The sequence below is a fragment of the Pseudomonas chlororaphis subsp. aurantiaca genome, assembly GCF_013466605.1.
Taxonomy (GTDB): Bacteria; Pseudomonadota; Gammaproteobacteria; order Pseudomonadales; family Pseudomonadaceae; genus Aquipseudomonas; species Aquipseudomonas chlororaphis_I.
Genome location: NZ_CP059162.1, coordinates 2,896,847 through 3,127,532 on the forward strand (window position 1 = coordinate 2,896,847; position 230,686 = coordinate 3,127,532).

General features: G+C 62.0%; 180 protein-coding genes, 1 tRNA gene, 8 pseudogenes and 2 riboswitches (2 of these 191 cut by a window edge). Of the genes and pseudogenes, 91 read left to right on the top strand and 98 right to left on the bottom strand.

What is annotated here, in order from left to right; translation table 11 throughout:
• A protein-coding gene (locus tag H0I86_RS13390) for a Tc toxin subunit A-related protein (RefSeq protein ID WP_180925383.1) crosses the window boundary here: on the bottom strand, positions 1 to 865 show its beginning. It extends 5,738 nt beyond the left edge of the window; 865 of the gene's 6,603 nt are visible here — the first part of the coding sequence; it begins with the start codon at positions 863 to 865; its stop codon lies off the left edge, out of view.
• A gap of 776 nt (positions 866 to 1,641) precedes the next feature.
• On the opposite strand from H0I86_RS13390, the gene H0I86_RS13395 reads away from it, so the two are divergent.
• The 4 genes from H0I86_RS13395 to H0I86_RS13410 all read left to right on the top strand — a co-directional run bounded on the left by H0I86_RS13395 (position 1,642) and on the right by H0I86_RS13410 (position 10,067).
• Positions 1,642 to 3,972, top strand: coding sequence for an Ig-like domain-containing protein (locus tag H0I86_RS13395; RefSeq protein ID WP_180925384.1), 2,331 nt, complete (start codon positions 1,642 to 1,644; stop codon positions 3,970 to 3,972).
• Positions 3,973 to 4,232: 260 nt separating this feature from the next.
• Positions 4,233 to 4,415 carry a hypothetical protein gene (locus H0I86_RS13400; RefSeq protein WP_180925385.1) on the top strand — a complete coding sequence of 61 codons (183 nt, stop codon included), beginning with the start codon at positions 4,233 to 4,235 and terminating at the stop codon, positions 4,413 to 4,415.
• 166 nt (positions 4,416 to 4,581) lie between these two features.
• The gene (locus tag H0I86_RS13405) at positions 4,582 to 9,006 is read left to right on the top strand and encodes a hypothetical protein (RefSeq protein ID WP_180925386.1); all 4,425 of its coding nucleotides are present in this window, start codon (positions 4,582 to 4,584) and stop codon (positions 9,004 to 9,006) included.
• Positions 9,007 to 9,110: 104 nt separating this feature from the next.
• Positions 9,111 to 10,067, top strand: a complete 957-nt coding sequence (locus H0I86_RS13410) for an RHS repeat-associated core domain-containing protein (RefSeq protein ID WP_180925387.1) — start codon at positions 9,111 to 9,113, stop codon at positions 10,065 to 10,067.
• Between the two features lie 407 nt (positions 10,068 to 10,474).
• Here H0I86_RS13410 and tnpB read toward each other — a convergent pair whose 3' ends face one another.
• The 4 genes from tnpB to H0I86_RS13430 all read right to left on the bottom strand — a co-directional run bounded on the left by tnpB (position 10,475) and on the right by H0I86_RS13430 (position 15,805).
• Positions 10,475 to 10,684 carry an IS66 family insertion sequence element accessory protein TnpB gene (gene tnpB / locus H0I86_RS13415; protein ID WP_180925388.1) on the bottom strand — a complete coding sequence of 70 codons (210 nt, stop codon included), beginning with the start codon at positions 10,682 to 10,684 and terminating at the stop codon, positions 10,475 to 10,477.
• Between the two features lie 407 nt (positions 10,685 to 11,091).
• Positions 11,092 to 12,126, bottom strand: coding sequence for an IS481 family transposase (locus tag H0I86_RS13420; RefSeq protein ID WP_180925389.1), 1,035 nt, complete (start codon positions 12,124 to 12,126; stop codon positions 11,092 to 11,094).
• Positions 12,127 to 12,224: 98 nt separating this feature from the next.
• Positions 12,225 to 15,041: an RHS repeat-associated core domain-containing protein gene (locus H0I86_RS13425; protein ID WP_219637317.1), complete on the bottom strand. Its 2,817-nt coding sequence runs from the start codon at positions 15,039 to 15,041 to the stop codon at positions 12,225 to 12,227.
• Between the two features lie 122 nt (positions 15,042 to 15,163).
• Complete coding sequence (locus tag H0I86_RS13430) at positions 15,164 to 15,805, bottom strand: hypothetical protein (protein ID WP_180925391.1); 642 nt, start codon at positions 15,803 to 15,805, stop codon at positions 15,164 to 15,166.
• A gap of 295 nt (positions 15,806 to 16,100) precedes the next feature.
• On the opposite strand from H0I86_RS13430, the pseudogene H0I86_RS32140 reads away from it, so the two are divergent.
• Positions 16,101 to 16,294 (top strand): annotated as a pseudogene (locus H0I86_RS32140) (IS481 family transposase); the annotation flags it as partial.
• Here the strand turns inward: H0I86_RS32140 and H0I86_RS13435 are convergent.
• A pseudogene (locus H0I86_RS13435) lies at positions 16,293 to 16,562 on the bottom strand (PAAR domain-containing protein); the annotation flags it as partial. The pseudogenes H0I86_RS32140 and H0I86_RS13435 sit on opposite strands and share 2 nt — an antisense overlap.
• Before the next feature lie 377 nt (positions 16,563 to 16,939).
• Between H0I86_RS13435 and sohB the strand changes: the two are divergent.
• Positions 16,940 to 17,962 (top strand): protease SohB, encoded by a 1,023-nt coding sequence (gene sohB, locus H0I86_RS13440; protein ID WP_103331314.1) that lies wholly within the window; start codon positions 16,940 to 16,942, stop codon positions 17,960 to 17,962.
• 133 nt (positions 17,963 to 18,095) lie between these two features.
• On the opposite strand, the gene H0I86_RS13445 is transcribed toward sohB, so the two are convergent.
• Entirely contained in the window at positions 18,096 to 18,590 is a 495-nt protein-coding gene (locus tag H0I86_RS13445; protein ID WP_009049671.1) for a DUF934 domain-containing protein, read from the bottom strand.
• Positions 18,574 to 20,232, bottom strand: coding sequence for a nitrite/sulfite reductase (locus H0I86_RS13450; RefSeq protein ID WP_180925392.1), 1,659 nt, complete (start codon positions 20,230 to 20,232; stop codon positions 18,574 to 18,576). Before H0I86_RS13450 ends, H0I86_RS13445 begins: the two co-directional genes overlap by 17 nt.
• Positions 20,233 to 20,730: 498 nt before the next feature.
• Between H0I86_RS13450 and H0I86_RS13455 the strand changes: the two genes are divergently transcribed.
• Positions 20,731 to 21,828, top strand: a complete 1,098-nt coding sequence (locus H0I86_RS13455; protein WP_180925393.1) for an ABC transporter substrate-binding protein — start codon at positions 20,731 to 20,733, stop codon at positions 21,826 to 21,828.
• A gap of 7 nt (positions 21,829 to 21,835) precedes the next feature.
• Here the strand turns inward: H0I86_RS13455 and H0I86_RS13460 are convergent, their stop codons facing one another.
• Both H0I86_RS13460 and metH read right to left on the bottom strand, forming a co-directional pair.
• A complete protein-coding gene (locus H0I86_RS13460; RefSeq protein ID WP_007921856.1) occupies positions 21,836 to 22,054 on the bottom strand; it encodes a DUF2970 domain-containing protein in 219 nt (72 codons plus the stop codon).
• Positions 22,055 to 22,160: 106 nt separating this feature from the next.
• A complete protein-coding gene (gene metH / locus H0I86_RS13465) occupies positions 22,161 to 25,871 on the bottom strand; it encodes a methionine synthase (RefSeq protein WP_180925394.1) in 3,711 nt (1,236 codons plus the stop codon).
• 156 nt (positions 25,872 to 26,027) lie between these two features.
• On the opposite strand from metH, the gene H0I86_RS13470 reads away from it, so the two are divergent.
• Positions 26,028 to 28,319: a fatty acid cis/trans isomerase gene (locus H0I86_RS13470; RefSeq protein ID WP_180925395.1), complete on the top strand. Its 2,292-nt coding sequence runs from the start codon at positions 26,028 to 26,030 to the stop codon at positions 28,317 to 28,319.
• 204 nt (positions 28,320 to 28,523) lie between these two features.
• Complete coding sequence (gene nfuA / locus H0I86_RS13475) at positions 28,524 to 29,108, top strand: Fe-S biogenesis protein NfuA (RefSeq protein WP_162095637.1); 585 nt, start codon at positions 28,524 to 28,526, stop codon at positions 29,106 to 29,108.
• A gap of 93 nt (positions 29,109 to 29,201) precedes the next feature.
• Here the strand turns inward: nfuA and cobM are convergent, their stop codons facing one another.
• From cobM to H0I86_RS13495, 4 genes are all read right to left on the bottom strand, one after another.
• A complete protein-coding gene (gene cobM / locus H0I86_RS13480) occupies positions 29,202 to 29,948 on the bottom strand; it encodes a precorrin-4 C(11)-methyltransferase (protein WP_180925396.1) in 747 nt (248 codons plus the stop codon).
• Between the two features lie 81 nt (positions 29,949 to 30,029).
• Complete coding sequence (locus tag H0I86_RS13485) at positions 30,030 to 30,443, bottom strand: cobalamin biosynthesis protein (protein WP_180925397.1); 414 nt, start codon at positions 30,441 to 30,443, stop codon at positions 30,030 to 30,032.
• Complete coding sequence (locus H0I86_RS13490) at positions 30,440 to 31,147, bottom strand: CbtA family protein (protein WP_180925398.1); 708 nt, start codon at positions 31,145 to 31,147, stop codon at positions 30,440 to 30,442. Before H0I86_RS13490 ends, H0I86_RS13485 begins: the two co-directional genes overlap by 4 nt.
• An 11-nt stretch (positions 31,148 to 31,158) precedes the next feature.
• The gene (locus H0I86_RS13495; protein WP_180925399.1) at positions 31,159 to 31,347 is read right to left on the bottom strand and encodes a CbtB domain-containing protein; all 189 of its coding nucleotides are present in this window, start codon (positions 31,345 to 31,347) and stop codon (positions 31,159 to 31,161) included.
• A gap of 98 nt (positions 31,348 to 31,445) precedes the next feature.
• A riboswitch (cobalamin riboswitch) is annotated at positions 31,446 to 31,668 on the bottom strand.
• Between the two features lie 105 nt (positions 31,669 to 31,773).
• Positions 31,774 to 31,972, top strand: a riboswitch (cobalamin riboswitch).
• A 96-nt stretch (positions 31,973 to 32,068) separates the two neighbouring features.
• On the opposite strand from H0I86_RS13495, the gene cobW reads away from it, so the two are divergent.
• The 4 genes from cobW to H0I86_RS13515 all read left to right on the top strand — a co-directional run bounded on the left by cobW (position 32,069) and on the right by H0I86_RS13515 (position 38,739).
• Positions 32,069 to 33,127, top strand: coding sequence for a cobalamin biosynthesis protein CobW (gene cobW, locus H0I86_RS13500; protein WP_180925400.1), 1,059 nt, complete (start codon positions 32,069 to 32,071; stop codon positions 33,125 to 33,127).
• A gap of 3 nt (positions 33,128 to 33,130) precedes the next feature.
• A complete protein-coding gene (gene cobN, locus H0I86_RS13505; protein ID WP_180925401.1) occupies positions 33,131 to 36,904 on the top strand; it encodes a cobaltochelatase subunit CobN in 3,774 nt (1,257 codons plus the stop codon).
• A gap of 177 nt (positions 36,905 to 37,081) precedes the next feature.
• Positions 37,082 to 38,083: a magnesium chelatase ATPase subunit I gene (locus H0I86_RS13510; protein ID WP_180925402.1), complete on the top strand. Its 1,002-nt coding sequence runs from the start codon at positions 37,082 to 37,084 to the stop codon at positions 38,081 to 38,083.
• A gap of 53 nt (positions 38,084 to 38,136) precedes the next feature.
• Entirely contained in the window at positions 38,137 to 38,739 is a 603-nt protein-coding gene (locus tag H0I86_RS13515) for a vWA domain-containing protein (RefSeq protein WP_180925403.1), read from the top strand.
• 57 nt (positions 38,740 to 38,796) lie between these two features.
• Here H0I86_RS13515 and H0I86_RS13520 read toward each other — a convergent pair whose 3' ends face one another.
• The 4 genes from H0I86_RS13520 to H0I86_RS13535 all read right to left on the bottom strand — a co-directional run bounded on the left by H0I86_RS13520 (position 38,797) and on the right by H0I86_RS13535 (position 41,540).
• Entirely contained in the window at positions 38,797 to 39,120 is a 324-nt protein-coding gene (locus H0I86_RS13520) for a hypothetical protein (protein WP_023964641.1), read from the bottom strand.
• A gap of 196 nt (positions 39,121 to 39,316) precedes the next feature.
• Positions 39,317 to 39,460 (bottom strand): hypothetical protein, encoded by a 144-nt coding sequence (locus H0I86_RS13525; protein WP_180925404.1) that lies wholly within the window; start codon positions 39,458 to 39,460, stop codon positions 39,317 to 39,319.
• 47 nt (positions 39,461 to 39,507) lie between these two features.
• A complete protein-coding gene (locus H0I86_RS13530) occupies positions 39,508 to 41,046 on the bottom strand; it encodes an MFS transporter (protein WP_180925405.1) in 1,539 nt (512 codons plus the stop codon).
• Entirely contained in the window at positions 41,043 to 41,540 is a 498-nt protein-coding gene (locus H0I86_RS13535) for a GlcG/HbpS family heme-binding protein (protein WP_180925406.1), read from the bottom strand. The genes H0I86_RS13530 and H0I86_RS13535 overlap by 4 nt, the downstream gene beginning before the upstream one ends.
• A 103-nt stretch (positions 41,541 to 41,643) precedes the next feature.
• Here H0I86_RS13535 and H0I86_RS13540 point away from each other — a divergent pair, with 103 nt between their 5' ends.
• The 3 genes from H0I86_RS13540 (at position 41,644) to H0I86_RS13545 (ending at position 43,269) form a co-directional block, all read left to right on the top strand.
• On the top strand, positions 41,644 to 42,519 hold the full coding sequence (locus tag H0I86_RS13540; protein WP_180925407.1) for a LysR family transcriptional regulator: 876 nt from the start codon (positions 41,644 to 41,646) through the stop codon (positions 42,517 to 42,519).
• Positions 42,520 to 42,599: 80 nt separating this feature from the next.
• Complete coding sequence (locus H0I86_RS32145; protein ID WP_258019432.1) at positions 42,600 to 42,767, top strand: hypothetical protein; 168 nt, start codon at positions 42,600 to 42,602, stop codon at positions 42,765 to 42,767.
• Positions 42,768 to 42,783: 16 nt separating this feature from the next.
• Positions 42,784 to 43,269, top strand: coding sequence for an immunity 52 family protein (locus tag H0I86_RS13545; protein WP_258019433.1), 486 nt, complete (start codon positions 42,784 to 42,786; stop codon positions 43,267 to 43,269).
• 101 nt (positions 43,270 to 43,370) lie between these two features.
• On the opposite strand, the gene dhaL is transcribed toward H0I86_RS13545, so the two are convergent.
• The 7 genes from dhaL to H0I86_RS13580 form a co-directional block, all read right to left on the bottom strand.
• Positions 43,371 to 44,015 carry a dihydroxyacetone kinase subunit DhaL gene (gene dhaL / locus H0I86_RS13550; protein ID WP_180925408.1) on the bottom strand — a complete coding sequence of 215 codons (645 nt, stop codon included), beginning with the start codon at positions 44,013 to 44,015 and terminating at the stop codon, positions 43,371 to 43,373.
• 3 nt (positions 44,016 to 44,018) lie between these two features.
• A complete protein-coding gene (locus H0I86_RS13555; RefSeq protein ID WP_180925409.1) occupies positions 44,019 to 45,020 on the bottom strand; it encodes a dihydroxyacetone kinase subunit DhaK in 1,002 nt (333 codons plus the stop codon).
• 131 nt (positions 45,021 to 45,151) lie between these two features.
• Positions 45,152 to 46,258 carry an MDR/zinc-dependent alcohol dehydrogenase-like family protein gene (locus H0I86_RS13560; RefSeq protein WP_180925410.1) on the bottom strand — a complete coding sequence of 369 codons (1,107 nt, stop codon included), beginning with the start codon at positions 46,256 to 46,258 and terminating at the stop codon, positions 45,152 to 45,154.
• Positions 46,259 to 46,297: 39 nt separating this feature from the next.
• Positions 46,298 to 47,056 carry an SDR family oxidoreductase gene (locus tag H0I86_RS13565; RefSeq protein ID WP_180925411.1) on the bottom strand — a complete coding sequence of 253 codons (759 nt, stop codon included), beginning with the start codon at positions 47,054 to 47,056 and terminating at the stop codon, positions 46,298 to 46,300.
• Between the two features lie 113 nt (positions 47,057 to 47,169).
• Positions 47,170 to 48,192 (bottom strand): substrate-binding domain-containing protein, encoded by a 1,023-nt coding sequence (locus tag H0I86_RS13570; RefSeq protein WP_180925412.1) that lies wholly within the window; start codon positions 48,190 to 48,192, stop codon positions 47,170 to 47,172.
• Between the two features lie 49 nt (positions 48,193 to 48,241).
• Complete coding sequence (locus tag H0I86_RS13575) at positions 48,242 to 49,243, bottom strand: ABC transporter permease (RefSeq protein ID WP_180925413.1); 1,002 nt, start codon at positions 49,241 to 49,243, stop codon at positions 48,242 to 48,244.
• Positions 49,240 to 50,727, bottom strand: a complete 1,488-nt coding sequence (locus tag H0I86_RS13580) for a sugar ABC transporter ATP-binding protein (RefSeq protein WP_180925414.1) — start codon at positions 50,725 to 50,727, stop codon at positions 49,240 to 49,242. Before H0I86_RS13580 ends, H0I86_RS13575 begins: the two co-directional genes overlap by 4 nt.
• Positions 50,728 to 51,011: 284 nt before the next feature.
• Here H0I86_RS13580 and rpiB point away from each other — a divergent pair, with 284 nt between their 5' ends.
• The 4 genes from rpiB (at position 51,012) to H0I86_RS13600 (ending at position 55,571) form a co-directional block, all read left to right on the top strand.
• A complete protein-coding gene (gene rpiB / locus H0I86_RS13585) occupies positions 51,012 to 51,473 on the top strand; it encodes a ribose 5-phosphate isomerase B (RefSeq protein WP_180925415.1) in 462 nt (153 codons plus the stop codon).
• A 109-nt stretch (positions 51,474 to 51,582) separates the two neighbouring features.
• Positions 51,583 to 52,563, top strand: coding sequence for a sugar-binding transcriptional regulator (locus H0I86_RS13590; RefSeq protein ID WP_016705332.1), 981 nt, complete (start codon positions 51,583 to 51,585; stop codon positions 52,561 to 52,563).
• A 431-nt stretch (positions 52,564 to 52,994) separates the two neighbouring features.
• Entirely contained in the window at positions 52,995 to 54,554 is a 1,560-nt protein-coding gene (locus H0I86_RS13595) for a TerC family protein (protein WP_180925416.1), read from the top strand.
• Positions 54,555 to 54,656: 102 nt separating this feature from the next.
• On the top strand, positions 54,657 to 55,571 hold the full coding sequence (locus H0I86_RS13600) for a hypothetical protein (protein ID WP_180925417.1): 915 nt from the start codon (positions 54,657 to 54,659) through the stop codon (positions 55,569 to 55,571).
• Between the two features lie 287 nt (positions 55,572 to 55,858).
• Here H0I86_RS13600 and H0I86_RS13605 read toward each other — a convergent pair whose 3' ends face one another.
• Entirely contained in the window at positions 55,859 to 56,320 is a 462-nt protein-coding gene (locus tag H0I86_RS13605) for a YccF domain-containing protein (RefSeq protein ID WP_009049642.1), read from the bottom strand.
• A gap of 72 nt (positions 56,321 to 56,392) precedes the next feature.
• Complete coding sequence (locus tag H0I86_RS13610) at positions 56,393 to 58,159, bottom strand: hypothetical protein (RefSeq protein WP_258019434.1); 1,767 nt, start codon at positions 58,157 to 58,159, stop codon at positions 56,393 to 56,395.
• 308 nt (positions 58,160 to 58,467) lie between these two features.
• Here H0I86_RS13610 and H0I86_RS13615 point away from each other — a divergent pair, with 308 nt between their 5' ends.
• Entirely contained in the window at positions 58,468 to 59,256 is a 789-nt protein-coding gene (locus tag H0I86_RS13615; RefSeq protein WP_180925418.1) for a hypothetical protein, read from the top strand.
• Between the two features lie 26 nt (positions 59,257 to 59,282).
• Here the strand turns inward: H0I86_RS13615 and H0I86_RS13620 are convergent, their stop codons facing one another.
• Entirely contained in the window at positions 59,283 to 60,281 is a 999-nt protein-coding gene (locus H0I86_RS13620; RefSeq protein ID WP_124348674.1) for a bile acid:sodium symporter family protein, read from the bottom strand.
• 84 nt (positions 60,282 to 60,365) lie between these two features.
• Between H0I86_RS13620 and H0I86_RS13625 the strand changes: the two genes are divergently transcribed.
• The 3 genes from H0I86_RS13625 (at position 60,366) to H0I86_RS13635 (ending at position 61,770) form a co-directional block, all read left to right on the top strand.
• Positions 60,366 to 61,154 (top strand): AraC family transcriptional regulator, encoded by a 789-nt coding sequence (locus H0I86_RS13625; protein WP_124299848.1) that lies wholly within the window; start codon positions 60,366 to 60,368, stop codon positions 61,152 to 61,154.
• A gap of 96 nt (positions 61,155 to 61,250) precedes the next feature.
• A complete protein-coding gene (locus H0I86_RS13630) occupies positions 61,251 to 61,499 on the top strand; it encodes a type II toxin-antitoxin system Phd/YefM family antitoxin (protein WP_009044432.1) in 249 nt (82 codons plus the stop codon).
• Complete coding sequence (locus tag H0I86_RS13635; protein WP_180925419.1) at positions 61,489 to 61,770, top strand: type II toxin-antitoxin system RelE family toxin; 282 nt, start codon at positions 61,489 to 61,491, stop codon at positions 61,768 to 61,770. Before H0I86_RS13630 ends, H0I86_RS13635 begins: the two co-directional genes overlap by 11 nt.
• A 183-nt stretch (positions 61,771 to 61,953) precedes the next feature.
• Here H0I86_RS13635 and H0I86_RS13640 read toward each other — a convergent pair whose 3' ends face one another.
• The 3 genes from H0I86_RS13640 to H0I86_RS13650 form a co-directional block, all read right to left on the bottom strand.
• Positions 61,954 to 63,603, bottom strand: coding sequence for an FMN-binding glutamate synthase family protein (locus tag H0I86_RS13640; protein WP_180925420.1), 1,650 nt, complete (start codon positions 63,601 to 63,603; stop codon positions 61,954 to 61,956).
• Positions 63,604 to 63,659: 56 nt separating this feature from the next.
• Positions 63,660 to 64,142, bottom strand: a complete 483-nt coding sequence (locus tag H0I86_RS13645; RefSeq protein ID WP_009049637.1) for an acyl-CoA thioesterase — start codon at positions 64,140 to 64,142, stop codon at positions 63,660 to 63,662.
• A gap of 316 nt (positions 64,143 to 64,458) precedes the next feature.
• Complete coding sequence (locus H0I86_RS13650) at positions 64,459 to 65,250, bottom strand: class I SAM-dependent methyltransferase (RefSeq protein ID WP_063431768.1); 792 nt, start codon at positions 65,248 to 65,250, stop codon at positions 64,459 to 64,461.
• Between the two features lie 90 nt (positions 65,251 to 65,340).
• Here H0I86_RS13650 and H0I86_RS13655 point away from each other — a divergent pair.
• Positions 65,341 to 65,469, top strand: a pseudogene (locus tag H0I86_RS13655) (ATP-binding protein); the annotation flags it as partial.
• Positions 65,470 to 66,190: 721 nt separating this feature from the next.
• Here H0I86_RS13655 and H0I86_RS13660 read toward each other — a convergent pair.
• Together H0I86_RS13660 and H0I86_RS13665 are read right to left on the bottom strand one after the other, a co-directional pair.
• On the bottom strand, positions 66,191 to 66,463 hold the full coding sequence (locus H0I86_RS13660) for a hypothetical protein (protein WP_009049634.1): 273 nt from the start codon (positions 66,461 to 66,463) through the stop codon (positions 66,191 to 66,193).
• A gap of 360 nt (positions 66,464 to 66,823) precedes the next feature.
• Complete coding sequence (locus H0I86_RS13665; RefSeq protein ID WP_258019435.1) at positions 66,824 to 69,085, bottom strand: P-loop ATPase, Sll1717 family; 2,262 nt, start codon at positions 69,083 to 69,085, stop codon at positions 66,824 to 66,826.
• Positions 69,086 to 69,479: 394 nt separating this feature from the next.
• Between H0I86_RS13665 and H0I86_RS13670 the strand changes: the two genes are divergently transcribed.
• The 4 genes from H0I86_RS13670 (at position 69,480) to H0I86_RS13685 (ending at position 73,093) form a co-directional block, all read left to right on the top strand.
• The gene (locus H0I86_RS13670; protein ID WP_028682636.1) at positions 69,480 to 69,869 is read left to right on the top strand and encodes a RidA family protein; all 390 of its coding nucleotides are present in this window, start codon (positions 69,480 to 69,482) and stop codon (positions 69,867 to 69,869) included.
• A gap of 211 nt (positions 69,870 to 70,080) precedes the next feature.
• Positions 70,081 to 70,845, top strand: coding sequence for an IclR family transcriptional regulator (locus H0I86_RS13675; protein ID WP_081360545.1), 765 nt, complete (start codon positions 70,081 to 70,083; stop codon positions 70,843 to 70,845).
• 37 nt (positions 70,846 to 70,882) lie between these two features.
• Complete coding sequence (locus tag H0I86_RS13680) at positions 70,883 to 72,100, top strand: amino acid deaminase (RefSeq protein WP_180925421.1); 1,218 nt, start codon at positions 70,883 to 70,885, stop codon at positions 72,098 to 72,100.
• Between the two features lie 75 nt (positions 72,101 to 72,175).
• A complete protein-coding gene (locus H0I86_RS13685) occupies positions 72,176 to 73,093 on the top strand; it encodes a sugar kinase (protein WP_180925422.1) in 918 nt (305 codons plus the stop codon).
• A 151-nt stretch (positions 73,094 to 73,244) separates the two neighbouring features.
• Here the strand turns inward: H0I86_RS13685 and H0I86_RS13690 are convergent, their stop codons facing one another.
• From H0I86_RS13690 to H0I86_RS13745, 12 genes are all read right to left on the bottom strand, one after another.
• Complete coding sequence (locus H0I86_RS13690; protein ID WP_007932676.1) at positions 73,245 to 73,520, bottom strand: peptidylprolyl isomerase; 276 nt, start codon at positions 73,518 to 73,520, stop codon at positions 73,245 to 73,247.
• A 52-nt stretch (positions 73,521 to 73,572) separates the two neighbouring features.
• Positions 73,573 to 76,110: a PAS domain-containing hybrid sensor histidine kinase/response regulator family protein gene (locus H0I86_RS13695; protein ID WP_180925423.1), complete on the bottom strand. Its 2,538-nt coding sequence runs from the start codon at positions 76,108 to 76,110 to the stop codon at positions 73,573 to 73,575.
• Positions 76,111 to 76,288: 178 nt separating this feature from the next.
• Positions 76,289 to 78,244 (bottom strand): acetoacetate--CoA ligase, encoded by a 1,956-nt coding sequence (locus H0I86_RS13700; RefSeq protein WP_180925424.1) that lies wholly within the window; start codon positions 78,242 to 78,244, stop codon positions 76,289 to 76,291.
• A gap of 172 nt (positions 78,245 to 78,416) precedes the next feature.
• Positions 78,417 to 79,202, bottom strand: a complete 786-nt coding sequence (locus H0I86_RS13705) for a 3-hydroxybutyrate dehydrogenase (RefSeq protein WP_180925425.1) — start codon at positions 79,200 to 79,202, stop codon at positions 78,417 to 78,419.
• A 7-nt stretch (positions 79,203 to 79,209) separates the two neighbouring features.
• Positions 79,210 to 80,601 carry a GntP family permease gene (locus tag H0I86_RS13710; protein ID WP_180925426.1) on the bottom strand — a complete coding sequence of 464 codons (1,392 nt, stop codon included), beginning with the start codon at positions 80,599 to 80,601 and terminating at the stop codon, positions 79,210 to 79,212.
• A gap of 287 nt (positions 80,602 to 80,888) precedes the next feature.
• Positions 80,889 to 82,307 (bottom strand): sigma-54 interaction domain-containing protein, encoded by a 1,419-nt coding sequence (locus H0I86_RS13715; protein ID WP_180925427.1) that lies wholly within the window; start codon positions 82,305 to 82,307, stop codon positions 80,889 to 80,891.
• A 192-nt stretch (positions 82,308 to 82,499) separates the two neighbouring features.
• Positions 82,500 to 84,074, bottom strand: coding sequence for an ABC transporter ATP-binding protein (locus H0I86_RS13720; RefSeq protein WP_180925428.1), 1,575 nt, complete (start codon positions 84,072 to 84,074; stop codon positions 82,500 to 82,502).
• Between the two features lie 29 nt (positions 84,075 to 84,103).
• Positions 84,104 to 85,126, bottom strand: a complete 1,023-nt coding sequence (locus H0I86_RS13725) for an ABC transporter permease (RefSeq protein ID WP_180925429.1) — start codon at positions 85,124 to 85,126, stop codon at positions 84,104 to 84,106.
• A complete protein-coding gene (locus H0I86_RS13730; RefSeq protein ID WP_180925430.1) occupies positions 85,126 to 86,187 on the bottom strand; it encodes a microcin C ABC transporter permease YejB in 1,062 nt (353 codons plus the stop codon). The genes H0I86_RS13725 and H0I86_RS13730 overlap by 1 nt, the downstream gene beginning before the upstream one ends.
• Entirely contained in the window at positions 86,187 to 88,055 is a 1,869-nt protein-coding gene (locus tag H0I86_RS13735; protein WP_180925431.1) for an extracellular solute-binding protein, read from the bottom strand. Before H0I86_RS13735 ends, H0I86_RS13730 begins: the two co-directional genes overlap by 1 nt.
• Before the next feature lie 135 nt (positions 88,056 to 88,190).
• Entirely contained in the window at positions 88,191 to 88,472 is a 282-nt protein-coding gene (locus tag H0I86_RS13740; RefSeq protein WP_007924449.1) for a peptidylprolyl isomerase, read from the bottom strand.
• A gap of 273 nt (positions 88,473 to 88,745) precedes the next feature.
• On the bottom strand, positions 88,746 to 89,837 hold the full coding sequence (locus H0I86_RS13745) for a 3-deoxy-7-phosphoheptulonate synthase (RefSeq protein WP_180925432.1): 1,092 nt from the start codon (positions 89,835 to 89,837) through the stop codon (positions 88,746 to 88,748).
• Between the two features lie 642 nt (positions 89,838 to 90,479).
• Here H0I86_RS13745 and H0I86_RS13750 point away from each other — a divergent pair.
• Entirely contained in the window at positions 90,480 to 91,238 is a 759-nt protein-coding gene (locus H0I86_RS13750; RefSeq protein ID WP_180925433.1) for a carbon-nitrogen hydrolase family protein, read from the top strand.
• Positions 91,235 to 91,681: a GNAT family N-acetyltransferase gene (locus H0I86_RS13755; RefSeq protein ID WP_180925434.1), complete on the top strand. Its 447-nt coding sequence runs from the start codon at positions 91,235 to 91,237 to the stop codon at positions 91,679 to 91,681. Before H0I86_RS13750 ends, H0I86_RS13755 begins: the two co-directional genes overlap by 4 nt.
• Positions 91,682 to 91,736: 55 nt before the next feature.
• Here H0I86_RS13755 and H0I86_RS13760 read toward each other — a convergent pair whose 3' ends face one another.
• Positions 91,737 to 91,967, bottom strand: coding sequence for a DNA-binding protein (locus tag H0I86_RS13760; protein WP_025810110.1), 231 nt, complete (start codon positions 91,965 to 91,967; stop codon positions 91,737 to 91,739).
• An 81-nt stretch (positions 91,968 to 92,048) separates the two neighbouring features.
• On the opposite strand from H0I86_RS13760, the gene H0I86_RS13765 reads away from it, so the two are divergent.
• The 4 genes from H0I86_RS13765 to H0I86_RS13780 all read left to right on the top strand — a co-directional run bounded on the left by H0I86_RS13765 (position 92,049) and on the right by H0I86_RS13780 (position 96,290).
• Positions 92,049 to 92,414: a helix-turn-helix domain-containing protein gene (locus H0I86_RS13765; RefSeq protein WP_007924437.1), complete on the top strand. Its 366-nt coding sequence runs from the start codon at positions 92,049 to 92,051 to the stop codon at positions 92,412 to 92,414.
• A 145-nt stretch (positions 92,415 to 92,559) separates the two neighbouring features.
• Positions 92,560 to 93,201 (top strand): response regulator transcription factor GacA, encoded by a 642-nt coding sequence (gene gacA / locus H0I86_RS13770; RefSeq protein ID WP_009049615.1) that lies wholly within the window; start codon positions 92,560 to 92,562, stop codon positions 93,199 to 93,201.
• A 2-nt stretch (positions 93,202 to 93,203) separates the two neighbouring features.
• Positions 93,204 to 95,027 carry an excinuclease ABC subunit UvrC gene (uvrC, locus tag H0I86_RS13775; RefSeq protein ID WP_180925435.1) on the top strand — a complete coding sequence of 608 codons (1,824 nt, stop codon included), beginning with the start codon at positions 93,204 to 93,206 and terminating at the stop codon, positions 95,025 to 95,027.
• A gap of 100 nt (positions 95,028 to 95,127) precedes the next feature.
• Positions 95,128 to 96,290, top strand: a protein-coding gene (locus H0I86_RS13780) for an IS3 family transposase (protein WP_180921255.1) whose coding sequence is annotated in 2 segments (ribosomal slippage) — positions 95,128 to 95,383 and positions 95,383 to 96,290 — 1,164 coding nt in all. Because the reading frame shifts where the segments join, the coding sequence is not laid out codon by codon here.
• Here the strand turns inward: H0I86_RS13780 and H0I86_RS13785 are convergent.
• The 4 genes and pseudogenes from H0I86_RS13785 to H0I86_RS13800 form a co-directional block, all read right to left on the bottom strand.
• Positions 96,283 to 96,735, bottom strand: coding sequence for a hypothetical protein (locus H0I86_RS13785; protein WP_180925436.1), 453 nt, complete (start codon positions 96,733 to 96,735; stop codon positions 96,283 to 96,285). The genes H0I86_RS13780 and H0I86_RS13785 overlap by 8 nt on opposite strands.
• Positions 96,665 to 97,006: pseudogene (locus tag H0I86_RS13790) on the bottom strand (polymorphic toxin type 44 domain-containing protein); the annotation flags it as partial. The gene H0I86_RS13785 and the pseudogene H0I86_RS13790, both read right to left, overlap by 71 nt.
• Positions 97,007 to 97,561: 555 nt before the next feature.
• Positions 97,562 to 97,786 (bottom strand): DUF7683 domain-containing protein, encoded by a 225-nt coding sequence (locus H0I86_RS13795; RefSeq protein WP_180925437.1) that lies wholly within the window; start codon positions 97,784 to 97,786, stop codon positions 97,562 to 97,564.
• On the bottom strand, positions 97,783 to 98,868 hold the full coding sequence (locus tag H0I86_RS13800; RefSeq protein ID WP_180925438.1) for a colicin E3/pyocin S6 family cytotoxin: 1,086 nt from the start codon (positions 98,866 to 98,868) through the stop codon (positions 97,783 to 97,785). Before H0I86_RS13800 ends, H0I86_RS13795 begins: the two co-directional genes overlap by 4 nt.
• A gap of 391 nt (positions 98,869 to 99,259) precedes the next feature.
• On the opposite strand from H0I86_RS13800, the gene pgsA reads away from it, so the two are divergent.
• The 3 genes from pgsA to H0I86_RS13815 all read left to right on the top strand — a co-directional run bounded on the left by pgsA (position 99,260) and on the right by H0I86_RS13815 (position 100,440).
• Positions 99,260 to 99,820, top strand: coding sequence for a CDP-diacylglycerol--glycerol-3-phosphate 3-phosphatidyltransferase (gene pgsA, locus H0I86_RS13805; protein ID WP_009049612.1), 561 nt, complete (start codon positions 99,260 to 99,262; stop codon positions 99,818 to 99,820).
• Positions 99,821 to 99,883: 63 nt separating this feature from the next.
• Positions 99,884 to 99,959, top strand: a tRNA-Gly gene (locus tag H0I86_RS13810).
• 235 nt (positions 99,960 to 100,194) lie between these two features.
• On the top strand, positions 100,195 to 100,440 hold the full coding sequence (locus tag H0I86_RS13815; protein WP_506551578.1) for an Arm DNA-binding domain-containing protein: 246 nt from the start codon (positions 100,195 to 100,197) through the stop codon (positions 100,438 to 100,440).
• Here the strand turns inward: H0I86_RS13815 and H0I86_RS13820 are convergent.
• Entirely contained in the window at positions 100,435 to 101,817 is a 1,383-nt protein-coding gene (locus H0I86_RS13820) for a sensor histidine kinase (RefSeq protein ID WP_180925439.1), read from the bottom strand. The genes H0I86_RS13815 and H0I86_RS13820 overlap by 6 nt on opposite strands.
• A gap of 600 nt (positions 101,818 to 102,417) precedes the next feature.
• Positions 102,418 to 102,718: pseudogene (locus tag H0I86_RS13825) on the bottom strand (transposase); the annotation flags it as partial.
• A gap of 412 nt (positions 102,719 to 103,130) precedes the next feature.
• On the opposite strand from H0I86_RS13825, the gene fabD reads away from it, so the two are divergent.
• The 9 genes from fabD (at position 103,131) to H0I86_RS13870 (ending at position 116,859) form a co-directional block, all read left to right on the top strand.
• Positions 103,131 to 105,011 (top strand): ACP S-malonyltransferase, encoded by a 1,881-nt coding sequence (gene fabD / locus H0I86_RS13830; protein ID WP_180925440.1) that lies wholly within the window; start codon positions 103,131 to 103,133, stop codon positions 105,009 to 105,011.
• Between the two features lie 3 nt (positions 105,012 to 105,014).
• Positions 105,015 to 106,289, top strand: coding sequence for an AMP-binding protein (locus H0I86_RS13835; protein WP_180925441.1), 1,275 nt, complete (start codon positions 105,015 to 105,017; stop codon positions 106,287 to 106,289).
• A 39-nt stretch (positions 106,290 to 106,328) separates the two neighbouring features.
• On the top strand, positions 106,329 to 111,119 hold the full coding sequence (locus tag H0I86_RS13840) for a beta-ketoacyl synthase N-terminal-like domain-containing protein (RefSeq protein ID WP_180925442.1): 4,791 nt from the start codon (positions 106,329 to 106,331) through the stop codon (positions 111,117 to 111,119).
• Between the two features lie 53 nt (positions 111,120 to 111,172).
• The gene (locus H0I86_RS13845; RefSeq protein ID WP_180925443.1) at positions 111,173 to 112,594 is read left to right on the top strand and encodes a cytochrome P450; all 1,422 of its coding nucleotides are present in this window, start codon (positions 111,173 to 111,175) and stop codon (positions 112,592 to 112,594) included.
• Between the two features lie 72 nt (positions 112,595 to 112,666).
• On the top strand, positions 112,667 to 113,407 hold the full coding sequence (locus tag H0I86_RS13850) for a metallophosphoesterase (RefSeq protein ID WP_219637318.1): 741 nt from the start codon (positions 112,667 to 112,669) through the stop codon (positions 113,405 to 113,407).
• Positions 113,408 to 113,436: 29 nt separating this feature from the next.
• Positions 113,437 to 114,195: a 4'-phosphopantetheinyl transferase family protein gene (locus H0I86_RS13855; RefSeq protein WP_258019462.1), complete on the top strand. Its 759-nt coding sequence runs from the start codon at positions 113,437 to 113,439 to the stop codon at positions 114,193 to 114,195.
• A gap of 599 nt (positions 114,196 to 114,794) precedes the next feature.
• The gene (locus tag H0I86_RS13860) at positions 114,795 to 115,268 is read left to right on the top strand and encodes a MarR family winged helix-turn-helix transcriptional regulator (protein ID WP_180925446.1); all 474 of its coding nucleotides are present in this window, start codon (positions 114,795 to 114,797) and stop codon (positions 115,266 to 115,268) included.
• Positions 115,265 to 115,837 carry a cysteine hydrolase family protein gene (locus H0I86_RS13865; RefSeq protein WP_180925447.1) on the top strand — a complete coding sequence of 191 codons (573 nt, stop codon included), beginning with the start codon at positions 115,265 to 115,267 and terminating at the stop codon, positions 115,835 to 115,837. The genes H0I86_RS13860 and H0I86_RS13865 overlap by 4 nt, the downstream gene beginning before the upstream one ends.
• Positions 115,837 to 116,859: an FUSC family protein gene (locus H0I86_RS13870; RefSeq protein WP_180925448.1), complete on the top strand. Its 1,023-nt coding sequence runs from the start codon at positions 115,837 to 115,839 to the stop codon at positions 116,857 to 116,859. Before H0I86_RS13865 ends, H0I86_RS13870 begins: the two co-directional genes overlap by 1 nt.
• A gap of 83 nt (positions 116,860 to 116,942) precedes the next feature.
• Here H0I86_RS13870 and H0I86_RS13875 read toward each other — a convergent pair whose 3' ends face one another.
• Positions 116,943 to 117,227 (bottom strand): EAL domain-containing protein, encoded by a 285-nt coding sequence (locus H0I86_RS13875; protein ID WP_180925449.1) that lies wholly within the window; start codon positions 117,225 to 117,227, stop codon positions 116,943 to 116,945.
• A 421-nt stretch (positions 117,228 to 117,648) separates the two neighbouring features.
• Here H0I86_RS13875 and H0I86_RS13880 point away from each other — a divergent pair, with 421 nt between their 5' ends.
• Both H0I86_RS13880 and H0I86_RS13885 read left to right on the top strand, forming a co-directional pair.
• A complete protein-coding gene (locus H0I86_RS13880) occupies positions 117,649 to 118,638 on the top strand; it encodes a LysR family transcriptional regulator (RefSeq protein ID WP_180925450.1) in 990 nt (329 codons plus the stop codon).
• Positions 118,639 to 118,817: 179 nt separating this feature from the next.
• Complete coding sequence (locus H0I86_RS13885; RefSeq protein WP_180925451.1) at positions 118,818 to 119,543, top strand: alpha/beta fold hydrolase; 726 nt, start codon at positions 118,818 to 118,820, stop codon at positions 119,541 to 119,543.
• Between the two features lie 322 nt (positions 119,544 to 119,865).
• Here H0I86_RS13885 and H0I86_RS13890 read toward each other — a convergent pair whose 3' ends face one another.
• The gene (locus H0I86_RS13890; RefSeq protein ID WP_219637319.1) at positions 119,866 to 120,426 is read right to left on the bottom strand and encodes a RidA family protein; all 561 of its coding nucleotides are present in this window, start codon (positions 120,424 to 120,426) and stop codon (positions 119,866 to 119,868) included.
• A 382-nt stretch (positions 120,427 to 120,808) separates the two neighbouring features.
• Here H0I86_RS13890 and H0I86_RS13895 point away from each other — a divergent pair.
• A protein-coding gene (locus tag H0I86_RS13895; protein WP_373369362.1) for an IS3 family transposase occupies positions 120,809 to 122,028 on the top strand; the annotation gives its coding sequence in 2 pieces (ribosomal slippage) (positions 120,809 to 121,154 and positions 121,154 to 122,028; 1,221 coding nt in all).
• Between the two features lie 306 nt (positions 122,029 to 122,334).
• On the opposite strand, the pseudogene H0I86_RS13900 reads toward H0I86_RS13895, so the two are convergent.
• Positions 122,335 to 123,322: pseudogene (locus H0I86_RS13900) on the bottom strand (arsenic resistance protein).
• A gap of 366 nt (positions 123,323 to 123,688) precedes the next feature.
• Between H0I86_RS13900 and H0I86_RS13905 the strand changes: the two are divergent.
• Positions 123,689 to 123,770 (top strand): annotated as a pseudogene (locus H0I86_RS13905) (OprD family outer membrane porin); the annotation flags it as partial.
• Between the two features lie 415 nt (positions 123,771 to 124,185).
• Positions 124,186 to 125,061: a LysR substrate-binding domain-containing protein gene (locus tag H0I86_RS13910; protein WP_180925452.1), complete on the top strand. Its 876-nt coding sequence runs from the start codon at positions 124,186 to 124,188 to the stop codon at positions 125,059 to 125,061.
• 192 nt (positions 125,062 to 125,253) lie between these two features.
• Here H0I86_RS13910 and H0I86_RS13915 read toward each other — a convergent pair whose 3' ends face one another.
• The 5 genes from H0I86_RS13915 to H0I86_RS13935 are packed head-to-tail and all read right to left on the bottom strand — an operon-like array spanning position 125,254 to position 128,595.
• A complete protein-coding gene (locus H0I86_RS13915; protein WP_124321180.1) occupies positions 125,254 to 125,844 on the bottom strand; it encodes an HvfX family Cu-binding RiPP maturation protein in 591 nt (196 codons plus the stop codon).
• Positions 125,845 to 125,856: 12 nt separating this feature from the next.
• A complete protein-coding gene (locus H0I86_RS13920; protein WP_180925453.1) occupies positions 125,857 to 126,516 on the bottom strand; it encodes a putative DNA-binding domain-containing protein in 660 nt (219 codons plus the stop codon).
• A complete protein-coding gene (locus tag H0I86_RS13925; RefSeq protein WP_180925454.1) occupies positions 126,513 to 127,346 on the bottom strand; it encodes an MbnB/TglH/ChrH family RiPP precursor modification enzyme in 834 nt (277 codons plus the stop codon). Before H0I86_RS13925 ends, H0I86_RS13920 begins: the two co-directional genes overlap by 4 nt.
• Positions 127,343 to 127,645, bottom strand: coding sequence for a hypothetical protein (locus H0I86_RS13930; protein ID WP_206429736.1), 303 nt, complete (start codon positions 127,643 to 127,645; stop codon positions 127,343 to 127,345). The genes H0I86_RS13925 and H0I86_RS13930 overlap by 4 nt, the downstream gene beginning before the upstream one ends.
• Positions 127,646 to 127,659: 14 nt before the next feature.
• Complete coding sequence (locus tag H0I86_RS13935; RefSeq protein ID WP_180925455.1) at positions 127,660 to 128,595, bottom strand: MBL fold metallo-hydrolase; 936 nt, start codon at positions 128,593 to 128,595, stop codon at positions 127,660 to 127,662.
• Positions 128,596 to 128,970: 375 nt separating this feature from the next.
• On the opposite strand from H0I86_RS13935, the gene H0I86_RS13940 reads away from it, so the two are divergent.
• Together H0I86_RS13940 and H0I86_RS13945 are read left to right on the top strand one after the other, a co-directional pair.
• Entirely contained in the window at positions 128,971 to 129,225 is a 255-nt protein-coding gene (locus H0I86_RS13940; protein WP_180925456.1) for a DUF2790 domain-containing protein, read from the top strand.
• Positions 129,226 to 129,347: 122 nt separating this feature from the next.
• Positions 129,348 to 129,572 (top strand): hypothetical protein, encoded by a 225-nt coding sequence (locus tag H0I86_RS13945; protein WP_180925457.1) that lies wholly within the window; start codon positions 129,348 to 129,350, stop codon positions 129,570 to 129,572.
• A 253-nt stretch (positions 129,573 to 129,825) separates the two neighbouring features.
• Here H0I86_RS13945 and H0I86_RS13950 read toward each other — a convergent pair whose 3' ends face one another.
• Complete coding sequence (locus tag H0I86_RS13950; protein WP_180925458.1) at positions 129,826 to 130,182, bottom strand: type II toxin-antitoxin system RelE/ParE family toxin; 357 nt, start codon at positions 130,180 to 130,182, stop codon at positions 129,826 to 129,828.
• Positions 130,183 to 130,184: 2 nt separating this feature from the next.
• Entirely contained in the window at positions 130,185 to 130,475 is a 291-nt protein-coding gene (locus H0I86_RS13955) for a type II toxin-antitoxin system ParD family antitoxin (protein WP_180925459.1), read from the bottom strand.
• Between the two features lie 251 nt (positions 130,476 to 130,726).
• On the opposite strand from H0I86_RS13955, the gene H0I86_RS13960 reads away from it, so the two are divergent.
• Entirely contained in the window at positions 130,727 to 133,606 is a 2,880-nt protein-coding gene (locus tag H0I86_RS13960) for an ATP-binding protein (RefSeq protein ID WP_180925460.1), read from the top strand.
• 92 nt (positions 133,607 to 133,698) lie between these two features.
• Here the strand turns inward: H0I86_RS13960 and H0I86_RS13965 are convergent, their stop codons facing one another.
• From H0I86_RS13965 to H0I86_RS13980, 4 genes are all read right to left on the bottom strand, one after another.
• Positions 133,699 to 134,811, bottom strand: coding sequence for an alkene reductase (locus H0I86_RS13965; protein WP_180925461.1), 1,113 nt, complete (start codon positions 134,809 to 134,811; stop codon positions 133,699 to 133,701).
• A 318-nt stretch (positions 134,812 to 135,129) separates the two neighbouring features.
• Positions 135,130 to 137,367, bottom strand: a complete 2,238-nt coding sequence (locus tag H0I86_RS13970) for a xanthine dehydrogenase family protein molybdopterin-binding subunit (protein WP_180925462.1) — start codon at positions 137,365 to 137,367, stop codon at positions 135,130 to 135,132.
• A complete protein-coding gene (locus tag H0I86_RS13975; protein WP_180925463.1) occupies positions 137,364 to 137,837 on the bottom strand; it encodes a (2Fe-2S)-binding protein in 474 nt (157 codons plus the stop codon). Before H0I86_RS13975 ends, H0I86_RS13970 begins: the two co-directional genes overlap by 4 nt.
• Positions 137,834 to 139,099 carry a c-type cytochrome gene (locus H0I86_RS13980; protein WP_180925464.1) on the bottom strand — a complete coding sequence of 422 codons (1,266 nt, stop codon included), beginning with the start codon at positions 139,097 to 139,099 and terminating at the stop codon, positions 137,834 to 137,836. Before H0I86_RS13980 ends, H0I86_RS13975 begins: the two co-directional genes overlap by 4 nt.
• A 302-nt stretch (positions 139,100 to 139,401) precedes the next feature.
• Between H0I86_RS13980 and H0I86_RS13985 the strand changes: the two genes are divergently transcribed.
• The 3 genes from H0I86_RS13985 to H0I86_RS13995 all read left to right on the top strand — a co-directional run bounded on the left by H0I86_RS13985 (position 139,402) and on the right by H0I86_RS13995 (position 142,393).
• Positions 139,402 to 140,616: an MFS transporter gene (locus tag H0I86_RS13985; protein WP_180925465.1), complete on the top strand. Its 1,215-nt coding sequence runs from the start codon at positions 139,402 to 139,404 to the stop codon at positions 140,614 to 140,616.
• 116 nt (positions 140,617 to 140,732) lie between these two features.
• Positions 140,733 to 141,632, top strand: coding sequence for a LysR family transcriptional regulator (locus tag H0I86_RS13990; RefSeq protein ID WP_180925466.1), 900 nt, complete (start codon positions 140,733 to 140,735; stop codon positions 141,630 to 141,632).
• Between the two features lie 107 nt (positions 141,633 to 141,739).
• A complete protein-coding gene (locus tag H0I86_RS13995) occupies positions 141,740 to 142,393 on the top strand; it encodes a DsbA family protein (protein ID WP_180925467.1) in 654 nt (217 codons plus the stop codon).
• A 70-nt stretch (positions 142,394 to 142,463) separates the two neighbouring features.
• Here H0I86_RS13995 and H0I86_RS14000 read toward each other — a convergent pair whose 3' ends face one another.
• Positions 142,464 to 143,822 carry an OprD family porin gene (locus H0I86_RS14000; RefSeq protein ID WP_180925468.1) on the bottom strand — a complete coding sequence of 453 codons (1,359 nt, stop codon included), beginning with the start codon at positions 143,820 to 143,822 and terminating at the stop codon, positions 142,464 to 142,466.
• A 406-nt stretch (positions 143,823 to 144,228) separates the two neighbouring features.
• Here H0I86_RS14000 and H0I86_RS14005 point away from each other — a divergent pair, with 406 nt between their 5' ends.
• Both H0I86_RS14005 and H0I86_RS14010 read left to right on the top strand, forming a co-directional pair.
• A complete protein-coding gene (locus tag H0I86_RS14005) occupies positions 144,229 to 144,873 on the top strand; it encodes a hydrolase (protein WP_180925186.1) in 645 nt (214 codons plus the stop codon).
• Between the two features lie 110 nt (positions 144,874 to 144,983).
• Entirely contained in the window at positions 144,984 to 146,591 is a 1,608-nt protein-coding gene (locus tag H0I86_RS14010) for an MFS transporter (RefSeq protein ID WP_180925469.1), read from the top strand.
• Positions 146,592 to 146,614: 23 nt separating this feature from the next.
• Here the strand turns inward: H0I86_RS14010 and H0I86_RS14015 are convergent, their stop codons facing one another.
• The 3 genes from H0I86_RS14015 to H0I86_RS14025 form a co-directional block, all read right to left on the bottom strand.
• The gene (locus H0I86_RS14015) at positions 146,615 to 148,069 is read right to left on the bottom strand and encodes a TrkH family potassium uptake protein (protein WP_180925470.1); all 1,455 of its coding nucleotides are present in this window, start codon (positions 148,067 to 148,069) and stop codon (positions 146,615 to 146,617) included.
• A gap of 374 nt (positions 148,070 to 148,443) precedes the next feature.
• Complete coding sequence (locus H0I86_RS14020; RefSeq protein WP_180925471.1) at positions 148,444 to 149,646, bottom strand: YbfB/YjiJ family MFS transporter; 1,203 nt, start codon at positions 149,644 to 149,646, stop codon at positions 148,444 to 148,446.
• Positions 149,647 to 149,835: 189 nt separating this feature from the next.
• Positions 149,836 to 150,558 carry a pirin family protein gene (locus tag H0I86_RS14025; protein ID WP_180925472.1) on the bottom strand — a complete coding sequence of 241 codons (723 nt, stop codon included), beginning with the start codon at positions 150,556 to 150,558 and terminating at the stop codon, positions 149,836 to 149,838.
• Between the two features lie 222 nt (positions 150,559 to 150,780).
• On the opposite strand from H0I86_RS14025, the gene H0I86_RS14030 reads away from it, so the two are divergent.
• Together H0I86_RS14030 and H0I86_RS14035 are read left to right on the top strand one after the other, a co-directional pair.
• Complete coding sequence (locus H0I86_RS14030; protein ID WP_180925473.1) at positions 150,781 to 151,731, top strand: GlxA family transcriptional regulator; 951 nt, start codon at positions 150,781 to 150,783, stop codon at positions 151,729 to 151,731.
• A 153-nt stretch (positions 151,732 to 151,884) separates the two neighbouring features.
• Complete coding sequence (locus tag H0I86_RS14035) at positions 151,885 to 153,381, top strand: ATP-binding protein (protein ID WP_180925474.1); 1,497 nt, start codon at positions 151,885 to 151,887, stop codon at positions 153,379 to 153,381.
• Here H0I86_RS14035 and H0I86_RS14040 read toward each other — a convergent pair.
• Complete coding sequence (locus tag H0I86_RS14040; protein WP_180925475.1) at positions 153,328 to 156,144, bottom strand: ATP-binding protein; 2,817 nt, start codon at positions 156,142 to 156,144, stop codon at positions 153,328 to 153,330. The genes H0I86_RS14035 and H0I86_RS14040 overlap by 54 nt on opposite strands.
• A gap of 387 nt (positions 156,145 to 156,531) precedes the next feature.
• On the opposite strand from H0I86_RS14040, the gene H0I86_RS14045 reads away from it, so the two are divergent.
• Both H0I86_RS14045 and H0I86_RS14050 read left to right on the top strand, forming a co-directional pair.
• Positions 156,532 to 157,107 carry a flavodoxin family protein gene (locus H0I86_RS14045; protein WP_038578094.1) on the top strand — a complete coding sequence of 192 codons (576 nt, stop codon included), beginning with the start codon at positions 156,532 to 156,534 and terminating at the stop codon, positions 157,105 to 157,107.
• A gap of 31 nt (positions 157,108 to 157,138) precedes the next feature.
• Positions 157,139 to 157,963 carry an alpha/beta fold hydrolase gene (locus H0I86_RS14050; RefSeq protein ID WP_009049588.1) on the top strand — a complete coding sequence of 275 codons (825 nt, stop codon included), beginning with the start codon at positions 157,139 to 157,141 and terminating at the stop codon, positions 157,961 to 157,963.
• 93 nt (positions 157,964 to 158,056) lie between these two features.
• On the opposite strand, the gene H0I86_RS14055 is transcribed toward H0I86_RS14050, so the two are convergent.
• Positions 158,057 to 158,482 (bottom strand): helix-turn-helix domain-containing protein, encoded by a 426-nt coding sequence (locus H0I86_RS14055; RefSeq protein ID WP_180925476.1) that lies wholly within the window; start codon positions 158,480 to 158,482, stop codon positions 158,057 to 158,059.
• A 277-nt stretch (positions 158,483 to 158,759) separates the two neighbouring features.
• On the opposite strand from H0I86_RS14055, the gene H0I86_RS14060 reads away from it, so the two are divergent.
• The 6 genes from H0I86_RS14060 to ycaC all read left to right on the top strand — a co-directional run bounded on the left by H0I86_RS14060 (position 158,760) and on the right by ycaC (position 164,526).
• Positions 158,760 to 159,749, top strand: coding sequence for an MBL fold metallo-hydrolase (locus H0I86_RS14060; RefSeq protein ID WP_180925477.1), 990 nt, complete (start codon positions 158,760 to 158,762; stop codon positions 159,747 to 159,749).
• Between the two features lie 35 nt (positions 159,750 to 159,784).
• A complete protein-coding gene (locus H0I86_RS14065) occupies positions 159,785 to 160,708 on the top strand; it encodes a LysR family transcriptional regulator (RefSeq protein ID WP_016703072.1) in 924 nt (307 codons plus the stop codon).
• Between the two features lie 127 nt (positions 160,709 to 160,835).
• A complete protein-coding gene (locus H0I86_RS14070) occupies positions 160,836 to 161,252 on the top strand; it encodes a DoxX family protein (protein WP_180925478.1) in 417 nt (138 codons plus the stop codon).
• Positions 161,245 to 161,874 (top strand): antibiotic biosynthesis monooxygenase, encoded by a 630-nt coding sequence (locus tag H0I86_RS14075; protein ID WP_180925479.1) that lies wholly within the window; start codon positions 161,245 to 161,247, stop codon positions 161,872 to 161,874. The genes H0I86_RS14070 and H0I86_RS14075 overlap by 8 nt, the downstream gene beginning before the upstream one ends.
• 118 nt (positions 161,875 to 161,992) lie before the next feature.
• Positions 161,993 to 163,831 carry an amidohydrolase gene (locus H0I86_RS14080; RefSeq protein WP_009049582.1) on the top strand — a complete coding sequence of 613 codons (1,839 nt, stop codon included), beginning with the start codon at positions 161,993 to 161,995 and terminating at the stop codon, positions 163,829 to 163,831.
• Positions 163,832 to 163,899: 68 nt separating this feature from the next.
• Positions 163,900 to 164,526: an isochorismate family cysteine hydrolase YcaC gene (gene ycaC, locus H0I86_RS14085; RefSeq protein WP_180925480.1), complete on the top strand. Its 627-nt coding sequence runs from the start codon at positions 163,900 to 163,902 to the stop codon at positions 164,524 to 164,526.
• A gap of 194 nt (positions 164,527 to 164,720) precedes the next feature.
• Here ycaC and H0I86_RS14090 read toward each other — a convergent pair whose 3' ends face one another.
• On the bottom strand, positions 164,721 to 165,752 hold the full coding sequence (locus H0I86_RS14090) for an alpha/beta hydrolase (RefSeq protein WP_180925481.1): 1,032 nt from the start codon (positions 165,750 to 165,752) through the stop codon (positions 164,721 to 164,723).
• A 160-nt stretch (positions 165,753 to 165,912) separates the two neighbouring features.
• Between H0I86_RS14090 and H0I86_RS14095 the strand changes: the two genes are divergently transcribed.
• A complete protein-coding gene (locus H0I86_RS14095) occupies positions 165,913 to 166,818 on the top strand; it encodes a LysR family transcriptional regulator (RefSeq protein WP_180925482.1) in 906 nt (301 codons plus the stop codon).
• A 63-nt stretch (positions 166,819 to 166,881) separates the two neighbouring features.
• Here H0I86_RS14095 and H0I86_RS14100 read toward each other — a convergent pair whose 3' ends face one another.
• The 21 genes from H0I86_RS14100 to tssA form a co-directional block, all read right to left on the bottom strand.
• On the bottom strand, positions 166,882 to 168,123 hold the full coding sequence (locus H0I86_RS14100; RefSeq protein WP_373369410.1) for a TIGR02270 family protein: 1,242 nt from the start codon (positions 168,121 to 168,123) through the stop codon (positions 166,882 to 166,884).
• 53 nt (positions 168,124 to 168,176) lie between these two features.
• Entirely contained in the window at positions 168,177 to 168,974 is a 798-nt protein-coding gene (locus tag H0I86_RS14105) for a hypothetical protein (protein ID WP_180925484.1), read from the bottom strand.
• Positions 168,975 to 169,016: 42 nt separating this feature from the next.
• On the bottom strand, positions 169,017 to 170,057 hold the full coding sequence (locus H0I86_RS14110) for a DUF4150 domain-containing protein (RefSeq protein WP_180925485.1): 1,041 nt from the start codon (positions 170,055 to 170,057) through the stop codon (positions 169,017 to 169,019).
• Positions 170,047 to 171,102, bottom strand: a complete 1,056-nt coding sequence (locus H0I86_RS14115; protein WP_258019436.1) for a beta-ketoacyl synthase N-terminal-like domain-containing protein — start codon at positions 171,100 to 171,102, stop codon at positions 170,047 to 170,049. Before H0I86_RS14115 ends, H0I86_RS14110 begins: the two co-directional genes overlap by 11 nt.
• Before the next feature lie 41 nt (positions 171,103 to 171,143).
• Positions 171,144 to 172,289, bottom strand: coding sequence for a DUF2169 family type VI secretion system accessory protein (locus H0I86_RS14120; protein ID WP_180925487.1), 1,146 nt, complete (start codon positions 172,287 to 172,289; stop codon positions 171,144 to 171,146).
• Between the two features lie 329 nt (positions 172,290 to 172,618).
• On the bottom strand, positions 172,619 to 173,512 hold the full coding sequence (locus tag H0I86_RS14125) for a beta propeller repeat protein (protein ID WP_180925488.1): 894 nt from the start codon (positions 173,510 to 173,512) through the stop codon (positions 172,619 to 172,621).
• Between the two features lie 20 nt (positions 173,513 to 173,532).
• Positions 173,533 to 174,612, bottom strand: a complete 1,080-nt coding sequence (locus tag H0I86_RS14130; protein WP_180925489.1) for a PAAR-like domain-containing protein — start codon at positions 174,610 to 174,612, stop codon at positions 173,533 to 173,535.
• Entirely contained in the window at positions 174,612 to 175,652 is a 1,041-nt protein-coding gene (locus tag H0I86_RS14135; RefSeq protein ID WP_180925843.1) for a hypothetical protein, read from the bottom strand. The genes H0I86_RS14130 and H0I86_RS14135 overlap by 1 nt, the downstream gene beginning before the upstream one ends.
• Positions 175,649 to 176,761, bottom strand: a complete 1,113-nt coding sequence (locus H0I86_RS14140; protein WP_180925490.1) for a DUF2169 family type VI secretion system accessory protein — start codon at positions 176,759 to 176,761, stop codon at positions 175,649 to 175,651. Before H0I86_RS14140 ends, H0I86_RS14135 begins: the two co-directional genes overlap by 4 nt.
• 15 nt (positions 176,762 to 176,776) lie before the next feature.
• On the bottom strand, positions 176,777 to 177,223 hold the full coding sequence (locus H0I86_RS14145) for a DUF6484 domain-containing protein (protein WP_180925491.1): 447 nt from the start codon (positions 177,221 to 177,223) through the stop codon (positions 176,777 to 176,779).
• An 18-nt stretch (positions 177,224 to 177,241) separates the two neighbouring features.
• On the bottom strand, positions 177,242 to 179,467 hold the full coding sequence (locus H0I86_RS14150; RefSeq protein WP_180925492.1) for a type VI secretion system Vgr family protein: 2,226 nt from the start codon (positions 179,465 to 179,467) through the stop codon (positions 177,242 to 177,244).
• A gap of 30 nt (positions 179,468 to 179,497) precedes the next feature.
• Positions 179,498 to 182,221 (bottom strand): type VI secretion system ATPase TssH, encoded by a 2,724-nt coding sequence (gene tssH, locus H0I86_RS14155; RefSeq protein ID WP_180925493.1) that lies wholly within the window; start codon positions 182,219 to 182,221, stop codon positions 179,498 to 179,500.
• On the bottom strand, positions 182,214 to 183,248 hold the full coding sequence (tssG, locus tag H0I86_RS14160; RefSeq protein WP_180925494.1) for a type VI secretion system baseplate subunit TssG: 1,035 nt from the start codon (positions 183,246 to 183,248) through the stop codon (positions 182,214 to 182,216). Before tssG ends, tssH begins: the two co-directional genes overlap by 8 nt.
• Positions 183,230 to 185,089 carry a type VI secretion system baseplate subunit TssF gene (gene tssF, locus H0I86_RS14165; RefSeq protein ID WP_180925495.1) on the bottom strand — a complete coding sequence of 620 codons (1,860 nt, stop codon included), beginning with the start codon at positions 185,087 to 185,089 and terminating at the stop codon, positions 183,230 to 183,232. Before tssF ends, tssG begins: the two co-directional genes overlap by 19 nt.
• Positions 185,086 to 185,601 (bottom strand): type VI secretion system baseplate subunit TssE, encoded by a 516-nt coding sequence (gene tssE, locus H0I86_RS14170; protein ID WP_180925496.1) that lies wholly within the window; start codon positions 185,599 to 185,601, stop codon positions 185,086 to 185,088. Before tssE ends, tssF begins: the two co-directional genes overlap by 4 nt.
• Before the next feature lie 150 nt (positions 185,602 to 185,751).
• Positions 185,752 to 186,192, bottom strand: coding sequence for a hypothetical protein (locus tag H0I86_RS14175; RefSeq protein ID WP_180925497.1), 441 nt, complete (start codon positions 186,190 to 186,192; stop codon positions 185,752 to 185,754).
• Positions 186,189 to 186,620: a type VI secretion system amidase effector protein Tae4 gene (locus tag H0I86_RS14180; protein WP_028682143.1), complete on the bottom strand. Its 432-nt coding sequence runs from the start codon at positions 186,618 to 186,620 to the stop codon at positions 186,189 to 186,191. The genes H0I86_RS14175 and H0I86_RS14180 overlap by 4 nt, the downstream gene beginning before the upstream one ends.
• Before the next feature lie 76 nt (positions 186,621 to 186,696).
• Entirely contained in the window at positions 186,697 to 187,185 is a 489-nt protein-coding gene (locus tag H0I86_RS14185; protein WP_009044340.1) for an Hcp family type VI secretion system effector, read from the bottom strand.
• A 97-nt stretch (positions 187,186 to 187,282) separates the two neighbouring features.
• On the bottom strand, positions 187,283 to 188,779 hold the full coding sequence (tssC, locus tag H0I86_RS14190; RefSeq protein WP_016703058.1) for a type VI secretion system contractile sheath large subunit: 1,497 nt from the start codon (positions 188,777 to 188,779) through the stop codon (positions 187,283 to 187,285).
• A 15-nt stretch (positions 188,780 to 188,794) separates the two neighbouring features.
• Positions 188,795 to 189,310: a type VI secretion system contractile sheath small subunit gene (tssB, locus tag H0I86_RS14195; RefSeq protein ID WP_009049566.1), complete on the bottom strand. Its 516-nt coding sequence runs from the start codon at positions 189,308 to 189,310 to the stop codon at positions 188,795 to 188,797.
• 55 nt (positions 189,311 to 189,365) lie between these two features.
• Positions 189,366 to 190,394, bottom strand: a complete 1,029-nt coding sequence (tssA, locus tag H0I86_RS14200) for a type VI secretion system protein TssA (RefSeq protein WP_180925498.1) — start codon at positions 190,392 to 190,394, stop codon at positions 189,366 to 189,368.
• 380 nt (positions 190,395 to 190,774) lie between these two features.
• Here tssA and tagH point away from each other — a divergent pair, with 380 nt between their 5' ends.
• From tagH to tagQ, 12 genes are all read left to right on the top strand, one after another.
• Positions 190,775 to 192,175: a type VI secretion system-associated FHA domain protein TagH gene (gene tagH, locus H0I86_RS14205; RefSeq protein WP_180925499.1), complete on the top strand. Its 1,401-nt coding sequence runs from the start codon at positions 190,775 to 190,777 to the stop codon at positions 192,173 to 192,175.
• Between the two features lie 110 nt (positions 192,176 to 192,285).
• Positions 192,286 to 192,753 (top strand): type VI secretion system lipoprotein TssJ, encoded by a 468-nt coding sequence (tssJ, locus tag H0I86_RS14210; protein ID WP_180925500.1) that lies wholly within the window; start codon positions 192,286 to 192,288, stop codon positions 192,751 to 192,753.
• A 21-nt stretch (positions 192,754 to 192,774) separates the two neighbouring features.
• Positions 192,775 to 194,109, top strand: a complete 1,335-nt coding sequence (tssK, locus tag H0I86_RS14215; RefSeq protein WP_110176727.1) for a type VI secretion system baseplate subunit TssK — start codon at positions 192,775 to 192,777, stop codon at positions 194,107 to 194,109.
• 6 nt (positions 194,110 to 194,115) lie between these two features.
• Positions 194,116 to 195,483, top strand: coding sequence for a DotU family type VI secretion system protein (locus H0I86_RS14220; RefSeq protein WP_180925501.1), 1,368 nt, complete (start codon positions 194,116 to 194,118; stop codon positions 195,481 to 195,483).
• Positions 195,480 to 198,992 carry a type VI secretion system membrane subunit TssM gene (tssM, locus tag H0I86_RS14225; protein WP_180925502.1) on the top strand — a complete coding sequence of 1,171 codons (3,513 nt, stop codon included), beginning with the start codon at positions 195,480 to 195,482 and terminating at the stop codon, positions 198,990 to 198,992. Before H0I86_RS14220 ends, tssM begins: the two co-directional genes overlap by 4 nt.
• Positions 198,989 to 199,681: a type VI secretion system-associated protein TagF gene (gene tagF, locus H0I86_RS14230; protein ID WP_124335083.1), complete on the top strand. Its 693-nt coding sequence runs from the start codon at positions 198,989 to 198,991 to the stop codon at positions 199,679 to 199,681. Before tssM ends, tagF begins: the two co-directional genes overlap by 4 nt.
• Positions 199,682 to 199,715: 34 nt before the next feature.
• On the top strand, positions 199,716 to 200,441 hold the full coding sequence (locus H0I86_RS14235) for a PP2C family protein-serine/threonine phosphatase (RefSeq protein WP_016703051.1): 726 nt from the start codon (positions 199,716 to 199,718) through the stop codon (positions 200,439 to 200,441).
• 34 nt (positions 200,442 to 200,475) lie between these two features.
• Positions 200,476 to 203,556: a serine/threonine-protein kinase gene (locus H0I86_RS14240; RefSeq protein WP_180925844.1), complete on the top strand. Its 3,081-nt coding sequence runs from the start codon at positions 200,476 to 200,478 to the stop codon at positions 203,554 to 203,556.
• On the top strand, positions 203,556 to 204,272 hold the full coding sequence (locus H0I86_RS14245; protein WP_162095579.1) for an ABC transporter ATP-binding protein: 717 nt from the start codon (positions 203,556 to 203,558) through the stop codon (positions 204,270 to 204,272). The genes H0I86_RS14240 and H0I86_RS14245 overlap by 1 nt, the downstream gene beginning before the upstream one ends.
• Entirely contained in the window at positions 204,272 to 205,459 is a 1,188-nt protein-coding gene (locus tag H0I86_RS14250) for an ABC transporter permease (protein ID WP_180925503.1), read from the top strand. The genes H0I86_RS14245 and H0I86_RS14250 overlap by 1 nt, the downstream gene beginning before the upstream one ends.
• Positions 205,460 to 205,514: 55 nt before the next feature.
• Positions 205,515 to 207,179: a formylglycine-generating enzyme family protein gene (locus H0I86_RS14255; protein WP_258019438.1), complete on the top strand. Its 1,665-nt coding sequence runs from the start codon at positions 205,515 to 205,517 to the stop codon at positions 207,177 to 207,179.
• A gap of 144 nt (positions 207,180 to 207,323) precedes the next feature.
• A complete protein-coding gene (tagQ, locus tag H0I86_RS14260; protein WP_180925505.1) occupies positions 207,324 to 208,262 on the top strand; it encodes a type VI secretion system-associated lipoprotein TagQ in 939 nt (312 codons plus the stop codon).
• Between the two features lie 384 nt (positions 208,263 to 208,646).
• Here the strand turns inward: tagQ and H0I86_RS14265 are convergent, their stop codons facing one another.
• On the bottom strand, positions 208,647 to 209,546 hold the full coding sequence (locus H0I86_RS14265; protein ID WP_180925506.1) for a GntR family transcriptional regulator: 900 nt from the start codon (positions 209,544 to 209,546) through the stop codon (positions 208,647 to 208,649).
• A 151-nt stretch (positions 209,547 to 209,697) separates the two neighbouring features.
• Between H0I86_RS14265 and H0I86_RS14270 the strand changes: the two genes are divergently transcribed.
• Positions 209,698 to 210,432: an aspartate/glutamate racemase family protein gene (locus H0I86_RS14270; RefSeq protein WP_180925507.1), complete on the top strand. Its 735-nt coding sequence runs from the start codon at positions 209,698 to 209,700 to the stop codon at positions 210,430 to 210,432.
• Entirely contained in the window at positions 210,392 to 211,141 is a 750-nt protein-coding gene (locus tag H0I86_RS14275) for a hydroxypyruvate isomerase family protein (protein WP_180925508.1), read from the top strand. Before H0I86_RS14270 ends, H0I86_RS14275 begins: the two co-directional genes overlap by 41 nt.
• A 118-nt stretch (positions 211,142 to 211,259) precedes the next feature.
• Here the strand turns inward: H0I86_RS14275 and H0I86_RS14280 are convergent, their stop codons facing one another.
• Positions 211,260 to 211,724, bottom strand: coding sequence for a tautomerase family protein (locus H0I86_RS14280; protein WP_180925509.1), 465 nt, complete (start codon positions 211,722 to 211,724; stop codon positions 211,260 to 211,262).
• Positions 211,725 to 211,818: 94 nt separating this feature from the next.
• On the opposite strand from H0I86_RS14280, the gene H0I86_RS14285 reads away from it, so the two are divergent.
• From H0I86_RS14285 to H0I86_RS14310, 6 genes and pseudogenes are all read left to right on the top strand, one after another.
• Positions 211,819 to 212,778 (top strand): GlxA family transcriptional regulator, encoded by a 960-nt coding sequence (locus H0I86_RS14285; RefSeq protein WP_180925510.1) that lies wholly within the window; start codon positions 211,819 to 211,821, stop codon positions 212,776 to 212,778.
• A 129-nt stretch (positions 212,779 to 212,907) separates the two neighbouring features.
• A pseudogene (locus H0I86_RS14290) lies at positions 212,908 to 213,087 on the top strand (EamA family transporter); the annotation flags it as partial.
• Positions 213,088 to 213,577: 490 nt separating this feature from the next.
• Positions 213,578 to 215,353 (top strand): type I secretion system permease/ATPase, encoded by a 1,776-nt coding sequence (locus H0I86_RS14295; RefSeq protein WP_180925511.1) that lies wholly within the window; start codon positions 213,578 to 213,580, stop codon positions 215,351 to 215,353.
• Positions 215,346 to 216,659, top strand: coding sequence for an HlyD family type I secretion periplasmic adaptor subunit (locus H0I86_RS14300; protein ID WP_180925512.1), 1,314 nt, complete (start codon positions 215,346 to 215,348; stop codon positions 216,657 to 216,659). The genes H0I86_RS14295 and H0I86_RS14300 overlap by 8 nt, the downstream gene beginning before the upstream one ends.
• 39 nt (positions 216,660 to 216,698) lie before the next feature.
• Positions 216,699 to 218,060, top strand: coding sequence for a TolC family outer membrane protein (locus tag H0I86_RS14305; RefSeq protein WP_258019439.1), 1,362 nt, complete (start codon positions 216,699 to 216,701; stop codon positions 218,058 to 218,060).
• Between the two features lie 573 nt (positions 218,061 to 218,633).
• Positions 218,634 to 219,350, top strand: coding sequence for a response regulator transcription factor (locus H0I86_RS14310; protein WP_180925514.1), 717 nt, complete (start codon positions 218,634 to 218,636; stop codon positions 219,348 to 219,350).
• Positions 219,351 to 219,599: 249 nt separating this feature from the next.
• Here H0I86_RS14310 and H0I86_RS14315 read toward each other — a convergent pair whose 3' ends face one another.
• Positions 219,600 to 227,444, bottom strand: coding sequence for a beta strand repeat-containing protein (locus tag H0I86_RS14315; protein WP_373369411.1), 7,845 nt, complete (start codon positions 227,442 to 227,444; stop codon positions 219,600 to 219,602).
• 312 nt (positions 227,445 to 227,756) lie between these two features.
• Positions 227,757 to 230,686 carry the 3' portion of a T1SS-143 repeat domain-containing protein gene (locus H0I86_RS14320; protein ID WP_180925515.1) on the bottom strand. Its footprint extends 1,660 nt past the window's final position, so the window shows 2,930 of its 4,590 coding nt (coding positions 1,661-4,590); its start codon lies off the right edge, out of view; it ends in the stop codon at positions 227,757 to 227,759.

A 230,686-nucleotide genomic window follows, 5' to 3' on the forward strand; every position in this document is an offset into this window, starting at 1 on the left:
GCTCCGAAACCAGTAGCTTGTAGGCGTTAGGTGTGAGTTCCAGTTGTTCGCGTGAATATGGGGAGGGGGTCGTATCATCCAATTCCGGGGCTGGAGCTTGATAACGTGTCGGTTGAAACAGTGTCCATTGGGTATCTTCAAGCCTGGTCCAAATAGCTTGAAGTGATATTTTCAAAGCAGAAAACACGCTTCTGATTTGTGCCAGATTATCGTCGTATGGCAGTGTCATGGGATAAAACATATCCTCCAATAGGGCGTTGTTCTTCAACTTGAAACTATCAATCCTACTTTTCATTACCCCGTTAGCGATCATTAGGGTCGGAACTTTTTGATCCATATTCAACTGGTTAAGAATAAGATTTCTAATGTCCGGTCGGCGATTATCAATCTGTAGAGGGCTGGTTGGGGTGTGCAAACCTTGGGCAATTTTATACAACTCGACCAAATAGCGGCCTGGAGAAAATAGCGATTGAATTGATGTGACTTCCGTATAGCCATCAATGGATTGCTTTGGGAATAACTCGCTGAAGTCAGGAGCCCCATTAAGTGCACTAAGAAGGGCGTTAGAGAGTGCTTCAGGATTTGGACTAACTCCCATCTTAGACAGGTTTTGCATGGTGGGCTCATTACGAGACTGCAGAGCGCGGTAGAGGCGCATTAATGTCTGAGCACGGGATTTGGCAAGGTCGTAAATTTCTTTGACTTGGTTTTCATCGAAAGACGAAAGGCTTTCAACAAACTGCCCTCTAGTTTTTGCAATAATATCAAATATTGACTGTTGGCCTTGCTCTTGTAGAATGGAGATAATAGATGAATTGATCGTGACAGGAGTTGCCATTCCATAAATTTCAAATTTATCGTTCATGATGTTTATTCCCTGCTCGATAGTTATGGCAATCAAAGAGGCCTGATATTGCTCACGCATTTGATCTTATTGATTTCAAAAGCAGCTTCAGGTCAAAGTGCGTGAAAAAGCAGCAGCATATTCTTTTCTTGGTGGTCAGCGGCCGCGAACACCTGACAGTAGCCAGTTCTCGTTTAAGGCACACCTCGCTTGAGCTGACGCACAAGTACGCGCCTTCACCTAATGCTTGGCTCCTTGAGTACGTTTTTTTTTGGGGGGGGGGGAGGGGCGCTTCTTTCGACCCCCGAGCGGTCTTGTAGAGCGCATCGTTCCTTGCCGATTTGCGCTCGTCGAACCAGCATCACCCCTGAGCCAGCACGGCATTGCCCATAGACGATTAGTCAGGCGAGCGTCTCTACACTTCGGGTGGTGTGGATCGGTCAGCTCGGCCCACCACTTCCATTGCACCAGATCCATCTAGCCGCTCCTTATTCAGTGAAGGTATTTGCTCTCTCAACATTATCTACCGATGCAGAGAGCATTCCGCATATGAAGGTAGTTACATATTTTGGTCATGCATATCTGTGGCATAGCATTCAGACGAACGGCTAAAGGTATGTATTTACATGGTTTTTTAAGAATTTGATCTGAAAATGACTTGAAACCTGATCAGTAATCGCATTTTGATCTAGGTGATATTGAGCACAATGCTAGCGTGTTCCTCACCGCCCGGATCGCTAACTCCATTCAGAATTGATGCGCGAATCAGGTGTTTTTTATTTGCAAGGAGATGGGACATGACAGGCTACTCACTGGACGAGCTCCTGGTCTGGATGGATGGGAAATCGAAAACCTTGGGTTGGGACGCACTGGTTTCTTACGATCAAGCCAAGATCAATATGCTGATGGAACAGCAGTATGTATCCAAAGTAGGGGCGGAGCAGATTATCCCCCCGATCACTCAGCGCATATCAGGGACAGGTGTCACCAGCGTTATAACCGGGATGGTCCTGGGCAATCCGCTGTTGTCTTTTGAATCTGCCGACCTGCAGAACTCAAGAGCCAACCTAACGATGCCTTTTCTGGCGGGCACCTATACGACTGAGATTAGGGCCACTGGAGTGCCGGGGCATATCGACAAGATGAGCACTGCCGTGCCCGGTTGTAACTATGTATTGACCATGGGTATTGATCTGCAGGGCAGTACCGGAGTGATCAATGATCAAGGGGAAGTTTTCCTCGACCTGGGGGACGGCGTCGATTTCAAGGTCAACTTTGCGGACACCCCTGAAGAGCAGGAAAGAATCGGCACCGAGTTCAAGAAGCTCTACCTAGATGCGCCCGACGAAAAGAGGACGTACGTTCTGGGCATGCTTGATGCCGTTGGCGATTACGCCTTGACGCCTGAGAAGTTCCACATTCGGACTCAGCCGGCACCTGGTGCAAATCTACGGGGAAGTGCCTCGTATGGCGAGGGGGCGGTTGTATTGTTCGTGAAAACAAAAGCAAGTGCCGGAGAGCCAGAGGGGACTTTTCCTTCGTTAGGCTCGGATTTTCGTTATTTGATTCCGAATAATACGGACTCAGCAGGTTATCCGCTATTCTCAGGAACGGTTCTTATTTCAAGTAAAGTGTTATTTAAAAATATCCTTGCGCCATATTATCAAGAGGTGCTCCGTAAAAGTGGCTCTGATATTGAGTTTTCTGTAATTAACGGTGATACCTCGGATAGAGTCTGCTCGCTACTGGCACTGGCTGGTGAAAGCAATGTAGGGGTGATTGAGGTAAAAGACAGTTCTTATACAAATCATAATGACTTTTATTATTGGTCTGGCAAGGACAAGGAAAAGCTCGATCTGCTTGTGCCTACCGCGGAAATAACTATTTCGACGGCTGGGAATTTATTGAGAACAGTGTGGAGTAAGAAATTCAGCACTCCTATTGTTTATTGTCATTATTCCCCTTCCAGCCCGGGGGGGATACGTGAATATTATGAGTATAAAAATATAACGGGGGCAGTGGACTTCAGCTCCTCAGCCACTTCTGGTGCCAAGGTTGAGGCTAGTACCAATATAGTTTCATTTGCGTCAACCAATAATAGCGCAGATTCAACACTTACGGCTAGCTCGGAGCAGCGAGAGGCTTTAGAGAAAAATTTTGCGAATGTTTTTTCATCCCGCATACGCACGGAAATGACTAGGTTTAATGATCTTTTTGTGCCACAAATTGATTTGTTTACTCTGGCTAATTTGCTTTTTCCTGAAAAAAATACCTTACAGCTGACCAGCGCCAATCTTCCCGGCGACTTGGCCTGCTTTGGTCAGTTGGCCTCTGAGCGGAGCAGTTTTAGAATAACCCCGCTGCAACCGGTGGTAGTAGCGGGGCAGACTCAGCAGTTTCGTGTCGACCCCCCTGATTATACGAGCGAGCCAGTGACCTGGAGTGTCCGGGCGGTTGCCGACGGATTACCTGGATCGATTGACGCCAATGGGCTCTACCGTGCGCCCCCCGCCGTAGCGGGAGTTTCGGCGCATCAGGATATGATCACGGCGACCATGGGGACGGGGACCGGTTTGAAACAAGCCAGCGCCGTGGCGGTAGTCGTCAATCATGCCATTACCGTGAACCCGGCGTTCAAGTTTTATGATCCAGTGATAGGGGGAGTAGAACTGAGCGCCGCGACGCAAGGCGCCAGCGTCGAGTGGCGAATCGTCAGTGGTGGCGGCACATTGACCACATCTACAGGCTTGAGCACCACATTTACAGCGCCTCCTGCAACGAGCGCTCCCACTCAGGTGAGCGTCATTGAAGCGCGGGATGCTGAGCAAGGCGATATCGGTCGCTCGACGGTCCTGACGCTGAAATCCGGCACGATGTTGGGCCTTGAAATAATCCCGGTCTCGATTGAGGCATGCGGTCCATCGGCGCAGATTCAGTTGAATGTCCTAAACGATGAAGCTAATTCATCAGATTACCAGTGGGAAGTGTTGTCGGGTGGTGGAATTGTAAAAGACGGACTCTATACCGCTCCGGAGCTTGTAGAGGATAGCTGCGCAATCGTCTGGGTGACTCTCGCTTATGGCTCGATGCGACTATACGGCTATGCAGTCATCCCGCTGAAACGATGAATGGATCTTTGCACTCTTAAGTCCAAAGTGGTACAGGGCTGGGATGGCCAGATGTGCAATGACGGTAAGTCGCTCAGGCAGAAACGTAAGCGTTGCGCATATGTAACTAATTACATGGAAAACTGTTTTGGAGCTGAATGAATGCTGCTCGAAATATAAATTATAAGCTTAAAATATATTCATTATTAAGCAAGTAGCTTTGCTAGTGCGAATGTTCGCAGTTGGTGAATGGTTGACTTGTTATTCAGGAGAACTACTTCATGAACAATGATGTCAATACCCTTGTGGAGTCAGAGTCGCTCGCCGCAACACCACAAAATGTATTCTTTGAGGCTTATAATCTGCGCGGTTTAATGTCGTCGGTTAACCACCGTACAGGTTCATTTCAAGCATCCGTCATATTGGCTCAATTTTTCCATCATCTCCGATACCCAGTCATCTAGGGGTTCTCAATCATAGCTGCAATATGTACGGCAGCTACTGCATGTTTTGGGCTTGACGTTCGAGTCAATGGATTCAGCCTGAAAACCTTGATAAACCTATCGATGCTGCCTACGATGTTTGGATAAAGATTTAAAGACTCCCTATACGCAGAAGAGGATCAGAATTATGAGTTACAATTATCTCGACTATTTCTCTGAGGCTTACAATAGCAGTGCATTACAGTCAGGTGTTTCTCCGCAAACCGGGATTTTCCAGGCGACGTTAACTATCGCCAGTATCAGCAGAGGAATACAAGAGCCGGTTGATTTTACTCTTAATCTTGCGATCGGGATCCAGTCGGCGCCCAAATCAAGAGCTGAATCCGCTGCACGCCAGGTCAGCGCCGCACATCAGACCAAGTCCGAAATTGATGAGGCACTACTGAATGCAAGTCTTAATATCCCCTATATTGATCTCAATAGACTGAAAATATTTTTTTCCAGTGGAAAGGCTGAGGAGCTGACACGTTCTGGTGATACCTACACCATGCCTTATCATCGTCTGGATGATGTAAAAATTGAAAGGATTCTGATTGATTTTACTTCAACTTACTATTATCGGGTGGCCTACAAAGGCGGGGTGGTCGAATACTACAATCATTATGGATATCTTCTGGTACGGGCCTCCGCTGCCGGCCATGTACTTCGGTTCACATACGACTCTGATTATCGGTGTACGCACATCGGGAGTGATGGGGCTGGTGAAATACTTGTTGCATACGGCGAAAATAATACACTGACCATTACAAAAAAAAATCCTGGCATGTCTGATCTTGTGACGAAGGTCTATACCACCAGGAAATACCGGGGTACCAAAGACGAGCAGGACCAAAAGCTCTACCCGGAGGACTGTGTTGAAAGCGTCAGCCTGTCAAATGACGATGATCACCGCTATCGCTTCGAATATAAAGCCCCGGTGAATAACCTCCCGGAAGTCCTTTACTCCGTCACCACGCCCTATGGCATGAGGCAGCAGGCAATCTATACGGCGGTGAAATACGGGAAGACTGAGGACCAAAAAGACAACTATATTGCGGTAGTCAGCCGTCTCGAAACCCTGAACAATATTCCCGCTGGGGAACAGTCCGAGCCATTAGCCCGGATGGGTTATACCGAATATGACTATATTTCCGGGAACCCGACCGATTCCGAATTCCATAATTTCACTGGCTATGAAGATTCGGACACGTACAGGCCGGTCTCAGGTATAGATAACTGTATACGTAAAAAAGCTGACTATACGTACACCGTCATCGAAAAGAAAGTTGACCCGACCAAGACTAAAACAACAGAGGTAGTTAGCCGGACCTATAACAGATTTCATTTGATTGAAAAAGAAGTATTCTCATTTGATAGTAAAGACTACTATGAAATAACCCGGTCCTACAAATACCCCATCACGGCGGGGGTTGGTGTTGAAGATCAGCCCAAGAACTTTATGTTCTGGACCACTTGCACAACAACATCTCAGTTGATAAAGGATGGAAAAAAAGATCCGAAAGCCGTGAGGGCTGAAGTCGAGTCCAGAAAATTCGACAACTACGGCAATTTAGAGAGCAGCACCCCCACGACCGGAATCACAATGATCCACACCTATTATGAGGCCGTCCCCACCGAAAAAGGCTGCCCTCCGGCCCCCGATGGCATGCCCCTCTATATCAAAAGCACGTCTATCACCCCTAATCAACTGGCAACAGACAAGCCGGCCTCTAAAGTGGAAGAATTCACCTATCTTTCGCTCACCGGGAATATGTATTCCGTCACCATCAACCCTGCCCCGGATGGATCAGGTAATGTTTTTACCGTTACCCCCTCTATGGTGTTGCTGGAAACGACGACGAAAAATGGGATGTTGATGAGCAAAAAATCATATGAAGGTGCGAAGGGAGCCACGCCGGACTCACTACTGACCGGGGTTCTGATAGAGGAAACTTCCTCTTCTGGTGGGAGAACAGATCGGACTGAAGTCACCTGGAAATTCGAGGATAACAATACCAAATTACGTCAGGAGACGACATTCCATACCAATTTGACGACGAAACCTGAAACCAGGGAGTCCAGAGCAGGCGGCGGAAAAATAACGTGGCTGGGGACAGGTCAGACGGATACTGAGATCGCCCCAAATGCGTCAAAGACAAAGTTCGAATACAACACTAAAGGACAACTGAAAAAAAGAACCGCATTTTACGGCACTGAGTATGCGCAGGAGGAGACATTCAATTTCACACTCTGGGAAAAACTGAAGTTTGGCTCATATTATGGCAATACGCTTAAATACAGTAAACAAAAGGCGTCTTCGAGGGAGTATGCACTGAATCGCGACCTGCAGGTGGAAGCCGTCACAGAACCAGATATTCCCGCTCCCAATAGCCTGTTCAGGAATCGTTACACGGCAGATGGCTCACTTTACACCCACTCTGTTTTTGATCTGTCAGATAAGTCCACCATCAGCAAAGTAGCCACCCACACCATTAATCCGATGTCAGTCAGCACGTTAAATGCAGACGGCTCATCCCCCTGGGAAGCTTTCGATCCGGTTAACAGGGCAGAGACAAAAAGCATGGCTCTGGCTGATGTTATATATTTTAGTGAACTCAGTGTGTACGGCTCGGTTTTCAGGACGGGATACACCCAGACGGTAAAATCGGACAGCGGAAAAGAAGAGGTAAAAAAAGTCATTCTACGTCAGAACATTTATGATGGTTTTGGCCGGCTGGTCCGCACTTCGGGTGTGCAGATGAAACCCAATCCCTCGGGGCCAGATATTGTTCAGGAGATACACCCGACAACATTTGAGTACGACCAGTTTGATCGCCTCAAGACGGAAAAGTCATACGAGAGCTATAGTGATGGCGAGGATAAGTGGACGGATAAGCTTCAGCAAACAACAACTTACACCTACAGCTCGCATATCCCCTGCATGTACTTACCGGTAGAAGTCAAATGCGTGGCCGAAGAGTCGGTCGATCCGACGACAACGAAAAACATCATGTTCGCCACCCGGACTTATGATGGATTTGCCCGCCTGACTCGTCAGGAGACACCCGGCGATACGTCCACGACAACGGTGACAGAGTCATATAGTTATGCTAGGACGATAGATAATGAGCCCAGTCGTGTTCAAAAAAACCGGGGCTCCGTTGAGCACAGCTACAATGCAACAACAGAATTACTGGAGTCAACGACCCTGGTCAATGATACCAGTCCCGCTCAGACTGCGGCGACAAAATCAACATTTGAGTATGATAAAACCACCCGGCTATTAAAGAAGGAGGCAATAGGGTTAACCAGCGATGATAAGTTACTCAGCCAGTACGCTTATATTTATAATGCCAACGAGCAGGTCACGCTCATGGAGTGCTCAATTCCTGAAATTAATGAGGTGTCTAAGGGGGCTTATGTCTCTTCATACATGTACACGACACTTCAGGGTGATATGAGGCTTGCGGATTTTGGTGTTCAGGCGACTGCAAAAGCAATACCACGCAGCCTGTGGAAAGAAGAGTATGTCTACAATAAAATTGGACAATTAGTGCAGGTTTGTATTACGACGAACGATGGTGACTTACAAATAGACATATCACTTGATTACCTTGGGCAAAGTCAGGGTTATGATGCTGGGGATGTCGATGTAATATACATAAGTATGTTCGATACGAAGCAACGCTTCACCTGGCTTAACTCGTCATTAAGTTTTTTGAGTAACGAGAAGGGTATGGAGAAAGAGCGAGTATATGTCTTTAGCGTGGGTGCAAAGTCTGAATCATTTAAAGTGGAGCAGGACTTTAACAGTGATTTAAAAATATCCGCGCGAAACATTAGTCGCCGGCGGGGAAGTGGAGACAAAGGTCTATACAAAGCTGTATATGGATATGGTACCAGTGCAGGAGCACCACTGAAGTCATCCATCCATACGGCTAATGGTCAGGAAATACAGAACCTTAAATACGAATTTAATGGTATGTCCCGATTTTATAGAGTGGATAGTACCGCTGAGAAGATATACGAGAAATATTCATACAATAATGACAGGGTCACCGGTTTCCGGGACAAGTATGGCGCGCTGCAGGCATTTACCTATGACCGTAACGGCAATGTGCTCACGGATAACCAGCAGTCCACACTGCGTTACAATGCATTAAACAGCATTGGGTCGTTCGATAAAAACACGGATCACGGTATAGAACGGACAGAGTATTTCTATACGCCTGATGGCAAGCTCCTGAAGGTATTAGATAAATCCACTAATCAGTCAATTTACTATCTTTATGAAGGGGATGCTGTGATCGGGGAGCTGGAGGCCATTAATGGTGTGGTGACTGCCAGGGCTTTCTATCTGCGGGTCGCAGGCATCATGCTGGGACGTTACATCACGGTTCTGGCAGCATCGGGGGAAGAAGCAAAGCACTTTTTGGATATGTATATCACCGATGCGGTCGGAAGTGTCCTTGGTGTTCAACGGTATACGCAAGATAGTATGGAACCTCCAGCAGTGCAGTATTACACCTATACTGACTATGGGGAACGACGTGATGGGGGATTTACCCAGTGAGCTCAACATGCAGGGTTGAAATGACATAGAGTACGCTGACTAACTGTGCCTGATATCACTACACGTTAGTCAGCCCATATAGTTCATAGGAGGCTGAATCAATCATGGCAAAACGTCAAAAAAACGCGGCTCCCACCCCGGCACCGTTACAGGATACGCCCGTAACGCGCAGTATGCTGGATACTTTTACCCCAATCGGCTTTATGGGTTACCGACTTGATCAAGCGAGCGGATGCTACATTCTCGGCAATGGTTATCGACTCTACAATCCAGTGATGCGTGCATTTTATTCTCCAGATAGTGAGAGTCCTTTTGGTAAAGGAGGGATCAGTCGTTACCATTATTGTTACCTGGACCCGATAAATTTATATGACCCGACGGGACGTTTCAGCTGGTGGGCATTTGGAGGGATCTTACTTGGAGTTCTGGGGATTGTTGTGGGTATTTTAGCAGCCATCCCTACGGGAGGAGCCAGCCTGACTGCTACCGCTGCCGGTTTTGCGGTAGTCGCTGCAGCAACTGGGGCTGCAGCGATTGGAACGGGAGTTGCTGCGTTTGTTTACGAGGCCAAGGGCGACCAGGACAAAGCTGATTTGCTTGGAAAGATTTCGCTTGGATTAGGCGGTATTTCCTTTGGTGTGGCTTCTATTGGAGCTGCAGCAGCCCCAACTACCGCAGCGCTCTCTCTCTCGGGTGGTGCCAAGTTACTGGCTGGTATCGGTGGTGTTACACAAGTGCTTGGGGGCTCGACGGTACTCACTGGCGTAGCCACTGGAAATGAGACGCTTGTAAAAGTCGGCGCGATAGCCGTTGGGGTTGGTGCCGCCCTTAGCACAGTGGGGATAGCACCTGCCGCTATATCGAAGGCCGCACCTCGAACTGCCCGTGTTCTGACCGGTCCGAGACCAGCCATCCTACGGCCGACAAGTGCTGTGAGAGGGGGCGCTGTGAGAAATCAGTTTCATGCTGGAGCGACTGGTACCAAGTACCAGCCGCCTGGATTAGGTGATACTATGAGTGGAGTACTGTCGAAAATACCCCATCCTCGAGTGGGGGTGTGACTGGGGGGCCATTAATCTGACTGGCATCCCGCCTGGTGCCGAACACGACATGAACATCGCAGCAAACATCTGCGTGAGTGCGGCTGCCATGCAACCGCACTCTTCTTCATTTATTCTGTTTCACATGTTTTAATACTGTTAGGTAAGCTGAATGGTCGCGGTAGGAATGGCAGTCACGAGTTTGGATACAACATATGGCGGCTTTACGGAGCAGGCCGCGTTTAGCTATGCCCCCACTGAAGGCTATGACGCTGAGCCAAGCTGAGGGCGATTTTGTTAAAGGCATTGTGGGTGAAGACATGTATTCGGTGCATTTTTCTGGTGCAGACTATCAAACTAGGCATGGTGCTCCACGCCGCAGCAAGTTAGCCCACAAGGATGGACGCGGTACAAATGACCTGCGTCAATCAATGCCTCCCAATAGCATCGACGACTGCGTAGCCGTCCGCGGCCTTGTTCCAGGCGCGTGCAAAACAGGTATATCCCGTCGCGTCCTGCCGTAGCAATTTGCCCGGATTGCCGAGCAGTCCGAGAAAAGCAAACGTCTGCCCCAAGAACTGATCGGCTTCCAGTTTAGTCTGCAGTAGTGCGGCTAAGCCGTCGAAGCGACGATGCATGTCGGTGACGCCGGCGGCGTCTAGGATACACGTAGCGTGGCTTTACCCTCGCCAATAACCAGTTCAGAATGAATCCTGAATGGAGGTCGGACGGCTTGCGAGGCATCCGTTGACGCTTCGATTACTTGGACAAGAAAAACGTTGCATGTTGCTTAACCAGTTCAGAAGGCACTCTTCTGATGCTGACACAGTCAGCGAAACACCAGATTAACATTGACTTCATGCACGCGAACGACAGACGATAAGGAGGTGGCCGGCGGAAGCGCGGCCTCGACGATCTAACGTTAGAAGTATAACGGAAGTTGGGGCAGGGGCCAGTTCGAGGGCAGTGGTATCCAAGGAGTGTGTAGAAATTCAGACTTGATCTGACAGTTACCGGATCTGTGGCCGTGACTGTCAGGTCAAATTCAGTTGATCATTTTGGCCTGCCAGATTCTCTTTCCATCCTCAAATGTCTCGGCCGGTGTCCGGCCACAGCACATCTTTCCTTGATGGGTTCGTTCATCATTGTAGTGGGCCATCCACTGGTCAAGATCGGCCTGCAATTGCTCCATGCTTTGGTAGATCTTTTTCCGGAACGCGACCTGGTAAAACTCCTGCAATATCGTCTTATGGAACCGCTCACAGATACTGTTGGTTTGCGGTGATGCCGCTTTCGTCCGAGTATGCTTGCTGTCGTTCATGGCCAGGTAAAGCTGGTAGTCATGCTGTTCAAGCTTGCCGCAGTACTCCGTTCCACGATCCGTCAAAATGCGCAGCACAGGTATGTTTTGCCCGGCGAAGTACGGCAGCACTTTGTCGTTTAGCAGGTCTGCCGCTGTGATTGGCGCCTTCGTTGTATAGAGCTTGGTGAGCGCAACTTTGCTGTAGGTATCCACAAAGGTCTGCTGATAAATACGGCCTACACCTTTCATTGTGCTGACGTAGAACGTGTCCTGGGAACCGAGATAGCCAGGGTGGGCCGTTTCGATTTCGCCGCAGGCGATATCGTCATCGCACTTTTTCTCCAGAGCAACGACCTGGGTCTCGGTAAGAACCACGCCGGTAGCAGCAACATGCTTTTCCAGTGCCGCCAGGCGTTGTTTGAAGTTCACCAGCTCATTACGCAGCCAAATGGATCGCACGCCTGAAGGACTGACGAATGTGCCACGCTTGCGCAGTTCATTACTGACACGGATTTGACCGTGCGCAGGCTGCTCAATGGCGTAATCCAGCACGCGTTGCTCAGCAGTCTCATCGACTCGGTTTTTCAGGTTTGGCTTTTTACGGTCTTTCTGTAGCAAGGCTTCGACCCCTCCAGCAGCCTTGGCCTCCTGATAGCGGTAGAAGGTGTCTCGCGACACGCCCATGATTTTACAAGCCTGTGAGACGTTGCCGAGTTCCTCGGCTAGGCTCAACAAGCCTAACTTGTGCTTAACAATCGGTTGATTTACAACGTTCATGCGGGGCTACTCCTCTTGGGTTGGTGATTGCTCGCACAACCATCAAACCCGGTAGCCCCGTTCTTTTTCAAGACGGGTGTCAGATCAAGTCGAAACTTTTACACCTTAGCCCATTTTGTGTTAATGGAAATCGTAAAGTCACCAAACGGGTTTCCCCAGCCTGTGCCACGAACAGTTGCTTCAGGCTCTCCGTATGCTCTTTTACCTTCAGGTCTTAAAAGAATTCCAAAATCGATATTCACTTCTCCTTCGACGTTCTTTAAGCGCTCCGATGAAGCACCACCATATTCATCTCTAATATAGAATTCATGAAACGTCATCTTAACATCAATAGTAGCTTTATTATTATCGGCTTGAATGATGTATGTAGGGTGGTCAGCGCCACCCGTCATAGGCAAAACTTCTTTCACCATATGGGATGCTGGTACAAATGCTTGGGCAGATAAACCTTGATGTGCATAGGACTCAACCAAGCTACGCACCTCGGCGTTTGGTATTAGGCTTTTTATCGCTTCCCTATCTTTATCAGGATCAGACGAGCCACGCGCCTGGAATTTTTCTCCGTTTATCCAGTAATCACCTCTAGGGAGATCTATGTAAAAATTTTTATCACTATTTGTCCCTACGACTTGTTCCGAGAAAGGTATCGTATATACCCTTATGGGGGGGGCAGTCTCGTGTTTGCGTGAAACAAGAGCTTTCAGTGCTGAAGTGATACTCGATGCAGCACGACTCACCCCTGACGTGATACTTGATACAGCACGACTCACCCCTGACGCAACGCTTGAGCCTAGACGTCTCGCCCCGCGAGCGACACCTGAGGCGATGTTTGATGCAGTGCCCCCCACACCCACCTGAGAAAACCTGTGCTTAAAGTTGTGCCAAGAGTTGTTCGTGTAGCAGTATTCGTTATTTCTTTGCTCTGAGCCGAATTGAGTGTAAGGGACCCTCGCGAGTCCAGCAGGGTCCTTCCGGGTAATGGGATTATTCCCCACCATGCAAAACAGATTCAGTCCATCCACGGTTCCCGCCGGATCCGGGTTCAACCAGCGCCCCAGCCACGGTGCGTAATAGCGGAAACCGTAGTAATAGAGTCCGGTGCCATCACGCTCCTTACCCGAATACCGCACATACTTGTACCGGGTCTCGGTCTCATTGCGCGCCGACCACACCGCCGTACCGCCGAAGGGGAAGTATTCTTCCCAGGTCAGGATATCGGCCCGCTGGTCCAGCTCGATCAGAGAGGAGCCGATTTGATCGTCCAGGCTGTAGCGACACTGGTCGTTTTCGATCGCAGCCGGTTTGCCCTGTTCCCAATGCAACACCCGCAGCGATTGACGGCCGGCCGCACCGGCATTGATCACCTGCAGCGCTTCGCTCACGCTCGGTTCGCCCACGTGTGGTTGCACGCGGGTCTGGCGCAGTTCCAGGCCGGGCAGGTAATACACTCGGGCCGTGTGGGTGGTGCCACTGGTTCGGGTGGTGGCGAGTTTACAACTGCGCTGGCCCTGGCCGTCGTACCAGTATTGTTCGGCGTCATCGTCGAGGCCACTGCGCACCACCTGGGTGCTGCGTTGCAACTGATTACGACTGTTCCAGGCCAGGGGTTGGCCGGCGTTTAGCTCACGTAGGTTGCCGCAGGCGTCGAAAAAGCTATCGACATCGCCGGGGGTTACCCCGAGGGTTTGCTGAACCGCGCGGTTGGAAGTGGGGGCCACTACCATCTGCTGGGTATAGGGATGCAGTCCGACATGTCGGATCGTGGTCAGGTTGCTGCCGCGGTCATAAGTATAAGTGCGGCTGTAATGGGTCAGCTCGCCGGTTTCCTGCCACAACGGCACGATGGCCGGGGGCAGGGCCTGGGCCTGCTGGGTGGCATTGGCGTTCTCGCGGCCGGAGGCCTGACGCAGCTGGTACAGTGCGTCGTAGCTGTACTGACTGGCTGCCTCGACCCGCTGGTTATGGCTGTAGCGGGTCGGTTCGGCGCCATCGCTGATGGATAGCAGGTTACCCACCGGGTCGTACTGATAGGTCAGGGCTTGCAGGAGCCGCGGGCGTCCCGTCAGTTCGGGACGGCTGGTGGTCAGGGCCGCCAGGCGTTGGGTCTGCGGTTCATACCCGTAATCGGTGACCACCCCATTACCGGCTTCCTCGTGGAGCACCTGACCGGCGGCGCTGTAGTCGATGGTACGCAGCACAGCGTGCGCCGTGGTGTGTCCGAACAGTTGCAACTCGCTGCCCGCCAACTGGCCGGCGATATTCAGGCGCTGACGCTGTTGGTTGCCCTTGGCGTCGGCGCTATGGACTTGGATGCCCAGGGCATTGAACCCCCAGTGGCTGGTGTAGATCTGCACGGTCAGGTCGTCGTTCCAGCGTGCGGGATCGTCACCCGACCAGTCGCTGTTGAGGACTTCGTCGCGCAGGAACTGCTGCTCGCTGGTCAGCAGCTGGCCGGTAACGCTGTAGGACGGGGTAATCGTGAGTCCGGCGGGAGAATAGTGGCGTAGTAATTGCCGCCGACAGTTGGCGGCCGGGGCAGGCAGTTCTTCACCATAGAACCATCTCTCGCTGACCTGTTCCGGGTCATTGGCGGCCTGTTCGTAGTAAGTCGTTGGGCGATGCAAGGAATCATAAGTACGGCGTTGTTGCTGGTCCCGGCTGTTGCGTTGCCAGACCGGTCCACCTTCGCAGTCGTACACCACCAGTAGCGCGCCGGCGTCCTGGCTGTGGGTTTTGAGGGGGCGCCCGGAGAGCGAATGCTGGTAGCGGAAGTTGGGCTGCACAGAGGCGTCAAGCTGCTGTTCGGCCAATAATCGAGGGTCGATACTACTGCTCGGGTGGCCTAGTACGGAATACGTCTGCTGGGTGATCAGTTCCTCCAGCGGTCCTTCCATCTCGGTGCGGTTGTACTGCACGGTACGCACCATAAGCCCGCGGTTGTCGACCACTGCCAGGGTGGGAGTGCCCTGGCAGCGTTGGGCGGTGGGCAGGTCCGGTTGAGTTGCTGAATCGCTTGGAGGAACAGCCGAATGACGGCTCATGATGTGAGTACCTCACCCAGGGTGTCATTCTCGTCTTCAGTAATCGTGAACCAAGGATAAAAACGTATCCGGCGCAAGTAGCCAAGCGCAGTCACCACCGCACATTCTCGCCCCAACGGATCGTAATAGTACGTATCGGCATAGCTCCATTCGCGCATCGCGGCGTCATTGATGTATTGAGGCTGATCGAGGAAGTACGGTTGGTAGCGACGCACCGGCTGACCTTTATTCGAATAGTCCACGCGTCCGGATACAATCCAGCGATAGGCTGGCGTTGTATCCTCGACCAATGGCTGGCCAGTGCTATTCAGCACGAGCTGGCCATCTTGACCGGCGACGTAAGCCAAGCCAGGTTCGGTCTTTTGCTTGGTCTGTAGCTCACGACCAAAGCCATCGCTGTATGACAACCTTATCTGGATTTGCTGTTCTGGACTATCTGGGTACTGATCGGCGACCAGTACGGCGTTGCGCACGGGAGTCCGCGTTACAGACTGGAACAGTTCATATATCGAAGGCGGAATACCGTTAAGTTGCTGTGGGCCATACGCCCAGGAATGACCCCGCTGCAGTACGTGGCCTGTAGCTATAATCACGTGCAATTGTTGAAGGGGCCGCCACTTCCATTGCACCAGATCCATCTAGCCGCTCCTTGTTTAGTGAAGGCATTTGTTTTTCTCAACATTATCTACCGATGCAGAGAACATTCCGCATATGAAGGTAGTTACATATTTAGGTCATGCATATCTGTGACATAGCATTCAGACGAACGGTTAAAGGTATGTATTTATATGTTTTTTAAGAGTTTTGATCTGGAAAGAAATTGAAGCCTGATCAATAATCGCATTTTGATCTAGACGATATTGAACGCAATGCTAGGTGTTCAGTCTCGGAGAGTCATGGTGCATCCTTAACAACTGAACAAGAGGATGCATTATGGAAGGACGTCTTCATGGTTCAGCCCGAACAACGCCGAGAATTCGAGCCGAGCTCCAAGGGTCGCAAGAGTCGAATCGTAAGCTTGCAACCCGTTACAGACTGAGCGTAAAACCGTAGCCAAATGGCGCTCGCGGTCAACAACCAAGGACTCGCGAATGGGGCCTGCTCGACCGCGCAGCGAAAAGTTGACATGACAAAGCCACCGAAGACATCGCCTGACCCGGTGATGATTGTCCCACCGTGACTGGTCGGGCTCCCTAAGTGGGCCATGGGACGACCATTCAGGATGATCGAGGGAAACCCCGTTGTGATGACTGCGCCGCAACCGCAAGTGTCACCGACTCGGGCCGCTCCCATGAAGTTGATGTCTATGTCGCCAGAAGCGGAAGCAATAGGTGTCGTGCCGTGACCGGGAAGAGGGCAGAGGTGTTTGTCGCCCAGGCGAGCAGAAGAGAGCATTTATCGCCCTTGCATTAGCTGATCCGCGAGGCTCTTTGTCGAGCTTCGCGAGCCTACCAAGGATCATCAGGAATGGCTGTAGGACGATTCTGAACTTTGCTGAAGCCCTTCGAGAATCTGGCAGAAAAATCTGAATGACCACCTCAATCCACGTATGCGCCCAGGTTCCCCCCGTGGGCCCTCGTTAGCTGCTCGCCAGCTCACAGCGCGCCTGAGCCTTATCGCGTGTCCGCATGGGGTCCTTATCTGCGCCCGCGCAGGCCTCTGAAAGTGGGCCTTCGAGGTGTCACAAACTGTTAGAACTCCGTTAGAACACTGTTAGACATTGGCGGCGAGATGCCCATAGAATGGGGCTTTCAAGCCTCATTGGATGCCCTATGGAGTTTCTCTCCGAGTACGCCAGTTTCCTGGCCAAAACCGTCACCCTGGTCATCGCCATCCTGGTGGTGCTGATCACCGCTGCCTCGCTGCGCAGCAAAGGCCGGCGCAAGGGCGCCGGGCAGTTGCATGTGAGCAAGCTCAACGATTTCTACAAAGGCCTGCGCGAGCGTCTGGAGCAGAGCCTGCTCGACAAGGACCAGCTCAAGGCGCTGCGCAAGTCCGAGGCCAAGGCCGAGAAAAAACACAAGAAGCAGCACGAGGAAAAGCCGCGGGTGTTCGTGCTGGATTTCAGCGGCGACATCAAGGCTTCGGCCACCGAGGGGCTGCGCCACGAAATCACCGCGCTGCTGAGCCTGGCCACGCCCAAGGACGAAGTGGTGCTGCGCCTGGAAAGCGCCGGCGGCATGGTGCACAGCTACGGCCTGGCTTCGTCGCAACTGGCGCGGATTCGCCAGGCCGGCGTGCCGCTGACGGTGTGCATCGACAAGGTCGCGGCCAGCGGCGGCTACATGATGGCGTGCATCGGCGAGAAGATCATCAGCGCGCCGTTCGCCATCCTTGGTTCGATCGGCGTGGTGGCGCAGTTGCCGAACGTCAACCGTCTGCTGAAAAAGCACGACATCGACTTTGAAGTGCTGACCGCCGGCGAATACAAACGCACCCTGACCGTGTTTGGCGAAAACACCGAAAAGGGCCGGGAGAAGTTCCAGGAAGACCTGGACGTCACCCATCAGCTGTTCAAGAACTTCGTTTCCCGTTACCGGCCGCAGCTGGTCATCGACGAGGTGGCCACCGGTGAAGTCTGGTTGGGGGTCGCGGCGCAGGAGAAAAAGCTGGTCGACGAGCTGAAAACCAGCGACGAATACCTGGCCGAGCGCGCCAAGAGCGCCGAGCTGTACCACCTGCACTACGCCGAGCGCAAGAGCCTGCAGGAGCGGGTAGGGCTGGCGGCCAGCGGTTCTATCGACCGTGTGCTGCTGACCTGGTGGAGCCGCCTGACCCAGCAGCGTTTCTGGTAAGGGACACCACGTGAATCGGTTTCTTCTGTAGGCGCGAGGCTTGCCCGCGATCGTCGGCGTCGCGGTAAAGATGGCAGGCACAAAAAAGCCCTGGACCGGGAAACCGGTCCAGGGCTTTTTGTTGGCGCGGGCCTTAGCGGCGACGGAACAGCGGCAGCGGTTCGTCGGTGGCGGCCTGGTAGGTCACGGAGAAGTCCTTGAGGCTTTCCAGGGCTTCGTACGGGTCCTTGTCGGCGCGCAGGGCGTAGGCGTCGAACCCGCAGCGGCGCAGGTAGAACAGCTGGTCGCGCAAGATGTCGCCGATTGCCCGCAGCTCGCCCTTGAAGCCGTAACGGTCACGCAGCAGGCGGGCGTTGGAGTAGTTGCGGCCGTCGGTGAAGGCCGGGAAGTTCAGGGCGATGACCTGGAAGTGCTGCACGTCATCGCCGATCTCTTCGGCTTCTTCATCGCTGTCCAGCCACACGCCCAGGCCGCCGTCGCGGGCCTTGAGGGCATGAGCGTGCTCGCGCCACAGGGCCAGCGGCACGATCAGGTCGTCGCAGTTGGAAATGCCGTCGAGGGTCGCGTCCTTTGGCAGCAGGTGCCAGGTTTCGTCGATGACCTCGTTGTTCTTAATTATTCGCTGCATAGACGCGCTCCTTGAAGAGGTCGATGCCAATACGTTGGTAGGTGTCGATGAAGCGCTCGTCTTCGGTACGTTGTTCCACGTACACGTCGATCAGCTTCGAGATCACGTCGGGCATATCGTCCTGGGCGAAGGACGGGCCGAGGATCTTGCCCAGGCTGGCGTCGCGGCTGGCGCTGCCACCCAGGGAAACCTGATAGAACTCTTCACCTTTCTTGTCCACGCCGAGGATGCCGATGTGGCCCACGTGGTGGTGGCCGCAGGCGTTCATGCAGCCGGAGATGTTCAGGTCCAGCTCGCCGATGTCGAACAGGTAGTCCAGGTCGTCGAAACGGCGCTGGATGGATTCGGCGATCGGGATCGACTTGGCGTTGGCCAGGGAGCAGAAATCCCCGCCCGGGCAGCAGATGATGTCGGTCAGCAGGCCGATGTTCGGCGTGGCGAAACCTTGCTCGCGCAGCTCGCCCCACAGGGTGAACAGCTGGCTCTGCTCGACGTCGGCGAGAATCACGTTCTGCTCGTGGGAGGTGCGCAGCTGGCCGAAGCTGTAGCGATCGGCGAGGTCGGCGATGCCGTCCAGCTGCTTGTCGGTGACGTCGCCCGGGGCTACGCCGGTGGGTTTCAGCGACAGGGTCACGGCGACATAACCCGGTTTCTTGTGGGCCAGGGTGTTGCGCGTGCGCCAGCGGGCGAAGCCCGGATATTGTTTGTCGAGCTCGGCCAGTTCGGCGTCCTGGTTGGCCAGGGCCTTGTAGTCCGGATCGACGAAGTGCTTGGCCACGCGATGCACTTCGGCTTCGGTCAGGGTGGTCTGGCCGCCGCGCAGGTAGGTCATTTCCGCTTCGACCTTCTCGGCGAACACCTCTGGGGTCAGGGCCTTGACCAGGATCTTGATCCGCGCCTTGTACTTGTTGTCGCGCCGGCCGTAGCGGTTGTAGACCCGCAGGATGGCGTCGAGGTAGCTCAACAGGTCCTGCCACGGCAGGAACTCGTTGATGAAGGCGCCGACCACCGGGGTCCGGCCCAGGCCGCCACCGACCAGGACCCGGAAGCCCAGCTCGCCGGCGGCGTTGTGCACCGGCTCCAGGCCGATGTCGTGGACTTCGATGGCCGCGCGGTCCGAGGTCGAACCGTTGATGGCGATCTTGAACTTGCGCGGCAGGTAGGCGAACTCAGGGTGGAAGGTGGTCCACTGACGGACGATTTCACACCAGGGGCGCGGGTCGATCAGCTCGTCGGCGGCGACGCCGGCGAACTGGTCGGTGGTGACGTTGCGCAGGCAGTTGCCGCTGGTCTGGATGGCGTGCATCTGCACGGTCGCCAGCTCAGCCAGGATGTCCGGGATGTCTTCCAGCGCCGGCCAGTTGAACTGCACGTTCTGCCGGGTACTGATGTGGGCGTAGCCCTTGTCGTAGTCGCGAGCGATCTTGGCCATCATCCGTGCTTGGCGCGAAGTCAGCTGGCCATAAGGCACCGCCACCCGCAGCATCGGGGCAAAACGTTGGATATAGAGGCCATTCTGCAGGCGCAGAGGGCGGAATTCTTCTTCGCTCAGCTCGCCTGCCAGATAGCGCCGGGTCTGATCACGGAACTGCTTGACGCGGTCCTCGATGATCCGCTGATCGTACTCGTCGTATACGTACATATAGATCCTGTTCTCAGGCTTATCAGGTGACGCAGAGGCGGATGTCACCCAAGAAATTCTGCGCGCACGGCCGCGCACTCCCAACGGAGCCGGGCGAAGATACCAGTTTGCAGTTATGCGCAAAAGTGATGTTTGAGTATATGCAAAGAACCAAAACGACTAACGGTATCCAACCGGCTCAAACCCACATTTGTGGTGAGGGCAATCCTCGACTTAACTGTGCTCGAGTCTTTGTGCAGTCACCGATAAAACCGACAAGAGGCGATGCTATGAGCAATCCAACCAAGGCAAGGAAAAGCGACAGCGCTGTCGATGCTTGGGCCATTCTCTTTCTGATCATTCTGGTCGTGGGAGCGGCGGTGTTCTGGGTCAGTCATCAATAATTGCGGTCGAGCGATGAACAGAGTCCGAATTGTCTGTGGGAAATGACGATTTGCCGACATTGGCCAGTATTTTGCCAGTTATACTGCAGGGCAATATTCCGGGACTCTGGTCGCAATGTTCAATGCGTTTGGTAAGTGTCTGCTGCTGGTGCTGCTTGTACTGAGTCCAGCGTTCTGGGCCATGGCCCATGCCACCTCGGTCGTGTTTTTGAACCCGGGCCACTCCACTGAAACCTTCTGGGTCGGTTATTCACAGTTCATGCAGGCCGCGGCCAACGACCTCGGCCTGGATCTGCGCGTGCGTTATTCGCAGCGCGATTCGCAAACCACCATCCGCCAGGCCCGGGAAGCCCTGCAGGGGCCGGACCGGCCGGATTACCTGGTGGTGGTCAACGAGCAATATGTCGCGCCGGAGATCCTGCGCCTGTCCCAGGGCTGCGGGGTGAAACTGTTCGTCGTCAACAACGCGCTGACCGCCGATCAGCAACGCTTGCTGGGCGAGCGCCAGAGCCGTTATCCCGACTGGATCGGCAGCATGATCGCCAACGACGAGGAAGCCGGCTACCTGATGCTCAAGGAACTGATCCGTCGTCACGGTCCGTTAGCCCCAGGGCAGTACATCGACTTGCTGGCGTTCTCGGGGGTGAAGAACACCCCGGTGGCGCAATCCCGTGAGCAGGGTCTGCAACGAGCGCTGGCCGAACATCCAGAGGTGCGGCTACGGCAGCTGGTGTATGGCGAGTGGAATCGCCAGCGCGCCTTTGAGCAGGCCCAGCAGTTGCTCAAGCGCTATCCGCAGACGCAATTGGTCTGGTCGGCCAACGACGAGATGGCCCTGGGGGCGATGGAGGCGCTGGAACAGCAGGGGCGGCGACCGGGCAAGGATGTGCTGTTCAGCGCCCTGAACAGCTCGCCACAGGCCTTGCAGGCGTTGATCGACGGACGCTTGACGGCGCTGATCGCCGGGCACTTCACCCTGGGGGGCTGGGCGATGGTGGTGCTCAACGACGATGCCCGGGGGCTGAACCCTGCGGCCCATGGTGGCCCGAGCTGGCAGCTGGATGTGTTCCAGCTACTGGACAAGGTCCAGGCGCAACGCCTGCTTGAATTGCAGGGCTCGCAGCAGTATGGCGTGGATTTTCGCGGGCTGTCGGTCGAGGGTAAGCAGGCCGGCTACCGTTATCCCTTCTCGCTGAATCTTTTACTGCACTGACAAGCGTTCAAAGCCCTGCCAGGTGCACTACCAGCTTGACGATACCGAACAGGGTCAAGGCGAACACCGCGGTGAACAGAATGCCCAGGATCACGAAATGGCTGGGCTTGCCGTGGGTGAAGTCGCGCTTGCGGTTCTTGCCGCTCTGTACGCCAAAGGCGGCAGCGGCGACGCTTTGCAGCATCTGCCAAAGGGTCGGCGGCTTGTCGTTGATGGGGTCGTCCATAAATCCCTCGACACAAGTGGGTGTAGGGAAAGCATAGACAATACCGCTTGTTCCAGCCTGCGGGAGCGCCGACCGGCGGCTCCCGCAAGTGAAGTGCACTGGGTTTTTAGTTGTCGTAGCCCAGGTTCGGCGCCAGCCAGCGCTCGGTCACGGCCAGGTCCTGGCCTTTGCGCGCGCTGTAGCTGTTGACCTGGTCCTTGTCGATCTTGCCCACGGCGAAGTACTGCGCCTGCGGATGGGCGAAGTACCAGCCGCTGACTGCCGCCGCCGGGAACATGGCGAAGTGTTCGGTGAGGAACACACCGCTGCGCCCGGCCTTGCCTTCGCTGGCCTCGGGGTCGAGCAGGGCGAACAGGGTGCTCTTCTCGGTGTGGTCCGGGCAGGCCGGGTAACCCGGGGCAGGGCGGATACCGCTGTACTGCTCCTTGATCAGCGCCTCGTTGTCCAGTTGCTCGTCCTTGGCGTAGCCCCAGTAGTCTTTGCGCACCTGCTGGTGCAGCCACTCGGCGCAAGCCTCGGCCAGGCGGTCGGCCAGGGCCTTGACCATGATCGAGTTGTAGTCGTCGCCCTTGTCCTGATAGGCCTTGGCCACTTCTTCGGCGCCGATGCCGGCGGTAGTGATGAAACCACCGACGTAGTCGGTCACGCCGCTGTCCTTGGGCGCGACGAAGTCGGCCAGGGAGAAGTTCGGCTTGCCGTCGGTCTTGATGGTCTGCTGGCGCAGGTGGTGCAGCCTGGCCAGGGGCTGGCCGTCGTCGCCATAGACTTCCAGGTCGTCGTCCTGCACCTGGTTGGCCGGCCAGAAGCCGAACACCGCGCGGGCGCTGATCAGCTTCTCGTCGATCAGCTTGTCGAGCATTTCCCGGGCGTCCTTGTACAGCGCGGTGGCGGCTTCGCCCACCACTTCGTCCTCGAGAATGCGCGGGAACTTGCCGGCCAGGTCCCAGGAGATGAAGAACGGCGTCCAGTCGATATATTCGGCCAGGACCCGCAGGTCGATATCGTCCAGTACCTTGGCGCCGGTGAAGGTCGGCACGGTCGGCTGGTAGCTGCTCCAGTCGAACTGCGGCTTCTTTGCCACGGCCGCCGGGTAGCTCAGGCGCTCGGTGCGGGCGCTGCGGTTGGCGGTGCGCTCGCGGACTTCCACGTACTCTTCGCGGGTGCGCTCGACGAAACCGGCCTTGAGCTCCTTGGACAGCAGCTGGGTGGCCACGCCCACGGCGCGCGAGGCGTCGGTGACGTAGACCACCGCGTCATTGCTGTACTTGGGCTCGATCTTCACCGCCGTGTGCGCCTTGGAGGTGGTGGCGCCGCCGATCATCAGCGGTAGGTGGAAGTCCTGGCGCTGCATTTCCCGGGCGACGTGGACCATCTCGTCCAGCGACGGGGTGATCAGGCCGGACAGGCCGATGATGTCGCACTTCTGTTCCTTGGCCACCTGCAGGATCTTCTCCGCCGGCACCATCACGCCGAGGTCGACGATGTCGTAGCCGTTACAGCCCAGGACCACGCCGACGATGTTCTTGCCGATGTCGTGCACGTCGCCCTTGACCGTGGCCATGAGGATCTTGCCCTTGGCTTGCGGCTTGTCGCCTTTTTCCAGCTCGATAAAGGGGATCAGGTGGGCCACGGCCTGCTTCATCACCCGGGCGGACTTCACCACCTGGGGCAGGAACATTTTGCCGGCGCCGAACAGGTCGCCGACGATGTTCATGCCGGCCATCAGCGGGCCTTCGATGACTTCGATCGGGCGAGCGAAGGACAGCCGCGACTCTTCGGTGTCTTCGACAATATGAGTGGTGATGCCCTTGACCAGGGCGTGCTCCAGGCGCTTGTTGACGTCCCAGTTGCGCCACTCTTCGGTCTCGGCTTCCTTGACGCTGCCGTCGCCCTTGTACTTGTCGGCGATGGCGAGGAGGGCGTCGGTGCCTTCCGGGGTGCGGTTGAGGATCACGTCCTCCACGGCGTCGCGCAGCTCCTGCGGGATCTGGTCGTAGATCTCCAGCTGGCCGGCGTTGACGATACCCATGGTCAGGCCGTTGCGGATCGCGTACAGCAGGAACACCGAGTGGATCGCCTCGCGCACCGGGTTGTTGCCGCGGAAGGAGAACGACACGTTGGACACGCCGCCGGAGCTCAGCGCGTACGGCAGCTCGTCGCGGATGTAGGCGCAGGCGTTGATGAAGTCCACCGCGTAGTTGTTGTGTTCCTCGATGCCGGTGGCCACGGCGAAGATGTTCGGGTCGAAGATGATGTCTTCCGGCGGGAAGCCGACATCGTTGACCAGGATGTCGTAGGAGCGTTTGCAGATTTCCTTCTTGCGCGCCTCGGTGTCGGCCTGGCCGGCTTCGTCGAAGGCCATCACCACCACGGCGGCGCCGTAGCGCTTGCACAGTTTGGCGTGATGAATGAACTGCTCGACGCCTTCCTTCATGCTGATGGAGTTGACGATGCCCTTGCCCTGGATGCACTTGAGGCCGGCTTCGATCACTTCCCACTTGGAGGAGTCGATCATGATCGGCACGCGCGAGATGTCCGGCTCGCCGGCGATCAGGTTGAGGAAGGTCACCATGGCCTTCTTCGAGTCCAGCATGCCTTCGTCCATGTTGATGTCGATCACCTGGGCGCCGGCTTCGACCTGCTGCAGGGCGACTTCCAGGGCTTCGGTGTAGTTCTCTTCACGGATCAGGCGGGCGAACTTGGCGGAACCGGTGATGTTGGTGCGTTCGCCGACGTTGACGAACAACGACTGGCGATCGATGGTGAACGGCTCCAGGCCCGACAGGCGGCAGGCCTTGGGGATGTCCGGGATCTGCCGCGGCGCATAGCCGGCGACGGCCTTGGCGATGGCCTCAACGTGCCCCGGGGTGGTGCCGCAGCAGCCGCCGACGATGTTCAGGAAGCCGCTCTGGGCGAACTCTTCGATGACCTTGGCGGTTTGCGCCGGCAGTTCGTCGTACTCGCCGAATTCGTTGGGCAGGCCGGCGTTGGGGTGCGCGGATACGTGAGTGCTGGCCTTGTTCGACAGCTCTTCCAGGTAGGGGCGCAGTTCGCTGGCGCCGAGGGCGCAGTTCAGGCCGACGGAGATCGGCTTGGCGTGGGCCACCGAGTTCCAGAAGGCTTCGGTGGTCTGCCCGGACAGGGTGCGGCCCGAGGCGTCGGTGATGGTGCCGGAGATCATGATCGGCAGTTCCAGGCCCAGTTCTTCGAACACGCCCTGCACGGCGAAGATCGCCGCCTTGGCGTTGAGGGTGTCGAAGATGGTCTCGATCAGGATCAGGTCGGCGCCGCCCTCGATCAGGCCCTTGGTGGCCTCGGTGTAGTTCTCCACCAGCTCGTCGAAGGTGACGTTGCGGTAGCCGGGGTTGTTGACGTCCGGCGACAGCGAGCAGGTGCGGCTGGTCGGGCCCAGCACGCCGGCGACGAAGCGCGGCTTGTCCGGGGTCTCCAGGGTCTTGGCGTCTGCGACCTTGCGCGCCAGGCGCGCGCCTTCGACGTTGAGCTCGTAGACCAGCGCTTCCATGCCGTAGTCGGCCATGGAAATCCGGGTGGCGTTGAAGGTGTTGGTTTCGAGGATGTCGGCACCGGCATCCAGGTAGGCTTTCTCGATGCCGCCGATCACGTCCGGACGAGTCAGCACCAGCAGGTCGTTGTTGCCCTTGACGTCGCTCGGCCAGTCGGCGAAGCGTTTGCCACGGTAGTCCTGCTCCTCGAGCTTGTAGCTCTGGATCATGGTGCCCATGCCGCCGTCGAGAATCAGGATGCGCTCTTTGAGGGCTTGCTGAAGGGCTTGGAGGCGCGTGCTGCGATCGGACATGAAAGACTACCTGGAAGGGCCATTACGAAGGGCGAGGATCATAGCAAACCTGTGCGCTTTTAGAGCATGCGGCGGTTTTGCATGAATATCGCTCATGTTGGTGGTGGTGCTGGCCCGGTAGAATCGCCGGATTTTCTTATGGATTGGACCAGGGATATGTCTTACCGCGTTGTCATCGGCAGTGCGCTGCTGCTTTTAAGTTCGTTCGCCAGCGCCCAGGGTCCCGCGCCAGCGATCTCCTACACCCGCGATATCCAGCCGATCTTCACCGAGAAATGCGTGGCCTGCCATGCCTGCTACGACTCGGCCTGCCAGCTCAACCTGGGCAGCGGCGAGGGCGCGGCCCGTGGCGCCTCGAAGATCCCGGTGTACGACGGCGAACGCAGCAAGGCGCAGACGCCGACCCGCTTGTTCTACGACGCTTCCGGCAAGCACGCCTGGCAGGGCATGGGCTTCTACTCGGTGCTCGATGCCCAGGGCAGCCAGGCGGCGCTGATGGCGCGCATGCTCGAGCTGGGGCACAAGACGCCGTTGCAACCCAACGCCAAGCTGCCGGACGACATTGTCCTGGGCCTGAACCGCGAGAACATGTGTGCGCAACCGGCCGAATTCGACGGTTATGCCAGGGCCCATCCGCGCGAAGGCATGCCGCTGGCGGTGACCGGCCTGACCGATCAGCAATACCAGACCCTGCAACGCTGGCTGGCCTCCGGTGCGCCGATCGACGAGCAGGGTCTGGCGCCGAGCGCCAAGGAAGCGATGCAGGTGCTGCAGTGGGAAAACCTGCTCAATGCCCCGGGCGCCCGGGAAAGCCTGGTGGCCCGCTGGTTGTTCGAGCACTGGTTCCTCGCCCACATCTATTTCGAAGGCGGCGAGCCGGGGCATTTCTTCCAGTGGGTACGTTCGCGCACGCCGAGCGGCCAGCCGATCGACCTGATCAACACCCGCCGGCCCAACGATGACCCAGGCACCCAGGTGTATTACCGCCTGTGGCCAGTGCAGGGGGTGATCGTGCACAAGACCCACATCACCTACCCGCTGAGCGCGGCGAAGATGGCGCGGATCAAGACCCTGTTCTACAGCGGCGATTATCAGGTCACTGCGCTGCCGGGTTATGGCCCGGGCCGCCGCGCCAACCCGTTCGAGACCTTCGAGGCGATTCCGGCCAAGGCCCGCTACCAGTTCATGCTGGATAACGCCGAGTACTTCGTGCGTACCTTTATCCGCGGCCCGGTGTGCCGCGGGCAGATCGCCACCGACGTGATCCGCGACAACTTCTGGGCGCTGTTCCAGGCCCCGGAACACGACCTCTACATCACCGACCCGGCCTACCGCGGCCAGGCCACGCCGCTGCTGGCCATGCCTGGGCAGAATGATGATGTCGGCAGCGTGCTGAGCCTGTGGCTGGCCTACCGCGACAAGCGCAACGAATACGAGATCCTGCGCCGCGACTCCTACGCCGCCGCGCCGCCGCCGAGCTGGTCGACCCTGTGGGCGGGCAACGACAACGCGCTGCTGAGCATCTTCCGCCACTTCGACAGCGCCTCGGTGACCAAGGGCCTGATCGGCGAGGTGCCGCAGACCATGTGGCTGTTCGACTACCCGCTGCTGGAGCGCACCTACTACCAGCTGGCGGTCAACTTCGACGTGTTCGGCAATGTCTCGCACCAGGCGCAGACCCGGCTGTACTTCGACCTGATCCGCAACGGCGCCGAGCAGAACTTCCTGCGCCTGATGCCCGCCGGCACCCGCGAGGACTTCCTCGACGATTGGTACCAGAACAGCGGCAAGTTCAAGATGTGGCTGGACTACGAGTCCATCGACGACGACAAGGCCAGCGCCCTGGTCCTGGACGAGAAGGACCCGAAACGCGACTTCGCCCGCCAGCTGCTGAGCCGCTACGGCGACCTCAATGCGCGGCCCGATCCGATCAACCGCTGTGACGGCGCCTACTGCTCGCGGCCGAACATCGACCCGGCGCTGCAGAGTGCCGAACAGGCCCTCAGCGGCCTGGTTTCGCGGCCGGCGGCCGGCATGCGGGTCATCGACCTGCTGCCGGAGGCCACCATGCTGCGCATCCAGGCGCCGAGCGGCAAACGGGTGTTCTACAGCATGCTGCGCAACCGCGCCCACAGTAACGTGGCGTTCCTGCTGGGCGAGTCGCTGCGCTACCAGCCGGGCCTGGACACCCTGACCATCTACCCGGGCGTGCTCAGCAGCTACCCGAACTTCATGTTCAATATTCCTGCCGGGCAGGTGCCGGAGTTCGTGGCCGAGATGGAAAACGCCAAGGATGCCCACCGTTTCGAGAAAATCGTCGAGCGCTGGGGGATCCGTCGCAGCCATCCGCAGTTCTGGCAGTACTTCCACGACCAGACCCAGTACATCCTGGAAACCGATCCGAAAGAGGCGGGGGTACTGGACATGAACCGCTACGAGAACCTCTGACGGCGCCAAGCCCTTGAAATTCCGGGCCGGAGCCCTCAGGTTCCGGCCCGGCCCATCCCGCAAGAGCCTTGTTAAAAAGTCCCAGGCGTTGCGTCGACCACGCAGCGCGGGCCTATCGACCAAGGTCTATCCCGACAAAAATACTAGGACTTTGTCCGGCACGCCGATTGGCGTAAACTGCGCCCACGCCTGCGAGGAATTTCCATGACCGCTATTACCATCACCGACGCCGCCCACGATTATCTGGCTGATCTGCTCTCCAAGCAGAACACTCCGGGCATTGGCATCCGCATCTTTATCACCCAGCCCGGGACTCAGTACGCCGAGACCTGCATCGCCTATTGCAAGCCGGGTGAAGAAAAAACCGAAGACAAAGCCCTGGGGCTGAAGAGCTTCACCGCCTACATCGACGCCTTCAGCGAAGGTTTCCTCGATGACGCGGTGGTCGACTACGCCACCGACCGCATGGGCGGCCAGCTGACTATCAAGGCGCCCAACGCCAAGGTGCCGATGGTCAACGCCGACAGCCCGATCAACGAGCGCATCAACTACTACCTGCAGACCGAGATCAACCCGGGGCTGGCCAGCCACGGCGGCCAGGTCAGCCTGATCGATGTGGTCGAGGACGGCATCGCCGTGCTGCAGTTCGGCGGTGGTTGCCAGGGCTGCGGCCAGGCCGACGTGACCTTGAAGGAAGGCATCGAGCGCACCCTGCTCGAGCGCATTCCCGAGCTCAAGGGTGTACGTGACGTCACCGACCACACGCAGAAAGAAAACGCCTACTACTAAGGCGTTCGCTGCGAACATGAAAAACGGCGCCCCGTGAGCGCCGTTTTTTATGCCTGATGCTTGTGATTTGAGGTGCGCCGTGTCGCCTGCTCTTCAAGGCCGATATAAATGCGCATGCCCCGCGCGATACAACGACGACTCGCTGAAACTGTCTGTGGCCAGTACCCGGCCCACCAGGATCAGCGCCGTGCGCCGAAAGCCCTTGGCCTGGACCTTTTCGGCAATGTCCGCCAGCGTGCCCAGCACCCAGTCCTGGTCCGGCCAGGTCGCCCGGTGCACCACGGCAATCGGGCAGTCGGCGCCGTAGTGGGGCAGCAGCTCGGCGACAATCTTCTGCAGATGGTTGACCCCCAGGTGAATCGCCATGGTGGTGCCGTGGGCGGCCAGGCTGGCGAATGCCTCGCCGGCGGGCATCGAGGTCTTGTCGGCATAGCGGGTCAGGATCACGCTCTGGGCGACGTCCGGCAGGGTCAGTTCGGCCCCCAGCAAGGCGGCGCAGGCCGCGGTGGCGGTCACGCCGGGGATGATCTCGAAGGGGATGCCCAGATCGCGCAGGCAGCGAATCTGCTCGCCGATGGCGCCGTACAGGCTCGGGTCGCCGGAATGTACCCGGGCCACGTCCTGGCCCTTGGCATGGGCGTCCTTGATCAGCTCGATGATCTGTTCCAGGTGCAGTTCGGCGCTGTTGACCAGCTGTTCGGCGCTATGGCCCTGGAGCACGGCTTCGGGCACCAGGGAGCCGGCATAGATAATGACCGGGCAGCTGTGGATCAGCCGCTGGCCCTTGACGGTGATCAGTTCCGGGTCGCCGGGACCTGCGCCGATAAAAAAGACGGTCATGGCGTTCTCCTGTGAAAAAAGGGGCGGGGCAACCTCACAGATGAAGATTGCTCATGATCAGTGGCGGGGATTATCGAAGATTTACCCGGAGCAGGCCAAGGCGAGGGTCGCCTGGGCGTATTTCTGCCGCGGGACCAGCAGCTTTGCCGGGCCTCGGGCCAGCTGTTCGGCCAGGGCCAGGGCGGCGCTTTCGGCAACCCCGTAACAGCCGGTACGCTCGTAGGCGATCTCTGAACGATGGCTGAGTTGCAGCACATAAGGCGTCAGTTGGCGGCTGCTGAAACAGGTCAGGGGCAGTCCCAGTTGCGCGGCCAGGGCCAGCAGGCCGGGCTCCTCGCGTTTCAGGTCGATGCTGGCCAGTGCCTTGATCTGCCCGAGGTCGATGCGGTGGGCGCTCAGGGTCTGGTCGAGCAGGGCGCGCAAGGTCTCCACCGGGCAGCCCCGCTGGCAGCCCAGGCCGACCACCAGGGTCGGCGCTGTGCTGGCAGCCGTCATGCCGAGTACTGATCGTCGCTCTTGCGGCGGAACAGCCAGGCGCTGATCAGGCCCAGGGCCAGCCAGAACGCGGCGTTGGTCAGCTGCGAAGCAATCTTGAACTGCGCTTCCAGTGCTGGCGGCGCGAGCATCGAATGCACTTGCGGCTGCGGCGCGCCAATGAGGTGCGGTACGGCGAGGATGGCCATGCCCAGCACTTTCAGCAGCCAGTGGCGAGCGAAGACGATCAGGGCGATGCCGACCGCGGTGGAAGCGGCGGTGCCGACCCACCAGATCTGCCGTTGCGCCAGGTCCGCGGCGGCGGTGCCCGGCAGTTCAGGCGGCAGGCCGAGGGTCGGCGCCAGGCAGAAGGTCGCATAACCGGCCAGGCCCCAGAGCAGGCCCTGGGAAGTACGGTTCGGCGCACGCAGGGTGTAGAGGCCGGCGAGCATCAGGGCGAAGCCCACGGCGACCACCAGGTTGCCGCCGGTGGTGGACAGCACGCGCTGCCAACCGTCTTCCGGCTCCCAGGCTTCGGCGTCATGACTATGGGCGGCGGTGCCGGCGGCATGCTCATGCGCTTCTTCATGCTGGGCGGCCGGGGCCTTCTCGTAGGTTTCCGCCTCCAGGATCAGCGGCGCGACCCAGAAGCTTTGCAGCAGGGTCAGCAACAGGGCCGCCAGCAACCCGGTGAACCCCGCGGTTTGCGCGATACGCTTGATCATCTCGGCAGGTCTCAGTGGCAAGGGAAGGCGGCGCTGTGACGGGTATCGTGGGCGGCGTTGTGCACTGCTTCGATATGGGAGAAGCCGGCGAAATATACAAGGCTAGCACCGAGGATCGAGGCGCCGATGGCGGCGACCAGGCGTTGGCTCAAGGTGGCGGTGCTGCTGGTGGAGTGGCTGGTGCTGCTGATGATCGACATGGCGCTTCCCTCTGGTGTGTCAGCGGGTGAATCGAGCGCAACAAGACCCCGCGAGACGGGCTCGCGGGGAATCAACAGCGCCCGCCCACCGCGGGTTTGTTATGACTGTGTAGCGGGCCGGTCTCCGGGCTCGCGAGGGGCGGGGGCTTGCGCCACACCTGCAAGAATCGCCTTCCCATGCCGGACTGCTGGCACAGTGGATCTGATTCTTCGCTCGCTTACCGTTGCGGGGGCAGCACCGGACTGATCAAGGCTTTTGGCCTGTGACGCACCGGTTTCCCGTTTCACCCTGTGAAGGGCACCCGTAACAAGGCGTGTAGGAGAGCATGGGCGAGGGAGGGGCGTCAATTGGCAAGGGTTCTCGTTTTCGATCGCGATTGGCCTGTTTTCGCGCCGTATGAACATTGACCGCCCCCCACGCTCTGCGTAGCCTTGCGCTTTCGAGGTTCTTCGGCGTCTGCCGAAGCTAAGAAGGGAACGCGGTCCAAGCCGCGGCTGCCCCCGCAACTGTAAACGGTGATGAACGATGCAAGGCCACTGCCAGGCGGCGGGAAGGCGCATCGTTCGCCAGTCCAACGACCGGCGCGCCGTCAGCCAGGAGACCTGCCTCGGACCCGATTTTCACTACAACCGGGCGGGGTGATCCGGTGGCGAACTCTTCCGTGCACCTGGCTGCGCGGTTCTCGTCCCGCATGCCCGCCACCTTGCCAAAGGGCATCCGATGAAAACACTGGCCAAACTTCCCGTCACCATCGTTACCGGCTTCCTCGGCTCGGGCAAAACCACCTTGCTGCGGCATATGCTGGACAACGCCCAGGGTCGCCGCATCGCGGTGATCGTCAACGAGTTCGGCGAGCTGGGCATCGACGGCGAGATCCTCAAGCAATGCGCCATCGGTTGCACCGAGGAAGAGGCCAGCGGTCGCGTCTACGAGCTGGCCAACGGCTGCCTGTGCTGCACCGTGCAGGAAGAGTTCTTCCCGGTGATGCGCGAGCTGGTGGCCCGTCGCGGCGACCTCGACCATATCCTTATCGAAACCTCCGGCCTGGCCCTGCCCAAACCTTTGGTCCAGGCTTTCCAGTGGCCGGAAATCCGCAGCGCCTGCACCGTCGACGCGGTGATCACCGTGGTCGATAGCCCGGCCGTGGCCGCCGGCACCTTCGCCGCCTTCCCGGACCAGGTGGACGCCCAGCGCAAGCTCGACCCGAACCTCGACCATGAATCGCCGCTGCACGAGCTGTTCGCCGACCAGCTCTCCAGCGCCGACCTGGTGATCCTCAACAAGGCTGACCTGATCAGCCCGGAAGACCTGGCCAAGGTGCGCCTGGAAGTCGCCGAGGAACTGCCGCCGGCGGTGAAAGTCATCGAAGCCAGCAGCGGTCGCCTGCCGCTGGACGTGCTGCTGGGCCTGGGCAACGGTTCGGAAGAACATATCGACGGCCGCCACAGCCACCACGATCACCACCATGACGGTGATGACCACGATCACGACGCCTTCGATTCCATCTCCATCGAGCTGCCACAGGCCGACGAAAGCCTGCTGCTGGACGCCCTGACCCAACTGGTGGTGCAGCACGGCATCCTGCGGGTCAAGGGTTTCGCGGCGATCCCCAACAAGCCGATGCGCCTGTTGATCCAGGGCGTGGGCACCCGCTTCGACAAGCACTTCGACCGCCAGTGGGGCGCCGACGAAGCCTGCACCACGCGCCTGGTGCTGATCGGCCAGGAACTGGATGCGACCCTGCTCGAAGCGCAATTGCGCGCCGCGCTCAGCGTGTAAGCCATGCACCTGCTCAGGACCCAGCCCGGCGGTTTCGTGTCGGATGACAACATTGCCGACCTTGGACAAACCCCCGCCGAGCTGGTGATCTTGTGCAGCGGCGACTCCAGCCTGGCGCTCTTGGCCGAAGCGGCGCAGCAGTTGCCCGAGGACTACCCGAGCTTTCGCCTGGCCAACCCGATGCAGGTGCAGAACCACGCCTCGGTCGACCTGTATGTCGACCAGGTGCTGCGCCACGCCAAGGTGATCCTGATTTCCCTGCACGGTGGCATCGCCTATTGGCGTTATGGCATCGAGCAACTGGTGCAGCTGGCGCAACGCGGCGTGCAGCTGATCCTGGTGCCGGGCGACGATCGCCCGGACCCGGAGCTGAGCGACCTGAGCACGGTGCCCGCCGCCGACCGCGAGCGCCTCTGGCACTTCCTGCGCCAGGGCGGCATGGGCAACGCGCTGAACCTCTACCGCTGCCTGGCCAGTGGCTGGCTGGGGCGCGACTACCATTGGTCCGAGCCGCAGACCCTGCCGCGCACGGCGATCTACCACCCGAACAGAAGCAGCGCCGCCCTCGGCGATTGGCAAGCCGACTGGCGGGCCGGCCAGTCGGTGGCGGCGCTGCTGTTCTACCGCTCGCATTTGCAGGCGGCCAACACCGCCTTTATCGATGAGTTCTGCCGGCGCTTGCAGGCGGCGGGCCTGAACCCGCTGCCGATCGCCCTGGCCAGCCTGAAAGAACCCGGTTGCCTGACGGTGGTCGAGGAACTGCTGGATGAGGTGCGGGCGGCGGTGATCCTCAACACCACCGGTTTTGCCCAGTCCAGCCCGGAGGCCCCGCACCTGCGGCCGTTTCGCCGCAATATCCCGGTGATCCAGGCCATCTGTGCCCAGGACAACGAACCCGGCTGGCGCGCCAGCGAACAGGGCCTGGGCCCGCGGGACCTGGCGATGCACATCGCCTTGCCGGAACTGGACGGGCGTATCATCAGCCGGCCTATCAGCTTCAAGGACCTGGCCTGGCGCAGCGAGCGCAGCCAGTCGGACGTGGTCTGCTATCGCTCGGCCCCCGAGCGCATGGATTTTGTCGCCGAACTGGCGCGGCGCTGGGTCGATCTGGCCCGGTTGCCCAATGGCGAAAAACGCATCGCCCTGATCCTCGCCAACTACCCGACCCGCGACGGCCGCATCGGCAACGGCGTGGGCCTGGACACGCCGGCGGCGGCGCTGAATATCCTGCGTGCCCTGCAAGCCGAGGGTTACCCGTTGCCGGCCGAGTTGCCGGACAGCGGTACGGCGCTGATCCAGCAATTGCTCGGCGGGGTCAGCAACGACCTGGACAGCCTCGACCTGCGCCCGTGCCAGCAAAGCCTGGCGCTGGACGAGTACCAGGCCATGTTCGATGCACTGCCCGAAGCCAATCGCCTGGCAGTGCTCGAACGCTGGGGCGGCCCGGAAAACGACCCAATGTTCCGCAGCGGGCGGCTGATGATCGCCGGCCTGCGTTTTGGCCTGACCTTCGTCGGCATCCAGCCGGCGCGCGGTTATCAGGTCGATCCGAGCGCGGTCTATCACGACCCGGACCTGGTGCCGCCTCATGCTTACCTGGCGTTCTATTTCTGGCTGCGCCGGACCTACGGCGCCCATGGGCTGATCCATGTCGGCAAGCACGGCAACCTGGAATGGCTGCCGGGCAAGGGCGTCGGCCTGTCCGAGCGCTGCTGGCCGGACGTGCTGCTGGGGCCGCTGCCGAATATCTATCCGTTTATCGTCAACGACCCGGGCGAGGGCGCCCAGGCCAAGCGCCGGACCCAGGCGGTGATCATCGACCACCTGATGCCGCCGCTGACCCGCGCCGAAACCTACGGTCCGCTGCGCGACCTGGAACTGCTGGCCGACGAGTACTACGAAGCGCAATTGCTCGATCCGCGCCGCGCCCGCGAGTTGCAGAAGGACATTCTCAAGCTGGTGCGCGTGACCCGGCTCGACCGCGAACTGCAACTGGATGGGCAGCTCGACGGCGAGGCCGACGCGGCGCTCTGGCTGCCGCGCCTGGATACCTACCTGTGCGACCTGAAGGAGTCGCAGATCCGCGACGGCCTGCACGTGTTCGGCGAATCGCCGGTGGGCCGCCTGCGCATCGACACCTTGCTGGCCTTGCTGCGCATTCCCCGTGGCGATGGCCGGGGCGCGCAGTCGAGCCTGTTGCGGGCCCTGGCCAAGGCCTTCGAGCTGGGGTTCGATCCGCTGGATTGCGCCCTGGCCGAACCCTGGAGCGGGCGCCGGCCCCAGGTCTTGCAGGGCATCAGCGAGCAGATGTGGCGCACCGCCGGCGATGCCCGCGAACGCCTGGAGCTGTACGCCGGGCAGTTGATCGAAGCCGCGTTGTCGGGCGAAGTCGAGCAACTGAACGAGCCCGCCTGGAGCGAGGTCAAGGCGATCATCGACAGCCTGCGCGAGGTGGTGGCGCCGCGCCTGGATGCCTGCGGCCCGGCGGAGATGCGCGGCTTGCTGGATGCCCTGGGCGGGCGTTTCGTACCGGCCGGGCCCAGCGGCGCACCGAGTCGCGGACGCCTGGATGTGTTGCCCACCGGGCGCAATTTCTACTCGGTGGACGTGCGCAACCTGCCGACTACCACCGCCTGGCGCATCGGTTTCCAGTCGGCCAACCTGATCCTCGAACGGCACCTGCAGGACCATGGCGACCACCTGCATCAGCTCGGCCTGTCGGTGTGGGGCACGGCGACCATGCGCACCGGCGGCGACGATATCGCCCAGGCCATGGCGCTGATGGGCGTGCGTCCGGTGTGGGCCACCGGCAGCCAGCGGGTCGACGACTTCGAGATCCTGCCGCTGAGCCTGCTGGACCGCCCGCGGGTGGACGTGACCCTGCGGGTGTCCGGGTTCTTCCGCGATGCCTTCGCCAACCTGATCCGCCTGTTCGACGCCGCTGTGCAGGCAGTGGCCGCGCTGGACGAACCGGACGACCTCAACCCGCTGGCGGCCAAGGTCCGCGCCGAGCGCGAAGCGCTGCTGCAGTCTGGTCTCGATGCTGAAGCGGCGCAGCGCCAGGCCGGCTGGCGGATCTTCGGCGCCAAGCCCGGGGCCTATGGCGCGGGCGTGCAGGGCGCTATCGACGGTCGCCTGTGGCAGAGCCGCGAGGACCTGGCCGAGGTCTATCTGAACTGGGGCGGCTACGCCTATGGCGGCGCCGACGAAGGCTCCGCGGCCCGTGGCCAGTTCGCCCGGCGCCTGAGCCAGGTGCAGGCGGTGCTGCAGAACCAGGACAATCGCGAACACGACCTGCTGGATTCCAACGACTACTACCAGTTCCAGGGCGGCATGCTCGCCGCCGTGGAAAGCCTCAGTGGCGAAAAGGCCGCCAGCTACCACGGCGACCACAGCCAGCCGGACCTGCCGAAAATCCGCAGCCTCAAGGAAGAGCTGAACCGGGTGATCCGCTCCCGCGCGGCCAACCCGAAGTGGATCGCAGGGGTGAAGCGCCACGGCTACAAGGGCGCCTTTGAAATGGCCGCCACCGTGGATAATCTGTTCGCCTTCGACGCCACCACCCAGTTGATCGACGATCACCAGTACGCCTTGCTGGCCGACGCCTATCTGCTGGACCCGGCGACCCGTGAATTCATCCAGCAGCACAACCCCCATGCGTTGCGCGATATGACCGAGCGCCTGCTCGAGGCCCAGCAGCGCGGGATGTGGCAGGAGCCCGGCGAGTACCGCGAGGCCCTGGAAAACCTGTTGCTGGATATAGAAGAAGATGGCTGACGTCCCCTGTAGCCGCTGCCGCAGGCGGCGATCGGGCCCGCAGGGGCCGCTGGAGCGGGCAACGCGGTTGGTCAGATACCAAGCGTCATCTGTTTTATGCCGACTGCGTCGTCAATCGCAGCCTGCGGCAGCGGCTACAACTATTGATGTTCGTGCATCCCTTTACCGAGAACCGACATGAGCGATACCCCACATTTCCCGCTGTCCGCCGTGGTCGGCGCCGATGACCTGAAACTGGCGCTGTGCCTGACGGCCATCGACCCGAAAATCGGCGGGGTGTTGATCGAAGGGCCGCGGGGCATGGCCAAGTCGACCCTGGCCCGCGGCCTGGCGGACCTGCTGGCGAGTGGGCAATTCGTCACCTTGCCCCTGGGCGCGACCGAGGAGCGCCTGGTCGGCACCCTGGACCTGGACGCGGCCCTGGGCGAAGGCCGGGCGCAGTTTTCCCCGGGGGTGCTGGCCAAGGCCGATGGTGGGGTGCTCTATGTCGACGAGGTAAACCTGCTGCCGGACCATCTGGTGGACCTGCTGCTGGACGTGGCCGCCAGCGGCACCAACCTGATCGAGCGCGACGGTATTTCCCACCGGCATTCGGCCCGGTTCGTGCTGATCGGCACCATGAACCCGGAGGAGGGTGAGCTGCGTCCGCAACTGCTGGACCGCTTTGGCCTGAATGTTGCCCTGAGCGGCCAGACGCCGCCCACTGAACGGGGCCAGATCATTCGCCGGCGCCTGGATTTCGACAGCGATCCCCAGGGCTTCTGCCAGCAGTGGGCCGCCGAGCAGGAGGCGCTGCGCCAACGCTGCCAGCAGGCGCGGGTGTTGCTGGCGGAGATTGCCCTGGACGACCAAGCGCTGGAGCGGATCACCGAACGCTGTTTCGCCGCTGGCGTCGACGGCCTGCGCGCGGACCTGGTGTGGCTGCGTGCCGCCCGCGCCCATGCGGCCTGGCGCGGTGCCTGGGCTATCGAGGAGCAGGACATCGATGCGGTGGCCGAATTCGCCCTGCGCCATCGCCGTCGCGACAACCCGCCGAGCGCGGCGCATCAGCCATCTCAAGCACCAGCCCCGGCCCAGTCCAGCCCCGCCGAAGGCCAGGGCCAATGGGGCGAGCTGCCGGCCCAGGCGCTGGCCACCGGCGCCCGCCGTGAAGTGCCGAGCTGGCCAAAAAAGCCCTAGGCATTCGCCCCCGGTCCGACGCGGGGGCGAATGCCAAACCCCGCGCCGGACGGTTGGACAAGGGCAGGCAAGGCCGCGCGCGTGCAGCCGTCCACGGTTCGATCAACTGGCCAGGCACCTTGCTCAACGGCCGGCCCCGCCAGCGCGACGACCTGTTGTGGCACCTGCGCAATCGCTCGCCCCATGAGCTGTGGCTGATGATCGTCGATGCGTCGGCCTCGACCCGCCGCCATCAGGCGCTGAGCGATGCCAAGGGCCTGCTGGCCCAGCTGTTCGACGATGCGTATCGACAGCGCGCGCGCCTGGCCTTGCTGACCGCCAGCGGCCGCGCGCCGAACTGGCAGGTGCAGGGGTTGAAGGCCTCGAAGGATTTGCGCGACTGGCTCGACGGGCTGGGAGCGGGCGGCGGCACACCGTTGCTGGCGGCCCTGGCCGAGGCGGGGCAGTGGCTGGTCTCACGGCAGAAACGTTATCCGGCCGAACAGCAGCGGGTGCTACTGCTCACCGATGGCCGGGTCAAGGCCCTGCCGCCCTTGGAGCGCCTGGGTTGCCCGACCCTGTTGATCGATATCGAACGCGGACCGATCCGCCTCGGTCGCGCTCGCGAGCTGGCGCAGCAACTGGATGCGCAGTATCGGCATATCGATGGGATGTGATGGGGGTGAGGGCAGTCCGGCCATGAGCCAGTCGACGACTGCCCCCGGATCGGCGTTTTAGCCGCCGAAAGGAGCGGAACGGATGGCTTCGCCTTTCCTGGCGCAGGAAGGCGGGTTGGTCATCCCCAGGGTGAGCAGGTTGCCGCCGTTGATGATGCAGTTGAATTCCTTGTTGTCGTTGGTTTTCAAGGCCACGTAGGTGTTGGTGCCTTCGGTGCGACGGCTGACGATGCTGACATCCGAGGGCGAGTAGCCCAGGGCGCCGCTGGTCTGGGATTTGATCTGTTCATCGCTCAGGGTATTGGTCTTGCCGGCGATGGAGTTGCAACCGGCGAGTCCGAGGGTGAGGGCGCAAGCCAGGGCAAGGGGGACGACTCTCATGTGTTGCTCCTTATTATCAGGGGGGGAGGTCCGCCAAAAATCCTAGCAGCGGAGTATTTTTTTGCTGGGTACGCTGCTGGTTTTTTGCGATCCGCCGCGCGAATTGAGCATTACCAGCCGACGGACGGATGCGTTTGGTGGGCGCCCCGCCCTTTCACTCGAGAGCGTCCCCTCGCTTGCGCCCTTGCATCGGCTATCACCTGGCCATTTCCTGTCGGTACTGGCGCATGCGCCCGATGCTGTTCAACTGCTCGAGCAGCAACACCAGCCAGGGGCATACTTGAGGTTTGCGCGCACGCCCGCGACTCAGGCAATGCATCTGCAGGCGAGCGATGGCCATGGCCACCGAACGATTTCAGCGGCCGTATGACGGACCCTTGGCTGATTTCACTCCACACTCAGCGTCAATGGCCGCGGCTGCGGGATGGGGTTGCGCATCAGCGTACCCACCGTCACTGCCGCCAGCAGCGCCAGGAGGCCGGCGACCCAGAGCACCACGCCGAAGCCGTCGACGAAGGCCTGGCGGGCCAGGGGTTCGACCAGCCCTTTCGCGGAGTCGGGCAGCAGCGCCAGGGCCGCGGGCATGTCGCCGGCCACCACCTGTGAGGCGATGGCCTGGGCCTGGTCGAGCCATGGCGTGGCGCTCTCGCCCAGGCTGGCGTGCAGGCGTTGCTGGGTATGGCTGCCGAGCAGGGCGCCGAACACGCCGATGGCCAGCATGATGGCGCTGAAGCGCATGGTGGTGCTCAGGCCCGAGGCCATGCCGGCGCGGTCGCGGGGCACGCAGGCCATGATGTTTTTCTGCGTGTCGCCGTTGAGCAGGCCGGCACCGGCACCGGTCACCGCGATAGCCAGGGCGAAGCTCAGGTAGCCGCCCGCCTGCACGGCCCAGGCCGCGAGCAGGTTGCCGCAACCGACCAGGGTCAGGCCGGCGGCCATCAGGGTCGCCGGGGCATAACGCGTCGCCAGGCGCACGCCGATGCGCGGGCAGATCAGCATGGTCAGGGCAAATGGCAGCATGCCCAGCCCCGAGGCGATGGCCGAGAGGCCCAGGCCGTTCTGCAGGTAGAAGGGCAGCAGGGTCATCATCACCTGGGCGCAGCCGGCGTAGGCGAACATCCCCAGCAAGGCACCGATAAAGCGCGGATGACGGAACAGCTGCAGGTCGACCATGGGCCGGCGCTGCACCCGCTCGATCAGCACGAACAGCCCGAGCAAGGCCACGCCGGCCAACAGCCGGGTGTAGGTCAGCGGGTGGCTCCAGCCGATGCGATTGGCTTCGATCAGGCCCCAGATCAGGCACAGCAGGCTGGCACTGAAGGCCAGGCTGCCCCAGGGATCGAGGCGCGCGGCCTGGGTATCGCGGGACTCCGGTATCGCGCGCAACACCATCAGCACCAACAGCCCGCCCACCGGCAGGTTGAGGTAGAAGATCCAGCGCCAGCCGATGAACTCGGTGATCAGGCCGCCGACGGTCGGCGCGGCGGTCATCGCCACGCCCATGCAAGCCCCCCAGAGCGCCCAGGCCTTGGCCCGTTCGACCTCGTCATGGAAGGTGTGGCCGATGGTGGCCAGGGCCGAGGTCAGCAGCAGCGCCGCGCCGACGCCCTTGATCGCCCGGGCGATGTCGAGCAACAGCACGTTGGGCGCGGCGCCACAGCCGAGCGAGGCGAGGATGAACAGCCCGAGGCCGCAGAGCAGGGTGCGCTTGCGCCCGAAGCGGTCGGCCAGGCTGCCGGCCGGCAGCAGCAGGGCGGCGAAGGCCAGCATGTAGGCGCTGACCACCCACTCGATATCGGCGAAGTTGGCCCCCAGGTCGCGGGCGATGCTCGGCAGCGTCACCGCGACTATGTTGGTGTCGAGCACGATCAGCGAACACACCCCGGACGCGGTGAGCAAGGTCAGGCGCGGGCTGGCCGGCCTCATGGCTGCACCCGTTGACCCAGCGTGGCGAGGGCGGCCTGGGCGATTTCATCGTCGTGGGCCGGGGTGTCGGCGCTGATGCCGATGGCGCCGATCACCTGGCCGTCGACGCGGATCGGCTGCGCGCCTTTCATCATCAGCAGGCCCGACGTGATGGCCGCCTGGCGCCCGCCGTTGATGGCATTTTCCAGGTCGCCGGAAGGGCGCTTGAACAGCGCCGAAGTGCGCGCCTTGCCCTGGGCCAGTTCGATGCCGGCCACCACCGGCGCACCGTCCATGCGCGCGCTGAGGATCGGCCAGCCGCCGTCGTCGACTATCGCCACGGCGCAGGGCCAGCCCTTGGCCGTGGCGGTTTCCTGGGCGGCGTTGAGCAGTTGCTGGGCGGTGGCGAAATTGAGGATTGCCTTCTGGGCAACGTCGGCGTTTTTCTCGGCGGCGAAAGTCGCGGGCACGCTGCAGCAAGTGATCAGGGCCAGAAACAGAGGTTTGACGTGCATGGCTTGGGCTCTCTACTGTGAAGGTCCAGCCAGCTTATCCCGGGCTTTCGCCCGCTCTGTTAGGCGCGCTGGAGCACTTCATTACCTTTGAGCTAACGCACTTATGGAAATCCGTCATTTCCGCTATTTCCTGGCGGTGGCCCGGCAACGCAATTTCACCCGCGCCGCCGAACAGCTGGGCATCGCGCCGCCGACCCTGAGCCGGCAGATCCAGGACATGGAGCAGGCCCTGGGCACCCGTTTGTTCGTGCGCCAGCAGCGCGAGGTCAGCCTGACCGAGGCCGGCGCCGCCCTGGTGCGCGAGGCCGAAGCCACGGTGCGCCAGTTCGAGTTCGCGCAACGTAACGCCCAGCGCGCCGGGCGCGGCGAGATCGGCCATATCGAGTTGGGCTACGTGGCCTCGGCGGTGTATTCGGGGCTGTTGCAAAAACAGGTGCAGCGCTTCAGCCAGGACTGCCCGGACGTCAGCCTGAGCGTGCGCGAAAGCCCGATGGCGGCGCTGCCGGGGTTGGTGGCCGAGGGACGCTTCGACATCGGCTACATCCGCTCGCCCATGACCCTGCCCGAAGGAGTGGAAGCCGTCCGCCTGGATGCCGAAGGTTTTGTCCTGGCGCTGCCCGCCGAGTCCTGGCTGGGGCGCTTGCCGGAGATCGCCCCGGCCCATCTGCACAACGAGACCTTCGTGCTTCCCGAGCAGATCAGCGGCACCTTGCAGGTCGCCGCCGAGGGCGGTTATGCGCCGAAACTGGGGCCGCAGCCCGGCGGCCTGGTGGCGGTGCTGGCCCTGGTTTCCCTGGGGCAGGGCGTGGCCGTGGTGCCGGAGTCGGTGGTCGGGCACGTGGGGCTGCCCAATGTGTTGTACCGGCCGATCCAGGGCAGCACGGCGTCGTCCTGGCTGTCGCTGATCCACCGCCGCTTCGAAAAGGCCCCGGCGGTGGCGCGGTATATCGAGCAGGTCAGAGGCCAGTTTCGGGGGTAGGTGAATGATGCCAGCGATGCGGAGTTCTATCTGTGTTTCTTGCGTCTACGCAATATGACCTGAGACCGTACGGAGTGCTCATGGACACATTCAAGCGTTTTAATTTCAAGTTGAGTTTTGATAAGCAGAAGATTTCCCAGGTTGCCGAACAGGAACAAATCGACAGGAGCCTGGCCTTTCTCAAGGCGATAGGCGAGATCGACCCGATCCTCAAGAAACTGGTTCTTATGCGCCGAAGGCAAGGATGACGGCCTGACGCACAATGTGCTCCTCGACCCGAACAGTCTGCGGCGGGAAATAGCCTCCTGGAAAGACTGGGGCTTCGACGTCAACGACATGAGTTTTGTGCTGTGGAACGGGATATCCGATCCACTCAAGGGCGGGCTTTCGATCACCTATCACGCACGAAGCGGCGGCTCGTTGCCCGCGGGTATCGAGTTTTCCGAAGCCGGGACATTGGTCCGTTGCCAGCAGGATCCTCGGCAGGGCATTGTCGAATTAATGAACACGGCGGTCGGTCTCTGGCCGGAAATTTCCTGGGGCGTGGTCGCTCCCAACGAATATTTTCGCAAGCAGCGGGTGTTCCAGGACCGGCAGACCATCGGCTGGATCGGCTATTGTCCGCACCCGCTGTCGGCGGCGGATTTTCCGGAGGTCGCTGAACTGCGTCCCATCCCGGGGAACCATCGTCGTTGCCTGTCCCGGCATCATGGACGAGAAGAACGTCCAGCATGTGCAGATAGTGGGTGACACCGATATCAAGCTGGTGGAGCTCGGGCTTTTGCCCGGGCGCTATTGAGTCAGCCCAGGCAGGCTCGCTTTTGCAGGAGCGAGCCTGCTCGCGCAGCGCTTCAGACCAGGCACGTCTCTATCGAGTCCGCCAGTTGCGTGAGGATCAGGCAGCAGGACACGGCGCCGGCATCCAGTACCCCCAGCGAGCGCTCGCCCAGGCGGCTGGCGCGGCCGATCTTCGCCACCAGGTCGCGGGTCGAGTCCCGGCCCTGGGAGGCCGCGCTTTTCATCCGCTGCAGGGCCTCCTTGAACGAGGCGCCGCCGGCTTCGGCCTGTTCGAACGCCTCCACCGCGGGAATCAGCGTATCCATCAGGCACTTGTCGCCCACCCCGGCGTCGGTGATGTCCTGCAATGAGCTCAGCCCGCCGCGCAATAGCCGGGCGAAGCGGGCGGCGTCGATGTGCTGGCAGCTGCGCACTTCGTCGGCCATGCCGATAAACAGGCTGCCGTAGAGCGGGCCCATGGAGCCGCCGATGCCTTCCATCAGGCTCAGGGTCAATTCGTCGAGGGCGCCGGCCAGGTCCAGCTGGCGGCCGGTGATGACCCGGCCGCAGTGGGCGAAACCCTTGGCCATGTTGATGCCGTGGTCGCCATCGCCGATGGCGCCGTCGACTTCGCTGAGGTATTCACGGTTGGCGACTATCACCGTCACCAGGTCGTTGACGATGGCGCTGCCGTCGAGGCTGGAAAAATGCTGGCTCATGGTTCACTCCGCCTGGGTCATGCCGATGGAGCGGCAGGGGTGGTCGATCAGGGTTTTCAGTTCGGCGTCCAGGCCCAGCAGGGTCAGGGTCACGCCCATCATTTCCAGGGAGGTGAAGTAGTTGCCGACATAGCAACGATGGATCTTCAGGCCCCTGGCGGTGAGTTGGCGCTCGACTTCGGCGTAGAAGATATACAGCTCCATCACCGGCGTGGCGCCGAGGCCGGAGACCAGCACCACCAGGCTGTCGTCGCGGCTGAAGTTGCGATCGGCGAGGATCGGCGCGAGCATGCGCTCGGCCATGGCGGCGGCGGACTCGACCGGCACGACCTGGATGCCGGGTTCGCCATGGTGGCCGATGCCCAGCTCCATCATACCGTCGGCGATCTGGAAGTTCGGCTTGCCCACCGCGGCAATGGTGCAGGGCGTGAGGCCGACACCGATGGAGCGGCACTGGTCGACGGCCTTTTGCGCCACACCGATCACTCCGTCCAGGTCATAGCCCTGGGCGGCGGCCGCGCCGCCGACTTTCCACATGAAGATCTCGCCCGCCACGCCGCGGCGTTTGCCGATCTCTTCACGGGGCGCGGAGGCCACGTCGTCGTTGGCCACCACGGTGCGGATCCGCATGTCCTTGCTGGCGGCCATTTTCATCGCCAGCTTGACGTTCATGTTGTCGCCGGCGTAATTGCCGTACAGGCAGGCCACGCCTGCGCCCTGGTCGGCGGCGCGGAAGGCGTCGAAGAAGCTCTTGGCGGTGGGCGAGGAGAAGATTTCACCGACCGCCACGGCATCCACCAGGCCGGGGCCGACATAGCCGAGAAAGGCCGGCTCATGGCCGGAGCCGCCGCCAGTGACGATGCCCACCTGGCCGGCCTGCGAGAGGCGGCGCTTGCGGATGACCCGTGGGTTGGCCTCGTATTGGGCCAGTTCGGGGTGGGCCAGGAGTATGCCTTGCAGCATGTCCTCGACCACCTGGTCCGGATCGTTGATCACTCGATTCATGACGCGGTTCCTTGTTCCTGTTAGCTGCACGGCTGTGCAGTGAATCGTCGGCAAGCTCGCCTCCCGGGGAGGGAGTGGGAGAGTCCGCGGGTGCGGGCTTGCCGGCGAACCGGTTGGAAGGCAGTGGGGCCTCAGGGCTTGAGCACCACCTTCAATGATCGGTCGCCGCGCTCCATCACCGCGAAGGCCTGCTTGAAGTCGGCCAGGGCGAAGGTGTGGGTGACCACGTCGCGCATGTCGATCTTGCGCTTGCCGATAAAGTCGATGGCCCGTGGGTACATGTAGGGCCCCAGGTGCGAGCCGAGCACGTCCAGCTCCTTGCGGTCGCCGATGATCGACCAGTCCACCGTGGCTTCGTCGTTGAACACGCTGAACTCGACGAAGCGCCCGAGCTTGCGCAGCATTGCCAGGCCCTGGTTGACCGCCTTGTGATGACCGGTGGCTTCGATATAGATGTCGCAGCCGTAGCCGTCGGTGATCGCGCGAATCTTCTCCAGCACGTTCTCTTGGGCCGGGTTCCAGACTTCGTCGGCGCCCATGCGCAGGGCCAGCTCGGCGCGTTCGGGCTTCATGTCGAGGACGATCAGGCGCTTGGGGTTGCGCATCCGCACCGCGCCGATGATGCCCAGCCCCAGGGTGCCGGCGCCGGCCACGACCACTATGTCGTCGAAACCGACATCGGCGCGCTCGGCGGCGTGCAGCGAGCAGGCCAGGGGTTCGATGAGGATGGCTTCGTCCGGTGGAATCTCGTCCGGCACTTTGTGCACGATGCCTTCTCTGGTGAAGATCATGTACTGCGCCATGGCGCCCTGGACATTGTTCTGGAAGCCGTACAGGTCGTGCTTCTGGCACATCCAGTACTGGCCGTGGTTGCAGAAGCGGCAGCCCCAGCACGGCACTATCTGCTCGGAGATCACCCGGTCGCCGACCTGCACCCCGCGTTTTTCCGCGCCCGGCCCCAGGGCCACCACGCGGCAGACGAACTCATGGCCGGGGATCATCGGCGGCTTGACGTAGCGCGGCTGCTCGGCGTCGCCCCAGAAGGAGGGGGCGCCACGGTAGGTCTTGATGTCGCCCATGCAGATGCCGCACAGCTCGACCTTGGTCAGGATTTCGTCCGGGCCGGGTGTCGGCACCGGCACCTGTTCCAGGCGGTAGTCTTCGGGGCCGTGGCAGACCACGGCCTGCATGGTGCTGGGAATCTCGGGTGACAGGTGTTCGGCGGACAAGGTGGACATGGCGACGGGCCTCACTGCATGAATGGGAGTAGCGCTCGATTACTGGATGCTGTAGCCGCCATCGATCACCACGTTCTCTCCGGTGATCATCTGCGCGGCGTCGCTGAGCAGGTACAGCACCAGCCCGGCGATTTCCTCGGGCTGGGCGAAACGGCCGACCGGGATCTGCGATTTGGCCCGTTCGCCCAGTTCGCCGGCCCAGGCCTTCTTGCCCAGGGCGGTCTCGACTATGGTCGGCGAGACGGCGTTGACGTTGATGCCATGGGCGGCCCATTCCATGGCCAGGACCTTGGTCATGCCCACCACCGCGGCCTTGCTCGCGCAATAGGCCACGTGCCGGTCCAGGCCGATGACGGCGGCCTGTGAGGCGAGGTTGACGATGCGTCCGCTGCCTCGTTCGAGCATGTGCCGGGCGCAGGCCTGGGCAACGAAAAAGCTGGCCTTGAGGTTGATATCCAGGGTGGTGTCCCAGGCGTTTTCGTTGACTTCCAGGGCCTTGTCCAGCAGGGCGACGCCGGCGCTGTTGACCAGGAAATCCAGGCGCCCGAAGTGCTCGGCGACCCGGTCCACGGCATGCTGCACCTGGTCCAGCTGGCGCAGGTCGAGGGCCAGCCCCAGGTGCCCGCCGCCGAGGCGGGCGGCGATCTCGACGACCTCCGGGTCGCGATCCAGCAGCGCTACCTTGGCGCCGCGTTCCACCAGCAACGTGGCGCAGGCCAGGCCGATCCCGGCGGCGCCACCGGTGATCACCGCGCAGCGACCGCTGAGGTCGAAGGCCTGATCCCAGAATCCGGACATGATGTTGACTCCTGTATGGCGAGTGAATGGCTGTAGGAGCGAGGCTTGCCCGCGATGGCGGATTCATAGCCACGCATGCGTCGACTGGAAGGACGCCAGCTCCTGCAGTGGGGTTATTTGCTGCCGGCGACCTGCTGGTACAGGCTGTCGGCATTGCTGTTGGTCACCGGCACCCACGGCAGGATGTACAGCTTGTCGGTGCCATCTCCCCATTTCACGTCCTGGGCATAACGCTCCCAGATCACCGACTGCGGCTTGTAGTCCTTGCCGGCCAGGGTGCGCAGGGCCACGTCCAGGGCGCCCTGGGACTGGGCCTGGGCGTCTTGCAGGAAGGTGGTGACTTCGCCTTTTTTCGCCGCCTGGATCGCATCCGGCATGCCGTCGATGGAGGTCACCGGCACGTCGCTGGGCGACAGGCCGCGGGACTTCACGGCCTGCAGGGCGCCGAGGGCCATGTCGTCGTTTTGCGCGATGATCCCGGAGATTCCGCCGTTGGGGTGGGCATTGAGCCAGTCCTCGGTCAGCGACAGGGCCTCGGCGCGCGACCAGTTGGCGGTCTTCATTTCGATGACCTTGATCCCGGGGTTCTTCTTCAGCACCTCCATCTCGCCTTTCTCGCGGTCGATCTGTGCCGACTGGCCGATCGGGCCCTGGATGATCACCACGTTGCCCTTGCCCTGGAGCTTGTCGACCATGGCCTGGGCCTGCAGGCGGCCGCCCTCGACGTCGTCGTTGCCGACATAGGGCACGCTGGCGCTGGCGACCTTGGTATTGGAGGCGATCACCGGAATGTCGTTTTCCTGGGCGCGGGCCACGGCGCCGACACCGGCCTTGGTGTCGATCGGCACGAAGATGATTGCGTCGTAGCGCTGGGTGACCATGGTTTCGATCTGGTTGTTCTGGGTCAGCGCGTCGTAGTTGCCGTCGAACACGGTGATCTGCACCGCGCCGTCCTTGACCGCCGGATGCTGTTTCAATTCACGTACCCAGTTCTGCATGAACTGGCCCTTGAGGCCGTAGACCGCGGCACCGATCTTGTAGGGCTTGCCTTCGGCCAGGGCCATGCCGCTGGCGAGCAGGGAGGCCGTGGCCAGGGTGAACAGGGAGGTGCCAAAGGTGGTGGGGGAACGCTTCATGGGGAACTCCGTTATTGTTGTAGTCGTGCCATGGAAAGGACGGGGGGAGTCAACGTTTCTTCTTGCGCCAGACATCGATGAGCACCGCGAACACGATGATCAAACCCTTGGCGACTTGCTGGTAATAGGAAGACACCCCGAGCAGGTTCAGGCCGTTGTTGATCACACCGATCAACAGCGCGCCGAACAGGGTGCCGACAATGCTGCCGGTGCCGCCGGAGAGGCTGGTACCGCCGATCACCACCGCGGCGATGGCGTCCAGTTCATAGGAAGTGCCGGCCTGGGGCAGGGCGGAAGTGGTGCGGGCCGAGAGCACCACACCGGCCAGGCCCGCCAGGAGCCCCGAGACCACATACACCGAGAACATCACCTTGCGTACGCCGATCCCCGAGGTGCGGGCGCTCTTTTCGTTGCCGCCCACCGCGTACACGTAGCGGCCGTAGGTGGTGTAGCGCAGGACCATCCAGAAGATCAGCGCGACCACGGCGAAGATCACGATCGGCACACCCACCGGGCCGATCTTGCCGATGCCCAGGGCCAGGTAGTTGTCCGGCAGGTCGGTGACCGGGCTGCCGTCGTTGAGAATGAAGGTCATGCCACGGGCGATGCTGAGCATGCCGAGGGTGGCGACAAAGGGCGGGATCGACAGGTTGGCGACCATGAAGCCGTTGACCACCCCGAGCATCGCCCCGGCGAACATCCCGGCGCTGACCGCGGCCAGCAACCCGTAGCCCTGGGTGGCTACCAGGGCGCTGCACAGGCCGGCGAAGGCGAGGATCGAACCCACCGAGAGGTCGATGCCCTTGGTCAGGATCACGTAGGTCATGCCCACCGCGAGAATGCCGTTGATCGAGGTCTGGCGCAGGATGTCCATCCAGTTGCGCCAGGTCATGAAGTACTCGCTGGCAAAAGCCATGACCACGCACAGCAGGATGAAAACCAGCGGCAGGCCGAAGCGGTCGAGGGCCAGGCGCAGGCGGCTGCGGGGTGCCGGGCCGACGGCGGTGGAGGCGGGTGTGGCGGCAGGGGTGACAAGGGTCTTGGCGTTCATGAGGCGAGACTCAGCAGGGCTTCCTGGGAAAGAGCGGTATCGGTGCTGATGGTGACCAGGCGGCCGCCCTTGAACACCGCGATGCGATCGCTCAGGTGGAGCAGTTCCGGGGCTTCGGACGAGACCACTATGGCCGCGCCGCCAGCCCGCACGAACTCGTCCAGCAGGTGATAGATCTCCTGCTTGGCGCCTTCGTCGATGCCTCGGGTCGGTTCGTCGCACAGCAGGCACACCGGCTGGGTCGACAGGCACTTGGCGAGCACCACCTTCTGCTGGTTGCCGCCACTCATGGAGGCCACCGGCAGGTCCAGGGAGGAGACCTTGATCTGCAGGCGCTTGACCATGTCTTGGGCCAATGCCTGCTCCTTGCGGGCGTTGATCAGCGACCAGTTCGACAGCTGCCGGTAGGCCGACAGGGCAATGTTGGACAGGATGCTGCTACTGAGCACCAGGCCGCTGTCCTTGCGGTCTTCGGTGACCAGCGACAGGCCGGCGCGAATGGTCGCCGCCGGTGCGCCGACCGGCAGCGGCCGGCCTTGCAGGCTGACCGTGCCGGCGTCGGGTTCGGTGAGGCCATAGAGGCAGTTGAGGAATTCGCTGCGGCCTGAGCCCATCAAGCCGTAGATGCCGAGGATCTCGCCCTGGCGCAGTTGCAGGCTGATGTCCTGGAACTCGCCGTCGCGGCTCAGTCCCTGGACCTCCAGGCAATTGTGCGCCGCGCATTCGCGCCCGACCTTGTGGTCGATACGTTGCAGTTCCTGGCCGACGATGCCGCGTACCAGGTGGGCGCGATCGATGTCGGCCATGCGCCCGCTTTCGACGAAGGCGCCGTCGCGGAAGATGCTGTAGTCGTCGGCGATCTGCGCCAGCTCGCTCAGGCGGTGCGAGACATAGACGATCCCGGCGCCGCGGGCGGTGAGGCGGCGGATGGCCTTGAACAGGGTCTCGGCTTCGCGCTCGCCGATGGCCGAGGTCGGCTCGTCCATGATCATCACCTGGCAGTCATGGCTGAAGGCCTTGGCGATTTCCACCAGTTGCACCTGGGCCACGCTCAAGCGGTGCATGGGGCTGTCGGGGTCGACCTCGAACTCCAGGTTTTCCAGCAGTTCGCGGGTGCGCCGGTTGAGGGCCTTGCGGTCGACGATGCAGCCGGCGCGGCGCGGTTCGCGGCCGAGCCAGATGTTCTCGGCGACGCTCATGTAGGGAATGGGTTCCAGCTCCTGGGTGATCATCGCCACCCCAGCGGCCAGTGCATCGCCGGGGCGATTGAACTGCACCGGGCGACCGTTGAGCGCAATGCTGCCGGCGTCACGCTGGGTGATGCCCATCAGGATGCTGAGGAAGGTGGATTTGCCGGCGCCGTTGCCGCCGCACAGGGCGTGCACGCTGCCGGCGCGCAGGGCGAGGCGGCCATCGCGCAGGGCAGGGATCCCGGCATAGGCCTTGGCGACATGTTCAGCCTGGAGCAGTAATGGCGTGGCCATCGGCGTGTCCTCGTGCTGTGAATTCTTATTAGGTCGCAGAGTCATGTTTCGCTGTGATCATATGTGTATCAAATGAAATTCTGATCAGTCAATCTCTTTCATGGTAAATCTGTATCGGCGCTCATTTATGCTTTCGTAACCCTTTGTGTAGGGCTTTGACCCGGTTATCAGGTAAATCTTGCTTGACAGTCAGGGGGTGAATGCTTGAGAAATGCCTGAACAAAGTTTCATATAGTGATCATATGATCAATCTTGCTCTCACCCAGACAGCGGAGCGAAATGCCATGAACACAGCCTTTTCAGTGGCCATCGGATGTGATGAAGCGGGTTTCGAGCTCAAGGAGTTGCTCAAGCGCCATATCGAGACCCTGGGCCATCCGGTGGAGGATTTCGGCACCCATTCCCTGGAGCCGGTGCTTTACCCGGACATTGCCCTGGCGGTGGCCACGGCCATCGGTGCCGGGCATCACCGCCTGGGGGTGCTGGTCTGCGGGACGGGCATCGGCATGGCCATCTCGGCCAACAAGGTGCTGGGCATCCGCGCGGCCCAGGCCCACGACACCTACTCGGCCGAGCGCGCACGCAAGAGCAACGATGCACAGATTCTCTCCATCGGCGCGCGGGTGGTGGGGGCCGAGCTGGCCAAGAGCATCGTCAAGTCGTTCCTCGAGTCGGAGTTCGAGTCCGCGCGCTCGGGGGCCAAGGTCGAGCGGATCAACGCCATCGAACGCGATGGCCACCGGTAGGCGCCGGCTGCCGTGGAGCCCGCTGCCCATGGGGCAGAACCGGCTGTAGACGCGACCTGCATCGACTAGAGAGAATGCGCCTTTGATGCCCATACGGAAGCCAGTCCACATGAGTGACAGTACCCCGCGCGGAGCCAGCGACATCGATCTGATGACCGAGGTGGCGATGCTCTATTACCTTGAGAACGTCACTCAGGAGGCCATCGCCAAGCGCTTCGATCTGTCCCGGGCCAAGGTCAGCCGCCTGCTCAAGCGCGCGCGGGACGAAGGCATAGTCGAGGTCCGGGTGTTGCAGCATCCGGCGATGAACAACGAGCTGGAGCAGGCGCTGGTGGAGCGCTTCCAGCTGGATCGGGCGCTGATCGCGGTCGACCATAGCGACCCCGACACCCAGCGCTCGGCGGTGGCCAGCCTGGTGGCCAACTACCTGAACAAGACCCTGAGCGACGGCATGATCGTCGCCGTCGGCATGGGCCGCAATGTTGGCGCGGTGGCCGACAACGTGTTCCTGCCGGTGACCCGCAACTGCACCTTCGTCTGCGCCATCGGTGGCTCGTTGCGCGCCGGCGAGTACATGAACCCAGACCACATCTGCCGGCGCCTGGCCCTGCGTTTCGGCGCGGAAAGCGAAACCCTGTACGCCCCGGCGCTGGTGGCCAACCCGGAACTGCGCAGCGTGCTGATCAGCAACGACACCGTGCGTTCGACCCTGGACCGCGCCCGGCGCGCCGACATCGCGCTGATCGGCATTGGCGACATGAGCGAAAACAGCAACATGGTGCGCATGGGCTGGTTCTCGCCCCAGGAAATCGCCCAGGCGCGGTTGTCCGGCACCGTGGGCGACATGATGGGCTACGACTTCATCGACATTCATGGCCAGCCGGCGGTCAACGCCATCCAGGGCCGGGTGATCGGCCTGACCGTGCAGGAGCTGGTGCGCATCCCCGATGTGGTGGCCATCGCCAGTGAGAACACCAAGGCCGCGGCGACCCTGGGCGCCTTGCGTTCTGGAGTGATCAACACCCTGGCGACCACTGTGACCAATGCCCATACCATCCTCGCGTTGGACGATGCGACCCGTAAGGGCTGAGGTCGCCAGAGCGCTTCACGGGCCAGCCTGCTCCTGCAAAAAGTGGCCTTTGCAGGCGTGGGCCGGTTCGCGATAACGCTGGCCCAGGCAGTGCCCGATAAGATCTTGAAATGATTTCCCGATAGGAAATCTCCCTTGAGGTTGTAGGATTCAAGTCCGTTTTTCTTCACAGGACTTGCATGAACACCCTCTCGGAGCCTCCCAGTCGTCCCTATTCCTGGACGCCTCAGCCTTTCCTCGTTCGATCCGCCTCGCAGCGCCTTCCCTCAGTCATAAGGCGCGGCCGTTACCCCGAACCTGCTGTTTTTCGCTGCTCGCCGCCGGTTGTCGCAACCGTCGGGCGCTGGCCTGCGTTCGCCGTTCCAAGGCCTTGTGGCCTTGCCTTGCCGTGCCCGGCTGTCTGATTTCACTGGAGAGATAGAGTCGTTTTTATGGAATGGATAATGGACCCCACGGCCTGGCTTGGCCTGTTGACCCTGATCGTGCTGGAGCTGGTGCTGGGTATCGACAACCTGGTGTTTATCGCGATCCTCGCGGACAAGTTGCCGCCCCATCAGCGTGACCGTGCACGGATAATCGGCCTGTCCCTGGCGCTGATCATGCGCCTGGGCCTGCTGGCGAGCATTTCCTGGTTGGTGACCCTGACCGCGCCGCTGTTCGAGGTGTTTGGCAAGAGCTTCTCCGGCCGTGACCTGATCATGCTGTTCGGTGGTGTGTTCCTGTTGTTCAAGGCCACCATGGAATTGCATGAGCGCCTGGAAGGCCATGTCAGCCAGCGCACCGGCAATGCCGCTTACGCGTTGTTCTGGCCGATCGTGGCGCAGATCGTGGTGCTCGATGCGGTGTTCTCCCTGGACGCGGTGATCACCGCCGTGGGCATGGTCGACGAGCTGGCGGTGATGATGATGGCGGTGATCATTTCCATCGGCCTGATGATCGTCGCCAGCAAGCCGCTGACCCGCTTCGTCAACGCCCACCCGACGGTGATCATGCTGTGCCTGGGCTTTCTGATGATGATCGGTTTTGCCCTGACCGCCGAAGGCCTGGGTTTCCACATTCCCAAAGGCTATCTGTACGCGGCCATCGGTTTCTCGATCCTGATCGAGCTGTTCAACCAGATCGCCCGTGCCCGCCGCAAGAAATCCATGCAGGGCCTGCGGCCGATGCGTGAGCGCACGGCCCATGCGGTGATGCGCCTGCTGGGCGGTCGCCAGTTGGCGGTGGAGGAGGTGGGCGAGGAGATCGTCGACCTGCTGGACAATGGCCAAGCGCCGAGCGCCGAACTGTTCGACCGCCGCGAGCGAGTGATGATCAGTGGCGTGCTGCAACTGGCCGAGCGGCCGATCCGTACCTTGATGACGGTGCGAGCCGACGTCGACTACATCGACCTGGCCGACGATGCCGAAGCCATCCGCAACAAGCTGATGCATTCGTCCTACTCGCGCCTGCCGCTGATTCGCGACGGCTCGGTGGAAGAGCCGCTGGGCTTCGTGCACAAAAAGGAACTGCTCAAGGAGTACCTGGCCGGCAACGAGCCGAACCTGGAGCACCTGGCGCGTACGGCGATCAACCTGCTGGACAGCTTCTCGATCCTCAATGCCCTGGAACAGATGCGCAAGGCCTCGACCCACATCGCGTTCGTGATCAACGAATTCGGCGACTTCGTCGGCGTGCTGAGCATGACCGACATCCTCGAGTCCATCGCCGGCGAGCTGCCTGATGCCAGCGAAATCGAAGGTCCGGACATAGTCGAAGAGCAGGGCGGTTTCATGGTCAGCGGCGCCTTGAACCTGGCGCAGATCCGCCAGCGCACCGGCTTCAACGCCGAAGCCACCGAGGACTACCAGACCCTGGCCGGGCTGGTGATGAGCCTGCTGGACCGCTTGCCGGTGATTGGCGACCGGCTGCAATGGCAGGACTGGACGCTGCAGGTGGTGACGGTGGAAGAGCGGCGGGTGACGCGGGTGCTGCTCAGCCGTGAGGGCGAATAATCGAGGCCGGCCAGCTGGCCGCCGTCGCCCTCACTGCGGTTGAAGCCTTGCGTCTATTCCTGCACCATCGCCGCCCGCTTGTTCAATGGATGGAAGAGAAGTATGCGCAAGGTTCGCATGGGCGCGGTACGCGGCAGGGCCGTCATGGGGGGATTCTGCCTGTTCACCCTGGTGCTGCTCGGCGGTTGTGATGACCAGGATGCGGCACCCGCGGTGGCGCACCCGGTGGTGGAAATAGCCCTGCATGAGCCCATCGCCCAGGTGCTCGCCCGGAGCCCGCTGCCGTTTTCCAAGGACTGTCTGAAACCCGTCAGGATGTGCTGGTACAAGATCGAGCGCTCCGGCAATGACAAGAACCTGCCGGTTGCCCTGATCGGCGGTGAGCATGGGGTCAGGATCGAACAGGTCTCGGGGATCAGCACGGTGATCGACGAGGTCCTTGGAGATACGGTCAGTAATATCGACATCACGTTGCGAGGCCTGCCGGACAAAAGCCCTTACGTCGAGCAACAGGCCTTCATTCTCCAGCGTATCGCCGAGCTCAAGAGCGCTGGCTGGAAGCGTTACTACCTGCCGTCGCAGCCGCGGGTTTCCGGCTCGCAGGCCGACAAGATTCCCTCTGGCGACAATGTGCTGGGCCACTACGTGCTCAACCATCCCTGGCTCGACCCGGATTACCCGATCCCGCTTGAGCGCTGGCTGCACAATAAGTCCTTCTACAGCTGGTACTTCCATCGGGACGACGCCTACCTGCATGTCTGGTCCTGGTGTTGGTATGACAGGCAGGCGCCCATGGAGCGAGCCACTTGCCTGACCACCCTGCAGTTGCAGAGCGAGTACGACTTCTGGTCGTCCAGCTTCGAGGAGAACGAGCGACCGCGCTGGAAGGAACTGATGCCCGCCAAGCTGGCCAAGGACCGGGAGGCGCGGCGAGGGGTGGAAGAACAATTACGGGCCGCCGGAATCAAGATCGACGACAGCTACCAGGATCCGCCGATCAAGGCACTGGCACCCTAAGCGCCTGAGACCTTGGGCGTGAGCGGGCGGGGGCGACAAGCCTCCTGGCGAGCGCGGACTGCGCAGGGCCCCGGGGCTGAATGAAAGCAGTGGGCGTGGGACTTGTCCAACTGCGGTGGGCGCTGGCGTGGGAGTCCTTCAACGCCGCGGCGCGGGGTGTTGCAAGGTAGGCAATCCGGTTGCGCGCTTGAGGGCGGCGCCGATGCGTGATGGCCACTGCCGGAGCGCGCAAGCGTGGGAAGTATGCGCAGCAGCAGAGGCCTCGACGAGGCCTCCGCGCCTGGGCTTCAGCCTGGCTGACGCTGTTTCAGCGCCGCATCCTGGGCATTGAAGGTGCGTGCCGCGGCGGCCACTTCCTTGCGCACGATGGTCTTGCCGATCGGCGCCAGGGCGATGCCCGCCAGCTTCAGGTGCTGGATGCCGAAAGGAATGCCGATGATGGTGATAAAGCACAGCAGCGCCGACATCACATGCCCCAGCGCCAGCCAGATACCGCCGAACACGAACCAGAGCACGTTGCCGATCACCCCCAGGCCGCTGGTGCCGATATCGTCCTTGTTGTTCAGCTCGCGCCGGCTGATCGCCTCCTTGCCGAACGGAAAGAACGAGAAGGTGCCGATGACGAAACAGGCCCGGCCCCAGGGAATGCCGACGATGCTGATAAAGGCCAGGATGCCCCACAGCCACCAGCACAGACCCATGAAAATGCCGCCGAGGATAAACCAGAGAAAATTGCCGATGGCGCTCATGTGAAGCTTCCTTGTTTGAACCGTGAAGGGTATCGAGCAGGCCCCGTTCGAGGCCCGTGCAGGTATAGACGCTTATTCCTTGCGCCGAGTCAGACCGGAGACGATCGCCACCAGCAACAGGCTGATGCCCCAGCCGATGAGGGTCTCGAGCCACACCAGAAAGCGGACGCTGTGCCCCCAGTCCCAGTTCCAGAACTCCAACCAGGCATTGGGGGAGGGCGTCGTGGTGATCGCTCCCCAATCTTTCTCCTGTTGCAGATCGACCAGTGACAACAGGATATCCAGCGAGTAGGCGCCAGGGCTGAAGCCAGTGTACTCACCACGCAAGGCATCGCAGGTGTACCAGTTGCCGATCCCTGAGGGGATTGGCGTATCGGGCGAGCGCTTTTGCCAGCCCTCTCCATACTCTTTTCGGCAGGTGGTATAGGCGTCGTTCTGGAACACCAGCGGGTTGCTTGGGGCGAACACGTTCTGCTCGACGGCGGCGTACCAGTAGACGGTGGTGAAGAACAGCCAGATGCCCAGTATCCAGGCCAGCAGGCGCATGGGGCGATAGCCGTAACCAGTGAGAGCGCCATAGAGCACGTGAGGGATCAGGCCCAGCCAGCGAAACCCTGGCCACCATCGAGCAGTACCCTGGCCTACCAGCCCCACTTTGCGTAGCCGCTTCTCGAAGGCGATCCCTACTTTTCGAGCCTCTTCGGAGTGGCCCATTTCTTCAAAAACTTTCTGCAGATGACGCCAGGGTTGGGGGCGAAATTCGCTGTTACTACCTTTGAGACCGTCGTTTCCGCTGTTGGCAGGGTTTTGGCTGTTCAACCAAGCAATACGGGTTTCTGCGGTGAGCGGGATACGGCTATTTATAAAGTTGTAGATGAAGCCATTGAGTGATAGTTCGTTTCCCCAGGTTTTCTCATCATCAGTCAGGCTCTTCACATGGGAGCCATTGAATGCGGCCATTCTGAGTGGTGAGGGAAAATCAGTCATTATCAGGGAGCTGCCTACTTGCATCCCTTGTGCCGATAGGCAGTTCTCTCCATTTTCTTGAAAATGTGCGCCTCTCAGGCTGAGTTGCCCGGCAATACGAGCACCTGAAATACGCACTAGACCAACTGAGTGAAATCCTTTTGTCAGGTAGACCCCACCTTTAACAAGGATGTTATCTGCATTAAAGGCGGGGCCTTTGATAGCTATAAATGTGCAGTTGCTGCAACTCAATTGATTATCTATCAGGGCACCGACCAGTGAAAATCCACCAATCACTTTGGATTTGTCTTCAACCCGTATCACGCTACCGACAGAGATTCCCCCCATCAGTAGGGCCGGCTCTCCTAGGCCATATAGGTAACTGTCTCTTATATATATCGATCCGCCTATTTTTGCGGCTATCAGCTGGATTGTGCCGTGGGAATAGACCTTATTCAGGTATAACGAGCCGGAGATGGATGCTCGAGAGGCGACAAGTCCGGGAACGGCGCTGAAATTCAGGTTCAGCGAGCCCTTCAATTGCATGTCTTCTAGGTAAAGCGGCTGAAAGCACAAACAGTGCTCCAGCGTGACGCTTATATTTATCTCGGCACCACGCAGATCCAAGACCCCCACGATGTAGGCACCGCGCAGATTGATGCCTCGTTCATGTACCGGGTTTTCAGCATCGCCACCCAAGATGAGAAAGCGAAGAAAGCGGGCGCGCACCTTGTTTTCTTTTGTTCCGGTCTCCGGCCGACTATCGGCGATCCTGGCCAGGGAGCCAGATGCTGCATGTTCCAGCAAGATTCTTTCTGCAGCCGTCAACTCACCGAAGTGCTCCAGCAAACGACCGTTTGGCAGGGTCTTCAATGGACTTCCCCCAGCAGGTTTGTGGGGGTGGGCTGTGGTTTGCTGCTGCAACCAACGAGAAAGGAAAAGGCGCAAGGCACAAGCAAGGGATGCATGGAAACTTCCGTGTAGAATCGCCGGGCGGCAAAAAAAGTGGCGTTATGCTATCGACTTGCCGCAGCCAACAAAAGCAGAAATCCATGCATTGCAGGGTGAGCCCTAAAAATCGCGGGTGCCTCAATCGTGAGTAACCGAAGCACTGAATCCTGTGCTCCCCACGCTGTTTTCCCTTTTCACCCGAGAGTTTCGAACAAATGGAATTGAGCCCGTTGTCCAGTCCATTGCGCACCGCTGCAGCGCGGCGCAAGTTGCCGTTGATCATTGCCGGCCTGCTGGCGCTTGCCGGCTGCCAGACCCAGGCTGTCACCCCGGCTCAACCGCTTGCGGCCGATGATATCCAGCAGCAGAAAATGAACTCGTTCGCCCGGCAGTTCAGCGGTGTGCTGGTGCGCAATGCCTTTGCTGCCAACGGCCAGGGACTGGTCGGTTCGGTGGACCTGAAGGTGAAGATCAATCGCCAGAACCAGGTGCTCAGCTGCGAGATCCGCCCCAATGCCCAACTGGCCCCGGTCCTGGCCCTGGAAAGCCTGGCCAGGCAAGTGTGCTGGGACAGCCTGTTCCCCGAGATGCCGGCCGAGCTGTTCGGGTCCGAGGGCGAGCAGGAGATCGTTGCGCCGATGGTCTTTCCGATCCTTTTGGATGAGTCGACACCGGAGCGGCAGCGGCGACTGGACGCGGTCGAAGCCTATGCGCAAAGCCGCTTCTTCTGGACGCAGACCCTGGGCAAGCAGCCCGTCGACAGCATTGGCAAGGCCCATGTGCGGTTCGTCGCCAATGCCCAGGGGCAGGTGCAGGAGTGCCTGGTCAACCTCGATCCGGTTGGTGAGCGGCGGGATGCTTTCAAGCTGGACAGCGACCTGCAGGCGCGCCTGACCGCGCAGTGCAAGCAGATGAACCTGCGGCAGATGCCCGGCTTCAAGGTGGGTGATAAGGGGCTGGCGCGGGGCAATGTGCTGGTCGAATACGCGCCGTGGAAAGGTGGTCCGCAACACAACTGAGGGTCGCGCTCCGGACCTGGGATGCTTCAGGGATCGACCTGCGCCATCAGCTCCGGCACCGACTCGGGGCGTTTGGCGTAACGCTGGGCCAGCACCGCGCAGACCATCAGCTGGATCTGGTGGAACAGCATCAGCGGCAGGATCAGCACGCCCATGGTGCTGCCGGCGAACAGCACTTGGGCCATGGGTACGCCGGTGGCCAGGCTCTTCTTCGAGCCGCAGAAGAGGATGGTGATGCGGTCTTCCTGGTTGAAGCCGAAGAGCTTGCTCAACAGGCTGGAGGCCAGCAGCGCCAACGCCAGCAGCACGCCGCAGGCCAGCACCAGGCCGGCCAGGTTCCACAACGGGATCTGGTGCCAGATGCCTTCGTTCACCGCCTCGCTGAAGGCGCCGTAGACCACCAGCAGGATCGAGCCCTGGTCGACGAATTTCAGCCAGTTCTTGTTGCGGCCCACCCAGGCGCCGATCCAGCGGCGGGCGATCTGCCCGGCGATAAAGGGCAGCAGCAATTGCACGCTGATCTTCACAATGGCATCCACGGTCGAGCCGGCATCGCCATGCACATTCAGCAACAGGGTCACCAGCAACGGCGTGAGGAAAATCCCGAACAGGCTGGACGCCGCGGCGCTGCAGATCGCCGCCGGCACGTTGCCCCGGGCCAGGGAGGTGAAGGCAATCGCCGATTGCACGGTGGCGGGCAGGGCGCAGAGGTAGAGCATGCCCAGGTACAGCTCGTTGCCGATCAGCGGCGATAGCAGTGGCTTGAGCGCCAGCCCGAGGATCGGAAACAGCACGAAGGTCAGGCTGAAGATCAGCAGGTGCAGGCGCCAGTGGCCGGCCCCGGCGATGATCGCTTCGCGCGACAGCTTGGCGCCGTGCAGGAAGAACAGCAGGGCGATGGCGGCGTTGGTCAGCCAGCCAAAGCCTAGCGCCACCTGGCCGCTGGCCGGCAGGAAGCTGGCTAGCAGCACCACGCCGATCAGGGTCAGGGTGAAATTGTCGGGCAAAAGACGTGAGCGACTCATAACGGGATCATCCAGGGGTTGCCAGGGCGGTGGGCCGACTCTAACGTGATGACGGACTGCCGACTAACGCCAATGAGCCAGTAAATGCCGCCTAAAGGACATGAAAAGATCGTCCGCCGCAGTATTCCCGGTCTGCCGAGCCTGCCGCGACCGGTGTACGGCCGCACCGAATCCCTGCCCAATCGGGCGCTGACCCGACGCCACAGCCACCCCTGGGTGCAATTGTCCTACGCCATCCAGGGCGTGCTGGAGGTGCAGACCAGCGCCGGGCGTTTTATCGCTCCGCCGCAGCGGGCGGTGTGGATTCCGGCCGGCATGCCGCACAAGGTATTCAGCTCGCCGCGCACCGAAATGCGCAGCCTGTACCTGGATTGCAGGGTCACCGCCTGGGCCGGCGCGACCTGCCAGGTGCTGGCGGTGAGCAGCCTGCTGCGCGAATTGATCCGTGCCTTCAGCGAGCTGCCGGTGGAATACGCCGAAGACGGCGCCGACGGCCGCCTGGCCCAGGTCCTGCTGGACCAACTGGCCGCCGCGCCGCAACTGGACCTGATGCTACCGCTGCCCCAGGACCCGCGCCTGCGGCAGATCTACCGTAGCCTGCAAGCGCACCCGGACCAGCCGACCACCCTCGGGCAGTGGAGCGAAAAGCTAGGCGTGACGGAGAAAACCCTCAGCCGCCTGTTCCTGCAGGACACCGGCCTGACCTTCCGCGCCTGGCGCCAACGCCTGCGCCTGCTGGGCGCGCTGACGCCCCTGGAGCAAGGCGAGCGGGTGACGGACGTGGCGCTGGCCTGCGGCTACGACTCGACCTCGGCCTTTATCGCGGCATTCCGCCAGCAGTTTGATGCAACACCTGGAGAATTCTTCCGCTAATGCTCGTTCCCTGACGCTTCTCGTCTGCTCTCAAGGTGCTTTTCTGCGCAAAGGTGCTATTTTGAGTGCTCTTAACAGCACTCGTGAGAGCACTCCATGACCCATGTCCTTCTGTCCAACGTCGTCGCGAGCATTTCCGAGCTCAAGAAAAACCCCATGGGCACCGTTGCGGCCGGTGGCGGTTCCTCCGTGGCCATTCTCAATCGCAACGAACCGGCGTTTTACTGCGTTCCGGCCAAGGAATACGAAGCCATGATGGAGCGTCTGGAGGATATGGAGCTGCTCGCCTTGTGCCGTGAGCGAGAGAATGATCCGACCATCAAGGTTTCGCTCGATGACTTATGAGCTGGAGTTCTCCGAGAAAGCCTGGAAGGAATGGCAAAAGCTGGGCCCCACGCTGAAAGAGCAATTCAAGAAGAAGCTGCAGGAACGACTCGTCAACCCCCATGTTCCGGCCGATCGCCTGAGCGGTTTGGGCAATGCCTACAAAATCAAACTGCGCACAGCGGGCTACCGCCTGGTGTATCGGGTGGTGGATGAGGTGTTGGTGGTGACGGCCATTGCCGTGGGCAAGCGGGAGCGGGGGAGTGTCTATCAGCAAGCCAGGAAGCGTTAGTCAGGAGAATCTTGCCGCAGCCCGGATTGTTCGCAATGTAGCCGCTGCCGCAGGCTGCAATCGGGCGCTTGCGCCCGTCACGATCTGACTTCTGGAATGCGCTGACGCCGGCGGCCGCCCCCCCTCAACCCTGGACCTTGTACCCATCATCCAGCGCGAACGGCCACCTCGTCATGCAAAAAACTAAGCCGGCGTCAGCCGCTCAATCCTGGCCGGCGCAGCCACGGCCAGCGGCGCGAAGCTGTGGGGCTGGGCCATGTTCCACATGCGTGCATAGAACTCCGAACTGATCGGCCGCTGCAGCAGTTCGCCGGGTTCGAGGAACACATGGATCTGCGAGAACAGCCGCACCTCGGTGGTGGTCATGCGTCGTACCAGGTGCTTGGCCTGCAATTGCGCCGGGTGGTCGAGGCCGGCGGCGCTGAGCATCTCGCCGAGGGCGGCCAGGGTATTGCGATGGAAGTTGTGCACCCGCTCGGCCTTGTCCGCGACCTGCAGCGCTTTCTGGCGCAGCGGGTCCTGGGTGGCGACGCCGGTGGGGCATTTATTGGTGTGGCAGCTTTGCGACTGGATGCAGCCGATGGCGAACATGAAACCGCGCGCGGCGTTGACCCAGTCGGCGCCGATGGTCAGCACGCTGGCGATGTCGAAGGCGCTGATGACCTTGCCGCTGGCGCCGAGCTTGATCTGTGAGCGCAGGCCGGCGCCGACCAGGGTGTTATGCACGAACAGCAGGCCTTCGCGCATGGGCATGCCGATGTTATCAGTGAACTCCCGGGGCGCGGCACCGGTGCCGCCTTCCTTGCCGTCGACTACGATAAAGTCCGGCTGGATGCCGGTCTCGAGCATGGCCTTGACGATGGCCATGAACTCCCAGGGATGACCCACGCAGAATTTGAAACCCACCGGCTTGCCGCCAGACAGGTTGCGCAGCTTGACGATGAACTCCAGCAACTGGATAGGCGTGCTGAACTCCGAATGCCGCGCCGGCGACACGCAGTCATGGCCCATCTGCACGCCACGGGTCTGGGCGATTTCGGCGGTGATCTTGTGTTTGGGCAGGATGCCGCCATGGCCGGGCTTGGCGCCCTGGCTGAGCTTGATCTCGATCATCTTCACCTGCGGATGGCTGGCCTGCTCGGAGAAGCGCTGGGCATCGAAACGGCCGTCCAGGGTGCGGCAACCGAAGTAGCCGCTGCCGATTTCCCAGATCAGGTCGCCGGCGAACTCCTGGTGATAGGGGCTGATGCTGCCTTCCCCGGTGTCGTGGGCGAAGCCGCCGAGCCGGGCGCCTTTGTTCAGGGCGCGGATGGCGTTGGCGCTCAGCGCGCCGAAGCTCATGGCCGAGATGTTGAACACCGAGGCGCTGTAGGGCTGCAGGCAGTCCGGCCCGCCGACCACCACGCGGAACTGGCCGGGGTCGCAGGCATCGCCCGGGACCATCGAATGGCTGATGAATTCGAAACCGGGCTGATAGACGTCGGTCAGGGTGCCAAAGGCCTTTTCCGCGGGCTGGTTCTTGGCACGGGCGTAGACCATCGAACGCTGCGAACGGGAGAAGGGCAGTTTCTCGTCGTCGCCTTCCAGCAGGTACTGGCGGATCTCCGGGCGAATCGACTCGATCAGGTAGCGGATATTGCCGATGATCGGGTAGTTGCGGCGCACCGCATGGTGGCTCTGCAGTAGGTCATTGAAGCCGACCAGGCTGAGCACCCCGGCCAGGATAATCAGCCCCTGGCCCCAGAGGCTGGCGGGCCAGAACAACAGGCTGAACAAGGTCAGGGCAAGGCAGAGGGTCAGGGTCGCGTAGCGACTCAACAGCGATATTTTCATGATCGTTCCTTGGGCAAATCGCAAGACATGGGTTCAGGCGGGCAGGCAGGGCGGGCTCAGTCCGAGTTGCGGATCTGTTGGTAGCGCTCCTGCAGCTCCTGGCGCTGTTGTTTGCGCAGCAGGCCCTGGGCGTAGCGGCGTTTTTCGATGGCGGTTTCCGGCACGAAGGCGCGCACCGGGTGCGGGCGCCCGTCGGGGTCGACGGCAACCATGGTGAAATAGCAACTGTTGGTGTGGCGCACCGTGCGCTCGTGGATGTTCTCGGTCATCACCTTGACCCCGACTTCCATCGAGGTGCGCCCGGTGTAATTGACCGAAGCCAGGAAGGTCACCAGTTCGCCGACATGGATCGGCTCCTTGAAGATCACCTGATCCACCGACAGCGTGACCACATAGCGCCCGGCGTAGCGCTTGGCGCAGGCGAAGGCCACCTCGTCGAGCAGTTTCAGCAGGGCGCCGCCGTGCACGTTGCCGGAGAAATTGGCTTTGTCGGGCGTCATGAGCACGCTCATGCTCAATTGATAACTGCCTGGTTCCATGGGTGACCTCATCAGGGGCGTCGGGGCTGTCCGTTGGCTCGCAATGGCCGGCCTAGGGCCTGCGGACAGCTTTTGGCTGGAGGTCGGAAGGGTAATCAGAAGTGTTGATAGTTAGCTAGCTATCATTTGAAATGAGCTGTTGCGGGGATTGCAACAATGAGTGGGGAAGGGGCGATACCTGATCCACGATTTGAACGAGAGGGGCGCTACGGTAACGACTGTTTCTTTGCATGACACCGACCCTGTAGGAGCGAGCTTGCTCGCGCTGCCGTTTTTTGGACGGTGTCATGGGTAGCCAAAAAAATTGAATGCAGGGTCAATAATGATAGCGACGGATTGCTTGCTCAAGACGGAAGTCCGTCTTCGGAGGATTGTCCACGAGCCGCGCAACAATGAAGAGCTTATCGACATCATCGATCATGTGTCGCATGTAACAGTTGACCATTCGATAGCGTTCTATGGCGAAATAGGTGTTCATTATTTTGATTTTTTCGTCCATATCGCCGTCATCACCTACGTTGCCACTACCTGGCCCGAAAACATTGTGGCTTTCAAACAGTAGGTAGCCACCCGGCTTTAGAAACGACACCAGGCGCTTCATGTAGTTTTCAAACCCCATATTGAGGTTGCCATCAATGGTGTGATGATTGGAAAACGACAGCACCACATCAAATTTTTTATCTGTGGCAAATACCGAAAAATCGCTTTCTATAAACTCTATATTGTCGCGCTTCAAATAACGCGCGGTATCCTTCGCCACTTTATTGAGAAAAGGGTTGAGTTCGACGGCTGTCACGGATTTCGCCAGGCGCGAACAATATACTGAGACAAAACCGCAGTTGCTGCCGATGTCCAGTACGTCAGCGCCCTTCAATTCTTCATCAATGGCGTATTGCTTGAAGCGAAAACCCGTAGGCTTCAGGCCTGTGATTCCCAGTTCTTCCAAGCCCTGATAGAAATATCCCTGGCTGTATTGTTGCTTCTTTGGCCAGTTCTTCTGCTGCTCCTTCAAATGCCCCCGCAAACGCTTCTGGATGAAAAGCGTGCCTTTGAAGAGCCCCTTCCAGAAATCAAAAAATGAAAGTCTGACGCTGTATGGAATTTCCATTGATAACCCTGAAATAAGACGTCGATGCTGGTGGTCCTTGCATGCTATCGGCCGCAGGTGGGTTCACATTAGGCGTGCAACCTGAACAAAAGCGTGGTCATCACGACCAACCTCAGCTTCTCGGAATGGTCGAGCGTATTTGGCGACGCCAAGATGATCACGGCGTTGCTGGATCGGCTGACACACCACTGCCACATCGTCGAAACGGGCAACGAGTCCGCCTACAACACAGCAGCTTGGTCGCCCAGACAAAGATCAAATCAGGTGAACGAAAGCGCAAGGACGATGAGCCGTTTTGATCTGCACCGAAAATACCTGCCGCATGCCTACTTGCGGTGGGTCAGTTTTCAATCAGCGTCGACACATATCCATTCCTGCGGTCACGGCGGCTTATGGTTTCGCCCTTACGGCGGGGGACACTGCTATCTGGTTTCTGGTGCAGCTCACCCACATGGGTAACAGAGCAGTTCAATCACATAGGTGACAGGTTTTAACTGATGCCTGAGGTGATCACTGCATCTGTAGGAGCGAGGCTTGCCCGCGATGGCGGTGGTGGCTTCGCTGGTGATGTTGGACGGGGTACATATCCATTCCTGCGGTCACGGCCGCTGGCGGTTCCGCCCTTACGGCGGGTCACTTTTTTTCAAACGCCAAAAAAAGTAACCAAAAAACGCTTGCCCCTGCGTACGGCCCTCGCTGCGCTCGGGTTCCCTCGTTACGGTGTCCATCAGGGGGCATCGACTCCGGTCGGCTTCGCTTCGACCTCCATACGATGTCCTCGACTGCGTCGAGGGGCGCTGCGCGCCAATCCCCTGATGAACACCTCCACTCGGCCTCCCGATGGGGCGGGTGGATCAAAGGCCAAAGCCAAAGCACAGCAAGAGCAAGAGCAAGAGCAAGAGCAAGAGCAAGAGCTAAGGCTAAGGCTAAGGCGGGTCGGTTATGGCTCTGGCAGGTCCATCGCTCGTTGTTCTGCCACGTGCAACACATCGCATCCGTCCTGCAACAACAAGGTTGCCACGCTGGAGAAGCGCATCAGGTCGAGGTCGTCGGCGTTGCGGCTGGTCATGCCGGACACGCTGTCCAGCATGTCGCGGGCAGCGCGGATGCGCAGGCCGGCGTAGGTCAGCAGGTCAAGCAAGGGGGCTTGAGGGTTGATAAAGGCGACGGGGTGGTCGGTGGTGTTGGAGGAGGTGAAGGGTTGGTAATCCATAACGATGACGCTCCATGAAGAGTTGAGGAGCTGCCACCTTTCGCGGCCAAGCGAATGGGGGTGGCAACTGTACGCGGGTTGGCCGACCGAGCTTCATGACCTCGGCACACCCGAAGGTGTCCCACGCACAGTCGCCATAACACGAACGTGCGGATGCAAAAAAGCGCCCGCTTTCGCATGGTGGGCGCTTATGCGCATGAAGGTTCGGACGGCCAAGTCCGGTCGCTGAATTGGCAGCGACGAGGCGAACTATAAGTAACTAGTCGAAGATGATCAAGGAGTTTAATGGGCCTCTTGCTAGTTTGGAGAAATCTTGCATCAATTTGCTGGGGGTTCTGAGGAAATATTAGTATTTTGTTCTTATTTTGTGTGTGGTGACTTTTTTCGTGTGCGGGTGCTTTTCAGACCAAGATAGTTGGTTTCATAAGTAGATAACAAGTTCCACATTTGCCTATCTATAGCGTCATGCTTTTCCGGGCTTCGAAGCTTTTGTAGTAATTTGCTTAGAAATTTTGCTGGTAGCTTCATAATTAGGCATTGATGAGAGGTATACATTTCTTTGGTCCAGTCTAGATCTTTTCCTGAGTTTAAGTTCTCACTTTCATCTCTATTTATAATGAATCCAAGCTTTCCATAAGGACCTGTTAGGTATGATTGGAGTTGACGATATTCGTCTGGACCTAGATCTTGAAAGTTTTTTGCATCAAAAACCACTTGCCTAACCTTGTAGTCTTGCAGAATTCTTTCCCAGAACTCAGACTTTGCTCGGTTGGTTCCAACTATATCTCGACGTTGAATAGCTGCACCGTTTGGGTGTAGATTGAGGCCGGTTAAGTGGGCGGCAAAAATAACCCGTAATGCTTCAAGGCACCACTGTTCGAATTCTCGATCTCCTTCTTTTCCCTGTTGGATTTTATCTAGGTGCGAGACAATTTGCCCAATCTTTGAGTTTCTGATTTTGGGGTTTAATGATTCAACATTGATATCGTATTCATCATTTATTTCCTCGGCCTCGTCGGGGGATAAGGCGTTTTTACTAAGGTTCAAGCCTAGCCAGTAACAAGGGTGTATGAGGATTTTATCTGCGCTCTCGAAGCCTTTATCTGGTGTTCTCCCATCATGGCAAAATGTAAAAGAAGAAGTGTTCTGGTCGTGCATGCCAATAAAACCGACACTGTATAGTGATTGTAATATGCCGCTGGCTTTGAGTAGGCGAGCTTCAGAAAGTGATGCTTGGTCACCACTATCCTCTATAATTTCAGTGGCTTGTTCAATTTTAAATAAGGCGCTTGTTACTGATAGTTCTGGTTCGCCATTTTTGAATCCACTAGTGATAGCTTGAATAGGTGGGAATATTTTTTGGTATTCCTTCCAGAGGTCCTCTAGGCGAGCCACGGAGATTGATTTTGCAGCATACTCCAGATCTTCTAGAATCGCTGTTGAACGTCCGTGTCTGAATGAGCAAAAAAAGGATTCATTTAGTAGTGAGAGTAGGTCCCTAGGGCGATATAGGGTAAATTGCAAGCATTTCTTAAATCCGTCTCGACCCTGCAAATCTCCAGCTGTGCAGCGGTCCCAAACTCGCTGATCTTTTTCAATGTCTAGTTGGAATGTGACTTTCATTCTTTTTGCTGCTAGGAGCAAAAGTAAAGCCCAGTCCCAGTGGAGCCGAATCACTTGGCCCTCAATGTTTCTTGAGTAGTCTGGATCCTCTTTGGCTAGTGCTCTAAATACATTATCTCGTAAGAATATTATTGGCCTTATGAAGGCTGATTTTTGATTAAGCTCCACGGCAGCGTATGCTAATCCAGCAATAATTCCTATGCCTATAGCATCTGGCTCGTATCCTTCGTCAAGCCTATCCATTAATATGACAACCCTTCTGTCAGATTTTGAAAGCAGCTTTAGGACACTTTCTTCAATCGAAGCAAGTTCTAAGTTTAAAGGCAGATCTCCAATTGCTTCTTCGGGGGATTCTATGGATAAAAAGCTCTTTGCGATTTTTCGGCACTTTGTGAGGAAGGGGGTTTGTGATTCGCTCCAGCGGTCTAAGTGCTCTCTTAATCTGTCCTCCTTTTCTACTAAGTCTGAGAGTTTGTAGTGTTTGGATATATAGAATGCAATTTCCATAAGCATGGCGTAGCGCCAAAGCATTCGAGTAGCTGCTCTGGCTAATGTGAAGGAGCCCGAAAAAGGACGTAATAGAGATCTGAAACCTATTATCTCTGTATCTTCTGGGGAAAATGTGAGGCTGATGGTCTTTTTGTCTTTTGCCCAATGTTTTTTTAGATTGATAAATAATGCACTTTTTCCAGTTCCTCTACGGCCTACAACTACAGTTCGGTCGTCGGATTCAATCAAAGTACGAAAGTCTGGGGTCTCAATGAAGGCGCTAGATAGCATCTTGTTATCGTTTTCCGCTGTAGTGTCACCTAACGGATTGGTTTGTGTTAAGGGCAGTATTGCAGTCACTTGAGAGTCTCCTAGGGTTGGCATATCTTCCATTTTTTTTATTACTGCTTGGGAAGTGCGTTTTGGATGTTTCATACACGAACCCAAGAGTTTTTGGATTTTTACTGTTTCTACCAAAGGATGTGCCCAGCGTGAGCCGTATCGACTCATGCATTTAACATAGACTCACGTAACCATTTTTGTGTGGAAAGATTGAGTTTTTTTGATTTTTTCCTGAAGCTTGGGCTGAAAGGCTCGACTTAAGCTTCTATGTGTACTTATAAAGGAATGCGTTTCCTTGAGTCTTCTTTACCCACCTTTGTATCCTTTCGTATCACCATTCTTGATCTTTCTGTTCCCCCCCAAATTCATCCATTTCTTATCCCCTTGATTCTCAATAATTTCCTCTTCCTCTGTTATCGCCTCACCTTCCATGGCACACTCTCTGCTATATATTCCGCTATTGTGTTTTTTGGTCCTTTATAGCGGAAAATTTTCTTAGTGCAGATTTTTAAAACCGACTTTTTGACGATCAGCCTCACCCTTTCACCCAGGAGAACTTCTTATGAGCATCACTCGCTACGGCACCGGCAGTACCGCCGGTGGTGGCCAACCCCGTCCTTTCGCTCGTGCCGTTGAGGCCGATGGCTGGTTGTATGTGTCCGGTCAGGTGCCGGCACTGGATGGCGAAATTATTCATGGTGGCATCGTTGAGCAGACGCATCAGACGATGCGCAATGTGGTGGCGATTCTGGAGGAGGCGGGGTACGGCCTGGAGGATGTGGTGCGGGTCGGGGTGTGGCTGGAGGATCCGCGGGATTTCTGGAGTTTCAACAAGGTGTTCGGGGAGTACTTCAAGCCGGAGCATGCGCCGGCGCGGGCTTGTGTGCAGGCCAGCATGATGGTGGATTGCAAGGTTGAGATTGATTGTGTGGCGTACAAGAAGAAGGGCTGATGTGCGGCGTTTTGTAGACGCCTGTAGCCGCTGCCGAGCCTTGGCGAGGCTGTGATCGGCCCCGAAGGGGACGCGGCGATTTTAAGATCCATGCGCCCGCGTTGCGGTCGATCGCAGCCTCGCCAAGGCTCGGCAGCGGCTACAGGGGTAGGGGCAATGCCGGGTTTTGGGCGCGCCGGGAATTTCGTGATTTGTAGGAAATGGCACTGATATGACCGAAGACACCATCAAGCGTCGGGCCAAGGGGCTGGACCGGGCGTTCGATATTCTCGATTTCCTCAAGGAAATCGGCCAGCCGTTGCGGCCCCACGATATCGCCAAGGGTATCGGCAGCCCCAAGTCCACGGTGTACGAACTGGTGGCGTCCTTGCTGGAGCGGCGGATTCTCGAGCCGGTGGGCCAGGACGGGCATGTGTACCTGGGCCGGCAGCTGTACTTCCTGGGGCAGGCCCATCTGCGCCATTTCGACCTGACGCGCGAGGCCGACTCGGCCTTGCAGGAGATTGTCAGCCAGACCCGCGAGACCGCGCAGATGTGCCTGCTCAACGGGCGCAAATACACGGTGGCGCTGATGAAGGAAGGCGAGCGGCATTTTCGCATTTCCTCGAATATCGGCGAGAACGCGCCGATTCCCTGGACCGCTTCCGGGCGGCTGTTGCTGGGACATTTGAGCGATGAGCAGATCGTCGAGTTGATCGACGAGCGCGACTTCATTCTTCCCGACGGGGAACGCCTGCCTTTAGCGACGTTCCTGAAGGAAATCCGCCAGGCCACGGAGGACGGTTTCTTTTCCTTCGACAGCGTGGCCGACACCTTTACCCATTGCTTCGCCGCCCCGGTGCGGGACGAGCGCGGGGTGTGCATCTGCACCCTGTGCATCGTCGCGCCACGGGCCGATGCCCAGAACAATTACGCCGACTACCGCCGGGTGCTGATCGACAGCGCGAATCGCCTGGCCCGTCGCATCAACGACTAGCGCCGGCCCCAATGGCTGCACTGTAAGGAGTTCGAATATGTCTTCTGTCTTGACCAACGCAGCGGTGGAAAAGGGCGCGGCCCAACCCGGTGTCAGCCTGGTGCGCGATGTCAGCCTGCCGGCCCTGGTGCTGCACCGCGCGGCGCTGGAGCACAACATCCGCTGGATGCAGAAATTCGTCAGCGACAGCGGCGCCGAGCTGGCGCCCCACGGCAAGACCAGCATGACCCCGGCGCTGTTCCGTCGGCAGCTGGAGGCGGGTGCCTGGGGCATCACCCTGGCCACCGCGGTGCAGACCCGCGCGGCCTACGCCCACGGCGTGCGCCGGGTGCTGATGGCCAACCAGCTGGTGGGCACGCCGAACATGGGGCTGATCGCCGAGCTGCTGGCCGACCCAAGCTTCGACTTCTATTGCATGGTCGATCACCCGGACAACGTCGCCGACCTCGGGCAGTTCTTCGCCGCGCGCGGGGTGCGCCTGAATGTGATGATCGAATACGGCGTGGTCGGTGGGCGCTGTGGCTGTCGCAGCGAGCAGGAAGTGCTGGCGCTGGCGCAGGCGATCCAGGCGCAACCGGCCTTGGCCTTGTGCGGCATCGAGGGTTACGAAGGGGTGATCCATGGTGATCACGCGGCGAGTGGCATCCGGGAGTTCGCCGCGTCCCTGGTGCGCCTGGCGGTGCAGTTGCAGGACGACGGGCTGTTCGCCATCGAGCAGCCGATCATCACCGCCTCGGGGTCGGCCTGGTATGACCTGATCGCCGAATCCTTCGAGGCGCAGAACGCCCAGGGGCGTTTCCTCAGTGTGCTGCGGCCCGGCAGTTACGTGGCTCACGACCACGGCATCTATAAAGAGGCGCAGTGCTGCGTGCTCGACCGCCGCGGCGACCTGCACGAAGGCCTGCGCCCGGCGCTGGAAGTCTGGGCCCATGTGCAGTCGCTGCCGGAGCCGGGGTTCGCGGTGATCGCCCTGGGCAAGCGCGACGTGGCCTATGACGCCGGCTTGCCGGTGCCGTTGTTGCGCTACAAGCCGGGCGTGCTGCCGGCCAAGGGCGATGATGTCAGCGCCTGCAAGGTCACGGCGGTGATGGACCAGCACGCGTTCATGACCGTTGCGCCGGGGGTTGAGTTGCGGGTGGGGGACATTATTGCCTTCGGTACTTCGCACCCGTGCCTGACCTTTGATAAGTGGCGCACCGGGTTGCTGGTGGATGAGCGGCTGGATGTGCTGGAGAGCATGGATACCTGTTTCTAGGGTGGGGCCTGGCACCTGCTGCATAGGTGATGACGTCCTCCCCAACAACAAAAATTCGCCAGAGACACCTCCACCATGGACACCTCCACTACCGGGAAACGCATCGCCCTGATCGGCGAATGCATGATCGAACTGCAACACCGCGCCGACGGCAGCCTGCAACAGAGCTTCGGCGGCGACACCTTGAACACCGCGGTGTACCTGGCCCGTGAACTGGGCGAGGGCGCCTGGGTCGACTATGTCACTGCCCTGGGTGACGACAGTTTCAGCGATGCGATGTGCCACAGCTGGGCCGAGGAAGGCATCGGCCTGGATTTGGTCCAGCGCCTGCCGGGGCGCTTGCCCGGGCTGTACTGCATCCAGACCGATGCCAAGGGCGAGCGGCGTTTTCTTTACTGGCGCAACGAAGCAGCGGTGCGCGACTGCTTCACCACCCCCGCGGCCGAGCCGATTTTGGCGGCGCTGCCGGCCTACGATGTGCTGTATTTCAGCGGCATCACCCTGGCGGTGCTGGGCGAGCAGGGGCGCAAGAAGCTCATTGCGACCTTGATCGAGGCGCGCCGGCGTGGGGCGCGGATCGTCTTCGACAATAACTATCGGCCACGGCTCTGGGCTTCGGTGGAGCAGGCGCAGGCGGCTTATCGCGAGGTGCTGGCCTATGTCGATCTGGCGCTGTTGACCGTGGATGACGAGCAGGCGCTATTCGGGCATGGCGACAGCGCGGCGGTGTTTGCCGCTTACCCGGATACCCCGGAAGTGGTGCTCAAGCGGGGCGCCGAAGCGTGCCTGATCCGCTGTGGCGGCGAGTCGTTCGAGGTGCTGGCGCAGCGGGTGGAAAAGGTGGTGGACACCACGGCGGCGGGGGATTCGTTCAGCGCGGCGTATCTGGCGTGTCGCTTGAAGGGCGGCAGCCCGCAGCAGGCGGCGCAGGCGGGGCATCGCTTGGCGAGCCGGGTGATCCAGGTGCCGGGGGCGTTGATCCCAAGGACCTGAGGCAATTCCTGTAGCCGCTGTCGAAGGCTGCGATCGACCGGAACGGTCGTGGCGTACTCAAGATCGCTGAAGGTCCTTCGGACCTTATCGCAGCCTGCGGCAGCGGCTACAGGGGCGCGACGGAGGCCGCATGGCGGTCACGCGTGACACATCAATCGCGGTAGAACACCTGCACCAGGTGATAACCGAACTTGCTTTTGATCGGCCCGTGCACGGTGCGCAGGGGCTTTTTGAAGATCACCTGATCGATGGCCCCGACCATCTGCCCCGGCCGTACTTCACCCAGGTCGCCGCCGCGCTTGCCGGAGGGGCAGGTGGAGTATTTCTTCGCCAGCACGTCGAAGGCCTCGCCCTTGGCGATGCGCTGCTTGAGCTGTTCGGCCTCTTCGGCGGTTTTCACCAGGATGTGGCGGGCTTGGGCTTTCATGGGGCGGTTACCTTGGAACGGTGCGGACGGCGGCCGCGGATTATGCCTGAAATCAGCCTTGCTGGCCGATCATCTGACGAATCTTCTGGGCCAGCGCCTCGATGGAAAACGGCTTGGCGATCAGGTTCATGCCAGCGTCGAGAAAGCCTTGGCGTTCGGCGGCTTTTTCCGCGTAGCCGGTCATGAACAGGACCTTGAGCTGCGGCCGCCGCTGGCGGGCGATTTCCGCCAGTTGCCGGCCGTTCATGCCCGGCAGGCCGACGTCGGTCACCAGCAGGTCGATGCGCCGCTCGGACTCCAGCAATGGCAGCGCGCTCTTGGCGTCCTCGGCCTCGAAGGCGGTGTAGCCCAGCTCGCCCAGCACGTTGAGCACCAGCATGCGCACCGCCGGGTCGTCCTCCACCAGCATCACCGATTCGCCAGCCACCGCGTAGGGCGCTTCGACGCTGGCCGGTGCCGGGCTGTCGGCCTGGGCAGCGCTGTGCAGGCGCGGCAGGTACAGGCGCACGCAGGTGCCCTGGCCCGGTTCGCTGCTGATGGTCAGGTGGCCGCCGGATTGCTGGGCGAAGCCGTAGATCATCGACAGCCCCAGGCCCGTGCCCTGGCCGATGGGCTTGGTGGTGAAGAACGGGTCGAAGGCCTTGGCCAGCACCCGCGGGGTCATGCCGGCGCCGTTGTCGCTGACGCCGAGCATCACGTAGTCGCCGGCCTTGACCGGCTCCAGGGTGCCCAGGTCGCTGCCGTTGAGGTAGCTGTTGGCGGTCTCGATGGTCAGCACGCCGCCGTCGGGCATGGCGTCGCGGGCGTTGATCACCAGGTTGAGCAGGGCGTTTTCCAGCTGGCTGGCGTCGCTGTTGATCGACCAGACGTTGTCGCCCAGGTTCATCTTCAGCTCGATGTGTTCACCCTTGGTGTGGTTGAACAGGTCGTGCAGCGAGCGCACCAGCTGGTTCGGTTCCAGTGGCCGGCGGTCCAGCGACTGGCGCCGGGAAAACGCCAGCAGGCGATGGGTGAGGGCGGCCGCGCGCTTGGCCGAGGACATCGCGGCCTCGGTGAAGCGGCCGATCTCGGCGCTGCGATTGTCATCGATGTAGCGCTGCATCAGCTCCAGGCTGCCGATGATGCCGGTGAGCATGTTGTTGAAGTCGTGGGCGATACCGCCGGTGAGCTGGCCCACGGCTTCCATCTTCTGCGCATGGCGCAGGGCGTTTTCGGCGCGCTCGCGCTCGAACATCTCACTCTGCAGGCGCTGGTTGGCGGCGGCCAGCGCCTGGGTGCGCTCGGCCACCCGTTCTTCCAGGGTTTCGTTGAGGTGGCGCAGGGCTTCCTCGGTCTGTTTGCGCTCGGTTTCGTCGATCACGAAGATGTAGAAACCATTGATCGCGCCGTCGGCGCCGTAGCGCGGCAGGTACTTCATCAGCGCATGCCGCGCGCGCCCGTCGCGGTGCGGTGAATTGGCTTCGAAGCTGCACGGCTTGCCGGCCAGGGCAGCGGCGATCTTGTCGGCGCGGGTGGCGTAGATCTCGTCCCCCACCACTTCGCGGATGGTGCGGCCGTACAGCTCCTGCGGGGTCAGGCCGTACCAGTCGAGGTAGGCGCTGTTGTTCAGGCGAAAACGCTCTTCGTGGTCGACGTAGCCGATCAGCACCGGCATGGCGTTGATGATCAACTGCAACTCGGTCTGGCTCTGGCGCAGCGCCTGTTCCATCTGTTTGCGGTCGGTCAGGTCCAGGGCGGCGCCGAGGAAGCGCACCGGCCGGCCGTGGTGATCCTTGTAGCAGCGCCCGCGGGCGAAGACCCAGCGGACCTGGCCGTCGGGCTGTTGCAGGCGGTATTCCTCGGCGTACTCGGTGCCGTGGGTGATGCAGTGCTTGATGCTGCGCGCCACCATGCCGCGGTCTTCCGGGTGCACGCCCTTGAGGTATTCGCTGATGGGCAGTTGCCCGGCCAGGGCCGGGTCGATGCTGTGCAGTTGGGCGAAGTGGGCGTCGGCGATAAAGCGGTCGTCGCCGATGTCCCAGTCCCAGGTGCCGACCGCGTCGGTCGCCGCCAGCGCCAGTTGCAGGCGTTCTTCGGTTTCGTGCTGGGCCTTGAGGCTGGCCGCCGAGCGCTGCTCCAGTTCCAGGGCGATGCGCCGGCGCTCGTTGGTTTCGATGCTGGTCACCAGGATCCCGGCGACTTCGCCGCTTTCGTCGCGGATCGGGCTGTAGGTCAGGTCCAGCCAGACGTCCGACTCGCGGCCGTGGCGCTGCAGGGTGAAGGGTTTTTCGCTGAAGGTGCGCACCTGGCCTTGCAGCACGGCGCTGTAGATCGGCGCGGTGAAGTCCTGGAGTTCCGGCCAGGTCAGGTGGGTCGGCTGGCCGAAGGCGCCAGGGTGCTTGTTGCCGGCCAGCAGAGCGAAACCGTCGTTGTAGATCTGGGTCAGCTGCGCGCCCCACAACAGCAGCATCGGCATCGGCGAATGAATCACGATGTCCACCGCGGTGCGCAGGCTCTGTGGCCAGTGGTCGACCGCGCCCAGCGGCGTGGCGGCCCAGTCCAGCCGGGCAATCAGGGTTTCGGCTTCGCTGCCGGAGGTGGGGGCGTTCATGTCGGGGCTGTCCTGAGCGTGCATCACGCCGGCATTGTAGCCGCTGCCGCGGGCTGCGATCGACGGCGTAGCCGGCGCAAGGGCGGTTTGCGCGATCCGGCAGGTGGACCGGGTTGCCCGGTTTTGCGGCCCCTGCGGTGCCGGGCGCAGCCTGCGGCAGCGGCTACAGGGACGGCGGTCAGTCCCGTAGCTCAGGGCGATCGCGAAACTGCTCCAGCGCCTCGGGGTTGGCCAGGGCGTCGGTGTTTTTCACCGGCAGGCCGTGCACCACGTTGCGCACCGCCAGTTCGACGATCTTGCCGCTGATGGTCCGGGGAATGTCGCTGACCGCGAGGATCTTCGCCGGCACATGGCGGGGCGTGGTGTTGGCGCGGATCGCCTGGCGGATCTGCTCCTGCAGGGCGTCGTCCAGTTGCACGCCGTCCTGCAGGCGCACGAACAGCACCACCCGCACGTCGTTGTCCCATTGCTGACCGATGGCCAGGCTTTCCAGGACCTGTTCGAGTTTCTCCACCTGGCGGTAGATTTCCGCGGTGCCGATGCGCACGCCGCCGGGGTTGAGCACGGCGTCCGAGCGGCCGTGAATCAGCCAGCTGCCATGGGCCAGTTGCTCGGCGTAGTCGCCCTGGGCCCAGACCCCGGGGAACTGGCTGAAGTAGGAGGCGCGCAGCTTCTCGTGCCGCGGGTCATGCCACAGGCCGATGGGCATGGCCGGGAAATGCCGGGTGCAGACCAGTTCGCCCTTTTCGCCGATCACCGCCTGGCCCTGGTCGTTCCACACCTCGACCGCCATGCCCAGGCCCTTGCCCTGCATTTCGCCGCGGTGCACCGGCAACAGCGGGTTGCCGATGATGAAGCAGGAAATGATATCGGTGCCGCCGGACATCGAGGCCAGGCACAGGTCCTGTTTGAACGCCCGGTACACGTAGTCGAAGCTCTGCGGCGACAGCGGCGAGCCGGTGCTGAGCAGGGTCTTGAGGCTGGCCAGGGAATGGCTTTGCCGTGGCTCGATGCCGGCCTTTTCCAGGGCCACCAGGTACTTGGGGCTGGTGCCGAAAACAGTGATGCCTTCCTGGTCGATCAGGTCGATCAGGTGTTCGGGCGCCGGGTGGAACGGCGAGCCGTCGTACAGCAGCACCGTGGCGCCCACCGCCAGGGCGGAGACCAGCCAGTTCCACATCATCCAGCCGCAGGTGGTGTAGTAGAACAGCACCTCGCCTGCGTGCAGGTCGGTGTGCAGGCCGTGTTCCTTGAGGTGCTGCAACAGCACGCCGCCGGTGCTGTGGATGATGCACTTGGGTACGCCGGTGGTGCCGCTGGAATAGAGGATGTACAGCGGATGGGCGAAGGGCACGGCGACGAACGCTGGCTCGCCGCCGGGGCGGTAGAAGTCGTCCCACAGCGCGACCCTGGCCGAGGTGCGGAAGTCTTCGGCGCGGGCTTCGGGCCGCGCATATGGCACGATGATCAGCTGTCGCAGGGACGGCAGGCGTTCGAGGATTTCGTTGACCTTGGCCGTCTGGTCGATCTGTTTGCCGGCGTAGCGGTAGCCGGCGCAGGTGATCAGCACCTTGGGTTCGATCTGGCCGAAACGGTCGATCACCCCCTGGGTGCCGAAGTCCGGCGAGGAGCTGGACCAGACGGCGCCGAGGCTGGTGGTGGCGAGCATGGCCACCAGGGTCTGCCAGGTGTTGGGCATGCAGGCGGCGACCCGGTCGCCAAGGCCGACGCCGGCGGCCCGCAGGCTCTGTTGCAGGCCGGCGACATGGGCTGCCAGCTCGTTGTAGGTCAGCTGTTCGCGCTGGCCGTTCTCGTTGATCGCGATTACCGCGACGCCGTCGTCACGGCGCTTGAGCAGGTGCTCGGCGAAGTTCAGGGTGGCGTCGGGGAACCACTGGGCGGCGGGCATGCTGCTGCCCTCGATCAGCACCGCGCTGGGGGGCGCATGGAACTCGACGTCGAAGAAGTCGACTATGGCCTGCCAGAAGGCTTCGCGCTGCTCGATGCTCCATTGGTGCAGGGCGGGGTAGTCATCGATGTCCAGGTCGTAACGGTGATTGATCAAGCGCCGGAAGGCTTCCATGCGGGTCTTGCTGATGCGCTCGGCACTGGGTTGCCAGAGTAATTCGGACATGGGTGGCCTCTTGTTTTTCTGCTGCACACACAAAGCTGTTCCAACTCTACCCGTAGCCGCTGCCGCAGGCTGCGATAAGGTCCGAAGGACCTTCAGCGATCTTGAGTACGCCACGACCGTTCCGGTCGATCGTCCGAACGCGGCCCGAACCTGCGGCAGCGGCTACAACGGCTTATTGCGCCAGCCAGCCGCCGTCGATATTCCACGCCGCGCCACGCACCTGGCTGCCGGCCTCACTGCACAAGAATAGGACCAACTCGCCCAGCTGCGAAGGCGTGACGAACTCCAGGGACGGTTGTTTTTCCGCCAGCAGGTCGTGCTGCGCCTGTTGTGGGTCGACACCGGCCGCGGCGCGGTCGTCGATCTGTTTCTGCACCAGCGGGGTCAGGACCCAGCCTGGGCAGATGGCATTGCAGGTGACGTTGCTGGTGGCGGTCTCCAGGCCGACCACCTTGGTCAGGCCGATCACTCCGTGCTTGGCCGCCACATAGGCGGCCTTGCCCACCGAGCCGACCTGGCCATGCACCGAGGCGATGTTGACGATCCGCCCCCAGCCCTTGGCGCGCATGCCCGGCAGGCTCAGGCGGGTGCTGTGGAACACCGACGACAGGTTGATGGCGATGATCGAGTCCCAGCGCTCCACCGGGAATGCCTCCACTGCCGCCACATGCTGGATGCCGGCGTTGTTGACCAGGATGTCGACGCCGCCGAACTCGCGCTCGGCGTAGGCGAGCATGTCGACGATCTGCGCCGGGTCGCTGACGTCGGCCGGGTGATGGCCGACCTTGCCGCCGCGGTCTTTGTTGAGGCGCGCGACCTCGGCGATCACCGTCGAGGCATCGCCGAAACCGTTGAGGATCAGGTTGGCGCCGGCCTTGGCCAGGCTCAGGGCTATCCCTAAGCCAATGCCGCTGGTGGAGCCGGTGACGAGGGCGGTCTTGCCCGCAAGATTGCTCATGAATACCTCACACAATGCCGGTGGCGTAGAAAGTGGCGATCACGACGAAGACGGCCAGGGTCTTGATCAGCGTAATGCAGAAAATGTCCTTGTAGGCTTGGCGGTGGGTCAGGCCGGTGACCGCCAGCAGGGTGATCACCGCGCCGTTGTGCGGCAGGGTGTCCATGCCGCCGCTGGCCATGGCTGCCACGCGGTGCAGCACTTCCAGCGGGATGTTGGCGGCGTGGGCGGCGCTGATGAAGGTCTCCGACATGGCCGCCAGGGCGATGCTCATGCCGCCCGAGGCGGAGCCGGTGATGCCGGCCAGCAGGGTCACGGTGATGGCTTCGTTGACCAGCGGATTGGGGATGCTTTTCAGCCAGTCCGACAGCACCAGAAAGCCCGGCAGGGAGGCGATCACCGCGCCGAAGCCGTATTCCGAGGCGGTGTTCATCGCCGCCAGCAGGGCACCGCTGACCGCGCTCTTGCTGCCCTCGGCCAGCCTGCCGCGAATGGCCGAGAAACCGAACACCAGGACCATGATGATGCCCACCAGCAGGGCCGCCTGGACCGCCCAGATGGCGGTGAGCTTGGCGACGTCGGTCTGCACCGGGGCGGCCATGCCGGCCAGGGCCAGGCTATGGGTCTTGCCGTACCACTGGGGAATCCAGTGGGTGAACAGCAGGTTCATCAGGCCCACCAGCAACAGCGGCGACAGGGCGATCCAGGGGTTGGGCAACTGGATGTCGGCGGCGGTTTCCGGCTCGTTGCGCAGGTCGCTGCCGTAGCCCTCACCGGCCTTGTGCGCCTTGTTGCGCTGGCGCTGGAGAAACAGCATGCCGGCGCAGAACACGAAAATGGTGCCGATCACCCCCAGCCAGGGCGCGGCCCAGGCGGTGGTATTGAAGAAAGTGCTGGGGATGATGTTCTGGATCTGCGGGGTGCCGGGCAGGGCGTCCATGGTGAAGGAGAACGCGCCGAGGGCGATGGTCGCCGGGATCAGGCGCTTGGGGATATTGCTCTGGCGGAACATCTCCGCAGCGAACGGATAGACCGCGAACACCACCACGAACAGCGAGACGCCGCCGTAGGTCAGCAGGGCGCAGACCAGCACGATCACCAGTATCGCCTGGCGGGTGCCGAGCAGGCGGATGGCCGCCGCGACGATGGAACGGGAGAAGCCCGACAGCTCGATCAGCTTGCCGAACACCGCGCCGAGCAGAAACACCGGGAAGTAGAGCTTGATGAAGCCGACCATCTTCTCCATGAACACGCCGGTGAAGGCGGGCGCCACGGCGGACGGGTCGGTGAGCAGGACGGCGCCGAGGGCGGCGATGGGGGCAAAGAGGATAACGCTGTAGCCACGGTAAGCAGCCAACATCAGCAGCGCGAGGGCTGCCAGGGCAATGATCACACTCATGGTGTGTCTCTCCAGGATTGTTATTTTTGTAGGGTGTTGCGGGTGTGGGAGGGGCTATAGCGAGTTTTGTGCCAGATGGTTAAGTATTTGATAAATAACAATATTTTATGGTTTTTGAGGGTGAAAGCAGAGCTTTGTCTCTATTTTGAGACTTTTGTCGGCTACAAGGGCCTTATCGCGGGCAAGCCTCGCTCCTACAGAAGCATGCGTGGACCTTGTAGGAGCGAGGCTTGCCCGCGATCAGCGCGTAGCGCTGGCTCTTTCTCTGTATGGAGATGTGTATCTCTTTATTGAGACTCTTCGATCCCCAGCGCCGCCATCTTCTTGTACAGGGTCGAGCGCCCCAGCCCCAGGCGTGCCGCGGCTTCCACCACCTTGCCGCCACAGTGGGCCAGGGCTGCCTCGATCACCTGGCGGTCGAAACGCTCGCGCGCGGCGGCGAAGGTTTCGTTGGCTTGCACCTCGGCGGCCTGGGCGCTGGCCGCGCGTGGTACCGGGCTGAAGGTGCCGATGGCCGCGCGCAGGTCGGCGGCATTGAGCATCAGGTCGTCGCTGAGCAGGGCGGCGCGTTCCAGGACGTTGCGCAGTTCGCGGATATTGCCGGGCCAGGCGTGCTGGCCGAGCAGGGCCAGGGCATCGGGGGTCAGTTCGTGCTGGCTGCGCAGTTCTTCGAGGATGGCTTCGCTGAGGGCCGGCAGGTCGTCCAGGCGTTCGCGCAGCGGTGGCACCTGGATCGGCAGTACATTGAGACGGTAGTACAGGTCGGCGCGGAATTCGCCGCGCTTGATCGCCGCTTCCAGGTCGGTGGAGGTGGCGGCGATCACCCGCACGTCGCTCTGGATCACCTCGTTGGAGCCCACCGGCTCGAACTCTTTCTCTTGCAGCACCCGCAGCAGCTTGCTTTGCAGGGGCAAGGGCATGTCGCCGATCTCGTCGAGAAACAGCGTGCCGCCCTGGGCGATCTGCAGCTTGCCGGCGCGGCCCTTGCGGTCGGCGCCGGTGAAGGCGCCGGGAGCGGTGCCGAAGAACTCGGCCTCCAGCAGGGTTTCCGGAATCGCCGCGCTGTTGATGCTGACAAAGGCCTTGTGCGCCCGTGGCGACGCGGCGTGGATGGCCTGGGCCAGCAGCTCCTTGCCGGTGCCGGTCTCGCCTTGCAGCAGCACCGGCGAGTCGGCGCTGGCGCTGCGCCGGGCGCGGCGTTTGACTTCCAGGCTGGCGGCGCTGGTGCCGATGAAGTGGGCGAAGTTGTATTTGGTCTGCCGCGCCCGCAGCAGCGAGCGGGTCGAGGCCAGTTCTTCCTGCATGCTCAGGTAGCGCTTGAGCATCGGCGACAGGCTGCGCAGCTCGTCGAACAGGGCAAAGCCGATGGCGCCGATCACCGCCCCGGCATCGTCGTGGATCGGCAGGCGCATCACCACCAGCGGGTCCTTGGGGGTGTCCTGCATGTCCAGCAGGATCGGCCGTCCGGTGCGCACCACTTCGCGCAGCAGGCTGCCGGGGATCACGCTTTCGCAGGCCTTGCCGATGGCGAACGCCGCCGACTCCAGGCCGAAGCGCCGGGCGTAGCGCTCGTTCATCCAGACGATATTGGCGTCGCGGTCGACAATCACCGTGCCCTCGCTGGATTGCTCGATGATCTCGAACAGCGAACGGATCGCCAGTTGGCGAACCCGCTGGTAATCCTTGAGGCTTTCGGTGTCGTTCATGGGGAAGGTCCTGAAGGGAGCGCGGCGCCGATTATGCCGGGAATCTTCACGGCTGGCTCTTGCCTTGTAGCCGCTGCCGCAGGCTGCGATCGACCGGAACGGTCGTGGCGATATCACTGGCGCTGGAAGACCCTACGGGTCTTATCGCAGGCTCCGCCAGCGGCTACAGATCTGTGCTCCTACAGAACAGGGTCAGGCGGGGTGGGCGGCGGCCAGCAGTTCCTGGGTGTAGGGATGCTGCGGCGCTTCGAACACTTCGTGGCTGGGGCCGCGCTCGACTACCTTGCCGTCCTTGATCACGATCATGTCGTGGGCCAGGGCTCGGACCACGGCCAGGTCGTGGCTGATGAACAGGTAGGTCAGGCCATGCCGCTCCTGGAGCTGGCGCAGCAGCGCCACCACCTGCTTCTGCACGGTGCGGTCGAGGGCCGAGGTCGGTTCGTCCAGCAGGATCAGCGCCGGCTTGAGCACCAGGGCGCGGGCAATGGCGATGCGCTGGCGCTGGCCACCGGAAAACTCGTGGGGGTAGCGATGGCGGCTGGCCGGGTCCAGGCCGACTTCCTCCAGCACCTGGATCACCTGCTGCTCGCACTGCTGGGCGGTGGAGTGGCTGTGCACTTCCAGCCCTTCGCTGATGATCTGTTGCACCGACATCCGTGGGCTGAGGCTGCCGAACGGGTCCTGGAACACCACCTGCATCTGCTTGCGCCACGGCCGCAGCTGCTTCTGGTTGAGGCCGTCGAGGGCCTCGCCCTGGAAGCGGATGCTGCCTTCGGAATCCAGCAACCGCAGGATCGCCTGGCCGAGGGTCGACTTGCCCGACCCGGACTCACCGACGATGCCCAGGGTCTTGCCCCGTTGCAGGCTCAGGCTGATGCCGTCCACCGCCCGCAGGTATTGCTTGCGCCGGAACAGCCCGCCGCCGATCTGGAACTGCACATTGAGGTCGTCCACCTGCAGCACCACTTCGCGCTCGTCCCGGGGCAGGGCTTCGCCTTCCGGCTCGGCGTTGAGCAGCACGCAGCTGTAGGGATGCTTGGGGGCGGTGAACAGGGTTTCGCACGGTGCCTGTTCGACGATCTGCCCGGCCTTCATCACACAGACGCGCTGGGCGATGCTGCGCACCAGATTGAGGTCGTGGCTGATCAGCAGCAGCGACATGCCCAGGCGCTGTTGCAGGGATTTGAGCAGCAGCAGGATCTTGCGTTGCACCGTCACGTCGAGGGCGGTGGTCGGTTCGTCGGCGATCAGCAACTCCGGTTCGCAGGCCAGGGCCATGGCGATCATCACCCGCTGGCGTTGGCCGCCGGAGAGCTGGTGCGGATAGGCCTTGAGCCGCTCCTCGGGCTTCTGGATGCCCACCAGTTGTAGCAACTCGAGGATCCGCGCCTGGGCCGCCTTGCCGCCCAGGCCCTTGTGCAGCAGCAGGGTTTCGCCGATCTGCTTTTCGATGCTGTGCAGCGGGTTCAGCGAGGTCATCGGCTCCTGGAAGATCATGGCGATGCGATCGCCGCGCAGTTTCTGCAAGGTCCGCGCATCGGCGCCGAGCAGCTCCCGGCCACGGTAGCGAATGCTGCCGCTGCTCTGGGTGTCGCAGTCGGGCAGCAATTGCAGGATCGAATGGGCGGTCACCGACTTGCCCGACCCCGACTCGCCGACCAGGGCCAGGCACTCGCCGGGGCGGATATCCAGGCACAGGTCGCGCACCACCTTCTGGTCGCCGAAGGCGACGTTGAGGTTGCGGATTTCAATCAGGTTGTCAGTCATTTCAGCATCCGCTTGGTCAGGAACATGGCTCAAGAACGTGGATCGAAAGCATCGCGCAACGCCTCGCCGATAAACACCAGCAGCGAGAGGATCAGCGCCAGGGTGAAAAATGCCGTCAGGCCCAGCCAGGGCGCCTGCAGGTTCTGCTTGCCCTGGCCGATCAACTCGCCCAGGGATGCGCTGCCAGCGGGCATGCCGAAGCCGAGGAAATCCAGGGCGGTGAGGGTGGAAATCGCCCCGGTGAGAATGAACGGCAGGTAGCTCAGGGTGGCGTTCATCGCATTGGGCAGGATGTGCCGCACGATCACCTTGCGGTCGTTGAGGCCCAGGGCGCGGGCGGCCTTGACGTATTCCAGGTTGCGCCCACGCAGGAACTCGGCGCGCACCACGTCCACCAGGGCCAGCCAGGAGAACAGTGCCATGATCCCCAGCAGCCACCAGAAGTTCGGCTCGACGAAACCGGACAGGATAATCAGCAGGTACAGCACCGGCAGCCCCGACCAGACCTCCAGCAGGCGCTGGCCCAGCAGGTCGACCCAGCCGCCGTAATAGCCTTGCAGGGCGCCGGCGGCGATGCCGATCAGGGCGCTGATAAAGGTCAGGGCCAGGGCGAACAGGATCGACACCCGGGCGCCGTAGATCACCCGGGCCAGCACATCCCGCGCCTGGTCGTCGGTGCCCAGCCAGTTGACCGCGGTCGGCGGGCTCGGCGCCGGGCGGCTGAGCTCGTAGTTGGGCGTGTCTTCGCTGAACGGGATCGGCGGGAACAGCAGCCAGCCGCCGTCCTGGCGGATCAGCTTCTGCACATAATCGCTGCGATAGTCGGCCTGGAACGGCAGCTGGCCGCCGAACTCCTGCTCGGTGTAGCGCTTGAACACCGGGAAATACAGCGAGCCCTGGTAGCTGACCACCAAGGGTTTGTCGTTGGCGATCAGTTCGCCGCCGAGGGTGAGGAGGAACAGGCCGACAAACATCCACAGCGACCACCAGCCACGGCGGTTTTTCTTGAAGCGGTCGAAGCGCCGGCGCGCCAGCGGGGAGAGCTTGAGCATCAGGCGTTCCTCGCGGCGAAGTCGATACGCGGGTCGACCAGGGTGTAGCAGAGGTCGCCGATGAGTTTTATCAGCAGGCCGAACAGGGTGAAGATGAACAGCGAGCCGAACACCACCGGGTAGTCCCGCGACACCGCGGCCTCGTAGCTCATGCGCCCGAGGCCGTCGAGGGAGAAGATCACCTCGATCAAGAGGGAGCCGGCGAAGAACACGCTGATAAAGGCCTGGGGAATGCCCGAGACCACCAGCAGCATGGCGTTGCGAAACACATGGCCGTACAGCACCCGGCGTTCGCTCAGGCCCTTGGCCCGGGCGGTGACCACGTACTGGCGGGTGATCTCGTTGAGGAACGAGTTCTTGGTGAGGATGGTCAGGGTGGCGAAGCCGCCGATCACCAGGGAGGTCACCGGCAGCACCAGGTGCCAGAAGTAGTCGGCGACCTTGCCCAGGGTGCTCAGTTGCTCGAAGTTCTCCGAGACCAGCCCGCGCACCGGGAACCAGTTCAGCGAGGTACCGCCGGCGAACATCACGATCAGGAACATGGCGAACAGGAAGGCCGGCATGGCGTAGCCGATGATGATCGCGGTGCTGCTCCAGATATCGAAATGGCTGCCATGGTGCACCGCCTTGCGAATCCCCAGGGGGATCGACACCAGGTAGGTGATCAGCGTCGCCCAGAGCCCGAGGGAGATGGTCACCGGCATCTTTTGCAGGATCAGCTCGGTGACCGTGGCGCCGCGGAAGAAGCTCTTGCCGAAGTCCAGCTGCGCGTAGCTTTTGAGCATTAGCCACAGGCGTTCGTGGGCCGGCTTGTCGAAACCGTACTGTTTCTCGATGTCCTTGATCAACTGCGGGTCGAGGCCGCGGCTGGCCCGCGAGTTGCCGCTGACGCCGTCGCTCGAGCCACCGAGGTTGCCGCCGCCCCCTATGCCTTGCAGGCGGGCGATGGCCTGTTCCACCGGGCCGCCGGGGGCGGCCTGGACGATGGCGAAGTTGACCAGCAGGATGATCAGCAGGGTCGGGATGATCAGCAGCAGGCGCCGCAGGATATACGCCAGCATCAGTGCGGCCCTCCAGGCTTGCCGCGCTGGACGCGCTCGGCCGCCATTTGCTCGTTGGTCAGGGGCGTGCGGCTCATTTCCCACCAGCTTTCGATGGCTTCGTCATTGCTGGCGGGAATGGCCGGCATGCCGAAGCGGTTCCACCACACGGTGGAGGTGCCCGGCGGGTAGTAGTTGGGGATCCAGTAGTAATTCCATTGCAGCACCCGGTCCAGGGCATGGGCATAGCGCAGCATCTGCGGCTGGCTGGTGGCCTTGACCAGGCCGCTGATCAGGCTGTCCACCGCCGGGTTCTTCAGCACCATCAGGTTGCTGGAGCCGGGGTCGTTGGCCGCCGCCGAACCGAAGTAGTTGTACAGCTCCAGCCCCGGCGAGGTGGTCACCGGGTAGCCGGTGACGATCATGTCGTAGTCGCGGGCCATCAGCCGGTTGACGTACTGCGAGGCGTCGATGCGGCGGATTTCCAGGGTGATGCCGATCTGCGCCAGGTTGCGCTTGTACGGCAGCAGCAGGCGCTCGATGCCGTTCTGGCTGTTGAGGAAGGTGAAGCGCAGCGGTTCGCCGTCGGCGTTGACCAGCGTGTCGCCGTCGGGTTTCCAGCCGGCCGCTTCGAGCAGGGCCAGGGCTTGCAGTTGCTTGTCGCGGATCAGGCCGCTGCCATCGGTTTTTGGTGCCTCGAACACCTGGGTGAAGACTTCGTCGGGGACCTGCCCGCGCAGCGGTTCGAGGATTTTCAGCTCTTCGGCATCCGGTAGCGCCCGCGCGGCCAGGGCGCTGTTGGAGAAGAAGCTCTGCTGGCGGATATACAGGTCGCGCATCATCTGCCGGTTGCTCCACTCGAAGTCCCAGAGCATGGCCAGGGCCTGGCGCACCCGGCGGTCCTGGAACATCGGTTTTTGCAGGTTGAACACGAAGCCCTGGGCCGGTTGCGGCGCTTCCTTGGCCAGGTGGGCCTTTTGCAGGCGGCCGTCGTCCAGGGCCGGGCTGTCGTAACCGATGGAGAAGCCGGTGGCGGAGAACTCGCGGTTGTAGTCGTAGGCGCCGCCGCGCAGCACCTGGCGGGCGACGTCGGTGTCGCCGAAGTACTCGATGCTGAAGCGGTCGAAGTTGTACAGGCCGCGGCTGACCGGCAGGTCCTTGCCCCACCAGTCGGCATCGCGGGTGAAGGTGATGCTGTTGCCGTTATCGACCTTGCTCACCTTGTAGGGGCCGCTGCCCAGGGGCGCTTCGTAACCCCCGCCACCGGCGAAGTCGCGGCTCTTCCACCAATGCTCGGGGAGCACCGGCAGGGTCGCGATATCCAGGGGCAGGGTACGGTTTTCATTGCTCTTGAAGTCGAAACGGATCACCCGCGGCGACTCGACCTCGACGTCCTTGACGTCGGCGAACTGGGTGCGATAGCGCAGGCTGCCCTGGGTCATCAGCAGGTTGTAGGTATAGCGCACGTCCTCGGCGGTGATCGGCTTGCCGTCGGCGAAGCGCGCCTTGGGGTTGAGGTAGAAGCGCAGCCACAGGCCGTCGTCGGCGCGCTCCATCTTTTGTGCCACCAGGCCATAGACGGTGTAGGGCTCGTCCAGCGAGCGCTGGGCCAGGGGCGAATAGATATAACCGTCGAGTTGCGAGACGCCGATGCCTTTGTCGATGTAGGGCAACACATGGTCGAAGCGGCCGATCTCGATGGCCGAGCGGCGCATGCTCCCGCCCTTGGGCGCCCGTGGGTTGGTGTAGGCGAAGTGGCTGAAGCCGGCGGGGTATTTGGCCGGTTCGCCATAGACGGTCAAGGCGTGTTGCGGTGCGGCGTCGGCACTCGCGGCCCCCAGCAGCAGGGCCAGGGCGGTGAAGATCATGGAGGGGAAAAGCAGGCGCATTGTCAGCCTTAAGAGCCGGGTGATCGATGACCACGATTTGTACGCTACCGGCGCGCTGCTGACCAGCGCGGGCCGTAGCCCAAACACAACGGCCCACCAAAGGGCGGGCCGTCGTTCACGCAAATCGCGACAGGATCAGTCCTGGCGGCTGGTCACTTCCAGCAGGTGATAACCGAACTGGGTCTTCACCGGGCCTTGCACGACGTTGACCGGGGCGCTGAACACCACGGTGTCGAATTCCTTGACCATCTGGCCTGGGCCGAACGAGCCGAGGTTGCCGCCGTCACGGCTGGATGGGCAGGTGGAGTTCTTCTTGGCGACTTCGGCGAAGTCGGCGCCGGCTTCGATTTCGGCTTTCAGTTCATTGCACTTGGCTTCGCTGGCAACGAGGATATGACGGGCGGTGGCTTTGGCCATGGGAGTTGCTCCTTTCAAGAAAGTGGTGAGCCTACCGGATTGTGTGGCCTATTTCTCGTCAAAGTTCCGTCAAGGCATTGCAGCAAAGGATGGCCGGTAGGGCCACCCGCCGTAACCCCTGGCGCAGGCGGCGAAGGCCCGGGCCAGGGCTCTGCTTCTGTAGGAGCAGGGGGGGGGACGCCCAGTCCTTGCCCGCGATACAGGCGACGCGAAAGGTCAGTTACACCGCGTCATCATTTATCGCGGGCAAGCCTCGCTCCTGCAGTCCCAGGATCAGGCGGAAGCCGGAATGTCTTGCCGGGCGTTACGCAACTGCCGGGCGGCATTGCGCAACAGCTGCTCGGTAGCGTCCCAGCCCAGGCAACCGTCCGTCACCGAAACCCCGTAGCGCAGGGTCGGGCTCAGGGGCTGGCAACCCTCGAACAGATGGCTCTCCAGCATCACCCCGACCAGGGACGAATCGCCCTGCAGGCGCTGCTCCAATACTTCGTCGAACACCGCCGGTTGGCGCAAGGGGTCCTTGCTGCTGTTGGCATGGCTGCAATCGACCATGATCCGCGCCGGGATCTTCAGCTTCTGCAGGTCGTTCTGGATCTGGGCCACGCTCTGGCGATCGTAGTTCGGGCCGCGATGGCCGCCGCGCAGCACCAGGTGGGTATCCGGGTTGCCCGGGGTCTGGATCACCGCCGGATGGCCCTGGCTGTCGACGCCGAAGTGGCGGTGCGGGTGCGCCGCCGAGCGCATGGCGTCGCAGGCGATGCCGACGCCGCCGTCGGTGCCGTTCTTGAAGCCCACGGGGATGCCCAGGCCGCTGGCCATTTCCCGGTGGATCTGCGATTCGGTGGTGCGCGCGCCAATGGCGACCCAGCTCAGCAGGTCGTCGAAGTAGCCGGCGGCCATGGGTTGCAGCAATTCGGTGGCGATCGGCAGGCCCAGGCGGAGCATTTCGCGCATCAGTTCACGGGACAGGGTCAGGCCGCCGGCCATGTCGTCGCTACCGTCCAGGCGTGGGTCGTAGGCCAGGCCTTTCCAGCCGACGGTGGTGCGGGGTTTTTCGACGTAGGCGCGCATCACCAGCAGCAGTTCGTCGCTGACTTCGGCGGCCAGGCTGGCCAGGTTGCTGGCGTATTCCAGGGCGGATTGGGGATCGTGGATCGAGCAGGGGCCGACGACGACCAGCAAACGGGAGTCTTCACCGTTGAGGATGGCGCGCACCGCCTGGCGATGGGCGGCGACTTGCTGGCCGAGGGCCGGGCTGAGGGGCAGTTGCTGCTTGAGCTCCAGCGAGCTGGGCAGGCGCCGGGTCAGGGTTTCGTTGGCGCAGTTGCGGGTGGACAGCGGCAGAGCGGAGACGGACGAGTTCATATTCAAGGCTTCCTGGGCAGGGCGGCGGGTGGTGTCCCGCGCGCGGCCCTACTGGGGTGTTCGACAATTGGCCGGATTGGCTGTGCAGGTGTGTTTGCCACCAGTAGGTGACCGATCGGAGGCGGCAGGCTGTCCCGAACGGAGGCTGCTAAATCGCCAGGCGCAGCAGGTGTCGTAACGGTAATAAGTGGCGTAGTTCATGGTTTGAATCCTCGGTAAGTTCGGCGTGTTGCTGAAAGTCGTGGTTAAAAATCTTTGGCCCGGAAAAACAAAACCCCCGGTCGGGAGGCCGACCGGGGGTGAGATTTTCTCTGGTAGGCGACCCGTTCAAGTGGGCGCCGTTTGGGTATCAGGCGCGCCAGTGGCTAAACCAATACCCAAAATAAAAGCTCGCCGGAGCGCAGGCGTTTTTCACCCAGGCAGCCGCACCGGCGCGCGAGGCGCTGGCAGTGTGACGATGCAGGGAAAGGGTGAGGGACGACATGCTGTTTCTCCGTGAAGTGGGCCGAGCTTACTAGAGGCCGGGGGCGCGGTTCAATCAGAAAATCCTATTACCTTGCCAGTAACTGCCTATGAGTTAAGCGCTTCGAGGTTTTATGACACACTCGCCACGCCCTTATTTGTGCTCATTCAGGACCCGTCATGCCCCCCCTGACCCTTGCTGCCGCCCAATCGATTTCCAGCGCTGGCGACCTGCCGGGTAATATCGTCCGGCACCAGGCCTTTATCCGCATCGCCGCGGAGCAGGGCGTGCAGTTGCTGGTGTTTCCCGAGCTGTCCCTGACCGGTTACGAACCGGCACTGGCGGCCGAGCTGGCGCTATTGCCGCAGAGCCCGCTGTTGCAGCCGTTGCGCGACCTGGCCCGGGAACTGGGGGTGACGGCGGTGGTGGGCATGCCCATCCGTCTGTCGGCCGAGGGCCCGCTGTTGATCGGCGCCCTGGTGCTGGCCGCCGATGGTTCGCTGGCGGTGTACAGCAAGCAGCATCTGCATGCCGGCGAGGCGTTGGTGTTTAGTCCCGGGACCGGTGGCGCGAACCTCACATTCGCCGAGGATCAAGTCGCCCTGGCGGTGTGCGCCGATTTCTCCCAGGCCAGCCATGCGCGTGCGGCGGCGCATTCCGGTGCCGGCATCTATGCCGCCGGCGTGCTGATCAGCGAAAAAGGCTACGCCGCGGACAGTGCCTTGTTGCAGGGCTATGCCGCGGAGCACGCAATGCTGGTGCTCATGGCCAACCACGGCGGGCCGACCGGAGGCTGGGTGTCGGCCGGGCGCAGCGCGATCTGGGGCCCGGATGGCGGGCTGGTCGTGGCCGCGGCAGGCACGGGAGATGAGTTGCTGATCGCCCGGCGCACCGACGGTCGCTGGAGCGGCCAGCAGCTGAGGGTAGAAGCGTCTTGAGCGGTTTCCAACTGCGTCCGGCCAACACTCCGGAGGATCTGGTTTTCGCCCGCGACCTGACCTGCAGCGCCATGCTGGGGTATTACATCCGTCACGACCTGTTGTGGCTGGACGAAGCCTTCGATGTGGCCTGGGCCGGGCGGGAGAACCTGCTGATCTGCCTGGGCGCCAGGGTGCTGGGGTTTGTCAGCCTGAGTCGCGACTCCAGGGCTTTGTATATTCGCGAGTTGCATGTGCTCGAGGCGTTTCGCGGGCAAGGTGCCGGGGCCTGGACCATAGAACAGGTGCTGGCGATGGCGCGCGGCGAACGGCGCGGGCTGCTGCGGCTGACGGTATTCAAGGACAACCCGGCGCAGGCGCTCTATGGACGCATGGGGCTGAAGGTGGTCGGGGAAGATGAGTGTTTTCTGCGGATGGAGCGAAGCAGCGCCACGGATGCGTAGCTGCTGGTTGCTGTGCGCGGCGCGGTCGTCCCGAGCGGTGGGGCGCAGGCGGGGGTCAGGCGGGTTCCTGGTCGGGCCCCTCGGGCTCGGCGAGGATGATGCCGTCTTTCATACCCAGCAGTACCGCCACTTTGTGCGCCTCTCCGCGTCGTCCTTTCTTGCGTCCGGCCAATACCTGATAGGTGGTGGCTGGGTCGACCCCGTGTTCACGGGCGAACTGTTGAACCGATTTACCTTGATGTTCAAGCCAGGCCTTGGCTTGTGCGGCAGTGCGGATACCGGGCATAGTTCAAAACCGTTCAAATTTGTTCAATGCTTGAAGGGTGTAACACCCCTAGGGGTGCATAAAAAAGGATCATACATCCAAATGAGTGGAATCGGTTCGCGGTTAAGACAGGAAAGGGAACGCCTGGGGTTGTCGCAGAAGAAGTTTGGTGAAGTTGGCGGCGTGGAAGCCAATGCCCAAGGCAGATATGAAAGTGGAGACCGTGTACCCAAGGCGGACTATTTGTCCCGGGTGGCGGCAAAAGGAGTCGATGTCCTTTATATAGTGACCGGCAGGCGGACCCCGACCAGGGCCGATAACCTCAGCCAGAGCGAAGAGAAAATCCTCGTCAGTTATCGGGCCTTGTACAAGGAAGATCAGGACGCGATCCGGCACCTGACCCATACCCTTGCCGAGCTTTCGGTTTCCAGCCTCATGAAAAGAAAGGCGGATGCCCGAGAGCCTTAGGGCAGGGCGTTCGCAGTGCATTAACCAGCCACCGGATACCCCTGGTGAACAGGTGCTTTTTATATGGCGCTTGTCATTAGGTCAGCAAGCCGCTTTTTTGCTAAGGTGTCTGGCAACCTATAAGACCAAATCGCGAGGTGTCTGCTTGATTAGGGTGCTAGTAGTCGATGACCATGATCTCGTTCGTACAGGTATTACACGAATGCTGGCTGACATCGATGGCCTGCAAGTGGTCGGCCAGGCCGAGTCAGGGGAGGAATCCCTGCTCAAGGCCCGGGAATTGAAACCCGATGTGGTCCTCATGGACGTCAAGATGCCCGGGATCGGCGGTCTTGAAGCCACGCGCAAATTGTTGCGCAGTCACCCGGATATCAAAGTCGTGGCCGTCACTGTGTGTGAAGAAGATCCGTTCCCGACCCGCTTGCTGCAGGCCGGTGCGGCGGGGTACCTGACCAAGGGCGCGGGCCTCAATGAAATGGTGCAGGCCATCCGTCTGGTGTTTGCCGGCCAGCGTTACATCAGCCCGCAGATTGCCCAGCAACTGGTGTTCAAGTCATTCCAGCCGTCCAGTGAGTCGCCGTTCGACGCCTTGTCGGAGCGTGAGATCCAGATTGCGCTGATGATTGTCGGCTGCCAGAAAGTGCAGATCATCTCCGACAAGCTGTGTCTGTCGCCGAAAACCGTGAATACCTACCGTTACCGTATCTTCGAGAAGCTCTCGATCAGCAGTGATGTCGAACTGACGTTGCTGGCGGTTCGCCACGGCATGGTCGATGCCAGCGCCTGACAATGAGCGACCCGTTTGATCCCAGTGCTTTTCTTTCCACCTGCAGTGGCCGTCCTGGCGTGTATCGCATGTTCGATGGCGATGCACGTCTGCTCTACGTCGGTAAAGCCAAGAACCTGAAGAGCCGCCTGGCCAGCTACTTTCGCAAGACCGGCCTGGCGCCGAAGACTGCCGCCCTGGTGGGGCGCATCGCGCAGATCGAGACCACCATCACCGCCAACGAAACCGAGGCCCTGCTGCTCGAGCAGACGCTGATCAAGGAATGGCGGCCGCCGTACAACATCCTGTTGCGCGACGATAAGTCCTATCCCTATGTATTTCTCTCGGACGGCGAGTTTCCGCGGTTCAGCATCCACCGCGGGGCGAAAAAGCAGAAGGGCAAGTACTTCGGCCCGTACCCCAGCGCCGGGGCCATTCGCGAGAGCCTGAGCCTGCTGCAAAAGACCTTCATGGTCCGCCAGTGCGAGGACAGCTACTACAAGAACCGCACCCGGCCGTGCCTGCAGTATCAGATCAAGCGCTGCAAGGCTCCCTGTGTCGGCCTGGTGGAGGCCGAGGTATATGCCGAAGATGTGCGCCACTCGGTGATGTTCCTCGAAGGACGCAGCAATGCCCTGACCGATGAGCTGTCGGCCGGCATGGAGCAGGCGGCCAGTACCCTGGACTTCGAGAAAGCCGCCGAGCTGCGCGACCAGATTTCCCTGCTGCGGCGGGTGCAGGACCAGCAGAGCATGGAAGGCGGTAGCGGCGACGTGGACGTGGTGGCGGCCTTCGTCAACCCGGGCGGCGCCTGCGTACACCTGATCAGCGTGCGTGGCGGCCGGGTGCTGGGCAGCAAGAACTTCTTTCCCCAGGTGGGTATCGAGGAGGACGTGGCCGAAGTCATGTCGGCGTTCCTCGGCCAATACTTTCTCAGCAGCCCGGAGCGCGACCTGCCGAGCGAGCTGATCGTCAACGTGGTCCATGAAGACTTCCCGACCCTGATCACCGCGATCCAGGCCTTGCGCGGCCGTGAACTGAGCATCAGCCACCGGGTGCGCGGCACGCGGGCGCGCTGGCAGCAACTGGCGGTGACCAATGCCGAACAGGCCCTGAGCGCGCGCCTGGCTAACCGCCAGCATGTGGCGGCACGTTTCGAGGCCCTGGCCGAAGTGCTGAACCTGGACGATCCGCCGCAACGCCTGGAGTGCTACGACATCAGCCACTCCAGCGGCGAGGCAACCGTGGCGTCCTGCGTGGTGTTCGGCCCGGAGGGGCCGCTGAAGTCCGATTACCGACGCTACAACATCGAGGGCGTCACCGCCGGCGACGACTATGCGGCGATGCACCAGGCCCTGACCCGGCGCTTCAGCAAGCTCAAGGACGGCGAGGGCAAGCTGCCGGACATCCTGCTGGTGGACGGCGGCAAGGGCCAGCTGTCCATGGCCCGCGACGTGCTCAACGAGCTGGCGGTGCCCGACCTGATCCTGTTGGGGGTGGCCAAGGGCGCGACGCGCAAGGCCGGTTTCGAGACCCTCTACCTCAACGATGCGGCCCATGAGTTCACCCTCAAGGGCGATTCACCGGCGCTGCACCTGATCCAGCAGATCCGCGACGAAGCCCACCGTTTCGCGATCACAGGCCACCGCGCACGCCGCGGCAAGACCCGCCGCACCTCGACCCTCGAAGGCGTGGCCGGCGTCGGCCCCAAGCGCCGCCGCGACCTGCTGAAACACTTTGGTGGATTGCAGGAGCTGTCTCGCGCAAGTATCGAGGAGATTGCCAAGGCGCCGGGAATCAGTAAAAAGCTCGCTGAGTTGATTTATGCGAACTTGCATAGTGAGTAGGGGAGAGTTCAGGGGCGGAAAGGATCAGGCTCACCCTGTAGTGGTCTAATGAAACCGGACACCCATTTAGGCGAGAATGCTCGCCAGATAGAGGTGTCTGATGACCAAGCAACGTCGTTCCTTTTCCGCTGAATTCAAACGCGAGGCTGCAGCTCTCGTGCTCGATCAAGGCTATAGCCATATCGAGGCCTGCCGCTCGCTCGGGGTGGTCGAGTCCGCGTTGCGTCGCTGGGTTAACCAACTCCAGCAGGAGCGCAGTGGTGTTACTCCGCAGACAAAAGCGCTGACGCCCGAGCAGCAGAAGATCCAGGAGTTGGAAGCCCGGATCGCTCGTCTTGAGCGGGAGAAATCCATTTTAAAAAAGGCTACCGCGCTCTTGATGTCGGAAGAGCACGAACGCACGCGCTGATTGATCAACTGAGCACCCAAGAGCCGGTTGATTGGCTTTGTGTCGTCTTTGATATCACTCGTTCGTGCTACTACGCCCACCGCCTCAGATGTCGAACTCCGGACGTTGAACGACTTCGGTTACGCAGTCGAGTCAATGAGTTGTTCACGCAAAGTCGGAGCGCCGCCGGCAGCCGCAGCATTGTGTCGATGATGCAGGAAGATGGCGAGCAAATCGGACGGTTCAAGGTGCGTGGTCTGATGCGGGAGCTGGCGTTAGTCAGCAAACAACCTGGATCACATGCTTACAAACAAGCGACGGTTGAGCGGCCGGATATTCCGAACATCTTGAATCGAGAGTTTGAAGTGCCGGCACCCAACCAAGTCTGGTGTGGCGATATCACCTACATCTGGGCCCAAGGGAAATGGCATTACCTGGCTGTCGTGCTGGATCTCTATGCGCGCCGAGTTGTGGGCTGGGCGCTGTCGAGCAAACCGGACGCGGACTTAGTGATCAAGGCTCTGGATATGGCTTACGAGCAGCGTGGCCGGCCTCAAGGACTGCTGTTTCACTCGGATCAGGGCTCGCAATACGGCAGTCGCCAGTTTCGCCAACGGCTCTGGCGTTACCGCATGCGCCAAAGCATGAGCCGTCGTGGAAACTGTTGGGATAATGCGCCGATGGAGCGTGTGTTTCGCAGTTTGAAAACTGAATGGATACCGACCGTGGGCTACATGACGGCTCAAGAGGCGCACCGAGACATCAGTCATTACCTGATGCATCGGTACAACTGGACTCGACCGCACCAGTTCAACGATGGGCTGGCCCCGGCTCAGGCCGAGAAAAAACTTAACGTCGTGTCCGGGATTAGTTGACCACTACACCCTCGCATTTCTTCAAGCGAGCAATAATGTCAGGAGTGGTTCTCTCGATATCGACCCTGCCAGTCCTGTCAAGGTAGATGTCTATCGTTGCCCAGCGCTTAGGTGTGATGTCGATACATTTCCGAAAACCTCTGTCGGTCCACCAAAAGAACACCATGAAGAAGTTCTCATCAGGGAATACATGACCAAGCTCAGATGTAGCTTCCCCTGGTAGCATCCGCTGCCGCGTAATCTGGTCGTGCGTGTCCCAAATTAAGCGCAGTTCGTCCGTGGCCTCTTTAGGGTAATGGACAATTACGCCGGGAATAGCGAAGTACCAAGCCACCAGCGGAGCTATTAATAGGAAAAGGAACAAGTAACGAACCTTAAGTTTTCTTGCATTTGTGCTCAATGACACCTGCTCCCCATTCCTGTGGTGTAACTGCAAGAACCTCATCCATAACCATTTTTGCTGTTACCCCACCGTTGGGATGTTGGTTAAAGAGTTTAATGCCGATACTAATAGATATACGGTCTGGGTCGTCGTCCCAGGCACGGAGTCCGTCAACATTTTCAGCCCGGTGAGGTCCTCGGTGTTTCCGTCTTTCTGGTGGTTTCGTTATATCCGTGACCTTCCCCCAGGAGTCTGAAACTATCTGCTCGGCTCCTGCCCCATCAGCAAGTACGCTCTCGGAAAATCCCGCAACGCGGCCCACATAGCCATAGTGCGTAATTGCATGGACTTGACCACCCAATTGCATTGCACTTGACCACCCGCTTGCATTCAACTTGACCAGTCATTTGCATTCGCAATGACCATCCAATTGCATTGCCGCTGACCAGCCATTTGCATTCGCACTGACCACCTAATTGCATTTGACTTGACCATGTAACTCAAGCCCTAGCAAGGCTGTCCTGACCTTTTGGCAGGAATATATTCAGCCGCTCAGAGGGGCCTACAGAGTTCTAAAAAATCGTATGCAAAGGTCCGCTCGCATGTGCCTTGAGGATGCTCCAGCAGCCCCTATACTGGTTTTGTCTAGGGGAGGGAGTGGAATGGAAAGCCTGCTGCGCATGAATCGCCCAGACTTTCCCTAACCATGAGGAGAGTGCCCATACAATAAGACCACCACCCCCTATAGAAACTATCCCAGCAGTGAATAATCTGAATGCGTCTTCCAAGCTCACAATAGGTATCCTCGGATCAAAGGAGGGCAGTATGGTCGTATTGGTGGACTTTCGAGAATCTGACAGAAAAATCTGAACGATCACCTCAATAGCGATTAGGCGCTACATGTTAGAAAAAGCTCCAGATTCTTAGGCAGTTCCAGTGAACAGAGCTGTTCGATAGCGCTGATTTGCTCCGGGGTCAGCTGGTAATCGTAAACACAATCATCATCCGTTGCCCAACCCATAATTGGCTTAAGGTCCGCGACAGAAACCGGAAGATCCTTTTCAAAGGTTGCGAAGTCCTCGCCTTCAGGAACTCCCATAATCGTGTGCTTCATGGTTCTACCTTCCTTGTTGGGTCTGCTGGTTTATTCTGAGCGCCTGTCTCGTGGTTGTACTCACCAAGGTGCTTACCACGCTTGTTGTACACCTCGACCGCTCCATGCTGGAAATCCCACTCGTAGATCGTGCCGTCTCTATCCTTCCAACGTGGGCGTATGCCGCCGCCTTGAATTGGGGTCTTTGCTTTGGCCCATTTTGCGTCTGGAAACCCTGGTAAGAAGTTAGGCTTGGGATGGTAGCGGTTCCCTGGCACGCTAAGCGCAATATAAATTGGTTGAATGCCCGTATCGGGGAACCAGATGATTGCGTCTTGGTAGTCAGGCGGATGCTCTGGGTTGACCAGGATTTTATCGGCCTGTTCGGTCGGCGGGTATACCCATGCCCCAGGCTTCAACGAGGCGCCTTCAAGTGCGGGAATGCCTAATACAGCATTTGGGTCGGCTGCCGGGGTCCATATGACCTCTATGCCATTCCCAATGTCTGCGACCAGTTGATCACCCCGTGCTTTTGCTTCGATGACAGGCACCTGCTGCCACTCTGCCTTGGTCCCGGTATAGAACCCGTACACGCTCACAGAGCCATCTGGAAGGTGTTTCACGTTGACCCGCACACGGGTATTCCCTTGGCTCAACTGAGCGTACTGCTCGGACGTATAGAAAGCGCTGTCAGCAGACGTATCGTCAGGCAGTAGTAATGCAGCAAATCCCACAGCTGTCGCTGGACCGGCCAACGCTAAGGTGCCTCGAAGACGGGCCAAGAGGGCGGCAGCACTATCGGAGCCACCAATCCATTGCAATACAGTCCCGCTTGCGGATATCGCTTGGCCGGTCCCCATCACCGCATAGGTGCCGTACTGCTTCAGTGACTCGACAGGTACAAAACCGCCTGGGTTGCTGTGGTTGATTACCCCATCGGGTAACGTGCAGGACTTGGCAAAGACACAGCCTATAGGGTCGGGCGCTGCCTCTGGCTTCGCAGGGAGGTCTTTGTATTCAGCCCAGCGCTGTTCACCGATATCAACCGGCTCCACGCCTTTGTTTCGATAACCTTTAGGGGTATTGGCTACATAAGCGCTCATCCGTGTCTGCTTCCGCATTGTCCATAAAAAAGCCCCCAGGATGGAGGCGAATTGTTTGCAGTTGGCAGCTGGACGTTACCTTAAAGAGAGGCGAGCGGTATGTAGGATAATTCTGAACTTTAATGAAGCCCCTTCGAGAATCTGGCAGAAAAATCTGAATGACCACCTCAATCCACGTATGCGCCCAGGTTCCCCCGTGGGCCCTCGCGCCTGAGCCTCATCGCGTGTCCGCATGGGGTCCTTATCGCGCCCGCGCAGGCCTCAAAGTGTTAGAACTCTGTTAGAACAGTGTTAGACATGTCCCGCGAGAAGCCCGTAGAATGGCCACTGCCTGCCTCATCTGGGCCCTTTCTGAGTAGATTGCCAACTCACCTCGTAGCCAGTTGTGCCGATGAATATCCCTAATCTGATCACCGTTCTACGCGTTCTGCTCATCCCAATCTTCATTTTGCTGTTTTACTTGCCTTACAACTGGAGCTACATGGCCGCCAGTTCCGTCTTCGCGTTCGCCGCGGCCACCGACTGGCTCGATGGCTACCTGGCGCGACGCCTGGAGCAAAGCACGCCGTTCGGGGCCTTCCTCGATCCGGTGGCCGACAAGTTGATGGTGGCGGTGGCCCTGGTACTGCTGGTGCAAGAGCACGGCAACCTGTGGCTGACCCTGCCGGCGGCGGTGATCATCGGACGCGAAATCGTCGTTTCCGCCCTCCGCGAGTGGATGGCCGAACTGGGTGCCCGCGCGCAAGTAGCGGTATCCAACATGGGCAAATGGAAAACCGCCGCGCAGATGCTGGCGCTGGTGATCCTGCTGGCCAACCCACCGGCCTTCACCTTCTGGGTGCTGCTGGGTTATGCACTGTTGCTGATCGCGGGAGGGCTGACCCTGTGGTCCATGCTGCAGTACCTGCGCGCTGCCTGGCCGCATCTGAAGACTGATGTAGAAAAGAAATAAAACTTTTTTGAATCAAGGGGTTGACGCAGTTTCAAATTTCTATAGAATGCACACCACCAAGACGCGGGAATAGCTCAGTTGGTAGAGCACGACCTTGCCAAGGTCGGGGTCGCGAGTTCGAGTCTCGTTTCCCGCTCCAAATATTGCGCTGCAGAGTTCCACTGAATTCTGTAAGTGATTGAAATCAGGACCTTCGGGTCCTTTTTTCGTTCCGGCGGGAACCACTGAAATCCAGCACTATCCAGTGCTTTTAAGTCCCGATTTAAGTCTCGAATGGAGATCTTGAATTCGGATGTGCACTGAATCGGATTTTTGTTGGAGCAGCTTGGATAGCGAGACGAGCATCCGACCCTGGCTCTGTTCAGGAGCTCGCGATGGCACTCTCGGATACGACCGTTCGGCAAGCCCAGAATCACTGGCATGACTACACGATAGGCGACACGGATGGGCTTGCGCTCAACGTGACGGCCCGCGGCGGGAAAATCTGGCGTTTCAGATACTACTGGGCGGGCGTGCAGAAGCGCATGTCTCTGGGTAGCTATCCGCAAATCAGCCTCAAAGAAGCCGTGCCCGACGTGACGAGGCGCGAGCCTTGGTCGCCCAAGGCTCAATCCCTATGAGTCCTGTCGACAATGGAGCGTTAGTCGAGCTCCGCCACGTTCGCTGGTACCGACCTCCAGCTTAAACTCGTGCAAGTTGATAATGGCCGCCACAATCGACAGACCAAGCCCAAAGCCGGCATGTTGACTGTTATTGCCGCTGCGATAAAAGCGCTGAAACACAGAGGCCCGTTCGGCAGGCGAAATGCCAGGACCGGAATCCAGCACTTCGACCCGGATACTGCCCTTGTCGTTGTCCGCTCTAAGAATGACTTCACCTCCCTGCGGCGTGAATTTGATCGCATTGTTCAGCAAGTTGGCCAACGCTTCAAACAGCAGCGCCCGATCACCAGTCAAGGGTGGCAGCGACTCTGGGACCTGCAACTGGAATGTGAGGCGGTCTTCCTCGGCGAGCGGTAAGTAAAAATCATGAAGCTCTTGTAGTAACGCGAGCATGTCGAATTGAACGAAACCCGAGCGGCGTTGGCGATCTTCAAGTTCTGAGATGCGCAGCAGGCCCCGAAAACGCGCCATCAACGCATCGGTTTCGGCAATCACCTGGTTCATCTGCAAGGCTTCGTGCGAGTTCTTCGCAGCTTGTTGTTGAATGCGATAGAGCTGCATGCGCAAGCGGGTGAGGGGCGTGCGCAAATCATGGGCAATGTTGTCGCACACACCCTTGACTTCATTCATTAGTCGCTCGATATGATCAAGCATGGCGTTAACAATGGCCGCCAGCATGTCCAGTTCATCGCGTCTATCCGACAAGAGCAGGCGGTGCGTCAAATCCCCTGCAACGATTAACTCGACGCTGGCTTGAACTGCTCGAATCCGATGGAGCGGGCGGCGGCGCAACAGGTGCCACCCGACAATGCCTGGGATGATGGTCAGAGATAGCCCCCAAAGCAGCGCATGCAAGATGATTCGCGGAATGCCGAAAAGCGACCCGTGATATCGGGCCAGGACCAACCAGCGTCCATCATGGGTCTGTATGGCCACGGCGTCGCAACTGTCCTGAGGCAGCGTGGTGTCTTCGACCTCGGAACAACTCCTTAGCTCGTGAATCTTGCCGTCCAGAGGCAACTGCGCAGGAATCTGCCGGATCGGCCCGTTCAACGGTTTTTTCTTCTTATCGAACAGTCCATAGGTATCAACTTCATTCGTATCGAATGCCAGGCTGGTGGACAGGGCCTCGGTCAGTTGCTTGCCTTCAAAACGCGCGAACAAATGCTTGCGCTGCATCAGCGATTCGTCGGCAAGATCATCCAGGTAGGTGAAGACTTTGTAGTAGAGCACGCCCATGAGGATGCAGCCCCAGGTCACAAAGAGAAAACTATACAGCGCCAGCAGTCGACTGCTGGAGGAACGCCACCTTTCACAAGGTGTTGGCAGTGACATAGTTCGATCCTCGTACAGTTTGTTTAAATGAGATCAGGCCAAGAGTATCGCTGCGCAAGTGTGTGTTAGGCGCGTCGAGTGGTGGAGGGCTGGATTGAACCGGTACGCTGAAATGTCTTCGAAAATGATTCGAAGGAACCTGTTTGTAATCACACACCGGAAGTAGGGTCTCGATTTCAGCGGCTCAAAGGCTGTTTGGGCCGGGTTTCATGAACTTTACGGTTGATTCGGTTGGGTATTTTAATCACCTTGGTCGCGTCAGAGCATCATCTTTGGTGCTCAGGCCATCGCGCATGCCATATCTCTCGGCAAGCCCACCAAGGGTTTTAGTAATTTGCCAATATAAAATAGGTTGCTTATTAAAAAAGTTTCATGATGAGAGAGGCATCGTGTCGCCAGGTGAATGTAGCGCTCAACTAATCCCGGCCCCTGAATCGCCCCTGGGTTTCGTGGAGGCCGTTTCATTTTAGTCGGGCAATATCTGCTTGTTGCCGGTAGACGTTTGCCTCCTTGGGGAATGCGCCTTGATCAAGGCAAGCAACCGGCTCCATGGCTCGACCTGCTCTATCTCGTCGAAGAAGCACTCGCGCCGGGTTGCTTGCCACGGTCACCCAGATAGCCGTTGATGACCTGCAAAACCCCGGCCGCTAATTCATGTTTTCCCAGCAGGCGCCGAAGCTTGAGAATCGCCCGCCTCATCGAGAGGCGGTCCCGAAAAGCTGGCACGAGATCGTGGTCTCGTAGAGGGCTTCCTCCATCGCCGGATCGCTGTAGTCGAACCAGTTCTGCATCGAGTGAGCCCGCGACATGGCGAGCAACGGATGCTGCGAATGCCCCCTTCGCCGTTCGGATAATACGATTCGATCGAGGCAATCAATCCCTTCCAGGGCCCGACCTGATCAGCATATTAAATGCTTCAAATTTTTGTTGGGCGACTCAAAGAAGTTTCAATTAAATAGTTGGTTAATGTTTTTAAATAGTTAGTTAATGGATTTGAATTTTATTTTTATGGGTATTTATGTGCAGTGGGTAGTGGGGCTTGACACACTCTGCAGTTGGGTGGCGTGTGAATTTTTTTTTATAAATGGGTGCCGCGATTTCACTGGAAGAGTTGGTCCTCTGTGATACTTTTGGTTGCGGTTTTTAATGGCTATTTGATTGTCGAATTGATTGGGTTGGTGAACTTCTCTGTGGTCGATCAGTACTTGCAAGTGTTCTTGCAAACTGTGTGGCTCTGCTATCAGCTGAATGTGTGGCATGCCTGAATCCAATATTAATTTGAGGTCCAGTTGTGCCTGCTAAAAGGTGATTGAATGCAAAAGATCTATGTTTTTCCCGGCCAGGGTTCGCAATTCAAGGGCATGGGCGAGGAGGTTTTCGACAAGTTCAAAACCTATACGGACCTGGCCAGCGACATTCTCGGTTACTCCATCGTCGACCTGTGTCTCGAAGACCGGGATCAGCGCCTGAACCAGACTGAATACACCCAGCCGGCGCTCTATACGGTCAGTGCGCTGACGTACCTGGATCGGTTGCAGAGCGCTTCCGGGAACGAGCAGGTGGCGTATTTCGCCGGTCATTCCCTGGGCGAATACTGCGCGCTGTTTGCTGCTGGAGGCTTTGATTTCACCACCGGGCTGCAACTGGTCCAGCGCCGGGGCCACCTGATGAGCCAGGCGCCCAAGGGGGGCATGGCCGCCGTGCTGGGGCTGGGCGAGGAAACAGTCCGTACCATCCTGCGCGACAAGGGCCTGGACAGCATCGACCTGGCCAATATCAATTCACCGGATCAGATCATTCTTTCCGGCCTGCACGACCACATTGCCGACGAACGTACCCGAGTCATCTTCGAGCAGGCCGGCGCCAGTTATTTCCCGCTGAATGTCAGCGCGGCCTTTCACTCGCGCTACATGAAGAACGTCGAACGCGAGTTCGCCAGCTATCTGGCAGGGTTCGCGCTGCAACCCCTGGCGACCCCTGTCATCTCGAACATGACGGCGCGCCCTTATCCGCAGGGCGATTACGCCGCCATCCTCAGTGGCCAGATAACTCATCCGGTGAAGTGGTACGAAAGTATTTCCTGGCTGCTGACCCAGGATATCCAGCCGATCGAAGAACTCGGGCCCGGCACTGTCCTGACCAAGCTGACCGACAAGATTCTCAAGGCGCCGATGGTCATCCTGCCACCCGCCGCGGCGCCGGCCCCGGTTGCCTCGTCGATGCAGGACACGATCTTCATGTATGGCGGGCAGGGCACCCAGTACTTTCAGATGGGACGCGAGCTGTACCAGCACAACCCGGCCTTTCGCCAGCAGATGGATGCCTGCAGCGCGCTGGTGGAAGCGGAGGTGGGGTTTTCCCTGGTCAAGGTTATCTACGATGAATCGCGGCGGGTGTATGAGCCGTTCGACTCGATCCTGCAAACCCATCCCGCGCTGTTCGCCATCGGTTACAGCCTGACTGCTATGATGCGCGCCGAGGGGGTCGAGCCAAAAGCCGTCCTGGGCTACAGCCTGGGTGAGTACATCGGCTTGACGGTCAGCGGCTGCCTGTCCTGGCAGGACGGGCTGCGCCTGACCCTGCGCCAGGCGCGGGTGTTGGCCGAGCATGGCCCCAAGGGCGGGATGTTGAGCGTCCTGGCGCCCGTGGAGCACCTCCAGCAACACCCTGAGCTGTACCGGGGGGTGGAATTGGCCGGGATCAACTTCGCCGACAATTTCTGTGTCGCCGGCGCCCAGGCGGATCTGGCCCGGATCAGGCAAGGCCTGGACGCCATGGGGGTGATTTCCATCGAACTGCCCGTCCAGTATCCGTTTCACTCCAGCCATATCGAGCCGGTGCGGGACAAGGTCCTGGCGATCCTCGAGGGTATCGATTTCAAGGCGCCGGGCATTCCCTATTACTCCTCCACGTTTGCCCGGGCCATCCATGCCGGCGACCTCTCGAACGCCCGGGACTACCTGTGGCGCATCATTCGCCAGAGCGTCGACTTCCATGGCTTGATCAAGCACCTCTCGAACAGCGGCAACCAGGCGCTGTTCGTCGATCTGAGCGCCACCGGCTCGCTGGCCAACTTCATCAAATACACCCGCCCCAACGGTCTCAGGTACAGCCATTCGATCAATCAGTTCGGCAAGGACCTGAGCAACCTTCACATTCTTCTCAACGAAATCACCGGCCGTTCAGGGGAGTAGCCCATGTCAGTCAATCCTGTCCCATCGGCGTGGAGTGTCAGCACGCGCGACTTCGACGACCAAGCGGGTTTTCATCAGTTATTCGAGGCCCGGTCCCGGGCGACGCCGGACGCGATTGCCCTGGCGGATGCGCAGCACAGCCTGAGTTATCGCCAATTGGCGGAAAAAAGCACCCAGCTGGCTGCCTACCTGGCCGGGCAGGGGGTGGGCACCGGCTCGCGGGTCGCGATTTTCATGAACCGTTCCCCCGATCTGGTGCTGGCGATGCTCGCCATCGCCCGGGTCGGCGCTACTTATATCCCGCTGGACCCGGCGTACCCCGAACAGCGCTTGCGCTACATGCTCGAGGACAGCGACAGCCACTGGGTGCTGACCCAGGCAGCGGTCGAGCCGAGGCTCGCCGCGCTGCTGGGCGAGCACTGCAGCAGCCTTGCCCTGGACCGCCAATGGCCGCTTGTAGCCGCGTGCCGGGCGCACTTGCCGGAGTCGGCGGCGGCTGCCGGCAGCCTGGCCTACATCATCTACACCTCTGGCAGCACTGGCCAACCCAAGGGGGTGATGATCAGCCATCGTGCGTTGAGCAACTTTCTCCTGTCGATGGCCGAAGAGCCCGGCATGTCCGCCGCTGACACCTTGCTGGCGGTGACCACCCATTGCTTCGATATTTCCGGGCTGGAGCTGCTCCTGCCATTGGTCGTCGGCGCTCGCTGCCATATCTGCCCGGCCGAGACCGCGGGCGACGCCAGCCAACTGATGAGCCTGATTGCCCGGGTCCAGCCCAGCCTCATGCAGGCGACGCCGGCGACCTGGATGATGCTGTTCCACGCCGGCTGGCAGCCCTCGGCGCAATTGCGCATCCTCTGTGGCGGCGAGCCCTTGTCGGATGCCCTGAAAAGCTGTTTCGAACAGGCCGGGAACGCCGTCTGGAACATGTACGGGCCGACCGAAACCACCATCTGGTCGACGCTCCAGAAGCTTGAGCCCGGGCAACCGGTGTCCATCGGCCGCCCCATTGCCAACACCCGGCTTTACCTGCTGCGCGAGGACGGCAGTCATTGCGCCATCGGCGAACCGGGAGAGCTGTGCATTGCCGGCGCGGGCCTGGCCGTGACCCGCAAGGGCCTGAAGCTGGTGCTGCTGAACCTGACCCATGACGGCCAGACCGATGGAGTTCAGGAAAGCCTGGCGAAGTACTTCAGTTTCCTGCGCTACGAAATCCCGGAAATCGGCAGCCTGGTGCTGGACACCGACAGCCTGGACGGCACCCGCCTGGAGTAGATCGTCCGGCACCTGCATTGCCGGCAGCCGCACCTGCGCTTGCGCTGGCAGGGCGACCAGTGCCTGACCCCGGCCTTGCAACCGCTGGCCATTGCCCGTGATCCCGCCTCGGACCCGGCGCCGGACCTGTCGGGCAGCATGATTGTCACCGGCGGTTTCGGCGGGATCGGCTTGACTGTATTGCGCTGGCTGGTGAGTAAAGGCTTGAAATCGCTGATCGTCATTGGCCGCAAACCGCTGTCGGCGCCGCTGCGGCATCCCAGCCTGAGCGCAGGCACCACCGGGCAGGCGCTGATTGACAGCCTGGCCCGGGAACAGGGCGTGCGGCTGCACTACGTGCAATCGGACTTGAGCGACGAAGCCGCCCTGGCCCGGCAACTGGACGGCTTGCGCCCGATCCTCGGCGGGCCGATCAGCGGCGTGTTCCACCTGGCCGGCGTGACCACCGAAGCCGTTGCCATCCAGGCGACCTCGGCGACCCTGCTGGCCGACGTTGCCCGGCCGAAACTGGTGGGCGCGCAACTGTTGGAACGGCTCACGCTGGGAGACCCGCTGCGCTATTTCTGCCTGTTTTCGTCGATCTCGGCGGTGGAGGGCATGCAGGGCAACGGCCTGAGCGCCTACAGCGCCGCCAATGCCGGCCTGGTGGCCTTCGCCGCCGAGCGTCGGCAACGGCGCTTGCCGGCGCAACTGATCCAGTGGACCGACTGGGACGGCGCCGGGATGGCGGTGGCGCACAATCACCGGGCCTTTTTCGATGCCCTGGGCATGCGCATGCTGACCCCCGAGCAAGGGGTGATGTTGCTCGAACGTATCCTGGCCAACGCCATCGACGAGTGCATTGTGTTTGATGCCGATTGGGACCGGTTTGCCGCGATCAACCCGGCGATACAGACCCTGCCGGTGTTTGCCCATTACCGCGAGCGCCTGCGCAAGCCGGCGGTACAGGCGATGGCAACAGCCCGGGCCGCAGCGGGCGAACCGCTCGACATCAGCGCGCTGCTGCGTGACGAACTGCAACGGCTGCTGGGGTTGGAAGATATCCATCCAGACCAGACGTTCGCCGAGATGGGCCTGGACTCGGTCAACTCGCTGGCGTTCTTCTCCACCTTGTCCCAGCGCCTGGCCTATCAGGTACTGCCATCGGCGATCTTTCGTTATCCGACGATCCGTGCCCTGGCCGACTACATCGCCGCCAATCGTCAGCAAGGCCCGCTGAGCGACAGCCGCGATCCAGCCCCGGCGGCCATCGGTCAGTCGCCGGTCACCCGGCCGGCCGAGGATTACGCCGCCATTGCCATCGTCGGTATGTCCGGGCAGTTCCCCAAGGCGCCCGACCTGCCAAGGTTCTGGGAGCAGTTGTGCGCAGGCTTCGACGGGGTCGGCCACTACCCCAGGGCCCGGCGCGACCTGCTGGGCCTCAACGATAGCTTCAGCGACCAGGACCTGCTGGGTATCCATGGCGGTTACCTGGACGACATCGAGCTGTTCGACCCGGGCCTGTTCAATATCTCGCCTCGGGAGGCGCGCTTCATGGACCCCCAGCAGCGCCTGCTGCTGCTCAATGCCCACCGGGCCATCGAGGACGCGGGGATCAAGGACCATCCGGGCTTTGCGTGCACCGGGGTCTTCATTGCGCAGTACGCCAGCGAATACATGCAGTTCGCCAATGACTACGACAAGGACAATGCGCTGTTCATCGCCACCGGCAACGCGGGCTCCATCGCCGCCAACCGGCTGTCCTACCACTTCGGTTTCCGCGGCCCCAGCCTGGTGCTGGACACGGCCTGTTCCTCGACCCTGGTGGCCATCGATATCGCCTGCCAGTACCTGCGCAGCGGGCAGATCGACTTCGCCCTGGTGGGCGGCGTCAGCCTCAACCTGAGCCCGGCCCTGACCCGTCTGTTGCAGGACTCGGGCATGTTGTCGCCCTCGGGCCGCTGCCAGACGTTCGATGCCAGGGCCGACGGCTATGTGCCGGGAGAGGGCGTGGGCATGATTGTCCTGCAACGTGAGGCCGATGCGCGCCAGCACCTGGCGCAACACCCGGATGCGCGGGTGTATGCGCTGATTGCCGGTTCTGCGGTCAACCAGGACGGCAAGAGCAACGGCATGACCGCGCCCAACGGCCTGGCCCAGGAAGAAGTGATCCGCCAGGCCTTCCAGCGCGCCGGCCTGGCGCCGGCCCAGGCCGGCTACGTCGAGACCCACGGCACTGGCACCTACCTGGGCGACCCGGTGGAGATCGAAGCCCTGGGCAATGTGCTCAATGACGGGCGTGGCACCGGCGAGGGTTGCATTCTCGGTTGCCTGAAAACCAATATCGGCCACCTGGAACCCGCCGCCGGCATCGCCAGCGTGATCAAGGCCGCCTTGTGCCTCTACCTGGGAAGAGTCCCCGGCAATAACCACCTGGCGACCCTCAATCCGTTGCTGGCGCCGAGCCAGCCGGCGTTTCGCCTGCCGGACCGTCCTCTGGACTGGGACGGGACGGGCCGGGTGGCCGGGGTCAGCTCCTTCGGCTTTGGCGGGGTCAACGCCCATGTCGTGCTCACCTCGGTGGACACGCCAGCGCCAGCCCCTGAGCGCGAGCGGCTGTTCCTCGCCCATTACCCACGGCCCAGACTGGCGCTCAAGGCCTACTGGGCGCGGCGTGCGGCTCCCGCTGCCGCGCCCGCCGTGGCCACTGCGCCCGATGCCTTCCTGAAGGTGGCGTACTCGGGGCAGGGCAATGCTACCCGCGAGGCGCTGTTCACCCTGCCAGCGCAGACCCCGGGCTTGCTGGACACCGGAAATTTCCATGTCGGCTTCTATCTGGAGGCCATCTACCAGGTGTTTCGTGACTGCTTCGGGCGCAGCACCCTGCATGTCAGCCGTTTCGACTTCCAGTCGCCGCTGCTGATCGCCCACAACGTCACCACCCAGGTGCGGATGAGCATCGAGCCACTGGCCGCCGAGGCTTATCGCCTGAGGTTCGATTATCGGGCCCTGGTGCAGCACCCGGGCGCCTGGATGCAGACGGCCGAAGCCCTGGTGGATTTCGCCTCGATGGCCCAGGCCGATACTTCGGCACAGGCGCATCTGGCCGCGGTGTTGCAAAGCCCTGGCACGCTGAACCGGACCCTGGACGAAACGGCGTTTTACGCTCGTTACACGCAAATGGGCTTTCCCGCCGGCGGCTTCGTACGGGCCATCGACGAGTGCCGGTTCCACGAGCGCTTCAGCCTGTCGACCCTGACCGCACAGTTCGAGCCCGGTGGTTATGCCTTTGGCGCCCATCCGGGGCTGATCGATGCGGCCTTGCAGCCGTCGATCCTGCTGGCCGACAGCGACGGGAACGTGCCCTACATGACCACCGCGATGGAGGACATTTACCTCAACGGCCCCTTGCGCCGGGAGGAGGCGTATCGCCTGGTCAATCTGCTGCACGCGCCGACAGTTGAGGCCATCCCGGCCAGCGCTGTGCGCCGCTTCCAGACCGCCTGGGCGCTGCTGGACAGCCGCGGCGAAAGCCTGGTCACCTGCGGTCGCGCCAGTCTGCAGCAGCTGGCGGCGAGCAATCGCGAACTGTCCGACGCCGTGCAGACGCGGCTGGCCGAGGCGGGAGGACTGTCCAGCGCCGGGTTGCTGGCGATCATTGCCGAGCTGCTGGACTGCGCTCCCGAGGAGATCGACCTGGACAAGGCGTTGCTGGAGCTGGGCATGGATTCGCTGATGCTGATCAAGCTGCAAAAACGCCTGGATCATCAGCAGGTCGCCATCAGCGGCCTGTTCAAGATGACCCTGCGCCAACTGCTGGAGCAGGTGCGGCCGGGCGCGGCAAACGGCGCCGAGGTAGCGCACCCGGTCAGTCCTGCACAGCCAGCGGCGGACAACGGGTTTTCACCCTTTACCCAGCTTGCGCCCTGGTCTCGGGACAAGAACCGCTGGCTGCGCGGGCAGGCGCGACCAGGCAGTCGGATTCGCCTGTACTGCTTCCCCTACGCACACATGCCCACCACGGTATTCAAGGAGTGGCAGGCCTTGCTGCCTGATTATGTGGAGGTGCGTCCCATCGAACTGCCCAACCGCGGCGATCGGCTGCGTGAAAGACCGCTCCAGGATATGTGGACTTTGGCCGCGACCTTGACCGAGATCCTGGGCGATGAACTGGACCAGCCCTTTGCCCTGTACGGCCACAGTGCCGGAGCGCTGATGGCGTATGTCTGGTGCCTGCATCTGCGGGCGGTCGGCAAACCGTTGCCCCGGCATCTGTTCGCGGCGGCCTATTCCGCGCCGCGCCAGGAGGTCAATCCGGTGATCCGCGGCATGCTCGAGGTTTATCGCCAGCACGGCCTGGAGCGGATGCCCTCGCTGGACGACATCTGCCAGCCCGGCGCCGAGTCGGTGATCGGCAAGTTGATCGACGCGCTGGAATTTTCCATGAAGCAGGCCGGGGTATTCAATTTCAGCCGTGAGCTGATCCATGCGCAGTTGCCCTCCCTGGTGGCCACGTTCGAGATGGTCGACCGCTTCCAGCCGGGCACGCCGTCGCCCTTGGAGTTGCCGATTTCTGGCTTGCATGGATTGGCGGACATCCAAGTGCCAGAGGCCGATGTAAACGGCTGGCGACACCTGAGCAGTGCGGGATTCACCTTCAAGGCCTTCGAGGGCAACCACCTGTTTATCGAACCGACGCAAAGCATCAACCAGGTCACGGCGTATGTCGCTCAGGTTCTGCAAGCCATCGTCGGCAATGACCTTGAACCGCCGTTGTTCACTCCCGAAATCCGTTTGCCGCCCTCGGACATGGCCGTTGCGCTGCACGACAGCAGAAAGACCGGGGCCTGACGGCCCCACACCCACTTATATGTTTTGATCAACTCACATCGAGGTTAATAGTTATGAGAACGCTCAAGGATCTACCAAAACGCCGTGGCCTGCCCTTGCTGGGTAATCTGCACCAGTTGGAAAAAACCTCCTTTTTCCTGTCGCTTGAGCAATGGTCGCGGGACTTTCACCACGAACCATTCCACTTGCAAATGGCCCATATGCACTTCGCTGTCTTCAGCAGGCCGGAGCAGGTACGCCACATCCTCAAGCACCGGCCTTCGCAGTTCCGGCGCATGAAGGAGATGGCCAAACTGTTCGATGAGGTCGGCTTCAGCAGTATGTTTACCGATGAAGGGGAGGCCTGGAAACGCCAGCGGCGGCTGATCATGCCGGCGTTTTCCAAGCGCAGCCTGGTGGCGTTCACCCCACAGATCGCCACTACTGCCCTCAAGTTGCGCGATCGCCTGCGCAGCAACCTGGGGCAGTCGCTGGACCTGCGGGAGGACCTGCGGCGCTTTTCGGTGGATGTCAGTTGCTTGCTGGTATTCGGTTTCGACCTCAAGAGCCTGGAAAGCAACGATAGCCAGTCGCTACAAATCTTCCAGGATGTGGTCAACACCATCAATAATCGCGTGCAGACGGTGGTGCCTTATTGGCGAGTGCTTAAGCTGCCGTCTGACCATCGTTTCGACCGCTCCTTGAATGAACTCAAGAGCTTGGCGGTCGGCATCGCCAGAGATACCCAGGCGCGTATGCGCCGCCAGGAAGACGTGGGCCCCCATTGCATTCTGCATACCATGCTCGAGGCGACAGACAGTGACGACGGAGCGCTCAGCGAAGATGAGCTTTTCGCTAACATGATGGCTCTGATTCTGGCCGGGGAAGGCACCACGTCGGCGATGCTCAGCTGGCTGTTTTTTTTTCTCGGGCAGGACCCGGCCTTGCAGGACAACCTGCGCCGCGAAGTCGCTCGCTTGAATCTGCATCAGCTTGACTATAACGATCTGGTCGACCTGCCGCTGACGGAGGCCGTCATCGAAGAAACCTTCAGGGTCAAGTCCACAGTGCCTGGGTTGTTCGTGGAGCCCCTCGAGGATACGGTCATCGACGATATCGTGCTGGAAAAGGGCACCAAGATTATTGTCCTGACCCGAGTCGACGGTTTGAAGAATCTGCCGGAAGACTCGGTATTCAACCCCTATCGCTGGCTGGACGAACAGCAAGCCTTGATCGATACGAAAGAGGCACGGCAGAAGCAATTTCCCTTCGGATTCGGTCCACGTTCGTGCCCTGCAGCACCTATGGCCAATCTTGAGCTGAAAGTGGCAGTGGCGATGCTGGTCAAATACTTCGAGCTGGAGTTGATCGACAAGGACCAGGTGAAGGAGGTGTTCACCACCTCGGCGGTGCCGAATGACCTGAAAATCCGTCTCAGCCCCCGTCCGGAGCAGGATGTGCCCGCGGCGCCGGTCGCGGCAACCGATGCCGTCTGATGCCCAAGCCCGCGCAAGCGGGCTGTTTCCAATGCGTGTGCTTACCGGGGTACCCCCATGCGGCTATTTACCGTGTCAGATCTTCATACCGACCATCCGCAGAACTGGAAATGGCTTGATCGGTTGTCTCGCGAAGACTTCCTCGACGACACCCTGATCGTGGCGGGGGACGTCGCCGATGAAATAGGCCTGCTCAGGGCCAGCCTCGAGCAGTTGAGCAGGCGTTTCCGGCATGTGTGCTTCGTGCCGGGCAATCACGACCTGTGGGTGATTCGCTCGGACCTGAGCTCGTCGTTCGACAAGTACCGCACGGTCACCCAGGCCTGCCGCGACGCCGGGGTCCATACTCAGGCGTGTCGCGTGGGCAGTACCCTGATCGTGCCGCTGCTGGGCTGGTATGACTATTCCTTCGGCCCGTTCAACGAGACGTTGCGCAGCAACTGGATGGACTTCGCGGCCTGCCAGTGGGACGGCCATGACGACGAGGCGGTGAGCCGGGTGTTCGACGAGCTCAACCGGCCGCCCGATACCCAGGGGGTCCGGCATATCGTGTCGTTCTCCCATTTCCTGCCCAGGATCGACCTGATGCCGGCCGGCGTACCGCCCCAGTATCGCTACCTGTATCCGGTGCTGGGCTCGGCGCGCCTGGAGCGGCAAGTGCGCCGTCTGGGGGCCCAGACCCATATCTATGGGCACAGCCACCTCAATCGCCGCGTCACCCTGGAGGGGGTGACCTACATCAACAATGCATTCGGCTATCCATCGGAGCGGCATATCGCCAACAAGGCCTTGTTATGCCTGGGGCCGCTGTGAGCGCGCTTGAGGATCGGCCTTTGCGGCTCGTGCCCGGGGACATCCATGTCTGGAGCGTCCGGGACGAAGAGATTGGCGACGAGGGGCTGCTGGCGCTGTATCGCTCCTGGCTGAGTGTCGAGGAAACCGAGCGCATGGGCCGCTTCATGTTTGCCCGCCATCGCCATCAGTACCTGGTCACCCGGGCGCTGCTGCGTTCGACCTTGTCGCTGTATGCGCCGTGGGTGGCGCCGCAGCAGTGGGTGTTCGCCAGTAACGCCTGGGGTAAGCCGGCCGTTGTCGCGCCGGCTGTACCGATGGCCTTCAACCTGTCCCATACCGAGGGCCTGGTGGTGCTGGCGCTGACCTTGGAAAGCAGCGTCGGTATCGATGTGGAGTCCCGGCATCGGGCGGTCGACCTGGAACTGGCCGAACGTTTTTTTTCCCCCCACGAGGTGCGACACCTGTCCGGCCTGGCGGAGGCTGAACGAGCGTCGGCCTTTATAACGTTCTGGACCTTGAAGGAAGCCTATATCAAGGCCTGCGGCCAGGGCCTGTCGATCCCCCTGGACAGTTTTTCCTTTTCCTTGGCAGTACCGGGACAGATCGGGTTTTCCTGCCAGAACCTGGACCCGCTGAGCGCCGGGCGCTGGCGTTTCTGGCAAGGGGAAAGCGGGGCGTTCGTCCTGTCCCTGGGCTGCTCACCCGTGCAAACGGAACCCGCGATGGCGGTGAGGTTTTACGAGACGGTGCCTGGACGTGGGCATACGCCTGGGGCGGCCGTCATGTGCCGGACATCCAGTGGCTGAATGACGGTGGTCGACTTCTTGGTTTGGGTCTAACGATGAAGGTGTAGGTGTTGCTGTTTACATCCCTGGAGTCGGCTACCTTCATTCTCAACCTAGCGGTCACAATGTGTATTCGCCCGTCCATGCTCACATCGTCCTCGATCAGATGTCGGGTCTGCACTGGCAGCCATTGGTAAAGCCCCGACGGCGTTTTCCAGCGCCGGCGCCACCCTGAAAGCCCAGGCCTTCGACACCGAGCTCAAGGCCGGCTACCTGTTCCTCAGTATATCGCCTGCCGTGCCGGATCGTTACGGCGCCGGGCGTGCTAATCATGTGCCGGCGCAGCGGCGCACTTGCCCATGGCGATCGAGAGCACGCGGTTCGCAGGAAGAACGGAACCCAGTTCGAGGAATGGCATAGCGGCCGGGCCTAGATGAAGTCCAGGTCGCGGAATGCGCAGGGCAGGGCCGAGCGCCGAAGCCGAGGTCAGCTTGAGACCTGGCCACGAAGAGGTTCAAAAAGCCGTGGGCAAGCGGGGGAGTCGCCATCCAGATTCCCAGGACCAGCAATGTGCGTGAGCAATATTGTTATATAACTATAACTATTATATTGTAGGCTTTATGAAAAGACATGACAGTACATCAGGCGATGCCTCCCGCCTGCGCGGCCAGATCATGGCGGTCGTTCGCCGTTTGCGCCGAGAAACGCGAGGCGGCTCGATTCCACTCGCTCAACTTGCCTTGCTTGGCGCCATCGATCGCTTTGCTGGAGAAGCGACGCCCTCTGCGCTTGCGGCGACAGAGCAGATGCGCTCGCCCAATCTCGCCTCACAGCTGCGTGCGCTGGAGGGCATGGGCCTGATTCAGCGCACTCCCGACGCCCAGGATCGTCGCAAGGTACGGGTCAGCCTGACCGAGGATGGGCGTGAGGCATTGCATCGAAACCGAATCGGTCGCGACGAATGGCTCGCGGCGACGATGCTGGCTTGCCTGACTCCTCAGGAACAGCAACTGCTGGCAGACGCTGGAATGCTGCTTGAGCGCATCGCCAAATTTGAAAACCCATCTACCCACGACAAACTGGAGCAACCATGAACACAGCATTCATTGGCCTTGATTACATTATCGATATCATGCATCCAGATGGGAAAATCGCTCGGTCGGCCGCGCACGCAGCCCAGCGCGACATCATCAGGAAGGCAAACCGGGCGCTTGCCATTGCCGAGTCCAACGGATGGCTAAAGCTGCTGGTCAAGGTTGGATTCGCTCCGAACTATCTCGACCAGCCCAAATCCTCTCCGATGTTCGGGCGAGCTGCCCAGTTCGGTGCATTGAAGCTTGGTGAGCGAGGCACCGATTTCCACCCGGAACTCAAAGTAACCGCTGACGACCTGGTGATAGTAAAACCCCGCGTCAGTGCCTTTTATGCAACGCCGCTTGAGGCCGTCCTGCGCGCCAATAAGATCGAGCGACTCATCGTGGCGGGCGTCAGCAGTTCATGGGCGGTGCAGGCGACGGTCCGTGATGCGCATGATCGGGACTATCAGGTGTTGATCGCGGAAGACGCGTGCGCTGCCGGCGATGAAAGTGAACACCAGGACTCGATGAAACTGATGTCGGCCATCGCACGCATCATTACGGTCGACGACATGGAAAGCCTCTGATGCGTGCCGATGCTCCCTTGAATGCCCGCCTTGCGGGGGAAATCAAGGGCAGGGCGCTCGTCAGAGCAGTGATTGTGCTGGCCCCCTTCGGACTGGCCTGCGCAATCACCGCCAATCCGTTGTGGCTGAAGGTTTCGCTCCTCGCGATTGCAACGATGATCCCTGAGGAGCGGCTCGCGCTCACTCCCCAGGGCGTGTTGCTTCATGGTCTGACCGTAATCGCGGGTATCTACTTGCTGCTGTTCGCGCAACAGGTTCCTGCGCTTTTCGTCATGGCGTGCATGCTGTTGGCCGCGGGCACCATCTGGATCGCCGCAGCGGGCACAAAGCTCAGGGCGTTGGGGAGTTGGACCTTCATACCGGTGCTCATTTTAGCCAATGAGCTTGGTTCTCCCGCGGAACCGCATCTGGATGAGGCCTTGAGGTTTCTTCCCTATCTGCTCATTCCGCTGATTCCCACTTTTGCGGTCGCTGTGTTCAAGTCCCGGAGGGCGCGGGGCAATATCAGCGGCATGCGGTGGTTTTCGAGGCTGGGAGACTTCGGACCGGCGACGTCCTATGGCGAAACGATGGCGGCCATGGTTGTCGGCGTGGGGCTCGCGGCTGCGTTAGTTGAATACAATACGATGCATCACGGACAGTGGATGATCTGGGGAGCCGCCAGCGTTATTGCCGGCACGGTGGATTCGGCTCGGGCAAAACTGCGCAGCCGGGCTATCGGTGTCGTGGCCGGTGTGCCCTTGGGCATTGCGCTCGGGACGTTCGTTATCCCGCATTCGGGTATAAGCGTGACCGTCGCCACGCTGGCAACCTTTCTAACGCTGGTGGCCTTTGAAAGGTATGTCGTTGCCTATTTTTTTCGCTGCACCCTCGTCGCTCTTTCAATCGTTCTGGCGAACCAGTCGGTGGCTGATGCGCTCGAGCGTCTCACGCATGTATTGCTGGGTGGAGCGATCGGCATGGCATCGGTCATTGTGTTCCATATAATTGCCGGGAATATGCAGGCTAGAACGCCCCAGTAAGGTCGTGGACGGACACGACCTGATAGTGGTGCTTTATTGAGTTGTGCAGGCTGTGCTTGTGCTCGACCTGTTCGATAAATATATCAAGAGGTAAGGGCGGCTATGTAAGTAGCCTTGCAGATATTCGACTTTAGTTCTTTCCGGGACTTTTGTCGTTCTGGCATTTCTACCCCTTCAGCGACCACTGAAAGATTTTTTTCTGACAGTGGCAAGATGCTTTCCATTATGTGTGTCGATGAGGCGTCTTTCCCAATCATCGATACAAAGCGCTTGTCTGTTTCAAGACAGTCAACCTTGAGTTTTCTGACAACGACTGGGCATGACCAGTTTGTCTGGGGCATTGCCCAGTCTGTCTGTTCACGGCTCATAGCCTGCTCTAGCAAAATTGCTGGTTTGACCCGTGCGCGTTGCGTAGCGCGTCATCGTAGAAAAATGCCTTATCGGTATCCAGCGCGAGCCAGTGTCAGGCCTTTACTGCATCGCCGAAGATTACTTCGGACTCATGATTCCAATGTCACAGATTGCTTAACCAGGGTTGCCGAGAACTGGCTTGAATGTGGATGTCCTCATCTGAAACGCTTGCGGGAAAAGAAAGAGAAGCTTGTAGCCGGATATGGTAAGTAGGAATCGATGCGTCAATCAATAAACCTGAATAGCTAATAAGGTCCCTTATATTTAAATATTGAATTCCTCTAGCTTGTTTTTAAATAGCCAATCTCGTGTTCCACACAAGAAAATAGTTTATTCTCTGGACGATTAGCTCTTATCAGCTAGATAGGCTTCGTTCCTATGTCAACAGTCAAGCACTTTCTACAACATAATCCTGATTTGATCGGGTTACTTGCTTTCGTCCGTGTCGCCGAACTAGGCAGTTTTGTCGCTGCCAGCCAAACCCTGGGCCTATCCAAAGCAGCGATCAGTAAGCGATTGGCGGCTCTTGAAGCTCATTTAGGCGCCCGGCTATTGCATCGCACTACCCGTAGACTAAGTCTTACCGAAGCAGGCCTAATCTACCTGGAGCATGCGCAAAAAGTCTGCCGAGAAGCGCTAGTGGCGGAGGATGCCGTCAGCGAAATCCATTCCCGACCCCGTGGCACGATTCGCGCTAGCGTCCCGCTGAGTTTTGGTCTTTTGCATATAGCACCCTGGTTAGCCTCCTTTCTTGAGTGCTACCCGCAGATAACGGTTGATTTACACTTCGATGACATGATTCACGATCTGATCATGGAAGGCCTTGATGTAGCGATACGCATTGGCGACCTTCGCGATTCAAGCCTGATCGCTCGTTGCATAGCCACCAGCCGAGTAGTGCTCTGTGCCGCGCCAGCGTATCTGGAAAAGCGTGGTCGCCCGCAACGACCGGAAGACCTTCATGAGCATGATTGTCTGCTGTACAGCTTGGTTGCGTGGGGGCAGACGTGGGAGTTGAGGCGGGGCGAGGAAAAGTTTCGCATGGCCTTGGTCTCTCGCTTACAGGCGAACTCCAGCCTGGCGTTAAAAGACGCCACTCTGCACGGCGCTGGCGTGCTACGTATTCCGGAATTTGCGGTTAAACAAGAGTTACAGCGGGGACAGCTTGGGCGCGTATTACCGGACTGGGAAATGAACGATCTCAAAATTCATGCGGTGATGCCAGAACGAAGGTATATACCGAAAAAGATCCGAGTATTTGTGGATTTCCTGCAGCAGTGCTGGTTGCGTGAAGAGGAGGTATTGGGAGAACAATGCCAGATGCGAGATACAGAAAGCTACTCGCTACTGCAACAAGCCCATATATAACAGAGTCCTTGAGGGTTGAACGTTATACTTGGTTTTGTCGGTGTTGTGTCGCTGGTCAGTCCCTGCGATCAGAATAGTTGTCAGTGTCTATCGCGCACTGCTTGATAGGTTGCTGAAAACTATTGATTGCCTTTGTATCAATCATCCATGATTCGGCCATAGTCCAAAGAGGTAATATTATGCAAGAACGGAAAAAGCTAGTGATTCTCCCAGGCTGGAGCAACGATGGCGATCGCCTGTGGCAATATCAAATCCAGCATCTTGCTGAGCAATATGATATCGAAACCATTGTTGTCTCTAATCAGAGCAATGCTAGTGACATGGCGGACGAAGTATTGCGGCGGGCGCCAGAAACCTTCATTTTGCTGGGGCATTCGTTAGGAGGCTTTATTGCACAGCATGTGGCCATTAAAGCGCCGGAGCGTGTGGAGCGCTTAATTCTTGTAGGAACTTTTCCAGGCAATGTACCTGATGAGCAACGGACATTCTTCAAGCAAGGCATGCTTGAGCCTTTGCGTGAAGGCGCTATCCCCGAAGATTACTGGCAAACACTCAATCCATCCTGTGTAGACCCAGAGAGGGCCGAAGATGGTGTTTTATTAGCCCAGATGGCTGCGGGGCAGAATCTCTCTTGCGAGAGTCTGATTAATCAAACTAATGTCTTGATCAGCGCGCAGGATATCTCAGAAAAGCTACCAGCAGCGGATATGCCTACGCTGATTATTTATGGTGCTCAAGATCAGTTATTTTCGAAGACCATGCAAGAGCTGATGCTCGATAAATTACCAAACGCCACCTTGGAAGTTGTTGAAGATTGTGGGCATATGCCATCGATTGAACGACCAATGACTGTCACTAAACTATTGGTATCATGGCTCGCATCTGATAAAAATACCTTTCGCTGAAGCTAAACACATATAAGAAAATCTGCTGCGGACGCTTCCTGGTCGAGAGAGATCAGGAGCGTTCTAAAGATACAATCCATAGAGGGATTATCCAGCGGCAGTACAGTAATGTCCCGTCCCAGAAAAACTCTACTTAGGTTCGCTCTCATTGAGCCAATGCCAGTATTGAAAGCGCCCCCTCAAATTCCAGGTCAATAACCACGGCCTGTCCAGTATCAGTGCTGCATGACTATTGTCGCCGCTGACCGAAAACTGACCCAAGGCAGTTAAACTACGTCTATCGGCGAAAACCTGGAACAATTCAAGGCGCTTGGCTGATTAACTACTGGTCAGTGTTTTTCAAAGGAATAACGGCAGTCACTTGCACCTCGACCATCATGCCTGGCCATGAAAGTTGGCTGATATTAACAAAGGTATTAGGAGGTAGCGGTGCCGTACCAAGACTTTCTTTTTGGCACTCCAGATACGTTTTGATGTTGCGAGCATCGGTTACATAGGAGGTCATATTAACGATATCGCCCATATCGCCACCTTGAGCTTGTAACACTTTACGTATTTTGTCGTAGGACATCTTGCATTGAGCAGAGAAATCACCAAGATGAGCAATTTTCCCAGTAATTGAGTCTTCCGCCGCCATGCCGGCAATATAAATGGTTTTATAGGCGCCCTGAACAATTGAAGCGTCTGCAAAAATATTTTTGCTCCACACGCCGTAAATATTCTCTTTCTTAAATGGCGCCGGGGTATCAACGGATGCCGCCTGCGCATAAGACAGATGTACTGCGCAGAAAGAAAGCATTGCCCTGGCCAATAGACTTGAATACTTCATAAAAATCCCCATATCTATATGTTGAATTACACTGGCGCTTTTTTTAAGCTTCAATTGCTGATCTATGTTTTAGAAGCGCTAAATGATTGATACCGACCAATACCTATTGATCGAACCCCACTCAAGGATATGGTTTATTCTCTGAATGATTAGCCCTCGTCAGCAAGATTGATTGTTTCTCTATGTCAACAATCAAGCGCTTTCTATAATCCACCTCTGACTTTATGAGGCTACGCGCTTTCGTTTGTGCGCCAAACCAGGCAGTTCATCACTGTCAGCCACCCCTTGGGCTTATCTAAGGTTCTTCATGGAATCCCGGCAAACACCGAAAACAAGAACGCCGATTTGATTGATGATGTTCGTGCGTGAACGAGCCCCATGAAAGACAGGACACTGTTTCCCCCTTACGATAAGGGATAGGCAAACGGTTATGTTTATGACTAACAGCAACGATAAGAGTGGGGAGCTTTTGGGCCAGGAGCGGCGGCGCCGCTGGAGCCCAGAGCAAAAGCTGGCCATGGTTCGCGAGAGCCTTGAGCCAGGACAAAGTGTGTCGGTCGTCGCTCGGCGCAACGGCATCAATGCCAATCAGCTGTTCTTGTGGCGCAAGCTGTATCAGGACGGCAGCCTGTCGGCGGTCAGTGCTGGCGAAGCCGTGGTGCCTGCCTCCGAGCTGAGCGATGCGCTCAAGCAGATCCGTGAACTGCAACGGATGCTGGGCAAGAAAACGATGGAAGCCGAAATCCTCAAAGAGGCCGTGGAGATCGCCCGGTCGCGAAAATGGATTGCGCACTCACCCTTGTTGCCGGGGGACGACCAGTGAAGCTGGTCAGCGAATGTCTCGGTGTGGCGCGCTCGCAATTAACGGTTCGAATCAAGCAATCGGTATCGCCCAAAGTACGGCGAAGTAGGCCTGTGGACGATGCTGCGCTGGTGGTCGAAATCCAGCAACAGGTCAGCGAGCTTCCCAGCTATGGCTACCGTCGTGTCTGGGGATTGCTGCGTCGCGCCCGTGAAACCCAGTCGCTGCCGGCGATCAACGTGAAACGAGTTTACCGGGTCATGCGTGATCACAACTTGCTGTTGGAACGTCGACTCAAACAGCCCGGCGTGCCGCGTCGGCACGAAGGCCGTATTGCGGTGAAAACCAGCGATACGCGTTGGTGCTCGGACGGCTTTGAGTTCCGCTGCGAGGACGGGGCCAAACTGAGCGTGACCTTCGCCCTGGACTGCTGTGATCGCGAGGCCATCGGCTGGGTCGCGAGCCCGACCGGGTACAGCGGCGATGATATCCGCGACTTGATGCTGGAAAGCGTGGAGAAGCGCTTTGGTGATCAACTGCCCGTCACGCCGGTGCAATGGCTAAGCGACAACGGCTCGGCGTACACCGCCGAACAGACACGCCTGTTTGCTCGACAGATCGGCTTGCAGCCGGTGACCACCCCGGTGCGCAGCCCGCAGAGCAACGGCATGGCCGAGAGCTTCGTGAAGACGATCAAGCGTGACTACGTGGCGCACATGCCCAAGCCGGATCGAGAAACGGCGTTGCGTAACTTGGCAATTGCCTTCGAGCATTACAACGAGCAGCATCCGCACAGCGCCTTGAATTACCGTTCACCGAGGGAGTTCAGGCGCTTGGCGCCAGCATCAATTTAACGGGGAGTTGGTGTCCGGTTTTGTAGGGGCAAGTCCAGTGCGAGCAAACACATCTGGCAAACCGGCGTTCTTAGGCGCGATATTTCCTTCCTTTTTGGGAGGGCTTCCCTGTTGTCACCATCAGGCCTGATGGCGATGCTCTTCAGATCGACCTGATACCCACGCCACCCTATTTTTCCTGCTTGTGGCGCCTGCCAAACTCATCTTGAACAACTGGACTGGAAGACTCGGGTCTCCTCTGATTTCGATGTCAATTGGTTGAGGTGGTAAACGTGCGGCCAACCCGTCTTGCATCAGGTTACCTACCTAGGAGTTTGTCGACGCAAGACGGGTTTTTCCTCGCCAAACGAGTGCCGGTATTGCCCGAATGTAGATCAGCTCACCTACCAGCTCGACCAATGTCTGTGTGATCACCGCTGCGGCAGCGAGCCCCCGAATATCTTCAGGCAATGCTAGAGCCAGAGGCAGAACAACCAAGGAATTTCGAGTCGATGAGCTAAAGGTGACTGCTCGCGCAGTGGTGGCTGGCAGTTTGGCCGCTCTTGACGCCAAAACCCCCACCAGAGGTGCCAAAATCAAAAAGCCAATGTACACGGGGATAACTGGAGCGAGCAGATTGATGTCGCGAACCACCGAAGAGATCTGAGATCCGACCACCACGATCAGAACGACAGCCATTGCTGGAACGGGTAACCATGCCCACGCTGCGCTCCACTTGGCGACAATGTTCGACCGTTTGGCAGCCGCATCTGTAGCGATCGCCAAAAATAGTGGCGCGACGATCAGAAGAAGAAACGCTTCAACGAACGGGCCGATGGAGATTACGACTTCGGACTGCCCACCCAGCATGAAGACCAGGTAAACGGGCAGCAAAACAAGCTGGAGTAGCAGTAGAACCGGGGGTTGCCGAAAGAATCGCGCGCGAGTCGCCCTTGCCAATGTGAGTGAATACCACCACGTAGTCGATACAGGGTGTCAGCAGTACCAATAGCGCGCCAACGAGTATGGCCGGGTGGTCTAAAAGGCCCCTGGTGATGCCCCAAACCAATAGCGGAATCAGTACGAAGTTGGCGATGAGAAGCGCCGACATGAAACGTTTGTTGCTAAGCCCTTCACGCAGATCCAGGAAGGGTATTTGCAGAAACATCGCATACATCAGCACAGCGATTGTAGGGGTTACCAGCCCATTCAGGCCTTGTGCTGCTGAGGGGAATATCAATCCGCCGGTTGCTGCGACTATGACCGCTATGAAATAGATCGGTATTTGGTTCTGCTCAAGCGTATCCCTGTTCATGACTCTCCCTCGGTTACGAAAAGGGCTTCATATTAGCAAGCCTGTCTGGGTAAAGGGGCCCACCTATGCGGTGAGCAATGGCCGAATAACCAGCTTTGCGGCTAATGATGAAGAGGGGGACCGCTGGGCAGGGGGGAGAGTGCAGAGCTTATGCCCACTGATAACGGAACCAATACCGAGCGCCGTGTCTTTCTCCAGGGCGCTAGTCTGATAGCTGCGGGGCTTTCATTTAAACCGTTTTGTAGTCGAGCGGCAGAAACTGAGACTCGGGACTTTGCCAATGGAGCCCGGGAGTTGATGGCTCATCCGCAGAAAAGACCACTGATGTGTATCACTGCTCGTCCACCGCATTTGGAAACACCGTTTTCCCAGCAGTACTCCGGACTTCAACGGACCCAACGAGCGTTCATGGAAACTCAGGTACGCCTATGATTTTGCTGGCCTCGGTCCTGTCCTCCCCCCGTGGCACGCTGGACCTGAGCAGGGGCGACCCGAACAGCCATTAGGATCGAACATCAGGTAAAGTGAATTTTTACGATCCCCCATGGTATGACCTGTTGTTTTCAAACCCTGATCAATTAAATTTACAAAATACTTTCCATCGCCCTCGATTTCTTCAAAGCACTCCGGACATGGGGCGGTGTTTCTATTCTGGCTGGAACTACTTATGGCGGGGCGATGTGCGGGGAGTAGCGGATAGGCTAATATCGCGCAATTGTTTGACTTGCTTAGCCACGGTGTCAGCTCAGCTCAGCGCTGTTATGTCACTTCGATTTTATAGCTTGCGCTGACTGCATCGCCCAGATCCTGGATAGATTGAGTACCCGCTAGCATTCGCTCATAGCCATTCTTTCTTCGCTTATATGAACCTTCATCATCTCTTAATCTTTCACACGATTACCAAAACCGGCAGCATTACTGCCTGCGCAAAGGCGTTGCACATCTCGCAACCGGCTTTGTCTCGCGAATTGCGCAAACTGGAGGAGCGCTTCGGTCTGACGCTCTTTGAGCGACAACCGCGTGGCATGCGTTTGACCCACCCCGGCGAAGTGCTTGCCGAATATGCCGATCGTCTCTTTGATATTGCCAGAACAGCTGACCTGGCGATGAAGGAACTGGCAAGCGCCAAGATTGGACACTTATCCATAGCAGCAAGCAACACCATCGGTACCTATATGTTGCCGCGCGTTCTTGCACGTTTTCGCCGTAACAATCCAGGTGTGAAGGTAAGTCTTTTCGTGGGTAACACTGAACAGGTTTCTCAGGCCGTTGCGGACATGCGCTACTCGCTGGGTTTCATTGAAGGTCCTTTGCATATAAACGGTTTGACCGCGACCCATTTTCGCGAGGACGATTTGTTGCCGGTAGTGGCCGCGTGGCACCGGTTGGCCGATGCTACCGCCATCAAACCCCGGGATCTCAATGACGAGCCATTACTGATGCGCGAGGTGGGATCGGGTACGCGCGAATTGATTGCAGAAGTACTCGAAGATCTGGACGTGCGGCAAGGATCGATCATGGAGTTTGGCAACACCGAGGCCATCAAGCAGGCTGCCATTCATGGCGGCGGCATTGCCTGGCTGCCCGCCATCAGTATCGCGGATGAATTGGCCAACGACGTACTCATCCCTTTACCCTGCGCGCAGCTCACGCTTCGCCGGACGTTGAGCATTGTGCGTCGCGTGGCCGTGCCTGATGGGCCGGCCGAGCGCGAATTGCTTTCTTTGCTCGAGCAGTAACTGCAAACGATGGGCAAGAAAAGGGCAGAGCGGTGAACTCTGCCCAAAAGCTATTCAAATGGAACCCTCAGAACACCGCTTGGGTTTAGTTGTTACCCGTCGTCGGTCGTTGACGGACATGCCCGGCGACATTGACCAAGTGGCTGGCATAGCGACCCTGAATTGGATCGAGCCGCTGTGCCAGGCACTTGGTCATTTTGGCCAGCGCGGGAAGACCTTGGCCAGCCAATGGTCGGCGCTGACATAGCGACCTGCGCCATAGAAGAACAGCACCATGATCATGACCGCATAGGTCACCGTGAACTCGATACCGTTGTTGAGGATGATTGGATCCCCCAGTTCCGTCACATAGTTGAAGCGGCCCGGGAAGGAGTGCTGCAGCCAGGTCATGAGACCACTGAGGCGCATGCTTGCCTCCGTGGTTTTTCCGGCGATCGCGGCCCAGCCGTGCGCCCAATGCACGGACAAGCCGGCGACGGTCATCAAGATCGCCAATGGAATGGTGACGATACGGGTGAACAGGCCTAAAGCGATGCAAATGAGCCCTGCTACTTCGGTACCCGTAGCAAGGGTTGCCATCAGCGTGGGCAAGGGCATGCCTAGGCCGCCTTGGGCCACTGGGGTGGAGAACCACTCGACCAGGCCACTGAAGCCGGTGACTTTGGCGTGGGCACCCTCGTAGAGGGTGGGCAGCAGATACAGACGGATGGAAAGTAGCGCTACGAAATCCAGCTTTTTGGACTTTTCGAGGCCGCGATTGAGAAGTGCGATCAGTTTAGCCATGGCGATGCCCTACTATTCGTGAGGTGAAGTAATGAGTTCGTGCCCAAGCGCGTGCGTGAACCAGTGTGCTGACTCTGTTGGAGATACGAGCCGCTCACCACCCGCGAAGGTGGACAGTTCTGCGATGTCGTGATTTGAAAGCCGTTGCGTCACGACCCTATGGTCGAATGTGCGAAAGACGGCATAGGCACAAGGCGCGTCGTGGTGTAGCAGCGCTTGCTCCGCAAGTCGGTCGTCCGCGTGCAGGTCAAACGGAGTGGCCAGCCATCGCACGGTGGGGTTGAGGCGAAGGTGGGTCGGGCGACGAGCCCCCCCTCCATGGGGACGGGGAACTGGGGTCTTATCGACCTCGACGTCAAACAACATCCATTCGTACTCGATAAGGGGGCACCCGATACCCGCTGGCAGGCGCGGCTGCATGAAGCGGACAAATTCGGTCGCGAGGTGAATGAATTCGGCCCGCGTTGCGCCAAAGCATTTATAGAATGCGTCGATATCCTGGCGCAGGTGCTCGGCACCGCGATGTTGGGCAAACCGTGGGAACATCGTGGTGAGTAGCTCTTGCGCGTTCGCACGGACCAACTCGCCATACGGGCCGAGATCACCGCGACGCACAGCCTGGCACCGGCGCTCAGCTTCGCTGGCGACATCCGGGGCGATGCAAAAATTCATTGCAGATTCCCCGTCGAGCCGATCATGGCCTGGTGGATGCCGCGCAGCTCCTCACATAGCTCGTCGAGGCTGGGTATATTGTTGTCGCGCTCCAGCACAATGGGCCGCTCGCCGAATCGATGAACCGCATAGGCACCCAGGTCCAGCACGGCAGCCGAAACATCGGTTCCATGGGTGTCCAAGACCCGCCCTTGAGGTCCATTATCGAGATGACCGGCCACGTGAAAGTAGGTCACCGCGTCCGTCGGCAATGCGTCTATGAATGCGCGCGGATCGGATCCGTGGTTGCGCGCGTTCACATACGCATTATTGACATCCAATAGCAGCCCGCAGCCCGAGGCGTCGACCAGCCGAGCGATGAATTCGGTTTCGGCCATCTGCCCCTCCTCATCGTAGTAGTAGGAGATGTTCTCCAATGCGATACGCCGGGACAGGTAGTCCTGCACCGCCTTGACCTTGTCGACCATTAGCTGCAGGCTCGCCTGCGTGCGATGCACAGGAATCAGCTCGTACAGGTAGCCGCGGCTATCGCGCGACATGCTTACGTGATCGCTATAGATCGCAATGTCGTAGCTGTCTAAGAAGATCTTCAGCGCCCTCAAATAGTCCATATCCAGTGGTTGTGCGTCGCCGATGGACAGGCTCAAGCTGTGGGCCACCATCGGATACTTGCCCGCGATCGCGTCGAAGTGTTCCTTGCTCTCTCCGCCCAACCCCATCCAGTTGTCCGGTACGACTTCTAAAAAGTCGAAGTCAGTCCGAACCGGACCGTTGGCGAGAGGCAAGGCAAACTCACGCCGCAGCCCAAGTCCTCGTCCTTGGATGATCATTGGCCACAGACCCCTTCGGCGAGCTTCTTCAGGGGCGTTTCGGCTACGTCGTAGCCTTGAGCGGTCAGACCACATTTGCCGTCACGTGTACGGACCAGGCGATCCTGTGGGTCCTGATTGATCTTGGCCTTGCTGTAGATCTTCTCGGTGCCGCACTTGCCGCTGGCACATTTGCCGCCACCCTTGGTGGTCTTGGCAATGGCCGGTGGCGGGGCTTCACTGGCATGCGCCGGCTGGCTGATGACAGCGAACGAGGCGAGAGAGGCAACGGCGATGGAGAGTGCGAGTGTGTGTTTCATGGGGTACTCCTGGTTCATGGCATTTCGAAGCGCGACAGATCACGTCCTGCGTAGACCGGACCGTGGTAGTAGCGCTTGATGGTTGCGATGTTGCTCTCCTTGTTCTTCAGGGATTTGCCCATGAAATGATTGAGGACGAGCATCTTGGGATTGATGGCTGCGGCGATCTTGCCGACGACCGTTGGCGTTGCATGGAGAAACTTGGAGGTGGTGTCGGCGTCGTCGTCGATGGCAGCCGGCATGACCAAGATGTCGGCGCCCTTGGCAAAATCGATGAATCCGGCACGGCTGCCGTTCTGATCCGCGGAGATCACGATCGTGCCGTACTTGCCCTCGATGCGGAACGCCAGGGTCGGTACATCGCCGTGCGGAATGCCGTAGGCATATACCTTGACCTCGGCGTCTTGATAAACGAGGGACGCTTTCTCGGCGTGGCGATCCACATTGATGATCGGGCTGACCTTTAGGTTCAACCCATCGCTGCCATCATGCAGACCCTCGAGGTAGGCAAACGAGCCAGTCTTGGCACCGAACGTGTCATGGAAGAATGCCGTCATGCTTGGGAACGAGTCAGACCCGTCCGGACCGACCAGTGCAATTGTGTTGCTCGTAGCCATGAAGTACGCGCCCTTCAAGATGGCGGGCAAGTCGGCGCTATGGTCCGTGTGAAAGTGCGAGATGCCGATGAAGTGCAGGTCTTCCAACCGGGCATGTGCCTGGCCAAAGCGCAGGTACGTACCGCCGCCGGCGTCGATGAGCAGCCGCGACTTGCCATCGATCCAGACAATCTCGCCCGATGAAGCCCGGGCGTCGTCAGAGATAGGGCCACCAGAGCCGAGCAGTTGGATGCCCATGGAGTGCGATGTGTCGTAACTGGTCGTAGCGGAGAATGCGCCGGTGGAGAGTGCCGCCAAGCCGAGAGCGGTGGCGATGCGCAAGATTTTTTTCACAGTGAGGCTCCAAGCGGGCTGAAGTGGAATGTGCGGGTCACCGAGTGGTGCCAGGCAGCACCAATGAGGTGTGACATATCGTCACCTGTTGCTGAGCTATGCGCCATTGCTTGTTTTCGATATGTCGCATGCCTTTTTGATATGTATTGGCGCGGTGCAACTGTGCGGAGGGCTTTGACGCTTTTGTTGGGGCTGTGGGAGGTAAAAAATCCATGCCTATGGGGCATGGCGCGCATGCAAAAAATGTCATCGTGCATAGCGGGGGAGAGTGGGAGGATGAATTCGAGCCATTCACCGGCCCATACCGAGTTACTTGCTAGTTGCTGTGGGCCCATTACCAGTTAACAAGCAACTTCCCACTAGAGAGATACCTTCATGAAATTGCTTATGCTTGGATTTGCTGCATTGCTCACCACCGGTTCAGCGTTTGCCGACACTACCGAGAGCTCACCGGTGATTCACGACAAGACCGGCTTCTACGTTCATATGGATGTAGCAAAAATCATATCCATGACTCAAATCCCGGACCAGTGTGGTGTGGTTCCCGCGCGTCTGGATTATCTGGACCATCAGGGGCGGGAGCATGTTCTGGATTATCAGGTTCAAGGAAATTGCACGAACGAAAACTGATGGAGTGTTTTTATTATGAGCACTTAACGGTCAGTTGATAACGACACTTCCTAAAGCGCCATCCATAACTTTCATTTAGCCCAAGCGGCTCTTCCCTTTATCACCTCAGGAGATTTGATCCTATGAAATGCTCCACACTTGTCATTGCCTGCCTATTCTCCGTTACTTCTATCGCCGCCGTTGCCGAAGACGGCTCTGACCGGGCCCGCGCCCGTTGGGAGGCGTTCCAGGCCAGCCATGCGCAGGCGCACGCTGAAGCCGCGCAGAAGACCTTGACAGCCCAGACCAAAAACAACGGCTCCTCCGCAGCAGACACTACCGAACAGAAGCAACAGCCCGATACCTGATTGCTCGAACCCGCTCCCGACGCTCACTTTTTCTATGCTCTGCTGCTCTTGATGCCCCCTGAAAACAAGTCCAGAATTAAGTCTCTTTCTGTTTCGGCAAGAAGAGAAAACCCTTAGATTTCAATGGGTAGGGAACCAGATGCGAGTCTCGTTTCCCGCTCCAAGATTCAGAAAAAGCCACTCAGATGAGTGGCTTTTTTGTGCCTGAAAAATACCTCAGCGTGACATGCATTGCGCTGGACGTTCGAGCGCGTCAGTCGGTAGGCAGGTGCAACTGCACCTCAATGGCATCATGAAGGAGTCGGACGACCTCGATCACGTCGTCGTTTGCCACGCGATAGAATACGACATGGCGCGGGCTTTTGACCGTTCCATGGGGGTGTTTAGCCTGCTGGCGTGAGTAGATGAGGTGATAGCTGCGAAGGCCCGGTGCAAGCTCATCGCGGTCGTGGCTGCCAATGCGATAGGGCGTGCTGGCGATATCTTGCAACGCGGCGAGTATCAACGCTTGGTATCGCTGGCGTGCTTGATCGCCAAACTGCATCTGGGAGAGCCTGAGGATGTCGACAATGTCGGCGCGCGCCGCGTTGGAAATCCGGTACTGCGGCATGCTCAGTGTTTCTCTCTCGCGGGGAGGGTTGCCTCAAGGCTCAAGCCCTCGAGGTAGTGCTCCAGATCCCCTTCGTTCAACTGAGTAAAGCGCCCGTGTTCAAGGTCCATGATGCCGATCGAGGTCGCCTGGCGCAGGGCCTCAATTTTGGCAGTGTCTTCGGCGATGCGCTGCTCCAATAGACGCAAACCTTCTCGCATCACTTCGCTGGCATTCTGATAACGGCCGGACTGCACCAGGTCCTGGATAACCTGGTCCTGGTGAGGGGTGAGCACAACGTTTCGCGTCGCCATAATTAGCTCCAGCTCTGGGCAAACAGGTTTTTTCGATCATTGGCATATTATGCCATTTTACCCGGGAGCACATAGCTTGAGAGCTGTATCTGACGAACTGGGGCGTACGGGGCCATCCTTTATGTTCCCGCACGCCACTAACGCCTAAAATTCCCGGCAAATACGCAAGACTGTCGACGACTTCGCAGGGGCTGCCTGCCGGGTCGCGTCTACCGCTCCTCGTTTCGCAAGTACCTCAAGGAAGGTTCCCCATGCTACTGAGGTCCCTCGCAGCTATTGGCATTCTGTTGCTGGGTTTTCTTTCACCGATATTTCCGGCTCAGGCGCAGGACATCACGTTGTCCGGTCGCATGACCACAAGCAGTCATCCCTGGCTGGACGCCAAGGCGCGGCAGTGGCTGGAAGGGCGAGGGCCGCTCAGGGTCGGGGTCGTGCGTTTCGACTATCCGCCCCTGTCAGTGCTCAATGGCGATCGCTACCAGGGCATCACCGCCGACTACCTGGCCCTGATGTTCGAACGGCCGCCGCAGGTGCGCGCCTACTCGTCGCGGGCATCCGCACTGGCGGCCTTGCGCAGTGGCGAGATCGACCTGCTGGGCGCGGGCAGCGATGTCGAAGGCCGGGAAAATGGCCTGCTGCTCAGCGAAGCCTACCTATCTGACCGGCCGGTGCTGGTGACTTCGCAGGCCCAGCCCTTCGATCCCGGCCAGGCCGGTACCGTTCTGGGAATGACTGTCGGCTATCTTCAGGAACAGGCGGTACGGGAGGCTTACCCCCATAGCCAGGTGGAGTTTTTCGATTCGCCTCAACACGCGCTCGAAGCGCTGGTGCTGGGGGACGTAGACGCGGTGTTGGGGGATGCCGTGTCCTCGCATTACCTGATGCAAACCCATTACCTGCTGGGCCTGCGCATCGACAACTTCGCTCCCGTCGACAGTCGGGGCTTCCGCTTCCTTCTGCGTCCGGGAGACGAGCCGCTGAGGGGCATTATCGACCGGGCAATACCGAGGATATCCAGGCGCTATGGGGAAGACATCCTGCGCAGCTGGAGCGCCGGCCGCCGTTTGAGCATCGACGAGGCGCGCGTGAAGCTGACGCCCGCGGAACAGCGCTGGCTGGACAGCCACCCGCAGGTGCCCGTGGCCATCAATTACTCGCTCGGGGCGTTGGGCGAGCTGGGACGGGACCGCAGCGTCACCGGCATTGGCCGCGACTACCTGGAATTGATCAGCCAGCGCAGTGGCCTGAAGTTCGCCTACCTGGGCACGCCAAACACTTTGGAAACCAATAAACTTATCGCCGAGGGGCGGGCGCTTCTGACCCCGGCCATGCCTCAGTCCGAGCTGTTCGAGACGCCACTGGATGTCTTGCCGGCGTACCTGCGCAGCTCCACCGTATTGATGACCGCGACCAGTGCTGGCCGTCACGCCGGCCGGCGTTTCAACGGGCTTGCCGATCTGAATGGGAAGACCCTGGCGACGGGTGAAGGCTACTTTTTCATCGATACGATAAGACGTGACTATCCGGCAATTCAGCTCAAGGTATACCCCACGTTCCTCGAGGCCATGCGCTCGGTCGATTCGGGGCAGAACGAGGTGTACCTGAGCAGCGACTACACCGGCCGCTATCTGTCGGCCCAGTATTTCGACAATCGCATCCAGGTCACCGGGATCCTGCAGAATATCTCCACGCCCATCGGCATCGGGGTGGCGAAGAACCAGCCGGAGTTGCGCAGCATCCTGGAGAAGGCGCAGCTGGCAATCACACCGGAAGAGGTCGCGGACATAGTCCAGGCCTGGGCGCCGCGCTTCGCCAGGGGCGGGAGCGACTTCTGGCGCGACCATCGCGACAAGATTCTCCAGCTGGGCGGCCTCTTCGCGACCCTGATCGCCATCTCGCTGATCTGGGCGTTCTACCTGCGACGCCAAGTCTGCAGGACCAGGGCCGCCGAGGAGCGGGCCGAGGCCGCCAACCAGGCCAAGAGTGTCTTCCTGTCGACGATGAGCCATGAGATACGCACGCCGCTGAACGCGATCATCGGCATGCAGGAGCTCGCGCTGCTGAGGGCGAAACAGGGGGAGGCCGACAGCGTATCCCTGTCCGTGGCCCAGGAAGCGGCCCAGGGGCTTCTGTCGCTGCTGGGCAATGTGCTGGATATTGCTCGCATCGAGTCCGGAAAGATTGATTCGTTTCCTGAGCCGGTGCTCATCAACAACCAGATTGAAGGCGTCGCCTCGGTTGTCACTGGCATGGCGCGACAAAAAGGCCTCACCCTGGACGTCAAGGTCGAAGGCGAGTTGCAGGCATGGGTGCTACTGGACCCGCTGCATTTCAAGCAGGTGCTGTTCAACCTGCTCAGCAACGCCATCAAGTTCACCGAGCGTGGCGGCGTAACCCTCCAGGCTCGCACCCGCCGTGAAGGGGACAGGTTGCGCCTGGACCTCGATGTCATCGATACGGGCATCGGCATTGGCGCCGAAGACATGGACAAGCTGTTCAAGCCCTTCTCACAGGTGGGCATGCCAGGCGCGGGGCAGGCATCCGGAAGCGGGTTGGGGCTGAACATCAGCCGCCGCCTGGTGCAATTGATGGGGGGCAAGATCGACCCGCGTAGCGAACCTGGCAAAGGATCCTGCTTCAGCCTCGAATTGAGCCTGCCCATCTGCGACCCTCCAGCCGCTATCGAGGACGAAGCTGCGCAGCAGGAGCCGCCCGTTTCTGCCGAAGTGCCTCCATTGTCCATCTTGCTGGCCGAAGATAACGCCTTCAATCGCGTCACCCTCAACACCCAGCTGGAAACCCTGGGGCATCGAGTGGTGGTCGCGAAAGATGGGCAGGAAGCCTTCAAGCGCTGGCTGAGCGCGGACTTCGACATCGTGCTCACGGACGGCATGATGCCGAGGATGGATGGCTTCGAGCTCGCCAGGCGGATCCGCTGGGAGGAATCCCACAGCGGCCTGCCACGCTGTCGCATCATTGCCCTGACGGCCAGCATCGAGGCGAGGGCGGTGGAGCGATGCAAGGCCGCCGGGATGGACCAGATTCTGTTCAAGCCCGCGACACTGGAAACGCTGCGGCAGGCTATCGCGTCCAGCCCGGCAGGCGAGACCAGCCCCGAGGAGTCCCGATAAGCCGAAGCGGTCCTTTGCACGCCGAGTATCGGCCGCCCCCGCAAGCGCGGCCGATTCGATGAACCCGGGAGCAGGGTTAACGGGATCGCTCCTTATGGATGAACGGGGTAGTCGATGTATCCGCGCTGGTCGCCGCCAAAGAAGGTGCTTGGGTCTGGCGTGTTCAGCGCCAGCCCGTCGCGGATCCGCCGGGGCAGGTCGGGGTTGGCCAGGAAGGGGCGACCAAAGGCAATCAGGTCGGCGCGGTTGGCGGCCAGGGCCTGCTCCGCCGATTGTGGATCGTAGCCGCCGGCGAGCATCAGCACGCCTTTCCACTCTGTGCGCAGTTGCCCGATGATCGCGTCCCAGCGCGGGTCGAAGTTCTCGTCCTTGACGGTGCCGACCACGGCCGGTTCCACGAGGTGCAGGTAGGCCAGGGGCCAGCGATTCAGGGAACGGACGATATGGCCGAAGGTGGCCTCGGGCGTTGCGTCGCCCATGCCCATGAAGCGCCCCATGGGAGTGAGGCGTACCGCCACTCGTTCGGCGCCCACCTCATCGGCGACGGCTGCCACGACCTCCAGCAGCAGGCGGGCGCGATTTTCCACGCTGCCGCCGTACGCGTCCTCGCGCTGGTTGCTGTTGCTGTTGATGAACTGGTCGAGCAGGTAGCCGTTGCCTGCGTGGATTTCCACGCCGTCCATGCCGGCCTTCAGGGCGTTACGCGCCGCGCGTCGATAGTCGTCGACGATCTGCGCGATCTCCGCCACTTGCAGGGCGCGTGGCACCGGCACATCGCCCCAGACGCCGTTGCCCTCGTCGTCGACGATAAAGGTCTTGCCAGGAACCGGCAGGGCGCTGGGCGCCACCGGCAGGGCGTTGTCGGGCTGGAAGCTCGGGTGAGAGACACGCCCCACATGCCACAGCTGCATGAAAATCAGCCCGCCGGCTTCGTGCACTTGGGTGCTCACCTGGCGCCAGGCCGTCACCTGGGCATCGCTGTAGATCCCCGGGGTCCAGGCGTAGCCCTGGCCCTGGCGGGAAATCTGCGTGGCCTCGGTAACGATCAGCGCGGCGCTCGCGCGCTGCCGGTAATACTCGGCGTTCATGGCGGTGGGCAGGTCGCCCGGCTGGCCGGCGCGGGAGCGGGTCAGCGGGGCCATGGCCACGCGGTGAGCCAGGGTGTAGGGGCCGACCGCAAGGGGTTGGAACAGGTGCTGAGTCATGGGTATTTCCTTATGAGGGCATCGATCGGGATGCCGTGGGTGCTCAGGCGGACGGTGCCTGGTTGAACAACAGGGATTGCCGGTTTGCGTGTCTTTGTTGGGCACTAACCTAATCCGCCGGGCCGTGGCTGATAATCCAGCCGCCGCTCTACGCTGCATTGCGTGAAACGCAACGTCCTGAACGGCGGCGGATGCAGGGCGCGGCGGGCGGGCAGTCGATGACGGGCGCGGCGATTGGCCCGTTCGATCCTCGATGCCTTGGCAGCGCGCGAAGGGCCGCCGCCGAAGCAGCGGCCTGGCCCAGCGCCGGACTCCAGGCTAGGCCGGCTGCTCGGAGCGGGTCAGGGGCAGGTTCAGCCAGCGCCGGCCCGTCGCATTGGCCACGGCATTGCCGATGGCGGCGGCCATGGGGCCCTGGACGATCTCGGCGGCGCCGAGGAACGGCTGTCCCGGCTGGTCGAGCAAATGCACCTCGACCTGCCGGGGCAACTGGGGAAAACGCAGGATCGGATAACCGCTCCAGTCATAGCTGCGCACTCCGCCCGGGTCGTAGCCGACCTTTTCGAACAGGGTCCAGCTGGCGGACTGCACGATGCCGCCTTCCACCTGGTTGCGCAGGCCATCGGGGTTGACGATCTGGCCCACGTCCACCGCCGTGACCACTCGATCGAGCTGCACCTCGCCAGTCTGCGGATGCACCCGCAGCAGGACGGCAATGGCGCAGTAGCCCATGATGTTTTTGTAGCGGGCAAACGCGAAGCCGATGCCCGCGCCGGGCTCATTGCCCTTGTGCGGCCAGCCGCTGGCGTCCCGCACCCGTTCGACCACTGCCCGCGCCCGCGGATCGCTCAGGTGGGCGAGGCGCAAGGCCACCGGATCGGCGCCGGCCCGGGCGGCCAGTTCATCGATGCAGGCTTCGATGGCGAAGATATTGATGTGGGCCCCCAGCGAGCGCATGGCGGAGGTGCGAAACGGCATGCGGGTGACGAAGTTCATGTCGATACGGGTGGACGCCAGGGTGTACAGCGGCACGGCATTGCGATCGCCATCCCCTTCGGGCTGGGCGATGGGGATCGACGGCGCGGAGACGAACGGCCGGGCCAACAGCCGCGCGGGAATCAAGCGGCCGGCATTGACGATGCGTTCGTTGTGCGGCGTGGTCCACAGGTCATAGGCCCAGTCCTGCAATCGGCCCTGGGCGTCGAGGCTGGCCTGGACCTCGGTGAGCATGGCGCTGCTGTAGGGCTCCCAGAGGTTTTCCTGCTCGCGCATCCACTGCATGCGCACCGGCGTGCCGGCGAGCCGCATCGCGATCAATGCGGCATCGGCCGCCGCGTCGTCCGCGCCGTTGTGGCCGTAGCACCCGGAGCCCTCGATATGGATGCAGCGCACTCGCTCCGGCGCCAGCCCGACCATCTCGGCGATCCCCGCGCGCAGCGGATAGACCCCCTGGGTGTGGGTCCAGACCGTGAGCACGCCGTCCTTGAACCAGGCCACGGCGCAGGACGGGCCGATGGAACCGTGCATCAGGTACTGCTTGCTGAACCGCGCGCGATAGCTGGTGCTGGCGCCGGGTGCCGGGTTGCCTTCATGGCTGATCGGGTAGCGGCGCGCGGGCAGGCGGGTCAGTAGCGCGTGGATGTCCCGCGCTTCGGGGATCGCCTCTCCAGCGCTCCAGCGGGCCTGCTCATAGCCGCTGCGCATCGCCTTGATGGCTTGCCACTCATCCCGGGCGACCACCGCCAGGTAGTTGCCGTCCTGCACCACCCGCACTACGCCGGGCAGGGCCTTGATCGCCTCGGCATCGAAGGCTTCCAGGCTGCAGCCAGGGCGGGGCGGGCGGATCACCCGGGCATGTAGCATGCCCGGCAGGCGCAGGTCCTGGACGAACGCGGCGCCGCCACTGACCTTGGCCGGGATATCCAGGCGAGGCAGCGAATGGCCGATCAGCTTGAACGTGGACGGTGGCATCGAGGGCGATTGCGCCTGCGCATAGTGGTGCAGGTCCACGCCCTTGACGGCCTCGGCATAGGGCATGCGCTGCCCGGCCGGGCCCTGGATCAGGCCCTCGTGCGTCGTCAGCAGCGCGGCGTCGACGGCCCAACTGCGCGCCGCCGACTCCAGCAGCAATTGCCGGACCTGGGCCGCGGCGTTGAACAGGGCCGTGCCGCTGTCGAAAATGCTGTGGCTGCCGGCGGTGTAGCCTTCGTTGGGCGTCAGCGCGGTGTCCGCGGTGAGCAGCGTGATCGCGCCTGGCGCAAGGTCCAGGCGTTCGGCGGCAATCTGCAACAGCGCGGTTTTCACCCCCGTCCCCAATTCGGCCTTGCCGGTGTAGACGGTGACGCCTTCGGCCGCGACGCGGATCCAGGCATCGAGGTAGGGGTTGGTGCGCAGGCTGCCGGGGAGATCGGGCGCCAACACCAGCGTGCCGAGGGTATCGACTTCGCTGTCGGCCAGCGCCTGGCGCGCCGCCGGGACCAGGGTGAACGCCAGCACCAGCGCGCCGCCACGCAGGAACGCGCGGCGCCCCTGATCGACTTCATGGTGCCGGGTCATGGGGCGCTCCGCTCTTGCCTGGCCACGCGGCCGATGGCGTCGATGATCCGCAGGTGGGTGCCGCAGCGGCACAGGTTGCTCGCCATATGCTCGCGAATAGTGGCTTCGTCCGGATGAGGGTCGCGCTCCAGCAGCGCCTGGGCGCGCATCAGCATGCCAGCGATGCAGTAGCCGCACTGGGCGGCCTGGGTCTCGATAAAGGCTTTTTGCAAAGGCCCCGGGCACTCCGCCGTACCCAGGCTTTCCACCGTGCGGATGGCCTTGCCTTCCAGGCCGTTGCAGGGCGTCAGGCAGGAGAAGACCGGCTGGTCATCCACCAGCACCGTGCAGGCTCCGCATTGTCCCAGGCCGCAACCGTACTTGGCGCCATTGAGCCCCAGGTGATTGCGCAGGGCATACAGCAACGGCATGTCGGGCTCCAGCTCCAGCGCATGGGGTGAGCCGTTGACGTTGAGGGTCATGTGGGTCATTGCGCCTCCTGGCGTAATTCGTGAAGGGTGGAAGAAAGGTCGGCCCACGGCTGGCCCGGACTGGCCTGTTCGCGCAGGAACGAGGCCAGCGCCGCCAGTTGCTGGTTGTCCAGGCTGGCGGCGAAGGGCGGCATGACCGGGCCGGGCAACCCCGGGGTGGAGGGCACGCCTTCGAGCAGGGTCTTGAGAAAGTTGCGCGCGCTTGAGGCATGCAGCGCCGACGTCCGCTCCAGGGCCGGGCGCCCATCGATCTGGCGCATCGGCGCGGCCGGGCCATGGCAACCGGCGCAGGCGCTCTGGAACAGTTGGACGCCAGGTGCTTGTTCGACCACTTCGGTGGGGCGCGCGGTGGCTGAAGCGGGTGCGGCGGGAGCGGGGTCCTTGAGGCTCAGCAGGTAGTCGGCAATCGCCTCGGCGTCGCTGGCCGGCATGTTGCCCAGGCTGAGGCTGACCGGTCGCATCGGCCCCGCAGCGGTGCCATGGCCCTCGACCACCTCAGCCCGCAGGTAGCCCGCCAGTTGCTCGCGGCTCCAGGGCGCGGCGCGGTCGGCCAGGCCCAGCAGGGACGGCGCCTGCCAGCCGTCCACCATGCCGCCGCCAAGATGCTGGGCGGACTGCTCGGCGCCCAGCGGGTTGAGCGGAGAATGGCAGCCGGCGCAATGGCCGGGGCCTTCGACCAGATAGCGGCCACGGTTCCAGGTTGCGGACTGCTGCGCCACGGGCGTCAAGGGCTCCGCGTGCAGGAACAGCAGGTTCCAGAACGACACCAGCGGGCGGATGTTCATCGGGAAATTCATCCGGTTCGGCATTGCCGGCGAATGCACGGCGGGGCCGCTCATCAGGTAGGCGTAGAGGTCCGCGATGTCTCCGTCCGTCATGCGCCGGTAGTAGGCGTAAGGGAAGGCCGGATACAGCAAGTGCCCGTCGCGGGCGACCCCTTCGCGCATCGCCCGCTCGAAGGCCGGCAATGACCATTGGCCAATTCCGGTCCCGGCGTCCGCGGTGATGTTGGTGCTGTAGAGCGTGCCGAATGGCGTCACCAGCGCCAGCCCACCGGCCAGGTAGCGGCCGCCGGGGCGGGTATGGCACACCGCGCAATCGCCGGCTTCGGCGACCCGCGCGCCGCGCTGCACCTGGGCGGCATCGAAGCGTTGTGGCGCCGTGGCCGGCGCGATCGCCGGGCGCCACATCAACAGCGCGGCGCCTATCGCGCCTGCCGTGGCGAGAACCACGGCGCCCAGCCACAACTGCCTGGTGTTCATCGGGTCACCCTTCATTGGTCCGTGGAATCCGCGCGGGCGGACAGTGATGCAGTCGAGGTCATGGAAGTCTCCTTGAGCCGAAGCGCAGTGCGGTGACGGACCGCCCCGTGGCAAGTGCCCAAGGGTAGATAAAGGGTGTGGACGGCGGTATTGGCAAACCGCGCAAAGACCTTTTGCGCCATCGGCAACGCCGGGATCGTTGCGTGATGCGCATCGCTCAATTGTCCCGGCGGTGGATTCTCCCGATTGAGCATCGCGCCTAGCCTTGGCGAAACTTTTCTCCACGCGAACGAGGTTTCATCATGCCTACCGGCAACTTTGCAACGACGACCAGCCCGGCGGTGAAGGGCGAACGGCCCGCCACTCTCTCTGGCGCCCTGGTGGCCTTGCTGGCCTTTTGTTGTGGCGCGGTCGTCGCCAACCTTTATTACGCCCAGCCGATCGTCGAGCTGATCGCCCCGCAGATCGGCCTGTCGAACGCCCATGCCAGCCTGATTGTCTCGCTGACCCAGCTCGGTTACGCCGCGGGCCTGCTGCTGTTGGTGCCCCTGGCCGACCTGATGGAAAACCGCCGCCTGGTGGTGGGGTTCACGCTTGCAGTGAGCCTGTGCCTGATTGCCGCCGGCTTTACTGAGTCGCCTTCGCTGTTCCTGGCGCTGTCGTTGCTCATCGGCCTGACTTCGGTGGCGGTGCAGATTCTGGTGCCGTTGGCCGCGCACATGGCGCCCGAGGAAAGCCGTGGGCGGGTGGTCGGCAACATCATGAGCGGGCTGCTGCTGGGCATTCTGTTGTCGCGCCCGCTGTCGAGCCTGCTGGCCCAGGCGTTCGGCTGGCGCGGGGTGTTCTTCAGCGCTGCGGGCCTGATGGCGGTGATCGCCTGCGTCATGGCCGTTGCCCTGCCACGGCGCATGCCGACGCATCAGTCCTCCTATGGCGAGTTGATCCGCTCGGTCTTCGCCCTCGCGCGCCGCCATGCCGGCCTGCGTGAGCGCTCCTTGTACCAGGGTTTGTTGTTCGCCAGCTTCAGCCTGTTCTGGACCATCGTGCCCATCGAGCTGATTCGCCAGCACGGCTTCAGCCAGGCACAGGTGGCGGTGTTCGCCCTGGTGGGCGCGGTGGGGGCGATCGCGGCGCCGATCGCCGGCCGGCTGGCCGACGCCGGGCATGGCCAGCGCGGCACTCTCGTGGCCTTGCTGTTGGCGCCGCTGTCCCTGCTGATAGGTGCGCTGCCGGGCAGTGGCTATCTGTGGCTGGTGGTGTGCGCGGTGCTGCTGGATTTTGCCGTGCAGCTGAACATGGTGCTTGGCCAGCGTGAGGTGTACGCCATCGACCCGCACAGCCGGGCGCGCCTGAATGCGGTGTACATGACCAGCATCTTTGTCGGTGGCGCCCTGGGTTCGCTGGTGGCCAGCCCGCTGTATGAGCAGGTGGGATGGAGCCTGTCGGCGACCTCGATTGCCGCGGTCCCTGGCTTGGCGCTGCTGCTGTTTCTGATCCGTCACTACCGCCAGGGCTGAGGATCCGGGGCGAAGGTGCAAGCGTAGGCCACGGTGCTTGAGCACAACCGTACAAGACACTCGATGCGTGCTCAGGCATAGTCCCTGGCTTGATTTTTCGCTCTCGGAATCGGCTTATGGACAAGTTGCTGGCGCTGAAGATGTTCGTTGAAACCGTGCGCTGTGGCGGCTACTCATCGGCGGCGCGCAAGCTCGGCCTGTCGACGTCGTCGGTGACGCGGCAGGTGGCGGGGCTGGAAAGCGAACTGGGCGCCAGCCTGCTCAATCGCACCACGCGCAACACCAGTGTCACGCTCGCCGGGCAGGCCTATTTCGACAAGGCCGTGGCGATTCTCGAGGCCATCGACGAAGCCGACGCCAGCGTCGCCGACCGTGGCAGCGAGGCCCAGGGGCATCTGCGGGCCAGCGTTCCGGTGGAGTTCGGCCGGCGCATCATCGCCCCGCACCTGGGACGCCTGCTCGAGCGCCATCCGGGGCTGGAGATCAGCCTGTCGTTGAGCGACCGGGTCAGCGACCTGATCAGCGAGCGCATCGATGTCTCGGTGCGCCTCGGTTCCTCGGTGGTCAGCGATGACATCGTCAGCAAGAAGATCGGTGACTTCCAGCGTTGGCTCGTGGCCAGCCCCGACTACCTGGCACGCACCGGCCTGCCGCGCCAGCCGAGCGACCTGCTGGAGCACCAGTGCCTGCGGTTCGACTATGGCGGCGTGCACCAGGACTGGACCTTCCAGGGCGACGAAGAGCCGCAGCGCCTGAGTGTGCAGGGCCGCTTGCAGAGCAACAACGCCGACATCCTGCGCGAGGCGGCGCTGGCCGGTGGCGGCGTGGCGCTGCTGGCCGACTGGCTGGTACGCGACGATGTCGGCCAGGGCCGCCTGACCCGCGTGCTGGAGCAGTACGAGGTCAATCCCGGCACCGCCAGCACCTGCATCAATGCGCTGTACCTGCCCAACCACCGTGGCTCCAGCCGCATCAATGTGTTTATCGAGTTCCTCGAGGAAATCCTCGCCGCCTGAGCCTCGCCCAGGTCTTGAGCAAGACAGCGTTGCGCGCCCTGTGGCTACTCGTCCGGCAGGTGCGCGCCTAGAGTCTGGCCATCATTGGTAGAAGCAAGGTGGTAGCTATGGGTAACGTCATTCATCTGGCGTACGACTTCATCAATCCCTGGTGCTGGATCGGCGAGCTGAACCTGCGCCAGGCCATGGCGGCGCACCGGCCATGGCCGATCGTCTATGTGCCGAGCCGCTCCACGTTCGACCTTCCCGCCAGCCGCATCGAGCAGGGCGAGTACGCCCGGCGCCGGTTCGGCAGCCTGGCGCGCAGCCGGCTGTTCGAAGCGCAGATCACCCGGGCCGGCCAGGCGCTGGGGCTGCGTTTTGCCTTCGAGCGAATCGAGCGCCTGGTCGACAGCGACGCGGCGCACAGCCTGATGCTCGAGCGGGCCGCCCGCGGTGGCGACTGCGCCGCGCTGTTTGCGCGGATCTTCCGGGCCTATTTCTGCGAGGGCCGCGATATCGGCGATGCGCGGGTGCTCGCGGAGCTGGGCGGGGACGGCAAGCGCGAGCAGGAGCGGCTGCTCGACTACCTGTGCAGTGGTGAAGGGCTGGCTGCGTTGCAACGCCACAAGCGCGATGCCGCGGACTGGTCGGGCGGGGTGCTGCCGGCCTTTCGCATCGGCGACACCCGGGTCTCGGGTGCCCAGCCCGACGCCTTGCTGGCGCGGGTGTTGCGGGACGCGACGGTGCCAGAAGCGCAGGTGGCCCATGCCTTGGGTTAGCGGCGATTTGGCTGCTGCCAACGGACTTCCCCGGCGCAGGGTTCGAGCAGGCTCGGCCCGCCGCGCGCGATCAGAACGGCCCGAGCTTGAGCGGGTACTGAATGACGATGTACAGCCTGTCGATATCGTCGCCGGCCTGGGTGGCGTTGGCCCGGTGGCTGACGTGGGACAGTTGCAGCGACAGGTCCTTGGCCGGGCCCGATTGCACGATGTAGTGCAGGTCCAGGTCGCGTTCCCAGTGGCGTCCGCCCCGGCCCTGTTGCGGGCTGTAGGTGCCGTTGGCGCTATCGAAGGGGTTGTAGGCGCCGCCCTGGGGCGCGTGGCTGCCGTCGATGCCGCGGCCGCTCACATAGCGGGCCATGAAGCTCAGGCCGGGAATGCCCAGGGCGCCGAGGTCGAGGTCGTAGCGCGCTTGCCAGGAGCGTTCGCCGGGGCCGTTGAAGTCGGCGTATTTGATCGAGTTGGCGAGGTAGATGGCGTCGCCGCCGACAAAGTCGAAGGGCGTGTCGCCGTGGATTTTCTGATAGGCCAGGGTGAACGCCTGGGCATCGATCCGGTATTTGCCGGAGAGGCTGTAGGCCGTGGTGTCGATGGCGCCGGCCGTGGCCTGGCCCTGGTCGCGGGTGCGGTACAGGTTACCGTCGAGGAACAGCTGGCCAAGGCTGGCATGCAGGTTGGCGTAGTACTGGCGCCAGGTGTCGCTCAGCTCCGAGGCGTAGAGGGCGCCGCCCAGCGCCTGGGCGGCGAACAGGTCGGCGCCGATGAAGTCGATGCTGGCGTGGCGGGTGGTTGCCCCGTAGCCGGAAAAGTCGCCCTTGGCGGTCGAGGCGTCCTGGTTCTTGAAGGCGCTGAAGTGACCGGCCTGCAGGTCGAGCCCCTCGAGCTCACGGCTGGAGAGCAGCAGTCCGCTGGCGTATTCCGGTTGCAGGCGTTTGTCGGCGGTGTCGAACACCGGGGTCGCCACGGTCATTTCACCGAGCGCCAGGGTGGTCCGCGAGGCCTTGAATTTCAGCGAGCCACCAGCGCTGGAGTAGCTGTCTTCGCTGCGCCCGTCATGATCCAGCGGCAACAGGCCCGTCCCGGAATGCCCCTTGCCGCCGTCCAGTTTCAAGCCCAGGAAACCGTGGGCATCGACCCCCACGCCGATGGGGCCGGGGGTGAAGCCGGACTCGAACGAGGCGATGAAGCCCTGGGCCCATTCCTGCTTGTAGCTCTTGCCGGCCGGGGTCGGGGAGCGATAGTCGTTGTTGAGGTAGAAGTTGCGGCTGAGCACTTCAAGACTCGCCCCCTCAAGGAAACCGGGGGTGTCTTGCGCGCTCTGTGCCGCCAGCGCCGGGGCGCCGCCGCTGAGCAAGGCGAGCAGCCACAGCGGCTTCAGGCGCAGGCGCAGCGGCCCGGGGGCAGCGAGGTGTTTCAAGGCAAGCAGCATGCTTATTTCCCGCGTCAAGGTGGGTGGCCCAGGACGTGGCTGGCCGCGGTTCCGACAGCTGCCGGCACGCCTTCGGTCAGCCCGCGTCCGCTCGGCGTGGCCATCGGATCGAGGCGAAGCATGGTTGCCTATTACAGGGCGCGGGGATTGTACGGCTGTGCTGCATTCGGCCGTTTGCGCGGCCAGGCGGGCGGCAGGTGCCGTTCGCGGTGGGCGGTACGGCAGTTTTTGAATTGTCCCTGTTTTGGAATCAATGATTCTCGATTTTATGGAATTGTCCCTCTTTAATCCAGCCCCTAAATTAGCCACCAAGCCGGCAGCAAAGCCTCCCCAGCGGAACCCGCGCCGAGCTCCCGAATTTTGCAACTCAACGTTTGAACCTACTCGACATCAAAAGGAACGCGCCATGTCTATCCGTGAACTGCTCAACCCAAGCAACTGCGCCCTGATCCTGATCGACCACCAGCCACAGATGTCCTTCGGCGTGCAGTCGATCGACCGCCAGACCCTGAAGAACAACACCGTGGGCCTGGCCAAGGCGGCGAAGATCTTCAACGTGCCGACCATCTTCACTTCGGTGGAAACCGAGAGCTTCAGCGGCTACATCTGGCCGGAACTGCTCAGCGTGTTCCCGGATCACCAGCCGATCGAGCGCACCTCGATGAACTCCTGGGAAGACAAGAAGCTGGTGGAAGCGGTGAAGGCCACCGGGCGCAAGAAACTGATCATGGCTGCGCTGTGGACCGAGGTCTGCCTGAACTTCCCGGCCCTGGAAGCCCTGGCCGAAGGTTATGAGGTGTACATCGTCACCGACGCTTCCGGCGGCACCACCCAGGAAGCCCATGACATGTCGGTGCAGCGCATGATCCAGGCCGGCGCGGTGCCGGTGACCTGGCAGCAAGTGCTGCTCGAGTTCCAGCGCGACTGGGCGCACAAGGAAACCTACGACGCGGTGATGGACCTGGTGCGCGAGCACAGCGGCGCCTACGGCATGGGCGTGGACTATGCCTACACCATGGTGCACAAGGCGCCGCAGCGTCAGGTCAAGTAAGCCTGCCGCGAATGACCACCGGCTGACGCAACCCGCTTGCGTCGGCCGGTGGTCATTCGCGGTGAAAAAACGCCCGGACTCCACACCGTTCCCACGACTCAAGGACCGTCATGAAACAGACCCTCGATTCCTCCCGTAGCGCGGCCTCCCTTTCGCCCTGGAGCCCGCTCAAGCATGGCCTGTTTCGCGGGCTGTGGCTGGCCAGCATCGCCTCGAACATCGGCACCTGGATGCATGAGGTGGGCGCCGGCTGGCTGATGACCTCGTTGTCGGCCAGCCCGATGACGGTGGCGCTGGTGCAGGTGGCCGCCGCGGCGCCGATGTTTTTCCTCGCGCTGCCGGCGGGGGCACTGGCCGATATCGTCGACAAGCGTCGCTATCTGCTGCTGGTGCAGGGCTGGATGGCCAGCGTCGCCATGCTGCTCGCGTTCCTGACCCTCAGCGGCCTGATGACGGTACCCTTGTTGCTGCTGTTGACCCTGGCCATGGGCATCGGCACGGCGCTGATGATGCCGGCCTGGTCGGCCCTGACCCCGGAACTGGTGCCCGCCGGCGAGTTACCCGCGGCCATCGCCTTGAGCAGCGTCGGGACCAACGTGGCGCGCGCCGTGGGCCCGGCCATCGCCGGCGTCCTGGTGAGCCTGGCCGGGCCCTGGGCGACCTTCGCGGTGAATGCGCTGTCGTTCTTTGCGGTGATCGCCGTGCTCGCCTGCTGGCGGCGCGAGCCGAAGGTCGCGGTGCTGCCGGCGGAGCGGCTGTTCAGCGCGATCCGCGTGGGCTGGCGCTACGCCCGCAGTTCCCATCCTCTGCAACGGGTACTGATTCGCACCCTGGCGTTCTTCTTTGGCGCCAGCGCCGGCATGTCCTTGCTGCCGTTGATCGTGCGTGGCGAGTTGCAGGGCAGCGCGACCCAGTTCGGCGTGTTGCTCGGCAGTGTCGGCCTCGGCGCCGTGCTGGGGGCGATGCTGTTGCCGCGGCTGCGCCAGCACCTGGCGGTGGATCGCCTGGTGGCGCTGGCCAGCGTGATCTACGCCCTGGTGCTGTTTGCCCTGGCCTGGTTGCGCGACTTCTATCTGTTGATCCCGGTGATGCTGATCAGCGGCGGCGCCTGGATCGCCGTGCTCTCGAGTTTCCAGGTGGCGGCCCAGACCTCGGTGCCGGCCTGGGTGCGGGCGCGAGCGCTGGCGGTGTATATCCTGATGTTCTTCGGCAGCATGGCCCTGGGCGGATTGCTCTGGGGCTGGGTCGCCAGCCTGTTGTCCATGAGCGTTGCCCTGAGCGTGGCGGCGGCGGTGCTGCTGGCCGGGGTCGGGCTGACCTGGCGGGTCGGCTTGCCCCAGCGCAGCGCCGAAGACCTGGCGCCGTCGCTGCACTGGCCGCAACCGCTGCTCAGCGACGACCAGGACCTGGAGCGCGGCCCGGTGATGATCCGCCTGGAATACGACATCGCCCCCGAACACGCCCAGGCCTTCCAGCAGGCGATGAACCCGGTGCGACGCATGCGCCAGCGCAACGGTTCGTTTTCCTGGTGCCTGCTGCAGGACAGCGAAAATCCACGCCTGTGGTGCGAGATTTTCTTCGACGAATCCTGGGTCGGCCACCTGCGTCACCACGAGCGGGTGACTCGCGCCGAGCTGAAGATCGAGGCGGCGGCCCGCCGTTTCCAGAGCGAAGGAGTGAAGATCCGGATCCGCCATTTCCTCAAGGGGCAGGGCTGAAGGGCTGCCGTGCGCCCAGCGGATCAATACTTCCAGAATACTGGCGTCACCAGCACCAGCACGGTCAGGATTTCCAGGCGCCCCAGCAGCATGCCAACGGTCAACAACCATTTCGCCGCATCGGGCAATGAGGAGAAGTTGCCCGCAGGACCAATGATCGTGCCCAGCCCGGGCCCGACGTTGCAGACCGCTGTTGCGGCGCCGCTCAAGGCCGTCGTCCAATCCAGCCCGATAAGGGCCAGCCCCAGAGCGATGAAGGCAATAGTGATGGTGAAGAAAAATGAAAAGGTCAAAAGCGAACGCACGATTTCCTCGTCGATCGGATGCCCGTTGTACTTTTTCTGAATCACGGCTCGAGGGTGGATCAATTGTTTCAAGCTGCTCACCAGCAGGCTGGCGGCCACCTGAAAGCGGAAGATTTTAAGGCCTCCGGCAGTTGAGCCTGAACATCCACCGACAAAGGTCAGGTAGAAAAAGAACAGGACGGCGAAGCTACCCCACAGCGTGTAATCGCCAACCGCGATCCCGGTGGTGGTGACAACCGAGGTCACGTTAACGGCTACGATGCGAAACGCGTCCCACCAACCATAGTCGCTGTGAAAGCACAGCCATGTCCCCACCGACAACCAGATGACGATTAAGAACCCAATAAACCCACGGACCTGGTGATCCTTGATCAACGCACGCCGGTGGCCACGCAATGTTGCGACATACAAGGTGAAAGGCAGACTCCCCAAAATCATAACGACCACCGCTATCCAGTGAATCGTTGGCTGCGGCCAATGCCCGAGTGACGCGTCAGAAGTTGAAAAACCTCCCGTCGAAATCAGCGACATCGCGTGGTTCACTGCTTCGAAAGGCGTCATCCCAGCCAACCAGAGCGCTAGAGTCGCAGCCCCCGTGAGCCCCAGATAAAGCCAGAGGATGTACTTGGCGGCAACATGGGAGCGTGGCGTCACCTTCTCCGACCAGTCTGAGGACTCTGTCTGGAAAAGGCGCATGCCACCCACCCGCAACAGTGGAAGGATCGCCACGGCCATGCCGATGAAGCCGATACCCCCCAGCCAGTGAAGCATCGAGCGCCAGATCAGTAACCCTGGCGACGCGGTATCCAGCCCACTCAGAACAGTTGAACCCGTAGTGGTGATGCCGGACATCGTTTCAAAAAAAGCGTCGGTGTAACTGATATGGCTGATGAACACCATGGGCAACGCCGCGAAGGCACATACCACGATCCAACTGCTGGTCGTCAGCAGGTACATATCCCTCGGACGCAGCTGGGCGATATCCGGACGCCCGCGCGCGATCAACAAAAGACCACAAACGAGGGTGATCAGGCTCGACCAGAGAAACGCCGACAGATCGTCGCTGCGCTCATGGGCCACGAGCGTAATCAGGGGGATCACCATACTTGCGGCCAGCGTGATCAGAAAAATACCAAGGATAAAAGCGATAAGCCGTATTGCTGCGAGGGACATACACAGTCGCCTGTCAAAAAACACCGCGCAGTATCAGGTGCGCAAATGCCACTCCCCGTAAATTTTGCGTAAAAATTTTTACGGGCCATAGTCACGAATCACCGCGGTCTTCATGTCGAAAATGCGCAGCTCACTCCACTGTAGCGCAGCAGGTGTACAACCAGGCCGACCAGCGTACAGGCCAGGCTATCCTTCCAGCCGAACAGCGCCTCGGTTCCCTATCGGAAAGGTCCATGACACGGCGCCGGGGAGGGGCGCCGCAGACGTTCTGGCCAACTGAAGGAGGAGTGGCCGGGAGAACAGGGGGGGGGCATCGGTCACTGCCCGGTCCCGGGCAGCGGTTCGCCCATCGCCGCAGCGGTGGGCGAGCTGTACTAGCGCAGCCGGCGTGCGGCGAGATCCAGCACGATGGCCAGCAGCAAGGCCAGGCTGGCGATCACGAATAGCTGCTGATGATGGCCGCCGCTGGCATTGAAGATCAGCGAGTAGGCGGCCCCGGCCAACGCCTGGAAGCTGGCGAAGGCCACGGTCGCGCGGCTCCAGGCGACTTGCTGGGCATGGGCGTGCTTCTTCAGTTCGTGGACCCGGGCCAGGGCCAGGGGCACGATGCCGGGCGGGAACGAACCGATCAGTACCGCCAGCCCGCACAGCAGCCACGGCTGGCTGGTGATGCTCAACGCACCCACCGCCAGCGCCTGCACGATCAGCACCCAGCGGATGCTGCGGCGGGCGCCGAGGTGGTCGGCGAGCATGCCGTAGACCATCGGCCCAAAGATCGCGCCGACGCCATACATCACCCATACCAGCGCCGCCACATGGGTGCCGGCATCGAGGCCGCGGGCCACGTAGTCCACCAGGAACACCATGGCCGGCACCAGCCCGGTGGCCATCAAGGCGTACTGGGCGAACAGCAGGCGCAGGCCACGGCCGGAGGCCGGGTTTTCATGATCGACCGGCTCGCTGGCCTTCACTGCGACAGCGGGCGTGGGCTGGTTTTGCGGCCAGCAGAACCAGCTGGCGGCGGTCAGCACCGCGGCCACCAGCCCCAGGCCTAGCCAGGTGTCGCGCAGGCCCCATTCCAGCAGGGCCGGCACCAGGATGCCGGAGCCGGCGATGCCCAGGCCGATGCCGAGGAAGATCGCGCCGCTGGCCGCGCCTCTGCGCGCCGCCGGTACGTGGGGCAGCACGGTGGATGCCACCAATACCATGATGGCGCCGCCGGCGATCCCCGAGAGCAGGCGCCAGACGAAGAACCAGCTGAAGGACAGGGCCCAGGCACAGGCAAAGAACGACAGTGTGGCGACCACCAGCATCAGCCGCAGCACCAGCGGATTGGTCAGGCGCTTGCCCAGGGGATGGCCGATCAGCGCGCCGATCAGGTAACCGGCGAGGTTGGCGGCGCCGAGGTAGACCACGTCGGCCTGCACGAACCAGTGGGCCTGGATCAGTTGCGGGATCAGCGGGGTATAGGCAAAGCGCGCCAGCCCGATACTGACCAGGCTGGCGCACAGGCCGGCGAAAATATGCAACCAGACTTCATTGCGCATGGGGAGTGTCGCGGTGGTAGGCGCTGACATGGGGGCGTCCTTGATGAGTGAGCGGTGGAAAGGGATGGGCTGGAGTGGATTCTGGAAGGCGGCGCCCGTACGGCGGAAATCATCGGTATCGATAGCGGATATGCCTCGCCGATATCGCCTCAAACGCTTGCGGGGCCTTGGCTGTTTGCCAGTCAGGCCCGGGGGCGCAAGCCCCCAGGCCAGTGCCGGTCAAGGCATCTCGGGCAGTTCCTGCGCCCGCAGATCGAACACCAGCACTTCGGCATCCGCGCCGTTGCTCAAGGTCAGCGCCTGTTCCTCGCGGACCCGCACGCCATCGCCTTCCTGCAAGAGCAGGCCATTGAGCTCGACCGAGCCGCGGGCCACATGCACATAGGCGTAGCGGTTGGCGTCGAGCGTCAGGGTGGCGCTTTCCTGGCCGTCGATCAGCCCGGCATAGACCCGCGCATCCTGGCGCACCTGCAGCGAACCGTCGGCCCCCTCGGGGGAGATGATCAGTTGCAGGCGGCCGCGTTTTTGCTGCGCTCTGAAATGCTCTTGCTGGTAACGCGGCTTGGCGCCGCTGACATCCGGCACTATCCAGATCTGCAGGAAGTGCACCGCTTGGGTGGCCGAGTGGTTGTACTCGCTGTGGGCCACGCCGCTGCCAGCGCTCATCAGTTGCACGTCGCCAGGGCGGATCACCGAACCGGTGCCCAGGGTGTCCTTGTGTTCCAGGGCGCCTTCGAGCACGTAGGAGAAAATCTCCATGTCCCGGTGCGGGTGCTGGCCGAAGCCCTTGCCGGCGGCGACCCGGTCGTCGTTGATCACCAGCAGGTCGGAAAAACCCTGCTCCCGCGGGTTGCGGTAGTTGGCGAAGGAAAAGGTGTGGAACGATTTCAACCAACCGTGGTTGGCGGCGCCGCGATCAGAGGCTTTGCGAAGGGTCAGCATGGGGGAATCTCCTGTCGGGACGGGAATTCGTCCGGTCGAGGAGAAGGCTAATGTTTACCCTGCGATGCAATAAGTAGATGTAAGCTGAAATGCTGTCTCCTTCAGGTTGACAATTTTGTGCGCTGAATCACGTATTCTTGTCCGACGATCGCGCGCCGTCCGGGCATAATCTCCAGGGTCGGCGTTAGGCTTTTAACCCTTTGATATCAGTGATCTTTACCCATGAAAACCGTGGCAATGGTGCTGTTTCCAGACTTTCTCCTGCTCGACATGGCCGGGCCCATGGAGGTGTTTTCCATCGCCAATCGTTATCTGGAGCCGAAGGACCATTACCAGCTCTCGACGATCGGCACCGAGCACGGCCCGTTGCGCGCTTCCAACGGCGTCAGCGTCCAGGCCGACATGCATATCGACCAGGCGCGCGACAACTATGACCTGCTGCTGGTGCCCGGGGGGCCGGGGGCCTACAACGAAAAGCACCCACCCTTGCTCGACTGGCTGGCGGGGGCCGTGCGCCGCTCGGCCGTCTATGGCTCGATCTGCACCGGGGCCTTCATCCTCGGGCATGCCGGGTTGCTCGACGGGTTTCGGGTGACGACCCACTGGCACTACACGGAGCGCCTGATCCGGGCCTTCCCCGAGGCGACGGTGGAGACCGACCAGATCTTCGTCGAGGACCGCAACCTGATCACCTCGGGCGGGGTCACCGCCGGCATCGACCTGGCACTGGCGGTGGTCGCCCGCGACCACGGCAAGAAAGTCGCCCAGGACGTGGCCAAGGTGTTGCTGGTGGTGATGAAGCGCCAGGGCGGGCAGGCGCAGTTCAGCCCGTTGATGGCCGCGGTGGCGCCGCAGGAAACGCCGGTGACCCGGGTGCAGAATCATGTGCTCGAACGCCTGGACGAAGCCTTCAGCATCGAGCGCATGGCCAGCCTGGCGAACATGAGCACGCGCCATTTCGCCCGGGTGTTTGCCCGGGAAGTGAACATGACGCCCATGGAGTTCCTGCAAAGCGCACGCATCGACCGCGCCCGGAACCTGCTGGAGACCAGCGACCTGCCGCTCAAGACCGTGGCCTACAAAAGCGGCTTCGGCAGCGTGCGCCACATGCGCTTTCTGTTCAGTGAAAAGCTCGGCCTGACCCCCACCCAGTATCGCGAACAGTTCAGCTAGCGCCGGCGTGTCCGTCCGGCGCACCGCGATGGCCGTGACGCTCCCTCCAGGGCGGTTGTACCGTCATCGTTGCCTGCCAAGATACCGGGGAACTCTTGGAAATGGAGGTGCGGGAGCCTGGCGCCAGGCCGGGTTTCCAGCACGTGGATGCGCATGAACAGCGTCAGAGATTTGAACAGTGATGCGGTGCTGCGGTTCGGCCCCTACGCCTTCCACCTGCGGCAGCGGCTGGTCCTGGACGGCGATCGGCCGTTGCGCATGGGCGGGCGTGCCCTGGATATCCTGCGGGTGCTGGTCGAGCGCGCCGGCCAGGTGGTGGGCAAGGACGAACTGATCGCCTGCGTCTGGCCGAACTCGGTGGTCGAGGACATCAACCTGCGCGTGCACATCGCCGCCCTGCGACGCACCCTCGGCGAGGGCCAGGACGGGCAGGGCTACATCGTCAACATTGCGCAGCGCGGTTATTGCTTCATCGCCCCGGTGCTGCGCGAGGCGCAAGAAGAGCCGGTCGCGCTGGCGAGCCTGCACAAACCCCAACACAACCTGCCGGCACGGCTGACCCCGGTCACCGGCCGCGACCCGGTGGTTGGCAGCCTGGTCCGGCAGTTGCCGGTGCGCCGCTTCATGACCCTGGTCGGCCCGGCGGGGATCGGCAAGACCACGGTCGCGCTGCGGGTCGCCGAGCTGCTGTTGCAGCACTACCGCGACGGTGTGTGGTTCATCGACCTGGCGAGCATCGACGACCCGGCGCAACTGGTCGAACACATGAGACACAGCCTCGAGCTGGACGCCGGCCTGGAGGCGCTGGCAACCCGGCATGCCTTGCTGGTGCTGGACAATTGCGAGCACCTGCTCGAACGCTGCCGGGCAGTGGTGGAGCAGGTGCTGGCCTCGGCGCCACGGCTGTCGATCCTGGCCACCAGCCGCGAACCGCTACAGGCTGCGGGGGAGACCGTGCATGGCCTGGCGGCCCTGTCGGTGCCGCCGGCTTCGGCGTTGCACAGCGTGGCCGAGGTCATGAGCCATTCGGCGGTGCAACTGTTCGTCAGCCGCGCCCGGGCCCGCCAGCAAGACTTTGCCTTGCGGGAACAGGACCTGAAGGTGGTGCGGGAAATCTGCCGACGGCTCGATGGCTTGCCATTGGCCATCGAACTGGCGGCGGCGCAGATCGACGCGCTGGCGCTGGTGGGGCTGCAAGCGCAGCTGGACAACTGCTTTCAACTGCTGACCCAGGGCCGGCGCACGGCCGTGGCGCGGCATCAGACGCTCAAGTCCGCCCTGGACTGGAGCTATCAACGCCTGAGCCGGCTGGAGCAGACCCTGTTGCAGCGCCTGGCGGTGTTCGACACGGCCTTCACCGTGCGGGCCGCCACCGACGTCATCAGCTGTGCGGTGCTGCGGCCCGAGTGCGTGGCCGAGGTCATGGCGCAGCTGGCGCGCAAGTCGCTGCTGGCGGTGGAGCAGGGCCAGGGCACGACGCATTACCGCTTTCTCAACACCACCCGCGCCTACGCGCTGGAAAAGCTGGAGCATAGCGGGCAGCTGCGGGTGTTCGAAAGGCGGCATGCCCACGCCATCGGCAAGACCCGCTGGCTGTCAGTCAGGACGGTCTCGTTGCAGCTCATCGAGCAATTCACGGACGCGGGTTAGGTCCGGCGTGGCGAAACCTTCGGTGAACCGGGCGTAGAGCGGTGCGAGCAGCTCATGGGCGCGCCGGGCCTGGCCCTGGCGCTGCCAGAGCCGGGCCAGCGAGGTGGCGCTGCGCAATTCCCAGGTCAGTGCGCCCTGGGCCCTGGCCACTGCCAACGCCTGGTGCAGCACCGCTTCGGCGGCGTCAGGCGCATTGTCGGTCAGCAGCGCCTCGGCCCTGGCGCGCAGGATCTCCGCCGTGCTCCAGCCGGCCGTGCCGCTTTCGGCCCGTTGCAGCAAGGCGTTATCGATAAAGCCGCCGTCCAGGGTCACCATGATTTCGCCGATCAGCCCGACGCCGGATTGCGGTGGCGAGAACTGCGGGGCGCCTTCGATGACCTGCGCATAGTGCCGGCCCCAGGTGTAGAACAGCAGCACCGAATGCTTCTGCGCCTGCTCCAGCAGCAGGCGCAGGAGTTCGCGGGCGGTCGCGGTGTCGCCGTTGTAATGGGCGATCAGGCAGCCGGCCAGCGCCAGGGTGTAGCAGATGGACGTGCCGTGGTTGATCTGCAAGGCGATCTCCAGGGCCTGGCGCGCGGTGCGCCAGGCTTTTTCCGGATGGCCCTGCAGCCAGAGGATCCGCGCCAGGATCGTCAGGGCGGCGACGCTCTGGTCGTACTGCACGCCAAAGCCGAGGGTGAAGCGGCTCAGATTGCCGCTCTGGGCCATCAGCTGGATGACTTGCTCGGCCTTGTCCCGGGCCTGCGGCTGATCGCCGGCAAAGTGCAGGGCCAGCACTTGCAGGCGCTGGGTGCTGAGGGACATTGCGCTGGGGCCGGCATCGCGCAGCGCCAGGTGGTCGAACTGCCGGCTTTGCTCCAGGGCCAGTTGGTAGTGGCCGCAACTGAGGTTGACCGCCATGTGCCCGGACACCGCCTTGAGCTGGGCGGCCACATCGTCGCTGCCTTCGGCCAGGGTCCTGGCGGCGACGAAGGCCTCGATGGCTTCGGCGCTGTTGCCCTGGGTGTGGTAGCAGGCGCTGCCGAGGGCCAGCTTGAGGGCCTGGGTCAGGCGCGGGCAGGGCTGCTCTGTCGCGTGCAGCAGGGCCAGGGCCTTGCGCACATGGACGCCGTGTTCCTTGAGCAGCGACAGCTCTTGCCACAGCGGCGCGGAGACCGCGGCCAGGCGGATCGCCAACTGTTGCGGGCCCTGGGCATTCAGGCCCCAGTCGAGCGCCGCGCGGATATCTTCCAGGCTGCGGGCATGACGCTCGACCCAGAGCGTCGAGGGGGTCTGTTCCCAATCGTCCTGGGCCTGGTGCATCAAGGCCAGGCAACGTTCGGCGTGCCGCCTGCGGGTAGCCGGCAATTCGGCAGCCTGCTCGAGTTTTTCCAGGGCATAGCTGCGGGTGGTGTCCAGCAGGCGATAGAACACTTCCTCGTCGCCGACCTCCACGTTCAGCAGGGACTTGGCCACCAGTTGGGTGATCGAGGTAAAGACCACGCGGGCTTCGATGTGCTCGCCGACGATCACCGCCGCGGCCGATTGCAGGGTGAAGCCGCCCCGGAAGATGCCCAGCCGGCGCAGGCAGGCCTGCTCGCAGGCGCTGAGCAGCTCGAAGCTCCAGTCCAGGGTGGCGCGCAGGGTCTGGTGGCGGCCCGGGGTGATCTGGCCGCCCTGGGGCAGCAGGCGAAAACTGCCTTGCAACTGGCTGAGCAAGCCGGCGAGCCCCAGGTTGCCGACCTGGGCGGCGGCCAGTTCGATGGCCAGGGGAATGCCGTCCAGGCGCCGGCAGATATCGATCGCCAGGGGCAGCTCGGCATGGCTCAGTTCGAAACTGTCGTGGCTGGCCATCGCCCGTTCGACGAACAACTGCAGGGCCGAAAAAGTCAGGGCCTGGGCGCGGTCCAGCACCGCGATGGGCGGTGGGCAATCGAGGGATTCCAGGCGTTGCACGAATTCGCCCTCGGCCCGCAGGCTCTCGCGGCTGGTGGCCAGGACATGCACCTGCGGCGCCGCGCGCAGGATGCTTTCGCAGAGCGGCGCAATGGCGTCGAGCAGGTGCTCGCAATTGTCGATCACCAGCAGCATCTGCCGCTCGCGCAGGAAGCTCGCCAGGCCGGCCACCGGTTCGCCGTCGTGCAGCGCCAGGTCGAGGAGGGTCGCCAGGTGGCTGGTGATCATCTGTGGGTCGTTGAGCGGCGCCAGGTCCAGCAGGCGGATGCCGTCGCGGTACTGGCCGATCAGCTGTTCGGCGACCCGCAGGGCCACGGTGGTCTTGCCGATGCCGCCGGGGCCGACCAGGGTGATGAAACGCTGGCGCGCCAGTTGCCGCATCACATTGTCCACCAGCACCTGGCGCCCGATCAGGCGGGTGCGGCGCACCGGCAGGTTATGCCCGCTCGGCTCGGCGGGAGCGCCTGCGGGGCTTTGCTCGAAACGCTCGGGGGAGAACGGCTCCAGGGAGAAGGGCGCGACGAAGCTGTAGCCGCGCTGGGCCACGGTGACGATGTAGCGCTGGCCGGCCTGGCCGTCGCCCAGGGCCTTGCGCAACGCCGCCATGTGCACCCGCAGGTTGGTGTCTTCGACCACGCTCCTGGGCCAGACCCGGGCGATCAGTTGCTGCTTGCTGACCACTTCGCCGGCGTGTTCCAGGAGGATCAGCAGGATGTCCATGGAGCGGCGGCCCAGGCGCAAGGGCCGCTCGGCTTCCAGGATCAGGCGTTGCCCGGGGTAGATCCGGTAGGGGCCGAAATGCACAGCTTGTTCGGGGGCTAGGGTCAACGGCTCACTCCTGCTGCTTTGCTTTTTTCTAGTGCTTCCCGTTGCACCTGTGCGGGAAGGGCGGACGAAGGGCACGACCTTCTATCTCGCGGTTTTCGGGCATGTTCCTCAGGTTTCCCGAACAACGCAACGCGGCGCGGACGGGCGTGCATCCGGTGCGCTGACCGCAGCAATCTCCTTGCCAGCGATGGGCCCCGTATTCATTGGCCGCGGTCCTGGCGACGAGCGGGCAGGGGCGATGCCCGCGCCATTGAAAATTAACAACGTTTAACTCGCCCTGCATCCGCCCTACGCCCAAAACTCCAGGTCTTCATGTCGCCGATCGAAGGGACGATCGTGCATGCCGCGCGAAGAAAAAAGGGATGAACACGTCTGGAGGATGCCGGAATGAGCAAGGTGGTGGTGGTCTATCACAGTGGCTATGGCCATACCCGGGTCATGGCCGAAGCCGTGGCCCAGGGGGTGGAAAGCCACCTGAACAGCGCCTGCCGGCTGATCCCGGTCGAGGAGGTGCACGACCAGTGGGAGCGCCTGCACCAGGCCGACGCCATCATCTTCGGCGCGCCGACCTACATGGGCAGCGCCTCGGCGCCGTTCAAGGGCTTCATGGAAGCCACCGCGGCGTTCTACCTGGCCCAGCCCTGGCGCGACAAGCTCGCCGCCGGCTTCACCAATTCCGGTTGCCTGTGTGGCGACAAGCTCAACACCTTGTTGCAGATGGCGGTCTTCGCGGCCCAGCACTCGATGATCTGGGTCGGCCTCGACCTGCTGCCGGCGCGCTCCAGCAGCGGGGTGTTCGATGGCCAGTTGAATCGCCTCGGCAGTTCCCTGGGCGCCATGGCCCAGTCGAATGTCGAACAGTCCCCCGAACACGCGCCCCCGCTCGAAGACCGCCGCACCGCCGCGCACCTGGGCCAGCGGGTGGCGCGCCTGGCCGAGCGCCTGGCCCATTCATCGATTTGAGTCACCCAACCCCCTGAAGGAGCAAAACGCCATGAGTACATTCACCACCCGCGACGGTACCGAGATCTATTACAAGGACTGGGGCAGCGGCCAACCCATCGTCTTCAGCCATGGCTGGCCGCTGAATGCCGACAGCTGGGAAGCGCAGATGATCTTCCTGGCGTCCAAGGGCTACCGGGTCATCGCCCATGACCGCCGCGGGCATGGCCGCTCCAGCCAACCCTGGTCGGGCAACGAGATGGACACCTACGCCGACGACCTGGCGCAACTGATCGAACGCCTGGACCTGCAAAACGCAGTGCTGTTCGGCTTCTCCACCGGCGGTGGCGAAGTGGCGCGCTACATCGGTCGCCACGGTACGGCACGGGTCGCCAAGGCCGGGCTGATTTCCGCGGTGCCGCCGCTGATGCTCAGGACCGCGGCCAACCCCGGCGGCCTGCCGATCGAAGTGTTCGACGGCCTGCGCGAAGCGTCTCTGGCCGACCGTTCGCAGTTGTACAAGGACGTCGCCAGCGGGCCGTTCTTCGGCTTCAACCAGCCTGGCGCCAAGCCGTCCCAGGGCATGATCGACTGGTTCTGGATGCAGGGCATGACGGCGGGCCACAAGAACACCTATGACTGCATCAAGGCCTTCTCCGAAACCGACTTCACCGAAGACCTGAAGAAGTTCGACGTGCCGACCCTGGTGGTGCACGGCGACGCCGACCAGATCGTACCGATCGAGGCCGCCGGCATCGCCTCGGCCAAGCTGGTCAAGGACGCGAAGCTGCTGGTCTACCCAGGCGCGCCCCATGGCCTGACCGACACCCACAAGGATCAGCTCAACGCCGATCTGCTGGCGTTCATCGAGGCCTGAGTCGCTCGGCGACCTGCGCCTGATCCATAAAAAACGCCGAGAGGTTTTGCCCCTCGGCGTTTTTTATTACCGGCCCTCAAGCGTGTCGTGGCCTTATGCGCTGGCCTGGTTGAGGCAAGGGCGGGCGCGCAGGACCCGGCACCGCCAGGCGAACGGGTTGATGCCTTCGCTGTGGGTGAAGATGTGGCAGAAGTGCGCCTGGTCGCAGAAGCCACATTCCAGGCTGATCTGCGTCAGGGTCAGGTCGGTGTCCTGGATCAGTTGCTTGGCCCGGGCGATGCGCTGGCAGCGAATCCATTCCTGGGGCGACAGGCCGGTGCTGCACTTGAAGGCACGGGAGAAATGGCTGCGGGACAGGGCGCAGGCCCGGGCGAGTTCGGTGACTTCCAGGGTGCTGCTCAGGCCGTCGAGGATCATTTGCTTGACCAGGCTTTCGCGCCAGGGAGAAAGGCCGCCGGGAATGGTTTTTCGAGTTTGTGGGGCGGGCGCCCTGACGGCGTTGTGCTGAGCGTGGGCCATGACGAAATTCCGTGTCGGTGGGCATGCGCCGGCGCACCGCAGGGTGGGTCGGGCGCTTCCCGATTTAGAAAACAGGTCTGCGCAGAGGGCTTCATTCTTGGTGGCGTGGCGGGGGCTTGCGAGTTAAACGTTGTTAATTCCGTTCACCCGCAGGTGGGCAGTGGCCGCAACTGAGCACATGGCTGCAATTTTTGCGGTGCACGGCCGGTGCATGATCGACCTTGTACGGCTGGCTCGGGAGTGGCCGTTTTTCTGACTCGATCAAAAAGGTGAAGGCATGACGCATTCTCTGCTGTGCACGCTGCGCGGAGCAGCCCTGGCATTGGCCCTGACATCGCTTGGCGCCCAGGCGCAGGCGCCGGTCCAGGGCACCCAGGTACCCGGTTACTACCGCCTGGCGGTGGGCGACTACGAAGTGACGGCGCTGTTCGATGGCTACAACGACCTGTCGCCGAAGCTGCTCCAGGGCATGACCCAGGGCCAGATCCGCGCCTTGCTGGCCCGCCGCTCGATCGAGACCCCGGGGGTACAGACTGCCTTCAACGCCTTTTTGGTCAACACCGGCAAGCAACTGATCCTGGTGGACACCGGCGCCGGCCAGTGCATCGGCGCCACCGCCGGCATGCTCTCGGCGAACATGCAGGCCGCCGGTTATCGTCCGGAGCAGGTCGACGCCATCCTGCTCACCCACCTGCACCTGGACCACGTGTGCGGGCTGGTGGACGGCCAGCAGCAACCGCTGTTCGCCAACGCCACGGTCTACGCGGCCCAGGCCGAAGCCGACTACTGGCTCGATCCGCAGGCGCTGGCCAAGGCGCCCGCCGGTGCCCGGGAGTTCTTCAAGATCGCCCAGGACTCCACCGCCCCGTACCGCGCCGCCGGACGCTTCAAGACCTTCGCCAGCGGCCAGTCGCCGGTGCCGGGCGTCGAGGCCCAGCTGGAAGCCGGGCATACCCCGGGCAGCACCACCTACCGCTTCACTTCCCAGGGCCAGAGCATCCTGTTCATGGGCGACCTGGTGCATAACCTGGCGGTGCAGTTCGAGCACCCGGAAGTGTCGATCCGTTTCGACGTCGACAACCAGCAGGCGATCAAGGCCCGGGCCAAGGTCTTCAGCGAGGCGGCCAGCAACAAGACCTGGGTGACCGCGGCGCACCTGCCGTTCCCGGGCGTGGGCCATATCGCCGCGGTGGATGGGCATTTCCAGTGGGTGCCGGCCGAGTACGGGCCTTACCAGCGGGCGGCCAAGGTGCTGATGATCGAGTGACGTGCGCTGGCTGAACACACAAGGGGACTGCCGCTATGAACCGTAACGATCTGCGCCGCATCGACATGAACCTGCTGGTGATTTTCGAGGCCCTGATGTTCGAAAAGAACCTGACCCGGGTCGCGGAAAAACTGTTCATGGGCCAGCCCGCGGTGAGCGCCGCGCTCGGCCGTCTGCGCGACCTGTTCGACGATCCGCTGCTGTTGCGCAACGGCCGCGGGATGGAGCCGACGGCCCGGGCGCTGGTGATTCTCAAGGAGCTGCAACCGGCGATGGATGCGATCTCGGGCGCGGTCAGCCGGGCCAAGGAATTCGACCCGGCGACCAGCTGCGACCTGTTCCGCATCGGCCTGTCGGACGATGCCGAGTTCGGCCTGTTCCCGCCGTTGTTGAGCCAGTTGCGCGAGGAGGCCCCGGGCATAGTCGTGGTGGTGCGCCGGGCCAATTACCTGTTGATGCCGGCCTTGCTGGCCTCGGGGGAGATCTCGGTCGGGGTCAGCTACACCACCGAGTTGCCGGCCAATGCCAAGCGCAAGAAGCTGCGCGACATCGGCTGCAAGGTGCTGCGCGGCGACAACCGCCCCGAGCCCTTGACCCTCGATGAATACTGCCGGCGGCCCCACGCCATGGTGTCGTTCTCCGGCGACCTGAGCGGCAATATCGACCTCGACCTGGCCAAGGTCGGGCGCACCCGCCGCGTGGTGTTGGGCGTGCCGCAGTTCAGCGGTCTGCGGGCCTTGCTCGCCGGCACCGAGATGATCGCCACCGTGCCCGACTACGCGGCCTGTGCCCTGGTCGAAGGCTGCGCCTTGCGCGCCGAGGACCCGCCGTTCGCCATCGAGGCGGCGCAGCTGTCCATGGCCTGGAGCGGGGTGCACGACAACGATCCGGCCGAGCGCTGGTTGCGTTCGCGGATCGCCCAGTTCATGTCCGAGCCCCTGAAGATCCACTCTGCCTAAGCACTGGTGGTCGCGCCGGGCCCTGCGGCGAAGAGAGCACATACGTTCAATTTTTCCCGCCCGCGCAGCGGCACCATGCACTCTCGGCGTCGACGCCGGGGATTTTTCAAATTGTGTGGGTGCGCCAATGAACGCTTCACCATGGGATGACCGGGCCCGGGACCTCGGGCTGCTGTTTCTGCGGGTCAGCGCCGGGCTGTTTCTGCTGTGGGTGCACGGCCTGCCGAAACTGCTCGACTACAGCGCCGAGCTGCAGCGCATCGAAGACCCGTTCCAGTTGGGCGCCAACCTGACGCTGATGCTGGCGATCTTCGCCGAAGTGCTGTGCCCGTTGCTGATTGTCGCCGGGGTGGCGGTGCGCCTGGCCTGCCTGCCGATCCTCGCGGTGCTGCTGGTGGCACTGCTGGTGGTGCATCCGCACTGGAGCCTGGCCGAAGGCCAGTTCGCCTGGCTGCTGCTGATCCTGTTCGGCAGCATTCTTATCGCCGGTCCGGGACGGCTGGCCCTCAATGATCGTTTCGCCGGAGCCTTGCGTTATGTCTGATTCCAATCGCCTCGAGGCCAGTGCGCGGCCGGACTCCGATGAGGTCGTGACGCTGATCGTCAAGCATCGGGTCAAGGCTGGCCTGGAAGCGCCTTATGAAGCCTGGTTGCGGCGCATTGTCGGGGTTGCCGGGCAGTACGAGGGGCATCTGGGCGTGGACGTGATCCGCGGCAAGAGCGGTGGCCTCGACCTGTTCACCTGCGTGCTGCGCTTTTGCTCCACCGAGGCGATGCAGCGCTGGCTCGACTCGCCGCAACGCCGGGCGCTGGTCGACGAAGCCGCGCCGATGCTGGCCGACGGCGACCAGACCGAAGTCCACCCGGTCCATGAATTCTGGTTTTCCACCCAGGCCGATGCCGCCTCGCCACCGCCACGGTGGAAACAGGCGTTGTTGACTATGCTGGTAATTCTGCCGCACACCCTGCTGGTGCCGCTGATCTGGGGGCCTGTGCTGCAACTGAATGCCTGGCTTGGCAATTACGTGGTCGCCACTTTCCTGATCACCCTGACCATCGTGCTCTCGGTGGTCTACCTGTTCATGCCCCTGGCGACCCGGCTGTTCGCCCCCTGGTTGCGAGCCTCTGTCACCGATCGACACCTGGAGCCCGGCCATGGCCAATAACGACGACCCGACCGATCCACTGCGCCGCCACTTGCTCGCGGCCGGATCCTTGCTCAGCGCCGCGGCGGCTTTCTGGCCGCGCCTGTCCCTTGCCTCTTCCCATTCAGAAGGACATCCGATGAACGCCGATCTGATTCTGTTCAATGGTCAATTCCACACCGTCGACCGTGAGAAACCCCGCGCCAGCGCGGTCGCCATCAGCCAGGGGCGCTTCGTCGCGGTGGGCACCGATGCCGAGGCCATGGCCCTGCGCGGCAGCGCCACCCAGGTCATCGACCTCAAGGGCCGCACGGTGATCCCCGGCCTCAACGACTCGCACCTGCACCTGATCCGTGGCGGCCTGAACTACAACCTGGAACTGCGCTGGGAAGGCGTGCCGTCGCTGGCCGATGCCCTGCGCATGCTCAAGGACCAGGCCGACCGCACGCCGACCCCGCAGTGGGTGCGGGTAGTGGGTGGCTGGAACGAATTCCAGTTCGCCGAAAAACGCATGCCGACCCTGGAAGAACTCAACCAGGCGGCGCCGGACACCCCGGTGTTCGTCCTGCACCTGTACGACCGTGCGCTGCTCAACCGCGCGGCGCTGCGCGTTGCCGGCTACACCCGCAACACGCCGAACCCGCCGGGCGGCGAGATCGTCCGCGACAGCAACGGCGAACCCACCGGCATGCTGGTGGCGCGGCCCAACGCGATGATTCTCTATTCGACCCTGGCCAAGGGGCCGAAGCTGCCGCTGGAATACCAGGTCAACTCGACCCGCCAGTTCATGCGCGAACTCAATCGCCTGGGCCTGACCAGCGCCATCGATGCCGGCGGCGGTTTCCAGAACTATCCGGACGACTACGCGGTGATCGAGCAACTGGCCCGGGAGCAGCAGTTGACGGTGCGCATCGCCTACAACCTGTTCACCCAGAAGCCCAAGGAAGAGCTCACCGACTTCAAGAACTGGACCGGTAGCGTCAAGCTGCACCAGGGCGACGACTTCCTGCGCCACAATGGCGCCGGGGAAATGCTGGTGTTCTCCGCCGCCGACTTCGAGGACTTCCTCGAACCGCGTCCGGACCTGCCGCAGACCATGGAGCAGGAACTGGAGCCGGTGGTACGGCATCTGGTGGAACAGCGCTGGCCGTTCCGCCTGCACGCCACCTACGACGAGTCGATCTCGCGCATGCTCGACGTGTTCGAGAAGGTCAACCGCGACATTCCGTTCAACGGCCTGCCGTGGTTCTTCGACCACGCCGAAACCATCACGCCGAAAAACATCGAGCGGGTTCGCGCCCTCGGTGGCGGCATCGCGATCCAGGACCGCATGGCGTTCCAGGGCGAATACTTCGTCGACCGCTACGGCGCCAAGGCCGCCGAACAGACCCCGCCGATCAAGCGCATGCTCGCCGAGGGCGTGCCGGTGGGCGCCGGCACCGACGCCACCCGCGTCTCCAGCTACAACCCCTGGACCTCGCTGTACTGGATGGTCAGCGGCAAGACCGTGGGCGGCATGGAGCTGCACGCCGAAGGCCTGCCACGGCAGACCGCGCTGGAACTGTTCACCCATGGCAGCGCCTGGTTCTCCTCGGAGCAGGGCAAGAAGGGCCAGATCAAGGTCGGCCAGCTGGCGGACCTGGCGGCCCTGTCCGCGGACTTCTTCAGTGTCGAGGAAGAAGCCATCAAGTGGATCGAGTCGGTGCTGACCGTGGTCGACGGCAAGGTGGTGTACGCCGCCGGCGACTTCTCCAAGCTTTCGCCGCCGATGGTGCCGGTGCTGCCGGACTGGTCGCCGGTGGTCAAGGTGCCGGGGCACTGGCGTCCGACCTCGCCGCTGGTGGCCCAGGTGCACCAGTGCAGCGGCCCGTGCGCGGTGCACTCCCACAGCCACGAGCGGGCGCGCCTGTCGAATGTGCCGGTCAGTGACTTCCAGGGATTCTGGGGCGCCTTCGGCTGCTCGTGCTTTGCCTTCTGACGATCAACAACAGTGCCGGCCGCAGCGGCCGGCACCCATAGCGACATCCATCCACCTAGGAGTTTCACATGAGCAACGTACCCTACAAACGTCTGGACATTAACGACGCCGTTGTCCTGCTGGTCGACCACCAGACCGGCCTGATCTCGCTGGTCCAGGATTTCTCGCCCAACGAGTTCAAGAACAACGTGCTGGCCCTGGCCGACTGCGCCAAGTTCTTCAAGCTGCCGACCATCCTCACCACCAGCTTCGAATCCGGCCCGAACGGCCCACTGGTACCCGAGCTCAAAGAGATGTTCCCGGACGCGCCCTACATCGCTCGTCCAGGCCAGATCAATGCCTGGGACAACGAAGACTTCGTCAAGGCGATCAAGGCCACCGGCCGCAAGCAACTGATCATCGCCGGCGTCGTCACCGACGTCTGCGTGGCGTTCCCGACCCTGTGCGCACTGGAAGAAGGTTTTGACGTGTTCGTCGTGACCGACGCTTCCGGCACCTTCAACGAAGTGGTGCAGCAGGCTGCCTGGGCCCGCATGTCCGCCGCCGGTGCGCAACTGGTCAACTGGTTCTCCGTGGCGTGCGAGCTGCAGCGTGACTGGCGCAACGACATGGAAGGCCTGGCCAACCTGCTGTCGCAGCGTATCCCGAACTACCGTAACCTGATGAACAGCTACTCGGCATTCACTGCCAAATAAGCCTCGCGTCATCGCCGAGCTGAAAAAATGCCCGCCCTGCGCGGGCATTTTCTTGCCCGGGGTTTTGGTAGCCATGCGGGGAAGGTACGTTGGTGGGGCGACAGGCTTGGTGGGTTGAACGACCAAGGCAGTCAACAAAAAGGCAGGCAGCAAAAAGCCTGCCGCGGGGCAGGCTTTCTGGTGGTGGGGGAGGTTCAGTTCAGGTGCGTCTTGAGTTCCAGCGCTGCCTGGCGGACCGCCGCCTTGACCTCGGGAATCTGGCTCAGGGGGTTGAGCAGGCCGAAGTCGTGGATCATGCCGTTGTAGCGCACGGCCGTGACCGGCACGCCGGCGGCGTCCAGGTGGCGCGCATAGGCTTCGCCTTCGTCGCGCAGCACGTCGAACTCGGCGGTCTGCACCAGGGCGGCGGGCAGGCCGCGCAACTGTTCGGTACTGGCCTGCAACGGCGAGGCGTGGACCTGCGCCCGCTCGGCGGCGTCGGTGGTGTAGTTGTCCCAGAACCAGCGCATCATGCCCTGGGTCAGGAAGTGGCCTTCGGCGAATTGCCGGTAGGAGCCGGTGTCGAAGCGGGCGTCGGTCACCGGCCACATCAGCACTTGATAACGCAGGGTCGGGGCCTTCTGTTCCTTGGCCATCAAGGCCACCACCGCCGCCATGTTGCCGCCCACGCTGTTGCCGGCCACCGCCAGGCGCTTGCCGTCGACACCGATCTCGCGGCCGTGCTCGGCGACCCAGCGGGTGGCGGCATAGGCCTGGTTGATCGCGGTCGGGTAGCGGGCTTCCGGTGACGGGGTGTAGCCGACGTACACCGCCACCGCGCCGGAACCCACCACCAGGTCGCTGATCAGCCGCTGGTGGGTCGGGTAGTCGCCCAGCACCCAGCCGCCGCCGTGGAAGAACATGAACACCGGCAATTCACCCTTGACCTTGGCCGGGCGCACGATCTTCAGCGCGACGTCCTGCTGGCCGACCTTGATCGTGCGTTCGCTGACCTCGACCCCGGACAAATCGACCTGCACCGAAGACTGCGCGCCCGCCAGCACCGCCCGGGCGTCCTTGGGGCTCAGTTGTTCCAGTGGGGTGCCGCCGCCTGCCGCGAGGGCATCGAGGAAGGCCTGGGTGTTGTGCTCGACGCCCTGGCCAGCGGCCTGGCTGTCGGCGGCATAGGCGCTGCCGACACACAGGGCGAGAAGGCTGGCGGTCAGGGTTTTGCGGGCGATGTTCATGGAGAAATCCTTTTTTGGTCGTTGGCAATCGAATAGTGGAAAGGGCGCTCGGCGGGCCTCTCGATCGAGGGCCTTGGCAGCACCGTGGACACAGATTAATCAGGTGCCAGAAAGCGAAAAAGCCGCTATAAAGCGTTTGACTGTCAACCATGGAGTGACAATGAACCCGTTCGAAGACATGCGTATTTTTTGCCAGGTCATGGACTCCGGCAGCTTCACCGCGGCGGCGGATCAGCTGGGCCTGTCCAAGCAGTTCGTCAGCCGGCGCCTGATGCAACTGGAGGAGCGCCTTGGCGTGCGTTTGCTCAATCGCTCGACCCGGCGCCTGGACGTGACGCCCCTGGGGCAGAGCTATTACGAGTCGGCGCTGCGCCTGCTCAGCGAAGTCGAGCAGGTGGAGCAGGGCATCGCCGGCCAGACCGTCGAACCCCGGGGCACCATTCGCCTGAGCGCGCCGCTGTCGTTCGCCATGGCCCACCTGGGGGAACTGTTGCCGCTGTTCCTGCAGCGCTATCGCGATGTCGCGGTCGAGGTCGATCTCAGCGACCGCCCGGTGGACCTGCTCGGCGAAGGCTACGACCTGGCCTTGCGCATCGGCGTGCTGGAAGACTCGACGCTGATTGCCCGGCGCATCGCTTCGATCCAGCGGGTGTATTGCGCCAGCCCGGCGTACCTCGCCGAGCGCGGCACCCCGCTCAGGCCCGAGGAGCTGCAGGGCCACGACTGCCTGCCTTACGGCCACGGCCGCCAGGTGCAGTGGCGTTTCGAAGGGCAGGGCAACAAGCCCCTGCTGGTCAACGTCACCGGCAGGATGCGGGTCAACAACGGCGAATTGCTCAAGGACGCGGCCATCGCCGGCATGGGCATCACTTACCTGCCGACCTTCATCGTCGAGGCCGCGCTCAAGGACGGGCGGCTGGTGTCGCTGCTGGACGACTTCGAGCCCGAGCCCCTGGCCTTGTCGGCGGTCTACCCGCAACACCGCCAGGGTTCGCGACCGGTGCAGGTATTTATCGAGTTCCTACGCGAACAGCTCAATCGCGGCGTGGCCTCGGTCGCGCGATAAGGCGCGGGGAGCATGCGCTGGCGTTAGCGGCAGGAGCCTGGTGCCTCCGGGGCGGTTGCCGGCTCAGCGCCCGAACCCCGCAGGCTCTCCCAATAATGCCTTTTGCCGCCAGGCGGGCGCGCTGGTGGGGAAAAGCACTTCGGTCGGCCGCAAGCGCGCCATGCCGCATGCCGCGGCGATACGCTGGCGTTGCTGGCCCCGGACAAGCGCTTGCCGATAACTGCTTTCGCTCTGTCGCAGCCCCAGCACATAACCCACGCCCGCCTGGAAATCGCCTGCATGGGCTTGCCACCAGGCTGCGATCAACGGCGGGTCGGGCCAGGGCAGGTTCTCATCGGGGTCCATGGCGACATTGGCATCCTCAGGGTCGTCGTTCGGGCCGGCATCGAAGTCCGGCAGGTCCTGCAATTCCAGGTCGAGCAGCGCCAGGTCGGCGCCAGTGATCAGACTGAAGGCTTCTCCGGCGACGCGGGCATGCGACAGGTCGCTCATCTGCTGGATCAGCCAGGGCACGCTGACCGGATCGCCCAGCAGCCCAACCGCCTGGATGCCGATGCGCCGTTGCCCGGGGTTCTGCATCAACTGGCGGATCCAGGCGATGCTGCGCTCGCGCTGTTGCCAGGCCAGCAATACGCAGAGCGCGCGGTACTGGAATTCGCCCGCTTGCTCGGCGAACTGGCGCAGCGGCTCCAGCGCTTCCTCGTCGCCCATCTGCGCGGTGGCCCAGTTGGCCCAGAAGCGTGGGGCTGCCTCCTGATGCCGGCGGTGGGCACGAATCGCCGGCATCAGGTCACGACGGCGCAGCTCGCCGGCAGTACGAGCGGCCCGCGCCAGCACGCCGGGGTCGGCATGGGAAAGCCCGGCCAGCAGGGCGGGGCCAGGGTCGTGGCGATGCATGCCACAGGCGGCCAGGCCGAGTCGACGGAACAGGGGCTCGGGGGAGGCGAGCATACGCTCGATCCAGGGCGATACCCGCTCCCAGTCGAGCCAACCCAGGGCCGCGGCCATAAAGCGCTCGCTGCCTTCGCGGGTGCGCACCTGTTCGGCCAAGGTGGCCATGGCGGCGATATTGCCGGTTTCGAATGCCGGCACCGTGGCGGCAAATACCTCGCCCTGTGCGTGGGGGCCCAGTTGCTGCAGCACGGCGTCCAGTCCGGGTAGACCGGCGATGCGCAGACCATCCAGATGGGCTTCGATGCGGTCGTCGAGCTCGCCCAGGTCATCCAGGTCGTAATGCGGTGCATGCATCGCCTGATCGCGCAGAAGGGCGAGGAAACTGGCTTCTTCGGCGTGTTGGTCAATCATGTTTATTATCAGGGGCATCATAAGAGTCCCGCAGGGAAATGGCTGAAGAACAGTCACGGGATTTTGTGTCCGAAGAAGTAGCGGATACCATCTTCGTATTTGCTGGAGTCAGGGTCTTCGAGGAAAGTCTCGATAGTAGCGGTAGCCGCTAGCGGCTGCAGTTTTTTCGCCTTGTACCAAGCACTACAATTTATTCCAGTCGCGGCTTCAAATTGCAGCTTCCAGCGCAATGATGAAAAGTACGGAGATTGAATATCCTGCAAGATGAACCGTGCCAGATGAGAAACCCCATACCGTTCACCCTGTAAAACCAATGTCCGCTCGTCACCGAACTTGTCAAGCAACTTCTGATGACACAAGATGACCGCATCCTCGTAGTCGTCTGCCTCAACGGAAAATAGTTGTTTACCAAGTAGGCCCTCGATGTAATCGGTCAGGCGCTCGGCCTCTTCACTGCCTTTGTTTGAAAGGTGCTTATCGAGGAGTATCGGGACGTAAGACAATTCGCTGCGTGCAGTCAGCGCGCCACAAAGATCGAAGACTCTGTGGAGATCCGGTTCGTTTTTCACGATCTCTGCGATCTTCGAAAAACAAGCGCTCGTTCCTGCGTCGGAGAGCAGCTCCAAGCATCTGTGATCAAGTGCGATGTCGTGGGTCTTACCATAAAGCTGAAGCACGACCGGCATCAACTCGAAGTCTCCCCGCTTGGCGCGATCAAGGGCTAGGGCACACACGCGCCAAGGGTCGTCAAAGGGCGCGCGTGGCAGCTGGAGCCCTTCTGGCAGAGGAGGACTGCCAAGGTAACCCTTGCCATAATAATCGATTTGAAATTGAAATTCGTTTTGTGACATGACTTCGCGCTAGTTCAAGCGCCTCCTGTCCGAATGCAGCGATTAGTTGTTGATATTGACCGTCTGAAAAGCCGAGAACTTCTTGTCGATTGCTTTGCACACATCGCATAAGGGATCTTTGCACTGGAGGTTGCCATTCTTCCCTGGTTTGCCGGGGCACCCTCCCGCGGACAACGGTACCAAGTGCATGACTTCGCCGCTGCAACCGGTGTTTGCTTTGAAGGCGGCTGAATATCCAGTTTCAGGTTTCCCTTCCACTCCTCTCCAGGTGTCGCGGCTTTTTTTGGTAGCGGCGCTCTGCAAGGCTTGAGCGGCTGCGAGGTCGGGAGTCGCGGGTGGTGGGGCATAAAACACATGGCATGGTGGCTCTGGAAGCAGCTTGGGCTTCGGGTTCGAGCAGGTGCATCCAGGACGGGTTCTCGCCTCCTGCAACAGATTGGCCGCTTCTGTTTGCTTGGCCTCGACAGACTTGAATGCCACCGCTGGTCTTGGGTTATTCCCTTTTGTCTTTTCCGGTCTTGCTTTGGTGTCGCCTTCTCTCCTGGCCCGCTCGGCATACCACTCATCTGCTGTCATCGGTGTTCCGCTCGCGTGTTCTTCTTCTCCACAGCAAGGGCACTTGTTCTGCTTTATCACTGCCTTTTGGGTGTTGGACAAGTTTAGGGCCGGAGATGGGGTATTGGCTGTCGGACTGGCATGATTCGACGTGGTCATATCCGCATGTCGATCGATGTTCTTCCCTTCGAACAGCACGTCCATGGACCAGGAGACAAAATAGGTCTTGCCGGTGATGACGTGGGTGATAACCCCTGCGCCCTGGCTTTTCGTCGCCGCCTCGTCACCCAGAGGGGAGGTCTTGTAATAGGAGAGGTCCTTCAACATGACTTCCTTTCTCTTGATCTTCACCGTCTTGCTGCCCTTCTTCATGTCCTTGGAGAAGGATGTGTCGGGGTACGGCACCGGGATCGGGCCGGCTGGTGGGGCAGGAGGGGTCAGGCAGACGTCCGGAAAGGCGGCGATCACCTTGCCATCGCCGGCCTTGCAGGCGATCTCGTCCCCGTTGGCATAGACCTCACAGCCCATGGTTGGTCCCTCCGTCCTTTGGTGGACTAAAACGGCTCAGGGTTGCTGCTCTCAGGATGGTGGCCGCTCGGCTGCCTGCGACCGAGCTGGTCAGGCCCATAGCCTTCGTCCCCGGAGCATAGCCCTTGCGAAATGCCTGATCGGCAAGCACCAGTTGTGCAATGCCCGCAGCGGCCCCGGAATCGCCGATGGCCTCTGCCCAATGCCACAGCGGTTGTGCCTGTTTTCGGACAACCCGCATGAGCCGGCCCTCCATGAGAGGGAGTTCCTTGAACCCATACAACTCGCCGGCAACATCCGACAAGCGCAGATCGATCTCATGCAGGCCGAGTTTTGCCTCGGCGAGTGCAGAGCGTGCGGCGGCGGTGAGGCCAAGCCCGAGCAATGGTTCGCCTGAAAGGATCGATGCTTGCTCCTGGCCGAAGCCGATCCCGATGACCTCGGCGTGGGTATCGCCCCAGGGCTCTGCCTGGACCAGCACGGCGGCGGCGGCTTCGCCGGGAATCACGCCGTCCCGGTTGGCTGGCGTCTTCAACCGGTGATGCTCATCCAGCCACTGGAGCGTCGTCGCGTTGAGCAGAGAATCGACTCCGCAGACCAGGCACGCGGGGACCTGCTCCTGCTGAATCAACCGTCGTGCTTCATGCAGGGCCAAGAACCCCGCGGTGTGGCCCGTTGGAAACACCCGTGAACTGGAGGGATGGAAGTGAACGCCGAACGCGTCGTATAGGTGGTTCACGATCGATTGAACCAGGCCCGCGTTGCGGCTCCCACCTCCGGGGCGTTCCGGTTCGGCCAGGCACAGGAGCAGCGGTATCTGGTCCCAGGGCATATCGGGTGGCCCGTGCAGCAGATCCGCCAGCGCCTGGCTCAGCAATTCATTCAAACGAGAGGCGCGTGGCAGCGTCCAGTCCAGGCCGGGCACCATGGCGCCAACGATGGGTTCGCATGAGTTGTCGAGGTAGGGCAGGTTTTCCAAGGCTGAGAGGCCGGCGCGTTTGGCCGCGCAGGCGCTGGCGGCACTCAGGCCGACAGGACAGGCCATACCGCTGCTCGTTATGAATATGTTGTTATTCCTATGCATGATCAGTCATCGTCCAGGTCGTTCGGATGGCGCGTTGTTTTTGACCACTCGACGACTTCGGCCAGTGACTTGAACCGGCGCTTCCCGCGCATGCGTTCGTCCCTGGCCCGATCAAGCATCATTTGCCGGCAGCTTGTCCCGAGCTTGACTTGCGATACTTCATGGATGTTGCGTCGCAGCGGAATAGATGCCCGCCACACCAGGGTCAGCCGTCCTTCGTCCGGCTCCAGCAGCACGGTATCGACGACGGCCGGAACCTCGGTGATCCGATCTTCCCGGGAGAGGAACAGGACAGGTAGACGAAGATCGGCCGGAAGCCTGAACGCTGTCCTGCCTTGACGGGTCAGGTTCATCAGCGCCACATCCTCACCTCCGTGGGGATAGTCGATCTGCTGGTCCTCCGGGGCGCTTTGGAAGTAGCGGGTGTCAAAGTCTGCCGGTAGAAACGGGAATTGATGATCCAGCCACTTCTGATCGTAGGTACCCGCCCACCGTATGCGTTGTTGCCAAGCGCGACCGATCGGACCGAATGCCATGGGTCTATAGCCGCCTTGCGGCTGGGTTACAGGATTGTCCAGTTCCTCGGTGTTGGGTAGCGGCTTGCCATGCAGTTGTGCCGCAGTAGCCTTGGGGTGAAAACCGACGCCAGCGTGGTTCAGTGGGTACCAGCGGTGCTTGGCTGGGTCTTGATGTGTTCGGTCGACTCCCCCGTAGGCGTTGTTGTAGCTGATTGGCAACGTAGTGAACGGCTGAGGTGTGGCGGGCGAGGCTGATAGCAGCCCTGCCTCGTACGCGCGAGGCCCCACCACCTTGAATGCTTTGATGAGGGAGCCCGCCTTGATCGCGACGGTAACGGCGGTTGCCGGCTTCCCGTGCGGGGCATGGCAACTCCCATTGAGCAGTACGTCACAGCGGGGCTTGCCAGGTGCGAAGTCATTCTCGTACAGCGGTGCCGATGAACCGGGCTCGCCAGTGAAGATGTCCGTCATCACCAAGGGACGCTGATCTTCCAGCAGTTGCGGTTCCCGCTCTGGACGGTCGGGAATGGCATAGGTTCCCTTCGCCACGACCACGAGCCACTCGCGGCCGACCTTGTCGGTGGAGGTCGTATAGCCGGCTACCAGCTTAGTGGTGTTGAGCAGTTCCATGCGTGTGGTGCCTCGGTTGATCTGCAGCGAACCGCCGCTGATGCGGTTCGCCCCTCAGGAGCGGCTGGACAGGTGGGCATCCAGGGTGATCGCCTGGCCTGCGCTGGGCGCGCCGCTGGTCGCCGTCGGCGCGGGTTTCGCTGCTGGTTGTCCAGGGGCGAGAGTGGCTGACGCTCATCGCGCGGCGCACGCCCGACAGGGTGGCGCATGGGCGGGAGGCAGGACGCGCGCTCCCTGACTCGTTCGAGCCCAGCGCAGGTGACGGGTAGGCCCATTCTGTGTCCGTCGACGCCGCGCGGCTGCGGGAACTGCGCGTAGTCGACATGGATTCAGTAGGCGGGATCATTGTAATCAACCGGCGTCCAGTTCTTGCCGTCCGAGGTAAATGCCAGATGCCGATTGCCGACCGACCAAAGAACGCCATCGCCTGCTGACAAAAAAGACGCCGACCCTATTCCGTCAGATCCAATAGCGGCTTGCTCGAGGCGTTCATCCGCTAGCTTGAAGACTGCTTTGGAGGAGGAAACGAACACATCGTCATTCAAGCTTTCCACTCCCCAGAGGTCATCGCTGAAGTCGCCCAGATCGATGACTTCCCATCGGTCTTCCCTTCCGGCAAGAACCACACCGGCTTGCCCAACGATATAGGTCTTGCCATTGGGCGCGCAGTGAACACGTTGCAGGGCAACGGAGGTCGGGCTGTCTATGGGCTGCCATTGCGCGCCGTTGAATAGCCATATTTCACCATCCAAGCCCACCGCATAGATTTCATTCGCCGAGTATCCATCGATGGAGTTGAATCCCTTGATACCCCCTCTGTTGAGAATTGGGGCGCTGAGCGGTAGCCAATCACCGGAACTGCTACGCCGATAGACCTGTCGCTGCATACCCGCGACGTAATTGCTACCCGCGATAACCCGCATGTCACGCAGTGGACCAGTTTCCCTTGGGCCAGTGACGGACTCATGGGTCTTGGCACCACCCTGGAATACATGAATGTCGCCATCCAGGCCCATGCAGAACAGTGTCAGTGGGCTAGCGAAGGCAGTGATGGCGGTAGCCGTCCAATCGATCATGAAATGCGCAAACGCACCGTTTTTCCAACGGATAACCTTGGTATGGCCGATATCCTGATTATTCAAATCGGTTATCTGGGCGGTGATAAATACCAAGTCTTTCCTGATGACGGTGCACTCCGAAAATGTAACTGCCCCGTTATTCATATGAGTACTCCATGAGGTTCTCAGCCATCGAGGTCCATCAACTGTTCTGCGCCATATTCCTTTTGTTCGTCGTTGAGGGGAGACCTGTCGGCACGCAACGGCGTCTTGTTATCGGTGACGCCGACTTGTTTGTGATAATTGTCCATTTGAGCTTCAAGGCATTCTTTTTTACAGGGCTTGCCGTCTTTACCCGAAGCAGGGAAGGTCTTTTGATGCGCAAATACTGCGCTTTCCTTGGCTGCGCCATAGTTCCACGCATTGTCCTTGCCCCCCATCTGAGAGCGTGGGCCATCGGCATCCATGGCTCCCTTCTCGGCAGTGTTCTGAATGGCATGCATCTGACCATGTGTCTCTTTGTAGCGGGAGCCAGTGACACAGACACAAGGTGCACGCGTATCGTCATAGCTCTTGAATTCCTCCAGGCGTTTTTTCGAGGTACGCCCCCCGGCCTCGGTAAAACAATGAACTTCGATCAAGTGGTGAGGCGTCTCGCCTTCGCAACAGCCCTGTTGGTTTTCGGTCGAGCGTGGGGTATGAGGAACCAGCATGCATTTCTTGGCGCGCTGGCAATCGTCGTTCTTGCAATCTTTGTCATGATCGCCAGAGCATTTGTCTTCGACTTCCTTGCGCTCGTCTTCGCAACCCTTGCCGGGCGGACCGCCGGCAACCTCGTCGAGATACGGCCAGGTGGGCGTGTTGCCAGGGTACGACGCATGATTGTGGGTGGTCATATCCAGGTTTCTGACTATGTTCTCGCCTTCGAACTTCACATCCATGGACCAGGAAGTGAAGTAGACCTTGCCTTTGATTTTGCTAGTGACTACCCCTTTCTTCGGGGCACAGCCTGCTTCGTCGCCATAGCTGGTCTTGAAGTAACTCTTGTTCTTCAGCATCACCTCTTTACGGGTGATCTTCACCGTCCGACTGCCCCTGGTGGTGTCCTTGGCCATACCGGTATTGGGGTAGGGGATGGGCACCCCTGTCGGTGTCGGCGGAGCCTGGGGCGGGGTGAAGCAGACGTCCGGGAAGCAGGCGACGGACTTGCCATCGGCCGCCTTGCAGGAAATCTCCATGTCGTTGGCGAAAACCTGGTTGCCCATCACGTAGCCCTCACAGTCTGATAACTGAGCAGCGCGGCGGCGCGTTGCCCGGCGTCGTTGCCGAGGTGGCAGAAGATATTCGGGCCTTCGCCGTAGCCCTTGCGGCTGGCGGCCAGGGCCACGGCGAGCATCGCCGGGCCGATGGCGGCGCCGGTTTCGCCGATGCAGTCGGCGGGGTGCCAGAGGTGGAAGAATTCCTTGCGCACCCGCAGGGTGCGGCTCAGGGCCAGGGAGGCTTCCTTGAAGTAGTACTGCTCGCCGGAGATGTCGGTGAGCCGATAATCCATCTGCTCCAGCCCGCAGCCGGCTTCGCTCAGGGCCGCGCGCACGGCTTGCGTCAGGCCGTCGGCGCGCAGCGGAATGTCTTCGGCCTCCACCGTGGCCTTTTCCACGCCGAAGCCCAGGCCGATGCACGCCAGCTGCGGCGTTTCGCTGGCGGTCGGGGCATTGATCAGCACAGCGGCGGCGCCTTCGCCGGGGATAAAACCGTTGGAGTTCTGGCTGGTGAGCAGGCGTTCGCGCTCTTCGAAAGCGGCCAGGGTCGGGCCGCTGAGGAAGGAGTCGACGCCGGCGATCAGCACGTGGCGATGGCCTTGCTCATAAATCAGTTTGCGCGCATTGAGCAGGGCGACCGCGCCGCTGACTCGACCACGGGGGATGACATTGGAGCTGCCATGAAAACGCACGCCCAATTCACGCTCAATGTCGTGCAGCAGGCAAAGATCCAGGCCGTCGAGACGGCCGGGGCGGTCGGCCTCCGCCACCCCGAGCAGCAGCGGGGTTTTCTCCGGGTCGACGCCCGGCGTGCTCTGTAGTGCCTCGGCGATGGCCCGTGCAGCCATCTTGATCAGCTTGCTGCGCCCACGCCAGGGCTGTTCCAGGGGCACGCTGGCAGCGATCAGCCATTCGCCACCTTGGTCAATGAAACGGGTCTCCTGGAAGTTATCGATAGCGCAACGGATCGCCGCGCAGCTCGCGGGGGCGCTAAGGCCTACGGCGCTGACCATGCCGGAGCCGATGATGCAGAGCGCGGCCATCAGGGCGTCTCCTCGGGCGCGCGCTTGGCTTTCACCAGCGCCGACAGCGACGGGTAGTAATCCTTGCCCAGTTCGCGGGCGCGCCACCAGCCTGTGGACATCGTGCCGACCAGCACCTGAGTGATCTCGAACAGGTTGCGTCGTAGCGGACGGGAGACACGCCAGGTCAGCTGCACCTGGAGCGCGTCAGTGTCGATCAGCAGCGTGTCGATCACCGCCTGCACAGTCTCATGGCCGCCTTTTTTCAGAAAGAAGGTCACCGGCACCTGCATTTCGGGAATGCGAAAGCCCGCGCGCTCCTGGGACGTGAGGTTGAGCAGCAGCACATCCTCGCCACCGCGCAGGTAGTGGGTCTGCTGATCCTCAGGGGCCGCCTGAAAGTAGCGGTTGTCGAAATCCGCCGGCAGAAAGGGAAAGCAGTCGGCCAGCCAGGCCTCGTCGTAGGTGCCGGCGAAGCGGGCGCGTTGTGGCCAGCCACGGCCGATGGGGCCGAGGGCCATGGGGCGGAAGCTGCCAGAGGGACTGTCGATCGGTTTGCCCAACTCCTCGGTGCTCGGCATTGGCATGCCAACGATGTCGGCACTGTCGGCGCTGCGCGGGTACCAGCCGCAACCGACCGGATTGTCCAGGTAGCAGTGGCGCAATTGGGGGTCGTTGGCGATCGGATGGTTGCCGCCAAACGCCCGGGCATAGGAGATGTCCTGCTCGGTAAACGGCTGTGGCAAGCCGGGAGCAACGCCCAGAAGCCCCGCTTGCCATTGCCGTGGACCGAGGACGGAAAAAGCCTTGCTCATCCGCCCGACGCGAATGCCTGCGGTCAACTGCGTCACGGGGCGCCCGCCTGGGGCGTAGGCCTTGCCGCGGACCAGGACATCGCAGCATGGCTTGACCGGGGCGAAGTCCATTTCCTGCAGCGGGGCGCTGAGGCCGGGCTCGCCGAGGAAGGTGTCGGCCATCAGCAGCGGTTGCTGGGTGTCGGCGAGGGTGGCCGCGCGGCCGTCCAGCGGCAGGTTGAACGTGCCTTTGGCCACCACCACCAGGGACTCGCGGCCATCGGGCGCCAGGCCCTGGGTATAGGCGGCAAGCAGTTTGCTGGCGTTGAGCAGTTCCATAGGCCGGATACCTGTCTAGTTGATCTGCACCGAACCGCCCTTGATGCGGTTGACCCCGCTGGAGCGGCTGGACAGGTAGGCGCCCTGGATGATCACTTTGCCCGCGCGGGTCAGGGTGATGCTGGCCTTGCCGCAACGCAGCACGATCTCGCGTTCGGCGCTCAGCTCCAGGCAATGCTCGTCCAGCCGCACGCTGGCGACTGGCTCGGGCGGGGCGTCCGCGCCGAGCAGGCGGCCGAGCACCAAGGGGCAAGCCGGATCGCCGCCTTCGAACATCAGCGCGACCTGGCCGCCGATATCCGCAGGCCCCAGCAGCGCGGTGCAGCGGGCAACGACGCCGCTGGCATCCGGGCAACCCGGGTAAACGACCCTGGGCGCGCTGGCGTGCGGCAGCTCGAGCAGGGTGCCGATGACGACCGCGTCGATGCGGGCCTGTATGGGTAGCGGGTGCTGAATCGTCATATACACACCTCCACTGTGCTAGTTCTGCAGGATCTTCTGGCCTTTGACCACAACGTTCCTGTTGGCCTTGATGTTGATGGCGCCGGAGCCGTCGATGGTGATGTCCTTGCCGCGAATCATGATGGTGCCGTCCTTCTTCATGGTGATGCTGGCCGCGCCCGTGGTCAGGGTGATGGAGTCGCTGGCGGTGAGGGAGAAGTTCTTGCCGACGTCCAGGCTGTCGTTCTGCTGGATGTTGGTGGTGCGGTTCTGGTTAACGTCGCGGGATTCGTTCTTGCCGATCCGGGTGCTCTGGTTGCCGTTGATCTCGATACCTTCGTTGCCCTTGACCGTTTCGTTGCGGTTGCCGGTGATGTCGATGGTCTCGTTGCCGCCCACGTCCTCGGTGCGGTTGCTGACGATGCTGATGGTTTCGTTGGCACCGACCTTTTCCGTGCGGTCCGCGCCTATGGTGATGGTCTCGTTGTTGCCCACCTTCTCGGTGCGGTTGGCGCCGATGGTGATTTTCTCGTCGCTGCCGACATCCTCGGTACGGTTCACCCCGATGGAGATGGTCTCGTTATTGCCGACCTTTTCCTTGCGATCCACGCCGATGGTGATGGTTTCGTTGTTATCGACGGTTTCGGTGCGGTCGTGTTTGACGTGCACGGTTTCGTCGTGGTCGATGGTCTTGCTGCGGTCGTGGCCGACCCAGTGGGTTTCGTCGTTCTCGACCTCGATGTCCTGGTTTTTCTCGGCGTGGATGAACAACTGCTCCGCGCCCTTTTTGTCCTCCATGCGGATTTCATTGAAGTTGGCTGGCGAGCCCTCCTTGCTCGAGCGGCTTTTCACCCCGCTCTGGGTGGCATTGGCCGGCAGTTCGTAGGGCACGGTCTGTTCGGCGTTATAGACGCGGCCGGTGATGATCGGGCGATCCGGGTCGCCTTCGAGGAAACTGACGATCACTTCCTGGCCGATCCGCGGGATCTGCACCGACCCCCAGTTCTTGCCGGCCCAGGCCTGCGACACGCGCATCCAGCAGGAGCTGTTTTCGTTGGATTGGTCGTGGCGATCCCAATAGAAATGCACCTTGACCCGGCCATACTGGTCGGTCCAGATCTCCTCGCCGGCGGGGCCCACCACCCTGGCGGTCTGCGGCCCGCGGACAATGGGCAGGGGCGTCAGGGGCAGGGGGCGGAAAGCCTGGCCGGCATCCATGCAGTCCAGTTCGCTGATGAACTGCTCGGCCAGGTCCAGCTGCCCGCTTTCATAAAGCTCCTGGCGGATCTGATAGCGGGCGACCACCACCAGGTATTCGCGATTCTGGTCGGCGCGGTCATAGCCGGTCAGCTTGAACAGATGCCCGCAGCCCAGGCCACGCGCACGACCGCGCAACTGCACGCGCTCGAACTGGCTGTGAATGGCCTGGATACGGGTGCGTGCGTAATGCTCGCCATCCTTGCTCTGTACGTATTCGCCCGGGTAGTCGTAGAGCGGATGGTCGCCGTTGCTGTGGCTGCGCGACACGCTGGAGCGCACTTCGAGGCTGGCGCCGGGGCGCTGGAAGTCGTAGTCGTTCAACGCCAGCGAGCCCGGCTGGACTTCCCGCGCCAGTTGCCAGTCGTAGAAGTGGTCGCGCTCGCGCATCTGTTGATCGGGCGGGTAGAAGGGCACCGAAGCGTAGTCTGCCACCGTCGAGTGAGCGCCGTAGGCGTCGGCCAGCACCAGGACATGCCGCGCTTTCTCATGGCGGAAGTAGTAGTAGATGCCTTCCTGTTCCATCAGCCGGCTGATGAAGTCGAAGCTGGTTTCGCGGTATTGCACGCAGTATTCCCACTCACGGTAACTGCCGCTCAGGTTGTCTTCGAAATCGGAGAAACCGAGGTCGCGGAATACCTGCTTGATGATGTCCGGCACCGTCTTGTTCTGGAAAATCCGGCAGTCCGAGGTGCGCGTGAGCAGCCAGAACCAGGGCCGCAGGCTGACCCGATAACCGGCGAACTGGCCGTGGCCGGTCAGTTGCCGGCAGCCGCAGGCAATCCCGTGGAAATAGCGTTTGCCGCCGCCGTGCAGCTCCAGGGTCAGGCCCATCGGCTTACCCAGCAACTGGTCGAACTTGATCGCCCGGTCTTCGGACGTGAGGTCCAGTTCGTAATGGAACAATCGCCCCAGCTCCTCGCTGCCTTCCATGCTCTGCAACAGCAGGACCTCGCCGCCGAGGGGGCTGTCGACCTGCACCAGGCGATTGCTTTGCGTGATTGCCATAAACGGCTTCCTCTGGCTCGCGTTCGGGCGTCAGTCGGCCGTCTCGAAAACATGCGGGTCGAATGCGTAATGCAGCGCATTGTCACGCTGGCTGATGCGCACGCCAGCCAGCGGCTTGCCCTCGAGCATGCGGGTGAGAAACTCCCGGCTCATGTCCGGCAACAGGGTATTGGTCAGGATGGCGTCGATCATCCGTCCGCCGCTCTCGATCTCGGTGCAGCGCGAGACGATCAGGTCGACCACGCTGTCGTCGTAGGCGAAGGGCACCTTGTGTCCGCTTTCCACGCGTTGCTTGATCCGCTCCAGTTGCAGGCGGGTGATGGCCTTGAGCATCTCGTCGCTCAGCGGGTAGTAGGGGACGGTCACCAGGCGCCCGAGCAGGGCCGGCGGGAATACCTGGAGCAACGGCTCGCGCAGCGCCTTGGCGATGGCATCGGGATCGGGCAGCCGTCGCGGGTCGCGGCACAGGCTGGCGATCATCTCGGTGCCGGCATTGGTGGTGAGCAGGATCAGGCAGTTCTTGAAATCGATCAGGCGGCCTTCGCCGTCCTCCATCACCCCCTTGTCGAACACCTGGAAGAAGATCTCGTGCACGTCCGGGTGGGCTTTTTCCACCTCGTCCAGCAACACCACGCTGTAGGGTTTGCGCCGCACCGCCTCGGTCAGCACGCCGCCTTCGCCGTAACCGACATAGCCGGGCGGGGCGCCCTTGAGGGTGGAGACGGTGTGCGCCTCCTGGAACTCGCTCATGTTGATGGTGATGATGTTCTGCTCGCCGCCGTACAGCGCCTCGGCCAGGGCCAGGGCGGTCTCGGTCTTGCCCACGCCCGAGGTGCCGGCGAGGAGGAACACGCCAATCGGTTTGCTTGGGTTGTCCAGCCCGGCGCGCGAGGTCTGGATGCGCTTGGCGATCATCGCCAGGGCATGGTCCTGGCCGATGATGCGTTTTTTCATGTGCTCGTCGAGCCTGAGCACGGTGTCGATTTCGTTGCGCGCCATGCGTCCGACCGGGATGCCGGTCCAGTCGGCGACCACCGCGGCCACTGCCTGGTAATCCACGGTGGGCAGAATCAACGGGCTTTCGCCCTGCAAGGTGGCGAGGCGGCTCTGCAGCTCGCCGAGCTTGTCGCGCAATGCCGTGCGTTCGGCTTCATCCAGGCGCGGCGATGGCGCACCGGCCTCGCCGCTGGTGTCGTCCAGCGGTTCGGCGGCGGCGCGCAGGGTGGCGCGGGTCGCCAGCAATTCATCGACCAGGGCTTTCTCTTCGCTCCAGCGAGCCTCCAGGGTCGCCAGGCGTTGGCGTTCCTCGCCGAGGGCTGCCTCGACCTCCTGCTGGCGAGTACCGATGGCGATGCCAATGGCCTGCTCACGGCCGATGATCGCCTGCTCGGTGCTCAGCGCCTCGATGCGGCGGCGGCTGTCGTCCACCTCGGCCGGTACCGCATGCAGGCTGATGGCGACTCGCGCGCAGGCGGTGTCGAGCAGGCTCACCGATTTGTCCGGCAACTGCCGGGCCGGAATATAACGGTGCGACAGCTTGACCGAGGCCTCCAGCGCCTCGTCGAGGATCTGCACCTTGTGGTGCTGCTCCATGGTCGAGGCGACGCCACGCATCATCAGGATCGCCTTGGCCTCGGACGGCTCGTCGACCTGCACCACCTGGAAGCGCCGGGTCAGGGCCGGGTCCTTCTCGATGTGCTTTTTGTATTCGGCCCAGGTGGTTGCCGCCACGGTGCGCAGGGTGCCGCGGGCCAAGGCCGGCTTGAGCAGGTTGGCGGCATCGCCGGTACCGGCCGCGCCGCCGGCGCCGACCAGGGTATGGGCCTCGTCGATAAACAGGATGATCGGCTTGGGCGAGGCCTGCACATCCTCGATGACCTGGCGCAGGCGCTGTTCGAACTCGCCCTTCATGCTCGCGCCGGCCTGCAACAGGCCGACGTCCAGGGTGCGCAGTTCGACGTCCCTGAGGCTCGGCGGCACGTCGCCGGCGACGATACGCAGGGCGAAGCCCTCGACCACCGCGGTCTTGCCGACCCCGGCTTCGCCGGTGAGGATGGGGTTGTTCTGCCGGCGGCGCATGAGGATGTCGACCAGTTGGCGAATCTCCTCGTCGCGCCCGACTATGGGGTCGAGCTTGCCGCTGCGGGCCTGCTCGGTGAGGTCCACAGTAAAGCGCTTGAGCGCCTCCTGCTTGCCCAGCGCGCTGGGCGCCATGGCGCCGCTGGCTTCGCCCGGCGTGGCGCCAGCGTTGAAACCGTCGCTGGCGGCCAGGCCGTTTTCCGGCGAGTCGCCGAGGTACTCGTCGAAACGCTCGATCAGGTGCTCGACCTTGATCTTGTCGAACTCGCGGGAGAGGGCCGAGAGGGCGTGGCGCAGGCTCGGTGTCTTGAGCATGCCGACGATCAGGTGGGCGCTGCGTACCTGGCTCTCGCCGAACAGCAAACTGCCATAGACCCAGCCGCGCTCCACAGCTTCCTCGACCTGCACGGACAGGTCGGTGATCGAGGTCGAGCCGCGCGGCAGGCGGTCCAGGGCGTCGGTGATATCCCTGGACAGGCGCGCCGGGTCGAGATTGAACTGGCGGACCAGGCGGTGCAGGTCGCTGTCCTGCAATTGCAGGAGCTGATGCAGCCAATGCACCAGTTCCACATAGGGGTTGCCGCGCAGCTTGCAGAACACGGTGGCGGCTTCGATGGCCTTGTAGGCCGGGCTGTTCAACTTGCCGAACAGCGCGACGCGGCTGATCTCACTCATGATCGCTGCTCCTTGAGGGGGTGGTATGGCTGGCGTATTCGCGGACCAGCAGCAGGTCGTCGGCATCCGTCGGCGGGCTGCCGAGCCAGGTGTCGAAGCCCAGGCGGGTCTGGCCGTCGAGATCGATGCGCGGAACTTGCGCGCGCTGCAGCAGCAGATTGACTTCCCAGTCCAGCTCCTCGCCCTGGTACTCGGCGACCCAGGCGGCCAGTTCGCCGAAGCTTTCCTGGCCAGGCAGCAGGCGTTGGTATTGCGCAAGGCTCAAGGGCCCCAGGCGGATGCGGAATTTATGCTGGCGATCCCAGACGTGGGTGCCCAGGCTCAGGTCGCTGCCGAGCGAGCACAGCGCCACGCCCAGTTGGCTGCGTTGCGGCAACTCCAGCCACTGGCCGACGTATTCCTCGATGCTCACCGGCACGCCGAAATAGTCTTCCAGGATCGCGCGCAAGCCGTCCGGGTAGCGGGTTTGTGCCGCCAGGTGGCCGGTGAAGTGGTAGCGCGCCGAGTCGGCGATCGGGCCCTGGCCGAGCAGGCTGGTCATGCCCCGCCCGGACAGCGCGGCCAGGCGCATCGACCAGTAGTCGTGGTCGGGGCGGTCATGGCTGACGGTCGGCCGTGCCTCGGCCCAGGCGCGGTAGAACAGGCACAACAAGCGGTGATTGAACACGTCGAGAAAGCGCGTGAAGCTGGCGTCGCCGCTGTTGCGCTGGCGATCGCGGGCGTATTCGGTCAGGTGCAGCGGCAGCGGGCCGTTGGGCCCGGTCAGGCCGAAAAAGAACTGTTCGATGCGCGGCGCGGCGCCCTCGGGGTCGGTCTCGATGCTGGCCAGGGTCGAGGGGGCGAAGCCGCAGTCGGGTTTCTGCCCCAGGCGCAGCGGGTCGTCGTGCAAGCGCAGGGAATGGCCGATGCGCGGCCGGTCGCTGGCCTCGCACTCGATGCGCCGCAGCGCCTGGAAGAAGTCGTAGGCCCAGGGCTCGTCGGCCATCCGATCGATGCTTTGCAGCGGTTTCAGAGGTTCGGTCGACATCCGGGGTGCGCCTGCCATCGCATGATTTCGCCGCGCTCGGTGGTGCGCAGCACGGTTTCGGTGAAGCTGTTGATCGACACGTAACGGGCCAGGAAGCGCTCGAACACCGCGCCCAGCAGGTACACGCCGGTGCCGCGGAAGGCGTTTTCGTCGAACTCCAGGCTGATCTCCAGGCCACGGCCAAACACGATCGGCCCCGGCATCGGCAACCGGCGGGTGCAGGGCGTGCTGCGCACCTGGCGCAGGCCTTCGATTTGCAACTGCAGCGCCGAATCGCCGGGGTCGCCGTACAGGCGCAGCAATTCGCGCAGCGCCGCGGCACCCTGGCCCTGTTCGCTCAGCGACAGGTAGTTCAGCGACAGCTGGCTGATCAGCCGCCAGGCGCTGGCATCGTGCGCGCGGCTCGGCCGCGGCCGGCTTGGCCCGGCCAGGCAACGCACGGCCAGCACCGGGGCGCTGTCTTCCAGAGTGAAATCGCTTTTGCCGGTACCCACCGGCATCAGCAACGGCAGGTCGCGGTTGGTGCACAGGGTGCTGAGGCCGAGCTGGCGCAAGTCGTGGCGATAGGGCGCCTGGTTGACATCCACCAGCGAGACGAAGGTTTCGCTGCCGATATAGGTCGAGCGGGGCCCGCGTCGCCGTTGCTGGCTGGACAGGCGACGCGGCTCGCGGCGGACGATGTAGTAGGCCTGCTCGCGGCCATAACGCAGCGGGTCGCGGATCGCATAGAACGGCTGGAACGGCTGCTCGGGGCCGCTGCCATGGCCGGTGACCTGGGTCAGGGAATGGATCTCGAAATCCAGCGGCCGGGTGCGGTCGGCGATCACCTGGTGCTCATGCACCCGCTCGCTCAGGTGAATGCGATCGGCGCGGCGTGGAAACAGGTTCACCGCCGGCGTACAGAAGGGCACGAACTGGGCCGCCGACACCGTGCCTTCCAGGGTGCTGTCGAGACGATCGAACAGCACCACCAACTCCAGTTCCTGGCTGCCGCAGCGCCGCACACCGGTGCTCAGCCCGGTGAAGTCGACGAACAAAAAGCGATTGGGCAGGGCGAAATATTCCTGCAGCAGGCGATACCCCTGGAAGGCCCGGGGCACCACCGGCAGCACTGCATCCTGATCGTCGAAGCCGCGGGGTTTGAGGCTCTCCACAGGCAAGCGCTCGGCCCAGTCGCCGTCGACGCTCTTGATAAACACGGCACAGGCATTGCCGAGCAACTGCTCGTACAGACGAAAAGGTTGCTCGTCGGCGCCATTGAGGTAGAGCGGCAGGCTGTCCAGCGCCAGGGCGTTGAACGGCAACCCGGCACCGCAGCGCAAGCGCAGGCGCAGCCCGGCCTTGGCCCTGGGTTCGCTGGCGGCAAGGCGGCCGAGGGTCGCTGCCGGGTTGCCGAAGTATTCGGCATGGCCGACCTGCAACGGCCACAGCGTCACCGCATGGGCGCTGCGGTACTCGCAGGCGGTCTGCTCGCCAAGGCCCAGCTGGCCGCGCAGGGCGGCGTGGCGTTCGACCGTGAAGCCGCTGGTCAGTGAGCCCTCGTTGGGGTCGGCGACCAGCTGGACCACCACCACCGAAGGCGTTGGCGCCAGGTAGTGGGGGTAGGCGATCTCCAGCAGATTGTGGGTGAAGGTCGGGTATTCGGCGTCCAGCTTCAGGTGGACCCGCGCGCTCAGGTAGGCGAAGCCCTCCAGCAGGCGCTCGACATAGGGATCGGCGCATTCGATGCCGGACAGGGTCAGGCGGCTGGCGATCTTGGGGAACTCCTGGGCGAACTCGGCGGCGCTCTCGCGGATATGCTGCAGCTCCTGGTTGTAATACTCGAGCATGCGCGGGTTCATTGGCGTCTCCTGACGGGTTCGGCCGGCGTCACCTTGACGTGCCCGGTTTCCAGGTCGAGGGCGGTGCTGAGCAGCAAGCGCAGGGGTACCGGCTCGGCCCACAGATCGCCCTCGATCTCGAAGCTCAGGGCGTTGTGACTCATGTCATTGCCGTCCAGTTGCGCGCGAACCTTCAACGAGCCTTTGAGGATGCGCGGCTCAAAGGTGGCGATGGTGTCGCTGAACAAGGCTTCGATGGCCTGTACATCGATACTCGAGGCGGTATGTCCGGCCAGGGGCGGCAGGCCGAAATTCAGCACCGAGTTGCCCGCCGGCATCTGCGCGGCCTGCTCCGGATCGAACAGCACGCAGGTGTTGAACAGCCAGGCCAGATCGCGCAGCACGCACGCTTTGAGCTGGGTCAGCGACATGACGCGGCGCTCGGCGGCTTCTTTCGGGTTGTGCGGATCATCGTCGGTCAGGCGATCGAGCAACGAGGGTTGCAGGCGTTCTTGCAGGGTCAGCTCGGCCATCTTCAGTTATCCCTGTCGGCGCAGCCGAGGCTGCGCAGTTGATCCCGCAGGGCCCGCAGGGCGCCGCCCAACTGACCTGCACGCATCGGCTGCTCGGCGTTCATCGCCATCTCCTTGTTCGCAGGCTTCGAGCCGAGCCCTGGCGTGCGCTCAAACGTCGGGTTCGAACAAGCCGATAAACACTTTCTCATCCCACTGGAAGGGCGGGCAGGCCGTTACCCGGCTCACCGCCGACGAGGCTTCCAGACCCTGCCCGGTACTGCGTATCGCCTGGATCTCGGTGCGGCAATCCCGACTGGGCGAGGGCAGCTGCTCGCTGCTTTCCACCAATATCACCTGGCGTGTACCCACCTGCTTGGTGCGCAGCATGCCGCTGGGGTCACGGTGGAACTGGCAAGGCCATTTCAGGCTCAGGTCGATGCCGGGCTGCTGCGGGACCAGCACGCGACAGTTGCCATTGCGCTCCTCCAGCAGCAGATCCCGGGCCAGGAAGCGCGCCTGGGTGGCGCTATCGGCCGGGTTCTGCGCGCAGGCGGGCAAAATCAAACCCGCCAAACCCGCGACGATAAGGCGAAACCGGCGCTGACTCATGACAGCTCCCAGAACCACACCTGGGCGGAGTGGTTGGCCGGGTCGTCGTAGGTCTTGGTGAAACCACGGCTCCACAGATCGATATGGTCGCCGGCCGCACGACTCTCGCCACTGCGGGTAAAGCAATCCTTGAAAAAAATGATCCCGTTCTTCTCATTGAGCTGCAGCTTGGCCTTGGCCGCGTCGGTAAAGATGCTCGGCCGGCCCAGATGCTGGCGCCACAGCCAGTTCGCCAGCGACTCGGCGCCGCGGGCGTGGCCGTGGCTGCAGCGCGGCTCCGAATAGGTGTGGCCATCCACGAGGATGCTTCTCTCGGCGTTGAGCGTAATGCTCATGCGGATCGCGCATTGATTTTCCCAACCGCCATCGCAAGGCTGGCTTTCCGTCGGGTAGTTGTTCCACAGATTGATGAACGCGGGTCTGGCCATCATCGAACCTCCTGTTGCGCCGTGGCCCCTGGTACAAAGCCGAGCACCCTGCGGCAGGGCTGCAGGGTGGCTGGCGTCACACCTTGACGTTTTGGCGGATATTCCAGCCGTACTTGACCGGGCCGCCGTCCTTGGAACCGTCCTGCTTCTGCGGTTGGTAGTCGACCAGCACCTGGCCGAAATTCAGCGCGATGTTTTCGGTCAGGCGATCCGCGCCGCCGCTGCCGCCAGTGCCGATCGAGGACACCAGGACCTCCTTGAGGGTGATGGTCAGGTACTCGACCGGATCGTCGCCGCCGGCCTTGCGCACCGTCAGCTTGGCCTCGTCGTAATGCTTGCCGCTGGAGCAGGCCATCATCAGGTTGGGGGAGGATTTGTCCACCCACTTGGTCAACGTCAGGTCGTGGATATTGACCTTGCCGGCACCGCCGCCACCGCCCACATGCATGTTGCCGGACTGGGCCATGGCCCAGCTCCAGGAAAGCACGTCGATCTCCTCCTTGTGGTTCTTGTCCTGGGACTCGCCCTTGACGTCGCCGATCTTGATAAACATATCAACAGCCATCATGCCTCCTTGAGTGGTCTACACCACTGTGCTCCAGCGATTGGCCACGCTGTGTTGCAGTGCACCCGCCACCACGGCGAGTGCCACCGGGGATGGATCAAACCGCCTTGGCGGATGGAAGCTTGGATACCAGCCGCAGCGATACCGTGAGCCCTTCGAGTTGGTAGTGCGGGCGCAGGTAGAACTTCGAGCTGTAGTAACCGGGATTGCCCTCGACCTCTTCGACCACCACCTCCGCCGCGGCCAGGGGGTGCTGCGCCTTGGTGGTTTCGGTGGAGTGGGCCGGGTCGCCGTCCACGTAATTGAGAATCCAGTTCTGCAGCCAGCGCTGCATGTCGTCCTTTTCCTTGAACGAGCCGATCTTGTCGCGAACGATGCATTTCAGGTAATGGGCGAAGCGGCAGGTGGCGAACAGGTAGGGCAGGCGTGCCGCCAGGTTGGCGTTGGCGGTGGCGTCGGGGTCGTCATACTCGGCCGGCTTCTGCAGCGATTGCGCGCCGATGAAGGCGGCGAGGTCGGTGTTCTTCTTGTGCAGCAGCGGCATGAAACCGTTCTTCGCCAGCTCCGCCTCGCGCCGGTCGGCGATGGCGATTTCGGTCGGGCACTTCATGTCCACGCCACCGTCATCGGTCGGGAAGGTGTGCGTCGGCAGGTTCGGCACCTCGCCGCCGGACTCCACGCCGCGAATCCGCGAGCACCAGCCATAGAGCTTGAACGAGCGGTTGATGTTCACCGCCATGGCATAGGCCGAGTTGGCCCAGGTGTACTTGGAACTGTCGGCGCCGTTGGTTTCCTCTTCGAAGGCGAAGGCATCCACCGGGTCGGTCTTGGCGCCGTAGGGCAGGCGGGCGAGGAAACGCGGCATGGTCAGGCCGATGTAACGCGAGTCCTCGGAATCGCGCAGCGAACGCCAGGCAGCGTATTCCGGCGTGGTGAAGATCTTGGTCAGGTCGCGCGGGTTGGACAGCTCCTGCCAGGAGCCCATGCCCATCACCGTCGGTGAGGCCGCGCTGATGAAAGGCGCATGCATCGCCGCGCAGACCTTGGCCAGCTCGCCGAGCAGCTCGACGTCCGGCGACGACTGGTCGAAGTAGTAATCGCCCACCAGGCAGCCGAACGGCTCGCCACCGAACTGGCCGTATTCCTCTTCATACATTTTCTTGAAGATCGGGCTCTGGTCCCAGGCGGTGCCCTTGAACTTCTTCAGGGTCTTGTGCAGGTCGCCCTTGGCGATGCTCATCACGCGGATCTTCAGCTGCTCGTCGGTTTCCGTGTTGTTGACCAGGTAGTTCAGGCCGCGCCAGGCGCTTTCCAGTTGCTGGAAATCGGCGTGATGCATGATCAGGTTGACCTGCGCGGTGAGCTTGGCATCGATCGCGGCGATGATCGATTCGATGGATTTGATCGCGTCGTTGGAGATCAGCTCGGTCTTGCTCAGGGCCTGCTCGGCCAGGGTGCGCACGGCGCTTTCCACCGCCTCGCGGGCGTGCTCGGTCTTGGGTTTGAACTCTTGCAGGAGCAGGGCGGCGAAGTCGCTCGGTTGTTCGATCGCGGCGTCTGCCTGGGCCTGCGGGTCTTTCATCAATTCGGCCATGGTCTGCGTCCTCTGTCAGGCTTGCGGCTCGGGTTCGGTCGGTTTCGGCGCACTGGCCAATGCCTGCAACAGCGCCGGGTCCTTGATCGCCTTCATGATCATGTCCTCGGCGCCGGTCTTGCCGTCCATGTAGGTCAGCAGATTGGCCAGCTGGGTGCGGGCCTCAAGCAGTTGGTTGAGGGCATCGACCTTGCGCGCCACCGCGGCGGGGCTGAAGTCGTCCATGCTCTCGAATGTGATGTCCAGGCTCAGGTTGCCTTCCCCGGTCAGGGCATTGGGCACGTTGAACGCCACCCGCGGTTTCATCGCCTTGAGCCGCGAGTCGAAGTTGTCGACATCGATCTCCAGGAACTTGCGGTCGGCCACCGCCGGCAGCGGCTCGGCGGGCTTGCCGACAAGGTCGGCCATCACCCCCATGACGAAGGGCAATTGCACCTTCTTCTCCGCACCGTAAAGCTCTACGTCGTACTCGATCTGCACCCGGGGAGCACGGTTACGGGCGATGAATTTCTGGCTGCTGGTGTTAGCCATTTTTCCTCCTGCGCTGCCTAGGCGGCTGTGTTGGATGGGCGTCGATTAAGCGTGTTCACTCGGACTGTTCACCTTCAGGCCCGCGCAATTTTTCGAACTGGGAAAAACCGTCTGGAATCAGGTTGCTCACGATGGTGGCGAAATCCGCGCTGACCAGGCTCTTGGCGCGGCTCAAGAGCACTGGCACCGGGCTTGAGGGCTCGTGCCTGACGTAGTAACCGAGGATGCGGTCGAGGCTGCGCAGCACATCGTCACGACTGCCGATCTCGCCCGCGATGCGCGGCGCGGCGGCGCTGGGGGCCGTGGACATGGCTGCATCGGCAGGCTCGCCGGCCTGCGCGACAGCGCTGGAAACGCCCGCTTGCGGGGCGTGCTCGGCGATGATTTGCACGGCATGCCGAAGCAGTTGCTTGATCGTGCCCAGGTCCGCGCCGCGCGTGGAGCCGACTCGTTCGTTGACCTCGCGTTCTATGGTCAACAGCGTGCCATGGGCATCGTTCAGGGCGGCGCGGCAGGCCTCGAGCTGTTCGCCCGCGCAGTCCTGAAAGGCCGCGCCGAGCTGTTCCGAACTGAGGCTTTCACTGGCGAAGCGCTGCAAGCCGGCGGCATTCAGCGCGGCCCGCAGGCCGACGTTGCCAAATGCCCGCGAGCTGATCAGCGGCATGCCCCAGAGCAGGCGAATGACTGGCTCGGCGTTGAGGCCGGCGAGGGCGTTGATCCGGAAAGTGGGGTCATTGCCATCCTCTGCATCCAGCCTGGGATGCAGGTCGTCCCAATACTGCGCGAGCAGCTGCTGGATCAGCTGCAACCCCAGCACCAGGCCGGGCAAGCCTTGCAGGGCAATGGCGCTTTGCAGGAAGTAGTTGGCGATGCGCAGGTCTTTGCTGCGCGTGAACAGCTCGACGCAGAGGTCGCGGACCTGGCGCCATTCCGGCGGCGTGGCGGGTAACACGGCATCGCCCATCTGCCGTTCGGGCTGGCCTTGCGCCGCGCGTTCAAGCTCGAGAAAGGCGGCGTCGTACTCGAGGTCGCCGCCACAGGGGGAGTCAGGGGAAATGGTTTCCAACAAACGCTGTACATCCATCACGGACGTGATCTCCATATCGGCCCGGCCATCGGCGCCCGCTCAGGGTGAGCGCACGACTAAATCCCTTTCCTGCGGATGAGTGTTCTGTCCAGACCACTTTTGGGTCATATCTGGATTCAATAATTGAACTGAAGTTTTAGCCCAGTTCAATTGTTGTCAAGAAACTCTCCGACCAGTGGGATAACCCTGTGATGTTTGAAGATAGGCGGTCGGCGGTGTTTTTTTTAGTTTCTTTTGTTATAGGGCTTATTTGAAAAAAGCGAATATAAGCGCAGGAACTTTGACGGCACGGAAATCTTTTAGGGGGCTATACTCGCTTTGCACTCGCTGGCATGCCCGAGCTGTTGTTATTGAGCAATACCGTACAAGGAGTTCTAATGCCGCTGCGTTTGACAATCACCAGTTATCACAAGCTGACTCCCGGCCAACGCGCGGAGTTCGAGCTTGATCGCGGTGAGCTGAAAATCGGTCGCAACCCCGAGAACGACTGGGTACTTCCAGACCCGGAGCGCCTGGTATCCGGCCAGCATTGCGTCATTCAACTGCGTGACGGCACCTACTACCTGACCGACACCAGCACCAATGGCGTACAGCTGGTGAATGCCGGCGTGCGCATGCACCGCGGCAACAGCGAACCCTTGCGCGACGGCGAACTGCTGCGCGTCGGCGAGTACGACATCCTGGTGCAGATCAACGGCGCTCCACAGATCGTCCACGGCGCACCCGGGATGAGCGATCCCTTTACCGGCTTCGATGCGCTGATCAAGCGCCAGGCGCCGGGCGAGATTCCCGGCGCAGCCGCGGCGCCCCCCAGCAGGGTGCAGATCCACGCGGGCGGTTCGCCCCTGGATACCAAGCCCGACCTGTTCGATTTTCTCGCGTCCCCGGCCGTCCCCCCTCCGGCCCTGGCCGACCACGTGCCGCCCGAACGCCATGATTTCCGCCCGCCCGAGCCACAACGCGCCAGCGCCCCCCAGGCCAGCGAAACCGGCGCGGCACCGGCGATTCCGGCGGATTGGGACCCCTTCGCCGAGCTGGGTGCGGACCCGGCGCCGGTGGCGCCGCCCCCTGCGCAAGCCCAGCCGCAACCATTGCCAGCGGTATCGGAGAATATTGCCGGCAGCGCACCCGACCCGGCCGTGCAACGGGCCGCGGTTGCGCCTCTGGCACCTGCAATCGGGGGCGACGATGTGGAGGCGCTGGAAGCCTTTCTCAGGGGCGCGGGGCTCGAGCACTTGCGTATCGACAGAGGCGAAACCCGCGCGCAAATGGAAGCCATTGGCCGCAGCTACCGGCATATGGTCGAGGGGTTGATCGAGGTGCTGCGCGCCCGTGCCAGCCTCAAGGGTGAGTTCCGCATGGCCCAGACCATGATCCGCCCGGTGGAGAACAACCCCCTCAAATTCGCCCCCAATGTCGATGAGGCGCTGCTGTTATTGCTGCGTTCCGGCAACCAGGCCTTCATGCCGGCCGACCAGGCGATCAAGGAAAGCTTCGACGACCTCAAAGCGCATCAACTGGCCGTCATGGCGGGCGTACAAGCCTCGATCAAACACCTGCTCCAGCGTTTTCAGCCAGCGGTATTGGAAGCGCGTTTAAGTCAACCTTCGGCTATTGGCGCTTTGCTGCCCGGTAGACGTCAAGCGCAATACTGGGAGTTGTTCACGGAACTCTATGCGAGCATTTCCAGGGAGGCCGAAGATGATTTCGAGGATTTGTTCGGGCGCGAATTCAGTCGTGCCTATGAAGAACAAAATGCCAAGTTGCGAAAGGGCTGAATGCCATCGGCTAGTTGGATAAAGGCTAATGGCTATTAAATAGTGAGTTGATCTTGTTTGGCTATCGGTAGTTTCGATTTGGAATAATAAATGTCAGTGAGGACGACGACATGCCAAAGTTCTTGTTGTTCGCAACAGCAGTACTGCTGACTGCCTGTACTTCGAGTCCGCCACCCGCTACTCCTACTGTCGTTGTCATGCATATCCAGGCCGCTGCCGATCTGAATCTTTCGGCGGGCGGCCAGGCGACGCCGGTGCGGGTGCGCTTGTATGAGTTGAAGAGCGGCGCAGCCTTCAGTCGCGCTGACTATTTCTCCCTGGTGAATGCCACCGGCGCGACCTTGTCCGCGGACCTGGTGGCGCAGGACGAATTGCTCATCCAGCCGGGGCAACGGCTGACCCTGGAACGCACGCTCGACGAGCAGAGCCGTTTGCTCGGCCTGGTGGTGTCCTACCGTGAACTGGACAGCGCCGTGTGGCGCCAGATGGTCAGTATCCCGAGCAATGAAACCACGCCATTGACGGTTTCCCTGACGGCCAGGGCGATCAGCGCGGCAGCCACGAAACCTGCGAATTAGTCCTGTCGAGGAAGCCAGCCCATGTCCTGGAATAACCGTGTGGTGTGGTCCGAAGGAATGTTTCTGCGGCCGCAGCATCTCCAGCAGCATGATCGCTACATGGAAGCCCTGATCGATGGCCGTTGCCGCCCGTTGAGCGCCGGGGGCTGGGGGTTCTCCGAGCTGCGCATCGACGAGTCCCTGCTCAGCCAGGGCAAGGTGGCGATTGTCAGCGCGCGTGGGGTGCTACCCGATGGCACGCCTTTCGACATTCCCGGCGACGATCTGCCGCCGCCGCCACTGAACGTGAACGACAACCTGCGCGATGCGCAGGTCTTCCTGGGCTTGCCGCTCAAGCGTGCCGGCAGCCGCGACACCGTGGGGGAGGGCGAAGCACCTGGCGGTGCGCGCTATATCAGCCAGGTGCGGGAAGTGCGCGATGACAACGCCGCCTTCGAGAGCCGGGCGTCACTGGCGATCGGCGGCAAAGCCCTGCGTCTGCTGACCGAGCGCGACGGCCTCGGCGAATATGCCTGCCTGGGTTTGATCCGGGTGCTGGAAAAGCGCGCGGACAATGCCGTGCAACTGGACGACGACTATATTGCGCCGCTGCTCGATGTGGCCGCCTCCAGCGTGCTGGCGGCCTTTCGCAGCGAGCTGCAAGGGTTGTTGCACCAGCGCGGCGAGGCCCTGGCAGGAAGGGTAGTGGCCTCGGGGGCCGGCGGCGCCTCGGAGATCGCTGACTTTCTGCTGCTGCAACTGGTCAATCGCGCCGAGCCCTTGCTCAGCCACCTGGCCCGGTTGAGCCCCTTGCACCCGCAGGATTTCTATCGCGAGGCGGTCTGCCTGGCGGGGGAGTTCGCCACCTTTTCCGCAGCCGGGCGTCGCCCCAGCGACTACCCGGCCTATGCCCACGACGACCTGGCGAGCAGTTTCGCCCCGGTGATGCACGATCTGCGGCAAGCCTTGTCGATGGTCATCGATACCCGCGCCACGCCGATTCCCATCGTCGAGAAGTCCTACGGCGTGCATGTGGCGATGCTGGCCGACAAGAGCTTGCTGGAAATGGCCAGCTTCGTCCTGGTGGTGCGGGCCGAGGTACCGGCCGAAACCCTGCGCACGCATTTCCCCCAGCAGGCCAAGATCGGCTCGGTGGAGCACATCCGCGACCTGGTCAATCTGCAGTTGCCCGGCATCGCCTTGCTGTCCATGCCCGTGGCGCCGCGGCAGATTCCCTATCACGCCGGTTCAAGCTATTTCGAACTGGACCGTGGCAGCGAACACTGGAAACAGTTGGCCAACTCAGGGGGATTCGCCTTTCACATTGCCGGCCAGTTCCCGGGCCTGAACCTGGCCTTCTGGGCCATCCGAGGATAGTTCGTCATGCACCCGATCGATGATCCCTTCGGCAGCTCTGGCGTAGGCGGCACTTCAGGCGGCGCCTCGCCGGGCGGCAACGACCATACCCTGATCATGCCGCGGCCCGGCGGGCGCTCCGTCGAAGCTTCTGCCCCCAGGACGGGCGCCGCCGGCGCCGCCGATCCGCACATTGCGATGCCGGGCGCGCCGGTTGCGAGCAGCCTGGCCCAGGGCCTCAACCCGCTGGAGCGGGCGGCCGGCCCGATACTGGCGCTGCTGACCCGCTTGCGCAGCACCCTCGCTCACCCGCAACCGGCCAGCCTGCGCGCCCAGTTGCTGGCCTACCTGCGCCAGTTCGAGGAGCAGGCGCGCGCCGCCGGCGTGGCCCAGGATGAGGTGATGCTCAGCCGTTATGTGCTCTGTACCGCGCTGGACGAGGCGGTGCTCAGCACGCCCTGGGGCAGTACCAGCGACTGGGGCAAGCAGAGCCTGCTGATCACCCTGCACAACGAAGCCTGGGGCGGCGAAAAAGTCTTCCAGCTGCTCGAACACTGTCTGCAGAACCCACAGCAGCGCCTGCACATTCTCGAGCTGCTGTACCTCTGTATCTGCTTGGGCTTCGAGGGCCGCTACCGGGTCATGAATGACGGCCGCAGCCAACTGGAAGCCTTGCGCGAACGCACCAGCGCGACCATTCGCAGCGTGCGCGGCGAATTCGAGCGCGAGCTGTCGCCGCATTGGCGGGGGCTCAGCGTGGTGCGCGATCGCTTGTCGCAATTCCTCCCGCCCTGGGTCGGCGTGGCCATTTGCCTGGCCGTGCTGTTGCTGCTGCTGTTCGGCTTGCGCCTGAAGCTGGCGGCCGACGCCGAGCCGGTGTTTCGCAATATCCACGCCCTGGGCGAGATCCCGGTGCAAACCATCGACCGTCCGCCGCAGCAGCCCAGGTTGATCGAGCGCCCACGCCTGGCGCGCTTCCTCGCCGAGGACATCAAGGCCCAGCGCGTTGCCGTGGAGGATGCGCTGGATCGCTCGGTGGTGACCATTCGTGGCGACGAGTTGTTCGCCTCCGGCAGCGCGAGCATTTCCGAACAGTTGCAGCCCTTGCTGCTGCGCGTCGCCGATGCCCTGCGCCAGGTCAAGGGCACGGTGCAGGTCACCGGGCACAGCGATAACCGACCGATCGCCACCTTGCGCTACCCCTCGAACTGGAAGCTGTCGCAGGATCGGGCGCAGCAAGTGATGGATATCCTCGCCGCCCGCAGCGGGCAACCCCAGCGCTTCACCGCCGAAGGGCGCAGCGACGCGGAACCTGTCGCCTCCAATGACAGCGCCGCCGGACGCGCCAGGAACAGGCGCGTAGAGATTACCGTGCTAGCGGAGGGCAACCAGTGAAGGCCTTTATCAATTTCCTGGTGCGCTGGGTGGTGCCGCTGCTCGGCCTGCTCGCCCTGAGCCTGGTGATCTGGTTCCTCGGTCCGCTGATCATCGTCGCTACCTATGAACCCTTGGCCCCGGCGGCCGTACGCTGGGCGCTGATCGCCCTGTTGTTCCTGTCCTGGATCGGTGTGCGCGTATTGCGCATCGTCCAGGCCCGGCGCAACGCCGCCAAGGTCATGCAGGGCCTGGCGGCGGTGGCGCCGGATGCGGCCAGCGTCGCCACCGCCGAAGAGCTGGCGGCCCTCAAGCAACGCATGGACGAAGCGCTGCAACTGCTCAAGCGCAGCAAGCTCGGCGGTAACGAGCGGCGCACCCTTTACGAGTTGCCCTGGTACGTGATCATCGGCCCGCCGGGCTCGGGCAAGACCACCGCGCTGGTCAATTCCGGGCTGCACTTTCCGCTGGCCGAACAGATGGGGAATGGGGCGATCCGCGGAGTCGGCGGTACGCGCAACTGCGACTGGTGGTTCACCGACGAAGCGGTGCTGCTGGACACCGCCGGGCGCTACACCACCCAGGACAGCCATGCGGCGGTGGACAAGGCGGCCTGGCTGGGCTTTCTCGACCTGTTGAAGAACCAGCGCAAGCGCCGGCCGATCGATGGCGCCTTCGTCGCCATCAGCCTGTCCGACCTGCTATTGGGCAGCGAGGCCGAGCGCAGCGCCCATGCCCGGGCCATCCGCACGCGGGTGCAGGAGTTGTATAGCCAGCTCGGTGTGCGTTTCCCGATCTACGTGATGCTCACCAAGTTCGACCTGGTGCCGGGGTTCATGGAGTTCTTCGACGCGCTGAGCAAGGAAGAGCGCGCGCAGGTCTGGGGCGTCACCTTTGCCCTGGACGATGGCAAGAGTCCCCAAGGCCCGCTGGCCCGTTTCGACGAGGAATTCACCGCCCTCGAGGCGCGTCTTACCGAGCGCTTGGTGGAACGCCTGCAACAGGAGCGCGACCCCAACCGACGCGATCTGATCTACGGCTTCATCCAGCAGTTCGCGGCGTTGCGGCACAACCTGTCGTCCTTCCTCGAGGGGGTATTCAAGCCCAATCCCTATGAAGAACGTGCGCTGTTGCGCGGGCTTTACTTCACCAGCGGCACCCAGGAAGGCAGCCCCATCGACCGTCTGATCGGCAGCATGGCGCAAAGCATGAACCTGGATCGCCAGCATCTGGCGCGCCAGACCGGCACAGGTCGCAGTTACTTCATCACCCGCTTGTTTCGCGATGTCGCCTTCGGCGAGCGCGGCCTGGTCGGCAGTAACCCCAAGGTCGAGCGCCGGCATCGCTGGATCAATCGTGGCGTACTCGCCGCCAGTGCCTTGGTCTTGCTTGCGGTGACGGCCATCTGGGTCGCCAGCTACCGCGCCAACCAGGCCTATATCGCCGAGGTGGACGCGCGCCTGGCGCCGCTCAAGGGGCAGGTCGAATCGCTCAGCCCGGCGCAGCGCGAGGTATTGGCCGTGCTGCCGCTGCTCAACGCCATTCGCCATGTCGCCGACAATTCGCTGTCCTGGGCCGAAGGCTATGGCCTGTTCCAGGGCGACATGCTCGGCGCCGAAGCCGCCAGCGTGTACCGCAAGCTGCTGATCGCGGTGCTCGCGCCGCGTCTGCTGACGCGCATCGAGGAGCAGTTGCGTAGCGGCGGCAACACGGAGTTTCTCTACGAAGGCCTCAAGGTCTACCTGATGCTGGCCAGCGCCGAGCACTATGACGCCGATGCCATCAAGACCTGGATCAACCTCGACTGGGACCGCAGCCTGCCGCGCGACCTGGCCCCGGAGCAGCGGCTGGCCCTGGCAGAGCATCTCAATGCGCTGTTCGCCCACAAGCCACCACCGGCGAGGCTGGATGAGGAGCTGCTGGCCGACCTGCGTCGGCAATTGCAACAGATGTCCGTGGCGCAGCGGGTCTACAGCCGGGTGAAACGCCAGAAGCTGCCCGAGGGCGTAGCGGATTTTCGCCTCAGCGAAGCGGCCGGGCGCGACGCCGCCCTGGTGTTCACGCGCAAGAGCGGCAAGCCGTTGAGCGATCCGTTATCCGGTTTCTATACCTACCGCGGCTACCGCCAGGCGTTCATGGTCGCCAGTCTCAGCCAGTCCGGCGCCCTGGCCGAGGAGCAATGGGTACTCGGCCGGCCGCTGAACGACAACCAGGATGTTGCCAGCCTGGCCCTGGAAGTGCGGGCCCTGTACTTCCAGGATTTCCTCAACCAATGGGAAACACTGCTCGGCGATCTCGACTTCGTCTCGGTCAACAGCATCGCCCAGGCCGCCGATGTGCTGCGGGTGCTCTCCGGCCCAAACTCGCCACTGAAGAAACTGCTCGCCGCAGTAGCCAAGGAAACCAACCTGCAACAAGAGGATCGCCTGCTGGCCGAGAAGCTCAAGGCCGCCGACGGCACCGTGGACAAACTCAAGCAGCAGCTCGGCTCGCTGGTCGGCCAATCGGCCCAGGACGATTCGTCGGCAGCCTCGCAGGTCGATCCCATCACCGCGCGCTTCGCCGAGCTCAATAGCCTGCTGGCCACCAGCGGGGAGGGGCCCGCGCCGATCGACGATCTGCTGGCCCAGCTCAACGAGCTCTATGTGCAGGTCAGCGCCATGAGCGGCGCCAGCGGCGAGGCCCTGCTGGGCGAGGCGAAGAACCAGGCGGTGGCCACGGCATCGCGGGTCAAGCTCGGCGCCGAACGTCAGCCGCCACTGGTGCAGAAGCTGGTCAACTCGGTGGTCAACGCCACCACCAGTAGCATGATGGGCGGCATCCGCACCCAGCTGAACGCGGCCTGGGTCAGTGAGGTGGTGAATGTCTACCGCCAGTCCCTGGCTGGCCGTTACCCCATGGTCAACTCCAGTTCGCGGGAGGCGACCCTGGAGGACTTCGGCAACTTCTTCGGCGTGGGCGGGGTGATGGACAACTACTTTCGCAAGTACCTGCAACCCTACGTCAACACCTCGACCAGCAGCTGGCGCTGGCAGCCGGGCGCGGCGGAAAAACTCGGCATAGGCCCGGGCGTACTGCAAACCTTCCAACGCGCCGCGGCCATTCGCGATGCCTACTTCCGCGCCGGAGGCACCCGGCCGACGGTTCGCTTCGAGCTCAAGCCCGTGGCCATGGACGCCTCCATCAGCCAGTTCCTGCTCGACCTGGACGGCCAGCAGCTCAGCTACGACCATGGCCCCAGCCGCCCAATGGCGATGCAATGGCCCAGCCCCAACAGCCTGGGGGTGGTGCGCCTGTCCGTCACGCCGCCCACCAGCGCCGGTCGTTCGGGGCTGACCCTGGAAGGGCCCTGGGCCTGGTTTCGCCTGCTGGAACAGTCCGACCTGACCCAGGGCAACGCCCCGGACCGCTTCACCCTGCGCATGCGCGTCGACAGCTCCAGCATCTCCTGCGAGCTGCGCGCCAGCAGCGCGTTCAACCCGTTCAAGGGCCGGCTGCTGTCCGGCTTCAGCCTGCCGGAGCGCTTGTGAGCAGCCCCGGTTTCTACGGCAAGCTGGCCGGCCGCGGGGACTTCATCCACCGCGGCCTGTCGCCGAGCTTTATCGAGCGCTGGGATGCCTGGCTCTCCGCCGGCATGGCCACCAGCCAGGCGGCGCTGGGGGCGGCCTGGCTGGATGCCTACCTGGTCAGCCCGCTGTGGCGCTTTGCCGTGGCGCCGGGCCTGCTCGGCAGCGAGGCGGTGGTGGGAGTGATGATGCCCAGCGTCGACCGGGTCGGGCGCTACTTCCCGCTGACCATTGCGCTGCAGCTGGAGGCCGAGACCGATCTGGGCGCGCTGGTGGCCGGCCCGGATGACTGGTTCGAGGCGGCCGAGGCCCTGTTGCTCTCGACCCTGGAGCCCGAGGCCGATGTCGAGGCCTTCGAGGCCGCGGTGCCGGCCCTCGGTAGCCCGGTCTGTAGCGCGCAGGTGCTGTGCATGCCGGCGCTGGAGGGGCAGATGCGCTTCGCCGCCACGACTGCGGCGGCGCGCGGGGCGGTGCTGATGCAGCATGCCTGCGAGGGCGCGAGCCTCTGGTGGGGCAAGGGCTCCGGACGGGTCGCCGCCGGCCTGCTGCGCTGTCAGGGGTTGCCGGCGGCGCAGGATTTCAGCGGTTTTCTGCTGGGCGAGGGCGGCTGCGCGTCGCTTGCGCAAACCGTGCAGTTCGATTTCGGGAGCTGATTTTGGGAATTAAGGACATTTCGGGAGCCAAGGCATGTCGTCAGCCGTAACGCGTTACGAATCCGCCAGCCACAGCCACGTCGGCATGGTGCGTCAGGTCAACGAGGATGCCTGTCTGGATGCCGTGCAAGCCGGCCTCTGGGCGGTGGCCGACGGCATGGGCGGGTATGCGGCGGGCGATTTCGTCAGCAGCCTGATCGTCGACACGCTGCGCGCCATCCCGCCCGAGCCCGCCTTGCCGGCCTATGTCCAGGCATTGCGGGCGGGGCTGGAGCAGGCCAACGCGGCGGTTCGCCAGGAAACCGCGCAGCGCGGCGTCGGCATCATGGGCAGCACCCTGGTGCTGCTGGCCGCCCGAGGTGACAAGGCCACCTGCCTGTGGGCCGGCGACAGCCGCCTGTATCGCCTGCGCGAGGGCCAGCTGGAGGTCATCAGCCATGACCACAGTTATGTCCAGGAGTTGCTGGACAGCAGGCTGCTCAGCGAGGACGAGGCGCGCGAGCACCCCATGTCCAACATCGTCACCCGCGCCGTGGGCACCCAGGACCGGCTGGAACTCTCGGCGGTGGACCTGGATGTGCGTCCCGGCGACAGCTTCCTGCTGTGCAGCGACGGGCTGACCAAGACCGTCGAGGACCATGAACTGCGCGATGTGCTGGGCAACGCGAGCCCCTATGAGGTGGTCCGCAGCCTGGTGCACCTGGGGCTGACCCGGGGCGCTCCCGACAACATCACGGCGGTAGTCGTCAATGCCCACTGAAAACGCATCAGCTGAAGAACGCTCGAGTCTGGACATGGACATTCCCGGCTATGCGATCGAGCGCGAGCTGGGCGAGGGCGCCATGGCCACGGTCTACCTGGCGACCCAGCGCTCGCTGGAGCGCAAGGTGGCGCTCAAGGTCATGGCCGCCGCGCTGGCCGCCGACCGCAGCTTCTGTGAGCGCTTCCTGCGCGAGGGCAAGACCCTGGCGCGGCTCTCCCACCCGCACACAGTGACCATCTACGACATCGGCAATGTCGGCCACTTCTACTACATGGCCATGGAGTACCTGCCGAACGGGACGCTCAAGGAGCGGATTGCCGAGGGGCTCAGCCCGCAGCAGGGCCTGGTCTACCTGCGCCAGATCGCCCTGGCCCTGGGGTATGCCCATGCCCAGGGCCTGGTGCACCGGGACGTCAAGCCGGCCAATATCCTGTTCCGCGCCAACGGTTCGGCGGTGCTCTCGGACTTCGGCATCGCCAAGTCCCTGGAGGACCACACCCAGTTCACCCAGGCCGGTTTCGCCGTGGGCACGCCCAGCTACATGAGCCCCGAACAGGCCCGCGGTCAGCAGATCGACGGGCGCACCGACCTCTACGCCCTGGGGGTGGTGCTCTACGAGATACTCACCGGCAAGCTGCCCTATACCGGCAGCGACTCGCTGTCCACGGCCCTGGCCCACTTGACCGAGCCGCTGCCCGAACTGCCCATCGCCCACGGCCGTTACCAGGGGATCCTGCGCAAGCTGCTGGCCAAGGACCCGGCCGAGCGCTTTGCCGATGCCGATGCCCTGATCGCCGCGCTGGACCATCTGCCGCCCGCCGGGCCGGCCGATGCCGAGGCGACACAGTTGCGCCCACTGCCGTTGCCGCCCACCGCGGCGGCGACCGGCCAATCCGCGACGACCGACCTGGGCGGGCTGGCGCCGGTTTCCCTCGACATGCCGCCGCTCGCTGCGCCAAAGCCCGCGCCTGAACCCGCACCCCAGCCAGCCGCCACGGCCACAGCCACCCGGACCGCAAGCCTCGGCGCAGAGCCGCCGGCCGGGTCGCGCGGGCCGTTGTGGGCGCTGCTCGGTGTGGCCGTGGCCGGGGTACTGGCCCTGGCTGGTGGGGGCTACTGGTGGCTGCGCCCGGCGCCGCCGGTGGAACCGCAAAACGACCAGGTCGAGGCGCAAAAAACGCCGGCTGGCGATGCGCAGGACTCGCCCGCCAAGACGGCCAGCGCAGCGCAACCGCCGCTGGCGACGAACGCCGATGGCGGCGACCGTCCGCTGCTGATGCCGGGCAAGAAAACCCTGTTCCAGCGCGTGCTGAGCAAGCCTGGCGCGCAGGTGTCCGGCCAGCCCGGGGCGGCGCCCAACGGTGCCGCGCTGCCGGCGTTCTCGGTGCTGTATGTCTATCAGCGCAAGGCGGTGGCGGGTGGCAGCTGGCTGGAGGTCGGCGCCGCCAGCGATGGCCAGCGCGATGGCTGGTTGCCGGCCGAGCAGGTCAGCGACTGGAAACAGAGCCTGGTGCTGAAGTTCACCGAGCGCTCCGGTCGTTCGCCGGTCATGTTCCTGCGCGAGGCGAGCAGCCTCGAACGGTTCCTGGCTGACACGGCGCAGGCCCGCGCGGCCCTGCACAAGGCGCAGAACGAAGGCAGCGTGGACCCGCAGATCGTCGCGCTGGAGCCTGTGGCCAGCGCCATCCCCCAGGACCAGTTCTACCTGCTGCCGATTTTCCAGGCCCGAGAGAGCTTCGATGCCAACGGCCAGCCGGTGCAACTGCTCAACGTGGCCTCCATCGACCCCGGCAATACGCCCCAGGGCAAGGCCGAGGGGGCGGCCAGGGCCGGCAGCGATGCCTTCCGCACGGCGATAGTACTGGTGGTCGACACCTCGGTGTCGATGCAGCCCTACATCGACCGGGTGCGCCAGGTGGTGCAGGCGTTGCACCGGCAGATCGCCGGCCGTGGCGACCTGGACAGCGTCAGCTTCGGCCTGGTGGGGTTTCGCAGCAATGTCGAGAAGACCCCGGGCCTGGAATATGTGGCGCAAACCCTGGTGAGCCTGGAGGAGGGCCGCGATCCACAGCGCTTCCTCGAGCTGGCTGGCCAGGTCAAGGCCGCCCAGGTGTCCAGCCACGCCTTCAATGAGGATGCCTTCGCCGGCGTGATGGCGGCGGTCGAGGGCATGGACTGGAGTCCCTATGCCGGGCGGCTGATCCTGCTGGTCACCGACGCTGGCGCCCTGCGCAAGAACGATCCGCTGGGGCGCACCCAGATGAACGAAGCCGAGGTGCGCGAAGCCGCCCTCAGCAAACAGATCAAGATCTATACGCTGCACTTGCGCACCGAGGCCGGCCGGAAAAACCACGGCTTCGCCGAGCAGCAGTACCGCAGCCTGACGGCCGACGCCAACCCGCAGATCGGCGACCTGTACATTCCGGTGGCGGGCGGCGATGTCGGTCGCTTCGGCGATACGGTCGCCGAGATCGGCTCGGTATTCGCCGAACAGGTGCATCAGGCGCGCAACAACCAGCTGCCGAGCCTGCCGCCGCTACAAGGGACAGCGAGCGTCGCGAGCAAGGCCACGGCCATCGGCTACGCCATGCAAATGGACTTTCTCGGCCGCCAGTCGGCGGTCCGTGCGCCGCAGCTGATCACCGCCTGGACCTCCGACCACGACCTGACCAACCCCTCGCTGCCGGCCTTCCAGGTCTGCGTGCTGCTGACCAAGCTGCAGCTCAACGACCTGCAGCAGTCGCTGAAACTGATCGTCGATGCGGCCCGCCGTACCCAGACCTCGCCCAAGGATTTCTTCCAGGAAATCGCCAGCGCCAGCGCCCACATGAGCCGCGACCCGACGCGGTTGAAGCAGGGCGGCAACCTGGTCGAAGGCGGCATCCTCGGCGAGTACCTGGACGGCCTGCCGTATCGCAGCAAATCGCTGAGCATGACCCAGGACCTCTGGCTGTCCCTGAGCGTGGCCGAGCAGCAGGACTTCATCGACGAACTGGAGTCGAAGATCCGCCTGTACGAGACCTTCCACAATGACATTGCCAACTGGGTCCGCTTCGGCGAGGCCCAACCGGGCGATGCGCTGTACCGCGTGCCCCTGGCGACGCTGCCCTGATGCTCAAGCTCAGGGATATCCGCAAGACCCGCGGCGAGGGGCCACAGCGCTACAGCCTGGTGGTGCCCCAACTCGACCTGCGGCCGGGCCAGCGCCTGGCCCTGGTAGGCCCCAGCGGCAGCGGCAAGAGCACCTTGCTGGACCTGCTGGCCCTGGTGCTGTCGCCGGACCCGGGTGGCGTCTTCGAATGCCGCGCCGACGACCGTACGCTGGATGTCGCCGGGCTCTGGCGCAGCGGCCGCCAGGATGTGCTGGCCGGGCTGCGCAGCCGGGTCATGGGCTATGTGCTGCAGACGGGCGGGTTGCTGGGGTTTCTCGACGTGCAGCGCAACATCGGGTTGTCGCGGGCGCTGCTCGGCCTGCCGGCCGATGCCACGATCTGGCGCCTGGCCGAGCAGCTGGAAATCGCCGACCAGTTGCACAAGCTGCCGGCGGCACTCTCCGTGGGCCAGCGCCAGCGGGTCAGCATCGCCCGGGCCCTGGCCCATGGGCCGAGCATCGTGCTGGCGGACGAGCCCACCGCCTCGCTGGACCCGCTGAACGCCGAACGGGTCATGCAACTGCTGGTGGCCCAGGCCGAGGAGCGCGGCGTGTGCATCCTGGTCGCCACCCATGACGAGGCGCTGGCCCGGCGCGCCGGGCTGCAGCTGCATCCCTTGCAAGTGCAGCGCGGCGCGGATGGCGGGGTCACCGCGACGCTGGCGGGAGGTGGGTGATGCGGCTTGCCCTGATGGCCCTGCTGGCCTGGCACGACTACCGCGCCGAGGTGCGCCTGTCGGCTTGCGCGGTCCTGGCCCTGGTCGCCGTGCTCGCGCCCTTGCTGGTGCTGTTCGGCCTCAAGTTCGGCCTGGTCACCACCCTGACCGAACGCCTGGAGCGCGACCCCGCCGTGCGCGAAGTGGTGCCCATGGGCGGCGGGCGCTTCAGTGCCCAGGCCATCGCCGAACTGGCCGCGCGTCCCGAAGTCGCCTTCGTCGTGCCGCGTACCCGACAGATCGCCGCGACTGCCGACCTCTACCCGGACTCGGCCGGCCAGGCCTTGACGGTCGAGATGATCCCCACCGCCGCGGGCGACCCGCTGGTGGCGCCCGCGCTGCTGCTCCAGGCGCCGGACCAGGTACTGCTCAGCCAGCGGGCGGCGGAGAAACTCGGGGTCCAGGGCGGCGACGTGCTGAGCGCCGCGTTCGGCCGTCAGGTAGCCGGGCGCCAGGAATACCAGCGCACCCGCCTGCGGGTGCAGGGGGTCTTGCCACTCGCGGCCTTCCCGCGCGATGCGCTGTTCGCGCCCCTGGCCCTGCTGGAAGCCGCCGAAGACTACCGCGACGGCCAGGCCTGGCCTGGGTATGAGCCACAGGTGAACACGGCGCGGGTGTATCCGGGGTTCCGTCTCTACGCCGCGGACCTGGACGGCGTGGAGCGCCTGCGCCGGTATTTCGCCGAGCGCGGGCTTGAGGTCGCGACCCAGGCCGGCGTCATCGCCCAGGTGCGCTCGCTCAGCCACAACCTGACCCTGGTGTTCTGGATCATCGCCAGCCTGGCCCTGGCCGGGGCCTTCGCGGCGATGACCGCCAGCGCCCTGGCCGCCGTCGAGCGCAAGCGCAGGGCCTTGTCGGTGTTGCGCCTGCTGGGTTTCTCGACCGGCGCCCTGGTCGCCTTCGTCGTGCTGCAGGCGCTGTACACCGGGGTGTTCGGCCTGCTGCTGGCCTGGGGCTTGTACGGCATGGCCGAAACCGGGCTGAACCGACTGTTCGCACCGGCGGTGGGGGAGTACGCCTGCCGGCTGCTGCCGGTCCACTACCTGCTGGCCCTGCTGCTGACGCTGCTCTGCTGCCTGCTGGCGGCGGCCTCCGGTGGCTGGCGAGCGGCGCGGATCGAAGCATCGGAAGGACTGCGCGATGTGTAACTGGTTGAGGGGCCTGGTTTGGCTGAGGGCTCTCGTCTGGCTGAAGGCTCTGGTCATGCTGGCGCTGGCCGGCACAGTGCAGGCGCAGGACGCCCCGGCGGATAATCCGAAACCGCTGCCCGATGACCTCAGCCTGCCGCTGCCCTGCGAAGGTGAATTGGTGTTCCGCTACGTCTATGTCCTCGCCAAGGGCACCCTGGACGACCGCGAGGTCAATCTCGGCTACCCCTTCAGCGATGACGATCCGGGCTACCGGCAATCCTTCATCTCCGGCTACCGGCGCGACTACATCAACGGTCAGTTCGTCCTCGACGACCTGCCGGCCGACTGGCAAGCCAGAATCGCCCCGGCCCTGCCCAAGAGCGGGGCCGACAGCCTGCTCAAGCCGATGTTCTATTTCGTCGGTAAATACGAGGTCACCGAGCGCCAATACGCCCTGGTCATGGCCCAGGAGGCAGCCTTGGCGGGGCAGGGCGAGGCACCGGCCTGCGCGCCCATGAGCGACATGTCTGCGCGCCTGCCCAAGGTCAAGCTGTCGCGCCTCGAGGCCGAGCGTTTTACCGCGGTGTACAGCGCCTGGTTGCTCAAGTACCACCGCGACCGGTTGCCGGTCAGCGGCCGCGGCAAAGCGCTCGAGGACGGCGGGATGGGCTTCGTCCGCCTGCCGACCGAAGTGGAGTGGGAATTCGCCGCCCGCGGTGGCCATGCGGTCAGCCGCCAGGCGTTGGAGGCGCGGCTGTTTCCGCGCAAGGTGCAAGGCAGCGACAGCGATGGCCCGCTAGGGGACTGGGCGGTGTTCAGCCAGGTCGCCGGGGGCACGGGGCAGGGTGCACGGCTGTTGCCGGTCGGGCTGAAAAAACCCAATCCATTGGGACTGTTCGACGTGATCGGCAATGCCGCGGAGATGGTCCAGGAGTCCTTCCAACTGGTCCACGCCGGCCGCCGCCAGGGCAGTTACGGCGGCTTCGTGGTCAAGGGTGGCAACTACCTGGAAGGCGAGCTGACGCTGTTCACCGGCATGCGCCGCGAATACCCGCTGTTCGCCGCCGACGGCAGCGAGCAGCGCAACGCCACCACCGGTTTCCGGGTGGCGCTGGGGGCGTTGTCGGCACCGCGCTCGCGCTACGAGGAGCTGTTCGAGCAGTGGCAGCAGGAGGGCCGCCTGGCGGGCCTGACCGATGAAATCGAGGCTGCCGAAGATCCGACCCAATTACTGGACAGTCTCATCGCCAGCAGCACCGACCCGGACCTGCAGGCCCGCCTGGCGCGGGTGAACGAAGAGCTCAAGCGCAACGTGTCGCTGATCGCCCGGCAGCGCGAGGAGGCCGCAGGCAACCTGATCCAGTCGGCGGCCCTGGTGGCCGAGACCGTCAACAACTACAACATTCGCCTGACCAACCTGAAGAAGGATCGCGATCAGGCGCGGGCCGCCCGGGACGAAGCCACCGCCAAGCTCTATGAAACGGCTATCGCCAATGGGCGCAGTGCGCTCGAGGGTGCCCTGGCGATCTACATTGACAACCTGGCGAACGGAACGCGCTACACCGACGCGGTGATCCAGGCGCAGTTCCAGCGGACCCGGGAAGAGCTCAATCACAAGCCGGTGCTGGGAAAAAGCCTGGTCGCCCGGGCCACGCTTTTCGTCAGGCACGTGGGCCAGTTTCGCCAGCAGCGCCGAGCCGATCCGGAGACGATCCTGAAGGAACTGCTTGGACCCTGAGCAGGGTGTCGGAACGGTCGTCGGTGGCGGCGAAGACCAGCTAGGCTGGATGTAGCGTCGGCAGGCTTCGCTCACGTCGGACAGCGCTCACTCTGCGCAGAAGCCGAAACGGAATTGATACGCACAAAAAGGAGAGACATGACCATGGATACTTCACTCAAGAACTGCGCTTCGATCCTGGCTCGTACCCTGCCGTTGCCTACCGCGGTCTGCTGCGCCCTGCTGCTGGGCGGATGCGCGGGCTTCGGGGCTCCAAGCTCGAAGGTCGCGGCCCAGACCAAGGTCGAGTACTACCCGAAATGCTATGAGCCGGTCAGCCAGTTGCGCAGTTCCGACAAGTCGATGACCAAGTCGGTGGCCACCGGCGCCATTGCCGGTGGCCTGCTCGGCGGCCTGACCGGGGCCCTGGTCGGCAATAGCGGCGATGCCGGCCGCAATGCACTGATAGGCGCCGCCGCCGGGGCCCTGGTCGGCGGCGCGACCGGCTACTACAGCGAACGCCAGAAGCAGATCAGCGACGACCGTGCGCGCATTGCTTCCTACGCCAGCGACATCGACCACAGTACCGGCGAAATCGACCGCAGCATCAGCTACACCCGTACCGCGCAGAACTGCTACCAGCGTGAGTTCACCTCACTGCTCAATGCGCGCAAGACGAAGAAGATCAGCGACAGTGAAGGGCGCCTGCGTCTGGCCGAGATCGTCAGCGGACTGAAGGAAACCAACGAGCTGATGGCCGCCGTGGACGGGCGTGCGGGCGAGAGCATTGATGTCTACACCCAAGCCTATGAGAAAGACCTGCAGACGGTCGGTGTGCAACGCCAGGACGTCGCTCAGGTGGCCGCCGTGAAGCCTCCGGCCGCCACCGATAAGAAGGCGACCAGCAAGAAGGCCAGCGCCAAGCCGGCGACGAAGAAGAACGTGCCCAAAGAAGCCGTCACCACCGAGCGCACCTTGCAGCAAGCCACGGCCAAGCGTGAGGAAGGCCAGAAAATCGCTGCCCGTGGCCAGACCATGGTCAACGACGTGTGCAGCAACCCCGACATGGGTGACTGGGCACCGCCTGCTTGCTCGAAAGCCTGAGGCGAGAAAAGGGCAGCGGGTTCCTGTCTATGGCCATCACCGGCAGGTATCTGGCTCGTCACGTTGATCGCCTGGTCGAGGACTCTGGCAAGGAGGGGGTGGGCCTCTTTCCAGGGTTTGGGTGAGCCGATTGGAAGCTCGATCTGTTTGACGACGGCGTCCTTGATGTCCGGCGCGGCCAGCCCACCAATGAATTTTTGGAGGTCGACGGATTTGGGGGTAGAGGTGCCGTTTTCCGGATTGGGCGGCGGGCCACATCACGTCGTCGGGTGGCGGTATTTTTGTATTTTGTGTTGATTGGAAACAATCGTGGTAAGCTGACCGGCGGATGATTGGAGCGCTCCGACAAAGCCTCGATCATTCATCGGGTGTCAGGGGTGCGCTCTATATCCCTTCATCTGGCATGACGTCCTGTTGAGTCTTGAGACGACCCACTTCATCCAGATGCTTCCAGAGAAATTGCGCGGCTTCTTCGCGCCGATCGGATTCGATGAGGTCGAGCAAATGGATGTGTTCCTGGCATTGCGCCATAAGACGGGTGCGATCGACGTTGGCCTTGTAGCCGATGAAGCGCCTGAGCTGATTTTGCTGGCGTATGGCATCGATGAAAAAGACATTGCCGGAGCACTGCACGATCATTTCGTGAAACTGGGCGCCCACCTGGAACAGCTGGGCACGGGACAAGGTCTGGATATCCCCGTCGAGCATGGCCTGCTGTTGCTGCCTGGCCTGGGCGAACGCGGCGTGATTGACCTGATAACCAGGCTCGAGCAGGGCAGCCGGTTCGATGGCCATGCGGAAGCGGTAGCTCTGGATGTGCGCCTGGGCGTTATGCACGAAGTCCTTCAAACCCCATCCTTGCCCCGGCTTGCGCTCCACCATGGCTTCGCTGGCCAGCCTGTTCAATACCTTGAGCAACTGCCCGCGCGGTACTTCGTAACGGCGCAGCAGTTGGGCTTCGAAAAAGTGCTCAGGAATTTCACCGCCAAGAATGTCGTCGACCACGCGAAGGTAAAAATCTTCGAAAGGATCGCTGGCGAGCGGGAAGGTCGTTTCTTGAATCTGCCCGGCGTCTTGTTTCAGAAAGTAGCCTCGGTTGGGTTCCTGGATGGCGAGGTCCCATTCAGCGAGCAAGGCAAACACTCGCCGGACCGGCGAGCGCGAAACACCCAGCGCTTGGGCAAACGCCTGCTCGCGCAACGGCTCACCGGCCTTCATCGAGCGCGCGCGAATCATCTCGATAACGCGGGGGGCCAACTGCAAGGCGAGGTCTTTCTTGATCACAGGCTCTCTCTCGGATGATTGACGTCAGTCCGTTTCCGCTGGGGCGGGTGCCACCACCGGACTGGAGTTGGAAAATACCATACGAAGGTGTGGGGATCTGCGCAAAGAGCACTGGCGGATGGGGCGAACAATCTGGTCGAGGTACATGAGCATGAAGGCTCCACGTATTTTCCTGATCCACGCGACTGCACTGGCGATCGATCCGATCGCGACGGCCTTTGCCCGGCATTGGCCACAGGCACAGGTGATCAATCTGCTCGAAGACTCGTTGTCCCGGGACCGCGTGGAGGAGGGCGAATTGACCGCGAGCATGAAGGCGCGCTTTCTGACGCTGTCCCATTACGCCGTACAAAGCGCAGCGGACGCGATTCTGTTTACCTGCTCGGCTTTTGGCGATGCCATCGACCTGTGCAAACCCGAGATTGCCATTCCACTGCTCAAGCCGAACGAAGCCATGATCAACCTGGCTCTCACGCAAGCATCGCGTATTGCGGTGCTGGCGACGTTCGAGCCGACCATCCCCTCGATCATGGCCGAGTTCAGGCAAGCGGCTGAGCGCAGTGGCCGAACGCTGGAACTGGTGCCCTATTTTGTCCCTGGGGCGATGCAGGCGCTGCGTGAAGGGGACAAGGAAGGTCACGATCGCGCCATCGCACAAATGGCCACTCAGGTCGACGCCTGCGACCTGATCTGTTTCGCCCAGTTTTCAATGACCAGTGCCGCAGGGCAGGCACAGGCCTGCTCCGGTCTGCCGGTGTTGACCACGCCCGACAGTGCAGTGCTGGAGATGCGCAGGATGCTCCAGGCTGATGATTTCATTTCTTCCCAGGACGGATGTTTACCCCATGCTCAAGTTCAATGCTCATCTCGGTTTCCAGTTCAATGAATGGCCTTTTCTGCAGCGTATCGAGGCTGCCGCCGCCGCTGGTTTTCGGGGGGTGGAGTTCCCGTCGCCCTATGAGTTCGACGCCAGTCTCCTGGCTGACCACCTGGCTCAGCACAACCTGTCGTTGATTCAGTTCGCGGCACCGGCCGGGGTTACCAAAGGCATCGCTGCCTTGCAGGGCAAGGAAGAAGAGTTTCGCAACGGCTTGCGCCAGGCCGTGAACTACGCCAAGGCGCTGGCGTGTTCGGATGTCCACATCATGTCAGGAGTGACGACACAGGAGGAGGCGGCGCTTACCTTCGGGAGCAACCTGGAGTACGCAGTCAAATACTTCGAAGACCAGGGGGTGCGCCCGCTTATCGAAGTGATCAGTGCGCAGGCGATGCCGGACTACTACATGTCTGACTTCAACAAGGCGCATCAGGTGCTGGAGAGCTTTGCGAGTGTCGGGCTGATTCTCGATCTTTACCATGCCCAGCTTCTGACTGGAGATGCAGCCGGGGTTCTGGCCCGGTTTTATGACAGGACCGTCCATGTGCAAATTGCCGACTGCCCGGGCCGTCACGAGCCGGGAACGGGGAGCATGGACTTTGCTGCCTTGTTCGCGGCGCTGGAGCAGCGTGGCTACCCAGGATGGATCGGCTGTGAATACCGCCCCTCCGGCGCTACTGTTGCGAGCCTTGACTGGATCAAGCCGCTAAGTGCCTAGGTCCTGTACGAAACCCTTTGAAAAGCTGAATGGGTAGAGATGGCGGCGATTCTACCCATTCAGCTTTTCAATCGCCGCCATCAAAGGCAGAAGCCCCAGGTAGCCACAGTGGTTATATCTACTGGGGTGAAGTGTCTGTCACAACATCCTGACGTGCGTAACCGGCAACCCTGACGAAATCCGACAGATGCCAGATATCGCCGTTAGCGGCCCAGGTTCCATCCACCACGTCGTTTATCACGATGGAGGTCATCAGCACACGAGGATCTTCCGCGCTCAGGCAACCGGCAATTGCCTTATGCAGTACTGCGGCGTAGTGAGCCCGGCGCCCGGCATTCAATTCTCCGGCAGGAGCCAGTACCTGTATGTGGCAGGGTATGAATTGGTCGAAGTCGCTACGCCCACCACACATCCAGCGTGAATCAGGAACCTCATCGAGCATGACCCAACACAGAAGCCGCTGACGAGGATCATTGCCGAGCCCGGTGGCTTCTACTGCTGCGCAGTCAACAGCTGCCAGAAGTTGTTGAATGGTGCCTTCGCTCAGCACATTGGCGGGCAGTTTAATCGTGATGTTTGGCATAAATGGATGTTCCTGATGAGAGGGACACCATTGAAGCGTTATCCGCTTTGAGGCGGAATTGGCTGATCAGACATCTTTCGTGCAGAATCGGCCAATGAACGATTTTATTGTTGTTGTCCCCCCTGGGGCGTTTGCCTCCAGTGTCACGTTGTCCCTGGACATACTTTCAACTGCATCAAAGTTGGCGCCACGGCTAGGTTTGCCAGAGCCACGCTGGATTGTCTGCTCAACAGTAGAGGGGCCCATTTCATTAGGTGGAGGTCTGAGTCTGCTCACGCAGAGCTTGACACTCCCGTCTGATGGACGAGCCTGCTGGATTCTTCCTGGGTTGGATGTTGATGATTCGGCTGAGTTGAAGTCGAGTTTGTTACAGCCTGAGATTGAATCAGTGCTGGCCGCTTTACGTCAGCATGTGGCCGCTGGTGGGACTGTTGCGGCGTCATGTTCAGCCGTATTTCTCTTGCACGCAGCTGGACTAACTGAAGGGAAGACGGTGACGACGACTTGGTGGCTGGCCGCCACATTGCGGCAGCTAGCGGCAGGTTGCTGTAACGTCGACCCGGACCGTATGGTGATTGAGGATGCTCCCCTGGTTACTGCGGGCGCAGCCTTGGGGCACACCGATTTATTGATGCACTTGATCGGCCAACGTTTTGGCCCGGAACTGGTCGCCGCAGTGGCCAAAGCGTTGCTTCTAAATCAGCGGCAGTTGCAATCACCCTTTATGGTGCCGGCGTTGATGGCACATGGTGAGCTGATTGCGGAGCTGATCGCTCATGTCGAGGAGTCGCTTCCAATGCCGGTGAGTGTTGATGCTCTGGCGGAAAAGATGCGAATGAGTACACGAACGCTATCCAGGCGGGTATCCAAGGCTACAGGGCATGGGCCTTTGCACTTAATTCGAACTGTCCAGTTGAATAAGGCGCGAGCGCTACTGGAAAGTAGTCGATGCTCGGTGGAGTCTGTCGCCGAGCAAGTGGGTTTCAGCGATTCAACGGCTTTGCGCCGCCTCTTGAAGAAGCACTTGAATGCGACCCCGAGACAACTGAGGTAATGCAACTCAACGGGCGAACGGGAGTTGCCGCACAAATGGGCAACCGTTTGAACATCCAGAGTGGTTGGCCTGATGCTTGTCGGTCGTTCAATTGGTATCGCGATGTCGACGCAGCCACTCATCGACGACCTCTCCGAGAGTCTGAGTCCAGTAATTCTGTCGTTCGTATTCATCATCTTCCCAGTATTCGCCGTCCTTATCGGCGCCTGGTACGAAGGCACGCCCATCTCTCGACAGTTGATCCTCTATTCGCTGTTGCTGCTGGCAGGCTTTGCCATCACCCAATTGCCGGTAGAACGGCTTCTTGGATGGGGCAGACAACCAATCTCTGGCCCGCAGCCCTGCGATCGAAATCAGCCGCTTGCGCATAGAAGTTCTGCCTCCCGCATACCTGTTATCCGCTGCGAGCACACCGCTGGTCATCGCAAGATCGACCGGCCAATCCAGTAACTAGACTAATCGGGATACCCCGGCGCGGCATGTACTGCACCTGTCGCTACCGACAATCGGATTTTCCTGGGCGAAGCAGGTGTGCGGCGCCCCTGTCGCGCGCCTGGAAGGCCTGTTCCGGCATCCCGCGGCGCCCCTGCAGCAGCCACTTCCCAGCTACCCACGATGGCGCCCAAAGCCCGTGCCAGAGCCCTCTGCTCTCCAGGCCGCGGGGCGCTTGCGCATGCTTGCGCGCCGGGCCGTTGCCGGGGCCATTCCGGGTGCCCGAGGCGATCCGGCCAATGGCAGCACGCCGCTGTCCGGCATGATCTAAGCTCCACAAAGGCTGGCCTTTCGAGCAGAGGTTTCAATGCAAAGCCCACCTGAAAACAGTCTGAAAAATGCGTTGAAGGTCTGTCGAGACAGCTTTGTTTTCGTCGGTTTTTTCAGTTTCTTCATCAATGCGCTGATGCTCGTCCCGACCTTCTACATGCTCCAGGTGTATGGGCGGGTGATGACCAGCGGCAGCCTGACCACCCTGGCCATGCTGACGCTGATCATGACCGGGCTGGTGATCACCCTCGGCTCCCTGGAATGGGTGCGTTCGCGCATCATGGTGCGGGTCAGTACCCGGCTGGATGTGCTGCTCGGTCGCCAGGTCTACAAGGCCAGTTTCAAACGGGCCCTGGACAGTGGCGGCATGGATGCCTCGGCCCAGTCGCTCAACGACCTGACGGGCTTGCGGCAGTTTCTTTCCAGCAGCGGCCTGTTCGCCTTTTTCGACGCTCCCTGGTTGCCGATCTATATCGCGGTGATGTTCCTGTTCCACCCCTGGTTCGGCTGGGTCGCGACGGGCAGCGCGCTGTTGTTGATAGTGCTCGCCTTCGTCAACGAGAAGCTCACGGGGCCGGTGTTGGCCGAGGCCAACAAGGAGTACATCGGCGCGACCCTCCATACCACCAAGAACCTGCGCAACGCCGAAGTCATCGAGTCCATGGGCATGCTGGAAACCCTGATGGATCGCTGGGGGCGCCGGCAAAGAAGCGTTCTGCTGCTGCAATCGCTGGCGAGCGACCGGGGCGGCATGGTCACGACGCTTTCGCGGACTTTCCGTCTGCTGGTGCAATCGCTGGTGCTGGGCCTGGGGGCCTACCTGGCGGTGGACCATCAGGTGGGGGCCGGCCTGGTGTTCGCCGGGGCCGTGCTGCTGGGGCGGGCACTGGCGCCCATCGACCTGATGATCGGCAGCTGGAAAGGCTTTATCGCCGCCCGTTCGCAGTACAACCGCCTGAACGACATCCTCGGCAAACAGCAGGCGCAACCCGAGCGCCTGTCCTTGCCCGCGCCCGAGGGCAACGTGCAGGTCGAGAACCTGATTGTCGCGGCACCTGGCTCGAGTACCCCGATCCTCAAGAACATCAGCTTCAGCGTACCGGCCGGTTGCGTGGTGGGCATCATCGGCCCGAGCGCCTCGGGCAAGTCGACCCTGGCCCGGGCGCTGATCGGCGTCTGGCCGCCGCAGCATGGGGTGGTCCGGCTCGATGGCGCGGACATCAGCACCTGGGACAAGCATGAGCTTGGCCCGTATATCGGTTACCTGCCCCAGGACATCGAGCTGTTCGAGGGCAGCATCGGCGAGAACATTGCCCGCTTCGCCGAGATCGATTCGGCGAAGGTCATCCAGGCCGCGAGGACCGCTGGCGTCCACGAAATGATCCTGCTGTTGCCCGATGGCTATGACACCGTCATCGGCAGCGAGGGCGTCATGCTCTCGGCAGGGCAGCGCCAGCGCATCGGCCTGGCCCGCGCGCTGTACGGCAACCCGCGGCTGATCATTCTCGACGAGCCCAATTCCAATCTGGACGAGGTCGGCGATCGCGCGCTGGCGGCCGCCATCCAGCAGATCAAGCACACCGGCGCGACCCTGTTCGTGATTACCCACCGCACCAACATTGTGTCGCAACTCGACCGGCTGCTGGTGATGAAAGCCGGGATGGTCGGCCTCTACGGGCCGCGCGAGGAAGTGCTGGCCGAACTCAGCGGGCAGCAACCGCCGGTCCCGAAACATGCCGGGCCAGTACCGGTGGTGACCAACGTGGCGTCGATCGATGCCCGTAAGGACGATGGCGGTGAATCCTATGCCTGATCGTCAAATCGAAAGCTCCTCCGACCTGCCGGTGTCCGATCGCAAGGCCCACCGCCTGGGCATGGGCATCGTCGGCGTGACCTTCGGCCTGTTCGGCACCTGGGCGGCGCTCGCGCCCCTGGATGGCGCCGCTTACGCGCCGGGGGTGGTCACCGTGCAGACTTACCGCAAGACGGTCCAGCACCTGGAAGGCGGCATCGTCAAATCGGTGTTGGCCCACGATGGCGACATCGTCAAGCAGGATGATCCGCTGATCATCCTCGACGATACCCAGCTGCGCTCCGAATACGAGGCGACCCAAGGCCTGCTGGTCGCGGCCAGGGCCATGGAGTCGAGGCTGATTGCCGAGCGCGACGGGTTGCCGGCGATCGACTTTGGGGCGATGCCCGAATCCGCCAGTGTGCGAGGAGAGGAAGCGCGCCAGGGCGAGACCCAGGTATTCAACGCGCGGCGCGGCTCGCGGCTGGGCCAGATCTCGGTGCTGCGCGAGCGCATCGGCCAATTGCACCAGCAGATCAAGGGCCTGGAGTCGATGATCGCGGTCAAGGTGCGCCTGGAGAAATCCTACAGCGGTGAAATCGGTGAGTTGACCGAGTTGCTCAAGCAGGGGTTCGTCGACAAGCAACGCTTGCTCGAGCAGGACCGCAAGCTGGGGATGCTCAGGTCGGAGGTGGCCGATCACCGTTCCACCATCGACAAGACCCGTCTGCAGATCAACGAAACCCAGCTGCAGATCCTCCAGGTCGACAAGGATTTCAATTCCGACGTGGCCAAGCAGCTGGCCGAGGTGCAGACCAAGATCTACGACCTGCAAGAGAAGAACTCGGCCCTGGAAGACCGCCTCAGCCGGATCGTCATCCGTGCCCCCGACGCGGGCATGGTGATCGGCATGACCGTGCACACCATCGGTGGTGTCGTGCGTTCGGCGACGCCCTTGCTGGACATCGTGCCCTCGGTCTCGGAACTGGTCATAGAGGCCCAGGTGGCGCCGGTGGACATCGACCGTATCGCCATTGGCAAGCGCGCCGATATCCGTTTCGGCGCGTTCAACAGCTCGACCACGCCGGTGATCGAAGGCGAGGTCAGCAGCGTCTCCGCCGACCGCCTGACCAACGAAAAGACCGGGACCGCCTATTACCTGGCGCGGGTCCGGGTCACCGAGCATGGGGTGCGCACCTTGGGTGAGCGCAAGTTGTTGCCGGGGATGCCGGCGGACGTGTTGATCGTCACCGGGCAGCGCACGCTGTTGCAGTACCTGATGCAGCCGGCCCGGGATGTGATGTCTCAATCAATGATCGAGGAGTGACCCGTGGGAGCGCCGTCAGTTCTGCTAGCGAGTGCATTCATGCTTGCGGCGGGGGCCGCCTTGGCGCAAACCGCTGCGGTAACGTCGACCGGGGTCAGCGCCTCGACCTATTCCACCGACCTCATGCAGTTGTATCGCGAGGCGCGGCTGGAAGATCCACAGGTACTGGCCTCTTTTGCGCAAGCGCAGGCCGGCAAGGAGCATCAACGCGAGGCGCTGGGGGCGCTGTTGCCGCAACTGTCGCTGAATGCCGGGAGAAACCGGATCCACCAGGAAAACGACCTGATACAGGAGCGCAGCTACGATAGCGAAAGCTACAGCCTGGTGCTGCGCCAGTACCTCTACAACAAGGCCGCGTGGGAGAACTACCAGAAGTTCAAGAGCCTGGCCAAGCAGTCCGAATCCGAGGCGCTGGACGCCCAGGCCGAGGCCACGGTGGAGCTGGCGCGGCGTTACTTCACCGCGCTGGCGGCCGAGGATGAGCTGGAACTGGTGAGGGCGGAGCGGCGAACCACGCAAAAGAGCCTGGACCGGGTTAATGCGTTGTACGAAAAGCAGTTGGCGATGATTACCGACCAGCTCGACCTCAAGGCCCGGGTGGACCTGCTCGCGGCCCAGGAACTGGATGCCCGCAACCAGGCCCGTATCAGTCGCGAGGCGCTGGCGGAGCTCGTCGGCCGGCCGGTCAAGGAGAAGCTCAACCGGATTCGCAACGACGCGCAACTGCGTGTTTCGGCGCAGAGCCTGGAGTCCTGGGTGCGCGAGGGCATGGAGCTGAACCCGACGCTCAAGGCCAGCGAGAGCGGCGCCGAAGCCGCGAACGCAGCATTGCGCAGCGGCAAGGGCGGGCACTATCCGACGGTGAGCCTGAACCTCAGCGCGCAGCAGACCAACGAGGGTTACAACAACACCCTGACGCCACGCACCGACAGCTATGTCGCCGGCATCGGCGTCCAGGTGCCGCTGTACAGCGGCGGCTCGACCTCGGCGCGGGTCCGTGGGCTCTACCAGGACCAACTGGTCGCCGAGCAGCAGCTGGAAGCGATCCGGCGCCGGGTGGTCAAGGAGATCACCAGCGCCTACCTGACCGCCAATTCGAACGGCGAAAAGATCGACGCCAGCCGTTCGGCCCTGGCCTCGGCTCAGCTGTCCAGGGTGGCGGCGGAGAAGGGGCTGAGCTACGGCATGGTCAATGCCGTCGATGTACTGACCAGCGTGCGCAACGAGTTTCGCGCCCGGCGCGACCTGCTCAAGACGCAGTACGAGTTCCTCAGCAACGTCTTCACCCTCAATCGCTGGGCGGGCAAACCGCCGGTGGAAAGTGTCGAGAATGTGAATGCCTGGCTCAGCCCCGGTAGCGCCGGCCAGGCCATGGGCGTTGGCATCGAGGACCAGGAGTAAAACACCGGAGTTCTGTCCCGGCTGACGAATCGCTTGCGCAGGGGATTGGCGTTGAGCCGCTGATTTCATGGCATTGCCGGCTTCGTCGATAAATTGACGCTCTCATTACGTACTGACTTATCCGTGCGCCACTCGTCTGTTAATTGACGAGGCTGGTCGGATCCGACTCTGCCCACGGGTCACCCGTAGCTAGCCTAAGACCTTGATTTGCGGGGGGCAGGGCGCCTCGGGGGCGCATCGACCACGTGACCCGCACCCGGCCTGAGCCGAAGACCGACGGATGGGTTGGCAGGCAGCACAGTGGGCTGGCCTAGACTCAGTTGAGGGCTCGCGGATGCCCTGCAGCACATGCAAGCTATTGATAGTTATTCTTATTTATGCGGTTTCAATAACGTTGCCCGGCTTCGGGAAATCTCCGCAATGTCTGCCTGTACCCCGGGTCGCCAAGACCCGGGCGGGCACTTCCAGAGCCTGTCGGCGCTCGCATCCGTCCTTCAAGAGCGAGTGGCCGATCAAGGAAGGCCAACGCGTATGAAGGTCATGGTTCGTTTTTCAAGGGGAGGCAGGAAGATCATGCCAGACCAGAAAAAAACGATACGCGTGATGCTGATCGATTGCCGTCCCCTCGTTCTTATGGGGCTTCATGATTTGATCAATGCGAGGAAGCCCCGGATGGAAGTGAGTGGCCAGGCCACCACCTACACGACGGCGCTGGACCTTGCCGATCAGCTGCGTCCCAATGTGATTTTTTTCAGTTTCTTTCCGGATGCGCTGAACCCCCTGGAGGTCGTCGCGGGCCTGACCCGCCGCCCGGATATCAAACTGCTGGTGCTCAAGGGCCTGTACGAATCCGTCCCGGTTGCCCAGGCGATCGAGGCGGGCGCGCGCGGCATCGTGCTGGCGGAAGACCCGACGGAATCGATCGTCCGGGCCATCATCAAGGTCCACCATTACGACGTCGGACTGGACAGGGCCTGGTCCGGCGGGCTTTCCGGCTATGCCGCGACCCGGCACATACCCTTGCGATGCAACCTGGAGCAGGCGAAACAGGCGCGGCTGACGCTGCGCGAGCGGGAACTGATTCGCGCCATCGTCGGCGACCCGTCCGCCAAGTACATGAGCATCGCCGAGCGCCTGGGCATCAGTGAGCACACCGTGCACAACCACCTCAGCAACATCTATCAGAAGCTCAACCTGATCAACCGCATCGACTTGTTGATGTATGCGCTCAAGCACGGGCTCACCGACGACGAAGAGCCGCCCGACTCCACATGGGTGGAACTGGAGTGAGCTGATCAAGACAAGGCAGCCCGGTGGTTGTCCTTGTCGCAGTTCTTGTCGTCGGCCTGGGTGTCCAGGCCGAGGCTGATACCGTGCTCATTGTTTCCTGCCCCCATGAATCCGCAGGCATGCCGTCGCGCTCTTTGCGCTGCCTGGGCATTTGCCGCGGATACGATCGAGGACTTTCGGACGGTAGCGGCAAAAAAAAAGCGAGGGTGGTTTCCAGGCCACCCTCGCTTGGGTTTGACGCGCGAGGTTTCAGACGCTGCCCATCACAATGTCGGTATTGAGCAGATCGACCCCGACCAGGGTAATGGTCGTTATCTGCCCGCCCGTCTCGGCCACCGTCACCACGCTGTCGGCGCCAGTGTTGTCGACCGATTGCACGACGGCGCCCGGGTCACCGATGAGCACCACCGCATCGCGCTGGCCTGCTCCGGCATCGAAGCCGCTGACCTGGTACTGGTTCTCGGCCACCGACAGGTCGATGTTGAAGGCATCCCGCTCACCCGTGGTGCCCACCAGCCTGAAGTCGAAGAGCGCGTCGGCCGTGTCGTTGGCGAACAGGTTGGCGTCGAACGCGCTGGTCGCGGTATCGCCATCCTTGTCCGTCACCGTCGCGTTGAACGCCAGCTTGACGTCGCTGGCCAGGCTCTCGGTCTCGTGGGTGAACTCGATCGTCGGGATCTTGATCTCGCCCCGGGCCATTATCAGCTGGACCGCATCGATCAGCGACGTCGCCGATTGCCCGACGGTGAAGGACACCTGCCCACCGGCCTCTGGCGTCAGGGTGTTGACCTCGATCAGGTTGGAGAAGGTGCCATCTTCGTAGAAGACCCTGTAGTACAGGTCCTCGGTGGCCGTGTTGTAACCGCCCACGGAGTTGTCGATAAACACCTTCATGCTTGTCAGCAGGCTTTCCGGATTGACCACGAAGCTTTCATCGGCCGCGCCGATCGCCGCCTGGTTGTCGCCCTGGAGCAGGTTGTTGGCGATGCCGATGCCGGCCGTGCTGACGTTCAGGGCCGCCGAGCCGATGAACGACGGCAGTGGGTTGGTTTGCAGTTGCGCTTCGGTAGGGTCGGACGCTCCAAGCCCGATGCCGGTCTGAATGCTGTTCGCGCCGCTTGCCGGAGCCAGCGGGTTGGCGCCGAAGAACACGATGTCCTCGCTACCGATGGTCAGTGTACGCACGGGGTCCGGGCCACCGGCATCCAGCGAACCGTCGGCACTGCTGAGGACGATGGTCGAACGGAAGCCTTCCTCCAGGTCCAGCGCATAAGTGCCGTTGGCGTAGGCGCTCAGCGTGTAGTGCACGGTGGTATCCGCCGTGGCCGCATTGTTGTCGAAGTCACCGGTCAAGGTGCCCGCGAACTGATACGCGCCATTGGCGTCGGGTGACGGCGACTGCTCGACCAGCGTACCGGTGCCGGTGGTGGTCGTATCGTCCGGCCGGACCAGGGTGAACTGGCCGTTCACCAGCGAGATGTCCAGGCCGGCCGCACCCAGCCCGTCGGCGCCGGCGGCCATGTTCCAGTAGCCTTGTTGCGCCTGGTCGGTCCCCGTGCCGATCAGGTTGCCGAAGGCCAGGGTCGGCGTGTCGTCATCGACGGTAATCACCAGTTTGTCGGCCGCGGCGGTCACGGTGTCGCCATCCTTGTCGGTGGCCTGCAGCAGGGTGCCCAGGTTGAGGACGAGGTCGTTCTCATCGTTGCCCGCCGCATGATCCAGCGGCTGGAGCAGGCTGAAGGTGTAGGCACCCGCTACCGTCAGGCTGAGGGTGAACACGTCAGTCGCGCCGGCCTTGGCGGTCAGGGTGTTGCCCAGGACGCTGTAGGTCAGTGCCACTCCGCCGGAGCTCAGGGCTGGCAAGCCGCTGGTATTACTCGACAAGGAGTAACTCAGCGGTACGTCGGCCCCGGACTGGAAGATGCCGGTAACGTTGCCGCTGACCGTGGTGACCTCGCCCGGCACGTCGCCGATACCGCCGGCGATGCCATTGGCCAGGCCGTCCTCGTCGACGGTGCCGGCCTCGGCGGTGCCATTCGCCGTTGGGGTGTCGTCATCGACGGTGATCACCAGCTTGTCGGGCGCGGCGGTTACCGTGTCGCCGTCCCTGTCGGTGGCTTTCAGCAAGGTCCCCAGGTTGAGGGTGATGTCGTTTTCGTCGTTACCGGCGGGGTGATCCAGCGGCTGCAGCAGGGTGAAGCTGTAGGCACCCGCGGCGCTGAGGCTGAAGGTGAATACATCCGTGGTACCGGCCTTGGCCGTCAGGGTATCGCCAGCGACGCTATAGACCAGCGCCACGCCGCCCGAACTCAGGGCTGGCAAGCCACTGGTATCACTCGACAAGGCGTAAGTCAGCGGCACGTCGGCACCGGACTGGAAGACACCGCTGACGCTGCCATTGGCCACGGTGGCTTCACCCGCCACATCACCAATACCACCGGCAATGCCATTGGCCAGGCCGTCCTCGTCGACGGTGCCGGCCGCGGCAGTTCCGGTTGCGGTGGGTGTGTCGTCATCGACGGTGATCACCAGTTTGTCGGCGGCGGCCGTTACCGTATCGCCGTCCTTGTCGGTGGCCTGGAACATCGTGCCCAGGTTGAGGGTGATGTCGTTTTCGTCATTGCCGGCGGGGTGATCCAGCGGCTGGAGCAGGGTGAAGCTGTAGTCACCCGCAGCATTGAGGCTGAAGGTGAATATATCGGTTGCGCCAGCCTTGGCCGTCAAGGTGTCGCCGGCAACGCTATAGACCAGCGCCACTCCGCCCGAACTCAGGGCTGGCAGGCCACTGGTATCGCTCGACAGGGAGTAAGTCAGCGGTACATCGGCCCCGGACTGGAAGATCGCCGTGGCGCTGCCGCTGGCCGTGGTGGCTTCGCCAGGTACGTCGCCGACACCGCCGGCAATACCATTGGTCAGGCCGTCTTCATCGACGGTGCCAGCCTCGGCGGTTCCGGTTGCGGTGGGCGTGTCGTCATCGACGGTGATCACCAGTTTCTCGGCGGCAGCCGTCACCGTATCGCCATCTTTATCCGTGGCCTGGAGCATTGCGCCCAGGTTGAGGGTGATGTCGTTTTCATCGTTGCCGGCTGGATGATCCAAGGGTTGCAGCAGGGTGAAGTTGTAGTCACCCGCGGCGCTAAGGCTGAAGGTGAATACATCGGTTGCGCCAGCCTTGGCCGTCAGGGTATCGCCGGCAACGCTGTAGACCAGCGCCACGCCGCCCGAGCTCAGCGCTGGCAAGCCGCTGGTGTCGCTCGACAGGGAGTAAGTCAGCGGCACATCGGCGCCGGACTGGAAGGTACCCGTCACGCTGCCGCTGGCGGTGGTGGCCTCACCAGGCACGTCGCCGACACCGCCGGCAATACCATTGGCCAGGCCGTCTTCATCGACGGTGCCGGCCTCGGCAGTTCCGGTTGCGGTGGGCGTGTCGTCATCGATGGTGATCACCAGTTTCTCGGCGGCAGCCGTCACCGTATCGCCATCTTTATCCGTGGCCTGGAGCATTGCGCCCAGGTTGAGGGTGATGTCGTTTTCGTCATTGCCGGCCGGATGATCCAGCGGTTGCAGCAGGCTGAAGCTGTAGTCACCGGCGGCATTGAGGCTGAAGGTGAACACATCGACGGCGCCCGCCTTGGCGGTCAGGGTGTCGCCGGCGACGCTGTACACCAGCGCCACTCCACCCGAACTCAGGGCTGGCAGGCCGCTGGTATCGCTCGACAGGGAGTAAGTCAGCGGCACGTCGGCCCCGGACTGGAAGATCGCCGTGACATTGCCGCTGGCCGTGGTGGCTTCGCCAGGCACATCGCCGATACCGCCGGCGATGCCGTTGGCCAGGCCGTCTTCATCGACGGTGCCGGCCTCGGCGGTTCCGGTGGCGGTGGGCGTGTCGTCATCGACGGTGATCACCAGCTTCTCGGCGGCAGCCGTCACCGTATCGCCATCTTTATCCGTGGCCTGGAGCATTGCGCCCAGGTTGAGGGTGATGTCGTTTTCGTCATTGCCGGCGGGGTGATCCAGCGGCTGGAGCAGGGTGAAGCTGTAGTCACCCGCAGCATTGAGGCTGAAGGTGAATATATCGGTTGCGCCAGCCTTGGCCGTCAAGGTGTCGCCGGCAACGCTATAGACCAGCGCCACTCCGCCCGAACTCAGGGCTGGCAGGCCACTGGTATCGCTCGACAGGGAGTAAGTCAGCGGTACATCGGCCCCGGACTGGAAGATCCCTGTCACGCTGCCGCTGGCCGTGGTGGCTTCGCCAGGTACGTCGCCGACACCGCCGGCAATACCATTGGTCAGGCCGTCTTCATCGACGGTGCCAGCCTCGGCGGTTCCGGTTGCGGTGGGCGTGTCGTCATCGATGGTGATCACCAGTTTCTCGGCGGCAGCCGTCACCGTATCGCCATCTTTATCCGTGGCCTGGAGCATTGCGCCCAGGTTGAGGGTGATGTCGTTTTCATCATTACCGGCCGGGTGATCCAGTGGCTGCAGCAGGGTAAAGCTGTAGGCACCGGCGGCACTGAAGCTGAAGGTGAAGACATCGACGGCGCCCGCCTTGGCGGTCAGGGTGTCGCCAGCGACGCTGTACACCAGCGCCACTCCACCCGAACTCAGGGCTGGCAGGCCACTGGTATCGCTCGACAAGGAGTACGTCAGCGGCACGTCGGCCCCGGACTGGAAGATTGCCGTCACATTGCCGCTGGCCGTGGTGGCTTCGCCAGGCACATCGCCGATACCGCCGGCGATGCCGTTGGCCAGGCCGTCTTCATCGACGGTGCCGGCCTCGGCAGTTCCGGTGGCGGTGGGCGTGTCGTCATCGACGGTGATCACCAGCTTCTCGGCAGCGGCCGTCACCGTATCGCCGTCCTTGTCGGTGGCCTGGAGCATCGCGCCCAGGTTGAGGGTGATGTCGTTTTCGTCATTGCCGGCCGGATGATCCAGCGGCTGCAGCAGGCTGAAGCTGTAGTCACCTGCGGCATTGAGGCTGAAGGTAAACACATCGACAGCGCCCGCCTTGGCGGTCAGGGTATCGCCGGCAACGCTGTACACCAGCGCCACTCCGCCCGAACTCAGGGCTGGCAGGCCACTGGTATCGCTCGACAAGGAGTACGTCAGCGGCACGTCGGCCCCGGACTGGAAGATTGCCGTCACATTGCCGCTGGCCGTGGTGGCTTCGCCAGGTACGTCGCCGATACCGCCGGCGATGCCGTTGGCCAGGCCATCTTCATCGACGGTGCCGGCTTCGGCGGTGCCATTCGCCGTTGGCGTGTCGTCATCGACGGTAATCACCAGCTTGTCGGCGGCGGCCGTCACCGTATCGCCATCCTTGTCGGTCGCTTGCAACAGCGTGCCGAGGTTGAGGGTGATGTCGTTTTCATCGTTGCCGGCTGGATGATCCAGTGGCTGCAGCAGGGTAAAGCTGTAGTCACCCGTAGCGCTGAGGCTGAAGGTGAACACATCGACGGCACCGGCCTTGGCGGTCAGCGTGTCACCAGCGACGCTGTACACCAGCGCGACGCCACCGGACGTCAGGGCTGGCAGGCCACTGGTATCGCTCGACAGGGAGTAAGTCAGCGGTACATCGGCCCCGGACTGGAAGATCGCCGTGACGCTGCCGCTGGCCGTCGTGGCTTCGCCCGGTACGTCGCCGACACCACCGGCAATACCATTGGCCAGGCCATCTTCATCGACGGTGCCGGCTTCGGCAGTCCCGGCCGCCGTTGGCGTGTCGTCATCGACGGTAATCACCAGTTTCTCGGCCGCGGCCGTTACCGTATCGCCATCCTTGTCGGTGGCTTGCAGCATCGCGCCCAGGTTGAGAGTGATGTCGTTTTCATCGTTGCCGGCTGGATGATCCAGCGGTTGCAGCAGGGTAAAGCTATAGGCGCCCGCCGCGCTGAGGCTGAAGGTGAATACATCGGTTGCGCCAGCCTTGGCCGTCAGGGTATCGCCGGCAACGCTGTACACCAGCGCCACTCCGCCGGAGCTGAGAGCTGGCAGGCCGCTGGTATCGCTCGACAAGGAGTAAGTCAGCGGTACATCGGCCCCGGACTGGAAGATCGCCGTGACGCTGCCGCTGGCCGTCGTGGCTTCGCCCGGTACGTCGCCGACACCACCGGCAATACCATTGGCCAGGCCATCTTCATCGACGGTGCCGGCTTCGGCGGTGCCATTCGCCGTTGGCGTATCGTCATCGACGGTAATCACCAGCTTGTCGGCCGCGGCGGTTACCGAATCGCTGTCCTTGTCGGTGGCTTGCAGCATTGCGCCGAGGTTAAGGGTGATGTCGTTTTCGTCGTCGCCCGCTGGGTGATCCAGCGGTTGCAACAGGGTAAAGCTATAGGCGCCCGCGGCGCTGAGGCTGAAGGTGAACACATCGACGGCGCCGGCCTTGGCGGTCAGGGTGTCGCCCACCACGCTGTAGACCAGCGCCACTCCACCGGAGCTCAGGGCAGGCAAGCCGCTGGTGTCGCTCGACAGGGAGTAAGTCAGCGGCACATCAACGCCGGACTGGAAGATGGCGCTCACGTTGCCGCTGACGCTGGTGACCTCGCCAGGCACGTCGCCGACACCGCCGGCAATGCCATTGGCCAGGCCGTCTTCATCGACGGTACCGGCCTCGGCGGTTCCGGCCGCTGCCGGTCCATCGTCCTCGAAGATCATCTGCGAGCCGATTTCGCTGGTGATCGTGGAGGGATGGCGCAGCGAGAAACCACCGATATCGAAATCGGCGTGGTTATCGCCCCTGGCGTTCACGGCTGCGCCGTTCTCGATCAGCACGCGGTTGTGATCGGCGCTGGTGGTGTATTCGATCTGATAGTTGGCCTTGACGCCGGTGACGGTTGCGACCCCGCCCGTAAAGCTGATGGCGATGCCCGGATCATTCACCGAGCCGTCGGAGTTCTCGATCAGCAGCCCGGTGCTTTTATCGAAGACGCGCACATTGGTGATGGCTACCGACGTATCGTTCGCATAGCCGTTGACGAAGTCCACGCGGTCTTCAACCGCGGTGCTGTAGGCACTGATCTTCACCACGGCAGTCTTGCCACCTTGCAGTTGCACGACATCGAAACTGGCCGTCGTCGCATTGAACATGGCGGTAAAGTCGATGTTGTCTTCGACATCCGCTTCGGTCTGGCTCAGGTTGGGCACGGTCACATCCAGCCGGGCACCGGTGACGAAGGTCAGGCGGATGCCTTCCTGTTCCGTGATCATCTGGTTGTTGGTACCGATGGTGACCGCACCACCGCCCTGGCTGGTATTGATCCTGTCGCCAGTGTTTATATTCGCGCCGCTCGACTGGTCTGCCGGGTCTTTACCGGTGGCGATGATCGTCGGATCGCTGACCCGCAGCACACCGCCGTCATCGACCACCGTCGGGTTCGCCCCGGTGAACATCAGGAACAGGTTCTGCCCGGAAGGTGCATTGGTCAGGTCGAATCCGTCCTGGACGGTGCTGACGAACACCTTGTTCAGCAGGTTGAGGGCATCGTCCGGATTGCTGGCGTCCGGATGCTTGAGCGGCTGGTATTCCACGGTCCAGATCTTGCCGCCTGATACCGGCGATCCGGTTTCCTCGATATAGGCCGCGAACACGATCGCGCCGTCAGGGCCGCCGGCCCGGCCCAGCAGGATGTTGTTATCCGTATCGGTATAGAGAAGGATGCTGGTGCCATCGAGGGTGTCCAGCCCGCTGTCCAGGCCATTGAGCGCCGCGCCCAGGCTGTCGGTGAACTTGATATCGAGGACGTTGACGCCGGGCGTCAGGTTGAGGGTGAAGGCATTGCTGCCGGTGTCGCCCACGGCACCGGTATAGCCACTCAAGGCGGCGTCCATGGCGGTACCGGCGCCCAGGGCGGTCAAGCGGGTGGCGAAGGCCGAGGGCAGGGCGGACAGCAGGATGTCATTGTCGTCGGCGTCTCCCGCCGGGCTTGGCGTAACGGTGAAGTTCTGCAACCCGCTGGTTTCGTCCAGGGTCACGCTATCGCCGAACACCAGGAAGGGGGGATCGCAGTCCGACTGGGTGGTGGTCAGATCGTTCGTGGGCGATGTTGTTGTTTTAGAGGTAATCATGACGTTCTCCAGTGCAATACCAGTCATTGAGGCCGCACCTGGGCCCCCTGTTGGCAGATGCAACAACTATGGAGATGCCACGCCGGTTGCGCATTGGCCGATACTCCCAGGCCGGATGGGAGTTTCAGCCCATGCGGCAGGGGATGCAGAGGAGGTAAAACAGCGATCGCGCAAAGGACCCCCGGGGGGCATTTGGTTAGCCCGCGTTGGCCGACGACAGGCCGTCGCCGAGCGGCTCGACGAGCTGCTGGAACGTTCGCCGCGACGCTTGTATTGGCGCGCAAAAAAAAGCGAGGGTGGTTTCCAGGCCACCCTCGCTTGGGTTTGACGCGCAATGTTTCAGACGCTGCCCATGACAATGTCGGTATTGAGCAGGTCGACCCCGACCAGGGTAATGGTCGTTATCTGCCCGCCGGTCTCGGCCACCGTCACGATGCTGTCGGCACCGGCGTTGTCGACCGATTGCACGACGGCGCCCGGGTCACCGATGAGCACCACAGCATCACGCTGGCCCGGGCCCGCATCGAAGCCACTGACCTGGTACTGGTTCTCGGTGGCTGCCAGGTCGATGTTGAAGGCATCCCGCTCACCGGTGGTGCCCACCAGCCTGAAGTCGAAGAGCGCGTCGGCCGCGTCGTTGGCGAACAGGTTGGCGTCGAACGCGCTCGTCGCCGTATCACCATCCTTGTCCGTCACCGTCGCGTTGAACGCCAACTGGATATCGCTGGCCAGGCTCTGGACCTCGTGAATGAACTCGATGGTCGGGATCTTGATCGTACCCTTGCCCATGGTGAGCTGGACGGCGTCGATCAGGTGGGTGCCGTCCCACTCTAGGGTGAAGGATGTCTGGCCTCCGGCTTCCGCCTGCAGGTCGGCGGCCTGCACCTTGATGGGCGCGCCCGAGGTCGTGCCGTTGTCGTAGTAGATCGTGTAGTACAGCTCTTCGGTGGCCGGGTTGTAGCCCTGTACCGAGTTGTCGATATAGACCTTCATGGCCGTCAACAGCGTCTCGGGGTTGACCACGAAACTCTCGTCACCGGCATTGATGCCCGCCGTGTTGTTGCCCTCCAGGTTGTTGTTGGCGATGCCGATACCGGAGGTGCTGACGTTCAACGCCGCCGAGCCGATGAACGATGGCAGCGGGTCGGTCTGCAACTGTGCTTCGGTAGGGTCGGGCGCTCCAAGCCCGATACCGGTGAGGATGCTGTTCGGACCGGTCTGTGGCGCCAGCGGGTTGGCGCCGAAGAACACCACATCCTCGCTACCGATCGTCAGCGTGCGCACCGGGTCCGGGCCACCGGCATCCAGCGAGCCGTCGGCACTGCTGAGGACGACGGTCGAACGGAAACCTTCCTCCAGGTCCAGGGCATAGGTGCCGTTGGCGTAAGCGCTCAGGGTGTAGTGGATGGTGGTATCGGCCGTTGCCGCGTTGTTGTCGAAGTCACCGGTCAGGGTTCCGGCGAACTGGTAGGCGCCATTGCCATCCGGTGACGGCGACTGCTCGACCAGCGTACCGCTGCCGATACTGGTGGTGTCGTCCGGCCGGACCAGGGTGAACTGGCCGTTCACCAGCGAAATGTCCAGGCCGTTGGCATCCAGCCCGTCGGCGCCAGCCCCCAGGTTCCAGTAGCCTTGTTGCGCCAGCTGGGTGCCGGTGCCGATCAGGTTGCCGAAGGCCAGGGTCGGGGTGTCGTCATCGATGGTGATCACCAGCTTGTCGGCCGCGGCAGTCACCGTGTCGCCGTCCTTGTCGGTGGCTTGCAGCAGGCTGCCCAGGTTAATGGTGATGTCGTTCTCGTCGTTGCCCGCCGCATGATCCAGCGGCTGCAGCAGGGTGAAGGCATAGGCCCCCACGGCATTGAGGCTGAAGGTGAACACATTGACGGCGCCCGCCTTGGCGGTCAGGGTGTCGCCGGCGACGCTGTAGGTCAGCGCCACCCCGCCCGAACTCAGGGCTGGCAAGCCGCTGGTATCAGTCGACAAGGAGTAGCTCAGCGGCACGTCGGCACCGGACTGGAAGATCCCCGTCACAGTGCCGCTGGCGGTAGTGAGTTCACCCGGCACATCACCGACCCCACCGGCAATGCCATTGGCCAGGCCGTCCTCATCAACGGTGCCGGCCTCGGCGGTGCCATTCGCCGTTGGCGTGTCGTCATCGACGGTAATCACCAGCTTGTCGGCGGCGGCCGTCACCGTATCGCCATCCTTGTCGGTGGCTTGCAACAGCGTGCCGAGGTTGAGGGTGATGTCGTTTTCATCGTTGCCGGCTGGGTGGTCCAGCGGTTGCAGCAAGGTGAAGCTATAGTCACCCGCGGCATTGAGGCTGAAGGTGAACACATCGACGGCGCCCGCCTTGGCGGTCAGGGTGTCACCCGCGACGCTGTACACCAATGCCACTCCGCCGGACGTCAGGGCTGGCAGGCCACTGGTGTCACTCGACAGGGAATAGCTCAGCGGCACGTCGGCCCCGGACTGGAAGATCGCCGTGACGCTGCCGCTGGCAGTGGTGAGTTCACCCGGCACATCACCGACCCCACCGGCAATGCCGTTGGCCAGGCCATCCTCGTCGACGGTTGCGGCCCCAGCGGTGCCATTTGCCGTTGGCGTGTCGTCATCGACGGTGATCACCAGTTTCTCGGCGGCGGCCGTCACCGTGTCGCCGTCCTTGTCGGTGGCTTGCAGCAGCGTGCCGAGGTTGAGGGTGATGTCGTTTTCATCATTGCCCGCTGGATGATCCAGTGGTTGTAGCAGGGTGAAGCTGTAGGCACCGGCAGCACTGAGGCTGAAGGTGAAGACATCGACGGCGCCCGCCTTGGCGGTCAGGGTGTCGCCCAGGACGCTATAGACCAGCGCCACTCCGCCGGAACTCAGGGCAGGTAGACCGCTGGTATCGCTCGACAGGGAGTAAGTCAGCGGCACGTCGGCCCCGGACTGGAAGATCGCCGTGACGTTGCCGCTGGCAGTAGTGAGTTCACCCGGCACATCACCGACACCGCCGGCAATGCCATTGGCCAGGCCATCCTCGTCGACGGTCCCGGTCTCGGCGGTTCCGGCTGCCGTTGGTGTGTCGTCATCGACGGTGATCACCAGCTTCTCGGCCGCGGCCGTCACGGTGTCGCCGTCCTTGTCGGTGGCTTGCAGCAGGCTACCGAGGTTGATCGTGATGTCGTTTTCGTCATTGCCCGCTGGATGGTCCAGCGGCTGCAGCAGAGTGAAGCTATAGGCGCCCGCGGCGCTGAGGCTGAAGGTGAACACATCGACGGCGCCGG

Bases quoted from the DNA above. Each gene is read 5' to 3' on its own strand.
- H0I86_RS14250 (WP_180925503.1), top strand. From the start codon at position 204,272: ATGCGGCTTGCCCTGATGGCCCTGCTGGCCTGGCACGACTACCGCGCC.
- H0I86_RS14180 (WP_028682143.1), bottom strand. From the start codon at position 186,620: ATGGCCAGACCCGCGTTCATCAATCTGTGGAACAACTACCCGACGGAA.
- H0I86_RS14275 (WP_180925508.1), top strand. From the start codon at position 210,392: ATGCTCAAGTTCAATGCTCATCTCGGTTTCCAGTTCAATGAATGGCCT.
- H0I86_RS13590 (WP_016705332.1), top strand. From the start codon at position 51,583: ATGAGTGACAGTACCCCGCGCGGAGCCAGCGACATCGATCTGATGACC.
- H0I86_RS14125 (WP_180925488.1), bottom strand. From the start codon at position 173,512: ATGAATAACGGGGCAGTTACATTTTCGGAGTGCACCGTCATCAGGAAA.
- H0I86_RS13745 (WP_180925432.1), bottom strand. From the start codon at position 89,837: ATGAACTCGTCCGTCTCCGCTCTGCCGCTGTCCACCCGCAACTGCGCC.
- ycaC (WP_180925480.1), top strand. From the start codon at position 163,900: ATGAGCAACGTACCCTACAAACGTCTGGACATTAACGACGCCGTTGTC.
- H0I86_RS13625 (WP_124299848.1), top strand. From the start codon at position 60,366: ATGCCGCCTAAAGGACATGAAAAGATCGTCCGCCGCAGTATTCCCGGT.
- H0I86_RS13920 (WP_180925453.1), bottom strand. From the start codon at position 126,516: ATGAATTTTTGCATCGCCCCGGATGTCGCCAGCGAAGCTGAGCGCCGG.
- H0I86_RS14280 (WP_180925509.1), bottom strand. From the start codon at position 211,724: ATGCCAAACATCACGATTAAACTGCCCGCCAATGTGCTGAGCGAAGGC.
- H0I86_RS13985 (WP_180925465.1), top strand. From the start codon at position 139,402: ATGCCTACCGGCAACTTTGCAACGACGACCAGCCCGGCGGTGAAGGGC.
- H0I86_RS13650 (WP_063431768.1), bottom strand. From the start codon at position 65,250: ATGGAAATTCCATACAGCGTCAGACTTTCATTTTTTGATTTCTGGAAG.
- H0I86_RS13405 (WP_180925386.1), top strand. From the start codon at position 4,582: ATGAGTTACAATTATCTCGACTATTTCTCTGAGGCTTACAATAGCAGT.
- H0I86_RS14020 (WP_180925471.1), bottom strand. From the start codon at position 149,646: ATGTCAGCGCCTACCACCGCGACACTCCCCATGCGCAATGAAGTCTGG.
- H0I86_RS14185 (WP_009044340.1), bottom strand. From the start codon at position 187,185: ATGGCTGTTGATATGTTTATCAAGATCGGCGACGTCAAGGGCGAGTCC.
- H0I86_RS14245 (WP_162095579.1), top strand. From the start codon at position 203,556: ATGCTCAAGCTCAGGGATATCCGCAAGACCCGCGGCGAGGGGCCACAG.
- H0I86_RS13565 (WP_180925411.1), bottom strand. From the start codon at position 47,056: ATGTCCGGATTCTGGGATCAGGCCTTCGACCTCAGCGGTCGCTGCGCG.
- H0I86_RS13785 (WP_180925436.1), bottom strand. From the start codon at position 96,735: ATGAGGTTCTTGCAGTTACACCACAGGAATGGGGAGCAGGTGTCATTG.
- H0I86_RS13700 (WP_180925424.1), bottom strand. From the start codon at position 78,244: ATGTCCGAATTACTCTGGCAACCCAGTGCCGAGCGCATCAGCAAGACC.
- H0I86_RS13885 (WP_180925451.1), top strand. From the start codon at position 118,818: ATGCAAGAACGGAAAAAGCTAGTGATTCTCCCAGGCTGGAGCAACGAT.
- cobW (WP_180925400.1), top strand. From the start codon at position 32,069: ATGAAAACACTGGCCAAACTTCCCGTCACCATCGTTACCGGCTTCCTC.
- H0I86_RS14025 (WP_180925472.1), bottom strand. From the start codon at position 150,558: ATGCTGACCCTTCGCAAAGCCTCTGATCGCGGCGCCGCCAACCACGGT.
- H0I86_RS13925 (WP_180925454.1), bottom strand. From the start codon at position 127,346: ATGATCATCCAAGGACGAGGACTTGGGCTGCGGCGTGAGTTTGCCTTG.
- tnpB (WP_180925388.1), bottom strand. From the start codon at position 10,684: ATGCATCGTCGCTTCGACGGCTTAGCCGCACTACTGCAGACTAAACTG.
- H0I86_RS14015 (WP_180925470.1), bottom strand. From the start codon at position 148,069: ATGTCCCTCGCAGCAATACGGCTTATCGCTTTTATCCTTGGTATTTTT.
- H0I86_RS14150 (WP_180925492.1), bottom strand. From the start codon at position 179,467: ATGGCAATCACGCAAAGCAATCGCCTGGTGCAGGTCGACAGCCCCCTC.
- H0I86_RS13865 (WP_180925447.1), top strand. From the start codon at position 115,265: ATGAACACAGCATTCATTGGCCTTGATTACATTATCGATATCATGCAT.
- tssG (WP_180925494.1), bottom strand. From the start codon at position 183,248: ATGTCGACCGAACCTCTGAAACCGCTGCAAAGCATCGATCGGATGGCC.
- H0I86_RS13400 (WP_180925385.1), top strand. From the start codon at position 4,233: ATGAACAATGATGTCAATACCCTTGTGGAGTCAGAGTCGCTCGCCGCA.
- H0I86_RS13765 (WP_007924437.1), top strand. From the start codon at position 92,049: ATGAGTGGAATCGGTTCGCGGTTAAGACAGGAAAGGGAACGCCTGGGG.
- dhaL (WP_180925408.1), bottom strand. From the start codon at position 44,015: ATGAGCCAGCATTTTTCCAGCCTCGACGGCAGCGCCATCGTCAACGAC.
- H0I86_RS14045 (WP_038578094.1), top strand. From the start codon at position 156,532: ATGAGCAAGGTGGTGGTGGTCTATCACAGTGGCTATGGCCATACCCGG.
- tagH (WP_180925499.1), top strand. From the start codon at position 190,775: ATGCCGCTGCGTTTGACAATCACCAGTTATCACAAGCTGACTCCCGGC.
- H0I86_RS13980 (WP_180925464.1), bottom strand. From the start codon at position 139,099: ATGAACACCAGGCAGTTGTGGCTGGGCGCCGTGGTTCTCGCCACGGCA.
- H0I86_RS13685 (WP_180925422.1), top strand. From the start codon at position 72,176: ATGGACACCTCCACTACCGGGAAACGCATCGCCCTGATCGGCGAATGC.
- tssJ (WP_180925500.1), top strand. From the start codon at position 192,286: ATGCCAAAGTTCTTGTTGTTCGCAACAGCAGTACTGCTGACTGCCTGT.
- H0I86_RS13960 (WP_180925460.1), top strand. From the start codon at position 130,727: ATGCTACTGAGGTCCCTCGCAGCTATTGGCATTCTGTTGCTGGGTTTT.
- H0I86_RS13640 (WP_180925420.1), bottom strand. From the start codon at position 63,603: ATGAAAATATCGCTGTTGAGTCGCTACGCGACCCTGACCCTCTGCCTT.
- H0I86_RS13880 (WP_180925450.1), top strand. From the start codon at position 117,649: ATGTCAACAGTCAAGCACTTTCTACAACATAATCCTGATTTGATCGGG.
- H0I86_RS14305 (WP_258019439.1), top strand. From the start codon at position 216,699: ATGCTTGCGGCGGGGGCCGCCTTGGCGCAAACCGCTGCGGTAACGTCG.
- H0I86_RS13520 (WP_023964641.1), bottom strand. From the start codon at position 39,120: ATGAGAGTCGTCCCCCTTGCCCTGGCTTGCGCCCTCACCCTCGGACTC.
- H0I86_RS13690 (WP_007932676.1), bottom strand. From the start codon at position 73,520: ATGAAAGCCCAAGCCCGCCACATCCTGGTGAAAACCGCCGAAGAGGCC.
- H0I86_RS13945 (WP_180925457.1), top strand. From the start codon at position 129,348: ATGAAATGCTCCACACTTGTCATTGCCTGCCTATTCTCCGTTACTTCT.
- H0I86_RS13495 (WP_180925399.1), bottom strand. From the start codon at position 31,347: ATGTCGATCATCAGCAGCACCAGCCACTCCACCAGCAGCACCGCCACC.
- H0I86_RS14310 (WP_180925514.1), top strand. From the start codon at position 218,634: ATGCCAGACCAGAAAAAAACGATACGCGTGATGCTGATCGATTGCCGT.
- H0I86_RS14295 (WP_180925511.1), top strand. From the start codon at position 213,578: ATGCAAAGCCCACCTGAAAACAGTCTGAAAAATGCGTTGAAGGTCTGT.
- H0I86_RS14270 (WP_180925507.1), top strand. From the start codon at position 209,698: ATGAAGGCTCCACGTATTTTCCTGATCCACGCGACTGCACTGGCGATC.
- H0I86_RS14130 (WP_180925489.1), bottom strand. From the start codon at position 174,612: ATGGGCAACCAGGTTTTCGCCAACGACATGGAGATTTCCTGCAAGGCG.
- H0I86_RS13530 (WP_180925405.1), bottom strand. From the start codon at position 41,046: ATGAGGCCGGCCAGCCCGCGCCTGACCTTGCTCACCGCGTCCGGGGTG.
- fabD (WP_180925440.1), top strand. From the start codon at position 103,131: ATGCAAAAGATCTATGTTTTTCCCGGCCAGGGTTCGCAATTCAAGGGC.
- cobN (WP_180925401.1), top strand. From the start codon at position 33,131: ATGCACCTGCTCAGGACCCAGCCCGGCGGTTTCGTGTCGGATGACAAC.
- uvrC (WP_180925435.1), top strand. From the start codon at position 93,204: ATGAGCGACCCGTTTGATCCCAGTGCTTTTCTTTCCACCTGCAGTGGC.
- H0I86_RS14065 (WP_016703072.1), top strand. From the start codon at position 159,785: ATGAACCGTAACGATCTGCGCCGCATCGACATGAACCTGCTGGTGATT.
- tssC (WP_016703058.1), bottom strand. From the start codon at position 188,779: ATGGCCGAATTGATGAAAGACCCGCAGGCCCAGGCAGACGCCGCGATC.
- H0I86_RS13835 (WP_180925441.1), top strand. From the start codon at position 105,015: ATGTCAGTCAATCCTGTCCCATCGGCGTGGAGTGTCAGCACGCGCGAC.
- H0I86_RS13675 (WP_081360545.1), top strand. From the start codon at position 70,081: ATGACCGAAGACACCATCAAGCGTCGGGCCAAGGGGCTGGACCGGGCG.
- H0I86_RS13600 (WP_180925417.1), top strand. From the start codon at position 54,657: ATGCGCAAGGTTCGCATGGGCGCGGTACGCGGCAGGGCCGTCATGGGG.
- tssE (WP_180925496.1), bottom strand. From the start codon at position 185,601: ATGGCCGAGCTGACCCTGCAAGAACGCCTGCAACCCTCGTTGCTCGAT.
- H0I86_RS14060 (WP_180925477.1), top strand. From the start codon at position 158,760: ATGACGCATTCTCTGCTGTGCACGCTGCGCGGAGCAGCCCTGGCATTG.
- H0I86_RS13730 (WP_180925430.1), bottom strand. From the start codon at position 86,187: ATGCTGGCGTATATCCTGCGGCGCCTGCTGCTGATCATCCCGACCCTG.
- H0I86_RS13720 (WP_180925428.1), bottom strand. From the start codon at position 84,074: ATGACTGACAACCTGATTGAAATCCGCAACCTCAACGTCGCCTTCGGC.
- H0I86_RS13420 (WP_180925389.1), bottom strand. From the start codon at position 12,126: ATGAACGTTGTAAATCAACCGATTGTTAAGCACAAGTTAGGCTTGTTG.
- H0I86_RS13795 (WP_180925437.1), bottom strand. From the start codon at position 97,786: ATGAAGCACACGATTATGGGAGTTCCTGAAGGCGAGGACTTCGCAACC.
- H0I86_RS13570 (WP_180925412.1), bottom strand. From the start codon at position 48,192: ATGAAGCGTTCCCCCACCACCTTTGGCACCTCCCTGTTCACCCTGGCC.
- H0I86_RS14120 (WP_180925487.1), bottom strand. From the start codon at position 172,289: ATGGAACTGCTCAACACCACTAAGCTGGTAGCCGGCTATACGACCTCC.
- metH (WP_180925394.1), bottom strand. From the start codon at position 25,871: ATGTCCGATCGCAGCACGCGCCTCCAAGCCCTTCAGCAAGCCCTCAAA.
- H0I86_RS13735 (WP_180925431.1), bottom strand. From the start codon at position 88,055: ATGCGCCTGCTTTTCCCCTCCATGATCTTCACCGCCCTGGCCCTGCTG.
- H0I86_RS32145 (WP_258019432.1), top strand. From the start codon at position 42,600: ATGGACACATTCAAGCGTTTTAATTTCAAGTTGAGTTTTGATAAGCAG.
- H0I86_RS13645 (WP_009049637.1), bottom strand. From the start codon at position 64,142: ATGGAACCAGGCAGTTATCAATTGAGCATGAGCGTGCTCATGACGCCC.
- H0I86_RS14255 (WP_258019438.1), top strand. From the start codon at position 205,515: ATGCTGGCGCTGGCCGGCACAGTGCAGGCGCAGGACGCCCCGGCGGAT.
- H0I86_RS13875 (WP_180925449.1), bottom strand. From the start codon at position 117,227: ATGAGCCGTGAACAGACAGACTGGGCAATGCCCCAGACAAACTGGTCA.
- H0I86_RS14300 (WP_180925512.1), top strand. From the start codon at position 215,346: ATGCCTGATCGTCAAATCGAAAGCTCCTCCGACCTGCCGGTGTCCGAT.
- H0I86_RS14055 (WP_180925476.1), bottom strand. From the start codon at position 158,482: ATGGCCCACGCTCAGCACAACGCCGTCAGGGCGCCCGCCCCACAAACT.
- H0I86_RS14240 (WP_180925844.1), top strand. From the start codon at position 200,476: ATGGACATTCCCGGCTATGCGATCGAGCGCGAGCTGGGCGAGGGCGCC.
- H0I86_RS14110 (WP_180925485.1), bottom strand. From the start codon at position 170,057: ATGGGCTGTGAGGTCTATGCCAACGGGGACGAGATCGCCTGCAAGGCC.
- H0I86_RS13450 (WP_180925392.1), bottom strand. From the start codon at position 20,232: ATGTACGTATACGACGAGTACGATCAGCGGATCATCGAGGACCGCGTC.
- H0I86_RS13490 (WP_180925398.1), bottom strand. From the start codon at position 31,147: ATGATCAAGCGTATCGCGCAAACCGCGGGGTTCACCGGGTTGCTGGCG.
- H0I86_RS14050 (WP_009049588.1), top strand. From the start codon at position 157,139: ATGAGTACATTCACCACCCGCGACGGTACCGAGATCTATTACAAGGAC.
- H0I86_RS13815 (WP_506551578.1), top strand. From the start codon at position 100,195: ATGGCACTCTCGGATACGACCGTTCGGCAAGCCCAGAATCACTGGCAT.
- rpiB (WP_180925415.1), top strand. From the start codon at position 51,012: ATGAACACAGCCTTTTCAGTGGCCATCGGATGTGATGAAGCGGGTTTC.
- H0I86_RS14090 (WP_180925481.1), bottom strand. From the start codon at position 165,752: ATGAACATCGCCCGCAAAACCCTGACCGCCAGCCTTCTCGCCCTGTGT.
- tagQ (WP_180925505.1), top strand. From the start codon at position 207,324: ATGGATACTTCACTCAAGAACTGCGCTTCGATCCTGGCTCGTACCCTG.
- H0I86_RS13580 (WP_180925414.1), bottom strand. From the start codon at position 50,727: ATGGCCACGCCATTACTGCTCCAGGCTGAACATGTCGCCAAGGCCTAT.
- nfuA (WP_162095637.1), top strand. From the start codon at position 28,524: ATGACCGCTATTACCATCACCGACGCCGCCCACGATTATCTGGCTGAT.
- H0I86_RS14140 (WP_180925490.1), bottom strand. From the start codon at position 176,761: ATGGAACTGCTCAACGCCAGCAAACTGCTTGCCGCCTATACCCAGGGC.
- tssA (WP_180925498.1), bottom strand. From the start codon at position 190,394: ATGGATGTACAGCGTTTGTTGGAAACCATTTCCCCTGACTCCCCCTGT.
- H0I86_RS13540 (WP_180925407.1), top strand. From the start codon at position 41,644: ATGGAAATCCGTCATTTCCGCTATTTCCTGGCGGTGGCCCGGCAACGC.
- H0I86_RS14115 (WP_258019436.1), bottom strand. From the start codon at position 171,102: ATGGCCTGTCCTGTCGGCCTGAGTGCCGCCAGCGCCTGCGCGGCCAAA.
- H0I86_RS13995 (WP_180925467.1), top strand. From the start codon at position 141,740: ATGGGTAACGTCATTCATCTGGCGTACGACTTCATCAATCCCTGGTGC.
- H0I86_RS13750 (WP_180925433.1), top strand. From the start codon at position 90,480: ATGCCCCCCCTGACCCTTGCTGCCGCCCAATCGATTTCCAGCGCTGGC.
- H0I86_RS13510 (WP_180925402.1), top strand. From the start codon at position 37,082: ATGAGCGATACCCCACATTTCCCGCTGTCCGCCGTGGTCGGCGCCGAT.
- H0I86_RS13930 (WP_206429736.1), bottom strand. From the start codon at position 127,645: ATGAAACACACACTCGCACTCTCCATCGCCGTTGCCTCTCTCGCCTCG.
- H0I86_RS13670 (WP_028682636.1), top strand. From the start codon at position 69,480: ATGAGCATCACTCGCTACGGCACCGGCAGTACCGCCGGTGGTGGCCAA.
- H0I86_RS13560 (WP_180925410.1), bottom strand. From the start codon at position 46,258: ATGTCCACCTTGTCCGCCGAACACCTGTCACCCGAGATTCCCAGCACC.
- H0I86_RS13445 (WP_009049671.1), bottom strand. From the start codon at position 18,590: ATGCAGCGAATAATTAAGAACAACGAGGTCATCGACGAAACCTGGCAC.
- H0I86_RS13680 (WP_180925421.1), top strand. From the start codon at position 70,883: ATGTCTTCTGTCTTGACCAACGCAGCGGTGGAAAAGGGCGCGGCCCAA.
- tssF (WP_180925495.1), bottom strand. From the start codon at position 185,089: ATGAACCCGCGCATGCTCGAGTATTACAACCAGGAGCTGCAGCATATC.
- H0I86_RS13660 (WP_009049634.1), bottom strand. From the start codon at position 66,463: ATGGATTACCAACCCTTCACCTCCTCCAACACCACCGACCACCCCGTC.
- H0I86_RS13710 (WP_180925426.1), bottom strand. From the start codon at position 80,601: ATGAGTGTGATCATTGCCCTGGCAGCCCTCGCGCTGCTGATGTTGGCT.
- cobM (WP_180925396.1), bottom strand. From the start codon at position 29,948: ATGACCGTCTTTTTTATCGGCGCAGGTCCCGGCGACCCGGAACTGATC.
- H0I86_RS13715 (WP_180925427.1), bottom strand. From the start codon at position 82,307: ATGAACGACACCGAAAGCCTCAAGGATTACCAGCGGGTTCGCCAACTG.
- H0I86_RS13990 (WP_180925466.1), top strand. From the start codon at position 140,733: ATGGACAAGTTGCTGGCGCTGAAGATGTTCGTTGAAACCGTGCGCTGT.
- sohB (WP_103331314.1), top strand. From the start codon at position 16,940: ATGGAGTTTCTCTCCGAGTACGCCAGTTTCCTGGCCAAAACCGTCACC.
- H0I86_RS13800 (WP_180925438.1), bottom strand. From the start codon at position 98,868: ATGAGCGCTTATGTAGCCAATACCCCTAAAGGTTATCGAAACAAAGGC.
- H0I86_RS14000 (WP_180925468.1), bottom strand. From the start codon at position 143,822: ATGCTGCTTGCCTTGAAACACCTCGCTGCCCCCGGGCCGCTGCGCCTG.
- H0I86_RS13820 (WP_180925439.1), bottom strand. From the start codon at position 101,817: ATGTCACTGCCAACACCTTGTGAAAGGTGGCGTTCCTCCAGCAGTCGA.
- H0I86_RS14315 (WP_373369411.1), bottom strand. From the start codon at position 227,444: ATGACTGGTATTGCACTGGAGAACGTCATGATTACCTCTAAAACAACA.
- H0I86_RS13870 (WP_180925448.1), top strand. From the start codon at position 115,837: ATGCGTGCCGATGCTCCCTTGAATGCCCGCCTTGCGGGGGAAATCAAG.
- H0I86_RS13635 (WP_180925419.1), top strand. From the start codon at position 61,489: ATGACTTATGAGCTGGAGTTCTCCGAGAAAGCCTGGAAGGAATGGCAA.
- tssK (WP_110176727.1), top strand. From the start codon at position 192,775: ATGTCCTGGAATAACCGTGTGGTGTGGTCCGAAGGAATGTTTCTGCGG.
- H0I86_RS14100 (WP_373369410.1), bottom strand. From the start codon at position 168,123: ATGATTGACCAACACGCCGAAGAAGCCAGTTTCCTCGCCCTTCTGCGC.
- H0I86_RS13760 (WP_025810110.1), bottom strand. From the start codon at position 91,967: ATGCCCGGTATCCGCACTGCCGCACAAGCCAAGGCCTGGCTTGAACAT.
- H0I86_RS13695 (WP_180925423.1), bottom strand. From the start codon at position 76,110: ATGAACGCCCCCACCTCCGGCAGCGAAGCCGAAACCCTGATTGCCCGG.
- H0I86_RS13430 (WP_180925391.1), bottom strand. From the start codon at position 15,805: ATGGATCTGGTGCAATGGAAGTGGCGGCCCCTTCAACAATTGCACGTG.
- H0I86_RS13845 (WP_180925443.1), top strand. From the start codon at position 111,173: ATGAGAACGCTCAAGGATCTACCAAAACGCCGTGGCCTGCCCTTGCTG.
- H0I86_RS14285 (WP_180925510.1), top strand. From the start codon at position 211,819: ATGAACGATTTTATTGTTGTTGTCCCCCCTGGGGCGTTTGCCTCCAGT.
- H0I86_RS13410 (WP_180925387.1), top strand. From the start codon at position 9,111: ATGGCAAAACGTCAAAAAAACGCGGCTCCCACCCCGGCACCGTTACAG.
- H0I86_RS13705 (WP_180925425.1), bottom strand. From the start codon at position 79,202: ATGAGCAATCTTGCGGGCAAGACCGCCCTCGTCACCGGCTCCACCAGC.
- H0I86_RS14075 (WP_180925479.1), top strand. From the start codon at position 161,245: ATGTCTGATTCCAATCGCCTCGAGGCCAGTGCGCGGCCGGACTCCGAT.
- H0I86_RS13910 (WP_180925452.1), top strand. From the start codon at position 124,186: ATGAACCTTCATCATCTCTTAATCTTTCACACGATTACCAAAACCGGC.
- H0I86_RS13620 (WP_124348674.1), bottom strand. From the start codon at position 60,281: ATGAGTCGCTCACGTCTTTTGCCCGACAATTTCACCCTGACCCTGATC.
- H0I86_RS13395 (WP_180925384.1), top strand. From the start codon at position 1,642: ATGACAGGCTACTCACTGGACGAGCTCCTGGTCTGGATGGATGGGAAA.
- H0I86_RS13575 (WP_180925413.1), bottom strand. From the start codon at position 49,243: ATGAACGCCAAGACCCTTGTCACCCCTGCCGCCACACCCGCCTCCACC.
- H0I86_RS13915 (WP_124321180.1), bottom strand. From the start codon at position 125,844: ATGGCTAAACTGATCGCACTTCTCAATCGCGGCCTCGAAAAGTCCAAA.
- H0I86_RS13860 (WP_180925446.1), top strand. From the start codon at position 114,795: ATGAAAAGACATGACAGTACATCAGGCGATGCCTCCCGCCTGCGCGGC.
- H0I86_RS13970 (WP_180925462.1), bottom strand. From the start codon at position 137,367: ATGACCCGGCACCATGAAGTCGATCAGGGGCGCCGCGCGTTCCTGCGT.
- H0I86_RS14105 (WP_180925484.1), bottom strand. From the start codon at position 168,974: ATGTCACAAAACGAATTTCAATTTCAAATCGATTATTATGGCAAGGGT.
- tssH (WP_180925493.1), bottom strand. From the start codon at position 182,221: ATGAGTGAGATCAGCCGCGTCGCGCTGTTCGGCAAGTTGAACAGCCCG.
- H0I86_RS13470 (WP_180925395.1), top strand. From the start codon at position 26,028: ATGTCTTACCGCGTTGTCATCGGCAGTGCGCTGCTGCTTTTAAGTTCG.
- H0I86_RS13740 (WP_007924449.1), bottom strand. From the start codon at position 88,472: ATGGCCAAAGCCACCGCCCGTCATATCCTCGTTGCCAGCGAAGCCAAG.
- H0I86_RS14010 (WP_180925469.1), top strand. From the start codon at position 144,984: ATGAAACAGACCCTCGATTCCTCCCGTAGCGCGGCCTCCCTTTCGCCC.
- H0I86_RS13955 (WP_180925459.1), bottom strand. From the start codon at position 130,475: ATGGCGACGCGAAACGTTGTGCTCACCCCTCACCAGGACCAGGTTATC.
- H0I86_RS13595 (WP_180925416.1), top strand. From the start codon at position 52,995: ATGGAATGGATAATGGACCCCACGGCCTGGCTTGGCCTGTTGACCCTG.
- H0I86_RS14220 (WP_180925501.1), top strand. From the start codon at position 194,116: ATGCACCCGATCGATGATCCCTTCGGCAGCTCTGGCGTAGGCGGCACT.
- H0I86_RS13975 (WP_180925463.1), bottom strand. From the start codon at position 137,837: ATGACCCACATGACCCTCAACGTCAACGGCTCACCCCATGCGCTGGAG.
- H0I86_RS13535 (WP_180925406.1), bottom strand. From the start codon at position 41,540: ATGCACGTCAAACCTCTGTTTCTGGCCCTGATCACTTGCTGCAGCGTG.
- H0I86_RS14235 (WP_016703051.1), top strand. From the start codon at position 199,716: ATGTCGTCAGCCGTAACGCGTTACGAATCCGCCAGCCACAGCCACGTC.
- H0I86_RS14005 (WP_180925186.1), top strand. From the start codon at position 144,229: ATGTCTATCCGTGAACTGCTCAACCCAAGCAACTGCGCCCTGATCCTG.
- H0I86_RS13725 (WP_180925429.1), bottom strand. From the start codon at position 85,126: ATGCTCAAGCTCTCCCCGCTGGCGCGCCGGCGCTTCGACCGCTTCAAG.
- H0I86_RS13525 (WP_180925404.1), bottom strand. From the start codon at position 39,460: ATGGCCATCGCTCGCCTGCAGATGCATTGCCTGAGTCGCGGGCGTGCG.
- H0I86_RS14095 (WP_180925482.1), top strand. From the start codon at position 165,913: ATGAACCCGTTCGAAGACATGCGTATTTTTTGCCAGGTCATGGACTCC.
- H0I86_RS13460 (WP_007921856.1), bottom strand. From the start codon at position 22,054: ATGGACGACCCCATCAACGACAAGCCGCCGACCCTTTGGCAGATGCTG.
- tssB (WP_009049566.1), bottom strand. From the start codon at position 189,310: ATGGCTAACACCAGCAGCCAGAAATTCATCGCCCGTAACCGTGCTCCC.
- H0I86_RS14030 (WP_180925473.1), top strand. From the start codon at position 150,781: ATGAAAACCGTGGCAATGGTGCTGTTTCCAGACTTTCTCCTGCTCGAC.
- H0I86_RS14035 (WP_180925474.1), top strand. From the start codon at position 151,885: ATGAACAGCGTCAGAGATTTGAACAGTGATGCGGTGCTGCGGTTCGGC.
- H0I86_RS13965 (WP_180925461.1), bottom strand. From the start codon at position 134,811: ATGACTCAGCACCTGTTCCAACCCCTTGCGGTCGGCCCCTACACCCTG.
- H0I86_RS13950 (WP_180925458.1), bottom strand. From the start codon at position 130,182: ATGCCGCAGTACCGGATTTCCAACGCGGCGCGCGCCGACATTGTCGAC.
- H0I86_RS14080 (WP_009049582.1), top strand. From the start codon at position 161,993: ATGAACGCCGATCTGATTCTGTTCAATGGTCAATTCCACACCGTCGAC.
- H0I86_RS13555 (WP_180925409.1), bottom strand. From the start codon at position 45,020: ATGAATCGAGTGATCAACGATCCGGACCAGGTGGTCGAGGACATGCTG.
- H0I86_RS13665 (WP_258019435.1), bottom strand. From the start codon at position 69,085: ATGAGTCGATACGGCTCACGCTGGGCACATCCTTTGGTAGAAACAGTA.
- pgsA (WP_009049612.1), top strand. From the start codon at position 99,260: ATGAATATCCCTAATCTGATCACCGTTCTACGCGTTCTGCTCATCCCA.
- H0I86_RS13485 (WP_180925397.1), bottom strand. From the start codon at position 30,443: ATGACGGCTGCCAGCACAGCGCCGACCCTGGTGGTCGGCCTGGGCTGC.
- H0I86_RS13605 (WP_009049642.1), bottom strand. From the start codon at position 56,320: ATGAGCGCCATCGGCAATTTTCTCTGGTTTATCCTCGGCGGCATTTTC.
- H0I86_RS13940 (WP_180925456.1), top strand. From the start codon at position 128,971: ATGAAATTGCTTATGCTTGGATTTGCTGCATTGCTCACCACCGGTTCA.
- H0I86_RS13630 (WP_009044432.1), top strand. From the start codon at position 61,251: ATGACCCATGTCCTTCTGTCCAACGTCGTCGCGAGCATTTCCGAGCTC.
- H0I86_RS14175 (WP_180925497.1), bottom strand. From the start codon at position 186,192: ATGAGTCAGCGCCGGTTTCGCCTTATCGTCGCGGGTTTGGCGGGTTTG.
- H0I86_RS13455 (WP_180925393.1), top strand. From the start codon at position 20,731: ATGTTCAATGCGTTTGGTAAGTGTCTGCTGCTGGTGCTGCTTGTACTG.
- H0I86_RS14070 (WP_180925478.1), top strand. From the start codon at position 160,836: ATGAACGCTTCACCATGGGATGACCGGGCCCGGGACCTCGGGCTGCTG.
- H0I86_RS14145 (WP_180925491.1), bottom strand. From the start codon at position 177,223: ATGACGATTCAGCACCCGCTACCCATACAGGCCCGCATCGACGCGGTC.